Raw genomic sequence first — 222,360 nt, forward strand, 5'->3', positions numbered from 1 at the left:
CCGCTGCTTTACCCAGCTCGACTGGCAAGGCGAAACCGCGCACATCTTCACGCCCCAGGGTGCGACCCGCATCACTGTGCTCGATCCGCTGGCCCACGCCGGCGAAGCCGCGCAAGAAGGCGGGCGCCTGACGGCTCCCATGCCGGGCAAGGTGGTGTCCTTTGCGGTCAAGGCGGGCGACAAGGTCAAAGCCGGTCAGCCCCTGGCCGTGATGGAAGCCATGAAGATGGAGCACACCATCAGCGCCCCCAAAGACGGGGTGGTGGCCGAGCTGCTGTATGCCCCGGGTGACCAGGTCGCCGACGGGGCCGAGCTGCTCAAGCTGGCGGTGTGAAGCGTTTGCGGCTGTGGCTGCGCTGGCTATTGACCGGGGCTCGGACAGTTTTGGGCGGCTGCCCCTGCAGCCGAATACCGGCTCAGCCTGGGCGCGCATTCGCAACCAGGGGCTCGCTCCCACAAATGAAAACCGACGGGCATGGACAGGAAGACCTTGCCCTTGGTGACAGCCCGGTCAGGCGCTTGCTGACAAAATAACCCCATGAAGCTCACTGTTTGTTTCTCAGGCCTCTCGCCTGACCCTTGGGTGCAGGGCCTGCAACAAGCCCTTGCTCAGGCCAGCGTGTCTGCCTGGTCCCCTGGCGCGGCCCCAGCCGATCACGCCATCGTCTGGGCGCCGCCCCAGCAATTCATCGATGAGCAGCCGGGTCTGCAAACCCTGTTCAATATCGGCGCAGGTGTGGATGCTTTGCTCCAGCTGAAACTGCCGTCCAGCTTGAAAGTCGTGCGCCTGGACGACGCGGGCATGTCGGTGCAAATGGCCGAATACGTGTGCCACGCGGTGATCCGGCATTTTCGCGAGTTCGATGGCTACGACGCCGACACCGGCACGGGCAAATGGTCTTACCGCAAGCCACGCAGCCGCGCCGACTTTGCGGTCGGCGTCATGGGCTTGGGGGTGTTGGGCGAGCGGGTGGCCAAGGCGTTGCAGGTGTTTGATTTTCCGGTCAACGGATTCAGCCGCAGCCCCAAAAACCTGCCCGGTATCCGCTGCTTCAGCGGGGCCCAGAGCCTGCCCGAATTTCTGCAGGCCACGCGCGTGCTGGTCAACCTGATGCCGCTCACCCCCGAGACCGAAAACATCCTGAACCATGCCAATTTGTCGCTGCTCCAACAAGGCGGCTACGTCATCAACGTGGCCCGTGGCAAGCACTTGGTCGAAGAAGACCTGATCACCCTGATCGACAGCGGCCACCTGTCAGGGGCCATGCTGGACGTGTTCCGCACCGAGCCCTTGCCTGCCGATCACCCCTTTTGGCATCACCCGAAAATCACGGTCACGCCGCACACCTCGGCCCGCACCCTGCGCGAGGAAAGCATCGCGCAGATCGTGGGCAAAATCCAAGCTTTGCAGCGCGGCCAAGCGATCAATGGCGTGGTGGATTCGCAGCGCGGCTACTGAACAGAAAGAAAACCCTCATGTCACTCCCTTCCAGAGTTCAAATCATCGACGTCGGCCCCCGCGACGGCTTGCAAAACGAAAAGCAGCCCGTGCCCGCAGCGGTCAAGATCGAGTTGGTGCACCGCCTGCAGGCTGCTGGCTTGACCGAAATCGAGGTCACCAGCTTTGTCAGCCCCAAGTGGGTGCCACAAATGGCCGACAACGCCGAAGTGATGGCAGGCATTCAGCGCAAGCCGGGCGTGCTTTATTCGGTGCTCACGCCCAATATGGTGGGTTACCAGGCATCCATCGCGTCGCGCCCCGACGAAATCGTGGTGTTCGCGGCCGCCAGCCAAGCCTTCAGCCAGAAAAACATCAATTGCTCTATCGAAGAAAGCATCGAGCGTTTTGCGCCCGTGGTGCAGGCGGCACTGGCCGCAGGCATTGCCGTGCGCGGTGCCATGAGCTGCGCCGTGGGTTGCCCCTATGAGGGGGACGTATCCCCCAAGAGCGTGACCCATCTGGCCGGTTTGATGAAGCAAATTGGCGTGCAGCGCGTGGACATGGCCGACACCATTGGCACAGGCACACCGCTCAAGGTGCAGCGCGCCCTCGAGGCCACCCTTCTACATTTCGACATCGACCACATCTGTGGCCACTTCCACGACACCTATGGCCAGGCTTTGGCCAATACCTTGGCCGCCTTGCAAATGGGCGTGTGGAATTTCCAGTCGTCGGTGGCGGGCTTGGGTGGCTGTCCCTACGCCAAAGGCGCGACGGGCAATGTGGCGACCGAAGACGTGGTCTACATGCTGCACGGCATGGGCATCACCACCGGCATTGACCTCGACAAACTGGTCGATGCCGGCGCATTCATCAGCGACTTCCTGGGCCGCAAGCCCAACTCCAATGTGGCCAAGGCCATCCTCAACAAACGGGCAGGCTGAGTGATGTGTGGCGCCGAACTTCATGCGCTGCCTGAAGGCGTGCAACGTGTGGCCAGGGCTTTGCAAGCGGCCCACCACCCCCACACGCCGCTCATGCTCGACGGTGCAGCCCGCACCGCACAAGAGGCCGCTGACGGCCTGGGTGTGCAGCTCGGGCAGATTGCCAAGAGCGTGATCTTCAAGCGCAAAGACGACGGCGTGGCCGTGCTGGTGGTCACATCGGGCGACCGACGCGTGGACGAAAAGAAAGTCTCAGCCCTGGTGGGCAAGGTCGGGCGGGCCGACGCCGATTTTGTGAAGGCGCAGACGGGCTTCGCCATTGGCGGGGTCTCGCCTGTGGCGCACCTGAACCCGCCGGTCACCTTGCTGGACCAGGATCTGTGGCGGTTTGAGGTGGTCTGGGCCGCTGCCGGACACCCGCATGGTGTATTTCAGTTGCAGCCCGAAGACCTCAAGCGCCTGACGGGTGCGCCTGTGGTGGATGTTGCTCAAGCCATGTCAGAGGCCTGAGCATGAGCGAACATTATTGGAAAAAGCTCAGTGAACGCGCCGCCCTGGTTTTGGCCCAGCCGGTGCCGCCTGCGCCCCACTCGGTGCCATCGCCTTGCGTGTCTTTGTGCCTCATGCACCCCAGTGGGGCTTGGTGCGAGGGTTGCTTGCGCACCCTGCCCGAAGTCGGGGGGTGGAGCCGTGCCACGGATGAAGAAAAACTTGCCGTGTGGGCGGAAATTCCGCAGCGCCTGCTCAAGCGGCAGGCTCAGGAGCGCTGACCCCTCTTTGTCTCGACAGTGCCCCAGACCATGAAAACTGTTCATTTCTACCTCGACTTCATCTCGCCCTATGCCTGGCTGGCTTTCGATGCCTTGCCCCGGGCTCTGCAGGGCATCAACCACCGCGTGGTGCACAAGCCGGTGTTGTTTGCCGCGATGCTCAAGCACCATGGGCAGCTGGGTCCGGCGGAAATTCCCACCAAGCGCGACTGGACGTATCGGCAGGTGCTGTGGCTGGCGCGCCAGCAGGGCACGCCTTTGCAGTTGCCGGTCATGCACCCCTTCAACCCGCTGGGCTTGTTGCGACTGGCCACGGCATGCGACGCCGATGGCACGCCCAGCCGTTATGTGTGTGACAAAATTTTCCGTCACGTCTGGTGTTCCGGGCAGGATGCGGCCGACCTCGAGCGCCTGGCGGCCCTCAGTGCTGAGCTGTCGCCCGTGCAAGACCCCGGCAGCGCCCAGGTCAAGCAGGCCTTGCAAGCGCACACCCAAGAAGCGATAGAACAAGGTGTGTTTGGCGTGCCCAGCTGGGTCGTCGATGGCCGCGTGTTCTGGGGGCAAGATGCACTGCCCATGCTGCGGGCCTACTTGATGGGCGATGCTTGGTTCAACGGCTCGGACTGGCATGCCCCGGCCCAGTGTGAGGTGGGTGTCAGGCGTTCATGAGCTGAGCCATCTCCTCCAAAGAAAAAACCCGACCGCATGACGCGATCGGGTTTTTTTGGAAGGAATCAGGTTGGCAAGACAGTGCTTGCCAACATGGCCCTTTTAGTGAGCAGCAGTGCCTTGTGAGGTGCTGCCGTCAAAGCTGGGGAAGCGCACGTTCTCGACCAATTCCTGAACTTCTTGGTCAGGCGCCTTGGTCAGCAGCGACACGATGATGATCACCGCAAAGCCCAGTGGCACACCGAAGATGCCGGCCGAGATGGGGGCGATGTCCCACCAAGTGTTGACCTTCAGGATTTCAGGCGTCAGCGAACCATTGTGGAACAAGCCGTACATCCAGGGATGGGTCTTGACCATGTAATAGAACGAGATGCCCAAACCGGCCATCATGCCCAACGAAGCCCCCCATTTGTTGGCACGCTTCCAGAAGATGCCGAGGGTCAACGCAGGGAAGAAGGCAGCGGCTGCAAACGAGAAGGCCGCAGACACGAGGAACAAAATGTCCGCCATGCGCAGCGATGCGACATAAGCCGCCGCCAAAGCCACGAACACCAAAATGACTTTGGAGAGCGCGACGCGACGGCTGGCCGAGGCGTTGGGGTCGATCACTTTGTAGTACACGTCGTGCGACAAGGCGTTGGCAATGGTGAGCAACAAGCCGTCGGCCGTGGACAAGGCCGCAGCCAAACCACCCGCTGCCACCAAACCAGAAATCACGAACGGCAAGCCGCCGATTTCAGGCGTGGCCAAGACCACGATGTCACCGCCCAAGCGGATCTCTGCCAACTGCAAGATGCCATCTTTGTTGATGTCCGCCACCGCCATCAGCGTGGGGTCCACCACGTTCCAGCGTGCAATCCATCCCGGCAATTGGTCCATGGGGGTGCCGACCAAGAGCGTGTAGATGTCGAACTTGACCAGCACCGCCAAGGCAGGCGCGGTGAAGTACAGCAAGGAGATAAAGAACAGCGACCAGGCCACCGACTCACGCGCTTCACGCACCGAAGGCACGGTGTAAAAGCGCATCAGGATGTGTGGCAAAGCAGCCGTACCGATCATCAAGCAAAACACCAAGGCGAGGAAGTTTTTCCGAGCAATATCCCGGGCCGCGTCATCTTTGCCGGGGAAAGGCTCAGCATGGCGCAGGGGCGGGGCTGCACGGGCAGCATTGCCGGTGCGGGCTGCGGTGTAAGCAGCCTTGGCAGCCGCTTCATCTTTAGGCAAGGCGGCAACAGCGGCTTCAGCTGCCTTGATGTCCGCTGCCGGTGCGTTGGCGGCCTTCAGCTCTTCCAGCTTTTTCGTGGCCGCTTCTTTGTCCGCGGCCATGGCGGCTGGCACATCCTTGAGCTTTTCAGCGGCTGCATCGGCACGTGCTTTGAAGATGCCACGAACTTCGAGTTCTTTGGGGTCTTTCAGCAGTTGCTCTTCTTTGGCCGTGACTCTTTCAAGCAGATAGCCGTAAGAAATCTGAGGCACAGGCATGTTGGTGTGTTTCACCGACAACCAAACCACAGGGATCATGTACGCCACGATCAAGATCAGGTATTGGGCCACCTGGGTCCAGGTCACCGCGCGCATACCGCCCAAGAACGAGCAGACCAAGATACCGGCCAAGCCCACATACACACCGACGTCAAAGGACAGACCGGTCAGGCGCGCTGTGATCAAGCCCACGCCGAAGATCTGGGCCACGACGTAGACGAAGGACACCAAGATGGCCGCAAACACGCCAATCAGGCGGGCCATGTTGCCGCCGTAGCGTGCGCCCAAGAAGTCGGGGATGGTGAACTGACCGAACTTACGCAGGTAAGGTGCCAGGAACAGCGCCACCAAACAGTATCCGCCTGTCCAGCCCAAAATGAAGGCCAAACCGCCGTAGCCTGTCAGGTAGAGCGTACCGGCCATACCGATGAAGGAAGCTGCCGACATCCAGTCGGAGCCCGTGGCCATGCCGTTGTAAATGGCGGGCACTCGGCGGCCAGCCACATAGTATTCGGCCGCGTCGTTGGTGCGACTCATCACACCGATGCCGCCGTACAAAAGCACCGTGGCCGCCAAGAAGGCGTAGCCAATGTACTCTTTGGGCATGCCCATTTGCTCAAGGATGGCGAGCAGGATCACGAAGGCCGCAAAGCCTCCGCCGTAGAACATGAAAACTTTGTTCAGAGATTTCTGAAACTGGCCTTGGGTTTGGCCTTCCCCGCCAAAAACGCTCATGATTCTTCTCCTTCTGCAACGCCATATTCCTTGTCCAGGTTGTTCATGTAGCGCGCGTAGTACCAAATGATCAAGCAATACACGATCAATGCGCCTTGGGCCGCGACCCAAAACGAGAACGGCCAGCCAAAAAAGCTGAACGTCAAATCACGCGCAAAGTACAAAAGTACGAACGTGACGAAGAACCACAAGGCCAGCAAAAGCCCCGTGATCCTTAAGTTTTTGCCCCAGTATTCCTGGTGCCTTGCAGTGAGCTGCATCGTCATCTCCTTCTTGTTAAAAAAATCAAACTACCGACTGTCACATTTGAATTTTTCAGCCAACACCTGAGGTGTGTTCACACGGGGCGGTCTAGGCTGAGCCCTGTTTCCCGTTCGAGTTGGGCGGCCACCTTGGGTTCGAAACCTTTCAAGTGGCGCATCACCTCGAGCGTTTTTTCAGGCTCACGCATCTCCATGTGAACTCGGGCCATTTGGTACCAGGCGTAGGGGCTCATGGATTGCAATTCGGTGTTGCGTTTGAAGGCGAGCAATGATTCTTCAAACCGTTGCTGGCGCACCAACACCAAACCCAGGCCGTACCAAGCGCGGTCCATTTTTTCGTCGATCTGAATGGCGGCCCTGAATGCTTGCTCGGCTTCTGAGCTTCGCCCCAATTCTTCGCACACGAAGCCCACGTTGAAGTGGGCATTGGCGTTGGCCGGGGTGAGCGCCAGCGCGCGTTCGAAAAATCCCAAAGCCTGAACCATATGGCGGTCGTTCAACTCCTTGAACCCCACGCTGTTCAGGGCCAAAACATCCTCTGGGTTGATCTGGAGAATTTCTTGAAAGACCGCATGGGCCTGGTTGCGCAAGCCCAAAACCAAAAGTGCCTTGGCCTGGAGTCGCAACCAAAAACACCGACCTCGGTTGGCGGTGTTCGAATTGGCGGAAGGCATGTGGGTTTTCACTGACATGCCGCGATGCCCAATTCGAGACACAGCTCAATTTTCAATTGCACCACCACGACCCAAGCAATCAAAAGCCAACTGCTGGTGGCCAGCGGGATGTGTTGGTCCAGGATCAGTTTGGGGCTGATTTTGCGGGTGAACCAAAGCGCAGGTTTGGAGGCCACATCCAGCAATTGCCAAAAAACATTGTTGTCACGCTTGGACCCCGCCAGCAATCCCAGCAAGAAACGCCCAATGATGAACATGAGCGAAAGCTCAATCAAACTTTTGGCGATGACAATGGCAAGCAGCATAGGACTTTGTTGATGAGGATCAAGACAATTTTTGAATTCTATGAATTGGCTGGATGTCTACCTAATCAGACTTAAACCCCTTTAAAAAATGAGTAAATAAAATTTTTGGGCGAGCATCCACCGGCTTCATTCGGAAGCGCGGTTGTTTCTGACGGCTGCCTTACATTTTTTGGCTTTTTTGCCAACATCCGCAGGGTCTCAAATCAAGGGAAAACACCGATAAAACCGAGACCCATTTTCAGCGGATAAACAAGCGATCAACGCCGCCCAATGGCTGAAATGACGCACGTAGAGCCGAAGCTGAAGCTCATGAAAAGTGAGCGTTGCAACAAGAGCGTGTTCAGATGGCGTTGCTTGTGAATCAACGCGATGACAGCAAGCTGCCTTAGGTGTTGCTGAAATCTTCACCAATCCATTGGGCCGCTTTCTCGGCAATCATGAGCGTCGGGCTGTTGGTGTTGCCGCTGGTGATGGTCGGCATCACGCCCGCATCCACCACGCGCAAGCCCGCGATGCCGCGGACCTGCAAGCGCCCATTGACCACCGCCATCGGGTCGTCGTCGCGCCCCATGCGGGTTGTGCCCACCGGGTGGAAGATGGTGCTGGCGATGTCGCCGGCCAGCTTGGCCAGTTCTTCGTCGGTTTGGTATTGCACACCGGGTTTGAACTCTTCGGGTGAAAAGGCGGCCATGGCAGGCTGGGCCATGATGCGTCGCGTTACGCGCAGACTGTCGGCAGCCACCTTGCGGTCTTCCGCGGTGGCCAGGTAGTTGGGGGCGATCGCCGGTGCGTCTTCAAAGCGTGGGCTGGTGATGTGGACGGTGCCCCGGCTGGTCGGGTTGAGGTTGCACACACTGGCCGTGATGGCCGGAAAGCTGTGCAGCGGCTCGCCAAACGCATCCAGACTCAGCGGCTGAACGTGGTATTCCAAGTTCGCGTGCGGCTGAGATGGATCGCTCTTGGTGAAAGCGCCCAACTGACTCGGTGCCATGCTCATCGGGCCGGTGCGCTTGAAGGCGTATTCAAGGCCGATCATGGCCTTGCCCCACAGGCTGTTGGCCAGGGTGTTCAGGGTCTTGGCGTTTTTGACCTTGTAGACAGAACGGATCTGCAAGTGGTCTTGCAGGTTGGCGCCCACGCCTGCCAAATCGTGTTGCAATTCGACGCCTTTGTCCCGCAGCAAGGCCGCAGGGCCAATGCCCGACAGTTGCAAAATTTGCGCCGAACCAATGCTGCCCGCACTCAAAATCACTTCGCCGGTGGCTTTGACTTCGACCATCTCCACGCCCGTCCACACTTGCGCCCCAGTGCAACGCTTTTCGCCATTGGTTTGGGTTTCGATGATCAGTTTAGAAACTTGCGCTTTGTTCCACAGCTCAAAGTTGGGCCGTGAATAGCAGGTGGGGCGCAAAAAAGCCTTGGCCGTGTTCCAGCGCCAACCGCTGCGTTGGTTCACATCAAAGTAAGCCACGCCTTCGTTGTTGCCTCGGTTGAAGTCGTCGGTGGCCGGAATGCCCGCTTGCTGGGCGGCTTGTGAAAACGCGTCCAGCACGTCCCAGCGCAGGCGCTGCTTTTCAATGCGCCATTCGCCACCCGTGTTGCGTCCACGCAAGGTGTGGAGGTAGCCGCCTTTGGGCAAATCGTTGGGGGCAAGCAGTTCAGACTTGGCTCCTTTGGCCCCGTGAAATTCGTTGGCCCCGTTGTAATGGTCTTCGTGCAGCTTGAAGTAGGGCAATGCTTGTTCCCAGCGCCATTCGTCGTTGCCGGTGATCTGCGCCCACTGGTCGTAGTCGCGTGATTGGCCGCGCATGTAAATCATGCCGTTGATGCTGGAGCAGCCACCCAAGACCTTGCCACGGGGATAACGCAGGCTGCGCCCGTTCAGGCCTTCAGTGGCTTCGGTTTGGTACAGCCAATCTGTTCGCGGGTTGCCAATGCAATACAAGTAGCCCACGGGGATGTGGATCCAGTGGTAATCGTCTTTTTTGCCGGCCTCGATCAACAGCACGCGCTTGCTGGCATCGGCACTCAAGCGGTTGGCGAGCAGGCATCCTGCGGTGCCGCCGCCCACGATGATGTAGTCAAAGGTGTTGTCGTTCATGGGTCTGTTCGTGTGGTCTGCGGATGTCAATGCGAATTTCGCTGTGCGCACGACTGTAATGGATGGAAAAAAGGAGGGAGGCGGGTGTGAACAACTGGTTGGGCTGAGTGATTTTGAGACGTTGACCTGAAATCATGAACAGATTGGACAAAGAAGTTGAATCTGGCGTGACCATGGGTACCGGGTAATTACCCTTGGTAAATGAGGTTTTCCTGCCATGTGAAATAAATACCAAGGGTTACCACTAGGTATGTAAGCCCATGTTGGTTGCCCGTCAGACAGGGGCAAGTGCAAGCCCTAAGAATCGCGCCAAGTTTCCCTGTCGGAGACTCTTTTTTGGAGACAGCTCTATGGCTACAACTGAACCCCGTCCGATGTCGGCGGAAGAGAAGAAGGTGATTTTTGCCTCTTCTCTGGGTACCGTTTTTGAATGGTATGACTTTTACCTGTACGGCTCGTTGGCCGCGATCATTGCCAAGCAGTTCTTCAGCGGCTTGGACGAAGGCTCTGCTTTCATCTTCGCTTTGCTGGCGTTTGCTGCTGGTTTCATCGTGCGTCCATTCGGCGCGATCTTTTTCGGCCGCTTGGGCGACATGATCGGCCGCAAGTACACCTTCCTGGTCACGATCTTGATCATGGGTGCATCGACCTTCATCGTGGGCATCTTGCCCAACTACGCCAGCATTGGCGTGGCCGCTCCCGTCATCCTGATCTGCTTGCGCTTGCTGCAAGGTTTGGCCTTGGGTGGCGAGTACGGTGGTGCTGCCACTTACGTGGCCGAGCACGCCCCTCACGGCAAGCGCGGCGCCTACACCGCCTGGATCCAGACCACAGCCACTTTGGGCTTGTTCTTGTCCTTGATGGTGATCTTGGGCACACGGACCATCATCGGTGAAGAAGCCTTCGCCGACTGGGGCTGGCGCGTTCCGTTCATCGTCTCGATCATCATGTTGATCATCTCGGTCTACATCCGTTTGAGCATGAACGAATCGCCTGCTTTCGTGAAAATGAAAGCCGAAGGCAAGACCTCCAAGGCGCCTCTGTCCGAGTCTTTCGGTCAGTGGAAAAACCTGAAGATCGTGATCTTGGCCCTGATCGGTTTGACTGCTGGTCAAGCTGTGGTTTGGTACTCTGGTCAGTTCTACGCTTTGTTCTTCTTGACACAAGCGTTGAAAGTGGACGGCGCCACCGCCAACATCATGGTCGCGATCTCCCTGATCATCGGCACCCCCTTCTTCATCGTGTTCGGCGCCTTGTCTGACAAGATTGGCCGCAAGCCGATCATCTTGGCTGGTTGCTTGTTGGCCGCTTTGACTTACTTCCCCGTGTTCAAGGCATTGACCAAGGCTGCTAACCCAGACTTGTACGCTGCCCAAGCCGCATCGCAAGTGGTGGTGATTGCTGATCCAGCCGAGTGCTCGTTCCAGTTCAACCCCACAGGCACCAAGAAGTTCACTTCTTCTTGCGACGTCGCCAAGCAACGTTTGGCTGGCGCATCGGTGAGCTACTCCAACGAAGTCGCACCTGCTGGCACCCCTGCCATCATCAAGGTGGGCGAGACCGTGGTGAACGTGAAGTACTCGGCTGAAGACGTCGCTGCTGCCAAGGCCAAGGCCGAGGAAAAGCTGGCGGCTCTGAACGCTGCAGACCCCAAAGATGCCAAGGCCATCGAAGCTGCCACCAAGTCTGTCAAAGACCTGAGCAACGAGAAGACCGCTGGTGCCACTTTGTTGGCTTCCAACCTGGGCGCTGCGCTGAAGGCTGCGAACTACCCAGTCAAAGCCGACATGGCCAAGTTCGACAAAGTCACCGTCATCATCATCCTCTCCTACTTGGTGCTGTTGGTGACCATGGTGTACGGCCCGATCGCCGCCATGCTGGTGGAGATGTTCCCCACCCGCATCCGTTACACATCGATGTCCTTGCCCTACCACATTGGTAACGGCTGGTTCGGTGGTTTGCTGCCCACAACCGCCTTCGCGATCGTGGCCCAGACCGGCAACATGTACAACGGCTTGTGGTACCCCATCATCATCGCCGGTGCAACCGTTGTGATCGGTGGCTTGTTCATCAAAGAAACCAAAGACGTCGACATCTACGCTGACGACTGATCTTTCTTGTAAGCAACCCGGGGTGACTCGGGTGCTAAATTCCGGGCCTTCCCTCTGTGGAGGGCCTTTTTTTTGATTGGAGATGAATCATGTGGAAAATTGTTGTGGGATTCGTGATCTTTGCTGCCTTGGCGCTGTATGTGATCAGCAAAGGCGGTGACAGCCTGGACATGAGCGGGGAAAAGCATGGCGCTGACGCTGTGCATGTGGAGCCTGCCAAGGCCGACGCCTCTGCAGCACCGGCCGCCGCACCGGCAGCTGACGCCAGCGCAGCCAAGTAAACCAGTGCCAACGCTCATCAGGGCCTGGCCCTGGTGATCCGTCCAAAGCCACGCCTGAGCGTGGCTTTTCTTTTGGGCGCCGGAAATGTCATGACCTGCGCCCTAGAATGTTTGGCCTTCACCCCATAAAGCCTGTCCATGTCCCAAGGTCTCATCCGCATCCGTGGTGCCCGTCAGCACAACCTCAAAAATATCGACTTGGACATCCGCACGGGCGAGTTGACGGTGGTCACCGGGCCCAGCGGCTCTGGCAAGTCGAGCCTGGTGTTTGACACGCTCTACGCCGAAGGCCAGCGCCGCTATGTGGAAACCTTCAGCGCCTATGCCCGCCAGTTTCTCGACCGCATGGACAAACCGGCGGTGGACAAAGTCGAAGGCGTGCCGCCAGCCATTGCGATTGACCAGACCAACCCGGTGCGCAGCTCGCGCTCCACCGTGGGCACCATGACCGAGCTGAATGACCACCTCAAGCTCTTGTTCGCTCGTCTTGGGCAGCTGTTCGACAAAGACACCGCACAGCCTGTGCGCCACGACAACCCCGACACCATTTACGCCGAACTGGCACAGCGTGCCGCGCAAGCGGGCGATCCGCGCCTGTACCTGACCTTCCCTGTGGAGTTGCCCGCCAACACCAGCGCCGAGCAAGTCGAGCAGTGGCTCTCTGCCAGCGGTTTCACCAAGGTGCAGGCCGAACGCGAAGTGGCCACCCCCACCGGCCCGCGCAAAGTGTTGGACGTGATCGCCGACCGTTTCCGTTTGGGCAAGGCCGAAAAAGCCCGCGTAGTCGAAGCCATCGAAGTGGCCCTCAAACGCGGCGGCCGTCTGAATGTGTATGTGGAGAAATTGGGGTCAGATCCCCATTTTTCTTCTGCCAGTGCGGGTGTGACTGCTTCATCTATGGATCGCTTCGTGCCTCGCGATGACGAGGGTCCTGTCATGGCGAGCGAAGCGCGGCCATCCACCTCTGAGCCGGCCAGCAGTTTCGACATCTGGCGCTTTTCCACCGGCCTGCATTGCCCCGACAGCGACCAGCGCTACACCGACCCGATCCCGTCGATGTTCTCGTTCAACTCGGCCGTGGGCGCGTGCGAGACCTGCCGGGGCTTTGGTCGGGTGATCGGTGTCGACTATGGCTTGGTCATTCCCAACCCCAAGCTCACGCTGCGGGCCGGGGCCATCAAGACGCTGCAAACGCCCGCCTGGCAAGAAAACCAGGACGACCTGATGCGCCACGCCGAGGCCGCAGGCATTCCGCGTGACACCGCTTGGGACAAGCTGACGAAAGCCCAGCAAGATTGGGTGATCCACGGTTCGCCCGAATGGAAGGGCCGCTGGAACCACCAGTGGTATGGCGTGAAGCGCTTTTTTGAGTACCTGGAGAGCAAGGCCTACAAGATGCACATCCGGGTGCTCTTGTCCAAGTACCGCAGTTACACCGAGTGCCCGACGTGCCAAGGGGCGCGTTTGAAGAGCGAGAGCCTGCTCTGGCGCATTGGCAGCCACTCGGATGCCGATGGGGTTTTGCCGGTGGAAAAACGCTTCATGCCCGCGGGTGTGAAGTGGTCGCGTGCGCAACTCGAGGCGCTGCCGGGTTTGAGTTTGCACGACATGATGATCATGCCGCTGGACCGGTTGCGCTTGTTCTTTGACCGGGTGTCGGCGTCGGGTCATTTGGCGCAGACTGCTGTGGGTATGGCAGGGGAGGCTCCGGCCGGGGATGGGCTGGGCTCCTCATACGGCGGGGGTACGCCAAAATCGTCGCCCAGCCCATCCCCGGCCGAAGCCGTGGGTGCAGAGACGCAGAAACAGCCATCGACATCGATAGAGAAGGCACTGGACGCTCGATCGACCACAAGGTCTGCGTCAGAGCGGGGGGCGGGCGACGATTTTGGCGTACCCCCGCCTCATGAGGAGCCCGCCCCCCGCTCTGATGCAGACCGAACCTCCGAAGAAACCACCGAAGCAATCCAGGCCAAAAACCAAGGCCCCAGCGCCGAACAAAAAGCGCTGCAACTGCTGCTGGAAGAAATCACCACCCGCCTGAAATACCTGTGCGACGTGGGCATCGGTTACCTCACCCTCGACCGCCAAAGCCGCACCCTCAGCGGCGGCGAAGTGCAGCGCATCAACCTGACCACCGCCTTGGGCACCAGCTTGGTCAACACCTTGTTTGTGCTGGACGAGCCCAGCATCGGTCTGCACCCCCGCGACATGCACCGCATCACCTTGGCCATGCACCGCCTGCGCGATGCGGGCAACACCTTGGTGGTGGTGGAGCACGACCCCGCCGTGATGATGGCGGCCGACCGCATGATCGACATGGGGCCTGGTCCCGGCGAGCGCGGTGGGCAAATTGTGTTTGACGGCACCACAGCCGACCTGCGCAACGCCGACACCCTCACCGGCGCCTATCTGGGTGGACGCAAGCAGGTGGGATTGGGCTTCAAGCGCATGGTGACCGACAGCACGCCGCGTTTGATTTTGGAAGGCGCTCGCGAACACAACCTGCAAAACATCAGCGTGGACTTTCCGCTGCAACGCTTGGTCACCATCACCGGCGTCAGCGGATCGGGCAAATCGAGCTTGATCCAGGACGTGCTGGCCCCGGCGCTGATGCGCCACTTTGGCAAAGCCACTGAAACCCCCGGCGCACACGACCGCCTGCTGGGGGCTGACCACCTGAGCGATGTGGTGTTTGTGGACCAATCGCCCATTGGCAAAACGGCGCGTTCCAACCCGGTGAGTTATGTGGGGGCATGGGACGCGATCCGCGAAATTTTTGCGACCGCGCCGCTGTCGCGCCAGCGCGGCTACACCGCCAGCAAGTTCAGTTTCAACGGTGGCGATGGCCGCTGCCCCACCTGCGGTGGCTCGGGCTTTGAGCACGTGGAAATGCAGTTTTTGAGCGATGTGTATTTGCGCTGCCCAGACTGCAATGGCCAGCGTTACCGTCCCGAAATTCTGGAGATCACCGTCGAGCGCCAAGCCTTGGGCCAGTCCCAGCCGCGCCACCTGAACGTGGCCGATGTGCTGGACTTGACGGTGAGTGAGGCCGCCGCCTTGTTCGCGCAAGACCGTGATGTGATCCGCGCCCTGCAACCCATTGTGGATGTGGGCCTCGAGTATGTGAAGCTGGGCCAGCCTGTGCCGACTTTGTCGGGCGGAGAAGCGCAGCGCTTGAAACTCGCCGGCTTTTTGGCCGAGGCCGCCAAAAGCGCATCCAAGAGTCGCCAGAGTCTGGCGCGCAAAGGCACGCTGTTCTTGTTTGACGAGCCGACCACCGGCCTGCACTTTGACGACATCGCCAAGCTCATGAGGGCTTTGCGCAAGTTGCTCGAAGCGGGGCACTCGCTCATCGTCATCGAGCACAACCTGGACGTGATCCGCGCCAGCGATTGGCTGATCGACTTGGGGCCAGAGGGCGGATATGCCGGGGGCCTGATCGTGGCCGAGGGCACGCCGGACGATGTGCGTCAGCACGCGACATCCCACACGGGGCTGGCGTTGCGCGAGTACGCCGAATCCATGGGGGAAATGCATGGCGCTGCTGAGCGTTCGACTGTTTATGGGGGCGAGGCTGCGGTGTCGGCGGGTTCCTCATACGGCGGGGGTACGCCAAAATCGTCACCCCCCGACACCGCAGCCTCGCTGGCGAGTGTTCGTGGCGGCGCTGCTGCAAGTTCAATTGCTCCTGCCGCTCGTCGTAAAACTGTGTTGAACAACAACATCCAAATCGTCAACGCCAAAGAGCACAACCTCAAGAATCTGAGCGTCAACATCCCGCGCGGCAAGTTCAACGTGGTCACCGGTGTCAGCGGTTCAGGCAAGTCCACGCTGGCGTTTGACATCCTGTTCAACGAAGGCCAGCGCCGTTATCTGGAAAGCCTGAACGCTTACGCCCGCTCCATCGTGCAGCCCGCAGGCCGCCCGGAGGTCGATGCGGTGTACGGCATCCCGCCCACTGTGGCGATCGAGCAGCGCCTGTCACGCGGCGGCCGCAAATCGACCGTGGGCACCACCACCGAGGTCTGGCATTTCTTGCGCCTGCTGTATGTGAAGCTGGGTATTCAGCATTGCGTGTATGACAACACGCCGGTGCAACCGCAAACGCCCGACAGCATCGTGGCGCAGCTGATGACGCAGTTCAAGGGCCAGCACATCGGCCTGTTGGCACCGCTGGTGGTCAACCGAAAGGGCGTGTACACCGAATTGGCTGATTGGGCCAGGCCTCGTGGCTACACCCATCTGCGGGTCGATGGCGACTTTTTGCCGACCCAAGCGTTCCCCCGCATCGACCGCTTCAAAGAGCACAACATCGAGCTGCCGGTGGCGAGTCTTGATGTGTCGCCCGCCCAAGAAAGCATCCTGCGCCAAGCCCTGACCAAAACCCTGGAGCATGGCAAAGGGGTGGTGCATGTGTTGAGCGATCTGGACGGTTTGCGCGAAGCCATGTTCAGCGGCGAATCCACCGCCCGCATTGGCCAGCACCGCGTGTTCTCGACCTTGCGGGCTTGCCCGGCCTGCGACACGTCATACGCGGAGCTGGACCCCCGTTTGTTCTCCTACAACAGCAAACACGGCTGGTGCCCGGACTGCGTGGGCACAGGGGTCCAACTGAGCAAGGACGAACGCAAAGTGTTCGATGACTCGGTGCGTGACGACAAGGACAAAGGCCGCGAGCAAACCTTTGCCGAACCCGAGATCGAAGACCTGGCCAACGTGGCCTGCCCCAGTTGCGAAGGCACCCGCCTGAATGCCACTGCGCGTGCCGTGCGCTTGGGCGCAGCGCCGGGCCAAGGCTGGCGCATCACCGACATCGCCAGTTTGTCGGTCAGCGATGTCCGCCAGTGGGTGGAAAAACTGCAACTCACCGGGCGCGATGCCGACATCGCTCGCGATCTGGTGCCCGAGATCCAAAGCCGCCTCGAATTTTTGGAAGAAGTGGGCCTGGGCTACCTCACACTCGACCGGGGTGCGCCCACGCTGTCGGGTGGGGAGGCCCAGCGCATCCGCTTGGCGGCGCAATTGGGCAGCAATCTGCAAGGCGTGTGCTACGTGCTGGACGAACCCACCATTGGTTTGCACGCCCGCGACAACCAGATCTTGCTCAAAGCCCTGCACAAGCTGGGCGACAAGGGCAACACCTTGGTGGTGGTGGAACACGACGAAGACACGATTCGCCGTGCCGACCACATCATCGACATTGGTCCGAGTGCGGGCAAACGCGGTGGGCGTTTGGTGGCGCAGGGCTCGGTGGCCGACATCACCGCTGCCGCCGACTCGCAGACCGGTCGCTACTTGTTGCACGCGATGAAGCACCCGATGCAATTGCGTCGGGTGGTGGATGCCTCTGCATGGGGCGCTGGCGCGGGCGCCTCATGTGGCGGGGGTAAGCCAAAATCGGTGCCCACGCCACCGCCCCACGCAGAGGCTGGGGCGGCGCCGATGCAATGGCTCACGCTCACTGGCGCCAACTTGCACAACCTGCGCCAAGTCGATGTGCAAGTGCCGCTCAAGCGTCTGGTGGCCGTGACCGGTGTCAGTGGCTCCGGCAAATCCACCCTGGCCCGAGACGTGTTGCTGACCAACGTGCAGGCGCTGGTCAGTCAGCGCGCCACTTTTGCCGGGCGTACCGCCCAAGACGCCGGTCAGCGCGTGGCTTTGAGCGCATGCAGCGATGTGCAAGGCTTTGAGGGCATTGACCGCGTGCTCGAAGTCGACCAAACGCCCATTGGCAAAACACCGCGTTCCTGCCCCGCCACCTACATCGGCTTTTGGGACACGATCCGCAAACTGTTTGCCGAAACACTCGAAGCCAAAGCGCGAGGCTATGCGGCCGGGCGCTTCAGCTTCAACACCGGCGAAGGCCGTTGCCCCGGCTGCGAAGGCCAGGGCATGCGCACCATCGAGATGAGTTTCTTGCCCGATGTGAAAGTGCCGTGCGAAACCTGCCGGGGTGCCCGCTTCAATCCTGAAACGCTGGCCGTCACCTGGCGTGGCAAGAGCATTGGCGATGTGCTGCAGATGGAGGTGGACGAAGCGGTGGACTTTTTCGCCAGCATGCCCAGCATCGCGCACCCGCTCCAGCTGCTCAAGGACGTGGGGCTGGGTTACCTGACTTTGGGCCAGCCTTCACCCACGCTCAGTGGTGGCGAGGCGCAGCGCATCAAGCTGGTGACCGAGTTGACCAAGGTGCGCGACGAAGTGGGCAAGCGCGGCAACAAAGCCCCGCACACCCTGTATGTGCTGGACGAGCCCACCGTGGGCCTGCACATGGCCGACGTGGACAAACTGATCAGCGTGTTGCACCGCTTGGTCAACGCCGGTCACAGCGTGATCGTGATCGAACACGACCTCGATGTGATCGCCGAGGCCGACTGGGTGATTGACCTGGGGCCGGAAGGCGGCAATGCCGGCGGCCGCATTGTGGCGGCCATGACACCCGAGGCGCTGGTGCTGTTGGGCACGCACACGGGCGTGGCCTTGGGGCCGGTGCTGGCGCGGGTGTGATCAGCCGGTCACACCAAGCCGCCACAGCGAGGTGACTTCGGCCGACCGTGCGGCATGCAGTGGGTCGCTGGCATCTTGGGCTTTGGCGTGCACAGGCTTCACATCCATGCGCCCCAATACCGTCAGGCCGGCTTGTGCGATCCAGCCCAGCAGGGCATCGCGGCTGCGCAGGCCCAGGTGCTCTGCCAGGTCGGACAAGATCAGCCAGCCTTCACCACCGTCGCTCAGGTGTTGGGGCAGGCCCTTCAAAAAGCCTTGCAGCATTTGGCTGCCCTCGTCATACACCGCTTGCTCCAAAAGTGATGTGGGACGTGCCGGCAGCCAAGGGGGGTTGCACACCACCACCGACGCTTGACCGGCTGGAAAGAGGTCGGTCTGCAGCAGTTGCACCTGGTTTTGCAGACCCAGGCGTTGCAGGTTGTCCAAAGCGCAAGCCAAAGCGCGTTCAGACTGGTCGGTGCCAACCACTTGTTGTGCTCCCCGCCGCGCCAGCACCGCCGACAAGACGCCCGTGCCCACGCCGATGTCGAAGGCCACCGGGTGCGCAGAAAAAGCATCGGGCAGCGGGGCCTTGGCCACCAACTCGACATATTCGCCGCGCACCGGTGAGAACACGCCGTAGTGCGGGTAAATGCACAAGGCTTCGCCCATGGCAGGCACTTCAACGCCCTTCTTGCGCCATTCAAACGCGCCGATCACGCCCTGCAAACTTCGCAGTGAGATCACCGAGGCTTGCCCATCGGCCGGTCCAAAGGCCTGCATGCAGGCGGCTTTCGCATCGGGCGCGCGACGCAAGGCAATGCCGTAATCGCCATCAAGTTCAATCAAGACCTGGCTCAAAATTCGCGTGCGCTGGGCTTGCGCCTGGCGGTGGGTGTGAAAGGCCGCACCGGGGATCACTGGCGCATCCGGGTCTTGCTTTTTGGCGCGAACCTTTTTGGGCTTGTCGATGCGCCGTGTCAATGCTTGCAGCATTTGCCGCGCGTTTTGAAAGTCGCTGCGCCACAGCAAGCCGGTGCCGGCGCAGGCCAGGCGGTAGGCGGTGTCGGCGGTCATGGTGTCATCGGCCAGCACCACGGTTTTGGGCAGCACTTGGTCGGAGCGCCACAGGGCCGAGCGTGGGGTGTCTTTTTCAGACCAAGTCAAAAGGATGGGGGCATTCATGCGCAGGTCCAGTCGGTGTGTGTAGGTATCGCGCAGATGGCCACGAAGGGGTTTCAACAGAGTTTCAGCGCAGACGCGTCAGCAGTTGGCTGGCCAATTCGGCAAAGCCTGCACCGCGTTCGCTGGGCGTGATGAAGCGCGGCGGGTGTGTGAGTTGTGCTTCAAAGCGCCGGATGTTGGCCACGCCCACACTGTGGGCAAAGTGTTCAAACATCACTTGGTCATTGGTCGAGTCTCCCACATAAACCCAGCGCTCGATTTCGGCATCGAGATCACGGCCCCACAACTCGCGCACGATCCAGCGCGCCCCAGAGAGTTTGCTGTGCGTGCCGAACCAGCCGTTGATATGGATGCTGCTCACCGTGGCGGTCATGCCAGCGCCTTGCATCCGGCGCACCACCTCTTCGATGGCGTCTTGTGGCAGTTGCGTGAATTCGCTGTGGTCGATGGCGATGTCGGTTTCACGCCCGCCGCTGTCTTGGGAGCGCACAGCGCCCTGCACATTTTTTTCGATGTGCGCGAGCACCGCTTGCATGCGGGTGAAGTTGGCTTGGCGTGTCGGCGCATCTTGCTGGTACAGCTTGCGCAGGCCCCGTGTGGCCGAATGTTGCAGCCCCACGGCCCCGTTTTCGGCCACGATGGCATCCACCGGCCAGCTTGACGCAAAGGCTTCGCTCCAACCCACCGGTCGTCCGGTGATTGGCACCACATGCAGACCCGCCGCTTTCAGATTGGCGAGGGCTTGCAAGGCGTCTGGGGTGATCGCCCCTTCGGTGGTCAGCGTGTCGTCGATGTCGGTGAAGACGCCGAGGATGTCTTGCGGAACCTGCCAACTGGAAAGGGGGCGCATGGTTGTAAATCTTGTCGATTCAATGGGGATCTGACCCCAATGCAGCGATCAGCCCGCGCTGCCCAGGGCCAGACCTGCGTGCTCGCGCAGCGGGTGGAAGTGGATTTTGGGGAAGCGCTCTTGCGCCAGGCGCACGTCGTAGGGGCTGGTGCACAGGTACGCCAGCGTGCCTGCCGCATCGAGCGACATGCGCTGCGGGTAGGCGTTGGTGAACTCGCGCAACTCGGCCGGGGTGTCGGCGGTGATCCAGCGCGCACCGGTGTACTGGCAGCCCTCCAGGCGCACATCGCAGTCGTATTCGGCTTTCAGGCGGTGTTGCACCACTTCAAACTGCAGCTGGCCCACCGCACCCAGCAGCATGGGGCCGCCGATTTCGGGTTTGAAGACCTGGATTGCGCCTTCTTCACCCAGCTGGTCCAGGCCTTGCTGCAGTTGTTTGGTGCGCAGGGGGTTTTTCAAAATCACCGTCATGAACAGTTCGGGTGCAAAGAAGGGCAGGCCGGTGAACAGCAGGTTGGCACCGTCGGTGATGGTGTCGCCCAACTGCACACCGCCGTGGGTGGTGAAGCCAATGATGTCGCCGGCATAGGCTTCGTCGACCGCTTCGCGTCTTTGCGAGAGAAAGGTCACCACGCTGGTGGGGCGCAGCTCTTTGGCGGTCCGTTGCACTTTGAGCTTCATGCCGGGCGTGTATTTGCCGGACGCCATGCGCACAAAGGCGATGCGGTCGCGGTGGTTGGCGTCCATGTTGGCTTGGACTTTGAACACCACGCCCGAAAACGCGCTGTCCTCGGGCTGGATTTCTTTGACCACGGGCTGCTTGTTCACCAACACCGAACTGGTGCGGGGGCGTGGCGGTGGGGCCAAATCGACCAAGGCGTCCAGCACTTCCATCACGCCGAAGTTGTTCACGCCAGAACCGAAAAACACGGGCGTTTGCTTGCCCGCCAAAAAAGCGGCTTCATCGAACGCGGGCGATGCGCCGGTGGCCAGTTCCATGCTGTCCATGGCGGTTTGCCACTCCAGGCCAAAGCGCTCGGCCAGTTGGGCTTGCTCGGTGAGAGGGATGGTTTCGAAGTCTTGCGGCAGGCGTTCGCTGCCGGAGTCGAACACCGTCATGGCCTGCGTGCGCAGGTTGACGATGCCGCCAAACGATTTGCCCTGACCGATGGGCCAGGTCATGGGCACGCAGGGCATGCCCAGTTCTCGCTCGACTTCGTCCAGGATGTCGAGGGGGTCGCGCACTTCGCGGTCCATCTTGTTGACAAAGGTGATGATGGGCGTGTCGCGTTGTCGGCAAACCTCGATCAAGCGGCGAGTTTGCGCTTCCACACCGTTGGCCGCGTCGATCACCATGAGCGCCGAGTCCACCGCCGTGAGCACGCGGTAGGTGTCCTCCGAAAAGTCTTTGTGGCCAGGGGTGTCGAGCAGGTTGATGACGTGATCACGGTACAGCATCTGCATGACCGATGAGGCCACCGAGATGCCGCGCTGCTTTTCGATCTCCATCCAGTCCGAGGTGGCGTGGCGCGAGGCCTTGCGGGCCTTGACCGAACCGGCGATCTGGATCGCACCCGAGAACAGCAAGAGCTTTTCGGTCAGCGTGGTTTTACCCGCGTCGGGGTGGGAAATGATGGCAAACGTCCGGCGGCGCCGGGTTTCGTGGGCGTAGGTCACAAGGGGTCCTGAAATCGTGCGCTCGGCCAGTCGCCTGCGCGGTGGCCAGGCCCGGTCGGGCTGGCGAAAGCGTGATTTTACCGGGCCAGCAGCGCGCAAACGCTCTGCGGTCCGCCTCGCCGCCGGGGATTCAGGCCAAGGTCTGGCCGCTCAGCGGGAGGCCACAGGGCATTTGAAGTCGTCGTCCCAGGGAATGGGGCGCGCCTCATCGGCTTCGCAGCCGGGTGTGTCGGCGGTGCATTGGGGGCGCAGGTCCTTGAATTCGAGTCGCAGTTCGACGCGGCGGCTTTTTTCCGGTTGGTTCAGGATGGCCGAGTTGAAGGAGGAGCCGCCCACGAAGAACATTTCCCGGACCGTTTTGCGATCTGCCAGGCTGGGGGCATCGGGGGCCTTGGCGTCGAGCAACACGCACAGCACGCGCTGGGACCGCTCCAGGCTGAGGTTGAGGTTGTACAAATAAGAGCCTTCGGGGCTGGCATAGCCTTCGAGCACAAAGCGCTTGAGCCACTCCTTGCAGCCAGGGGTGTGCGCCACACGGAGCATTTGGGGGACGAAGCTGCGCAGAAAAGCCATGCGTTGGGGTTCCAGCTCGTTGCTGTCTTTTTTGAACTCCGCCAAAGTGCCCAGTTCGAGGGTTTGCCCTCGCAGCTTGACCCCTGCAAATTCAGCTTGCTGCGTGAGTTGCTGGACTTCGCTCAGGCAGCTGGAGATGGCTTGCTCGCGCGTGGTGCGGTGCTCGTCCATTTGGCGCAAGCCTTGCGTGACGTTCAAGAGCGCGACCGCCATGGCCACCAAAAACAGCACCATGAGGGCGGTCATCAGATCTGAAAAAGAAATCCAGAAGGGTTTTTCTGCCTCGTCGGTGCGCTTGCGGGCAGGGGCTTTTCTGGGGCCGATCATGGGGCGGGGCGTGTGGGCGGCGGCGTTGGGGAAAGGCGCAGTTGGCTGAGGATTTTGTAAGACAACGCCGCTTGCATTTCTGCCGCCAACGTGAGGCGCTCCATGTGTTGCGCACCGCCTTGGGGGTTGAACAGGGTGTCCAGGCCCTGCTGGAGTTGTTCGACCTGCCTGTAACGTCCCGTCAGCAGGGATTTTTCGATCCAGGTGAACACCATGGCCAGAGTGATGGCCAGGGCCGACACCAAGAAGGCATGGCCGACGGTTTGCACCAGTTGGCTCAGCTCGGCTTGCACCCGCTCCGGGTTGGACACATCAAAGTTGACGAGCCCGGCAATCAGGCCCGAGAAGGTGCCGATGATGCCCACACCGGTCAGGATGCCTGGGATGTGCTTGTAGAAATTCGATTGCAGCGGGGAGTCCACCAGGGCTTGTTCGGTGAAGTAGTTTTCGGCATGGCTTTGGGCTTGCCATTGGCCGCTGGTGTTGTGTGCCGAGGTTTCCAGTTGCTGCAGCGCTTCCAGAGCCTGGTTGTATTCGGCCCAGAGTTTGCCCAGGTTCGGGTCGTTTTGCGTCAGCTGTTCGAGATGGGACAGGTCAAGCCGCTGACCGTTGGCCGCCATGTCCATGTGGGCGAAGAATGACCGTGACAAATGGCTCACCCGCTGCCGGGCTGCCCCAAGGGGTCCGGCATCGGGCGCTTGCCATTGCACTTGCAGCGTGCAGGCATATTGCTGCCAGGCATGCTGCAAGGCGGGTGATGTCATCACATCGTCTTTCAGTTGGGCCAAATCGATGTGGGTGCCTGGGGCTTGTTGGGACAACTGCGCCAAATGGTCATGGACCTTGGACAGATCGGTTTTGAGCCGCAGCGCGGGTTGGATGAATTGGGTGCCGTAGTTCCAGGCCACCAGGCCAATCACGGCCGCCACGGCCCACAGGTGCCAGTAATTGGGGAGGTAAAGCATCAGGTCTGACATGGGGAGGGGCTGGAAAGCTGCAAACCGAACCAGTCTAGCGGAATCACCCCCTGTCAGGTCGAGCTTTCTCCAAGGTGGTGAGGGGTTGGGGTCAAGCTGCGGTAGAATTATTGCTTCCGAGGAGCGTTGCAGCGCCCCCTGACTTGTTAACAAGTCGGCAGCGGGGCGTGAGGCTCGGAACACTTCAACAGCAACGACGCTCATCCACACGACGTGCGGTGAGCCTGTAATTTCCATTCAGTGCAACGCCAGCGTGTGGTTCATTCACATTGCTTGGAGCTTTTCTCATGAATGCACGTATGCCTTCCACCGTCAACGCCGATTGCGTGATCGCCGACATCGGTCTGGCCGATTGGGGTCGCAAAGAAATCAAAATCGCCGAGACCGAAATGCCCGGCCTCATGGCCATCCGCGAAGAATTCAACAAGGCCCAGCCTTTGAAGGGTGCGCGCATCACCGGTTCGCTCCACATGACCATCCAGACGGCCGTGTTGATCGAGACCCTGCAAGCCTTGGGTGCCGATGTGCGTTGGGCCTCTTGCAACATTTTTTCGACCCAAGACCACGCCGCTGCCGCGATTGCCGCCAAGGGCACGCCCGTGTTCGCCATCAAGGGCGAAACCCTGGCCGATTACTGGGACTACACCCACCGTATTTTTGACTTCGGCCCCGCTGGCACCGAAGGCGAAGGCCCCAACATGATTCTGGACGATGGCGGCGACGCCACCTTGCTCATGCACCTGGGCAAGCGCGCCGAAAAAGACGCGTCCTTGATCGCCAACCCCACCAGCGAAGAAGAGACCTGCCTGTTCAACGCCATCAAGGCCAAGTTGGCCGTGGACCCCACCTGGTACAGCCGCAAGGGCGCGCACATCATCGGCGTGACCGAAGAGACCACCACCGGTGTGTTGCGCTTGAACGAAATGGCCGCCAAGGGCAGCCTGATGTTCCGTGCCATCAACGTGAACGATTCGGTGACCAAGAGCAAGTTTGACAACCTGTACGGTTGCCGCGAATCGTTGGTCGACTCCATCAAGCGCGCCACCGACGTGATGATCGCCGGCAAAGTGGCCGTCGTCGCCGGTTACGGTGACGTGGGCAAGGGCTCGGCCCAAGCCTTGCGCGCCTTGAGCGCCCAAGTTTGGGTGACCGAGATCGACCCGATCAACGCCTTGCAAGCTGCCATGGAAGGCTTCAAAGTGGTGACCATGGAATACGCTGCTGACAAGTGCGACATCTTCGTGTCGGCCACCGGCAACAAGAATGTGATCCGTTACGAGCACATGGCCGCCATGAAAGACGAAGCCATTGTTTGCAACATCGGTCACTTCGACAACGAAATCGACGTCGCTTCTCTGGAAAAGTTGCAGTGGGACGAGATCAAGCCCCAGGTCGATCACGTCATCTTCCCCGATGGCAAGAAGATCACCTTGCTGGCCAAAGGCCGTTTGGTGAACCTGGGCTGCGCCACCGGCCACCCCAGCTTCGTGATGTCGTCGTCGTTTGCCAACCAGACCATCGCCCAGATCGAGCTGTTCACCAAGCAAGACCAGTACGAGTCCGGCAAGGTCTATGTGCTGCCCAAGCACCTCGACGAGAAAGTGGCCCGCCTGCACCTGAAGAAAGTTGGCGCGATGCTGTCCGAATTGAGCGAAGAGCAAGCTGCTTACATCGGCGTGTCCAAGAACGGTCCTTACAAGGCCGACACTTACCGTTATTGATGGACTGCCCTGCCCGCGCAGGCGGGTAGGCATGATGTCGATTGTTGCGAGTGGATTCCCGCCTGCGCGGGAATGACTTCTCGCGGATTGACCACGGTGTGGGCTGGCCCGCATCGCTTACCCCCCTTGTTCCATTGATTGTTTGGCTGACCCCACCCCATGCGCATTGATCAACTCCTCGTCGAACGTGGCTTGGCCGCCTCTCGTTCACAAGCCCAGCGACTGATCGCTGGGGGCGTGAAGTGGCAGCAGCCTGACGGCGTTTGGCGCACCGTCGTCAAAAACCGCGACGAGGTGCCCGAGAGCGCAGCCCTGGAGTTGCTCGACGATGCCGAGTCGCGCTACGTCTCTCGCGGCGGCCTCAAGCTCGAAGGCGCTTTGCAGGCCACGGGCGTTCGGGTCGACGGCTTGCGCTGCCTGGACGTGGGTCAAAGCACGGGGGGATTCACCGACTGTTTGCTGCAGCACGGCGCGGCCGAGGTGGTGGGCATTGATGTGGGTCATGCCCAGGTGCATCCGCGCATCATGGGCGACGAGCGTGTGGTCTGCATCGAAGGCGTGAACGCCCGCGAGCTGGAGCCTGGCGACGAGCGCATTCCTGAGGCATTGGAAGGCTTTGACTTGGTGGTGGGCGATGTGTCGTTCATCTCGCTCACTTTGGTCTTGCCGGGAGTGGTGCATTTGCTCAAGCCCACAGGCCAGTTGCTCATGCTGGTCAAGCCCCAGTTTGAGCTGCAACCGGGGCAAGTGGGCAAGGGCGGCATCGTGAAAGACGACACGCATTTCCCCTTCATCGAAAACCGGGTGCGCACGGCACTGACCGAATTGGGCATGAAGGTCACGGCCTGGCTGGACAGCCCGATTGCGGGGGGGGACGGCAACCATGAATTTTTTGTGCAGGCTTGCTGGCCTGACCCTGAGGCGGTGTTGCCTGCTCGCGAGGCCACGCGCATCGCGCACGAGGCCGATCGGGCTGCCAAGGCCTATGCCAAGGCCAACGACGATTGAATTTTGGAAGGTGTTGTGATGTCTGGTTTGAAGTTGCCCATCAGTCTGGAGTTTTTTCCACCCAAAACGCCCGAGGGCGCGGATAAATTACGCGGGGTGCGCGAAAAGCTGTACGCCCTCAAGCCTGAGTTTTGTTCGGTCACTTACGGCGCGGGCGGCTCGACGCAAGAGGGCACATTTTCCACCGTGAGCGCCATCCTGAGCGAAGGCGTAGCGGCCGCTTCTCACTTCTCGTGCATCGGTGCGACCAAGTCTTCGGTGCGCGAAGAGCTGGCCACGCTCAAGGCCATGGGCGTCAAGCGCCTGGTTGCTCTGCGCGGTGACTTGCCCAGTGGCTACGGCGCTGGCGGCGAGTTCCATTACGCCAGCGATTTGGTGGCGTTCATCCGTGCCGAAACCGGTGACGATTTCCACATCGAGGTGGCGGCCTACCCCGAAATCCACCCGCAAGCCAAGTCCCCCGATGCCGACTTGCAGGCCTTTGCCACCAAAGTGAAAGCCGGTGCCAACTCGGCCATCACGCAATACTTCTACAACAGCGATGCGTATTTCCGCTTTGTGGACGATGCCTACAAGCTGGGCGTGGATGTGCCCATCGTGCCGGGCATCATGCCGATCACCAGTTCGTCTCAGTTGCTGCGTTTTTCAGACGCTTGCGGTGCCGAAATTCCGCGCTGGATCAGGCTGCGTCTTCAGGGCTATGGCGATGATGTGGAGTCGATCAAGGCCTTTGGTTTGGATGTGGTCAGTGATTTGTGCCAGCAACTCGTCAATGGCGGCGTGCCAGCCCTCCATTTCTACACGATGAACCAGAGTGCTGCCACGGCAGAAATCTGCCGTCGGTTCTGAAACACACAGAACTCTGGGACCTTTGCGCTGGCATTGATTCAACACAATTTCAGCTGAAATCCGGTGTTGGCTTGCCGCTGTATTTGACCTTGCTCAAACCATGGCGGGTGGTTTGAATTTCCAATGAAGTCGAGCAAAAAGCTCTTCGTTCATAAGGAAACTCAACATGAAAAAACTCACCATCGCTGCAGCCGTGTTGGTTGCTTGCTCCGCGACTGCCGCCATAGCCCAAGCTTCAGGTGAAGGCCCTTGGGTGGTGCGCGCTCGCGCTGTGCACCTGGACATGGCCAACAAAGATGGCACGGGTCTGGGTCTGTCGGTCAACAACAAGACCATCCCGGAAGTGGACGTCAGTTACTTTTTCACCCCGAACATGGCGGCCGAATTGATGCTGACCGTGCCCCAAAAACAAACGGTCTCGATGGGCGGAACATCGATTGGTACCTTCAAGCATTTGCCACCCAGTTTGCTGCTGCAGTACCACTTTACTGGATTGAATGGTTACAAGCCCTATGTCGGAGCGGGCGTGAACTACACCCGCATCACCCGGGTCAATTTGCTCGGCGGAGGGGCTGACCTAGAAGACGACAGCTGGGGTGGTGCGCTGCAGGTTGGCATGGATTTACCTTTGGATAAAAACTGGTCCTTGAACTTCGATGTCAAAAAGCTTTATATCCGCTCCAATGTCTTTGTCGGCGGCGTCAATCAGGGCACTTTGAAGCTGGACCCTGTCTTGGTGGGGGTGGGTTTGGGTTACCGCTACTGACGGGGTTGAGTCAAGTCAAACGCCCTGCAGTGCAGGGCGTTTTCAAGGCGGGCCTCACGCTGAGTTTCAGCGTTCATCGAAACTGATCACCACGCGCTCGCTGGTTGGGCGGGCTTGGCAAGACAGGACGAAACCTTGTTCCACTTCGGGTTTTTCGAGGGTGAAGTTTTTCTCCATCTCGGTCGTGCCTTCCATCACCTTGCAGCGGCAGGTGCAGCAAACTCCGGCTTTGCAAGAGTAGGGCAGGTCCAGACCCAGTGACAAGGCGATGTCGAGGATCTTTTCGTTGCGGTTCATCGGCATGTTGTACGGCTTGCCGTCCAGCACCACGGTGAGTTGCACTTCGCCTTGCGCACGTGTGGCGGGGTGACCCAGCACGGCTTTGGCGCGGGCGTCGGGGGGCAGCGCATCGAGTGTGGGCGAGCTGAAGCGTTCTGTGCGGATGCGTTCGGCTTTCACGCCGGCGGTCAGCAGCGCTTGCTCCGTGGCTTCGATCATGGCCTCGGGGCCGCACACGAACACCTCGTCCATGCTGCCCACGGGCAGGAAGGCGTCGATGATGGCCTGCACTTTCGCGCCGTCAATGCGACCTTCGAGCAAGGGCACTTCCTGCGCTTGGCGCGAGAGGATATGGATCAGCGTGAGCCGGTCCGGGTAGCGGTCTTTCAGGTCTTGCAGCGCTTCGTTGAACATCACGCTGTCCATGCGGCGGTTGCCGTAGACCAGGGTGAATTTGCTCTCGGGCTGGTCTTCCAGGGTGCTGGCCAAAATGGACAGGATGGGCGTGATGCCCGAGCCTGCGGCAAAGCCCACGCGGTGGATGGCGCGGGGGCGCTGCACCACAAAGCGGCCATCGGGCGGCATCACGCGCAGTGTGTCGCCCGCCTTGAGTTGGGTGGCGGCCCAGTTGGAGAACACCCCACCTTCCACGGGTCGGATGCCCACCTCGAGAACGCCTTGCTTTTGCAGTTGGCTGTGTGCCGAGCTGATGGAGTAGCTGCGGCGCACGTCGGTGCCATCGATGTCGGCACGCAAGGTCAGGAACTGGCCAGGCTGGAAGTCGAAGCTGCTGCGCAGATCGGCAGGCACGTTCAGCGTGATCGCCACAGCACCGGCTGCTTCTGGGCTGATGCGTGCGATGGGGAGGTCATGAAATCGGGGGGCTGCGGACATGGCTTGAGGCTCTGGGACTGGGTGGCGCGAGGCGACTCAGTAGGGTTTGAAGTAATCAAAGGGCTCCATGCAGGCCAGGCACCGGTAAAGGGCCTTGCAGGCGGTCGAGCCGAAATGGGAGGTTTCGGTGGTGTTGGCCGAGCCGCATTGCGGGCAGTTCACCACCTCGGGCTTGGCCCCGCGCGCCGCAAACTGCACCACGCTGGCTGCCCCTGTGGTGGGGCTTGCGCAGGCGTGCGGCGGGGCAATGCCGTAAGCGCGCAGCTTGTCTTTGGCCGCTTCGCTCATCCAGTCGGTGGTCCAGGCCGGCGCCAGTTGGGTGACCACACGGCCTTGCAGGCCGTTGGCCAACAACAGGGCTTTCACATCGTCTTCGATCTGGCCCATGGCAGGGCAGCCGCTGTAAGTGGGCGTGATGACCACGTCCAGTCCCGTTTCTCCTGCGCGCACGTCGCGCAAAATGCCCAGCTCGCGCAAGCTGACCACCGGAATTTCCGGGTCGGTCAAGCTGTCGAGCAGATGCCAGGCGCGGGCCACATCGGTGGCGCTGGGCTGCGAAGTGAGGGCGGACATGGCTTGGCGTTACCAGGTGGCTTGCGGGTGGGCGCGGGCCAAGCTTTGCATTTCAGCCAAGACGAAACCCAGGTGTTCGGAGTGGATGCCTTGTTTGCCTGTGGGCACAAAGCCGCCATCGACCGGGCGCTGGAGGGTGGCCTCGCGCAGTGCCTCGTCCACGATCTGGTTCCAGTCGGTTTGCAATGCCGCCATGTCGATCCCCGTGCCGTTGGCCAGCGCGGCGGTTTCATGGGGGCTGCTGGCCCAAAATTCCTGGGTGTAGGGCAGCAACTGGTCCAGCGCCGCTTGCGCTTTGGCGTGGGACTCGTCGGTGCCATCACCCAGACGCACCAACCAGTCGCGCGAATGGCGCAGGTGGTAGCGCACTTCCTTGAGCGACTTGGCGGCAATCGCGGCCAACTGAGCGTCTTGGGAGTTTTGCAGCTGGTCCCAGACCAACACCATCAGGCTGCTGTACAAGAAGTTGCGCGCCATGGTCATGGCGAAATCACGATCGCCTTGGGCGGTGGCCGACATCAAAGGCAGGTGCGGCAATTCGCACAGGGTGTAGTTTTTGAAGTCGGGCACGTCGCGGAAATACGCCAGCGTGTCTTCGGTGGCGTCGCCGCCTTGCAGCTCGGCCGCGTGTTGGTAAAGCATGCGGGCCTGGCCCACCAGGTCCAGGCTGTTGTTGGACAACGCGATGTCTTCTTCGAGGATGGGGCCGTGTCCACACCATTCGGCGTTGCGCTGACCGAGGATCAGCGCGTTGTCGGCCAAGTGCAGCAGGTAATCGATGGGGGCGTTCATGGGGACACTCATGGTTGTGCTCACATGTGTCCCACTTCTTCAGGGATCTCGTAGAAGGTGGGATGGCGGTACACCTTGTCGCTGGCCGGGTCGAAAAATTCAGGCTTGTCGTTGGGCTCGCTGGCCGAGATGCTGGCCGAAGGCACCACCCAGATGCTCACGCCTTCTTGGCGGCGGGTGTAGACGTCCCGGGCCATTTGCAAAGCGTGTTCCGAATCCGAGGCGTGCAAGCTGCCGCAATGCTTGTGCTCCAGACCCTGCTTGGAGCGGACGAAAACCTCCCACAGAGGCCATTCTTTCAGCGCCGGTGTGCTCATGCTGCTTCCTTCATCTGACGTTGCTGTTGTTTCTTGGCGTGGGCCAGGGCCGCTTCGCGCACCCAAGCGCCGTCGTTCCAGGCCTTGACGCGGGCACCCAGGCGCTCCTTGTTGCAGGGGCCGTTGCCGTTCACGGTGGCCCAGAACTCGTCCCAGTCAATCTGGCCGTAGTCGTGCTGACCCCGCGCTTCGTTCCATTTCAGGTCCGGGTCTGGCAGGGTCACGCCCAGCACCTTGGCTTGGGGGACGGTGGCATCCACGAATTTTTGGCGCAGGTCGTCGTTGCTGATGCGCTTGATGCCCCAGCGCATGCCTTGCGCGCTGTTGGGGCTGTCGGCGTCAGGCGGACCGAACATGGCCAAGCATTTCCACCACCAGCGGTTCACCGCGTCTTGCACCATGGCTTTTTGTTCGGCGGTGCCTTGCATCATCACCAGGAGGGCTTCGTAGCCTTGGCGCTGGTGGAAGGATTCCTCCTTGCACACACGCACCATGGCGCGGGCGTAGGGGCCGTATGAGCAGCGGCAAAGGGGCACCTGGTTCATGATGGCTGCGCCATCGACCAGCCAGCCGACCACGCCCACATCGGCCCAGTTGAGCGTGGGGTAGTTGAAGATGGAGCTGTATTTCGCCTTGCCGGTGTGCAGCGCGTCCAGCATTTGGTCGCGGCTGGTGCCCAGCGTTTCGGCGGCGCTGTACAGGTACAGGCCGTGGCCGGCTTCGTCTTGCACTTTGGCGATCAAAATCGTTTTGCGCTTCAGGCTGGGGGCGCGGCTGATCCAGTTGCCTTCAGGCAACATGCCCACGATTTCGCTGTGCGCGTGCTGGCTGATCTGGCGCACCAAGGTTTTGCGGTAGGCCTCGGGCATCCACTCGCGCGGCTCGATGCGGCCATCGGCATCGATGCGGGCGTCAAACGCGGCTTGCAGTGCGGCGTTTTGTGCGCTCAGGGCTTGGGGGACGGCCTTCAGACCGGCCGACTTGGCGTCATCGGATGCGTCCGGGACGCTGAAAGATTGCGTGTACATAGGCTTCTCCTGCGCCAAACAGGATGGAATGATCGCGGCGCGGGTGCCAGTATACCCATTAACCGACCGTGCGGTCGGTTAATCTCAGCCCCCTGCGCTCAGGTCTTTCCCTGATCCCTGTGTTTTTCACAGGAAACGCCGGCTTCAGCACGCCCATGTCCAAGACCATTCAGGAGGATTCAACGGCCCAGTTTTTCCCCGATCCCCGCGCCAAGGCGGGGCCGACGACATCCAGCGCCTGGCGGATCTGGTCTTTCAGGGTGAAGGGCGGGTTGATGACGAACATGCCGCTGGCCACCAAGCCGCCTTCGTCACCTGGGCCACGACCGATCGCCAGCGTGGCGTTGAGCCAGGGCTTTTGGGACTGGTTGGCCAAGGTGCGCAAGCGTTTGGGCAGGTCGTGCGCCTCAGGGCGCGGGATGATCGGGTACCAGACCAGGTAGGTGCCCGTCGAAAAGCGCTTGAGGTATTCTTGGATGACGTTGGCGACTTTGCTGTAATCCGACTTGATCTCGTAGCTGGGATCGATCAAAACCATGGCCCTCTTGGAGCCGGTGGCCGAGGGCGGTGGGGGGAGCAGCTTTTTGAGGGCCTCAAAGCCGTCTTCGCGGCTGACGGTGACCGTGCGTCCGGCTTCGAGCTGGGCGATGTTGGACATCAGCGCTTTGCTGTCGGTGGGGTGCAACTCGAACAAGCGCAAGCGGTCGCGCGATTCGTGGCGCATCAGGCGGTGCATCAAAAAGGGTGAGCCCGGGTAGATTTTGGCCTGACCGTTGGGGTTGAAGCTGGCGATCTGTTCCAGATAGTCCTGCACGGGCTCGGGCAGGTTGTCCAGCTTTTCGGCAGCGCCCAGCAGTTTGAACAGGCCATCCTCGGCTTCGGCCCCTTTTTGAGAGTAATCGCCATCCAGGCGGTACAAGCCGGCCCCGGCATGGGTGTCAATCAGGGTGATGCCGGCCTCTTTTTGCATGAGGTGGCGCAGGGTGGCGAGCAAGGTGATGTGTTTGAGCACATCGGCATGGTTGCCTGCGTGGAAAGCGTGTCGGTAACTGAACATCCGTCGATGGTAACCAATAACTTCTGCATGTCCTTGATTTTTCGTATAATGGCAGGCTTCGCAGCGATTTTGTGGCCCCGCGGCGAAGACGCCCATACCCGAAAAGGTACAAGCAAGCTCCCACCTAAGAGGTTCCCAACAGAGGAACACCGACCGTGGAAAAGGGCCCGACAAACCTTTCTTCAAAGAGAAAACTCATGACAACAACTTTCAGCGCCAAACCCGCTGAGGTCGTGCACGAGTGGTTTGTGATTGACGCGACCGACAAGGTCCTCGGACGAGTAGCCAGCGAAGTTGCTCTCCGTTTGCGCGGCAAACACAAGGCCATTTACACGCCTCACGTCGACACCGGTGACTTCATCGTCATCATCAATGCTGCCCAGCTCAAAGTGACGGGCACCAAGACCATCGACAAAGTGTATTACCGTCACTCGGGCTATCCCGGCGGTATCACTGCAACCAACTTCCGCGACATGCAAGCCAAGCACCCCGGCCGCGCACTCGAGAAGGCTGTCAAGGGCATGCTGCCCAAGGGCCCACTCGGTTACGCCATGATCAAGAAACTCAAGGTGTATGGCGGCGCAGAGCACCCACACACCGCCCAACAGCCTAAAGTGCTGGACATCTAAGGAGCCTTGAGATGATTGGTGAATGGAACAATGGCACAGGCCGTCGCAAATCCAGCGTCGCCCGCGTGTTTCTGAAAAAAGGCACTGGCAAGATCACGGTCAACGGCAAGGACATCCAAGCCTACTTCGGCCGCGAGACTTCGATCATGATCGCCAAGCAACCCCTCATGTTGACCAACCATGCCGAAACTTTCGACATCATGATCAACGTGCACGGCGGTGGCGAATCCGGTCAAGCCGGCGCATCGCGCCACGGCATCACCCGCGCCCTGATTGACTACGATGCTTCGCTCAAGCCTATGCTGAGCCAAGCTGGTTTCGTCACCCGCGACGCCCGTGAAGTCGAACGTAAAAAGGTTGGCTTGCACTCCGCTCGTCGCCGCAAGCAGTTCTCCAAGCGTTAATCCGCTTCGCCTGTTTGGTCAAAAAGCCGCTTCGGTTCGCCGCAGCGGCTTTTTGTTTGGGCGCTTAAGGTTTGAAAAGCCCATGAGCCCAGTAGCGTTACTGGGCAGGCTTGGCGGTAATTCCCGACCAGCGCGCTATACTATTTGGCATTGAACCGGAGAAACACCATGAGCGCTGTTGCTGAAAATATCCAGACCGAAATGCCTGAACCGATTGTCTTCACCGACAGCGCGGCCGCCAAGGTGGCCGACCTGATTGCCGAAGAGGGCAATCCTGAACTGAAGCTGCGCGTGTTTGTCCAAGGTGGTGGCTGCTCAGGCTTCCAGTACGGCTTCACCTTCGATGAAATCACCAACGAAGACGACACCACCATGAGCAAAAATGGCGTGTCCTTGCTCATCGACGCCATGAGCTACCAGTACCTCATTGGTGCAGAGATCGACTACAAGGAAGATTTGCAGGGTGCCCAGTTCGTCATCAAGAACCCGAATGCCACCTCCACCTGTGGTTGCGGCTCGTCTTTCTCGACCTGATGGGCGATATTGGTCAGCTGGGCTGACCTTGAATCAACGGGGGTAGATCGCCCCCAGCACACGGGCGCCTTGGGCGCCCGTGACGCTTGGCAGACTTGACGTTTCGCGTCGCACAGTTTTGAAGGCCAGCCAGGCAAAGGCGGCGGCCTCCACTTGCAAAGGGGGCAAGCCCCTCTGCTCACTGTTGATCACCTGCACAGCTGGCAAATGGTGGGCCAAGCGACGCATCAAATGGCTGTTCAAGGCGCCACCTCCACACACAATCAGCGTCTGTGCGTCGGCCGCATGGTCCACAACATCCTTGGCGCAAGCCAGTGCCGTGAATTCGGTCAGTGTGGCCTGAACGTCTTGAGCAGCCAGCAACGCCTTGGGCAAGCGTGCCTGCAACCAAGTCGGGTTGAACAGGTCACGCCCTGTACTTTTTGGGGGGGCCCGGTGCAAAAAGCCCTCGTTCATCAAGTCTTCCAACAATCCTGGCAAAACACGGCCCTCGGCTGCCCAGGCACCACCGCGGTCAAATGCGGCCCCTGTGTGCGTGGCGCACCAATGGTCCATGAGCGCGTTGCCCGGCCCGCAGTCCCAGCCGAGGACGTCACCCCTTGGCCGAAGCACACTGAGGTTGGAGATGCCGCCGATGTTGAGCACGGCCACTGTCGTATCCGTGCGCCCGAAGACGCCTTGGTGAAAAGCGGGTACCAGCGGTGCGCCTTGTCCGCCTGCCGCCAGATCACGGCTGCGAAAGTCGGCGACCACGTCGATGCGGGTCAGCTCAGCGAGCAGGGACGGGTTGATCAGCTGCAGTGTGTAGCCCACAGCCTCAATGCCGCTGGCAGCATTGCCATCGAACTCCAGTGGGCGATGGCGCACGGTTTGCCCATGCGCCCCTACGGCAGCGATGTCCTTGGCCTGCAAGCCGCTTTGTTGCAACAAAGCGTGAACCACTCCGGCGTAGAGGCGGGCAATTTGGTTGCCCGCCAAAGCGCTGCGGTGCAGTTCATCCGGTCCACTCTGATTCAGAGCCAGGAGCTCGGTTTTGAAGGGGCTCTCGAAAGCCAAAAAGGCATGCGCCTGAACTTCCACATGACCCTGTGCGTTGATCTGGGCCAGCACGCCATCGACGCCATCCAAGGATGTGCCGGACATCAGGCCAATGAAATGATCAATCGTTTGCATGGGTGTCAATGGTGCACGGTGGTCCAAGTACCCCTTTGGCGGTCAAAGCGTCTTCAGGGATGGCCAGAAAAAAGGGCCTTGCGGCCCTTGGAGATCACTGTGCGGTCACTTCCCGCATTTGTGCGGCAGCCAAAAGCTGTGTTCTGGCCTGCTCGGCCACCAATTTGAACCGCGCCATGGCAGCGGGGCTCAGCGGCACGCTTTGGGCTTGCTGAATCACTTTTTGTGGGTCAACGTGGGTGCCATTCACGCGAAATTCGAAGTGCAGGTGAGGGCCCGTAGACCACCCTGTAGAACCAACGGCACCAATGGTCTGACCTTTTTGAACGGTCTGTCCCTTGCGCACCTGGATGCGGCTGAGGTGGGCATAAACGGTGGAGTGGTTGTTGCCATGGCGAACAATGACCATGTTGCCATAGCCACCCTGAACGCCTGCGAATTCGACCACACCGTCACCCACAGTCTGAGCAGGAGTGCCCGTTGGGGCTGCGTAATCTACGCCCAAGTGGGCTTTCATGGTTTGAAAGATCGGGTGCAGGCGCATGGCAAAACCACTGGTCTTGCGTGAGAAGGCCACAGGCGACGCCAAGTAGGTTCGGCTCAGGCTTTTGCCGTCCATGCTGTAGTAATTGCCTTTTTGACCTGGTTCCTGATGCCACACGGCTTCATAAGTCTTGTTGCCGTTGTTGAATTCGGCGGTCAATACGCGACCGGTACGCACCGGCTCCCCGTCGGCCTCCAGCACCTCGTAGACGACAGAAAACCGAGCGCCTTTGCGCAAAGTGCGGTGAAAGTCGATCTGGTTGGAAAAAATCTGGGTCAATTGGCTGATGACGGCATCTGGCAAACGGGCCTCGTCTGCAGCGTCATACAGGGAGCTGGACACTGTACCGCCGGTCATGCGCAGGCTGGTGTTCATGGGGGATGTTTCCAGCGCGGCCTGCAGGCCATCGGCCGTGCGTTTGATGGCCAGCCGTTGGAAAAAGGTGTCGGTCTCGTTGTTGAGCCAGCGGACATTGAGCTTGATCAGGCGCTGTTGGCCATCGGCTTCGGCCACCACGGAGCGACCCGCTTGCTTCAGCGCTTGTTTGGCCAAGGGGTTCTTGCGCAAATAAGCGGCAGCCTCCGGGTCAACCAGCCCCAAACGGCGCAGCAAACTCTCAGGCGTGTCAGAGGCGCGCGTGCTGTCTGTGCGCAACAGGCTCAACTGGATCAGGTCGAGCGCTTGGGCTTGCTCTTGCAGTTTGGCGATTTTTACAGGGACGGTGACCGTGACCACAGGCTGTTCGGCGATGTCAGGCCCCAGGTTGGCGATGGCAAAGGCACCGCCGCCGCCAGCCAGCAAAACAGAGGCCAATGTGGCGCTGATGGTTTTGGGGTGACGGGCCAGCCATTGAGCGAAAGCCTGCAACCCATTGACCAATTGGGGATGTTGGCCATCCAGCCAGTTCAACGTGCGCTGAACGACCACGAGCACCGCACCCAGCACGGCGGTGCAAAGGAACAGGAAGCCAACCAACAAAGAGACCAGTCGAGACTGGATGGAAGCGAGAAATTGCATCAATTCAGGGGAGTTTCGCGCCGCCTTTCGTTGAAGCGATAGGAAGGCACGATCTGCAAAGTCAGGCCGCCCCTAAAATGGGCGACTTGAGGATATTGGGCCATTGTACTGGTCTATACCCATTTGACTTTAGAAAAAACCCTTATGAATCAAGCGCCTGTTACAAAATTTCCGGTCACGGACAAGACCCTGAACGCCATGGAGGTCACCTTGCGGGGGAGTGAGGAGCTGATTCCCAAGGAGGACTGGCTGCAAAAACTGGCCAAATCCGAGGCCACAGGGGTGCCTTTGCGCATCAAACTGGGCTTGGACCCGACGGCGCCCGACATCCACATCGGCCACACCGTGGTGCTCAATAAAATGCGCCAGCTGCAGGATCTGGGTCACCAAGTGATCTTTTTGATCGGCGACTTCACCAGCCTGATCGGGGACCCGTCGGGCCGCAACAGCACCCGCCCACCGCTGACGCCCGAGCAGATCAAGGCCAACGCCGAAACTTATTACAAGCAAGCCAGTTTGGTGCTGGACCCCTCTAAAACAGAGATTCGCTACAACAGTGAGTGGTCACTACCATTGGGCTCCATGGGCATGATTCAGCTGGCCGCCAAGTACACCGTGGCGCGCATGATGGAACGCAATGACTTCCATGACCGCTTCAAGGCCGGCACACCGATTTCGGTGCACGAGTTCCTGTACCCGCTCATGCAGGGCTATGACTCGGTCGCGCTCAAGAGTGACTTGGAGCTCGGCGGCACGGACCAGAAGTTCAACCTGTTGATGGGCCGTCACTTGCAGGCCGAATACGGCCAAGAGCCGCAGTGCATCCTGACCATGCCGCTGCTCGAGGGCCTGGACGGGGTGGACAAGATGTCCAAGTCCAAGAACAACTATATTGGCATTGCCGAAGAACCCAACACCATGTTTGCCAAGGTGCTCAGCATTTCGGACACCTTGATGTGGCGCTGGTACACCCTGCTGTCCTTCAAGTCGATGGCCGAGATCGAGGCGCTGAAAAAAGAAGTCGAAGGCGGACGCAACCCCAAGGACGCCAAGGTCATGCTGGCCAAGGAAATTACGGCACGGTTTCACAGCGCAGCCGCTGCCGATGTGGCCGAGCAGGATTTCATCAACCGCAGCAAGGGCGGCGTGCCCGACGACATCCCCGAGGTCAGCTTGTCGGGCGCACCCATGGGTATTGGCGCCTTGCTCAAATCTGCGGGCCTGGCCCCCTCCACCACCGAAGCTGGGCGCCTGATTGACGGGGGCGGTGTGCGCGTGGACTCCAGCGTGGTCAGCGACAAGGGCCTGAAACTCGAAGCCGGGACCTACGTGGTGCAGGTGGGCAAGCGCAAATTTGCCAAGGTCACGCTGGCTTGATCGGGGGCTGGCGCACGGACAGCTCTTGCACCGGGGGTATGCTGAGCCCATGAAAAGATTCGACGTTTGGATGACGCCCACCCGAATGCTGTGGGCTTCTGTGGTGGTGGCGCTGGTGACCATCGCGCTCAAGACCGGTGCTTGGTGGCTCACTGGTTCGGTCGGTTTGCTGTCGGACGCCATGGAGTCATTGGTCAATCTGGCGAGTGCGGTGTTCGGCTTGATGATGGTGACCATCGCGGCGCGCCCTGCCGACGACGACCATCCTTATGGGCATCACAAGGCCGAGTATTTTTCTTCTGGCTTCGAGGGCATTTTGATCCTGGTCGCGGCTCTGGGCATCATTTGGGTGGCCGTGCATCGCTTGTTTGACCCTCAGCCCATCGAGCAGGTTGGCTGGGGACTGGCCCTGTCGGTGGGCAGCTCGGCCCTGAACGGTTTTCTGGCGTGGTTGATGTTTCGTGCCGCCCATCAACACCGCTCGCTGGCGCTCGAAGCCGATGCCCGGCACCTGGTGACCGATGTTTGGACGTCGGCCGGCGTGGTGCTCGGCATTGTTTTGGTGAGCGTGAGCGGCTGGTTGTGGCTGGATGCGGTGGTCGCCATCGGCGTGGCCCTGAACATTCTGAAAGAAGGCTGGAGTTTGGTTTGGCGTTCTTCTCAGGGCTTGATGGACGAGGCATTGGAGCCCGAGGTTTTGGCCGATGTGCAGAAAGTCCTGGATGGTTTTGCGCACCAGCGCGGCGAGACCGAGATCATCCGCTTTGACCACCTGAACACCCGCAAAGCCGGGCAACGCCGTTTTGTGGATGTGCACATGCACATGCCTGCCAGTTGGACGCTGGGCCGGGCCGCCGCCTTGCGCGCCAGTGTGGAGCAGGCGCTGATGAGTGAGGTGCCTGGCTTGCGGGCCACCATCCAGCTTTTGCCCAGCGATGTGGAAGCGCACTTTGACGATGCCAGGGACTTGAAATGATCGCAGTGTTGCAACGGGTGAGCGAAGCCAGCGTGCACGTCGACGGGGCGGTGATCGGACAGATTGGCTCGGGCATGCTGGTGCTGCTGTGCGTTGAAAAAGGCGACACCGAAGCCGTGGCCGAGCGCATGTTGGCCAAGATGCTCAAGCTGCGCATCTTCAGTGATGCGGCCGGCAAGATGAACCTGAGTGTGCAGGACGTGGGCGGTGGTTTGCTGGTGGTCAGCCAGTTCACCCTCGCCGCCGATCTTGCGGGGGGCAACCGCCCGAGCTTCACCCAAGCGGCTGCGCCGGAGGAAGGAAGGCGCTTGTACGAATACTTCGTGGCACAGGCCCAAAAAGCACACCCGGTGGTCCAAACGGGTCAGTTTGCTGCCGATATGAAAGTGGCGCTCATCAACGACGGTCCCATCACCATCCCGATGCGCATGACGGCTTGAGTTGCTGCTCGGGGTGGGCAACGATAATCCCTTTATGACTGCAACTTCTTCTGCCGCGAGTTCGGCTCGCTTCGACCAGCTTGCGCTGGCACACGCCACCCTTCAAAACCTTGAGCAACTGGGCTACACCCAGATGACGCCCATTCAGGCGGCCAGTTTGCCCTTGACTTTGGCGGGGCAGGACCTGATCGCCCAAGCCAGCACGGGCAGCGGTAAAACCGCCGCCTTTGGCCTGCCCCTGATCGAGCGCTTGCAAAGCGCGGGTTCGCCCAGTGCCGCCATTCAAGCCGTGATCTTGTGCCCGACCCGCGAGCTGGCCGACCAGGTGACCCAAGAAATCCGTCGACTGGCCCGAGCCCGTCAAAACGTGAAAGTCGTCACCTTGTGCGGCGGCGTGGCCTTGCGCGGTCAGACGCTGAGCCTGGAGCATGGCGCCGATGTGGTGGTGGGCACACCCGGCCGAATTCTGGACCACCTCGAGCGCGGCTCACTCAGCCTGTCGGGGGTGAACACGCTGGTGCTGGACGAAGCCGACCGCATGCTGGACATGGGCTTTTTCGACGACATCGCCAAGGTGGTGCGTCAGTGCGCCAAGGACCGACAGACGCTGTTGTTTTCAGCGACATATCCCGAAGGCATCGCGAAGCTGGCGGCGCAGTTCATGCGCGCACCGCAGACCGTCAAGGTGGAGGCGCAGCACAGCGCGCACAAAATCCGTCAGGTGTTCTATGAGGTGAGCGAGTCCCAACGGCTGGATGCCGTGTCCAAACTGCTGGCGCATTTTCGGCCCGAGCGTACGCTGGCTTTTTGCAACACCAAGCAGCAGTGCCGCGACCTTGTGGCAGTGTTGCAAGCCCAAGGCTACAGCGCGCTGGCGTTGTTTGGGGAGCTGGAGCAGCGTGAGCGTGACCAAGTCTTGGTGCAGTTTGCCAACCGCAGCTGCTCGGTGTTGGTGGCCACCGATGTGGCCTCGCGCGGGTTGGACGTGGAAGGACTCGAAGCCGTGATCAACGTGGATGTGACGCCCGACCCCGAAATCCACATCCACCGCATTGGCCGCACAGGCCGCGGCGATGCCGAAGGCCTGGCGCTGACACTGGCGAGCATGGACGAGATGGGGGCGGTGGGCAAGATCGAGCTGATGCAAGGCCGTGAATCGACCTGGGAGCCGCTGTCGGGTCTCACGCCTGCTGCAGGCGGGCCTTTGCAGCCGCCCATGCGCACCTTGCAAATTGTGGGTGGGCGCAAGGAGAAAATCCGCGCAGGTGACGTGATGGGTGCTTTGGCTGGCGAATGCGGCCTGACCCGTGAGCAGGTCGGCAAGATCAATGTGAATGAGTTTTCGACCTATGTGGCGGTGCAGGCGGCGCTGGCCAAAAAGGTCGAGGCGCAGTTATCACACGGCAAGATCAAGGGCAAGAGCGTGAAGGTTCGGTTGCTCTGACCGTTTTGTCTTTTGCTGGGGTCGGTGAGTGAGGGGATGCGGCGGTCACCTCATGACGGGGTACCGAAAATCGGTGCCCGCCCCATCCCCTCACTCACCTGAGTGGTTATTTGTGCAAGAGATCGGCGGTTGTTGACTGATTTTCGGTCAGAAGCTTGCAGGCCCGACGCGCCATAGATGCTCAGCGGGTTTTGAAAATGCACCACGGCTTTGAATGGGGAGGGGCTGGGTGACGATTTTCGGTACCCCGTCATGAGGAACCCGGCCCCACCCAAACCAAAACCTCACACAGTCACAAATAAGGGTTTTTCAACCCCAAACCCGCCAAGATCGCAATTTCGTAAGCCTCCATCTCCTCCGCATCCGCGGTACTGGTCTCATGGTCCCAGCCCTGCGCATGCAAAGTGCCATGCACCAGCAAATGCGCGTAATGCGCTGCCAGCGTCTTGCCTTGCTCTTTGGCCTCACGCGCCACCACCGGCGCACACAACACCAAATCGGCCACCACCACAGGTTCCTGCGTGTAGTCGAAGGTCAGTACATTGGTCGCGTAATCCTTTTTGCGATAAGCCTTGTTCAGAGCCCGACCTTCTTCTTCGCCCACGATGCGCACGGTGATTTCGGCATCGTCCGCCAATGCGTGCCGGATGGCTCGGGTCACTGCATGGCGCGGCAGGGCGGCGCGGTGGCGCGCCGCGTTGGGGATGTCACCGAATTGCAGGGACAGCTGGAGTTGTTGCAGGGGCATGGGTTCTGTTGGCAATTCAATCGTCTGTAGGCAAAGGCTTGCGACGGGTGGTGACACCCGCCCGCATGGCGGCGCTGCCTTGCACGTCATAGGCGTCCACAATGCGGGCCACCAGCGGGTGGCGCACCACATCGGCACTGGAAAAGCGTGTGAAGGCAATGCCTTTGACACGCTTCAAGACGCGCTCGGCGTCGATCAGGCCCGACAGCTGTCCCTTGGGCAAGTCGATCTGGCTCACATCCCCCGTGACCACCGCCTTGGCGCCAAAGCCAATGCGCGTCAAAAACATCTTCATCTGTTCGGTGCTGGTGTTTTGCGCTTCGTCCAGGATCACGAAAGCGTTGTTCAGGGTGCGTCCACGCATGAAGGCCAGTGGGGCAATCTCGATGGCGTTGCGTTCAAAGGCTTTTTGCACCTTGTCGTAGCCCATCAGGTCGTACAAAGCGTCGTACAGCGGGCGCAAATAGGGATCGACCTTTTGAGACAGGTCGCCCGGCAAAAAGCCCAGGCGCTCGCCGGCCTCCACGGCCGGGCGGGTCAGCACGATGCGTTGGACGCTGGCGCGCTCCAAAGCGTCCACCGCGCAAGCCACGGCCAAATAGGTCTTGCCCGTGCCGGCCGGGCCAATGCCAAAGCTGATGTCGTGGGTGGCGATGCTCTCCAGGTAAGCCGCCTGGACCGGGGTGCGGGCCTTCAGGTCTGCGCGGCGGGTTTGCAAGGCCGGCAGGTCGGCTTCTTCGCCCCCGCTGTCGCCCACCAGCATGAGTTGCACCATGTCGGGCGCAATCGGGCGGTCGGCACGTTCATAAATGGCCTGCAAAATCTCCATGGTCCGCAGGGCCACCGCTTTGGGGCCGTCCACCTTGAACTGCTCGTGGCGGTGCGCAATGCTCACCTGCAAGCCCGCTTCGATGGTGCGCAGGTGCGCATCCATGGGGCCGCACAGGTGCGACAAGCGGGTGTTGTTGTGCGGCGTGAAGGTGTGTCTGACGATCAAGTGGATAATCCTGTTCGTGGGTGGTTTCGCTGGGTGATTTGCAGACCAAGGAGCCCCGATTCTCCTCCATATCCATGCAACCCAAAGGCCCCCCATGATTGGCAAACTCACCGGCATCCTGAGCGACAAGAACCCCCCCGAGGTGGTGGTGGACTGCCATGGCGTGGGCTACGAGGTCAATGTGCCGATGAGCACGTTTTACAACCTGCCCGCCACGGGCGAAAAAGTCAGTCTGGTGACGCACTTTGTGGTGCGCGAAGACGCGCAAATCCTCTACGGCTTTGCCACCCTGAGCGAGCGCGAAGCCTTTCGGCAATTGATCAAGATCTCCGGTGTTGGCCCCCGCACGGCGCTCAGCGTGCTCTCAGGCATGAGCGTGTCCGATCTGGCGCAGGCCATCACCACGCAAGAAGTCGGGCGTCTGGTCAAGGTGCCCGGCATCGGCAAGAAAACCGCCGAGCGCCTGTTGCTGGAACTCAAAGGCAAGCTGGGCGGTGACCTCGGCGGCTTGTTCGCCGTGAACACCCCGGATGCGCAAAGCGACATCCAGCAAGCCTTGCTGGCACTGGGCTACAGCGACAAGGAAGCCACGGTGGCCCTCAAGAGCTTGCCCGCTGATGTGGGCGTGAGCGAGGGCATCAAGCTGGCCCTCAAAGCCCTCAACAAATGAAAATGCACTGAGCCATGAGCATCCGCACCGACGATTTTGCCCCGCAACCGGAGCCCCGGGTCATTTCGGCCGCCCCGGTTTCCCACCAGGAAGAGGCCATTGAACGCGCCCTGCGACCCAAGCTGCTGGATGAATACGTCGGCCAGGTCAAGGTGCGTGAGCAGTTGGAAATTTTCATCAGCGCGGCCAAGATGCGCGAAGAGCCACTGGACCATGTGTTGCTGTTTGGCCCGCCGGGGCTGGGCAAGACCACGCTCAGCCACATCATCGCCGCCGAGTTGGGCGTCAACCTGCGCCAGACCAGCGGCCCGGTGCTGGAAAAGCCCAAGGACCTGGCCGCGTTGCTGACCAATCTGGAGCGCAACGATGTGCTGTTCATCGACGAGATCCATCGCTTGTCACCGGTGGTCGAAGAGATCTTGTACCCGGCGCTGGAGGACTACCAAATCGACATCATGATCGGCGAAGGCCCCGCGGCGCGCAGCATCAAACTCGATTTGCAGCCTTTCACCCTGGTGGGGGCCACCACACGCGCCGGCATGCTCACCAACCCGCTGCGCGACCGTTTTGGCATCGTGTCGCGCCTGGAGTTTTACACCCCCGAAGAGCTCACCCGCATCGTGACCCGCAGCGCCGGTTTGCTCAAAGCGCCCATCGATCCCGAAGGTTCGTTCGAGATCGCCCGCCGCTCACGCGGCACGCCGCGCATTGCCAACCGCCTGCTGCGCCGTGTGCGCGACTACGCCGATGTGAAGGGCGATGGCACCATCCACAAAGGGCTGGCGCAAAAAGCGCTCGTCATGCTGGACGTCGACCCCGAAGGTTTCGACCTGATGGACCGCAAACTGCTCGAAGCGGTGATCCACCGTTTTGACGGGGGGCCTGTGGGGCTGGACAACATCGCGGCCAGCATCGGCGAAGAACGCGACACGATCGAAGATGTGATCGAGCCTTATCTGATTCAGCAAGGTTATTTGCAGCGCACACCGCGCGGGCGCATGGCCACGCTGGCGGCTTTCAGGCATCTGGGCGTGACACCGCCGAAGTCGTTTGGCGAACGGATTTAAAGTTTCAAACTGTTGTGCCTTGCGTGGGCACGAGCCATTGCTTGCGCAGGCCTGCTCAGTGGGGGTCGGCAATTGCCTTCAGAAGACCTCGCGCCTGGGCTTCAAACGCTCGCTTCGTCCTGGCCCAGCGCATCGAGGTGTGTGGTGTCACCCCAGCCCACCAGCGACAGGCCTTGCGGTGTCCACAGCAGGCGATTGACGGCGGTGTTGGTCAGATCCCAAGTGCGCGCCGCTTGCAGATCCAGGCGGGTGGCGGCGCGGTACAGGATGTCCAGCACGCCACCATGCGCCACCATCACGATGTGCTGACCCGGGTGCCGGGCAGCGAGTTCGTCCACGGTGTTCACAATCCGCTCGCGCAGATCAAGCAAGGATTCACCGCCCTCTGGAGGTGTCCAGTCGGGTGTGCGTTTGCGCCAGTGCCAGGCGTGCTCGGGCAACTCGACTTCGATTTCGGCAAAAGTGCGGCCTTGGAACGCGCCAAAGTGCCGCTCGCGCAGGCCGGCATGTGTGCTGACCGTTTGGCCGACACGCTGAGCAATCGCCTCGGCTGTGTTCTGGGCGCGCGACAGGTCGCTGGCGTAAATCGCATCGATGGTTTCGCCTTGGGCCAGAGCCTGTGCCAGATGCTGCGCTTGGATCAGGCCCACGTCGTTGAGCGGGATGTCCAGATGGCCCTGCAGTCGGGTGTCGACGTTCCAGGCGGTTTCACCGTGGCGGATGGCCAAAATGCGGGTCGGTTCCATGAGGTATCGGGTTCAGTGGGGCAGTTCGATGTTGACCCGGCGCGGGCCAGCAGGCGGATTGGGGAAGTGGGCCAGAGCGGCCTGGAACAGGGTGGCAAAAATGGGCGCGTTGTCGCGCCAAGGGCCGGAGTGGCTGGCGCGTGTTTCGTAGACCACCTGACCTGATTTCAGGTCGCGCATGACCACGCTGACTTCGCGCAGGTAATGCGTGGGCGGTGGAAATCGCATGCCCACCCCCAAGCCGATGTGCGAGCCCATACCCGAACCGATGGACACGTTGCCATAGGGTGTCCAGCCCGCAGCGATCGGGCGACCCCAAGGGTCGGCCAAGTACTGCGAACCACTGAAGCCCACCATCACGCTCAGGCTGGCACCGGCGTCGTCACGCACCAAACCGACGGCCGTCATCGCGGCCTGCGCTTGTTGCTCGGCCAACCCCGCTTCGGGGTTGTGGGTTTGGGAGGGCAAGCGCTCAAAGCGGTATTTGGCGCCCTGCAAACTCATGCCGGGCGGCACGGCGGCCACCGAGACCACATCGCTGTCGATCAGCCGCATCGAAGCGCAGCCCGTCAAGCCGCTCAAGACCAGCGCGGCCAGACCCAGCGAAAACCACCGCGTGAGCTGCCGACTTTTTGAGCGCATGAGCTGTCCCCTTGAGGTTCACATCGAGATGACCTGGATGCCCGGCAAAGACGTTTCCTGGAATTCTTCCTCGTCAAAAGCCTTGTCGCCCGCATCGTCTGCGATGCCCGTGATTTTCAGGTCCTTGAAAGCATGCAGCTTGGGGTCCATCAAATGAGAAGGCACCACATTTTGCAAAGCCGCAAACATGTTTTCAATGCGGCCAGGATGCTTTTTTTGCCAGTCGCGCAGCATGTTGCCCACTTGCAAGCGCTGCAGGTTTTCCTGACTCCCGCACAGGGTGCACGGAATGATGGGAAATTGTCGGTGCGCAGCCCAACGGATGAGGTCGGATTCGGCCACATAAGCGAGCGGACGGATCACCATGAACTCGCCGTTGTCGCTGACCAGCTTGGGCGGCATGCCTTTGAGCTTGCCGCCGAAGAACATGTTCAAGAAGAAGGTCTGGAGCATGTCGTCACGGTGGTGGCCGAGCGCCAGTTTGTTGCATTTGAGCTCTCGCGCCACGCGGTACAAAATGCCCCGGCGCAGGCGCGAGCACAGGCTGCACATGGTCTTGCCTTCGGGGATCTTGTCTTTCACGATCGAATACGTGTCTTGCGTCTCGATGTGGAACGCCACCCCGAGCTCTTTCAGGTAGGCGGGCAGGATGTGGTCGGGAAAGCCGGGTTGCTTTTGGTCCAGGTTGACCGCCACCAGCTCAAAGTCGACCGGGGCGCGAGCCTTCATCTTGAGCAGGATGTCCAGCATGCCGTAGCTGTCTTTGCCACCCGACATGCAGACCATGATGCGGTCACCCGCTTCGATCAGGTTGAAGTCGGAAATGGCTTGGCCCATCTGGCGGCACAGGCGTTTTTCGAGTTTGTGGGTCTCGCGCTCGATCTTGACGGCCTTGGCCGCCGCTGCACTGGCTTCGGCTTCAGCGTCCACCCAGGTGTTTTCAGTTGCTGTGTTCATGTTCACCACTGTCCGGTTTCCATGCGAATGGCCACTTCGCAGTCTTCAAAAATTTCAAGTTTGGCAATCTTGACGCGCACGCCCAGCACTCCTGGCAACTGCATCAGGCGGTTCGAGACTTTACCGATCAACGTTTCCAGCAGGTTGATGTGCTCGGCCGTGCACTCATCGATGATGATTTTGCGCACCTTGCGGTAGTCCAGCACATGGTGGATGTCGTCGTCGCTGGGCAGCAAGGGCTGCGTGCCCAGGTTCAGCTCGGCATCGACCTGGATCGGCTGCGGATCGGTTTTTTCGTGTTCCAGGATGCCCAGGTTGGCGTCAAAGCGCAAACCAGTCAGCTCCAGGGTTTGTTGGCCAGCAGGGGTTTTCATGAGGCAGTTTTGGTCTGGAAAATTTCAACCCCAACCGCTTCGCAGTCCGGGTAGACATCGGGTTTGCAGCTGGACAGGCGCACCGCCTGAACCTGCGGGTGCGCGATCAGCTCGCGCATCAGGTCGTCGCACAGGGTTTCCTGCAGCACGATGTGGCCCTGGGCCACGCGGCGTGCGATCACCTCGCGGATGAAGTCGTAATCCACCACCTCGGCCAAGTCATCTTGCGTGGGGGTGGACGCGCTGTACGGCACAAACAGCTCCACATTGAAAACAATGCGCTGGGGCCCCAGCTTTTCAAAGTCGTGCGCACCGATGCGCACGTCCACGGTGTGGTTGCGCAAAAACAGGCGGCGGCAGCTCAGTGCCAGGTTGTTCAGAGCGTCGCTCATGCGGTGTCTTTCTTGTCGGCCAAGAACATCACATCGCGCGCCAGAGGCACCAGGTGCTGGCCGTTGTCCACGCACACTGTGGTGCCGGTGATGCAGGGGTTTTGCGCCAGAAACAGGCACGTCGCCGCCACCTGGGCTGGGTCGATGGGCTGGCGCAACAGGTTCACGCGGCTGGCCCGGTCGAAGTTGTCCTGGGTTTGCGGGCCACTCAGAAACATCAGTCCCGGCGCCACGCCGCACACACGCAAAGGGGCCAAGGCCTGCGCCTGCAGGGCTACCGCGCGCTCCAGGGCCAACTTGGAGACGGTGTAGGAGAAATAGTCCGGGTTCAGGTTGAACACCTTCTGGTCCAGGATGTGGATCACGCTGCGCTGGCCGGGCGTGGCCTCGGGCGCAGTTTGCTGGGCCATCAGCGAAGCCAGCGTCATGGGCGCGATCAGGTTCACCTCCAGTTGCAGGCGCGTACCCGGCAGGTCCATCTGCGTGCCCTCGTCCGGCTCGAACAGTGAGGCGTTGTTCACCAGGCAATCGAGCGGCCCGCTGTCGTGCACGATGTGGGCCATCATGCGTTCGACATCGGCACTTTGCGCCAGATCGGAGCGCACCAACTCGACCACAGCCCCTTGGGCACGCAGTTCGGCCTGCAGGGTCCTTGCCACCGTTTCTGAGCGCTGGTAATGGCACCACACGCGCCAGCCTGCCGCCGCGAATTGGCGAACGATCTCTGCGCCCAGGCGATGAGCGCCTCCGGTGACCAGAACTTGTTTCATGAAAAAGGGGTGGGTTGCAGATGGCGTGTTGGGGCCCTGATTATCGGGCAAGCGGTCTGGTTCAGACGCCCAAGGTGCACAAAGTCCTGCACGCCTTCGGCGACAATCCGTGCGTGTCCATGCCCAACCCTTCACCCCCTGCTGAATTGACCCCATTGATCCACCACGCCATCGCGCAAGCTGGAGGTTGGATCGGTTTTGACCGTTTCATGGCCATGGCCCTGTACGAGCCGGGCTTGGGTTACTACACCAACGCCCTGCAAAAGTTCGGTGCCATGCCCTCATCGGGCAGCGATTTCGTGACCGCGCCAGGCATGTCGCCTTTGTTTGGGCAGACGCTGGCGGTGCAGGTGAAACAGGCGCTTGAAGCGACTCGAACAGAAGAAGTCTGGGAGTTTGGCGCGGGCACCGGAGCCCTGGCTTTGCAGTTGCTGGACAGCTTGGGTGATGCCCTCAGCCGCTACACCATCATCGATGTGTCCGGCACTTTGCGGGCCCGACAGTCCGAGACTTTGCTGAAATATGCCCACAAAGTGCGTTGGCTGGACGCCTGGCCCGATGCCATCGAGGGTGTGGTGGTGGGCAACGAGGTGCTGGATGCGATGCCGGTGCAACTCTTGCAGCGCACACAAGGTGTCTGGCACGAGCGTGGCGTGGTCAGCAAAGGCAAAGATTTCGCTTGGCAAGACCGCATCACCGACTTGCGCCCGCCCGTCGAGATCGAAGGCGAGCACGACTACCTGACCGAAATCCACCCCCAGGCCGAGGCTTTTTTGGCCAGCCTGGCCGAGCGGCTGCTGGCCGGGCGGGGCGGGGCGGCGTTCTTTTTGGATTACGGTTTTCCTGAGGCCGAATACTTTCACCCGCAGCGCCACATGGGCACCGTCATGTGCCACCAGCTGCACCAAGCCGACGACAACCCCTTGGTGGCCGTGGGCCAAAAAGACATCACGGCCCATGTCAACTTCACCGGGGTGGCCTTGGCCGGACAAAACGCCGGGTTGGAGGTTCTGGGGTATGCCAGCCAAGCCTGGTTTTTGTTGAATCTGGGGCTGGCTGAACGGATGGCCGATGCTTCTTTGGCCGAGCGCAGCCAAGCGCAGCGCCTGATCAATGAGCACGAAATGGGCGAGCTGTTCAAGGTGATTGGTTTTGCCACATCGGCCGATTGGTCAGCCCAGGGCTTTGTCCGGGGTGACCGCTCCCACCGCCTGTAAACGGCACAAAGGCTGGCTATGTTGCGTTGGCTCATCGTGGTTTTTCTGGCCCTGATCATTTTCAGTGGCTTGCAAAAATGGCTGCAAAAACTGGGGTTTGGTCGCCTGCCCGGCGACTTTCGGTTTCGCTTGTTCGGACGCGAGTTCTTCCTGCCCATCACCAGCACCTTGCTGCTGAGCATGGTGGCGGCAGGGATAGCGCGCTGGGTGTGAGCGGCCCAGCCAGCAAAAAGCACCCCAGACACGAACGTGTTACAGTGCGGCACGCCATTGGCGACTTATGCCCATCTCGCTCTAGCCGAGCCGATAGCGCATCCCGGCAGAGGGATGCCAGTCTTGTCCTCCACTGTGCACATCGCCCGCCATGCTTTTCCAAGCTGGGCCCAGACGATTTTTTGCTTCCCTTTTCATGCACCTCTGCACGGTGCGGTTGTTCGCCAAGTTTTACAGCTGGCATTCGAGGGAGCTTTTTGGCAGCAGGACATGCCAAAACCCGTGCCGCTGCACAGCCCCCAAGAGGGCCGAAAAAAGTGGTTCGACCCCCTTCGTTAAAATACATGACTATTTCATACTGTTCACACCAACCCATCTCCATGGGAAAATTCCGAATTCAACCGTGCTCCAGGGCTTTGCCCAACGGCGCATTTGGTGCGCAAGTGTCCGTGGCCAGTGGCCGCGGCAGCGCCAGCACCGACCGCGTGATGCGGTTTGTGCCCGAATTCGCCACGCCGGCCGCCGCCAGCCAATACGCCCTCGATGAAGGCCTGTTGTGGGTAGAGCGCCAGACGACGAAACCGATCCTGCTTTGAGAAAGACGTTTTAAATGGCTAAAGAAGAACTGATTGAACTGATGGGCGTGGTCAACGAGGTCTTGCCCGACACGCGTTTTCGCGTGACGCTGGACAACGGCCACCAACTGATCGCTTATTCGGCCGGCAAGATGCGCAAGAACCACATCCGCATTTTGGCGGGGGACCGAGTGACGCTGGAACTCTCGCCTTATGACCTGAGCAAAGGTCGCATCAGCTTCCGTCACCTGGCTGGCCGTGCACCCATGGCGCCTCGCCGCCCTCCCGCTCGCTGAAATTGTCCGGCGCCTGGCCTTGACTTGAGACAAGGCGCCCGGGCCTTGAATCGTGCAGCATGGCCCCCAAGTGGTTTTGAAACACAGGGAGCTCCATGACCGATTCAGCCAACGCCTTGCACATTGTTTGTCCGCACTGCCACACCACCAACCGCGTGCGTGTGGCCGACCTGCACAACGCCCCCGATTGCGGGCAGTGCCACCAAGCTCTTTTTGACGGACACCCGCTGACGCTGGACGCTGCCAGCTTTGACAAGCACATTGGCCGCAGCCATGTGCCGGTACTGGTGGATTTTTGGGCGCCTTGGTGCGGTCCCTGCCGCATGATGGCCCCGGCCTACGAACAGGCCGCAGGCCTTTTGGAGCCCCAAGTGCGGGTGGCCAAACTCAACACCGAAGAAGCTCAGGCCATCGCTGCCCGTTTCAACATCCGCAGCATCCCCACGCTGGCGCTGTTTGTCGGCGGCAAGGAAGTGGCCCGTCAAGCCGGCGCATTCCGCACCGCGCAAGACATCGCCGATTGGACGCGCTCTCACCTTTGACTCGGACCTCCGATCGGGTCTGCACCCACCGAGCTTTTGGCTTTGTGGGAGGCTGCCCCTGCAGCCGAATCTCTGCACAGCCACAAAACACTTTTTCGAGCAGGGGCTCGCGCCCACAAAGACAGGTTCAGAGCGACGCCAGTGCGATGGCTTGGATGCGTGCTTGGGTGATCTGCGCGCCAATTTGAGGCCCTTTGAGGCCTTGGGCTGCTGCAGCTTGGGCAATGGGCGCGGTCTCAACCGATAGGGCTGCTTGTTGCGCTTTGAGCAAGCGCCCAGCCTGCGGGTAAGCCGTTTGCGCAAACCCCAGGCGTCCCCGTGCATCGCACTCACACGCTTGTAGCACGAGCGCAAAACGTTCAGCTTGGCGAATGGCGTCGCAGCGCTCCAACAAGCGCATCAAGGCTTCTGGCCCCAGCTCGGCGCTTCGGTGGATGTTGCCGTGCTCACGCGCCACCACCTCGGCCAGCTCCTTGCAATCGGTCGGCACGCGCAGGCGCTCGCACACCTTGTGCAATAGCTTGACGCTGCGGACTTCGTGGCCAATGTGGCGCGGCAGCACGTCGGCGGGCGTGCTGCCTTTGCCCAAGTCGTGCATCAGGCAGGCCACGCGCACAGCCAAAGGCATGTTCAACTTGGCCGCCATGTCCATCACCAGCATCATGTGCACGCCGGTGTCGATCTCGGGGTGGTATTCGGCGCGCTGGGGCACACCCCACAGTCGGTCCAACTCAGGCAACAACACGCGCAAGGCACCGCAGGCGCGAAGCACCTCGAACATGCGCGAGGGCTGGGCGGCCATCAGGCCTTTGGCCAGCTCCTGCCAAACGCGCTCGGGCACCAGGTGGTCCACTTCGCCGTCCTCCACCATCTGGCGCATCAAGGCTGTGGTCTCGTCGGCCACTGTGAAGTCGGCAAAACGCGCCGCAAACCTTGCCAGCCGCAGGATCCGCACGGGGTCTTCGGCAAACGCGTCGGTGACATGGCGCAGCACTTTGGCTTGCAGGTCGCGCTGGCCGCCGTAGGGGTCGACGATGTGTCCTGACCAGGCGCTGAGGGGCTGGTGTGCCAGCGCGTTGGGCAAGGCCATGGCGTTCACGGTCAGGTCGCGTCGGGCCAGGTCTTCCTCGAGCGTGACGTCGGGCGCAGCCTGCACGGCAAAACCTTTGTAGCCGCGCGCCGTTTTGCGCTCGGTGCGGGCCAGGGCATATTCCTCGCGGGTTTGCGGGTGCAAAAACACTGGAAAGTCCTTGCCCACGGGCACATAGCCCTGAGCGGTCATGGCCTCGGGCGTGCTGCCCACCACCACCCAGTCGCGGTCATTGACGGGCAAACCCATCAAGGCATCGCGCACTGCACCGCCGACGACAAAAACCTTCATGGTGACTTGCCTTCAGCGCGCCACCCGAAAGGGCTCTTCAAAGTCGATGAAGTCTTGCTCGGCCAGTGCGTCGTCGATCCAGGCTTTCACACCGGGCAGAGCGCACACGCGGTCCATGTAGGCAGCCACCTCGGCACGCACGGGCAGGGCGTAGGTTTTCAGGCGCATCACCACCGGTGCAAAGTAAGCGTCGGCCACGGTGAACTGGCCAAACAGCATGGGCCCGCCGTGTTCTTTGAGGAGACCGCTCCACAGGCTGCAGATACGGCTCAGGTCAGCGCGCACGGCGGGTTTGTCGCGCAGGGCCAAAGCGCCGATCTCGGGCAGGTGCGCTTCGATGTTCATGGGGCATGCGCTGCGCAGACCCGAGAAGCCGCTGTGCATTTCGGCGCAGACGCTGCGGGCGCGTGCGCGGGCGGTGCGGTCTTGCGGCCAGAGATGCTTGTCGGGAAACTGCTCGGCCACATATTCCGCAATGGCCAGGGTGTCCCACACGGCCAAGCTGTCGTGCACCAGCACAGGCACTTTGCCCACCGGGTTCACGTCTTTCAGCGCACTCTTGAATTGTGAGTCAGAGGCGAAGCTGTCAAAGCGAACATACACCTCTTCAAAGTCGATGCCCGCTTGGCGCAGCAGCACCCAGGGGCGCATGGACCAGGACGAATAGTTTTTGTTGGCGATGTAGAGCTGGATCATTCTTTTCTCCCGTGAATCTGACCCTGCATGTTAACGAAGCCAGTCGTAGACGATTTACAACTCAGGTGTGTGAGGGGTTGCGGTGGGTGACGATTTTCGGTACCCCGTCATGAGGAACCCGCCGCATCCCCTCACACATCCACCCAAGCGCTTCGCAACAGGAATCAGCGCCCAGCGCGAGCACGCCAACCGTTCAGGCGGCTGCGTGGGCCGCGGTGGCCCAGATAGCTGGGCGCCACACCCGCTGCAGAGGCTGCGCTGATGCCCAAGTCAGAAAGGCCCGGCAGCTGACCCGTCGCGATGTTGTCCACCTTCATGGACGCCAAATTGTCCCGGCTCATCAAGGGCTCACCCGGGGCCAATTCCATGGCCGCAGCTTGCAGCCAGCCCACCCACATCGGCAAACCGATGACCGGCCGTCCTCGGCCATGGTTGACACCGGCCCACTGGCCAGCCCGCTGGACCAACTCGCCCAGCGTCAAGACGTCGGGGCCGCACAACTCGTAAGTCTGGCCGATGGTGTCCGGTTTTTGCAGACAAGCCACCACGGCGCGGGCGACATCGGCCACCCACACCGGCTGAAAACGGGTGCCACTGCCCGCCAGTGGCATGAAGGGGGCTACGGCCTGCAGGTCGGCGAAGAGGTTGAGGAATTTGTCCTCGGCACCAAAAATCACACTGGGTCGCAAGATGGTGAGGTTCAGCCCCGCGTTGTGCAGGACCGTCTCGCCCCGCGCCTTGCTGCGCTGGTACATGGAGGGGCCTTGAGGGTCGGCACCCAGGGCGCTGACATGCACCAGACGCTGCACACCTGCTTTTTTCATGGCACTGGCGATCTTGCCAGGCAAATCCACATGCACGCTTTCAAAGCGCTCTTCACTGCCGTGCAGCACGGCCACCAGGTTCACCACCGCGTCGTGCCCGGGGATCAACCGGGCCAGATCGGCTTCTTCGTGAACAGAGGCCTCGATCACTGTCAGCCCGGGCAGGCTTTGAACGCTGGCCGCGTTCACCGCGCGTCGGGTAGGCACGGTGATGTGCCAGCCCAAGCGGGCCAGCTGCTCGCAGACGTGGCGACCGACAAAGCCGCTGCCCCCCAAGACCAGAACGCGTGGGGTGCTCATGGCGTCTTCAAACCCGTGACAGCCTGGTGCATCGCTGCCATGGCTTGCTCGACGATCTGGGAGCGCCATTCGTCGGTGTCCACGTAAAACGCATCCATCAGGTCTTGCTTGATCTGTTTTTTCAGGGCCTCAGGTGCTTCGGGATGCCCTTGCAACCAGTGGTCACCGCGCAGGGCATAGATGACTTTGTCTGGCGCTTGCGTGCCGTATTCCATGGCAATGCCGGTGTACTCGGCCTGCCGACACTCTTGGTAAGCCGCCATCCACATGAGCCCTGTGAGCATGGGGGAGCTGGAAGAGCCGTCATAAATCGAGGTGATGCCCTGGCCCCACCAGGCTTTGGCGCGGGCAAAGGCCGCTGCATCGTCGGCGCAGGCAAAAATGCGCTCGCCCACACCGCTGGGTCCCAGGCCCGTGTGCAGGTCGATCCAGGCCATTTTTTGGCAGCGCTGCCCGTACTTTTTCAGCACTGAGCGCAAAGTTTGGTTGCTCCAGGTGGGCGCCTGGCCGCCAAAGAACAGGCCATCTGGGAACTCGTGCTGACCTTTGGAGACGGCAGCTTGGTAGGTTTTCATGCCGCGTTCGGCGATGTATTGCGCGGTGGCCTGCGCATTGGCAGCGTCGGGCGGCCAGACCTCGGGCAGCAGCAAGGTGTGGATCTCGCGGTAGGCCGGGTTGTCGGGCAAGGGCTTGGAGAAATCCTGGAAGTTGCGGTTGATGTCCACGTTTTCGTGGGTGACCCGGCGAACATGCGAAAACCCGTGCGGGTTGAGGGCGTGGATGTAGAGCACCGCGACACCCCGCGCACGGGCCGCCTCACGCCAAGCGGTGTTTTTCAGGGCATGGATTTGCACGCCAGAGCCGCAATAACCTTCCACGCCGTGGCAAGCGCTGCTGATGACCAGCAAGGCGTTGGCATCGGGCGCACCGTCGAGCACCACGTCCATGGCCAGGGTTTCACCATCGCGCCCGGGCAGGGGGTGGATGTTCGAGTCCACCTGCAGGCCTGCGGTCTGGGCGGCATTCAGGAATTTTTCACGCGCCTGGGCGTAGCTTTTGGAAAAGCCGTTTTGGATGTCGTTCATGCGGAGGGCGATCAAGTGGTTTGTGTCGGATGGGCCAACCACTGCGTGGCCAGTTCCACCCAATAGGTGCCGCCCAGCGGGATCAGGTCGTCGTTGAAGTCGTAGCTGGGGTTGTGCAAGGTGCAGGGGCCGCCGCCATGGCCCATTTCGCGGTGCGCGCCGTCGCCGTTGCTGATGAACACATACGCGCCGGGCTTGGCCTGCAACATGTAGGAAAAGTCTTCTGCGCCCATGGTGGGTTCTTGATGCATCACCTGCTCGGCCCCCACGATGCCGGCCATCACCTGGCGCGCAAAGTCGGCCTCGGCCGCGCTGTTGATGGTGGGTGGGTAGTTGCGCTCGAACTCGAATTCGCATTGGGCGCCAAAAGCGGCGCAAAGCGACTCGGCCACCTGCTTCATGCGGGATTCGATGAGGTCGAGCACCTCGATGCTGAAAGTGCGCACCGTGCCCTGCAGCTCACAGAAATCGGGCACCACGTTGGTGGCTTCACCCGCGTGGATCATGGTGACCGAAATCACGCCCGCGTCGACCGGCTTTTTGTTGCGGGTGATGATGGTCTGGAAACCCTGCACCATCTGGCAGGCAATCGGCACCGGGTCGATGCCGTTGTGCGGCAGCGCAGCATGGCTGCCCTTGCCGCGAATAATGATCTTGAACTCGTTGCTCGACGCCATGACCGGGCCAGGGCTCACTGCAAACGTGCCCACGGCAGCGCCGGGCCAGTTGTGCATGCCAAACACGGCCTGAATGGGAAACTTCTCAAACAGACCGTCCTTGATCATCTCGCGGGCACCGCCGCCGCCTTCTTCGGCGGGTTGGAAGATCAAATAAACCGTCCCGTCAAAGTCGCGGTGCTTGGCAAAGTGTTTGGCCGCAGCCAGCAGCATGGCCGTGTGGCCGTCGTGGCCGCAGGCGTGCATCTTTCCTTGGTGTTTGCTGGCGTGGGCAAAGGTGTTGAATTCCTGCATGGGCAGGGCGTCGATGTCAGCCCGCAAGCCAATGCCACGCCCGCATGCGCCGCCGTCACGCCCGTGCACGATGCCGACCACCCCGGTGGTGCCCATGCCGCGGTGGATGGGGATGCCCCAGTCGGTCAGCTGCTGGGCGACCACGTCGGCCGTGCGCACTTCCTGAAAGCACAGCTCGGGGTGAGCGTGGATGTCTTTGCGAATGGCCGCGATGCTGGCCGCGTCGGTGAGGATGGAGTCGAGGATTTTCATGGTCACAGTCTAGCCACACTTGAACAGGGTTGCCAACACCCCTGTGCACATGGGGGACAAGCGAGCCACCCGTCGAGGGCCGGGTTTGGGCCACAATGGCATCGAACCTTCGTCTCCAGCCAGACCGCCCCTTCGCACAGCCCCATGACAGACTCCCTTTTGGCCCCTCAGACCGTGCGCGGCGCGTGCCCGCACGACTGTCCAGACACCTGCGCCCTGCTGACCACGGTGGAAAACGGCCACGCCACCAAAGTGCAGGGCAACCCGGCGCACGCGCCCACCGATGGCGTGCTGTGCACCAAGGTCTCGCGCTACACCGAGCGCACCTACCACCCTGAACGTCTGCTGCAACCCTTGCGCCGGGTCGGGCCCAAGGGCTCGGGCCAGTTTGAGCCTGTGGGCTGGGACGAAGCCCTGGACGCGATTGCCGCTCGCCTGCGCACCATCGCTGCACGCGACCCGCAGGCCATCCTGTCTTACAGCTATGCGGGCACCATGGGCTTGGTGCAGGGCGAATCGATCTCAGCGCGGTTTTTCCACCAACTGGGTGCATCGCTGCTTGACCGCACCATCTGTGCCTCGGCCGGGGCCGAAGCCTTGACCCAGACCTTGGGCAACAAGGTGGGCATGAAGGTCGAGTTTTTTGCCGAATCCAAGCTCATTGTCATTTGGGGCAGCAACTCGATTGGTTCCAATCTGCACTTTTGGCGCATTGCGCAAGAGGCCAAGCGCCACGGCGCCAAGCTGGTCTGCATTGACCCCCGCCGCAGCGAGACCGCCGAAAAATGCCACGAACACATCGCCCTGCGCCCCGGCACCGACGCTGCGCTGGCACTGGCCCTCATGCACGAGCTGATCGTGAACGGCTGGCTGGATCAGGATTACATCGACCGCTACACCCTGGGCTGGGACGCCTTGAAAGCCCGCGCCTTGCAGTGGTCACCCGAGCGTGCGGCCGAGGTGTGCGGTGTGCCGGCGGCGCAAATTCGCCAGCTGGCCCGCGACTGGGGCACGACCCAGCCTGCGGCCATTCGCCTGAACTACGGCATGCAGCGTGTGCGCGGCGGCGGCAATGCGGTGCGGGCCATCGCCTGTTTGCCTGCGCTCACCGGGGCTTGGCGGCACCGGGCGGGCGGGGTGCTGCTGAGCAGTTCGGGGCATTTTCCGGTGCGGCGCGCGGCCTTGCAGCGGCCCGACTTGTTGGGTGAGCGGCGGCCCCGCACCCTCAACATGACCACCCTTGGCGACGATTTGCTGCGCCCGGCCTCGCCTGTGTTTGGCCCCAAAATTGAGGCCTTGATTGTCTACAACAGCAACCCGGTGGCCATCGCCCCCGAGTCGGGCAAAGTGGTGCAGGGCTTTGTCCGCGAAGACCTGTTCACCGTGGTGCTGGAGCATTTCCAGACCGACACGGCCGACTACGCCGATTTCATCTTGCCCGCCACCACGCAGCTGGAGCACTGGGACATCCACACCAGCTACGGCCACACCGATGTGTTGCTGAACCGCCCGGCGATTGCCCCTGTGGGCGACGCACGCACCAACACCGATATTTTTCGGGCGTTGGCTGCCCGCATGGGCTTTGACGACCCTTGTTTTGCCGAGAGCGACGAAAGCCTGTGCCGCAGCGCCATCGGTGACGAAAAAGATTTTGAGCAGCTGCTGGCGCATGGCTTTGCCTCATTGCCGGTGCCCGAGGCGCCATTCGCGCAGGGCGGCTTTCCCACGCCTTCTGGCCGGTGTGAATTTTTCAGCCAACGCCTGGCCGATCAGGGCCTGGACGGTCTGCCCGACCACTTGCCCAACTACGAGCTGGCCGCGCCCGGAGGCCGCTACCCGCTGGCCATGATTTCGCCACCTGCGCGCAACTTCTTGAATTCGACCTTTGTCAACGTGCAAAGCCTGCGCGACATCGAAGCAGAGCCGGTGTTGGAAATGCACCCGGAAGACGCCGCCGCGCGGGGCATTGTTGATGGGGCTGTGGTGCGTGTTTTCAACGATCGCGGCACTTACCACTGCAAAGCCAGGCTGAACCAGCGGGCGCGCTCTGGCGTGGTCCATGGCTTGGGCATCTGGTGGCGCAAGCTCGGCCTGAATGGCACCAACGTCAACGAGCTGACCAGCCAAAACCTGACCGATCTGGGCCGAGCACCCGTGTTTTACGACTGCTTGGTCGAAGTGGCCCCCGACACCGACCCTTCAACCCAACTCATGCCTCCCATCGCCCCAGAAAGCAACCATGCCTGAATTGAAGATCGAACGTGAACATGCCTTGGGTTTGGCGGGGGCGCGCACTGTGGCCGAGCGCTGGCGAGAGCAGGCTCAGCAGGAGTGGGGCATGACCTGCGCTTCAGAGCCTGGCGAGACCGAAGACCGCATGCGCTTTGAGCGCAGCGGCGTGAGCGGCCAGTTGACGGTGACCAGCACCCGCTTTGACCTGCACTTGAAGCTGGGCTTTTTGCTGGGCGCTTACAGCGGCAAGATCGAAGAAAAAATCCGGGCCAATCTGGACGAGTTGTTGGGCCCCGTGGCCTGAGTCAGCTTAAGGCAAATCTTTGTTCACCTCGGCCAGGGTGGCGTTGCGAGGCCCCACGTGGCCCAGGCGCGCTTTGAGCGACTGGGGTTGACGCGTCAGGATGGCGGCGTAGTTGGTGGTGTTGGACAGCACTTTTTTCACGTAATCGCGCGTTTCCTGAAACGGGATGTTTTCGGCCCAGATGGCGGCTTCGAGCACAGGGCCGTTGCGCCAGTTGCGCGGGCGGCTGGGGCCGGCGTTGTAAGCGGCCGTGGCCATGGGCATGGAGCCCTCAAAATCGTTCAGTACCAGTTTCAGGTAGCCGGTGCCAATGGCCACGTTGACTTCGCGGTCGGTGATTTGGTCCAGCGTGAAATTGTTCAAGCCAATTTTCTTGGCGGTCCATTTGGCGGTGGCGGGCATGACTTGCATCAGGCCGGACGCGCCCACATGCGAGCGGGCGTCCATGATGAAACGGCTTTCCTGGCGGATCAGGCCATAGACATAAGCCGGGTCGAGTTGAATCTCGCCCGCGCGGCGCACCACGATCTCTCGCAGGGGCATGGGAAAGCGCTGGTCAAAGTCGATGGCGTCTTTGGTTCGCTCGCTGGTGTTGATGCAACGGTCCCACACCTGGCGCTGGCAAGCCAGCTCGGCGGCAGCGAGCAGCTCGCGGTCGTTCATGCCGCCTGGGGTGTGCAAATTGGTGCTGTAGTTCCATTCGCGGTTGCCTTCCGGGCGCAGACCGATCTGGATGGCGTACAAGGCGCGCTGCAGACCGGGGTTGATCAGGGCTGCGGCTTTTTCTTGGGGCGTCAGCGCCGTGGGGCGTTCTGGCACGGTGATGGGCTGCCCCAGGTCTTCCAGCGCCAGTTGCTCGTAAAAACCCTTCACGCTGGCGATGCTGCGCAGCAGACCTTGCGCCTCTTGCCGCGGGGCCGCGTCCTGAGCCGTCGCCATCAGGGCGCGGGCTCGCCAATACACCCAGGCGGGGTCTTTTTGTGATTCCGGACTCATGGCCTGGGTGGCTGTCAACACTTGGCGCCACTGCCCTTGACGCAATGCTGCCCGCACCTTCCAGCTCAGCAGGTCGTCGCTCAGGTCACTGTCTTTTTGCACTTTGGCAAAGTGGCTGGCGGCGTTGTCTTGCAGTTTCCAGGCGGCTTGTTTGCCAATCACGCCCCATGTCCAGTTGCGCTCTTCTTGGCTCAGCTGGATGGCCCAGCGCCGGTTGAGCCAATCGGCCGCTTCGTCCGGGTCTTTGGCGGCCAGACGGATCAGGGCCAGCACCGCCAACTCTTTGCGGCTCTTGGTGATGGCCAGGATGCGTTTGTCCAGGTATTTGGCGGGGTCCGCGTGGATCAGGGCCACCTGTTCGGACAGTCGGGGCGCTTCGATGTCGACCGCCGCCTGTGCAGCCTTTGGACGGTTCGCATCCATGGCGATCCGGGCTTTGCGCCACAGATCCAGACCGTTGATCTGTTTGCCTGAATGCAGGTGGTCGGCCACGTAGGTGCAGCCGTCATCGGCTTCACGCAGGCTGTACCACAGGCGCTTGGCTTCCTCGGCCACGTCGGCTTTGCTGTTCATCGCTTCAGTGGCCAGCGCGTAGCAGCGCAATTCGCGGTCATCGCGCATGCGGTAGCGCGGGTATTCTGCGGTGAAGGTGGCCCAGTTGCGGCGTTTGCCCAGCTGCAGCAACCAGTCGTTGCGCAGGCGGTCCTCGTAGTAGCTGCCTGCGTAGGTCTGCAGGAAACCGCGAATTTCAGACTCGGGCGCGGTGTCCAGGCGCACGCGCATGTCCCAATAAGCGGCCAAAGGCTCCAGCACATGGCCCCGGACTTGCGGCAGCAGCGCAGACAAACGGTTTTTGTCACTTTTTCTGAAGGCTTGGTGCATCTCCAGGATCAGCGCATCGCCCTTGTTGGCGGGTTGGGCTTGGGCCTGTGCGTGGGGGCTCCAAAGGCCTGCTGCTGCCCATGCGCAAACCAGTGTCAGAATCTGAGTCAATTTCATGGGTCGATTATGGACAAAGCCGAAGCAAAACGCGCCTTGAGAAAAGCCTTGATTGAAGAAAGGTTGAACCTGCCCGATCGCCTGGCGCGGGCCGAAGCCTTGCAGCGCGTCATGCGCATTTGGCTGTTTGACCGCCCGGACACCGTGATCGGTGCCTATTGGCCCATCAAGGGCGAGTTTGACCCCTTGCCCGTCCTGCACCGCTGGAAGGAAGACGGTGAGTTGAACGGCGAGCCGCAGCGCCGCCGCATCGGCCTGCCTGTGGTCAACAAGCTGCACAAAACCCTGACATTCCACACCTGGTACCCCGGCTGCGCCATGGAAGAAGACGCCTACGGCATCCCCAAACCCAAAGACACCGAAGTCATCGTGCCCACCTTGCTGTTTGTGCCCTGCGTGGGCTACGGCACGGGCGGTTACCGCCTGGGATATGGCGGCGGCTTTTACGACCGCACACTGGCCACCTTGCAGCCCAAGCCTTTCACGGTCGGTTTGGGTTTCACCCACGGCTTTGTCGATGACCTCGAACCCGAAGACCACGACCAGCCACTGGACGCCATCCTGAACGACAACGGCGTGGTCTGGCCGGTTTGAGCGAGCAGCAGTAGACCTATGGCCCGCCCCAAATCAGCTACCCACGACATCAAGCGTGACGCGATCCTCGACATCGCCGCGCAATGCTTTGCCGAGCGCAGTTACCCTGCGGCCAGCATGAACGAGATCGCCACTGCGTGCGGCACCTCCAAGGCCCGGCTTTACCACTATTACGAGAGCAAAGAAGCGATCCTGTTTGACCTGCTGGACCGCCACACGCAGCGCTTGCTGGCGCTGATTGCGCAGACCGAGGCCACGGCCCAGCGCAAGAACCTGGACGAGCGCGCCACGCTGCACGAGCTGGTGCGGGCGTTTTTGCGGGAGTACGAAACCTCGGCCACCCGGCACGCGGCCTTGCTCAATGACACCCAGTTTTTGAGCGATGCCCCCGAGGCGGCCTTGCCCTCTGGCACGGTTTCGCCCCGAGAATTGATCCTGAACCGACAGCGTGACATCGTGGCCGCCATGACCCGTTTCATGAAACGCGCCTACCCCGATCGGCTCACCCCCACCAACCAGACTGCGCTGACCATGATGCTGCTGGGCATGATCAACTGGACCTTCACTTGGCTGCGCCCGGGTGGACCGATCAGCTACGCCGCATTTGCCGAAGAGGTCATCGCCATGCTTGAAAAAGGCCTCGGCTGATGCCTTCTGGGATTTACCAATGCGTAACGCATTTCGTTTAGGTAAAATCCATCCCATTCATTGACTGGAGCCCTTCGCATGTCCCAAGCCCCCACCAAAGCCTTTGCCAGCCAGGCCGATCTGAGCGAAAAGAAAATCACTTTCGAGCAACTCAGCCCCCATTGCTGGGCCTACACCGCCGAAGGCGACCCCAATTCGGGTGTGATCATCGGTGACCGTTTCATCATGGTCAGCGATGCCACGGCCACCCCGGCCATGGCGCAAGACCTGATCAAGAAGATCCGCACCGTCAGCGACCTGCCCATCAAATACGTGCTGCTGACCCATTACCACGCGGTGCGTGTGCTGGGCGCTTACGCCTACGCCGCCGAAGGCGCGACCGAGATCATCGCCAGCGAGGGCACGTTGGACCTGATCAAGGAGCGTGGCGCACAAGACATGAAGAGCGAGATGGAGCGCTTTCCCCGCCTGTTCCGTGGCGCCGACAGCGTGCCCGGACTGACCTGGCCCACCATGGTGGTGGGCGGTGGCGACCCGACAAAGAGCGAAGTGCCCGGCAAGCTCAGCATCAACCTCGGCGGCGTGGTGGTGCAAATCTGGCACCCGGGCCCGGGCCACACGCGTGGCGACACCATTGCTTGGGTGGAAGAAGAAAAAGTGCTGTTCTCAGGTGACCTGGTCGAGTACGAAGCCGGTGTGTACACGGGCGACGCACAACTTGAAGAGTGGCCCGCCACCCTGGAAGCCTTGCGTGCCCTCAAAGCCGAATTCATCGTGCCCGGCCGCGGCGAAGCCATGAAGGGCAACGCCAACGTCAACAAGGCCTTGGACTACACCCAGCGCTGGGTCACCACTTTGTTCCAAGCGGGCAAAGAAGCCGTGGCCGCCAAGATGGACCTGAAAGCCGCCATGGCCCACACCCGCCAAAGCATGGACCCGGTGTTTGGCCATGTGTTCATCTATGAGCACTGTCTGCCCTTTGACGTGACCCGTGCTTACGACGAAGCCAGCGGCATCAAGAACCCCCGCATCTGGACGGCCGAGCGCGACATGGAGATGTGGAAAGCGCTGCAAAGCTGAAGCCCGCTTCGGTCAGAGGCACCCACCCCGCCCTTGATCCGGCGGGGTTTTGCTTTTTGGGGGCTGGTTTGAGTCGGATCAGGGCTTGATCAAATCCCTGATGTCCCTTTCGTAGGCGCGCAATCGGCGTGTCACTTGTTGGCGCTGCTCCGGGGTGGTGGTGTTGTGCAGCTGGGCCAGGTTCTCGCAAGTGCGTTGCGACAGGCTTTGCATCACGGCGCGCTGCGCGGCTTCAGGCGGCTGCAGCCAGCGCTGCCAGACGCCCCACAGCAGCGCTTCCGCTTGCGCGGGCGTCACGCTGGTTTGGCTGATGCGCTGCAAAGCCGACAACAAATCCTGTTGGCGGCGCTGGCGGTCCTGACGGCCCCACTCCGCAGTCCAGGGTGACTGTGCCAGCTGCGCCTTGATCTGGCTGACTTGCACAGCGCTCAATTCGCCATAAAAGGAGCGGTAGCGCTCCAGCGTCTTGTCCAGCCTTCTTTGCAGCCGTTCGCTGTCGCTGCCCTGCAACCATTCTTTTTCCCATGCCTCATTCTGACTTTCCCAGTGCCGGGCCATGTGGCTCAGCTGCCGAGGGCCCAAGGCCATGGCCACAGGTGCGGCTTGAGCCACCGCTTCGCGCATCGAAGTGTCCATCCTGGCTTGCACATCGGTCCAGATGCGGCACACCTGTTCGGCCTGCACAGGCCCAGCAGACAATTGACTTGCGCGCTGCAACAGCTCGGCATAAGCGGGCAACTCCTCGCGGCGGTGCCATTGGTGCAAGTTGTCAATCGCTTGTTTGGCCCCCGGCGACTGCGCGCCACTGAACGACACGGTACTGTCCAACCACCAGTAAGACAAGGTGGGCAGCTGTTGATAGCCCAGCTTGATGGTGCTGCAGCCTTGCAGGACCAACAGTGCAAGAGGCAGAAACCAGGCGCGCATCATGTGTTGCCGCGAATCACCACGCGCCACTGAATCAATGTACCGGAGTCGCCCAAGGCTTGGTCCTTGACGCTGAGCGTCCAATTGCCCTGGGTAGAGACCGTAGACGAAACCGTTGATAAAAGATCAATGGGCTGAAATTTTCCTTGGCCCGAATCGCAGGATGAGCTGGTGCTATTCCAGTTGGCAGGAGGCGTCAGAGCCAAGGCAATACTGGATGCTGGCGGAGTAATGGTCCAAGTCAGGTCCGCCGGGCGTGGATGGTCGAGACAGATCTCTAGCGTGGCGGACGAGACGGTTTGCAATGCACAGTTTTGGTTGTCCCAATTGACCGATAGGCCTGTGCTGTTGTTGTCCGGAATGGCGCTGCCGGATGTGGCAGGGTAGGCTGCCCACAAGGTGCTGGAGTCGCAAACCACGCTGCTGGATGGGGTCGGGGCGCCATCGCCGCCTCCTCCGCCGCAGCTGGCCATTAAAAAGGTCAGGGCGAGCAAAGTGTTTGTTCGCAAAAAAAATGGCATGCAATGTTCCGCAAGTGTAGAGATCTCCATTGACAGCCCGGGGACTGGATGAGACCTCAAATTGGCAATATCGAGCATTTTCTACCTTTTGCCAAATCCTTCTTTCTAAACGCCTCAAGGCCGACGCGCCTTGTGGGACTGGAGTCTGGCGATAATTCAGCCTTGTTTGCCGCGTCCTGTCAGAGGGCCGCTTTTGAAAGACCCCCATGAGTTTGACCGCCCCGTTCCCTGTTGACGTCGTCGTGATGGCTGCCGGCAAAGGCACGCGCATGAAAAGCCGTTTGCCCAAGGTCTTGCAGCGTCTGGCCGGCGTGCCGCTGGTGCAGCATGTGCTGAACACGGCCGCCCAACTCAACGCCCGCTCCGCGGTGGTCATCACCGGCCACGGGGCCGAGCAGGTGGAGCCGCTGCTGCTGGCCCCTGGCCAAGCACTGGCCGTGCAGTGTGTGCGGCAAGAACCGCAATTGGGCACGGGGCACGCCGTTCAGCAGGCGGTGCCCGCCTTGGCCGACGACGGTGTGGTGGTGGTTTTGTCGGGCGATGTGCCGTTGACGCAGGCCGAAACCCTGCAAGCCTTGATGGCCCAATGCGGCGGTGACAAGTTGGCACTGCTGACCATCGACTTGGCCGACCCCACGGGCTATGGCCGCATCTTGCGCGATGGCGATGCCGTCAAGGCCATCGTAGAGCACAAGGACGCGGCCGAAGCCCAGCACCTGATCCAGGAGGTCTACAGCGGCATCATGGCGGTGCCCGCCAAGCTGCTCAAAGCCTGGCTGGCCCGGCTGGACAACCAGAACGCCCAAGGCGAGTACTACCTGACCGATGTGGTCAAGTTCGCCGTGGCCGATGGGGTGCCGGTGGTGGCGCACAAAATTGCCGATCCATTGCAAGTGGCCGGCATCAACAGCCCGGTGCAACTGGCCGAGCTCGAGCGCGCCCACCAACTGCGCCAAGCGCACCGATTCATGGCGCAAGGCGTGCGCCTGAAAGACCCCGCCCGCTTTGACCTGCGCGGCCAGCTCGACTGCGCGCAAGACGTCGAGATTGACGTGAACTGCGTGTTTGAAGGCCGCGTGTCCTTGGGTGAGGGCGTGAAAATCGGTGCGAACTGCGTGATCGCCAACTGCACCATTGCGTCGGGTGCGGTGATCCACCCCTTCACCCACATTGACGGCGAACAACTCGGCGTGAGCGTGGGCGAGGGCGCCTTGATCGGCCCGTTTGCCCGCCTGCGCCCTGGCGCGCAACTGGGGCCCGAGGTGCACATCGGCAACTTTGTCGAGGTGAAAAATTCCACCTTGGCCCAGGGCGCCAAAGCCAACCACCTGGCTTACCTGGGTGACGCGACGGTGGGCGAGCGTGTGAACTACGGCGCGGGCAGCATCACCGCCAACTACGACGGCGCCAACAAACACCGCACCGTGATCGAGGCCGATGTGCACATCGGTAGCAACTGCGTGCTGGTGGCCCCGGTCACGATTGGCGCAGGCGGCACCGTGGGCGGCGGCTCCACCATCACCAAGAGCACCGAGCCGGGCAGCTTGAGCGTGGCGCGTGGCAAGCAAATCAGCATCGCCAACTGGGCGCGCCCGGCCAAAAAGCCCAAAGCCTGAACCGGCGCATCGGGTCAGGTGTCTGTGGGCTTATCCGAGGACCGGCCAGGTCGTCGTGAACTTGGCCCGTTTGGTCGCGAAAAAAGCCTTCACATTGCGCACATTGCCATCTTGTGTAAACAGCGCTTGGCTGATGGCCAGGTAGTGCGGCATGTCACGCGCCTGCACCACCAACATGAAGTCCGGCCCGGGTGAGACCCGCCAGCACTGCTGGACCGCATCGTGCGCCACGGCGCTGGCTTCAAAGGCCTCCAGGTGTTCGCTGCCCTGCTTGTCCAAAGACACTTCCACCAAGGCTGTCAGGCCGTGGCCCAGCGTGGTGGCAAGCCGGTCGTTGCTGAGCACGGCCACTTGCCGCTCGACCCAACCGCCCTCGACCAGGCGTTTGACGCGGCGCAGGCAAGTGGGGGGTGAGACATGGACCTTTTCTGCCAGTGCCACATTGCTCAGGCTGGCGTCGCGCTGCAGGCTGTCGAGCAGTTGCAGGTCGATGGCGTCGAGTTCAATTGATTCCATAAAATGAATTTTAATGAAATAAAATTCCATAAATAATTGTTTATGAAATAAAAAATCAAAATCAATTCAAAAATGATCTGATATTTTTGTTTGGGGTGCCTACCATCGTTGCCATTCCCCCTTTTAAGGAGCCCCAGGATGTGTGGCATCGTCGGCGCAGTTTCTTTTCGCAACATCGTTCCCATCTTGGTTCAGGGCCTGCAACGGCTCGAATACCGGGGGTATGACTCCTGTGGTGTGGCGGTGCATGCGGCCAGCCTGAATGGGGGCACGAAAGGGCTGCAGCGCGCTCGCAGTACCTCGCGCGTGGCGGAGTTGATGGACCAGGTGTTGGCCGACCACATGGAAGGCGGCACCGGCATCGCCCATACCCGTTGGGCCACGCACGGTGCACCTGCCGTGCACAATGCGCACCCGCATTTCAGCCATGGCACGGGCGCAGCAGACACCAAGCCCGGCAAAGTGGCGCTGGTGCACAACGGCATCATCGAAAACCACGAAGAACTGCGCGCCGCTCTGCAAGCCAAAGGCTATGTGTTTTTGAGCCAGACCGACACCGAAGTCATTGCCCACCTGGTGGACAGCGTGTACGACGGCGATATTTTTGAAGCCGTCAAGACCGCCATTCGCCAGTTGCACGGCGCTTATGCCATTGCCGTGTTCCACAAAGACGAGCCGCAGCGGGTGATCGGTGCGCGTGCGGGCTCGCCCCTCATCTTGGGCGAAGGGCAGGGTGAAACCTTTTTGGCCAGTGACGCGATGGCCCTCGCCGGCGTGACCGATCAAATCGTCTATTTGGAAGAAGGCGACGTGGTGGACATCCAGCTGGGCAAATACTGGGTGGTGGACCGTGAGCACAAGGCCGTGACCCGCGCCGTGAAAACCGTGCACGCGCACAGCGGCGCGGCCGAACTCGGGCCCTATCGCCACTACATGCAAAAAGAAATTTTCGAGCAGCCACGCGCCATTGCCGACACCCTCGAAGGCGTGGAAGGCATCACGCCCGAGCTGTTTGGCGATGGTGCGTACAGCACCTTCAAGGCGATTGACAACGTGCTGATCCTGGCTTGCGGCACCAGCTACTACAGCGGCTGCGTCGCCAAGTACTGGATCGAGGCGATCGCCAAAGTGCCTTGTCAGGTGGAGATCGCCAGTGAATACCGTTACCGCGAATCGGTGCCCAACCCCCACACGCTGATCGTGACCATCACCCAAAGCGGCGAGACCGCCGACACTTTGGCCGCCTTGCGACACGCGCAAAGCCAGGGTATGGCGCACACCCTCACGATTTGCAACGTGTCCACCAGCGCCATGGTGCGCGAGTGCAAACATGCTTACGTGACCCGCGCCGGGGCCGAGATTGGCGTGGCCTCGACCAAAGCCTTCACCACCCAGCTGGCAGGTTTGTTTTTGCTGACGCTGGCGCTGGCGCAGACCAAGGGCCGCTTGAGCGACGAAGAAGAGGCCGGGCACATCAAAGCCATGCGCCACCTGCCTGCTGCGCTGCAAGCCGTGCTGGCGCTGGAGCCGCAAATCATCGCTTGGTCTCAAGAATTTGCCAGCAAAGAAAATGCCTTGTTCCTAGGCCGGGGCACGCACTACCCCATCGCACTCGAAGGTGCGCTCAAGCTCAAGGAGATCACCTACATCCATGCGGAAGCCTATGCGGCCGGTGAGCTCAAGCATGGCCCACTGGCGCTGGTCACCAGCGCCATGCCCGTGGTGACCGTGGCCCCCAACGACCAGCTGCTGGAAAAGCTCAAAAGCAATATGCAGGAAGTGCGTGCCCGTGGCGGTGTGCTGTATGTGCTGGCCGATGGCGGCACCAAGATCGAGAGCAGCGAAGGGGTGAACGTGATCCGCATGCCCGAGCACTACGGCGTGTTGTCACCCATCTTGCATGTGGTGCCGCTGCAGCTGCTGAGTTACCACACGGCGTGCGCGCGGGGAACGGATGTGGACAAGCCACGCAATTTGGCGAAGTCGGTGACGGTGGAGTAGAGAGTTAAATTGACCAAAGGCGGCTGGATGGATGTGCAAAAAATAGGATGAAGAATGCCAACAGCCTTGTCTTGAGTCGGCTCCCGTAGATGGGTTAGGCGTAATTGATGACAAGATGCCGAATATCTGTCATGTCTTCCATGGCATAGCGCGTGCCCTCACGGCCAAGACCGGATTCCTTCCACCCACCAAAAGGCATATTGTCGATTCGGTAGATGGGTACATCGTTGATCATCAGTCCGCCAACCTCCCAATCTTCAATTGCACGGAATGCATTTTTCAGGTTTTGTGTGAAGAACCCACCTTGTAAACCGTATTTGGAATTGTTGCACCGGGCAATGGCTTCTTCGAATTCATCGTAAACGCTGACGGTCATCACAGGGCCAAAGATTTCTTCAGCTTCCACCTTCATATGCGGCTGAGTATTGCTGAGCACGGTGGGCTGGACAACAGCACGATCACGGCGACCACCTGTCTCAATTTTTGCGCCTTGAGCCACCGCCTCTTCAACCCAGCCTTGAATGCGAATGGCTGAGCCCTCGTCGATCACGGGCCCGATATCGATACCTTCCTCAAGAGGGTCTCCGACCTTGCATTGTTCGATTTTTTCAATCAGTTTTTTCAGAAAGTTATCGTAAACCGATCGCTGCACCAAAATCCGTTGTACGCCAATACAGTACTGTCCCCCATAAACCACGCCGCCCCGAACGCAACGCGCTACAGCCTGGTCTATATCGGCATCCTCTGCCACGATCACGGCCCCATTGCCACCCAGCTCTAGAGCCACCTTCTTTCGGCCGGCGATAGATTTGATGTGCCATCCCACCTTCGCACTTCCTGTAAAACTCACCATGGCGAAGCGTTCATCTTTCACCATGGATTCAGCCAAGGGTACCGAGCAATGACAAACTTCAAGTGCACCATCGGGGAGTCCTGCATCACGAAGCAGCTCTTGGAGTAGAACGGATGTCAAAGGGGTTTGAGGTGCTGGCTTCAAAACCACGCTATTTCCAACGGCCAACGCTGGCGCAACTTTGTGCAACACCAAATTCAAAGGGAAATTGAAAGGTGCAATCGCCAAAATCGGACCAATAGGGAAACGTCGTGCGATGCCAATACGCCGGCGCATGCCAGAAAGCTTGTCGAGATTGAGATCTTGCAGCGCGATTGGTTTGCCGCTGGCGTCAGTTGACTGGTATTCGAAAACACCCGCATCCATATCGAGTGGAACTTCCTCTCCACTGAACCGCCGGGCCTCAGCGGCGGAATTGCTGAGGTTAAAGATGGCTCTGGACACCTCGCCGCGTGCGTCGTAAAGAGGCTTGCCCGCCTCTTGAGCAATCAATTTGGCAAATTCCTCCCGACGAGCTTTGAGTCCCTCTGATGCGCGCATCAGGATGTCTGCCCGAACAAATCGCGGCAACTTTCGCATGACTTGAAAAGCGGCCTGAGAGCGCTGAATTGCTGATTCAATATCCTGACTTTCTGACTCAGGCATCTCGCCAACGATGGCTTGGTTGTAGGGGGAAAAAATCTTGACGGTTTTCATGGAAGCACTCCAAAAGAACAAGGCGAACAGTGCTTGCAATTAGATTCTTAAACCACCAGACAGAGAAGTCAGTCCTCCGCAACCATATGTTGCTCAAACTAGAACAGTCTTGATGCAAGGCATGATTTAGCTGTAAGTCGATTTGGCCGTATCAAGCAGCATGGCTAAAAATTTACGTGCCGCGCCAGAAGGGGTGCGGGACTGCTGAGTGATGATGTCAATACTTGCTGCGGAGCAGATGGCGTCTTTTATAGGGATGGCTGCCAAGGTTTGATTTGAGACCTCCCGTTCGAAAACAATTCGAGGCAAACATGTCAGCATATCCGTTTGAGAGACGAGCTGTTTGATGAGCTGCAGCGAATCAGATTCGAAGGCGATGGTGAGCTCTGACTGAGTCGCATGCATGGTCTGGTCGATGAGCCGACGAATGCCAAATCGACGATTCGGTAATGCGAATTGAAAATTTTTGAGTTGAGAAAAGCTGGTTTCGCCGTCTTGAAAAACGGGATGGCCGGGACGAGCCACCAAGTTCAGGGGTTGGGCAATTCGCGCCCGAAGAATCACATCCTCCCTGGAGGGGCAGTTGAATGCCAAGCCAATTTCAGACTCACCTCGACCCACACGATGAGCGACATCGTTTGAGCCACAAACAACGACTTCAAACTTGATGCCGGGGAAAGAAGCTGAAAAACGGGCAAGAACATCAGGCAAAAAACTGGTGGTTGCACCTTCAATAGTGGCAATTCTTACAGCCCCGTGTCTGAGCTCATCAATGTCTTCAATACGATGTAAAAGTGCTTCAACTCCCCGGTTGCTTTCCTCAACGAACAAGAAAAGCTCGCGGCCAACTTCAGTGAGTTGCATGCCTTTGGCTGTGCGAACGAACAACTTTGCATCTAGAAATTTCTCAAGTTGAGAAATCTGACGGCTCAGAGCGCTGGGTGCGATGTCTTGCAGGTCAGCAGCCACACGCAACGAGCCATTGCGGGCAACATCAGCGAAATATTTGAGGACATGAGGCTGGAGCATCTGTAGCGGCCCTGTTCGCGAAATGAGAACACACGCCTGAACTATATAGGATTCCCGGCTTCGGAAGGTCTGGTTAAACTGATTTTGCAGTCCCTGGTTTCTTGAACGACACAATAGGAGAATGGCATGAAAAACTTGACGATGGATTTACTACGCGCCACGGTGAACCGCGGGCGAAGAGCGGTACCGCTCTGGATGGCTGCAATTGCTGCAGCTTCAGTTTTTGGTCTCCAGGCTGCCCATGCTCAGGAGGTGATTAAATTCGGTGCACCGCTTCCGATCACCGGACCTTTGGCACCCGAGGCATTGAAACAAAAGCAAGGCTATGACCTGTGGGCGAACCAAGTCAATCTTGCCGGAGGTATCAACGTCGCAGGCAAGAAGATGAAAGTCGAGATCGTTTACATCGACTATCAATCCAACACCCCGCGCGCCGTTCAGGCGACCGAGCGCTTGATCACCCAAGACAATGTCCAATTTGTCTTCGCACCGTTTGGATCTGGAGCGGCCAAAGCGGCCAGCACAGTGGCAGAGCGTTATGGTGTGCCCATGATTGCGGCCACTGCTTCTTCCTCACAGGTCTACGACCAAGGCTATAAGTTCTTGTTTGGCACCTTCACTCCCAATGAAACCCTTACAAATCCACTCACAACAATTATTCGGCAGCGTCTTCCGGATGTGAAAAAAGTCGCAATCTTGGCGCGTAACGATCTTTTCCCCTTGGCCATCGCCCAAGAAATGGAAAAGTCTGCCAAAGAACGTGGCTTGGAGGTGGTGTATTTTGAAAAGTTCGCCATCAACACCCTCGATCACTCTTCAGCATTAGCGCAAATCAAGGCGGCAAATCCACAGTGGATCTTTGCCACGGGTTACACGAACGACCTTGTACTTATGCGAAAGCAGATGACAGATCAGCGCATTGAGGCCCCTGTGGTCACGATGATTGCTGCACCGGCCTATCAAGAGTTCATTGACGCCGCTGGCAAGGGAGCTGAAAACATCACCAGTGCCGCTTGGTGGCATCCAGCCGTTCGCTATAAAGGCATCGATATTTTCGGCACAACCGAGAGCTATGTGAAACTTTTCAAAGACACATACAAAGCTGATCCTGATTACGCGAACGCATCAGCTTCTGTATCGGGTGCACTCTTTCAGATTGCCATCGAGAAATCGGGCACGATCAATCGTCAAAAGGTACGAGATGAGCTGGCCAAGATGGATGTCACAACATTCTGGGGCCAAGTGAAATTTGGACCCAATGGCCAAATCACTTCATTGGAGCCACCAGTTTTCCAAATTCAGAATGCTAAGCCGATCGTTGTTCACCCCGCAGGAATCAAGCAGGGTGATTTGAAAATTGGTGTCAAGTAAGTTGGTTCGGTGTGCGTGCTGTGGTGGCAGGTTCTGCCACAGCACTTTCAACTCCATTGATATTGACTAAAGAAAACCCTCAATCATGCTGGCTTTACAAGTTCTAACGAATGGCTTGGTACTGGGATGCCTGTATGCGTGCATCGCTGCAGGCTTCTCGCTGGTATGGGGTGTGCTCAACGTCATCAACATCATGCACGGTGGTTTCATCGTGGCGGGGTCTTACCTGGCATGGCTCGCTTACAGCAGCATGGGCATCGATCCTTGGTTTACGCTTTTAATTGCCGCCCCTTTGTTTTTCGGTATTGGCTATCTGATTCAGCGCGGAATACTGAACCGTGTTATTGCTGCACCAGTTTTGGTCACGCTCACACTCACGTTCGGTATGGATCTGATCCTCAACAACGGGATGCTTCTTGCCTTCAGCGCTGACTATCGGAAACTTATTCTTTCGCCGCCCCTTGGCACATTTTTGCTAGCGGGAATTGTGGTGCCAGTTGACCGATTGCTCGCCATGGTGCTGGCATTGGGTCTGACTTTTGCACTTTATTTAATTTTGCGGCACTCGCGCATCGGGCGCGCCATCATTGCTGTTCGCATGGATCGCGATGCATCTTTGCTGATGGGCGTCGATATCAAAATCATTTATGCAGTTGCCTTTGGGCTTGGAGCAGCCATGGCTGGTTGTGCAGGCGTTCTACTGGCTTTGATTTTTCCTATTTCACCGCTGTCGGCCGGAGCCTACTTGGGCAAAGCCTTTGTTGTCTGCGTCCTAGGTGGTTTAGGAAGTGTTCCTGGTGCGATCTTGGGCGGTCTATTTCTGGGTGTTACTGAGAGCATTGGGGCAGTCGTTTTTGGACCAGAGCATTCGGTGACACTTTCATTTTCATTGTTGATTGTCTTTTTAATTCTTCGTCCTCAAGGAATTTTGGGCAAGAAGGGGTACGAATGAGCCGCAATAGCCTTTGGATAATTGTTGGACTGCTTGGACTGCTGAGCCTTCTGCCCTTGGTGGGAGGCGCTTATGCACTTCGCATTGGCACATTTGCCAGCATGTATGCGATCTTGGCTGTTTCATGGAATGTGATCGGCGGCATGGCGGGCTACCCGTCTTTTGCAACGGCTGCTTTTTTCGGATTTGGTGCTTACGCTGGTGGTGTGATGCTGGCTGGTGGAGCGTCGTTGGCCTTCGCAACGGTCGCTGCTGGGCTCATGACGTTTATTGCAGCATTCTTATTTGGCGTGGTCTTGCTTCGACTCAAGGGCCATTACTTTGCAATTGGAAGCCTTGCTGTGGCCGAAGTCCTGCGAGAGCTCACCAACGCAGCAACGGAGCTCACAGGAGGCGGGATGGGACTGAATATCCCAATGTCGTCGATGGTCAAGAGCGTTGAAGGAGAAGCACAGTTTTTCTTTTATGTCATGTGGTCTCTTCTGATTGTGACCTTGATGGTTGTCATCGTCATTGAAAAATCAAAGTTGGGTTTTGGTCTTCGCTGCATTTGTCAAAACGAGTCTGCAGCGGACATGATTGGCGTGAATTCAACGCTTTATAAAAGCTTGGCTTTTGGCTTCTCAGGCATCTTCGTTGCGATGGCCGGTGTCATTTACGCAGGCTGGGTTCACTACATTGAACCCCCCGATGTTTACGATATTCTTTACTCGGTTAAGCCTATCGTGATGGCCCTGTTGGGAGGCTTGGGGTCGACGCTGGGCGCCGTGATGGGAGCCTTTCTCTTTTTGGGCATTGAAGAGTTTGTCTGGCGCAATCTGCTCAATCTACACACTGGTGTGCTTGGACTTTTAATTGTGGTGTTGCTGCTGTTTCTTCCCAAAGGCCTTGTCTCATTTGGTGGCAGCTGGCTGGGAAAACGACTAATTCGCCAAAATGGAGGCTCACGTGACTGAGCTACTGAAGCTGAACAACTTGAGCCGGCGTTTCGGCGGCCTTCAAGCCCTGGAAAATGTCTCGCTCTCTATTGGAGCCGGCGAAGTTGTGGGCCTGATTGGTCCCAACGGTGCTGGCAAGACAACCTTGGTCAATGTGATTACCGGGGTGCACACGGCAACGGGCGGACAAGTGCTTTACCAAGGTCAAGATATCACTCGCTTCAAGCCCTATGAGACAGCACGAATTGGACTGGCACGAACATTTCAGATTGTTCAGCCTTTTCCGGATCTGACAGTCTTGGACAACGTCACTGCAGCTGCCCTTTTTTCAAGGTCAGGTTTTTCAATTCGCCAGGCGCAGGACTTCGCTCAGGAGCAGCTAGAATTTGTCGGACTTTTCCCTCAAGCCAATCTGCCTGCAGCGAGTTTGACTCTGGCCATGCGTAAACGCCTTGAGTTGGCAAAGACCTTGGCCATGCGCCCCAAATTGCTGTTCCTAGATGAAGTCAATGCGGGCCTGAATTCAGCTGAGGTCGAGCAGGCTATGTCGCTCATTAAGAAGATTGCAGCAACGGGAACAACCATCGTGCTGATTGAGCACCTGATCAAAGTGGTAGTGACTGTTTGCAGCAGGATTGTGGTGCTTCACAACGGTCAGCTGATTTCTGAGGGGGACCCTCGCCAAGTGGTGAATGACCCTAAAGTGGTGGAAGCCTATCTTGGCAAACGTTACTCGCAGGCAGCAAAGGACCACTTAAAGAATGCCGAGGTAAGCCTTGACTGATTTTTTAAAAGTAAGCTCACTCCGGGCCGGTTACGGTGAGATCAATGTTTTGTGGGGCGTTGATTTCACCATCAAAAAGGGAGAGATCACAGCGTTGATCGGCTCAAACGGCGCTGGCAAGTCCACATTGATGCGCACCTTGTCTGGATTGATTGCCCCAACTGAAGGTGAGATCCTGTTTGGTGGCGCATCAATTGGGAAAGAGACTCCAGCTCAGATTTTGGCCCGTGGAATTGCCCATGTGCCTGAAGGACGAAGGCTTTTTGGCGCGATGTCTGTCGAAGAAAACCTGATGATGGGTGCTTATCTTCGAACGCAGTTATCGAGAGCTGAATTGGCCAGAGATCTAGATCGGGTTTATCAGATTTTCCCCAAGCTCTATGAACGACGCAGACAGGCTGCCTCGACCATGTCGGGCGGAGAGCAACAGATGTGTGCCATCGGGCGTGGGCTTATGAGCGCACCGACTTTGCTGATGATCGACGAGCTTTCTTTAGGCTTGGCGCCAGTTCTGATTGAGCAGCTGATAGGCTCATTGATCAAGCTCAATGAAGAGGGTTTGTCGATCTTTGTGGTGGAGCAAGATGTGGTGACAGCTCTTGAGGTTTCTCAGGCTAGCTTGGTCATGGACCAAGGTCGCATTGTTCGCCAAGGTGCAAGTAAAGACCTTCTGGCGGATCCCTCTATTCGTGCTGCATATTTGGGCGAACTCGCCTAGTCGAATCGATATTTGATTCAATAGTTCCACAGCCAATCATTCAATTTTTCAAGTGAGATCAACATGACAGCAACTGTATTTGAGGCAGGTGGTTACCGTTATGCGCCAGGAGTCTCGCAGTATTCTGCAGGCGTCGCTGCGCAACCTGGCTATGCATTGCATCGAGTCCGTTTCACGACGCCTTTGCCCCTTGCGCAGGGTTTTGAACGCATCGAGGCTTATCTACAAGGCATTGGACGCCCAGTTCAAGCCTTCTGTGCATGTGAACTTCGCTCACCCGCACCATTTACCGAACAAGGTTTTCGTGACTTCAATGAGATTTATATTGGCACCCTCAAGCGATGGGGCATTTTTCTAGATGGCGTCAATCCAGTGGCTCGAAGCAATGTTTGTCCTCAGATTGCCCCTCCTGCCGAGCCCAGCCTGCATGCCTTCACTTACACGATGCCTGAAACCGATGCACAACCATCTTTTGTTGTCGCCGGAAGTGCTGAGGCCCCCGAGGGGCATGGCTCGTATCGCGAGGTGACTGTGGCATTGGGTGATTTATCAAATGAAGGTCTTCGCAAAAAAATGACCTTCGTCATCCATGAAATGCAACGTCGAATGCAGCAGCTTGGGTTTGACTGGCCTGATGTTACGGCCACCCAGATATACACTGTCCATGATTTTCACAGCCTGTTGGCGGAGCAATTCAAGGCAACCAAGGCCCTTGGGCATGGTCTTACATGGCACTTCAATCGGCCACCTGTCGTCGATTTAGAGTACGAAATGGATTGTCGCGCTGTGTTTCAAGAACATGTCATAAAAGTCTAACTGTCTACCAATGCAACAGCAAAAGGTCGCACTCTTGGGCTATGGAGCCATAGGCCAAGAAATCATCAAGTCTTGTCGATTGATGCCTTTGGGACCTCAGATTGACACTGTGATTGTGAGGCGTGCAGCTTGTCAAGAAACTGCTCACGCCCTGGGCTCAGGCATTCGGGTCTGTTCTGAACTGCCTGCTGACATCAATTTACTTATAGAGTGCGCCGGACATGAGGCAGTTAGAACCACTGTGCTTGATGCATTGCGCTCGGGTGTTGAGTCGGCAATCGTTTCCTCTGGCGCGCTTCATGACGCTCAATTGACACAGGATTTAGAACAAGCGGCCATCGAAGGCCGGACACGTTTGCATATTTTGTCTGGCGCCATTGGCGGGATTGACGCCTTAGCCGCTGCGCAACGATTGGGCTTGGATTCGGTTGTCTATAGGGGTCGAAAGCCCCCGAACGCATGGAAAGGTACCGCTGCAGAAAACAGCATCGACCTCACCACCTTGCACGGGCCTGTTACTTTTTTTTCTGGCAGCGCCAGGCTGGCTGTGGCCACATTTCCAAAGAATGCCAATGTGGCAGCCACCGTCTCATTGGCTGGCATCGGGTTTGATCGCACGCAAGTGCAGCTGATTGCGGACCCTGACATGACTGAAAACACACATGAGTTTCATGCCAAGGGTGTATTTGGCGAGATGCAGATTCGTATGTCGATCAAACCGCTGGCCAAGAATCCTAAAACATCAGCCCTGACTGTTTGGTCAGCCATCCGTTTTCTTCAGTCGAAAAGCCTAGGGCTGATCATTTAATTCCTCAGAAATCGCCGCTATCGTTCCGCAGAGGCACAAATGCGGCTTACCGGCTGTGGCCTTCCTTGCCGCAGTTTGGGAAAACCACTTTGGCGCGTCCTCTAGCGGCCCATTGACCCCAAGGCGCGGTGTACCTCAATCTGGAGCTGACCTCGACTGCCGTCACCAGCAAGACCCCCAAACCTAGTTGCGGGCTCAAGCCTCCAAGCTCGTCGTCATCGATGAAATCCACCGAGTGTCGGAACTTGTTTCCGTCTTGCGCAGACCGATCGATGAAAGGCTTGTCACCTGGCAACGTTTCGGTCATTCTTCATTCAGGGGCACCAACAATTCCCCGTTCATCTCAGCGACTTCGTAAATCGTTCAAAGCTTTTTCCGCCAGATCCAGCCTGACTTTTCCGGCCTGAATCAGTGCTTGGGCAACATGATCGATCTCCTCGCCAACGGCTCCGGCCATCATTGCAATGTTCTGGGCATGCAGTGCCATGTGGCCTTTTTGGATGCCGGTAGTTGCCAGTGCCTTGAGCGCAGAAAAATTTTGCGCCAGACCGACTGCCGCGATCACACGGGCCAGTTGTTCGGCGGAAGCAACCCCCAAAATTTTGAGTGCAATCCGAGCCGTTGGATGCAATTTGGTGGCCCCACCGACCAAACCAACGGCCATCGGGACTTCAAGGCTACCAGCCAGATCACCTTCGGCAGTGACCTCCCAACGGGTCAGACTTCCGTAATGTCCCTTTCGGGCGGCATACGCATGAGCGCCTGCTTCTACCGCTCGGGTGTCGTTTCCCGTCGCCAAAACAACAGCACTGATGCCATTCATGATGCCCTTGTTATGCGTTGCGGCACGGTATGGGTCGGCGTCTGCAAAGTGGTAGGCCGAAATCATGCCATCACGAACAGATTCACCGCCAATGTCTTGTGTCCGCCAGATGCAGCGAGCCCTTGCCAGACGACGATCTGCCAAATTGGAAAGGATACGCAAATTGGTTTGGCCGCCGGTCCACTCCGAAATACGCGGTGCAATCGCCTCGGCCATGGTGTTGACTGCATTTGCACCCATGGCATCGCGGGTATCAACGATCAGATGGGTAATCACCATGGGGCCGCTTTGCGTCTTTAAGACGCGAACTTCAAGGTCTCGGAACCCCCCGCCTAAATTGACCAAAATAGGGTCACATTCATTGCATAAATTTTCAACTTCAGCCTTGCGCTCAAGGATCCTGATGCGCGCATGCTCAGGGTCGCGGACCCCAACCAACTGGATTTGGGCAATCATCAGCGTGCCTGACATGGATGTCACGAAACCACCGTTGTCGTAGCACTGGCGGGCTGCATTGCAGACCGCTGCCACCACAGAAGATTCTTCGGACGCCATGGGGACTAGCCAGTCGAGCCCATCGATTCGCATGTTGGTGGCGATGCCGAGAGGGATATTCATGGTCCCCACGACGTTTTCGATCAGGTGGTCCGCCATGTCCGACGGCAGATTCCCCGTATTCAAGAGATGCGCCTGCTCATCCAGGCTGAGACCAGCGAATTCGGCAACTGCCTTGACGCGCTGATCAACGGCCAGTTTGTGAAATCCACCAATCCGGCTGCTGCGAATATTCGTTTTCATGTTTTTGGACTTTCCATTAACGTGAGGTCATTAGTCGAGGAAGAAATGTCACGAGATCTGGCCATGCAGCGCAAATCAATAAACCGATGAACTGTAGGATAAAAAAGGGAATGATCCCCCTGTAAACCATGCCCATGCCGATGTGCGCAGGCAAAGTTCCCTTGATATAAAACAACGTGTAGCCAAACGGTGGACTGATGTAACCCATCTGGATGGTGATGGCATACAACACTCCGAACCAAAGTTCATCAAAGCCAAGCAAGCGCACGATCGGCAAGAAAACCGGCACCGTCAACAAAATGATCCCGAGCTCGTCAAGCACCGTACCCAGAAAAATCAGGATGAGCATCATCGCGCCAAGAATCAACCAACGGTCAACGTCCAGGCCCTTGATGAATTCGAGCAACGTATCTGCTCCACCGAGCCCCGTAAAAATAGCCACATAGGCTTTGGCGCCCAGGGTGATCCACAAGATCATGGATGTGGCTTTGAGGGTGTCAACGCCAGACACCTTGAGCATCCCCATATTGAGACGCCCTTTGATCGCTGCGGGAATCATGGCGCCAGCAACGCCCACTGCGGCCGATTCGGTTGGTGTAGCAACTCCGAAGAAGATGGATCCAAGGATCATCAAGATCAGCATGGACGGATACACCAGTGTCTTCAACGCGCGCAGTTTGTCAGACCATGGCGCAGCAACAAAACCTTCCTCCAAGGGAACCCACTCAGGCCGTAGCCAACCGATCACAACGATGTAAATAATGTAAAGAGTCGCAAGAATGAGTCCTGGAACGATGCCGGCAATGAGCATCTGACCAATAGAAATCTGTGCTGTGACCGCATACACAATGGTCAGCACCGATGGGGGAATAAGGATGCCCAGCGTTCCTGATGCGCAGATCGTGCCCAGTGCCAACTCCGGCTTATAGCCTCGGCGCAGCATTTCCGGCAAGGCCAAAATGCCCATCGCAGTCACGGCGGCCCCCACCACGCCAGTCATCGCAGCCATCACGACACAGATGATGACGGTGCCAATGGCCAACCCACCGCGGACACGACCGAACCACAGAGCCATGGCCTTGTAGAGGTCTTCGATCACGCCGGAGCGCTGAAGTATGCAGGCCATCAAGATGAACAAGGGGATCGCCAGCAAAGCCTCCGACTTCATCGTGTCAAAAATCTGCAAGATCAACACGATGACCGCATTGGTCTCCCAAAGCGTGACCGTAAACAGCAATGACAGTCCACCCAACACAAAGGCAATGGGCAGCCCTGTCAGCATGAACAGGGTCAACCCGCCAAACATCAGCAGCAGTATTTCGTTCGGACTCACAGCGCCGCTCCCTCAGCGACACCGTTATCACCACCGGCATCAGAGTGTTCGAACAAGACACAAAGCCACTCGACCATGGCCTGCAGCATCATCAGCGCCAAGGCCAGAGGCACTGTGACTTTGACTGGCCAGATGGGCGGGTTCCAGGCAGAAAAGCTGGTTTCCTTGTAATTCCAGGCACTCCAAGCAGCAGGAACACTGAAGTAAAGCAAGATCGCACAAAACAACACGATCACTGGGTAATTGACCAAATCCATTCTCCGTTGCCAGATGGGGTTCAAACGCTGGCGAACCAGGTCAAGGGCCACATGCCCCTTGAGATGCAAAAGGTATGGTCCACCCAATAAAAAATAGGGCCCAAACAAAAGCACCGCCAACTCCATCCCCCACACCGTGGGCGCATTGAAGAGGTATCGGGCAATGACCTCGTAGAGCATGACAGGCACCACCACCGCCATCAACCAAACAGTCACCATGAAAATCCAATGGTTGACTCGGGTGACGGCGGATGTGGCGGTCCACAGTAATTTGGGCATAGCTGGTCCCCAGCAATTTGGATGAGAGCGAGCAGGCACCGGCCAAAGATGCCTGCTGCACTGCGCAATCAGGTCATCAGACCCAACTCTTTCATGAAGGCGATCTGGCTATCCAATATCTTGGTCGCCAGTGGATCGCCTTTGGTGGCTGTACGCCAAGCTGCCATCGCCTTGGGTCGTGCAGCCAGCACGTCGGCCGGGTTGAAGCGAATGATCTCGCATCCCTTGGCGGCGTATTTGGCAAGCACTGTTGCATCATTGACCAAGATGTTCTGACGCAATGCGGCGGAGACCTCTCTTGCAGCGACAGCCAGCGCAGCCTTGAACTCAGGTGGCAACCTGTCATGAGCCGCACGATTGGCCACATAAGCGGTGGCGGTGGTGGGTTGGTGGAAACCTGGCACCACCACATACTTGGCCACTTCTGCAAGTCCTGCCTCAAAGTTGGCAGTCAAGTCACCCCGATCGGCCATATCGATCACGCCCTTGTCCAGTGCTGAATAAACCTCACCCGTTGGCAAAGGGGTCACCGAAACGCCCAAGGCTCCCATGACCGCTGAAGCCAGGCCAACGAAGCGCCCCTTTTTGCCTGCCAAGTCAGAGATCTTGCGGATCGGCACTTTAGAGTGCAAAGGCTCTTGACCATAAACGGTCGGGGCAATGTAGTGCAGGCCTGCAGGCGCATAAGCCTGTCGAACCAAATCAAGGCCGCCTTTTTCATAAAACCAGGCCTCGTAGTCGTCGCTTTCTGAAAAGCCAAACGGGATCGTACTGGTGAACGCAAAGGCAGGAATCTTGCCTGCCTCATACCCGTCAAAGGTTTTCATCAATTCAAACGCGCCACCCCTGACTGCATCGAAGGCCTGCGCGGCAGGCACGATTTGTCCCGCAGCAAACAGATTGATCTTGAAACGTCCGCCCGTCAACTCGGCCACTCTCGCGACAAACCGCTCTTCGAATTTTTGAGGCGTGGTACCACCATCCCAAAGAGCCTGCATTCGCCACGTCACGCTGGCACCTTGAGCATGCACTGCCAGAGGCGCTGTCACAGCGGCGGCGGTTGCGCCTGCCAGGGCGGTTTTGAGAATGTTGCGACGCGCGATGGGAAGTTTCGACATGTTTTTGTCTCCTGTTGGTCATGAAGTCGTGTACCGCTTAAACAAACCACGGCACTTGCATTTCGCCTAAAAGCTGAACTACAACTGCTAGAGCGATGATGAAAGTTTATGGACAAGTCATCGATTTATTGGATACAGTTTGGGAACACATTTAAAAACTGTTTCTATTTATTGATGGAAACAGTTAAACCCAAATACCAGCCTGCCATGTCATCGATTAACGCCACAAAGACCAAGACCGACGAGCTGACACATCGGCTGATCATGGAAATAGAAAAGGGGTTGTACGCACCGGGCTCGAAGCTGCGCTCGGTGCGTGATGCCGCGAACAAGGAAGCTGTGGGCATCAACACCGTCCTCGAAGCCTATAACCGCCTGTCTGCCCGTGGATACGTCGAAGCGCGGCCTGGATCGGGTTTCTACATCCGTCACGGCCCATCAACGTGGACTCAAGCGCCGGCACCGCATGTCTCCGCGGCCATTGATGTGGTGTCCTTGCTGCGTGAGCAATTGGAACAACACTACGAAGTGCGGGTAGGCGATGGCAGGCCACCCGCATCTTGGATCGAGGACTCGGAAATTGGCAGGCAGTTGCGGCGGTCACGTGCGGGTGAACCCGATGATATTGGGCATGGCTATGGCACACCGTGGGGCTACCAACCCCTGCGAGAAACCATTGCACGGCTTTTGGCCGAGCGCGGCATACAAAGCGATAGTCGGCAAATTTTGCTGACCCAAGGCGCCAACCATGCGCTCGATCTGATCATTCGCCATCTTCTGAGTCCTGGAGATAAGGTCTTAGTCGACTCTCCCGGCTATTACCCACTCTTCGGAAAACTGAAACTGGCCAAAGTGGAGATGCTGGGCATTCCTCGTCTTGAAGACGGTCCGGATCTGGCGGTCCTGCAAGAGTTGCTCAAAAACGAACGTCCACGCTTATTTTTCACGCAATCATTGGCACACAACCCAACGGGCAACTCCATCAGTCTGTCTAAGGCGCACAAGTTGCTTCAGTTGGCAGCAGAACATGGCTGCCTGGTTGTCGAGGATGATCCGTTCGCAGATCTGCACCCACCCACAGCGCCTCGCCTTGCTGCGCTCGACCAACTCGAGCGTGTCATCTATGTCAGCAGCTTTTCAAAAACACTGTCGGCGGGACTTCGTGTTGGTTATGTTGCTGGTGCAGCGCATCTGATTTCGGATCTGTGCGATCTGAAGATGCTCACCATGGTGAGCACCTCAGATTATGTTGAGCGAGTGGTCTTTCAGATGGTGACGGCGGGACATTACCGCCGGCATGTTCAAAAACTCAAAAATCGCCTACAAGAACTGCACCCAGCGGCAGTCAAGTCTTTGCGCCGGGCTGGCGCAACGGTTCGTTCGTCCGACCCAGGCGGCTATTACATCTGGCTGGAGTTGCCCCAAAATGTTGACGAGCTGTCATTGATTCAGAATGCTGCTGCAGCTGGAATTTTTCTCGCTCCTGGATCCGTTTTTTACCCAACACGCGCGACACACTTGCCGGCACTGAGGATCAATGTCGCCTATGCCAGCGATCCGAAGTTTTTGAGGTTTATCGAGAATGCAATGCGTCAATTTGATCGTGGGTAAGTCGCCTTGACCCTGTAACACAGCCCGTCGGTCTTTTTGATTCACTGCTCGTTTTGACCTGAACAGCTTGCTGTGCGCGCCATTGATCTTGGCTGCGTGATGGCTAAACGAGCAGTCTCCACGTGGTACGAGAGTCGACCACGCCGAGATGCGCTTGTATTCGCCTGAGGTCCGATGTTGGGCTGGACGCATGTTGTCCGAACCACGTTGCAAAGCATCGCCTCGTTAGAATGACGCCTCTTCACACGGCCTCTTCTTATCAGTGACCTCTTCTCCCGATGCCCCGATTTGGGTGCACGCTTCAGCCTTGCACGGCAAAGGCGTGTTCGCGACGCGCCACATCGCGGCAGGTGAAACGGTCATCGAGTATATGGGCGAGGTCATCACCATGGCCGAGGCAATTGCCCGCCACCCGCACGATGTGGCCAACCCCGACCACACCTTTTATTTCCATCTGGACGATGGCCGGGTGATCGATGCGCTCAATGGTGGCAACGCCTCCAAGTGGATCAACCATTCATGCCGTCCCAATTGCGTGCCTGACGAGGTGAATGGCCGCATCTTCATTCAGACGCGCAGAAATGTGTTCCAGGGTGAAGAGTTGACCTTTGACTATGGCCTGTTCAGCGACGAGCCCATGAGCGAAACCCTGAAGGCCCGCTATGCATGCCGCTGCGGGGCCAAAAAGTGCCGTGGCACGATGTTGGCGCTCCGTGAGATGGCCGCAGGTGTCGATGGCCGCTAGTGCCACGGCCTGAGGCATGTCAGTGGTCGCGTGGGCGCATGAGCCAGCTGACCAAGGTCACTGCCACCGCGCCCACACCCGCGGCAATGAACACGGATTTGAAGGGGGCACGCTGGATACAGTGTTCGGCTGTGGATGTGGCTTGATGCGTTTTTTGTGCCAACAATTTGCGGGTCTCGATGGCCGTATCCCGGCTGTGGTGTGCCATGTCGCTGATGCTGTCCGAGAGTCTCTCGGCCAGCCGTTCGAAGGCGGGTTTGGCCTCGTGTGCTGCTTCTTGCACACTGGCCGAAACGTCAGCGGCTGCTGAGGCCAGTTTGTCGATGGTGGCTTGAGGGTCTTTCATGTCCAATCGCTTTCCAAGTGGTTGAAGAACAAGCCTTCACCCTAAATGCGGTGGACGCGTTTGTCTGTGATCTGACACACCCGGCTTAAGGTTCTGAGGCTTGTTGGCGTTTGATCTCACGCAGCATGAAAAGGTAAAGGCTCTCCACCTTGTCACGGGCCCAAGGTGTTTTGCGCAGAAACTTCAGGCTCGAGCCCACGCTCGGGTCGTGTGTGAAACAGCGAATCGGAATGCGTACGCCCAATTCTGCCCAGCCGTAATGGTCTGCCAATTGGGTGACGAGGGTCTCCAGGGTCAGGCCATGCAGTGGGTTGCGTGGTTGAGGGGTGTCATGGGGTGGGGCTTGCATGGCCTGATTGTCTCTTGGTTTGTGCAGGGTGTTGCAGCGCACAAAAGGCGGTGCATCTGACGCCTAGATTGGGCAATGACCCCGGCAGACATTTTGGCTGCTGGCCCTTCACGGAGAAATGGACATGCATCCTGCAACGCCGGGACCTCGGTGCGCCAGGATCCTTCCCGTTTTACGCCATGGCTTTGGCACACCACATCGGCTGCGCAAAGCCTCATCGGTCAAATCGCCCAATGGTCATTTTGCGCGCTGCACCACAGCCCTGCGCAACGCTTGGCCAGCTGGCTGCTGCATGGCTTGGCGCAGTCACCCAAAACCGAATTGTTGTTGAGCGTGCAAGCCCTGCCGCTGGTCATGCAGCAATGGCTGTCCTCGTCATACGCTGTCGAGGCGCAGGCCATCCATGAACCAGGCTACACCGTGAAAGATGGCTGCTTGCGCACCACCGCCAAGGCGCAACTTTTGGCACAGGCGTGCTCGTGCCATGCCACCATAGCCAACTCGAATTCAGCACTCTGTTGAGTTCAGGGCGGTCAAGCCGGGTTGAGTCGGGCCGTGATCTGCCGCGCCAAAGACTCGGCCACCTTGATGCCGTCCACTCCCGCTGACAAGATGCCACCCGCGTAACTGGCGCCTTCGCCTGCCGGGTACAGCCCGCGCGTGTTGCTGCTTTGGTGGTCTTCGCCACGGGGAATGCGCAAGGGCGAAGAGGTACGCGTTTCCACCCCGGTCATCACCGCGTCCGCCATGTCGTAGCCTTTGATCTTGCGGCCAAACACCGGCAAGGCTTCGCGCATGGCGGCCACGGCGTAGTCGGGCAGCACATCGGCCAGATCGACCAGTTTCACGCCCGGTTTGTAAGACGGCTGCACGCTGCCCCAAGTGCTGGAGGCACGCTGCGCCAAAAAATCACCCACCAACTGGCCAGGGGCTTCGTAGTTGCTCCCCCCCACTTCAAAGGCGCGCGTTTCCAATTGGCGCTGCAGCACGATGCCGGCCAGCGGATGGGCTTGGGGTGGCTGCTGTGCGGCCAGGGCCGCAGCCTCTTGCGCCAGCTGAGTGCCGTCAGTCTCGCCAAAGGCGGCTTGCCAGGCGGCTGTGTCCAGCGGGTAGTCGGGTGGGTCGATGGCCACCACCATGCCGGCGTTGGCGTTGCGTTCGTTGCGCGAGTACTGGCTCATGCCATTGGTGACCACGCGCCCTGGCTCGCTGGTGGCGGCCACCACCGTGCCGCCGGGGCACATGCAAAAGCTGTAGACGGCGCGGCCGTTTTGCGCGTGGTGCACCAGCTTGTAATCGGCTGCCCCCAACAGCGGGTGGCCTGCGTGGCGGCCCCAGCGGGCTTGGTCGATCACGCTTTGCGGGTGTTCAATGCGCACGCCAATCGAAAACGCCTTGGCCTGCATGGCCACACCTCGGCGGTGCAGCATGACAAAGGTGTCGCGTGAGCTGTGCCCCAAGGCCATGACGGCATGGCGGGTGGGCAAGGTGTGGCTGTGGCCGGTGCGCAGGTCCTGCACCTGCAGGCCTGTGACTTGCTGGCCGCTGGCCGTGGGTGAGAGCAACACGTCGCTCACGCGCTGCTCAAAGCGGATCTCACCGCCCAGCGCGATGATGTGCTCGCGGATGTGTTCGACCACCTTGACCAGTTTGAAGGTGCCGATGTGCGGGTGCGCCGCATACAAGATGTCGGCAGGCGCCCCAGCCAGCACGAACTCGTCCATCACCTTGCGGCCCAGATGCCGAGGGTCTTTGATTTGGCTGTAGAGCTTGCCGTCACTGAAGGTGCCTGCGCCGCCTTCGCCAAACTGCACATTGCTTTCTGGGTTGAGTACCTTTTTGCGCCACAGGCCCCAAGTGTCTTTGGTGCGCTCTCGCACAGGTTTGCCGCGCTCCAGCACGATCGGCCGAAAGCCCATTTGCGCCAGTGCCAGAGCCGCGAACATGCCGCATGGCCCAAACCCCACCACCACCGGGCGTTCGCCCGCTTGGGCACCAAAGCCCTCGGGCGCACGGCAGGGCGGGTGCCAAGCCATGTCGGGGGTGGGCTGGATGTGGGGGTTGTTTTCAAACTGTTGCAGCAAGCGGTTTTCCGTCAGCGCATCGGCCAGCGACAAGTCCACGATGTAGACCGCCAGCAAGTCGGCCTTGCGGGCGTCAAAGCTGCGCTTGAAAACGGTCAGTTGGCCGATGTCGGCGGCCTGGATGCCCAGCGCTTGGGCGGCCAGTTGGCGCAAGGCCGCTTCCGGGTGGGGAGTGGGCAGCCGGTCTTCGTCGGTTTCGGACGGCGCATCGGCGGCGCGGCGCGATTCAATCGGCAGCGCCGAAAGGGGGAGTTTGAGTTCTGAAATCCGGATCATGGCAACCTCTGTGGCTTGTGGTTATCAAGCAAGAAGCGGAGATTATCCCTGCACTTGATCCGGGGTCCATCTGCGAGGGGCCTGGATCCTGGAGTAAGTCCGGGATGAGCTGTTGAAGTGGGAGGATTCAAGTGGTGGGGGCATCCAGGCGGCCGGTGTGGCGGCCACCCAGATCTGGGCCCGTCACCTGCGATCAGGCGATAATCAACAGGTGAAGCACGCCAGACCGTCGCTGGTGTAATCTCCGAAAGGAGGCACTGGAGGAACGTCCGGACTGCACAGGACAGCGTAGGAGGTAACACCTCTCCACCGTGAGGTGAGGATCAGAGCAACAGAGACGAGCCGATTGAGTTCGGGTGAAACGGGCAATCTCTACGCGCAGCAATACCAAGTAGGCCTTCCTGAAGGGGCGCGGTTCGCCGCTCTCCTTCTCCCTGTGGTTCCGCGGGGTGAGTTGGCGGGTAGGTAGCACCGAGCCGGGTGGGCAACCCCCGGCCCAGAGTAATGGCGGTCACGCAGCGGGCAACCGCTGTGCACAGAATCCGGCTTATCGGCGGGCTTCACACTTTTTCTAGCCCGTGGGGCTGCAGTTGCAGCCTCCCACAGCACTCGCGTTCAGGCAATAAAAAACCCGCCGAAGCGGGTTTTTTGGGGGTGGGAGGCTCAGGTTCAGCCACGTGAAGGCATCAGGGTGCCCGCCAAGGCAAACACCGAATTGGGCGCGGTGATCTTCAAAGCACTTTTGGGCTTGGCAAACACGCCGCGCTTGACGGCAGGCTGCGGAGCAGGCTCCACAGTGACGCCTTTGGTGCGTTGCTCAGCCACCAATTGGCGCAGGCTGATGGATTGCAGGTGCGTCAGCATTTTTTCATTCAGGCTGGCCCACAGCTCGCTGTTCATCCAGCTGCCATCGGCACCTGCTTCGTCGTCCGATGGCGCATCCACAGCACCCACAATGTCGGCCATGGTGATCTTTTCGGCATTGCGCGACAGCGAATAACCGCCGCCGGGGCCGCGGGTGCTTTCGACCAGGCCTTGCTGGCGCAGCTTGCTGAACAGCTGTTCCAGATAGGACAGCGAAATCTGGTGGCGAACGCTGATGGCGGCGAGCGACACGGGACCGCGGTCTTCGCGCAGTGCAACGTCGATCATGGCGGTCACGGCAAATCGGCTTTTGGTGCTCAAACGCATGGTGTGCTCCTTAATTCGTTGGACAAGCCCTCATGGGCATCGCCCCGGTCACGGGGTGCGGGGTACGCAAATGTGACTGAATGGTAATTTTCTCAGACTCTTGACACAAATGGGGATTGCCCGTTGGATTTCAAGGGTAAATCCTGTGTATTTTTGTCGGAAATCAACTAGAAGCGCTCGTAACCCTCGAGTTGTCGCCACTGTCCAGCTTCCAGCGGGGCCAGGCCGAGGCGGCCCACCCGTTGGCGGCGCAAGTCCTGCAGTGGGCATTGTTCGTCCAGCCAGCGGCCCAACTCCAGGCCGTCGATGTCTTTGCCCGCGATGCGCAGCACGGTGACGGTGTCGGTTTGCCGGTTGATGCTGGCGCGAATACCCGGCCCGCTCAGGGCCTTGATCAGGCCCTCGGGCACTTGGCCGTCCACGGTGGCCATCCATTCCTGCTCCATCGGGCTGCGGCGGTCTTCCAGGTGGCGCAGCACACCCACATCGTCCGTGAAAATGCACAAGCCGCTGGCCGGTTTGGCCAATTGCAGGGGCATTTGCATTTTGGCCAAGCGCTCAGGGCCCCAAATGCCGGGCTGGGGGGCTTTGAGGCCCACGGTGTCTTGCAGCCAGGCCAGGTTGGCCACCCGGTGCGCGGGTTTGAACAGCACCAGGGTCATGGGGGCCAACGCGGCCATCGAGACCAAGCGGTTCACCTGCACGGCTTGTTCTTCACGCACTCGCCGGGCCGGGTCGGTGACGACTTGGCCCCCCACTTGCACGCCACCGGCGACGATCAGGGCTTCGGCTTCGCGGCGCGAGCAGTTTTGCTCGGCGGCCACGCGTTTGGCCAAGCGTATGCCTTCTTCAGAGGAAATCATCCATGCTTTCAAAAAATCTCAAAGCGAATCAAGACAGGGCTTGTTCGCGGATGTGGTCCACATGCGCTTGCAGTGAGCGTGCGGCCAACGGCCACAGGCGCGGCGGCACATCGTCGTAGGCTTTTTCCACCCATTCCTGCAAGCTGCCATGGGGCAGAGCCTGCATCGCGGCGGCGATTTTGGCTTCGCGCTTCAAGCGGTGCGCTTTCAGGTGCGTGATGGCTTGGTGGGCAAAGCCCAGCACATGGCCGTGCGCTGGCAAGATGAACTCGATGTTGCCGCCCTTGCAGGCCGCGGCCAGTTTGTCCAGCGAATCCAAATAGTCGCCCATGTGGCCGTCGGGCGGGTCGATCACGGTGGTACTGCCGTTGAGCACATGGTCGCCTGAAAACAGCAAGCCATCTTCTTCGAGCACCAGGCACAGGTGGTTGGCCGCGTGGCCGGGGGTGTGCAACACGCGCAGGGTGTGGGTGATTTCACCGCACACCCCAATGCCTTGCAGCACCAATTTTTCGCCATCGGCCAGCTCGCGCTCGGGTGTGAATCGGCTGTTGGCGCGGGCGGTCGGCTTCGAGGCCAGGCCCAGGATGGGCGGCTTGTGGGTGCACAGCGCCTGCAGTGGCGCCGCACCGGGGGAGTGGTCCGGGTGCGAGTGGGTACACACAATGGCTTTGATTTGACCACCTGCGGCACGCCACAGGCGCTGCAGGTGCTCGTCGTCCGCCGGGCCGGGGTCCACAGCGATGTAGCCGGTGTTGGGGTCGCCCACCAAATAACTGTTGGTGCCGGGGCCGGTCATCACGCCGGGGTTGGGGGCCGTGAGGCGCTGCACGTTTTGGAGCAGCGAGACGGGCTGGTCGGTTTTCCAGTCGAGGTGGTGGTGGATTTGCCCATCGGGCGAGACCAGGGCCAGTTCGCCAAACGGGGCTTCGTGCTCCATGTAACGCGCTTCGTTGCCCGCGAGCCACCCGGCGCGGGGGCAGCTGGTCCACAGCGGCTCGTCGTTGATGGCGCAGGCCTGCAGCAGAGCGTCGACGCTGGCAAAGGCTTTGAGGCGCTCCAGCGTGCGGATGGTCGGGTAGACCATGAAGAAATCCCCCGCTTCGTGGCGGTTCAGGGCGTCAGCCGGGCGCACCCAGACGGGCTCGAACTGCTCGGACTCGTCGGCCACCGGGGTCTGGCCTTCGGGCATGCGGGCCACCAGAAATGGGACGTCAAAGCGGCGCGGCAGGTCGCGGTCGGTGATCCAGTGGGCCAGCACAAAGACCTGTTCGGCCGCCAGCGTCAGACCCCGCGCCTGGCATTGGGCGGCAAAAGGGGCTTGGCGGTCGATGGCGGCGATGTCACTGGGGTCTGCCCAGCGTCCATCGGCATGTCGGGCGAACAAGATGCCCAGCTCTTCAAAGCTCTCGCGGATGGCCGCGATGGCCTGCGTCAGGTGCAGGTCGCTTTGCGTGGGACGACGCTGCGCCATGCCGTGCGCCTGGGCATCGGCGGCGTCGATGCCGCCGCCCGGAAACACATAGGCGCCGGGCGCGAAACTGGCCGTCATGGAGCGGCGGGTCATCAGCACTTCGATGCCTTGCGGCCCGTCGCGCAGCAGCAGCACGGTCGCGGCTGGGCGCAGGGGCGCGGGTTCACGTTGGGGGTAGAGGAGTTGGGAGGTGCGGGCCATGCCCCATTATCGGGGGACTTCAGGACTCTGCCGGTGTGGCCCAAAGGCGATAATCACGGCCATGCACATCCGCTTTACCAAGATGCAAGGGGCCGGCAACGACTTTGTCGTGCTCGACGAGACGCAAGCCCGTTTGGGCCTGAACTCGGCCCAGTACCGCTTCCTGGCCGACCGCCACTTTGGCGTGGGGGCCGACCAGATCTTGTCCGTGCGGCCATCGCCCGCGCCCGGCCTGGACTTTGAATACGTGATCCACAACGCCGATGGCGGCGAGGTGGAGCACTGCGGCAATGGGGCCCGTTGCTTTGTGCGCTACGTGCGCGACAAGGGCCTCACCGACAAAAGCACCGTGCGCGTGAAGGTGCAGCAAGGCGAGATTGAGCTCACCATGAACCCCGACGGCCGTGTCACCGTGAACATGGGGGCCCCTGTCTTTGATTGGGAGCGTGTGCCCTTCAACCCCATCGGCCTCATCAGCGACCAAGTCAATGGCTGGCCAGTGTTCGATTTGGCTCTGGGCGAGCAGGGCATTGCGCGCGTGGGTGTGGTGTCCATGGGCAACCCCCATGCGGTGCAGCGCGTGGACAACATTGCAACTTTTCCGGTGCTGGTCCAGGGGCCGCTGATTGAAAACCACCCGGCTTTCCCCAAACGCGTGAACGCAGGCTTCATGCAAATCGTCTCGCGCAGCCAGATCAAATTGCGCGTGTTCGAGCGCGGCTCGGGGGAGACCCTGGCCTGCGGGACGGGCGCGTGCGCGGCGGTGGTCGCGGGCATTCGCCAGGGCTGGCTGGACGCTTGTGTGGATGTCCAAACCCACGGCGGTGTGCTGACCATCGAGTGGGCCGGCCAGGCCGACAGCCCGGTGCGGATGACCGGTCCAGCCACTTCTGTTTTTGAGGGCAGCATCGATGTGCCCGACACCCTTTGAATTTCTGGAGCTTCCCCATGACGACGCCTGAACCCATGAGCCCGATCACCGAAGACGACATCGCCGATTATTTGTTGAACACACCGGACTTTTTCGAGCGACACGCCTCGCTTTTGGCCACAGTGCAGCTGACGCACCCGCAAAGTCACCGCGCGGTGGGCTTGCAAGAGCGCCAAGCGCAAATGCTGCGCGACAAGATCAAGGGCCTGGAACACCGCATCATGGACATGATCCGGCACGGCAACGAAAACATGATCCTCACCGACAAGCTGCACCGCTGGTCGTGCGAGCTGTTGGTGACACCGCAGGACCAACTGGTCGCGTCGGCGGTGGACAACATCCGCGAACTGTTTCAGGTGCCGCAAGTGGCTTTGCGCTTGTGGTCGCTGCAGGACGAACATGCGCAGGCGGCCTATGCGCAGGGCGTGACCGAGGCGGTGCAGGTATTGGCCACCTCACTGAGCACGCCTTTCGTCGGACCGAACTCGGGTTATGAAGCCGTGCAGTGGCTGGACGTGCCGACACAGGCGGCTTCTTTGGCGCTGCTCGCTTTGCGTCCAGCACCGGGACAGCCCGCTTTCGGTTTGTTGGTGCTGGCGTCTCCTGACGCCCAACGCTTCAATAGCCAGATGGGCACCGACCTGCTGGAGCGCTTGGCCGAGCTGGCGGGCGCGGCCTTGTCGGTCCTGCAAAATCAACAGGCCTGAACCATGTCGGACGCCGCGGCCACCGACCCGCTGGTGTCCCGCTATCTGGACCATGTGCGTTTTGAAAAGCGCCTGGCCGAGCGCACCTGCACCCTTTACCAACTTGATTTGACGCGTTTGGCCGAAATGGCTGCGGCGTCCCAAGTGCCCTTGCTGCAGGTGCAAAGCGGTCATTTGCGCCGTTGGGTGGCACAAATGCACAGCGCCGGCCGCAGCGGGCGCGGCATTGCACTCATCTTGTCGGGCTGGCGCGGGTTTTACACCTGGCTGGGGCGCGAGGGCCTGATCCCGCACAACCCGGTGGCCGATGTGCGGGCCCCGCGTGTGGCCAAGCCCCTGCCCAAAGCGCTGGGCGTAGACGAAGCGGTGCAGCTGGCCGAGCACGAGGAGGACGGCGACGACCCCTGGCTGGAAGCACGCGATGCGGCCATGGTGGAGCTGTTGTATGGCTGCGGCCTTCGCATTGCCGAGCTGACCGGGCTGGACGTGGTGGCCAGTACCGAGGCGGCGCGTGCCGGGCGCGGCTGGATCGACCTGCAAAATGCCGAGGTGCAGGTCCAGGGCAAAGGCAGCAAGCGCCGCACCGTGCCTTTGGGCCGTGCGGCCAGCGAGGCCCTGACGCACTGGCTGAGCGTGCGCTCGCAGTTGACCGGCATGCTGACGCAGCCCACACCGGGTGCGTCCCCTTTGGCGCTGGCGCTGTTTCCCGGGCGGTATGGCACGCGCCTGACGCCACGCGGCGTAGCCCAACGCCTCAAGCGCCGCAGCCTGCTCGCGGGCCTGGCCACCCCGGTGCACCCCCACATGTTGCGCCATTCATTTGCCAGCCATGTGTTGCAGTCCAGCGGCGACTTGCGGGCGGTGCAGGAGTTGCTGGGCCACGCCAACATCAGCACCACCCAGGTCTACACACGGCTGGATTTTCAGCACCTGGCCAAAACCTATGACGCAGCCCACCCCCGCGCCAAACGCAAATGAAGCCCCGTGGGGCTTGCGCGGGCGGTGTCTAAGGCCAAGCCCAGTGCGCAGGCTTGGCGATTGAATTCATCGCTACACTCCCCAACTCTTGTTTTCTTGTCCTGAACTGGAACCGCGCCATGTCCCTGATCCCCACCACCATCCTGACCGGCTTTTTGGGTTCGGGCAAAACCACCTTGCTCAAGCGGGTCTTGACCGAGGCCCACGGCCAAAAGATCGCGGTGATCGAGAACGAGTTTGGCGAAGAGAACATCGACAACGACATCCTGGTCTCGGACACCGATGAGCAGATCATCCAGATGAGCAATGGCTGCATCTGCTGCACCATCCGCGAAGACCTGCGCGTCACCCTGCAGTTGTTGGCCGCCAAGCGCCGCAAGGGCTTGCTGGACTTTGACCGCATCGTGATCGAGACCACCGGCCTGGCCGACCCCGGCCCGGTGGCGCAGACCTTTTTCATGGACGATGAGATCGCTGAGACGTATCTGCTCGACTCCATCTTGACCCTGGTAGACGCCAAGCACGCGGCCCAGCAACTCAATGATCGCCAAGAAGCGCGCCGTCAGGTGGGCTTTGCCGACCAGATCTTCATCAGCAAGGCCGATTTGGTCTCGCCCCAGGAGCTGGACGCCTTGCAGCACCGCCTCAAACACATGAATCCCCGTGCCCCGCAAAAAGTGGTGCATTTCGGGGAGGTGGCTTTGTCCGAGGTGTTCGACCTCAAGGGCTTCAACCTGAACGCCAAGCTGGACATTGACCCGGACTTTTTGAAAGACGATGCCCATGACCATGTGCATGGTGAGGATTGCGATCACCCCTCTCACCAACACGGCCACGCACATGACCACGAACATGGTGAGCACTGTGATCACCCCTCGCACGCCCATGAGCAGGGCCACCACCATCACCACGATGACGATGTCAAAAGCTTTGTTTTTCGCTCGGACAAAGCCTTTGACCCGGCCAAGCTGGAAGATTTTCTGGGTGCGATCGTGAACATTTATGGCCCGCGCATGTTGCGCTACAAGGGCGTTTTGAACATGCGTGGCACCGAGCGCAAGGTGATTTTCCAAGGCGTGCACCAGCTCATGGGCAGCGATTTGGGCCCCATGTGGGCCGATGGTGAAGTCAAAATGAGCAAGATGGTATTCATTGGGATCGATTTGCCCAAAGACATCTTGCTCCAGGGCTTGGAGCAGTGCCTGGTCTGAGGCGATGGTCAGCGCACCCTTGGCCAGCCAGGCGGCGGACTTGAACGTGTGTTTAATAGGCCGCACTGCATGATTTGATCGTTCTTATCGCTACAATCGCCCGCCTGAAGCCCCCCCTTTCCGGGTGGGCTGGTGAACCCTACAAGGTCGACAACAAGGGTTTGGAATGCAAATGAACAGGTTTTTCAATCGGTTGCTGCAGTGTGGCAAGAGGTTTGGGCCTGCCCTTTCACACGGCTAGGAGACAAGACGTGAAGACCTCGAACAAAAAAGCGGCCACCCCAGTGACGGCCAGCAAAACCAAGTCGGCGCCGGCCAAAAAAGCCGCGCCAGCCAAGAAGGCAGTGCCGGCCAAAAAAGCTGCGCCAGCAAAGAAGGCAGTGCCGGCCAAAAAAGCTGTGCCAGCCAAGAAGGCAATGCCGACCAAAAAAGCTGCGCCAGCCAAAAAGCCAGTACCGGCCAAAAAGGCCGCGCCAGTCAAAACGCCCCTGCCTGTGAAAAAGTCAGCGACCGTCAAATCGGCAGCCCCTGCATCCTCCAAACCTGCAACCTCCGTCAAGGCGAAAGCCAAAACGGTGGTGGTCCCGGCCAAAGCCGTGAAGACCGCCAAACCTGCTGCGACTGCCAAAGTCGCACCCGTCAAGACACCCCACAAAGCCGCTGCACCCGCTGCTTCGAAGCCCCGTGCTGCAAGCCCCAAGCCAAGTCCGGCACCCAAGGCCAAGGCGGCCCCGAAGCCGGCTGTTCCCAAAACGATTTCTGTACCTGAAGCGAAACCTATGACTGTTAAAAAAGTGGCGACACCGACTCCTGAGGTCGCCCAAGCTGCCGCGCCGGCCACGGTGCCTGTGGCGGCTGCGGCGCCTGACCAATTGATTCGTGCCACCCGGCCCTCTGCGCGTCTGGCCCAGATCACGGTGCCTTCCTTGCCCCCCGCCGTGGCCTCCACGGCCGCCAAGGCCAGTTTCATGCCCAGCGCCCCGGTGGCAACGGTTTCTGCGCCTTTTGCGCCCATCAAGAAAGACCCCAAACTGGCCAACAACTGGAAGAGCAAGCCGGTGGAAGCCTTGAGCGATGCCGAAATTCTGGCCATGCCCGATGCGGAGTACATGAACAGTGTGCAGATGGCGTATTTCCGCCGCAAGTTGGCGATTTTGAAGCAAGACATCCTCAACAGTGCCGGCGCCACCACCGAGCACTTGCGTGAGGACACCGTGGTGGTGCCCGATCCCGCTGACCGCGCCACGATCGAAGAAGAGCATGCCCTGGAGCTGCGCACCCGTGACCGCGAGCGCAAGCTGCTCAAGAAAATCGAACAGTCGATTGTCCTGATCGATGCCGGTGAATACGGCTACTGCGATGAAACGGGCGAACCCATCGGTGTGGGCCGTTTGTTGGCCCGGCCGACCGCGACCCTTTCCCTTGAAGCGCAGCAACGTCGCGAGTTGAAGCAAAAAATGTTCGGTGATTGACGTGGCAGGCCCTTTGCTCATGCATGAAAAAGCCCCTGTTCAGGGGCTTTTTCATGTCTGGGGTGTGCCGGCTGGGACGGGAAAAGCCGATTTGCTTTTAATGCATTTGTCACTTTTGATTTTTTTAATTCCTTCACAGGTTACTTTCAGAGCCATCTGTAAGTGCCTAATCTACAAAGAAATTCCTGTTCCACTTGTCTTCAAATTCAGCGCTAAGCCATTGATTTCATTGAAAAAAATCGGTCTACACCTGTTGAGTTGCACCGAATTCCTGATACAGTGCAAAAAAGTGCAATTAAGTGGGGAAAAGTGTCTCTGCTGGTGCCTTTCAACTGGAAAAGGTCGTGGCTGTGTTTCAAGGGGCTTCATCGCTGAGTCTGGATGCCAAGGGGCGGTTGTCTGTACCGACCCGGCACCGTGACGTCCTGAGCGCCACAGCGCAAGGCCAACTGACCATCACCAAGCACCCGCACGGCTGCCTGATGGTGTTTCCCCGTCCCGAGTGGGAGAAGTTCCGCGAACGCATCGCCCAGTTGCCCATGTCCGCCCAGTGGTGGAAGCGCATCTTCTTGGGCAATGCCATGGACGTGGAGATGGATGGCACGGGGCGCGTGCTGATCTCACCCGAATTGCGCCAGGCTGCGGGTATTTCCAAAGACACCATGCTGCTGGGCATGGGCAACCATTTCGAGCTGTGGGACAAAGCCAGTTATGACGCGCAAGAAGCGCAGGCCATGCAGGGCGAGATGCCCGATGTGTTCAAGGATTTCTCGTTCTGAACGCCATGACCGAAGCTGCACTGACCCACACCACCGTGCTCTTGAAGGAGGCCGTGGACGAATTGCTCGAGGCCTCTGCGGGCGCTGACGGCGCTTATGTCGATGCCACGTTTGGGCGCGGCGGGCATTCCCGCCTGATTCTTTCTCGCCTTTCGGCGCAAGGCCGCTTGCAAGCCTTTGACAAAGACCTCGAAGCCATTGCAGAAGCTGGACGCATTGCAGACGCTCGTTTTTCGATCCGCCACGAAGGTTTTTCGCACCTGGGTGAACTGCCGCCTGGCAGCGTCGATGGTGTGCTGATGGACCTGGGCATCAGCTCTCCCCAAATTGACAGCCCCGAGAGGGGTTTTTCTTTTCGTTTTGAGGGCCCGCTCGACATGCGCATGGACACCACGCGCGGCGAGAGTGTGGCCGATTGGCTGGCAACGGCCACGGTGGATCAAATCACGGAGGTGATACGTGACTATGGCGAAGAACGGTTTGCTTTTCAGATTGCAAAGACGCTTGTGGCTCGCCGACAAGAGCGGGGCCCAATTTCAACCACCACCGATCTGGCCCAGCTCGTGGCTGACACGGTCAAAACCCGCGAGCCGGGTCAGAACCCTGCAACGCGGACATTTCAGGCTTTTCGGATTTTCATCAACGCCGAGCTTGAAGAGCTCGAACAGGCGCTAGAGGCCAGCTTGCAGGTGCTGGCTCCTGGGGGGCGGTTGGTGGTGATCAGTTTCCATTCGCTGGAAGACCGCATCGTCAAGCAATTCATTGCCAAGCACTCCAAAGAAGTGGTGGACCGCCGGGTGCCTTTTGCCGCGCCTGTGAAGATGCGCTTGAAGGCCTGTGGTCGTGTGCGGCCCAGCGAGGCGGAGGTGCGCGCAAACCCCCGTGCGCGCAGCGCCATCATGCGCATGGCCGAGCGCACCGAGGTGCCGGCGTGACGCGCTTGAGCATCTTTTTGCTGCTGGCCGCTTTGGTCAGTGCGCTGCTTTTGGTGCACAGCCAGTACGAGACGCGGCGTTTGTTCATGGCGCTGGAGTCGGCCAAAAAAGAAGCCAAGCGTCTGGAGGTGGACCACGACCGCCTGCAGGTGGAACGCCGGGCGCAGGCCACGCCGCTGCGTGTGGAGCAAATTGCGCGACAGCAACTGCAAATGCGGACGGCTTCACCCGCCATCACCCAATACGTTTCTAGCCAGGGTGCAGCAGGCCAGGAGGCTCGCCCATGAGCCGCAGTGTCCAGCTCTCATCGAGCCCGCTGCTGGCCAGCAAAACCCCGGTTTGGCGCAGCAAGCTGATTGTGGCGGCCATTGCGCTGGGCTTCACAGGCTTGATTGCGCGTGCGGCCTATGTACAGGTGATTGCCAATGATTTTTTCATCCGCCAAGGTGTAGTGCGTTTTGAGCGTACGCTGACTTTGCCCGCCAACCGGGGGCGCGTGCTCGACCGCAATGGCATGCTGCTGGCGTCGAGCGTGCCGGCGCCCAGCATTTGGGCCAACCCGGAAGACATCGAGCGCGATCCGGCCAAGCTGCGTGAACTGGCGCGTCTGCTGGACATGAGCCCTGCCGAGTTGGACAAAAAACTCAAGGACGATGAAAAGACCTTTGTCTGGTTGCGCAGGCAACTCGATGAGCCGGTGGTCAAGCAAATCCTGGCCTTGGGCATCAAGGGTGTCTACGACATCAAGGAATACAAGCGTTTGTATCCCGAGGGAGAGGCTGCGGCCCACATCGTGGGCTTTACCAATGTGGAAGACCAAGGCCAGGAGGGTGTGGAGCTGGTGTTTCAGAATCAGCTGTCCGGCAAGCCAGGCTCGCGCCGCGTGATCAAGGACCGCTTAGGCCGTGTCGTCGAGGATGTGGGCGAGACGGTCCCTCCCGTCGATGGCGAGGATTTGCAACTGAGCATTGACAGCAAGGTCCAGTTTTTTGCCTACCAAAAGCTGCGCGAGGCGGTGCTGGAGCACAAAGCCAAGGCCGGCAGTGTGGTGGTGCTCGACGCGCAGTCGGGCGAAATTTTGGCGCTGGCCAACTACCCCAGCTATTCGCCAGACAAACGTGTCAACTTGAGTGGCGAGCAGCTGCGCAACCGGGCCTTGACCGACACCTTTGAGCCGGGCTCGACCATGAAGCCGTTTGCCGTGGCCTTGGCGCTGGAAAAAGGCCTGGTCAAGCCGGAGACCCCCATCCAGACCGCCCCCGGTCGCATCACCATCACCGGCTCGACCATCACCGACGCCCATCCGCATGGTGTGCTCACCGTCAACGAGGTGATCCAGAAATCGAGCAACGTGGGCACGGTGAAGATGGCCATGCAAATGCAGCCCCGTGAGATGTGGGAAATGTTTGCGCAGGTCGGCTTCGGGCAAAAGCCGCAACTGCCTTTTCCAGGTGTCGTCAGTGGCCGTTTGCGGCCCTACAAAACCTGGCGCCCCATCGAGCAGGCCACCATGAGCTACGGCTACGGCATCTCCAGCAGCCTGTTCCAGGTCGCCAGGGCTTACACGGTGTTTGCACGCGACGGGGAAGTGGTGCCCGCCACCTTGATGAAGGCCGAGCATCAGGTTGCAGGTACGCGGGTCATCAGTGCAGAAAACGCCAAGGCCATGCGCAAGATGCTGCAAATGGCCGCAGGCCCCGGGGGCACCGCGCAAAAAGCCCAGACCATGGGTTACTCGGTGGGCGGCAAGACCGGGACAGCACACAAACAAGAGGGCAAAGGCTACGCCGGTAAAAAATACCGGGGTTTCTTTGTCGGTTTGGCCCCGATTGAGGCGCCGCGCATCGTGGTGGCCGTGATGATCGATGAACCCAGCAACGGCCGCTATTACGGTGGCGATGTGGCCGCGCCTGTGTTCAGCCAGACGGTGCAGCAAACCTTGCGCATGATGGGCGTGCAGCCCGACATGGCGGTCAAACCACAAATCGTGGCCAGATCGGTGGAGGAGTCGTTCTGATGCAGATGCTGCACAACGCCCCCGAAGCGGCCCGCTGGTTGCGCACGCACGTGACGGGAGAGCTGCGCACCGACAGCCGCTTGGTGCAGGCGGGTGATGGCTTCATTGCCTGGCCGGGTGCCGCCACCGACGGACGGCGTTACCTGGCAGCAGCGCTGGCGCAGGGGGCTGCGGCGTGCTTGATGGAGGAGCAGGACCATGCGCCTTGGCTCCAGGGCCTGCAGGCTGAAGTTGCCCCAAAGTTGGCGGTCATGTCAGGACTCAAGGCGCAAACGGGCTGGGTGGCCGATGCCTATTACGAACACCCCAGCCAGGCCCTGAACGTGCTGGCGGTCACGGGCACGAATGGCAAAACATCGACGGCCTGGTGGTTGGCCCAGGCGCTGTCTGCGCCCGAATTGCAACAAGCCTGTGGGCTGGTGGGCACCTTGGGCGCAGGCCGCTTGCCTGAACTGGTGAGCACCGGCATGACGACGCCCGACCCGGTGCTGCTGCAGCGCCAGTTCCGGCAGTTTGTTCACGAAGGGGTGACGCACTGCGCCATCGAAGCCTCTTCCATCGGTCTGGCCGAGCACCGCTTGGACGGGACAGCCATCCGCGTGGCCGTGTTCACCAATTTCACCCAGGACCACCTGGATTACCACGGCGACATGGCCCGCTATTGGTCGGCCAAGGCCGCTTTGTTTGCTTGGCCCGGCTTGCAGTCGGCCGTCGTCAACATCGACGACGCGCAAGGCGCTGTGCTGGCCCAGCAGTTACAGGGCGGGCCGCTGGATGTTTGGACTTGCTCGCGGCGCGGCGCTGCGCGTCTGCAAGCGCGTGCTTTGCCCCATGGCCAGGGTTTGGCATTTGAGGTGATCGAGGGCAACGCCGTGCACGTTCTGCACACCGAACTGATGGGCGACTACAACATGGACAACCTGTTGGGTGTGATCGGCAGTTTGCGCGCCCTGGGTTTCGATTTGGCGCAAGCGGTGCAGGCCTGTGGGCGGCTGGCAGCGGTGCCCGGACGCATGGAGCGCGTGTCCATTGACATGCCGGGTGCGCAGGCTGATGGCGCATGCCCGCTGGTGGTCGTGGACTATGCCCACACGCCCGACGCGATCAGCCAGGCCTTGGCCTCGCTGCGGTCGCAGGCGGCCCTGCGTGGTGGTCGCCTGTGGTGTGTGCTGGGCTGTGGGGGGGATCGCGATGCCAGCAAACGCCCCTTGATGGCGGCTGCAGCCGAAGCAGCGGCCGACCAAGTGGTGCTGACCAGCGACAACCCGCGCAGCGAATCGCCCGAGGCGATTGCGGCCGAGATGGTCCAAGGCCTGAGCCGTCCGCCATTGGCACACATTCAACTTGACCGTGCCAAGGCCATTGCCGAAGCGGTGGCCCAAGCGGCCGCGCAAGACGTGGTGCTGGTGGCTGGCAAAGGCCACGAAAGCGAGCAGGACATCATGGGTGTTCGCCACCCGTTTTCGGACGTGGCGCAGGCGCGCAGGGCTTTGCAGCAACGCGCTGCACAGCGGCAGGGAGTGCTCGCATGATCGCTCCGGTGTCCATGAAGCTGAATTTGAACCTCGCTCTGAGCTGGTTGAGCCAGGCCCATGGCGTGAATGTGCAAGGCGTGGTGGCCGACCGGGTCCACACCGACAGCCGCAGCCTGCAAGCGGGTGACCTGTTTGTCGCTTTGCGCGGTGAGCGTTTTGATGGCAACCAGTTCATCGCCCAAGCCCAGGCGCAAGGCGCCGTCGCGGTGGTTTGCGAGGCCTCTGGGCAGGCTCAAGCAGCAGCGCTCGGTATGCCCGCGCTGGTGGTGCCCGATGCGCGCATCGCTTTGGGTGAGCTGGCGGCTGGATGGCGTGCGCAATTCAGTTTGCCGCTGATTGCCGTGACCGGCAGCAACGGCAAAACCACCGTGACGCAAATGATCGCGTCCATCTTGCGTGCCCATGCAGGTGACAAGGCTTTGTCCACCCAGGGCAACCTGAACAACGACATTGGCGTGCCCCTGACCTTGTTCAATTTGCGGGCTCACCACCGCATCGCCGTGGTCGAGTTGGGCATGAACCATCCCGGCGAAATCGCCTACCTGGCCCGACTGGCTCGGCCCACTGTGGCACTGGTCAACAATGCGCAGCGCGAGCACCAAGAGTTCATGGGCACGGTGGAGGCCGTGGCGCATGAAAACGGGGCCGTGCTGCAAGCCTTGCCACCCGAAGGCTTGGCGGTGTTCCCAGGCGACGATGCCTACACCCCGATCTGGCAGGGCTTGTCAGGTCAGCGCGCAACTCGCTGCTTTGCCATGGCGTCTCACGGACAGGCCGATGTGCGCGCTGCTGTGTTGGCCTGGCAGTCGGGCGCTTGGCAGTTCACCCTCCAAACGCCCGAGGGCACTGCGCCCGTTCGTTTGCACATTGCTGGACGACACAACGTCAAAAATGCTTTGGCCGCAACGGCCTGCGCTTTGGCCGCTGGCGTGCCCTTGGCCGCCGTGGTCCAGGGTCTGGTGGCTTTTGAGCCGGTCAAGGGGCGTTCGCGTGCGCTGGTGCTGGAAAGCAGTGGCCACGGCATCACCGTGATCGACGACACCTACAACGCCAACCCCGACTCGGTGCGCGCCGCCATCGATGTTTTGGCCGAGTTGCCTGCGCCACGTTTGCTGGTGCTGGGCGACATGGGCGAAGTGGGCAACCAAGGCCCCGAGTTCCACGCCGAGGTGGGCCGCTATGCCGCCGAGCGCGAGATCGAAGCTTTCTTCACCTTGGGCGATTTGTGCCTGCACAGTGCCCAGGCCTTTGGTGCCGCCCGGCACTTCCAGGACATGGACAGTTTGCTGGCGGCGGTCACCGGGCAGTTGGGCGAGTTCCGCAGTGTGGTGGTCAAAGGCTCGCGTTTCATGAAGATGGAGCGCGTGGTTCAGGCGCTGATGTCGCATGTCGAAGGCCAGAACAGTCAAAACAAAGATAAAAAAGGGGAGCCCCATGCTGCTTAGCCTGGCCCAATGGTTGCAAAGTTTGTCCCCTGAATGGGGTTTTTTGCGTGTTTTCCAATACATCACTTTCCGAGCTGTGATGGCCGCCATGACGGCGCTCTTGATCGGCTTGGCTGCAGGCCCTTGGGTGATACGCCGCTTGACTTCGCTCAAGATCGGCCAGCCCATCCGTGGCTATGGCATGGAGTCACACCTGGCCAAAAGCGGTACCCCCACCATGGGCGGCGTGCTCATCTTGTTGTCGATCGCCATCTCCACTTTGCTGTGGTTTGACCTGTCCAACCGTTTTGTCTGGATTGTGTTGATCGTCACCCTGGGTTTTGGGGCCATTGGCTGGGTCGACGACTGGCGCAAGGTGGTCAACAAAGACCCGGAGGGCATGCGCTCACGCGAAAAGTACTTCTGGCAATCGGTCATCGGCTTGCTGGCCGCGCTGTATCTGGTCTTCAGCATTTCCGAAGTGTCCAACCTGCGCGTGCTGGACTTGTTTGGCCAGTGGGTCATGTCGGGCTTTGACGTGAGCCTGCCGCCCAAAGCCGGTTTGCAGGTGCCCTTCTTCAAGGAAATCAACTACCCGCTGGGTGTGTTGGGTTTTGTGTTGCTGACGTACCTGGTGATCGTGGGGTCCAGCAATGCGGTCAACCTCACCGACGGTTTGGACGGGCTGGCCATCATGCCGGTGGTGATGGTGGGCTCGGCACTGGGGGTGTTCGCCTACGTCACGGGCAGCGCTGTGTATTCCAAGTACTTGTTCTTTCCGTACATTCCGGGTTCGGGCGAGTTGCTGATCTTTTGCGCGGCCATGGCGGGCGCGGGCCTGGCCTTTTTGTGGTTCAACACCCATCCGGCCCAAGTCTTCATGGGTGACGTGGGCGCGCTGGCATTGGGCGCAGCACTGGGCACCATCGCGGTTATCGTGCGCGCCGAAATCGTGCTGGCCATCATGGGCGGCATCTTCGTGGTCGAAGCCTTGTCGGTGATGGCGCAGGTCACGTACTTCAAGTACACCAAGAAAAAATACGGCGAGGGTAGACGCATCCTGAAGATGGCGCCCTTGCACCACCATTTTGAAAAGAGCGGCTGGAAGGAAACGCAAGTCGTGGTGCGTTTCTGGATCATCACCATGCTGCTGTGTCTGGTCGGCTTGTCGACCCTGAAGCTGAGGTAAGACATGCAGCTCCAAGGTCAACACGTTCTGATTCTCGGTTTGGGTGCTTCGGGCTTGGCGATGGCCCGCTGGTGCGCGCATGCCGGAGCCGACGTGACCGTGGCCGATACCCGAGACACGCCGCCACAGTTGGCCGCTTTGCAGGCCGAGTGGCCTGCTGTGCGCTTTGTGCCCGGCCCCTTTGAGGCCAGCTTGGTCGAAGGCGCATCGGTGCGTGCCGTGTTTCGCAGCCCGGGCCTGGCCCCTGAGGTGGTGGCCCCTGTGATGGATGCAGCGCGCAGCATGGGCCTTTGGCAAGGCGGCGAGCTGAGCTTGTTCGCCGCTGGTTTGGAAGATTTGAAGGCACGCTTTGGCTATGCCCCGCAGGTGCTGGCCATCACCGGCACCAACGGCAAGACCACGGTCACATCGCTCACTGGGCAGTTGGTGGCGCGTGCGGGCAAAACCGTGAAAGTGGCCGGCAACATCGGCCCCACGCTGCTGGACACCTTGACCGAAGCCATGGCGCAAGCGCAAGTTCAGGTCGAGCAAGAAGCAGCAGAGCGCGCCGCCGCTGCGCTTGAAAACCAAGACGAGGTCAGTGAGCAGCCATCGGTCATGACGGCCCCAGAAACTGCCACCCCAGTCCAAGCTCAGCATGAACCCGCAAGCCAAGCTGCCGATACCCCCGATACCCCCGATGCCGACGAGGCGTTGGACAGCTTGGATGACGAGACCGCCGCTGAACTGCCGCTGCCTGTTGCGCCTGCGGTGCAGGACCCCATGGCCCAGGCACTGCCCCAGGTGTGGGTGCTGGAGCTGTCGAGCTTCCAGCTCGACAGCAGTGAGGGCTTTGAGCCAACTGCCGCCACGGTGCTCAACATTTCGCAAGACCACCTGGACTGGCATGGCAGCATGGCCGCCTATGCCGCCGCCAAAGCCCGCATATTTGGTGCGCAGGCCCTCATGGTGCTCAATCGGGAAGACCGGCTGGTCATGGCCATGCGGCCCGAGCCTGTGCGCGTGAAGTTGCAAAAGCCTGTCGAGCGCGCTGGCGTGCTGTTTGGTGGCGACATGCCCCAGCGCCCGGGCGACTTTGGCATCGAAGTCACACACGGCATGACCTGGCTGGTGCGCGCTCTGGAAGCCGATGAAACACGTCGCCGTCGCAAAGATGCGGCAGAAGAGTTGCACATTCAGCGACTGATGCCTGCTGACGCCTTGCGCATTCGCGGTCGCCACAATGCGGTCAATGCGCTCGCTGCGCTGGCGCTGGCCAGCAGCGCAGGTTGCGCTTTGGGTCCCATGCTCTATGGCCTGCGCGAATACCGAGGCGAGCCGCACCGTGTCGAACCGGTGGCGATTGTCCATGAGGTCGAATTTTTTGACGACAGCAAGGGCACCAACGTGGGCGCGACGGTGGCCGCCTTGCAAGGCCTGGGCGCAGACCGCCGCGTGGTGGTCATTTTGGGCGGCGACGGCAAAGGTCAGGACTTTTCCCCATTGGCCGATCCCGTCCAGCGTTTTGCCCGGGGCGTGGTCTTGATCGGCCGCGACGCGCCCGTGATCCGTGAAGCGCTGCAAGGCACCCACGTGCCACTGCACGACGCCGCCGATATGCATGCCGCCGTCAAGCAAGCTGCGGCCATCGCCCGCAGTGGTGATGCGGTCTTGATGTCGCCCGCATGCGCGAGCTTTGACATGTTTGACAACTACGGCCACCGTGCCGAGGTGTTTGTTCACGCTGTGGCCGGTTTGGCCGAAGCGGCAGGTGTGGCCATGGAGGGCGTGCTGTGAGCGAAGCGCTGTCATTCCCGCAACGACTGCAGGCAGGCGTCGCCCATTGGGGCCAGGTGATCACGGGTCGTGCATCGGGCGGTCAGGCAGCGGGCGCACAGGGTTTGCCTGTCAATTTGGGCAGTTACGATTTCGCACGCAACGTTGCGGGATCGGGCACCCGCTTGCAAAGCGTGGACCAAGCCCTCGTCTGGGTGGTGGTTGCCTTGCTCATGTGGGGCATGGTCATGGTGTACTCGGCATCGATCGCCATGCCGGACAACCCCCGTTTTTCGCGTTACACACAAACCCATTTTTTGACGCGTCATGTGATCTCCATGCTCGTGGGCAGTGTCATGGCTTTGCTGGCTTTTCAGGTGCCCACCGAAACTTGGGAAAAAGTAGCCAGACCCTTGTTTGTGGTGTCCTTGGTGCTGCTGGCCTTGGTGCTGATTCCTTTCATCGGCAAGGGCGTCAACGGTGCGCGGCGCTGGATTTCCTTTGGCGTCATGAATTTTCAGCCCTCTGAATTGGCGAAATTTGCCACCATCATTTATGCGGCCGATTACATGGTGCGCAAGATGGACGTCAAAGAGCGGTTCTTCCGCGCCGTCTTGCCCATGGGGGCGGCCGTGGCCTTAGCCGGGGTGTTTTTGCTGGCCGAGCCTGACATGGGGGCCTTCATGGTGATCGCCATCATTGCCATGGGCATCCTGTTCTTGGGTGGTGTGAACGCCCGCATGTTCTTTCTGATTTTTGCGGTGCTGGTGGGGGCGTTTGTGGTGATGATTGCCGCATCCCCTTGGCGCAGGGACCGCATCTTTGCTTACCTGGACCCCTTCAGTGCCGAGCACGCTTTGGGCAAGGGCTACCAGCTGTCGCATTCGCTGATTGCGATCGGTCGCGGTGAAGTCTGGGGCGTGGGTTTGGGCGGCAGTGTCGAGAAGTTGCATTGGTTGCCAGAGGCCCACACCGACTTTTTATTGGCGGTGATCGGTGAAGAGTTTGGTTTGGTGGGCGTGAGCTTGGTGATCTGCCTGTTTTTATGGCTCAGCCGCCGCATCATGGTGATTGGCCGCCAAGCCATCGCCCTGGACAAGGTGTTCTCTGGGCTGGTGGCGCAAGGCGTGGGCATCTGGATCGGCTTTCAGGCCTTCATCAACATGGGTGTGAATTTGGGCGCGTTGCCCACCAAGGGCCTGACACTGCCTTTGATGAGTTACGGCGGTTCGGCCATCATGATGAATCTGATTGCCATCGCGGTGGTGTTGCGCATCGACGCCGAAAACAAACAGATGATGCGTGGGGGCCGGGCATGACGCAGAAATGCGCACTGGTCATGGCAGGCGGCACGGGGGGACACATCTTCCCGGGTCTGGCTGTGGCCGAGGCCTTGCGTGATGCAGGTTGGCGCGTGCACTGGTTGGGCGCGCCGGACAGCATGGAAAGCCAGTTGGTACCGCCGCGCGGCTTCGCCTTTGAGGCGGTGGCTTTTGGCGGCGTGCGCGGCAAGGGGCTCGCAACACTGGCCTTCTTGCCACTCAAGCTGCTGCGTGCTTTCTGGCAAAGCCTGCTGGTGGTGCGCCGGGTCAAGCCCGATGTGGTGCTGGGCTTGGGCGGCTACATCACTTTCCCGGGCGGCATGATGGCCAGCCTGTGGGGCAAGCCCTTGGTGCTGCACGAACAAAATTCGGTGGCGGGTCTGGCCAACAAGGTGCTGGCGCAATTGGCCGACCGCGTGTTCACCGCCTTCCCCGGTGTCTTCAAAATCGGGCAATGGGTGGGCAACCCCTTGCGCCGCGCTTTCACAGAACAGGCCGCACCCGCTGAACGCTTTGCCGGACGCAGTGGCCCCTTGCGTGTGCTGGTGGTGGGCGGCAGCCTGGGGGCCAAGGCCCTGAACGACATCGTGCCGCAGGCCTTGGCCTTGATGCCCGAGGCCACACGTCCGCAGGTCATTCACCAAAGCGGCGCCAAACAAATTGATGCGCTGCGTGCCAACTACTCGGCCGCAGGTGTGCAAGCCGAATTGACGCCGTTCATCGACGACACGGCCAGCGCCTTTGCACAGGCCGATTTGGTGATCTGCCGCGCTGGCGCCAGCACCGTGACCGAGCTCGCCGCGGTAGGCGTGGCCGCTTTGTTGGTGCCTTTCCCGTTTGCTGTCGACGACCACCAGACCACCAATGCGCGGTTTTTGGTGGCATCCGGCGGCGGCTGGCTGGTGCCTCAGGCCGACTTGACAGCGCAAAGTCTGGCCGAGCGCCTGACGGGCTTGAGCCGAGACACATTGCGGGACGTGGCGCAAAAAGCCCATGCACAGAAAAAAACAAATGCGACCAGGGAGGTTGTGATGGCTTGTGAGGAGTTGGTGGCATGAAACACGCCATCCGGAAAATCCACTTCATCGGCATCGGCGGCTCGGGCATGAGCGGCATTGCCGAAGTGTTGCTCAATCTGGGTTACCAGATTTCCGGCTCCGATTTGTCCGAAAGTGCCACGCTGCAGCGCCTGGCGGCTTTGGGCATCGACACCCATGTGGGCCACAGCGCGGGCAACGTCCAAGACGCCGATGCCGTGGTCACATCGACCGCCGTGAAAGCCGATAACCCCGAGGTGCTGGCCGCACGGGCTCGCCACATCCCCATCGTGCCGCGGGCTGTCATGCTGGCCGAGTTGATGCGCATGAAGCAAGGTGTGGCCATTGCCGGCACACACGGCAAAACCACCACCACCAGCTTGGTGGCCAGTGTGCTGGCCGAGGCCGGACTGGACCCGACCTTTGTGATCGGCGGCCGATTGAACAGTGCAGGCGCCAATGCCAAGTTGGGCACGGGCGACTACATCGTGGTGGAAGCCGACGAGTCCGATGCCTCGTTTTTGAACCTGTTGCCCGTGATGGCGGTGGTGACCAACATCGACGCCGACCACATGGAAACCTATGGCCACGACCTGGCCAAACTCAAGGCGGCTTTTGTCGAGTTTTTACACCGCATGCCTTTTTACGGTACGGCCATTGTCTGCTCGGACGACCATGGCGTGCAGTCCATTTTGGAGGGCATCGCCCGCCCGGTGACCACCTATGGCCTCAACGAAGGTGCCCAGGTCCGCGCGGTGGATGTGCGCGCCCAAAACGGGCAGATGCACTTCACGGTGCAACGGCGCAACGGTGTGACCTTGCCCGACCTGCCCATCGTGTTGAATTTGCCCGGTGTGCACAACGTGCTCAATGCCTTGGCCGCCATTTCCGTGGCCGTCGAATTGGGTGTGGATGATGCGGCTGTGCAACGCGCACTGGCCCAGTTCAAGGGCGTGGGCCGCCGCTTCCAACGTTATGGGGAAGTGGCCACGGCCGATGGACAAGGCCGCTTCACCGTCATCGACGATTACGGCCACCATCCGGTCGAGATGGCGGCCACGCTGGCAGCCGCCCGTGGCGCATTCCCGGGACGCCGTCTGGTGTTGGCGTTCCAACCGCACCGCTACAGCCGCACGCGGGATTGTTTTGAAGACTTCGTGAAAGTCATTGGTCAGGGTTGCGACAGCGTGCTGCTGTCCGAGGTCTATGCGGCCGGTGAAGCCCCCATCGTGGCCGCCGATGGCCGCTCGTTGGCGCGAGCACTGCGGGTGGCGGGCAAGGTCGAACCGGTCTTTGTGGACGCGATTGCCGACATGCCCCAAGCCGTGCTTGGCAACGCCCGTGATGGCGATGTGGTGATCTGCATGGGGGCAGGCTCCATCGGGGCCGTGCCCGCCCAAGTGGTCGAATTGGGAGGTGCCGCATGAATGCATTGAGCAACGCCGGGCCGTCCCAAGTTGCGAAGGCCCCCTTGGGGGGCAGCGAACCACACGCAGTGGGGAGCGTGGGGGCCATGTCTTTGGGCAAAGTGGCGGTGCTCATGGGAGGGCAATCGGCCGAGCGCGAGGTCTCCTTGATGTCGGGGCAGGGCGTGTTGAACGCTTTGCGGGCATCGGGCGTGGATGCCCATGCGTTTGATCCGGCCGAGCGGGACCTGAGTGAACTCAAGCGGGACGGTTTCTCACGTTGCTTCATTGCGCTGCATGGCCGTTATGGCGAAGACGGCACAGTGCAAGGGGCCTTGGAGTTGCTGGGCATCCCCTATACCGGCTCGGGTGTGATGTCGTCGAGCATCGCCATGGACAAGGTCATGACCAAGCGCGTCTGGTTGGCCGAAGGCCTGCCCACTCCGACTTATGTGCTGGTGCGACGGGAAGAGCTGGGCAGTGTGTCGATGGCTGGCTTGATTGAGGCTTTGGGCTTGCCCATGATTGTCAAGCCTGCACGCGAAGGCTCGTCGATCGGTGTGACCAAAGTGGAGCGTGTCCAAGACCTGCCTGCGGCGCTGGCGACAGCCGCGCAGTGCGATACCGACATCCTGTGCGAGCAGTGCATTGTGGGCGATGAGGTCACTTGCCCGGTCATGGGGCAAGCGCAGTCGGCCAAGGCCTTGCCGGTGATCCGCATCGTGGCCCCCGAGGGCAATTACGACTACCAAAACAAGTACTTCACCGACGACACCCAGTACCTGGTGCCCAGTGGCCTGCCTGCCGCAGAAGAGGCCGCCATCGAGGCGCTGGTCATCCAGGCGTACCAGGTTCTCGGCTGCAGGGGATGGGGTCGTTTGGATGTGATGATCGATGCCATCACACGCCAGCCTTACCTGCTGGAGATCAACACCTCGCCCGGCATGACCGGTCACTCGTTGGTGCCCATGTCGGCCAAAGCCGCTGGCATCAGTTATGAGGCGCTGTGCTGCCAGTTGATTGCTGCGGCCACGCTGGACCATGTGCAGGAGGCGCGCGCGTGAAAACCTCGTTGGCTTTGCCACTGGACATCCGGCTCATGAACATGGCGGCAGCTTGGCTGACAGCGGTGTTCGCGCTGCTGGTCCTGGGGGGCGGAGCCTGGTGGTTGCTGCGCCATCCCGTGTTTGCGATCCAGGCGATCACGGTGCAAGGCGAGGTCACGCGCAACAATGCTGTGACCTTGCGGGCCAACGTCATGCCGCAGCTCAGTGGCAATTTTTTCACCATCGATCTCAAACACACGCGCGACGCCTTCGAGACCGTGCCTTGGGTTCGGGAGGCGGTGGTGCACCGTGATTTCCCCAACCGCCTCAAAGCGGTTTTGGTCGAGCATGAACCCATGGCGTTGTGGGGCGACGACAGTGCCAACAAGATGGTGAACCAACAAAGCCGCGTGTTCGAGGCCAATGTCGAAGACGTGGATGTGGACAAACTGCCGCGCCTCAAAGGCCCCGATGCGCAGTCCCAGAGCGTGGTGCAGATGTACCGCCATTTGCTGCCGATGTTCGAGGCGGTGGACATGGGCATTGAACAGTTGGAACTCACGCCCCGGGGCAACTGGCGTGTGGTGACCGACAGCGGCGCGCTGCTGGAGTTGGGGCGTGGCACGGAGGCGGAGATCACCGCCCAGCTCAAAGTGTTTTTCAGGACGCTGTCGCAAGTGACAGCCCGTTATGGCCGCACACCGACCGCTTTGGCCGGGGCGGATTTGCGTCACAAGGATGGCTATGCCTTGCGCTTGCGGGGTGTCACCACCTTGGAAGCAGACGGCAAGAAAAAGCTTTGATGGTTCAAGACAAAAGAATGAAACGGAAACGGTGAATCAAATGGCAAAAGAGTACAAAGATTTGGTGGTGGGCTTGGACATTGGCACCTCCAAAGTCATGGCGGTGGTGGCCGAGGTGATGCCAGACGGTGAGCTCAAGATCGCCGGCTTGGGCATTGCGCCCGGCAATGGCCTCAAGCGGGGCGTGGTCGTCAACATCGATGCCACGGTGCAAAGTATCCAGCAGGCCCTCAAAGAAGCCGAGCTGATGGCCGATTGCAAAATCACCCGCGTCAATGTCGGCATCACGGGCAGTCACATTCGCGGCATCAACTCCAGCGGCATGGTGGCCATCAAGGACAAGGAAGTCACGCAAGCCGATGTGGCCCGCGTGATGGAAACGGCCCGTGCCATCAACATCTCCACCGACCAGCGTTTGCTGTTGGTGGCGCCGCAAGAGTTTGTGATCGATGGCCAGGAAGTCAAAGAGCCGATTGGCATGAGCGGCATGCGTCTGGAAGCCAAGGTGCACATCGTCACCGGTGCGCAGAGTGCGGCCGAAAACATCATCAAGTGTGTGCGCCGCTGTGGCCTGGAAGTCGATCAGTTGTTGCTCAACCCCCAATCGTCAAGTTTGGCGGTTTTGTCGGAAGACGAACGCGAGCTGGGCGTGGTTTGCGTGGACATTGGCGCGGGCACGACCGATGTGGCGATTTTTGCCAACGGTTCGATCCGCCACACCGCCGTCATCCCGATCGCAGGTGACCTGATCACCAGCGACATCGCCATGGCCTTGCGCACCCCCACCAAGGATGCAGAGGACATCAAAGTCGAAAGCGGATACGCCAAGCAATTGCTGGCCGACCCCGATGCGCAGGTGGAGGTGCCCGGTTTGGGTGACCGTGGCCCGCGCATGCTCAGCCGCCAAGCTTTGGCGGGTGTGATCGAGCCGCGCATCGAGGAAATTTTTTCGCTGGTGCATCAAGTCATTCGCGAGTCGGGCTACGAAGAAGTGCTGTCCTCAGGCATTGTGCTCACGGGCGGCAGCGCGGTCATGCCGGGCATGGTCGAGCTCGGTGAAGACATCTTCCTCAAGCCCGTGCGCCGTGGCTTGCCCAAATATGCGGGGGGCCTGGCCGACATGGTCAGCCAGCCCCGTGCCGCGACCGTGATGGGCCTCCTGGAAGAAGCCCGCTTGGCCCGCCTGCGCGGTTACAAAGTGACGCAAAAGAAGAGTTCTGTGAACAACGCTTTTGGCCGCTTCAAAGATTTCATTGTGGGGAACTTCTGATGAATTGGAAAAAAAGATTCCTGGCCAGGAGCAGCCCCCCGGTGTCACGACCGTGTCGATGTTGACACCCTCATGCATCCCAGTATTCACAAAAACATTTTCGGCAACTGCAAACAATTTTAGGAGTAGCACCATGACCATCGAAATGATCCAGACAGAAGAATTCAACCAAGGCACCCAGATCAAAGTGATCGGTGTTGGCGGAGGCGGCGGCAACGCTGTCGAGCACATGATCGAGCGCCAGGTCCAGGGCGTTGAATTCGTGTGTGCCAACACCGATGCGCAGGCCCTGGCCCGCAGCGCGGCACACCGCTTCATCCAGTTGGGTCAAACCGGTCTGGGCGCCGGCAGCAAACCCGAAAAAGGCCGTGAAGCCGCTGAAAGTGCAGAAGCCGACATCCGCGCCGCCATCGAAGGCGCGCACATGTTGTTCATCACCGCCGGCATGGGTGGCGGCACTGGCACAGGCGCAGCCCCCGTGATTGCCCGCATTGCCAAAGAGATGGGCATTTTGACAGTGGGTGTGGTGACCAAGCCTTTCGAATTCGAAGGTGGCCGTCGCATGAGCAATGCCGACATCGGCATGCAAGAACTCGAAGCCAACGTCGACTCGCTGATCGTGGTGTTGAACGAAAAACTGCTGGAATTGCCCGGTGGCGAGGACATGACCCAAGACGAGGCTTTTGCCCACGCCAATGATGTGCTGAAAAACGCCGTGGGCGGCATTGCCGAGATCATCAATGTGCCCGGCCATGTGAACGTCGACTTTGAAGACGTGCGCACCGTGATGGGCGAGCCCGGCAAAGCCATGATGGGTACCGCCGCCGCCAGCGGCCCAGACCGCGCCCGCATCGCTGCCGAGCAAGCCGTGGCTTGCCCGCTGCTCGAAGGTGTGGACCTCTCGGGTGCCAAAGGCGTGCTGGTCTTGATCAGCGCTGCCAAAGGCTCGCTCAAGTTGTCCGAGTCCAAGCAGGCGATGAACACCATCCGCGCTTACGCTTCGGAAAATGCCCACGTGATCTACGGTACCGCCTATGACGAAAGCCTGGGCGAAGAGATCCGCGTGACCGTGGTGGCCACGGGTTTGTCCAAGGCCGGTGCACGCCGCACCGCGCCTCCGCTGCAAGTGCTGCGCACCGGCACCGACAACGTGCCTTTCACCATGGGCGGTCAGGACGCCGCCGCCACTGCCAACAGCGCTGCAGCGCCGATGAACAACAGTGGTTTGAATGTGCCTGCCTACTGGCGCAGCAACCGCACCCATGCAGCGGCCCGCGTGGACGGCATGGCCAATGCCGGCATGGACGACATCGAGATCCCCGCGTTCTTGCGCAAGCAAGCGGACTGATTTGTTGATCTGAGTTTCGTTTCAGGTGCTTTTGGGGCCAGACAGGTGGATGCCTGTCTGGCCCCTTTTTGCGTGTTCGTTCTGCTAAAACGCTTTTTGTCATTGCTTGAAGAGGGGCACTTGGGTTTTGTCGTCCCGGCGTTTTGCCCAGGGCCGTCGGGCTCGTCGTCGCTTCGCGCCTCCATATCGCCCGCCAGCCCCGGGCAAACCACCGGGACTGCGTATCTGTCGTGGCGGTCCTTGTCGACTGCACGCCTATTCCTTTTTCACACTTCCATATCTCTCGCCAACTAAAATACCCGCATGCTCGCTCAACGCACCCTCAAAACCTTGACCAAAGCCGTTGGCGTCGGTTTGCACAGCGGTCAGCGTGTGGAGCTGACCCTGCGACCTGCCGCGCCGGACACGGGCATTGTGTTTCGCCGGATCGATTTGCCTGAGCCGGTGGACATTCCGGTCAACGCCGAGGCGGTGACCGACACCCGTTTGGCGTCCACCATCTCTGCGGGCCAAGCCAAAGTGCTGACGGTGGAACACCTGATGTCAGCCTGCGCGGGTTTGGGCATCGACAACCTGTATGTGGACATCACCGCCGAAGAGGTGCCCATCCTGGATGGATCGGCGTCGTCTTTCGTCTTCTTGCTGCAAAGCGCGGGCGTGGTCGAGCAGCAAGTGCCCAAGAAGTTTGTCCGTGTGCTCAAGCCGGTGGCCGTGTCCGAAGGCGAAGGCGAGAACATCAAATGGGCGCGTTTGACGCCTTACCATGGCTACAAACTGAGCTTCGAGATTGATTTCCGCCATCCGGCCGTGGATTCCACGGGCCAGCAGGTGGTGTTTGACATGTCTGAAGGTGTTTATTCGCGCGACATCGCCCGCGCCCGCACTTTTGGCTTCACCAAAGATGTGGAAATGATGCGCGCCAATGGCTTGGCCTTGGGGGGCGGGCTCGACAACGCCATCGTGATGGACGATTACCGTGTGCTCAATGCCGATGGCCTGCGTTATGACGACGAGTTCGTCAAACACAAAATACTGGACGCCATGGGCGACTTGTACATTTTGGGCAAACCCCTGTTGGCGTCCTACAGCGCATTTCGCTCGGGCCACGCCATGAACAACCGTTTGCTGCGCGAATTGCTCGCCCACCCGGACGCCTACGAGGTGGTCACGTTCGACAAGGCCGCCGATGCGCCCCGCGGCTTCGCCGCCCTGCAACCGGCTTGGTGATGGACCGCGTCACCCATCTGCTTTATCTGCACGGTTTCCGGTCTTCACCCCGCTCGGTCAAGGCGTGCAAGATGGCCGATACCGTTCAAGCCCAGCACCCCAGCGTGACGTGGTGGTGCCCCCAGCTCCCCGCCTCGCCGAAGCAGGCCATGGCGCAGGTGCTGCAAGGCGTCGCAACCTGGCCCAGAGATCGGATGGCCATCGTGGGCTCATCCTTGGGCGGCTTTTATGCCGCTTGGCTCGCCCAACAGTTCGACTGCCTGGCGGTTTTGCTCAACCCGGCCGTGTTCCCCGCCCGTGATTTGGTGCGCCACATCGGCGAGCAACCGGCGTGGCATGACCCCGCACAAAGCATCTTTTTCAAGGCAGAGCATGTGCAAGAACTGGCCGACATGCAAGCGCAGCCGCCCAGCGCCAAGGCCCGAACCTGGGCGGTGATTGCCAAGGGCGATGAAGTGCTGGACTGGCGTGAAATGCTGGCCCGGCATCAGACGGGGCAGGTGCGCCTGCTGGAGGGCAGCGACCACGCGCTGAGTGATTTTGACGATCACTTGCCCGAAATACTGGAATTTCTTCGCTTGGCCTGAACCCCGGCCCTCGCCAAGCCGGTACCGCGTGGGAAAATCGGCCCATGTACGCATTATTTGAAGAAGCCGGCAAATTCATGGCCGGACGCATCCTCTCCGAGGCCGAGGCCTCGGCTCAGGTGGAGCTCGACTCGGGCAAACGGGTCAAAGTCAAGGCGGCGCAAATGCTGCTCAAGTTTGAAAAACCAACACCCGCCAGCTTGCTGAGCGATGCCGCGGCTTTGAGCCAAACCATCGACCTGGAGCTGGCCTACGAATTCGCCTCCGACGAGGAATTTGGCTTTGCCGATCTGGCCAAAGACTATTTCAGCGACGGGGCCCACACGGTGCAGCAGGTCGCGGCATTGCTGCGCTTGCACGAGGCCCCGCATTATTTCCGCCGTGGCGGCAAGGGGCGTTTTCGCAAAGCGCCTGCCGAGATCGTGCAGCAGGCCTTGCTCGCCATTGAAAAGAAAAAGCAGGTTCAGGCGCAAATCGAAACTTGGTCGGCCGAGCTGATGGCGGGCGCCTGCCCTGCACCGATCCGGGAGCAGTTGTACAAAATCCTGTTTCGCCCCGACAAGAACACGCCCGAGTACAAAGCCGTGGTCGAGGCCAGCAAGGCCAGCCAGACGGCACCTTTGGATTTGCTGCAAAAGGCCGGGGCCATTGCCTCGGCTTGGGACTTCCATTGGCAGCGCTTTTTGTTCGACCTGTTTCCCAAAGGCACGGGTTTCCCGGCTTTGCAGGCTCCGGCCATCACCGACGAGTTGCCACTGGCCCCGGTGCAGGCTTTTTCGATCGACGATTCGCACACCACTGAAATTGACGACGCCTTGTCGCTGCAGGGCTTGGGCAGCGGCATGGTCACGGTGGGCATCCACATCGCGGCACCGGGCTTGGCCCTGACACCCGGCGGTGCGATCGATCAGTTGGGCCGTCAGCGCCTGTCCACGGTCTACATGCCGGGCTACAAGATCACCATGCTGCCCGACAGCGTGGTGCAGGCCTACACCTTGATCGAAGGGCGCGATTGCCCGGCCGTGTCTTTGTATGTGACCTTCAGCGAAGACACGCTGGAGGTGCAAAACACCGAAACCCGGCTGGAGCGGGTGCCGATCTTGGTCAATTTGCGACACGACCAACTGGACGAGCGCATCACCCAAGAATGGCTCGAAGGGGAGGACCTGAGCGACCATGCCGATGTGCCGGTCAGCCGGGCCACCTTGGGCTTTTTCTGGCGCTTGGCGCAAACCCTCAAAGCCCGGCGCGAAGTGGTGCGGGGCAAGCCTGAGAACTTCAACCGACCCGATTACAGTTTCAAACTCGAGCGTCCCCACAACGACAACCCGCCCACCGGCGAAGAAATGGTTCTGATTGGCACGCGCAAGCGCGGTGCGCCGCTCGACTTGATGGTGGCCGAGGCCATGATTTTGGCCAATAGCACCTGGGGCCAGTGGATGGCCAGCTTGGGCGTGCCGGGGATTTACCGCAGCCAGGCCAGCATGGCGCCGGGTGTCAAGGTGCGCATGGGCACCAAGGCGCTGCCGCATGCGGGTATTGGTGTGCCCAGTTATGCGTGGAGCACATCGCCCCTGCGCCGCTACACCGATTTGGTCAACCAGTGGCAAATCATTGCGTGCGCGCGCCATGGCGCCACTGCCGCCTTGGCTGCGCCCTTCAAGCCCAAAGACGCCGAGTTGTTCTCCATCATCAGTGGTTTCGATGCCGCCTACAGCGCCTACAACAGCGTGCAGTCCAGCATGGAGCGCTACTGGACCCTGCGCCATGTGCAGCAGCAAGGCATCGAGGAACTCGAGGCCAGCTTGGTCAAGGAAATGGGGGGTGGCGTTTGGCTGGTCAGAGCGGACGCCTTGCCTTTGATGTTCAGCGTCATGGGTGCGCAGGGCTTGATGCGGGGCGCGCGCGTGCGCGTGAAACTGGGCGCGCTGGATCTGATGGCGCTGGACGTGGTGGGCACGGTGGTGGCCCATCTGGATGCCCCTGAGGCGGCAGACGACCCGCAAGCCGATGATGCGGAAGAGGACGAAGCCATGGCGGCCGGCCCGCTCACCATCGCGGTCGATTTGAACGACAACACACACAGCGATGGCGCCTGAATGCGGTCAGGCTCGGATGCTCGGGCCGGTCTCTTGGCTCCAACTGGCGATTCACCGCCACACCCTGTGGTGGACTTTGGGGGTGTCCCTGGCGCTGCATGCGGCCCTGATGGCTTGGCGTTTTGCCGATCCGATCAGCTTCAATCGGGTTTTTGAAGACACCGCTTTGGAAGTGGTGCTTGTGAACGCCCGCAGCGACAAGGCACCCGAGCGGGCGCAAGCCATCGCCCAAGTGAATCTGGCGGGAGGCGGGCAAGGTGCAGCAGACACACGCGCCAGCTCCCCCTTGCCGCCTTCTGTCCTCGCCGAGTCGGGCACCGACATCGGGGCCATGCAGCGACAGATTGAAGCCCTGCAATTGCAGCAAAGGCGCTTGCTCACCCAGTTGCAGCAGGAGTTATCGGCCTTGACGCAAGACCCAGCCGGTGAAACGGCCCAAGCGCCCGAGCGTCTGGCCCGGCAAGAGCGCCAACGCCAGCTGACCCGGGAGCTGGCCCAGATCGAGCAAAAGGTGAACAGATCACAAGGCGGCCCTCGCAAGCGATTCATCAGCCCCGCCACGCGCGAAGCGGTGTACGCGCTGTATTACGACAAGTTGCGGCGAACCATTGAGACACGCGGCACGCTCAATTTTCCGCAAGTGGACGGGCAAAAACTCTATGGGCAGTTGACCATGGCGATCACCGTGGATGCCCGAGGACGTCTGGTGCAGACCGAGGTCGCGCGTACTTCGGGCCAGCCCCTGCTGGATCAGCGGGCGGTGGCGATTGTGCGCAGTGCCGCGCCTTTTGACGTGTTCAGCGCTAACATGCGGCGGCAGGCCGATCAGATTGTGGTGGTCACGCGTTTTCAGTTCTCCAAAGAGGGGACGCTGGACATGCGCATGTTGACGCCCGATGCCTCACCGCCTTGAGCGGTTGGGCAGATCCCTTGAAACCTGAAGACAAAGGATATTGATGCGTGCTTTTGGTCGTTGGTGTGGGCTGGTCGTGTTGGCGGGCTTGGGTTTGCAGCTGTTTTTTGCGCTGCGCATTGCCAGCATGGGCGTGCTGGCACCGGAATCCACCAGTTTTGAGCGCTCGCAAATTTGGCAAATCGTGACCCGGCAGGGGCGCTTGCCTTGGCGGCAGGATTGGGTGGATCGCCAAAGCATTTCCCCCAACTTGCAGCGAGCGGTGATCGCATCGGAAGACACGGTGTTTGCGCAGCATGGCGGGGTCTGGTGGGAGTCCCTGGAAAAGGCTTGGGAGAAAAATGCCAAGGCCAAAGCCTTGGCCGAGCAGCGCGCCCAGCGACGCCCCGACGCCAAGACCCCTGCGGTGAAAATTGTGGGCGGCTCGACCATCACCCAGCAACTGGCGAAGAACCTGTTTTTGTCCGGTGAGCGCACTTTGCTGCGCAAAGGCCAGGAGATGCTGATCACGTTGACGCTGGAAACCTTCTTGTCCAAACAACGCATTTTGGAGATTTACCTCAACAGTGTGGAGTGGGGTGAGGGCGTTTTTGGGGCCGAGGCTGCGGCGCAGCATTACTTCAGGAAAAGCGCCGACCGGCTGAACCCGTGGGAGGCTGCGCGCCTGGCCGTCATGCTGCCCCGGCCTCGGTATTTTGAGCAAAGGGCGCAATCGGCCTACTTGGCCAGCCGGGCCGAAACCATCATGGCCCGCATGGGCGACGTGGTGCTGCCGTGAGCACCTTGACCACGGCCGTCCCTCAAACGGTGCGCATCTTGGGCATTGACCCGGGTTTGCAAACCACAGGCTTCGGCGTGTTGGACATGACCGGTTCGCGCCTGCAGTACGTGGCCAGCGGGGTGATCGAGACGACGCGGGGTGACATGGGCAATTTGCCCGCCCGGCTGAAGGTGATTTACGACGGCGTTCGCGAAATCCATGCCCGTTACCAGCCCGATGTGGCCTCCGTCGAGATTGTTTTTGTGAACGTCAACCCGCAAGCGACCTTGCTGCTGGGGCAGGCGCGGGGCTGTTGTGTCACGGCTTTGGTGTCGTGCGACTTGCCGGTTGCCGAATACACCGCCTTGCAGATGAAGCAGTCGGTCACAGGGCACGGGCGGGCTGCCAAGTCGCAAGTTCAAGAAATGGTCAAACGCTTGCTGCAGTTGCCGGTGGTGCCGCGTCAGGATGCGGCAGACGCTTTGGGCATGGCGATCACCCATGCGCATGCCAGTCCGTCCATGAACAAACTGGCCGCTCAGGGGGTGCTCAACCGTAAAACCCACGGCATGTTCCGCAGCGGACGCAGCCATTGACCCGGGGCTTGCGCTGTATGGCCCATGCCTGCCTGAGATAATCCGCGCCATGGGTTCAGTCATTCAAAAGCCGACGCTGTGGCAGCGCATGGTGTATTTGCTCAGGGGTTTCGATGGCCCTTTGGCATTTGCCGTGTTCATGCTCGCCTGTGCCGGATTGCTGATCATGTTTTCATCGGGCTATGACCATGGCACCCGCTTTGTGGACCACGGCCGGAACATGCTGCTGGCCGGCTTCATCATGTTCGTGGTGGCCCAAATGCCGCCCCAAAAACTCATGGCCTGGGCCGTGCCCATCTACACCGTGGGGGTGATTTTGCTGGTGGCGGTGGCCATTTTTGGCATCACCAAAAAAGGGTCTCGGCGCTGGATCAATTTGGGGGTCGTGATTCAGCCCAGCGAAATTTTGAAGATTGCCTTGCCCTTGATGCTGGCAGCTTGGTTCCAAAAGCGCGAAGGCCAACTCAGGCCCTTTGACTTTGCGGTGGCCTTGTTGATCTTGGGTGTTCCGGTCGGGTTGATCATGAAGCAGCCGGACTTGGGCACCTCTTTGCTGGTGCTGGCCGCGGGTTTGGCGGTGATTTTCTTTGCTGGACTCAAGTGGCGCTGGATTTTGCCGCCGATGGTGTTGGGGGTCTTGGGCATCATGGTCCTGGTGATCATGGATCCGACCTTGTGTGCCGACGGCGTGGACTGGCGAGTGCTGCACGAGTACCAGCGCCAGCGCGTGTGCACCTTGCTGGATCCGGCGCGTGACCCATTGGGTAAGGGCTTTCACATCATCCAGGGCATGATCGCCATCGGCTCTGGCGGGGTATGGGGCAAAGGCTTCATGCAAGGCACGCAAACCCACCTTGAATTCATCCCTGAGCGCACCACCGACTTCATTTTTGCCGCCTATGGTGAAGAGTTTGGTTTTGTGGGCGGCTTGTTCCTGATTTTCTGGTTCTTTTTTCTGGTTTACCGGGCCTTGGTCATCGCCGCAGAGGCCCCGACGCTGTTCAGCCGGCTGCTGGCGGGCAGCATGGCCATGATTTTCTTCACTTATGCTTTTGTGAACATGGGCATGGTCAGCGGGATCTTGCCGGTGGTGGGGGTGCCTTTGCCCTTCATCAGCTACGGCGGTACGGCCATGGTCACCTTGGGCTTGGCTCTGGGAATCCTCATGTCAATAGCCAAAGCCAAACAACTGGTGCAATCATGAAACAACTGATACCGATCGCGATCGTGGGTGCCGGCAATATGGGCGGCGGCATGCTCATGCGGCTGCGCCAGCTCGGTTGGGCGCTGGGGGTGCACGACACTGACGCCCAAGCCCAACGCAAAGCCGTGTCGCTGGGGGCAATGGATTGTGGGTCTGCCCTGCAGGCGGCGCAACACTTGAGCGATGACGGTGTCTTGCTCGTGGCGGTGGTCGATGCCGCTCAAACAGAGGCGGTGCTCTGGGGTGAAAACGGTGCGGCCCCGGCTCTGAAGCCGGGTCAGACGGTGATGCTGTGCCCGACACTGGGGCCTGCCACGGTAGAAGGCCAGGCTGAACGGCTGGCGCTCCAAGGTGTTGATGTCATCGATGCCCCCATGTCTGGCGGACCTTTGCGCGCGCAGGACGGCAGCATGAGCCTGATGGTGGCGTGTTCGGACCCCGTTTGGCAGCGCAGCCAGGAACTGCTCCATGCGCTGAGCCAACGGGTGTTTCGTGTCGGGACCCGCGCCGGAGATGGCGCCCGCACCAAGCTCGTGAACAATTTGCTCGCAGCGGTGAATCTGGCCGGGGCCGCCGAGGCCATGGCGCTGGCCGAACGCTTGGGGCTGGACCCGGCAGGCACTTTGTCGGTGATCGAGGCCTCCAGTGGTCAGAGCTGGATCGGCTCGGATCGGATGCGCCGTGCATTGGTGGGTGATTTTGCGCCGCGTGCCCACGTCAGCTTGCTGGCCAAAGACACCGGGCTGGCTGTACAGGCCGCAGATGAAGTCGCCTTTGACCCGATTTTGGGGCGTTTGGCAAGGGATGCATTTGCACAAGCGGTGCAGCAAGGTTGGGCCGAGCTGGACGATGCGGCCTTGCTCCAACTCATGCGCCAGCGCTGAAGGCGGGCCAGGGATGGGGCAGGGGTCCTGGAGATGAGGGTTCAAGCGGACTTTGGGTCTCCGTCCGCTGCCGGCAAGGGTCTTGATCAGTGCCTACAATGCCTGCATGATTTCACGCGAACCCACCATCGAACGCTTGGCCACGGCCAAGTCCCTGCTGCTTGACCCGTTTGGTCTGAACGAAACGCATCTGAGCCAAGCGCTCAACGCCATCAAGGCCCACGCGGTCGATGACGCCGATCTGTATTTTCAATACACCCGCTCCGAAGGCTGGAGCTTGGAAGAGGGCATCGTCAAGACGGGCAGCTTCAGCATCGACCAGGGCGTGGGCGTGCGGGCGGTGTCGGGCGAGAAAACCGCTTTTGCCTACTCGGACGATATTTCCGAAGCCTCTTTGATGGACGCCGCCTTGACGGTACGCGCCATTGCCTCAGCGGCGCAAAACAAGCGCATCCAGGTGCCGGCGCGCAAGATTTCGGCCAGCCGCTCGCTCTACCCCGCGCTGGACCCCATGTCCACACTGGACAGCACGGCCAAAGTCAATTTGCTGGGCCGAGTCGAAAAACTCGCCCGCGCCAAGGATCCGCGTGTGGTACAGGTCATGGCCGGTTTGGCCACCGAATACGACGTGGTCATGGTCGCCCGCGCCGACGGCACACTGGCCGCTGATGTGCGCCCCTTGATCCGCCTGTCGGTCACGGTGATCGCCGAGCAAAACGGCCGCCGTGAAGTGGGCAGCGCGGGCGGTGGTGGCCGCTTCGGCCTGGCCTATTTTGACGACGCCATGGTCGAGAGCTATGTGCAAGAAGCGGTGTCGGCCGCGCTCATCAACCTCGAAGCTCGCCCTGCACCGGCGGGCGAGATGACGGTGGTGCTGGGCAATGGGTGGCCCGGCGTGTTGTTGCACGAAGCCGTGGGCCACGGCCTGGAGGGAGACTTCAACCGCAAGGGCTCGAGCGCTTTCAGCGGGCGCATTGGCCAACGTGTAGCGGCCAAAGGGGTCACCGTGCTTGACGACGGAACGATTGCCGACCGCCGGGGTTCACTGAATGTGGACGATGAAGGACACGCCAGTCAGAAGAATGTGCTGATCGAAGACGGCATCCTGCGCGGTTACATCCAGGATTCGATGAACGCCCGCCTGATGGGTGTCAAGCCCACAGGCAACGGCCGACGCGAAAGCTACGCCCATGTGCCCATGCCGCGCATGACCAATACCTACATGTTGGGTGGTGACAAGAGCGCTGAAGAAATTGTGGCCAGCATCAAGAAGGGCTTGTATGCCACCAATTTTGCGGGCGGGCAGGTGGACATCACCAGCGGCAAGTTTGTCTTCTCTGCCAGCCAGGCTTACTGGGTCGAAAACGGCAAAATCCAATACCCCGTCAAGGGCGCCACCCTGATCGGCAGCGGACCTGAGTCGCTCAAAAAGATCAGCATGATCGGCAACGACATGAAGCTGGACTCGGGTGTGGGCACTTGCGGCAAGGAAGGCCAGAGCGTGCCGGTGGGCGTGGGTCAGCCGACCTTGCGCATCGATGGCCTGACCGTTGGGGGCACGGCCTGAAGCACACAAAAGCCCTCCGGGTTTGTCCCCGGATCGGCCTGTCAGGAACGGTCATTCACCTGTGATACATTGAACCCATGTCTTTGCGCTTTGCTTTTTACTTTTTTTATTTTGGATTCTCAGTCCCCGGCGGACGAGAGGCGAGCGCATAAGCACCCGAACATCTCGACACACACCGCCGGAGCCCCAAAGCCCGGCGGTTTTTTTTGACCTGTTTTTTCAATCTGAGGAGTCCACGATGAACGCCAAAACCGCAGCCCCCGAGAGTTGGTATCCGAATGCCGCCGACCGCACCGGCCAGACCGACGACGAACGCATCAAGGACATCACCGTGCTCCCGCCCCCGGAGCATTTGATCCGCTTTTTCCCGATTGCCGGAACGGCCACGGAAACCCTGATTTCCCAAACTCGCCAATCCATCGCCAAGATCGTGCACGGCCAAGACGACCGCCTGCTGGTCATCATCGGCCCATGCTCGATCCACGACCCGGCCGCCGCCCTGGACTATGCCCGCCGTTTGAAGCCCTTGCGGGACAAGTACGCCGACACCCTCGAGATCGTGATGCGCGTGTATTTTGAAAAGCCCCGCACCACCGTGGGCTGGAAGGGTCTGATCAACGACCCCTACCTGGACGAGAGTTACCGCATTGACGAAGGCCTGCGCATCGCACGCCAGCTGCTGATCGAGATCAACCGCCAAGGCCTGCCCGCAGGCAGTGAGTTCCTGGATGTGATCTCGCCGCAGTACATCGGCGACCTGATCAGCTGGGGCGCCATCGGTGCGCGCACGACCGAGAGCCAGGTGCACCGCGAGCTGGCTTCGGGCCTGTCGGCCCCCATCGGCTTCAAGAACGGCACCGATGGCAACATCAAGATCGCGACCGATGCGATCCAGGCGGCCGCCCGTGGCCACCACTTTTTGTCCGTCCACAAAAACGGTCAGGTCGCCATCGTGCAGACCCAGGGCAACCAAGATTGCCACGTGATCTTGCGCGGCGGCAAAGCGCCCAATTACGACGCCGAGAGCGTGGCTGCGGCGTGCAAGGAACTCGAAGCTGCCAAACTGCCCGCCACCTTGATGGTCGACTGCAGCCACGCCAACAGCAGCAAAAAGCACGAGCGCCAAATCGATGTGGCCAAAGACATCGCGGCGCAAATCAGCGGCGGCTCACGCCAGGTCTTCGGCGTCATGGTCGAAAGCCACTTGAAAGACGGTGCCCAGAAGTTCACGCCAGGACAGCACGATGTGGCGAACTTGACCTACGGCCAGAGCATCACCGACGCCTGCATCGGCTGGGACGACAGCGAAGGCGTGTTGCAGGTGTTGTCGGATGCGGTGAAGGCAAGACGCGCGGGATGATGGCGGGCGCGGCCCTTCCTTTGTGGTCGTTCACCCCTGCTAGCCAATGCTTGAATGACCCCTGCCAGCATGCGCAAGCAGGGGCCCCGCTTCCAATCAAGGGCTAGCTGTCAGCGACTTGCCAAGGCTGCCAGCAGCTTGGCATGGATCCCGCCAAAGCCCCCATTGCTCATGCACAGCAGGTGATCGCCGGGTTGGACTTGGGCCAGCACCTGTGCGATCATCTCGTCGATGTTGGCGCCCACCTGCGCCTTGTCGCCCATAGGCTGGAGTGCTGCTTGGGCGTCCCAGCCCAAACCGCCCGAATGGCAAAACGCCAGATCGGCTTCTTCCAGGCTCCAGGGCAACTGGGCTTTCATGGTGCCCAGTTTCATGGTGTTGCTGCGGGGCTCAAAAATCGCCAGGATGCGGGCCGCGCCCACCTGACGGCGCAGGCCGTTGACGGTGGTGCGGATGGCCGTGGGGTGGTGGGCAAAGTCGTCGTAGACGGTGATGCCGTTCACCCTGCCGCGCACTTCCATGCGGCGCTTGACGTTTTCAAACGTGGTGAGCGCTTGCGCGGCCGTTGCGGGTGACACGCCGACATGATCGGCCGCGGCGATGGCAGCCAGCGCATTGAGTTGGTTGTGCACGCCGCCAATGGCCCACTGCACATGGGCGACCGCTTGGCCGGCTTGCAGCACGTTGAAACTGGCGGGTTCGCCATCGGCCACGAAGTCGCTCACGGCCGAACCAAAGCTGCGCACCTCGCTCCAGCAGCCTTGAGCCAGCACGCGGGTCAGGCTTTCTTCCAGGCCGTTGACCACCACGCGACCCGAGCCGGGCACGGTGCGCACCAGGTGGTGGAACTGGCGCTCGATAGCGGCCAGGTCGTCAAAGATGTCGGCGTGGTCGAATTCGAGGTTGTTCAGGATGGCCGTGCGCGGGCGGTAGTGCACGAACTTGCTGCGCTTGTCGAAAAAGGCGGTGTCGTACTCGTCGGCTTCGATCACGAAATACTGGCCCCCGCCCAAGCGGGCCGACACGCCAAAGTTGAGCGGCACGCCGCCCACCAAAAAACCGGGTTCCAGCCCAGCCTGCTCCAGCACCCAGGCCAGCATCGAGGTGGTGGTGGTTTTGCCGTGCGTGCCGGCGACGGCCAGCACATGGCGGCCTTGCAGCACCTGTTCGGACAGCCACTGGGGGCCGCTGGTGTAGGGGGCGCCGGCTTCCAAAATGGCTTCCATCAAGGGGAATTTGGGGCTGCCGTCGGCCAATCGGGCGCGGCTGACCACATTGCCGATCACATACATATCGGGTTGGAGGGCCATCTGGTCAGTGTCAAAGCCCTCGATCAGCTCGATGCCCAAAGCCCTCAGCTGGTCGCTCATGGGCGGGTAGACGCCTGCATCACACCCTGTGACCCGATGCCCTGCCTCGCGGGCCAACGCGGCCAAGCCCCCCATGAAGGTCCCACAAATGCCCAATATATGTATATGCATCCCCCGATTTTAGGGGGCCATCGGCCGCAAACTGGACAGCGCCCCATTGGGGCCGGTCACAATCGGTGCCCATGAACGACCTTGCCCTTGAAATTGCTGCAACCGCCGCCCGTTTGGTGGTCGAAGAAGGCCTGGCTTTTGGTGCAGCCAAGCACCGCGCCCTCAAAGAGCTTGGCCTGCCCGCCCGGACGGCTTTACCTGCCAACGATGTGGTCGAGTCTGAGGTGCGCGACTACATCGCCTTGTTTTGCGCCGACACGCAGCCCGGCGAGCTGCTGGCCTTGCGCGAACTGGCCAAGGTATGGATGCAGCGTCTGGCCGAATTTCGCCCGCATCTGGGCGGTGCGGTCTGGCAAGGCTGGGCCACGCGCTTGTGTGATGTGGACCTGGCTTTGTTTTGTGACGACCCCAAATCGGCCGAAATTGCCCTGATCAACCAGAATCAGCGCTACGAGACGCAAAGCGTGCGCGGCCTGCATGGGGACGATGTGGAGGTGTTGAGTCTGCACAGTTTTTGTGCACCTTTGAACGAAGATGTGGGCGTGCACCTGCGCATTTACGATCTGGATGATATGCGTGGGGCTTTGCTGCCCGATGCCCAAGGCCGTTCTCCCCGGGGGGATTTGGCTGCTTTAGAGCGCTTGCTGGCGGCATGAAAGACAATTCGAGCATGAACCCATCCACTTCAAACTCCTCCAGACGCCACCTGATTTGGGGGGCTGGTGCTGCCGCTGCGGTTGCCGGTGTGGGCGTGGCCTTGTGGCGGTTTGAGCCCCGCGACGTGGCCCAAGCTGCCAGCCATCCGTTTTGGGCTCAGCAATTCGAGACGCCCTCTGGCGAAGCCTTGGCCATGGCGGGTTTTCAGGGCAAACCCCTGCTGCTCAACTTCTGGGCCACTTGGTGCCCGCCTTGCATCGAAGAGTTGCCCATGATCGAGGCCTTCTGGCAAGAAAATAGGCCCAACGGTCATCAAGTGGTGGCTTTGGCCATTGATCAGCCCAGTGCAGTGCGTCGCTTTTTGGGGCGACAGCCGCTGGGCTTCCCTGTCGGAATGGCGGGATTGGCGGGCACAGAACTGGCCAAGTCACTGGGCAATGCGGCGGGTGGTTTGCCATTTACCGTCTTTTTCAAAGAAGATGGCAGCATTTGGCGACAGAAGATGGGTCAATTGACATCGGATGATCTCGCCCAATGGCGCGATGTTCGTATTTGAGTAGCTCCGGCACTTGATGTGCTGGGCTTTTGCCGCTCGCCATGGCCGGCGGCAACGGTAAAACTGTTCCAATTCTGACCAGAAAAGACGATTTCGAGGGTTTTTACTGAAATTTGGTGTAAATTCAAGCCATTACCTGTGCTTACCGCAATGGAGGATCTATGGACTTGCGCAAACTGAAAACCCTGATTGATTTGGTGTCCGACTCGAATGTGTCGGAGCTGGAAATCACCGAAGCCGAAGGCAAGGTGCGCATCGTCAAGAGCATGGGCGTGGCCCAACCGGTCGTGATGCAGGCTGCTGCGCCTGTTGCTGCGGCGCCGATGGTGGCGGCTCCCGTTGCGCCGGTAGAGGCGGCGGCACCTGTTTCAGCGCCTGCTGGGCATGCGGTCAAATCACCCATGGTGGGCACGTTCTACCGCTCGTCCAGCCCCGGCGCAGCCCCTTTCATCCAGATCGGCTCGGTGGTCAAAGAGGGCGACACCTTGTGCATCATTGAAGCCATGAAGATCCTCAACGAGATCGAGTCCGACAAGTCCGGCACCGTCACGCAAATCCTGTGTGAAAACGGCCAGGCTGTGGAATACGGTCAGCCTCTTTTCATCGTCGAATAACGCATCGGGGATTTCATGTTCAAGAAAATCCTGGTCGCCAACCGAGGCGAAATCGCCTTGCGCATCCAGCGCGCTTGTCGCGAACTGGGCGTCAAGGCGGTGATGGTCTATTCCGAAGCCGACAAAGAAGCCAAATACGTCAAACTGGCCGAAGAAGCCGTTTGTATTGGTCCAGCCGCTTCGCCGCTGAGCTACCTCAACATGCCCGCCATCATCTCGGCCGCCGAAGTGACGGACGCCGAGGCGATTCACCCCGGGTACGGCTTCTTGAGTGAAAACGCCGACTTCGCCGAGCGGGTCGAGAAAAGCGGTTTCCAGTTCATTGGTCCCACGCCCGAGTCGATCCGCATCATGGGCGACAAGGTGTCGGCCAAGCAGGCCATGATCCGCGCTGGCGTGCCCTGCGTGCCTGGCTCCGAAGGCGAATTGCCCGATGACCCGGTGCAAATCCGCCGCATTGCCAAAGCCGTGGGTTACCCGGTCATCATCAAGGCCGCTGGCGGCGGTGGTGGTCGTGGCATGCGTGTGGTTCACACCGAGGCGGCGCTCATCAACGCCGTGCAAATGACCAAAGCCGAAGCCGGTGCAGCCTTTGGCAATCCGGCGGTCTACATGGAAAAGTTCCTGCAGAACCCACGGCACATCGAGATCCAGATTCTGGCCGACAAGTTCAAGAATGCGGTTTATTTGGGTGAGCGCGATTGTTCCATGCAGCGCCGTCACCAAAAAGTGATCGAAGAAGCGCCGGCACCTGGTATTCCCCGCAAACTGATCGACAAGATTGGTGAGCGTTGCGTGGCCGCTTGCAAGAAGATTGGCTACCGCGGTGCGGGGACGTTCGAGTTTTTGTTTGAAAATGGCGAGTTCTATTTCATTGAAATGAACACCCGCGTCCAGGTGGAGCACCCGGTGACCGAATGGGTCACAGGCATAGACATCGTCAAGACCCAGATCATGGTGGCTGCAGGCGAAAAATTGCCTTTCACCCAAAGGCAGATCGAAATTCGAGGCCATGCCATTGAATGCCGCATCAACGCCGAAGATCCTTTCAAGTTCACACCTTCGCCAGGTCGCGTCACATCGTGGCACATGCCCGGTGGTCCCGGCGTGCGGGTTGATTCGCATGTGTACAACAACTACTTTGTACCGCCGAACTACGACTCCATGATCGGCAAGCTGATCGTGCATGGCGACACCCGTGAGCAGGCCCTGGCCCGCATGCAAACCGCCTTGAACGAGACGGTGATCGAAGGCATCAACACCAACGTGCCTTTGCACCGCGAGTTGATGGTGGACGCCAAGTTCATGCAAGGTGGCACCAACATCCACTATCTGGAACACTGGCTGAGCCAGCACAAGCGCTGACACTGTATGTTTGAACTGAGCCTGCTGTGCCCGGAAGACCGGGTCGATGTCTTGAGCGATGCCCTCGATGCCCTGGATGCCTTGAGTGTGTCGGTCGAAGACGCCGATGCCCAGACCCCTGCAGAGCAGGCCCTGTTTGGTGAGCCCGGCATGCCGCCGCCCAAGGATGGTTGGCAGCGCTCGCGCATGGTGGCGTTGTTTGCGCAAGAGGCCCAAGCCCAAGAGGCGGTTCATCTCTTGTCTGTCCAAGACTTTTTCGATGGCTGCCGCATTCTGGGTGTTCAAGCCGTGGCCGACCAAGACTGGGTTCGTTTGACCCAATCGCAGTTTTCCCCCGTTGAAATCACCCCCGATTTCTGGATCGTGCCCACTTGGCACGAACCGCCCGCCCAGGCCCAACAGATCATTCGTCTCGATCCTGGGCTGGCTTTCGGCACGGGCACCCACCCGACCACCCGCATGTGCTTGCGCTGGATTGCGCAGCATGGCGTGCAGGGTCAACGTGTGCTCGATTACGGCTGTGGCTCGGGCATTTTGGCGATCGGTGCGGCCAAATACGGCGCGAATGATATCGATGCGGTGGACATCGACGAAGCGGCCGTGACGTCCACGGTTTTGAACGCCCAAGCCAATGGGGTGAACCTTCTGGCCGGTTTGCCTGACAAGGCTAAGGGGCCCTACCAAACGGTGCTGGCCAATATTCTGGCCACGCCGCTGAAGGTTCTGGCGCCGCTGTTGTGCTCTTATGTCGCCCCATCGGGTGCCTTGGTGTTGGCGGGCATTTTGGCGCGTCAAGCCGATGAGCTGAAAGCTGCCTATGCGCCCTGGACCCAGCTTGAAGTGGCCGACAGTGAAGATGGCTGGATCCTCATGACGGCGACCTCGCCCGCCATCCCGTCCTGATCTGTGCGGTGCCGAGGCTGGCCAAAATCACGGATATCGCATGAGTTGGATCACCCGTTGCCCTGCATGCGGCACGACCTACAAGGTGGTGCCCGATCAACTCAAAATTGCCCAAGGTTGGTTGCGTTGCGGGCAATGCCAGCAGGCTTTTGACAGCTCGGGCCTGGTCCTCGACTGGCCCGACGCCAGTCCAGATGCATCGCACGATCAGGTGTCAGCGCCTGGTGGTCAGAGGATGCCCATCGATGAGTTCCTCAAGCAGGAAGACCGTTCGCCATTGGCGCCAGCCATGACCGCGGTGGACGCCTTTGGCGAGGCGCTGTCTAGCTTTAAACCTCAGCCTCTGTTACCTGCCGAAGACCAGCTGCTTTCAAAATCTGGGGGCACGCCCAATCATGCCCAAGCGCAAGTGGGTGAGCGCCCGCCTCGATCCTGGTTGCTCGGCGTGTCGAATTTCCTGTTGCTGCTTGCATTGGGACTTCAATGGCTCTGGATCGAGCGACATGTGTTGGCCAGCATGGATCCGGCTGTTGCCAAAGGCCTGAACACGGTGTGCCGCGTGCTGGGGTGTGAGGTATTGCCCTTGCAGATCAAGGATGGTGTGCTCATCGAAAGCTCCAGTCTGACACCACTTGTGGATGGTTTGGGGCTCAGCTGGTCTGTGCGCAATGTCACTGCACAAGCCGTGCAAATGCCCGCATTGGAATTGAGCTTGCTGGATGCGCAAGACAAAACCTTGGTGCGGCGGGTTTTGCTGGTGCGACAGCAGGGAGCGCCCAGTTCTCTGGAGCCTGGACAAACATGGGAGGGGCAATTGCATCTGTTGCCTGAAGTTGGCCTCTCGCCATCGGGTTACAGGTTGCTCAGTTTTTACCCCTGAACCCGGGTTTTGGGGTGCGATGACTTGAACGGCTGCTGCGAACCGTTCGTAAAAAAGCCCAACACTGTTGCCAGTATTGGGCTTTGCGCTACGAGCGTCTAACGTTCGAATCAGGGCTTAGCGGCCGAAGGAAACGGCCATGCAGCTTGAGGATTCAGCGTTGTCTGTGCAGCGGGGGCAGCGGGTGCTTTAGATGCCTTCTTTGCAGCAGGCTTTTTAGCGGCCTTTTTCACAGCTGGCTTTTTAGCAGCTGGTTTTTTGGCAGCAGTTTTCTTGGCGGCTGCTTTTTTAGCTGGAGCGGCTTTTTTGGCTGCTGGCTTTTTGGCGGCTGCTTTTTTAGGAGCTGCTTTTTTAGCTGGAGCGGCTTTTTTGGCTGCTGGCTTTTTGGCGGCTGCTTTTTTAGGAGCTGCTTTTTTAGCTGGAGCGGCTTTTTTGGCTGCTGGCTTTTTAGCGGCTACTTTTTTAGCTGCTGGCTTTTTGGCTGCAACAGCCTTTTTGGCCGGAGCTGCCTTTTTAGCTGCTGGCTTCTTGGCTGCGGCTACTTTTTTAGCTGCAGGTTTCTTGGCCGCGACGGCCTTCTTTGCGGGAGCAGCTTTTTTTGCTGCTGCTTTTTTTGCAGTTGCCATGATTTTCTCCTTGATCAAGTTGAGAACTCAACGGAAAGGGAACGCTTGGTGCTTGTTGGATTGCACAAAGCGATCCATGGCGCTGAGGAAACCCCCAACACCATGAACGCGGGAAAGCCACAGCGCACAACACCCGAGGGCGCTGCAAACTGTGGCTTGAAGAGGGGTTGCATTGAAGGGGTGTTCAGAAGATCAGTCCCAGGACAAAGCCCCGCCAGTTTGATACTCGATGACCCGGGTTTCAAAGAAATTGCGTTCTTTCTTCAGGTCAATCATTTCGCTCATCCAGGGGAAGGGATTTTCTTCGTTGGGGAAGAGGGCTTCCAAGCCGATCTGGGTGGCACGGCGGTTGGCGATATAACGCAAATAACCTTTGAACATGGATGCGTTCATGCCCAGCACGCCACGCGGCATGGTGTCTTCGGCATAACGGTATTCCAATTCCACCGCGTGGAGGAACAGCTCTTTGATTTCTGCTTTGAACTCCGCAGTCCACAACTGAGGATTCTCGTGCTTGATGGTGTTGATCATGTCAATACCAAAGTTGCAGTGCATGGATTCGTCGCGCAGGATGTATTGGTACTGCTCAGCGGCACCGGTCATCTTGTTTTGACGGCCCAAGGCCAGAATTTGTGTGAAGCCGACGTAGAAGAAAAGACCTTCCATCAAGCAAGCAAACACAATCAAGGACTTGAGCAAAGTCTGATCGGTTTCTTGCGTTCCGGTCTTGAAGTGCGGGTCCATGATCACGTTGATGAACGGGATCAGAAATTCGTCCTTGTCGCGGATGGATTTGACTTCGTTGTAGGCGTTGAAAATCTCACTCTCATCCAAGCCCAACGACTCTGTGATGTATTGGTAAGCGTGGGTGTGGATCGCTTCTTCAAAGGCTTGGCGCAACAGGAACTGGCGGCATTCGGGGGCCGTGATGTGGCGGTAAGTGCCCAGGGTGATGTTGTTGGCCGCCAAAGAGTCTGCGGTCACAAAGAACCCCAGGTTGCGCTTGACCATGCGACGCTCGTCTTCGGTCAGACCGTTGGGGTCTTTCCACAGGGCGATGTCGCGGTTCATGTTGACTTCTTGCGGCATCCAATGGTTGGCGCAGGTGGCCAGGTATTTCTCCCAAGCCCATTTGTATTTGAAAGGCACCAACTGGTTGACGTCGGTCTGGCCGTTGATGATGCGTTTGTCGGCCGCAGTCATGCGGCGAGGGCTGGCTGTTGGAGATGCAGCAGCAGACGCTGAGCCTGCATCAGCGCCGGAGAATGAGGGCATCGCAGTCGGCGATGCAGGTTTGACTTGTTCGTCCCAGGACAACATAAAAAATTCCAGTTCTCAAATTATGAAAGCAAGCGCACAAAAATCAAAGAAGCGATTCACTTTTTCGATGTGCACGACCGTGAAGTGTTGTTCAATTGCATCGCACTTGGCTTGTCACAGCAAAGTGCAATGCTTTTCAAATCACTGACAGGCTTCACAACCAGGGTCGTCGATCGCGCAAAACTTGACGTCGGTGGCGGGTGACGTATTCATTGCTGCTTGCGCGGCGGCTGCAGCGGCGTCCATGGCACTTGTGCCACTGGCGGGAGAACCCGAGGAAGACACCGCGTTGTGTGAGCCGGAATTCACCGTGGATTTCTCAACTTGCGTAGCGCTGGATGTGCGCAAGTAGTAAGTGGTTTTCAGGCCACGCAACCAAGCGAGCTTGTAAGTGTCATCGAGCTTTTTGCCCGACGCACCAGCCATGTAAATGTTGAGCGACTGGGCTTGGTCAATCCATTTTTGACGACGCGCTGCAGCTTCCACCAGCCACGTGGTTTCAACCTCAAACGCGGTGGCGTAGAGCGCTTTGATTTCTTGTGGCACGCGGTCGATGGGGCGCAGCGAGCCGTCGAAGTGCTTCAGGTCCATGACCATGACGTCGTCCCACAGGCCCAAGCGCTTCAAGTCACGCACCAAGTAGCCGTTGATCACGGTGAACTCACCAGAGAGGTTGGACTTGACCGAGAGATTGCCAAAGCAAGGCTCGATCGAGGCATCGACGCCAATGATGTTGGAAATCGTGGCGGTGGGGGCAATGGCGACACAGTTGGAGTTGCGCATGCCGTCAGCAGCAATTTTTTGGCGCAGCGTATCCCAATCGAGCGTGGATGAACGGTCGACTTCGACATAGCCGCCGCGTTCGCGCTCCAGCAGGTTCAGCGTGTCCAGAGGCAAGATGCCCTGATCCCACAGCGAGCCTTTGTAGGTGGCGTATTGACCACGCTCTTTGGCCAGTTCGGTCGAAGCCCAATAGGCGTAATAGCAAATCGCTTCCATGGACTGGTCGGCAAATTCCACCGCCGCTTGGGAAGCGTAGGGGACGCGCATTTCGTACAGCGAATCCTGAAAGCCCATCAAGCCCAGACCAACAGGACGGTGGCGCATGTTGGAGTCACGGGCTTTCTTGACGGCGTAGTAATTGATGTCGATCACGTTGTCCAGCATGCGCATGGCGATCGTGATGGTCTTTTTCAATTTGTCGTGGTCAATGACTTTCCCGTCGGCGCTGTCTTTGAGGTGGCGCGACAAGTTGACCGAGCCGAGGTTGCAGACCGCGGTTTCGGTGTCGCTGGTGTTGAGCGTGATCTCGGTGCACAGGTTGGACGAGTGAACCACGCCGACGTGCTGCTGCGGCGAGCGCACGTTGCAAGGGTCCTTGAAAGTGATCCAGGGGTGGCCGGTTTCAAACAGCATCGACAGCATCTTGCGCCACAGGTCGGTGGCGGGCAAGGTCTTGCTGGGCTTGATTTCGCCGCGTGCGGCTTTTTGTTCGTAAGCCACGTAGGCTTTTTCAAAGGCCAAGCCAAACAGATCGTGCAAATCGGGCACGTCCGATGGCGAGAACAGGGTCCAGCTGCCCTTTTCCATCACGCGGCGCATGAACAGATCGGGAATCCAGTTGGCCGTGTTCATGTCATGGGTGCGGCGGCGGTCATCGCCAGTGTTCTTGCGCAGTTCCAGGAATTCTTCGATGTCCAGGTGCCAGGTTTCCAAATAGGTGCAGACGGCACCCTTGCGCTTGCCGCCCTGATTGACTGCTACGGCTGTGTCGTTGACCACTTTCAGGAAAGGCACCACGCCTTGCGATTCGCCGTTGGTGCCCTTGATGTGCGAGCCCATGGCACGTACGCGTGTCCAGTCGTTGCCCAGGCCGCCCGCAAACTTGGACAGCAGAGCGTTTTCTTTGATCGACTCGTAAATGCCGTCCAGATCGTCGGGCACGGTGGTCAGGTAGCAGCTGGAGAGTTGCGAACGCAAAGTGCCGCTGTTGAACAGCGTGGGTGTGGAAGACATGAAGTCGAACGAGGACAGGATCTCGTAAAACTCGATGGCACGGGCTTCGCGGTTGATTTCGTTGAGCGACAAGCCCATGGCCACGCGCATGAAGAAGGCCTGAGGCATCTCGATGCGGGTCTTGCGCACGTGCAGGAAGTAGCGGTCATACAGAGTTTGCAGGCCCAGGTAATCAAACTGCAGATCGCGCTCGGGCTTGAGCGCTGCGGCCAGTTGCTTGAGGTCGAACTGGAGCAGTTTCTCATCCAGCAGGTCGTTGTCCACGCCCTTTTTGATGAATTGCGGGAAGTAGTTGATGTACTCCTCGGCCATCTGGTCTTGCGTCACTTCCTTGCCCAGGATTTCTTTGGCGATGGTGTGCATCAGCAGACGGGCAGTGACGTAGGTGTAGTCCGGGTCTTTCTCGATCAGGGTGCGTGATGCGAGGATGGATGCTTTGTAGACCTCTTCCATGGGCACGCCGTCATACAGGTTGCGCATGGTTTCAGCCACGATGGGCTCGGGGCTCACATCCTTGCCCAAGCCTGCGCAGGCATTGATCATCAGCGTTTTGAGGTAATCCAGGTCCAGTGCGACGCGTTGACCGCCATCGATCACGTGCAGACGTGGCTCGGCAGGTGTGGGCGCCACTTGCTGTTGTTGCGCACGCTCTTGGGTGCGACGCTCACGGTAAAGCACATAGGCGCGTGCAACTTCGTGGTTGCTGCTGCGCATCAGGCCCAGCTCGACTTGGTCTTGGACGTCTTCGATGTGGAAGGTGCCGCCCCCGGGACGTGAACGGACCAAAGCGCGAACCACGTTTTGGGTCAATTCTTCGACCACTTCCCGCACGCTGGCAGACGCTGCGCCTTGGGTGCCGTGTACCGCCAAAAACGCTTTCATCAGGGCAACGGCGATCTTGTTCGGTTCAAAGGGCACCACGGCGCCATTGCGGCGAATGATCTGGTAATTGGCAAGTGCCTGCAAGCTGGGGAGGCTGCTTTGTCCAGCTTCAGGCTGGCGAATCAGGGCAGGTGATGGGGAGGCGATGTTCAGGGCTGATTGCATGGTTATTTCTTTGAATTTTGGTGATCTTGGGCTGTGAGACAAGACACTTGAACTGGCGTCTTGTTTAATTGTGAAAATTTGTAAGAGACACTATATCTGGTGTCTGCCATCTACACAAGCCACTACAGGTAGTGTACCGGCCTGTTTTATCAGTCAACTGGGAAGTGGGCCAAAAAATCCATGCGCCAGCGTTGGGGCTGCGATCTTTCACTTGCTGAAAAAAAGCCCGGGAAGGCCGGTTTTGACTGGTTTGCATGTGGCCGATTCAGGCCTGATGCGGCTTGCCAAGCAATTTTTGTTTTGAAAGCCTTGATTGACGCGATGCGCGTGATCGCAGTTGTCTCCCAAGTCCAAACCACCCGTCTCCTGGATGCTTGAGTTGGGGCCATGAAAATATATTTTTTGCCTTGGGCGGCGAGGACGGATCAGGGAAACACCTGAGGCGGAAAATCCAACAGTTGCTGCAAACGCAGCCATTGGAAGCCCGGGCCCGGATCCATTTTTCTGCCCGGCGCAATGTGTTCGTGCCCAGCCAGATGGGCGATGGGATAGTGGCGGCGGATATCCCCGCACAGTTGGGCCAGTTGTTGGTATTGCGCGTCTTCGAAGGTGTCGCCTTCCAGACCTTCAAGTTCAATACCGATCGAGTCGTCGTTGCAGTGGGGCCGGCCCCTGTATTGGGACTGTCCGGCATGCCATGCCCGGTCGTCGCAGCTGACAAATTGCCAAAGCGAGCCATCACGGCGGATGTAAAAGTGCGATGAGACTTCCAGCCCTCGGATGCTCTGGAAATAGGGATGGGCATCCCAATCGAGTTGGTTGGTGAACAGGCGCTGCACGCTGTCTCCGCCATATTGTCCGGGAGGCAGACTGATCGAGTGGATCACGATCAGGTCAATGCAGGCCCTTGCTGGCCGTGGCCCGAAATTGGGCGACCTCAGCCGTTGAGCATGTGCATGCCAGCCTTCTTGCCAAGTGGCAGGCGAGGTGTGGTCTGAATCAGGCACCCGCATGAATGCCATCATTTCAGATGGGGTTGCGGTCTTGCGCTGCAGTCCGATGCTCGGTGCTGCAGTAAAGCCCTTTTTGGCCTGACACCGCTTCTTCTTGCGGCAGATGAATCCCGCAATGGGCACAGGTGACCATTTCCGAGGGCGTCGGAGCCTTTGGGGTGGATGGCGGCTTGTCCTGTTTTGCCACTTTGCCGCGCTTGATCGCCCAGATGACCAACAAAACCACCAACAGCAAAAACAGATATTTCATCCCATGCGCCCCAGCAAGACTTCCATGACAAATCGGGAACCTGCATAAGACAGGAGCAACAAACTCGCGCCGATGTAGAGCACCCGCACGGCCCGGCGACCTCGCCAGCCCCATTGGCTGCGGCCCAAAAGCAAGACGGCAAATGTCAACCAGGACAGCATGGCAAAAATGGTTTTGTGGTCCCACCGCCAGCGGCCTTGTCCCTGTCCATAAAGCGCATCACCAAACAAAATGCCCGCCACCAAGGTGGCGGTCAGCAAAACAAAACCGGCCAGCACGAAACGGAAGGTCAGGCGCTCCAGCGTCAAGAGTGGCACGCCACTGCTCGCGTCATGGGCTTGCCGAATATCCCGTTCAGCGCGGGTCATCATCCAGGCGTGCGCCACGGCTGCACCAAACATGCCGTAAGCAGACAAACCCAAAGCCCAATGCAAGGGCAACCAAGCCGAAGCTTGCGCTGACAGGGGGGTGCCCGGGAAAAACCAGGCCAGAACGACGGCGATGGCCCCCAAACTGCCCATGGCCCAGCGGGCTTTGAATTTGGGGAAAAACTGACTCTCTAATATATAAGCGCTCACCACCAGCCAAGCGGTCACCGAAATCGCTGGTGCAAAGCCGAAGTGGACAGGGCCGACCAGCAAGCTCAAGAGCGCTAGGGCATGCGCGGCCCAAGCGAGCCACAACAGGCGACGTGCTTGCGTGTGTGTCAGCCGCTCTCCCGCCAAGGCTGGCAGGCCATAGGCCAACGCCGCCAGCACGGTGGCGGGCAGCATCCAAAATGGGGGACTCGCTAAAATCATGACACCGAGTTTAGCCTTTCAGGCGCTGCCGCTGGGGCGGTGCCAACAAGCTGGACCGGAAAATTCTGGATTTTCCCCATGGCCTCCGCCCTGACCGACAAACTCTCACGCCTCGTCAAGACCCTCAGCGGACAGGCCCGCATCACCGAATCCAACGTGGCCGACATGCTGCGCGAGGTGCGCATGGCCTTGCTCGAAGCCGACGTGGCCCTGCCGGTGGTGCGCGATTTCATTGCCCGCGTGAAGGAAAAAGCCTTGGGCCAGGAGGTCATGGGTTCTTTGAAGCCTGGCCAAGCCCTGGTGGGGGTGGTCAACCGCGAATTGGCCGCCACCATGGGCGAGGGCGTGTCGGACATCAACCTGGCCGCGCAGCCGCCCGCCGTGATCCTGATGGCCGGTTTGCAAGGTGCCGGTAAAACCACCACCACCGCCAAGCTGGCCAAGCACCTGATTGAAAAGCGCAAGAAAAAAGTGCTGACGGTCTCGGGTGACGTCTACCGACCCGCCGCCATTGAGCAGCTCAAAACCGTGACCGCACAAGCTGGGGCCGAGTGGTTTCCCAGCTCACCCGACCAAAAGCCGATCGACATCGCCCGCGCCGCCATCGACTACGCCCGCAAGCACTTCTTTGACGTGCTGCTGGTCGACACCGCCGGTCGCTTGGCCATTGACGAAGCCTTGATGGCCGAAATCAAGTCGCTGCACGCTGAACTCAAGCCGGTTGAAACCCTGTTCGTGGTCGACGCCATGCAGGGCCAGGACGCGGCCAACACCGCCAAGGCCTTCAGCGACGCGCTGTCCTTGACAGGCATCGTGCTCACCAAGCTCGATGGCGACTCACGCGGTGGAGCAGCCCTGTCGGTGCGCCAGATCACGGGCGTGCCGATCAAGTTTGCCGGTACCAGCGAGAAAATTGACGGTCTGGAGGTGTTTGACGCCGAGCGCCACGCCGGGCGCATTCTGGGCATGGGCGACATCGTGGCCCTGGTCGAGCAGGTCACCGCTGGCGTGGACATGGAGGCCGCGCAAAAGCTGGCCGCCAAGGTCAAGAGCGGGGGCGGGTTTGATCTGAATGACTTTTTGGCCCAGATCCAGCAGATGAAACAAATGGGCGGCTTGTCGAGTCTGATGGACAAATTGCCCAGTCAGCTGACGGCCAAGGCCGGTTCCATGGACATGGACAAGGTCGAAAAAGACATTGGCCGCAAGCAAGGCATCATCCACAGCATGACGCCGCAAGAGCGGAGAAAGCCAGAGCTGATCAAAGCCACCCGCAAGCGCCGCATTGCGGCGGGGGCTGGTGTTCAGGTGCAGGACGTCAACCGCATGCTCAAAGAATTTGAGCAGATGCAGGACATGATGAAAAAAATGTCTGGCGGCGGGATGATGAAGATGATGAAACGCATGGGTGCCATGAAAGGCATGATGGGCGGCGGTGGCTTTCCTGGCATGCCGCGCTGATCTTCACAGCACAACAGCGGATGACGCTTCTCTTCATTTACGGCACGCTCATGCCTGGACTTCGGCTCCAAGCTGAAATGCAGGGCGCCCGTTTTTTGGGGGCAGCTCAGGTGCCCGGTCGTTTGGTCGATCTGGGACGCTATCCCGGTTTCGTTCAAGGCGAGGGATTGGTGACGGGGGAGGTCTATGCGGTCGATGACGCGCACCTGGCCCGTCTGGATGGGGTGGAGGGCGTGGCGCCCGGTGACCGCGCCGCATCACACTACTGGCGCGAAGTGGTCACGGTGACGGGCGGCCCGATGCAAGGCCAGCCGGTACAAACCTATGTGTACAACCGCCCTGTGGATGGCTGCACAGCCATCGCGCACGGGGACTACCGCCGCTACATCCGAGAGGTCGGGCGCGAATCTTGAGTGTCATGCGCGGCTGCCCACCCCTGTGGGCGATTCATGGTCAATCCCGGATCACCAGCTCACCGCGCAGCGAGTGCGACAGGCCTTGCGTGATGCGCACATCGGCCATCTGACCGATCAGGCGGTCCATGTTTGGGCCGCCGGGGAAGTTGACCACGCGGTTGCACTCGGTGCGCCCAGCCAACTCGGTCGCGTCCTTGCGGGAAGGGCGCTCGACCAAAATGCGTTGCACCGTGCCGACGCGGTGGTCACCGATGCGCTGCACGTTCTCTTCGATGGTCGCTTGCAGGTGGTGCAGTCGGCGCAATTTCACCTCGTGCGGCGTGTCGTCGTGCAGGTTGGCCGCTGGCGTGCCCGGGCGGGGGCTGAAGATAAAACTGAAGCTGGTGTCAAAACCCACATCGGTGATCAGCTTCATCATCTTGTTGAAGTCGTCCTCGGTCTCGCCGGGGAAGCCCACGATGAAATCGCTGCTGAGCGACAGGTCAGGGCGGATCGCCCGCAGCTTGCGGATGGTGCTCTTGTATTCCATGGCGGTGTAGCCGCGCTTCATGGCCATCAAAATGCGGTCCGAGCCGTGCTGCACCGGTAAGTGCAAATGGCTCACCAGTTTGGGGATCTTTTCATAAGCGTCGATCAGGCGCTGTGTGAATTCATTGGGGTGGCTGGTCACATAGCGGATGCGCTCGATGCCTGGCATGTCTGCCACGTATTCCAGCAGCAGCGCAAAGTCGGCAATGTCTGAGGTGCAGCCCATCTTGCCCCGGTAGGCGTTCACGTTTTGGCCCAGCAGGGTGATCTCTTTCACGCCCTGGGCGGCCAACCCGGCCACCTCGACCAGCACATCGTCAAACGGGCGAGAAACTTCTTCGCCCCGGGTGTAGGGCACCACGCAGTAGCTGCAATATTTGCTGCAGCCTTCCATGATCGACACAAAGGCCGTCGCGCCGTCCACCTTGGCGGGTGGCAGGTGGTCAAACTTTTCAATCTCGGGGAAGCTGATGTCCACTTGCGGGCGCTGCTTGCGCTCGCGTTCGGCCAGCAGCTCCGGCAGGCGGTGCAGGGTCTGTGGGCCAAACACCACGTCCACGTAGGGCGCCCGCTTGATGATCTCGGCGCCTTCCTGGCTGGCCACGCAGCCGCCCACGCCAATCAGCACGCCCTTGGCTTTGAGGTGCTGCACCCGCCCCAGATCGCTGAACACTTTTTCTTGCGCCTTCTCGCGCACCGAGCAGGTGTTGAACAAGATCAGATCGGCCTCGTCCACGTCCTGCGTAGGCACATAGCCTTGGGCCGCGCCCAGCACATCGGCCATCTTGTCCGAGTCGTACTCGTTCATCTGGCAGCCAAACGTTTTGATGAAGACCTTCTTGCTCATGCGGCCTCCACGGAGGTCATGGGTTCAAGGCAAAGCAGAGCATGCCCGCGAAGGGCCAAAGTGCAGCGGTTCATGGTGTAGATCCAGAGGCTGTTGGGAAAAGCGCTGGGGGCGCCGCAGGAGAGGGATTATCGCAGTCGGAGCCCGCAGCTCAGTTTTCGGCGCCCTCGGCCGCCTTCGGCCTGAAAAACATCGGATACGCCCTTTGCACCGTCGGGCTGTCATACGCCCAGCTGTGGCATTGGCCCAGGTGGTACGGCGGTTTGGTGACTTCAGGGTGGGGCTGGCCGGCCTGTTCGCGGCGCTGCCATTGGCCTGCGGGCAGGGTTTGGTAGGCCGCGGTGGCCATGTTGAACAGCAACTCGCGCAGGTGGGTGCAGCCTTGGGTGCCGCCCACGTGCTCGTTGATGACTTTGCGCCAGCCCGGGCCCATGGTTTGCCCGATCAGTGTGTGCATGCCGTGCGGTGCGCCCGCGCATTCGGGGTGGGGGATGTCGTCCATGGCGGTCACGATGTCTTGGATGACCATTTTGTTGTTCAGCGTGACGCGGATTTTCAAGCCGTGGATCGGTTCGTTGGCCGGAAAGGGCCGCTCATTGGGGACCGAAAAACCATAGGTTTTCACGTCGGTCAGTTCGGCTTCGATGTCCCACAGGCCGTCTTCGCGGTCATAGCCCTGGTAAACCACGGTTCGCGTATGTGACAGTTTTCGGGGGGATGCTGGGGGTAGTGCCAATGGATTTCTCGCGGGTCTGGTGTTCAATCTCCCGATCATATCGATGCAGGAGCCCAAGACATGTCGCACGAAGCCCCAACCGCTGTTCACCCCGCTGTTCGCCGCCAGACCATCGCCGATGCCTTGCGTCGCACCGCCATCCGCTTGCCCAGCAAAACCGGCATCGTGTGCGGTGCCACCACCTGGACCTATGCCGAGTTCGATGCGCTGGTGAGCCGCCTGGCCGCAGGCCTGGCCAGCGTGGGCGTGGCCGAGGGCGACAAGGTGGCGGTGCTGGCGCGCAATTCGCACGGTTTTGCCGCGCTGCGCTTTGCGCTGGCCCGCCGTGGCGCGGTCATGGTGCCGATCAATTTCATGCTCAAGGCCGAAGAGGTGGCCTTCATCTTGCGCCACGCGGGTGCCCAGTTTTTGGCCACGGACAGCGGCCTGGCCGAGCTGGCGCAGGCTGCGGCCAAACTGGATACGAAAGTTCAGCAGTTCATCTGGCTGCCGTCCGAAGACCCGAGCCAGCCCGTGCCGGGCATGCACAGTTTTGACACATTGGCCGCGTGCCCCGATGCGCTGCCCGATGTGCAGCTGGGCAGCTATGACGTGGCGCAAATCGTCTACACCAGCGGCACCGAGTCCTCGCCCAAAGGTGCGCAGCTCACGCACGACGCGGTCATGTGGCAGTACGTTAGCTGCGTGATCGACGCCGAAATCGCCGAGGCCGACGTGGCCCTGCACGCGCTGCCGCTGTACCACTGCGCCCAGCTCGATGTGTTTTTTGGCCCGGCCATTTACATGGGCAGCACCAACGTCATCACGGCCAAACCTACGCCCGACAACCTGCTGCCCATGCTTGAAAAGTTCGGTATCACCAGTTTCTTTGCGCCGCCCACGGTCTGGATCGCGCTGCTGCGTTCGCCGCTGATGGATGCGGGCAAGCTCTCCAAGCTGGCCAAGGGCTACTACGGCGCATCGATCATGCCGGTCGAGGTGCTCAAGGAACTGGCCGCGCGCCTGCCCAAGGTGAGGCTGTGGAATCTGTATGGCCAAACCGAAATCGCGCCTCTGGCCACGATGCTGGGCCCAGAGGACCAGCTGCGCAAACTGGGTTCATGCGGTAAAGCGGTGCGCAACGTCGAGACCCGTGTGGTGAACGACGACATGCAGGATGTGGCCGTGGGTGAGGTGGGTGAGATCGTGCACCGCTCGCCGCACCTGATGCTGGGCTATTTCCATGATGACGAGCGCACCCGAGCCTCGTTTGAAGGCGACTGGTTCCACAGCGGCGATTTGGGGGTCATCGACGAGGAGGGCTATATCTCGGTGGTGGACCGCAAGAAGGACATGATCAAGTCCGGTGGGGAAAACGTGGCCAGCCGCGAGGTCGAGGAAATGATTTACCGCTTGCCGCAGGTGAGCGAAGTGGCAGTGATCGGGCTGCCCGACCCCAAGTGGGTCGAAGCCGTGACGGCGGTGGTGGTGGTCAAGGTCGGGCAAACGCTGGACGAGGCCGCCGTGATCGCGCACTGCGCCCAACACATGGCGGGTTTCAAGACGCCCAAACGCGTGGTCTTCACCGATGCGCTGCCCAAGAACCCCAGCGGCAAACTGCTCAAGCGCGATTTACGGGTGCGCTACGCGTGACACAGACTGCCGCGTCGCTGCGCTCCTCGCAGTGACAGGAAAAATCAGCGATCGCGCGATTCGCAGCAAGCATGGCTCATAACCAAGGGAAATCCCTGATCAAATGTCCCATGCATAAGACCTGAATGTTCTATTGACAGGACAATGGGACTGTTCCACGATCGAGGCCATGGATGCCCATCTGCCTTTGCCCAAGTACCACCAAATTTATTTGGTGCTGCGCGAGCAGTTGCGCGAAGGCCGCTTTGACGACGGTTTGCCGGGCGAGATGGCCTTGATGGGGCAGTTTGGTGTGGCCCGTGTCACGGTTCGGCGTGCCTTGTCGCAACTGGCCGAAGAGGGCTTGATACAGCGCGAGCCCGGGCGTGGCACAAGGCCGGTGACCGCGCGTGCGCAAGAGGTTCAGATGCAGGCCTCGACCATGGCCACAGGCCAGCAGGCACGCCTGACGGGATTGCTGGAGAACCTGGTCACCATGGGCATGCGCACCAAGGTGAAGGTGCTGAGCGTGGAGCGCATGCGCGCCCCAGTGGACGTGGCCGCCGCGCTCAAGCTCCACAGCGCTGCGCTGGTGCAAAAAGCCGAGCGCGTGCGCAGCACGCCCGAAGGCCCCCTGTCGCACATCACCACCTGGGTGCCCGATGCGATTTCAGCCGGCTTTGGCAAGCGCGAGCTGGCGCAAAAACCCATTTTGGTGCTGCTCGAAGAGTCGGGCGTCAAGGTGGGCCGGGCCGAGCAAACCATTTCGGCCCGTCTGGCCGATGTGGGCATGGCCCAACATCTGGATGTGTCCGTCGGATCGGCCTTGATGGCGGTGCGGCGTTTGATTTATGACGAGGACGAACGTCCCGTCCAATGGCTGCATGGCTTGTACCGACCGGACCGGTACGAATACCAGATGCAGTTATCCCGCGTTGGCAGCATCGATGCCAAGGTGTGGGTAAGCCAAGAGCTGTCCGCCAACTTTCATTGACCTACTTAAAGGATGTTCTCATGACCTCACGTCGCACTTTCATGGGCCAGTCCGCTGCGGCGGCCTCGGCACTCGCGTTTCCACTGGTGGGCGGGGCTCAGCCCAAGCCCATCAAAGTGGGTGTTTTGCACCCCGTCACCGGTGCCTTGGCTTATTCGGGCCAGCAGTGCCGCATGGGTGCCTTGATGGCGATTGAAGACATCAACAAAGCGGGCGGCATCAAGTCGCTGGGCGGCGCCAAAATCGAAGCCATGCTGGGCGATGCACAGTCCAGCCCGCAAGCGGGTACGGCCGAGATCGAGAAGATGAACGAAGCCGGCGTCAGCGCCGTGGTCGGGGCTTTTGCTTCGGCCATTTGCCTGGCCACCACGCAAGCGGCTGCCAAATACAACCTGCCCCACGTGGTCGATGTCGGCGTGGCCGACCAGATCGTCGAGCGCGGCCTGAAAAACACCTTCCGCTTTGGCCCTGGCTACAGAAAGTGCGCCGAAGTGGCGGTGTCCAGCCTGCACGTCTTGAACACCGCCGCAGGCAAACCGGCCCGCACCGTGATGATCGTGCACGAAGAGTCGCTGTTCGGCACCGGCACCGCCAACCTTTTGGCCAAAGAGCTGCCGGGCTATGGCTACGAGGTCAAGGAAATCATCAAGCACGCCAACCCCACGCGTGACTTCAACAACATTGCGCTGCGCATCAAGCAGGTCAACCCCGACATCCTGATCCCCGCGAACTATTACAACGAATACGCCCTGCTGGTGCGCACCTTGCAACAGCAAAAAATCACGCCCAAAGCCATTTACTCGGTCTTGGGTGGTGCTGCGTCGAGCTACAAGTTTGTCAAGGAGTTTCCAGAGGCGGCCAACGGCATCATCGACTGCAACCACTGGTTCAACCCCAAGGACAAGCGCTCGGCCGAATTGCGTAAACGCGTGGAAGCACAAGGCCAGTTCTTCAGCTACGAAGTGTTCATGACCTACACCGCCATGATGCTGCTGGCCGATGCCATTGAGCGTGCGAAGTCAACAGACCGCGCCGCCATCATCGATGCGCTGGCTTCGAGCAAGTTCGCCAACCACATCATGCCCTACGGCCCCACGCAGTTTGTGAACGGCCAGAACATGGGCGCACAGCCTTTGATGACCCAGGTCCACAAAGGCGACATCAAGGTGATCGTGCCGCGCGACTACCGCGAGATTGAGCCGATTTTCCCGCTCAAGGGTTGATTGACGTTGACCTGAAAGACCCCGATGCTGGACTTCAACATCCTGTTTCCTTCGGTGCTCAACGGCATCACCACAGGTGCCGTGTACGCGCTGATCGCGCTGGGCCTCACGCTGATTTATGGCGTGTTGCACATCATCAATTTCGCGCACGGCGCGTCTTTGATGGTGGCGCTGTATGGCGTGTACATGTTGAAGCAACACTTCGGGGTCGATCCCTACATGGCCCTGCCCATCATGGTGCCCGCCATGTTTGTGCTGGGTTATGCGCTGCAGCGCGGGGTCATCAACCGCGCCAGCCATGGCAAGGATGAAAACATCCTGCTCGTCACGCTGGGCATCTCCATCGTGCTTGAGAATTTGGCGCTTTTGTACTTCAAGTCAGACACGCGCACCATCGAGACAGCCTACACCTTGACCACCGTTGAGATCGGGCCAGCCTTCATCGCCCTGCCCAAGCTGGTGTCCTTTGCTGGCGCCCTGGTGGTGTCGGCGGTGATGTTGCTCATTGTGCAAAAGACCGACTTGGGTCGCGCCATTCGCGCCGTGTCCAAAGAGAAGCAAGGCGCGCGTTTGATGGGCATCGATGTGGACCATGTGTACGCCATGTGCTTTGGCCTGGGCCTGGCCAGTCTGGGCGCGGCCGCCTGCTTTTTGATGCCGGCCTATTACGTCAACCCGCAAGTGGGCAACGGCTTTGTGCTGGTGGCCTTCACGATCGTGGTGCTGGGCGGCATGGGCAGTTTTGCCGGGGCTTTGCTGGGAGGACTGCTGATCGGCGTGGTGGAGTCGCTAGGGGGCTTGCTGCTGGGTGAGTCATTGGGCCAGGTGGGTATTTTTGTGATTTTCATTGCAGTGCTTTTGCTCAGGCCGCAAGGATTTTTCGGAGCGAAGGCATGAAAGACTTTCGCAACATCGCGCTGTTTGTGGTGCTGGTGGGGGCGGTACCCTTGTTCACCGATTCGGGCGTGATGCTCAACTTCGTCATGACCTCGTTGTACGCCTGCTTGCTCTCGCAAGCCTGGAACGTGCTGGGTGGTTATGGGGGGCAGTTTTCTTTTGGCCATGCGCTGTTTTTTGGCACAGGCGCTTATGTGCAGGCGATTGCGCAAATGCAGTGGGGCCTGAGCCCCTGGGTGGCATTGCCTTTGGCCATGGCTTTTGCGGCGGGCGTGGGGGCGTTTGTGGGCGCGGCTTCGTTCCGCTATGGCCTCAAGGGTTCGTACTTTGCGCTGGTCACGCTGGCCTTTGCCGAGGTGTTCCGCATTGTGGCCACTTCGGTGCCTTTCACGGGCGCCGGTGTGGGCCTGATGCTGCCACTCAAGGAGTCGGCGGCCAACATGCAGTTTGGCAGCCGTGCCGGTTTCATCTGGCTCATGCTGGGCCTGGTCACGCTGGCGCTGTGCATCACGGCTTGGCTGCGCCATTCGCGCTTTGGTGCTTACCTGCAAGCGGTGCGTGACAACGAAGACGCGGCCCGCGCCATCGGCGTGAACCCCTTCAGCGTCAAGCTGATTGCCACCATTTTGTCCGGTGGCCTGATGGGTGCAGGTGGCGCTTTTTATGTGCAGGTGTTCCAGTACATCGACCCTGGCATTGCCTTTGGGGCGCACACTTCTGTCGAGGCCTTGGTGGGTGCGATCGTCGGCGGCATGGGCACGCTGTGGGGCCCGCTCTTGGGCGCGGTGAGTTTGCACATCCTGGCCGATGTCACGCGCAACTTGTTTGGGCAGCTGCCCGGCATCAACATGGTCATTTATGGCGTGGTGCTGATCGTGATCGTGATGTTCTTGCCGCGCGGCATTGCGGGGCTGGGCACCATCACGCCGCTGCAATGGTTGCGCGGCAGCAAGTCGGATGGAGACAAATCATGAGCACGCTGCTGCAGATCGAGGGCGTGTCCAAGTCCTTTGGCGGTTTGAAGGCCGTACAAAATGTGAGCCTGTCGGTGACCGAGGGGCGTCTGAGCGCCTTGATTGGCCCCAACGGTGCAGGCAAGACGACCTTGTTCGCACTCATGTCGGGCTTTCTGACGCCGGACACGGGCCGTGTGGTGTTTGCAGGCCAGGACATCACCGGTCAGCCGCCGCACCTGAACGCCCGCATGGGCCTGACGCGCACCTTCCAGATCGTGCAGCCCTTTGCCGCGCAAACCGTGCGCGAGAACATCGCGGTGGGGGCGCACCTGCATTTGCCACGCCGCGCCGAGGCCCTTGACTGGGCTGAGTCGGTTGCGCAGCAAGTGGGTCTGAGCCCGCAACTGGACAAGCTGGCCAGCGACTTGACGGTGGCCGGACGCAAACGGCTGGAGCTGGCCCGTGCATTGGCCACGCGGCCGCGCCTGTTGTTGCTCGACGAGGTGCTGGCCGGATTGAACCCGCAAGAAATCGCCGAAATGATCCCGGTGGTGCAAGGCATTGCCCAAAGCGGTGTGACGGTGCTGATGATCGAACACGTCATGCAAGCGGTGATGAGCCTGGCGCAAGAGGTTTGGGTGCTCGCGCAAGGCCAGTTGATTGCCCAAGGCACACCCGCCGAGGTGACGAACAACAAAGCCGTGGTCGAGGCTTATCTGGGCCACGGCACGGCCGAGCGCTTGCAAAAGAACGCAGCCCAAGACAAAACAGCGCAGGAGGCACAGGCATGACCGCTTTGTTGAATGTGCAGGGCCTCAAATCCGGCTACGGTGTGGTCGAGGTCTTGCGCGGTGTGGACCTGCAGGTCATGCCCGGCGAGCTGGTGGCGCTTTTGGGCAGCAACGGCGCGGGCAAGACCACACTCAACCTCACACTCAGCGGCTTGGTGGCCACGCGCGCGGGTCGGGTGGGGTTCGATGGGCAGGACATCACCGGTCTGCATTCACGCCAGGTGGTCAAGCATGGCTTGATCCAGGTGCCTGAGGGCCGAAAAGTGTTCCCCAACCTGAGCGTGCACGAGAACTTGGAGCTGGGGGCCTTCACCCGAGGGCGTGAGCGACGCTTGCAGAACCTGGACAAGGTCTACGAGACATTCCCACGGTTGAAAGAGCGCGTGGCCCAGTTGGCGGGCACGCTCAGCGGTGGCGAGCAGCAGATGTTGGCCATTGGCCGGGGCCTGATGGCCGAGCCGCGCTTGTTGATCCTGGACGAACCCTCACTGGGTTTGTCGCCCCTGCTGGTGGAAGAGTTGTTTGGCTTGATCGCCTCGCTGCGCAGCAGCGGCCTGTCGATCTTGCTGGTGGAGCAAAACGTGGGCCAGTCTCTGGACATCGCCGACCGGGCTTATGTGATGGAAAACGGACAAATCCGTTTCACGGGCACACCCGCCGAGTTGTTGGGCAGTGACACGCTCAGGCAAGCCTATTTGGGGATGTGAGGCCGCAGTGCAGCGCCTGGCCTGTTGCGGTTTTTCAACCCGTTTGACCCCTTGATCTTCCATCTTGTTTGACATGACCGTACGCATTGCTTTTGACCGCACCGTTCTGATGTGGACCACCGCTATGGCGTTGGTGTGCTGGGCGGGCATGGCCCGTGCCCAAGCGCAGCCGCCCATCAAAATTCTGGTGGGTGCTCCCGCAGGCGGCACCACCGACACCATGGCCCGCACGCTGGCCACGGTGCTGGGCACACAGCTGGGGCGCACTGTGGTGGTCGAGAACAAACCCGGTGCAGGTGGCAACTTGGCCGCCGACGCGGTGGCCAAGGCCGCGCCCGATGGCCATACGCTGCTCATGAGCTTCACCAGCCACGCCATCAATGCCTCGCTGTACCCCCGCTTGCCTTTTGATCCGGTCAAAGACTTCACCCCTTTGACCATGGTGTCGACCTCACCGTCGATCCTGGTGGCCCACCCCAGGGTCTCGGCCAACAGCGTCCAAGAATTGATCACTCTGGCCAAGTCCAAGCCCGGGCAGCTGAACTTTGCGATTGGCGCAATGGGCTCGTCCTTGCACATGGCGGGTGACGCCTTCAAGATGCAGTCGGGTGTGTACATCGTGAACATCCCCTACCGGGGCACGGCCCCTGCGGTGCAAGACGTGTTGGCCGGGCAAGTGGACTTGATGTTCGCCGCCATTGGCAACGTGCAATCGCACATCAAGGCGGGCAAACTCAAGGCCCTGGGCGTGACCAGCGCCAAACGCCTGCCCGCTTTTGCGGACGTGCCCGCCATTGGCGAGAGCTTGCCCGGTTACGAGTCGAGTGCCTGGTTTGGATTGTTTGGCCCGGGGCGCATGAGCCCTGATCTGAGCAAGCGCCTGGCCGATGCGGCCCGCGCTGCGGTGCAGTCGCCCGATGTCAAGCGGCGCATTGAAAGCGAAGGGGCCACGGCCGTGGGCAACAGCCCGGAAGAATTTGCCCGTTTTGTGGACAGCGAGATCGTGCGTTGGCGCGCGGTGGTGCAGTATGCCGGAGCCAAGCCCGAATGAAACCCAGCGATTTTCAGCCACAAACATTGGCCCAAAAACTCATCGCCCGCGCCGCAGGCCGCAGCCATGTGGCCGTGGGCGAGTTGCTCACCTGCAACGTGGACTTGGCCATGTTCCACGACTCGTCGGGTCCGCGCCGCTTGAAGCCTATGCTGGACGAATTGGGCGCCGAGATCTGGGACAAAAACAAAGTGGTGCTGGTGCTGGACCACTACGTGCCCGCGCAAGACGCGGATGCCCAGCAGATTGTGCAGATCGCGCGCGACACCGCCAAGCAGTGGAAGCTGCCCCACGTCATTGACAGCGAGGGCATTTGCCACGTGGTTCTGCCCGAGCGCGGCCATTTGAAGCCGGGCATGTTTTGTGTCGGTGGCGACTCGCATTCGCCCACGGGCGGGGCCTTTGGTTGCTACATGTTTGGCATCGGTGCGACCGAGATGCTGGGCGTGTGCGTCACCGGCCAAATTTGGGTGCAGGTGCCGCGCACCTTGCGCATGCACTGGTCGGGTCGCTTGCAAGCCGGTGTGTCGGCCAAAGACATGATGCTGCACATGGTGGGTCGCTTTGGCATGAATGGCGGCCAATACCAGGCGGTGGAGTTTGCGGGGTCTGCGGTGCAGGCCCTGTCCATGGCCGAGCGCATGACCCTGTCCAATATGAGCGCCGAGATGGGGGCTCAGGCCGGTTTGATCGCGGCCGATGAGACCACCTTGAACTACCTGCGTGGCGTGGGCGTGGCCTCTGAGCATCTGGCCGGGGCCGAGCAATGGCACACCGATGAAGACGCCGAATACGAGCAGCACACCTTTGATGCCGCCCGCCTCAGCCCGCAGGTGGCCGCACCGCACAGCCCGGCCAACACCCGAGATGTGGCCGAATTTGCGGATGTGGCGCCAAGCATTGCCTACATCGGTGCCTGCACCGGCGCCAAACTCGAAGACCTGCGGGCCGCCGCCTCGGTGCTCAAGGGTCAGCGCGTGGCCGCTGGCGTGCAGCTGATGGTGGCGCCTGCCAGTGCCCGCGAACAAGCGCAGGCCACGCAAGAAGGCGTGATGCAAATCTTGCTGGACGCCGGCGCCACGGTGCTGCCCAACAGTTGTGGTGCGTGTGCGGGTTACGGCGCGACTTTCCCCGAAGGCGCCACCGTGATTTCGACCACCGCCCGCAATTTCAAGGGCCGCATGGGCCCGGCCAGCGTGAACGTGTATTTGGCCTCGCCTTACACCGTGGCCGCTTCGGCTTTGCGCGGGCGCATCAGCGATGCACGCGAGGTGCTGGCATGAACAAACACGTTTTTCAAAACGCCCGTGTTTGGCGGCTCGGTGCCGATGTGGACACCGATGCCCTGGCCCCCGGGGCTTATATGAAGCACGGTCTTGAGGTGATCGGCTGGCATTGCTTGGAGGCGGTGCGCAGCGACTTTGCTTCGGGCGTGCGCGAAGGCGATGTGATCGTGGCCGGGGCCAACTTTGGGATTGGCTCATCGCGCGAGCAGGCCGCCGGTGTGCTGCGGCATTTGGGCTTGGCGGCAGTCATTGCGCCGTCTTACAGCGGTTTGTATTTTCGCAATGCCTTCAACTTGGGCCTGCTGCTCTTGACCTGCCCCGAGGCCGATCAAATCGAAGAGGGCGAGCGGGTGGGTGTGACGTTGGAAGGCGACACACCGGTGGTGGTGCGGGCCAAAGGCCAGCGTTTGGCTTGCGCGCCGATCCCTGAATTTTTGATGGACATGGTCAATGCAGGCGGCTTGTTGCCCCTGCTCAAACAAAGAAAGCCAGCATGAACCCGATGGATTCCAAATCTCAACCGACGGGCGTCCACCCTGTGATGGACCCGGTGACCCTTGCGGTGCTGCGCGGCCGTCTTGAACAGATCGCCGATGAAATGGACGCGACGCTCTACCGCAGCGCCTTCAATCCCATCATTGCCGAGGCGCACGACGCTTGCCACGGTCTGTACGACGCCACCACCGGCGACACTCTGATCCAGGGCAAGTCCGGTCTGCCGGTGTTTGTGGGGGCGATGGCCTTTGCGGTGCGCGCGGCCATGCGCGTGGCCGCCGAGCGTGGCGGCATGCAGCCGGGCGATGTGTGGCTGTTCAACGACCCCTATGAGGGCGGCACGCACGCCAACGACTTCAAGCTGGTCAAGCCCTGCTTTCGCCAAGGGCAGCTGTATTGCTTTCTCGCATCGGCTGCGCATTGGCACGACGTGGGCGGCGCGGTGCCCGGCAACTACAACCCGGCCGCCACCGAATGCTGGCAAGAAGCGGTGCAGATCCCGCCGGTGCGCATCTTGCGCGCTGGTGTGCTGGACGACGATGTGCTGGCCATTTTGCGGGCCAACACCCGCTTGCCCGACAGCCTGTGGGGTGACCTGAACGGCCAGCTGGCCGCCCTCGAATTGGGCGCACGCCGCCTGGACGGTTTGCTGGACGAATACGGCGACGCCAAAGTGGCCCAAGCCTTGGTGGAGCTGCGCAGCCGCGCTGTGCGCCTGATGCGCTCGCACATCGGCAGCTTGCCCGATGGCCGCTACAGCTTTGAAGATGTGCTGGACAACGACGGCGTCAAAGACGAGCTGCTCACCATTGCGCTGGACATGACCGTGGCCGGCGATCGCCTGACGCTCGACTTTTCGCGCACCTCGGCGCAATGCGCAGGCCCGGTGAACATCTCGCGCGCCACGGCGGTGGCCGCGTGCTACGTGGCCTTGAAGCACGTGTTTCCCGATGTGCCGGCCAACGCCGGCGTGCTCGACGCGGTGGACTTTGTGATTCCCGATGGCCTGGTCATCAGCGCTTCGCGCCCGCGCCCGGTGGGGGGCTACACCGAGACCATCTTGCGCATGATCGATGTGATCTTCAGCGCCACGGCACTGGCCGACCCGAAGCGGGCCGTGGCCCATGCCTACGGCACCATCAACGCCTTGTCGATCGCGGGGCACCGCACCGACGACAAACGCAAGGGCCAGCGCTGGGTGATGTTCAGCTTTTTTGGCGGCGGGCACGGCGGCCACTCGGACGGCGACGGCTTGTCGCACGGCAATGCGCCGATCTCGACCGCCACCATCCCACCCATGGAAATTTTGGAGGCCGCCTACCCGGTGCGCTTCACCCAATGGGCTTTGCGCCCCGGCTCGGGCGGCGATGGCCAGCACCGAGGCGGGCTGGGGGCGATTTACGAGATGGAGTTGCTGGAAGACAGTGCCGAAGCTTTTATTTTTGGCGAGCGCGGCAAATCCGCGCCCAAGGGCATCCACGGCGGCCAGCCCGCGCTGCCCAATGTGTTTGAGTACTGCCAAAACGGCGAATGGAAAACTCCGCCCATGGTTTCGAAAATGCTGGGCATTCACCTCAAAAAGGGCGACCGCGTGCGCCTGCAAACCCCGGGTGGCGGCGGCTGGGGTGCCCCCGCCGATCGCACGTCGCAGGACCGCGCCAAGGACAGCGCACTGGGTTACACCAAGGAACAAGCATGAGTGAGCAGTCAGTGAATCAACCTCATTGGGTGGTGGGCGTGGACGTGGGCGGCACCTTCACCGACCTGTTCGTGCTGGACGAAAAAACCGGCCAAGCCCGTATCGTCAAAGTGCCCTCCACCCGGGGGGAAGAAGCCCGGGGCTTCATGAACGGCATCGCCCAAGTGACCGGCAACACCGGCGCTGATGGCGCCAAGGACATTGCCACCATCGTGCACGGCACCACGGTGGGCACCAACGCCTTGCTCGAGCGCAAGATCGCGCGCACCGGCATCATCACCACGCGGGGTTTCCGCGATGTGCTGGAGATGCGCCGCCGCGACCGCCCGCAAACCTGGGGACTGCGCGGCAGCTACACCCCAGTGGTGCCCCGCGCTTTGCGGCTGGAGGTGGACGAGCGTGTGCTGGCCGATGGCCAGTTGCACACGCCGGTCGATCTGGCGCAGGTGCGCGAACAGGCCCGCGCTTTGCTGGCCGAAGGCTGCGAAGCGGTGTGCGTGTTCTTTGTGCACGCCTATGCCAACCCCTCCAACGAGCAAGCCGCAGTGGCGGCGGTGCGCGAGATCTGGCCCAACAGCCATGTGACGGCGGCCAGCGAAGTGCTGCCTGAAATACGCGAGTTCGAGCGCTGCTCGACGGCCACGCTCAATGCGGCCTTGCAGCCCGTGGTGGGCAGCTATTTGCAGCGCCTCGATGGCGATCTGCGCGCGCAGGGCTTTGGCGGTGAATTGCTGATCGTGCAAAGCAACGGCGGCGTGATGTCGCGACAGACGGCCTGCGATGTGCCGGTGCGCACCGCGCTGTCGGGCCCGGCTGCGGGCGTCATGGCTTGCGCCGAGATTGCGCGCGCTTCGGGTTTTGACAATGTGATCACCGGTGACATTGGGGGCACCTCGTTTGACGTGTCGCTGGTGGCGGGGGGGGAGGCGGCTTTGGCTGCGCAAACATCCATCGAGTTTGGCTTGGTGGTGCGCTCGCCCATGATCCAGATCGAGACCATTGGCGCCGGTGGCGGCTCGATCGCCTCGGTCGATGCGGGCGGCATGCTGCAAGTGGGCCCCGAATCTGCGGGCAGCAATCCCGGTCCGGCTTGCTATGGGCGGGGCAACACCCGCCCCACGGTGACCGACGCCAACGTGCTGCTGGGCCGCATTGCGGCCGACCGGCCTTTGGGCGGCGGTCTGCTGCAAAAACTCGATGCGGGCTTGTCCGAAAAAGCCATTGCCCAGCATGTGGCCGAGCCTTTGGGCTTGACGGCCTTGGCCGCGGCCGAAGCGATTTTGACGGTGGCCAACGCCCGCATGGCCGGCGCGATCCGCGTGGTTTCGATCGAACGCGGGCACGATCCGCGCCAGTTCGCCTACATGCCCTTTGGCGGTGGCGGTGGCCTGCATGTGTGCGCCATGATGCGCGAGGTGGGCGTGACCACCGGCATCGTGCCGCGTTACCCGGGCGTGACCTCGGCGCTGGGCTGCGTCATGGCCGACATGCGCCACGACGCGGTGCAGACCCTGAACGTGGCCTTGGCCGATGTGGCCTGGCCCGCCTTGATCCAGCGTGTGGACAGCTTGGCCGAGGCCTGCCAACTGCGCCTCGATTCCGCCGGGGTGCATTTTGTGAAGGTGGACGAGGTGATCAGCTTTGACATGCTCTACATGGGCCAAACCCACACCTTGCAAGTGTCCGTCAAGCGCGATCAGCTGCATGCCGCAGGGGTTCTGGCGGCGTTTGAAGCGGCTTACCAACACGCTTTTGGCCGTGTGCTGCAAGGCCCGGTGATCCGCGTGATGAACCTGCGCTATGCCCGCATCGGGCGGCGTCCCAAGTTCGACTTGGCGGTGCTGGCCCCACAAGGTGAAGGTCGCACCACCCCGGTGGGCGAGCAGCCCGTTTACCACCAGGGCCAGTGGTGGACGGCTCAGCGCTACGAGCGCCTGAGTCTGCCCGTGGGCACCGTGGTGCAAGGCCCGGCCATTTTGGAGCAGCCCGACACCACGGTGTGGCTGGAACCCGGCTTTGAAGGCCGGGTCGACAAACTGGGCAACTTGTTGGTGGAGCGCACGGCATGAACCTGCACAACGCGAAACTGGGCATGGTCATCGTGGACCTGCAAAACGATTTTCTGGCCCCCGATGGGGCTTATGCCCGGGGCAACACCCTGAGTGCCGAGGCGGTGCTGCTGCCCGAACGCATGGCCCCGGTGGCGCGTGCCATCAAGGGGCGCGGTGGCCTGGTCACCGCCAGCCTGTTCACGCTGTGGCCCAACGCACAAGGCGAGCCCATGATCTCGGCGCATCTGAAAGAGCGCCGCCCGTTTTTGCGCCAAGGCGATTTCGCGCCCGGCAGCCGTGGCCAGGCCAATGTGGACTTGCTGGCACCGCTGGTCGATGTGTCGGTGTTCAAGGTGGCCTATTCGGCCTTCTTCAACACGCAGCTGGACTGGGTGCTCAAGAAGTCGGGCATCGACACCTTGGTGGTGTGCGGCATCGTCACCAACGGTGGCGTGGCCAGCACGGTGCGCGACGCCCATGTGCGCGACTACGATGTCATCGTCTTGTCGGACGGTTGCGCCGCCTTCAGCGATGCCGCCCACCAGGCCGCGTTGGCCGACATGGCCTCGGTCGCCACCGTCATGGACAGCGCCTCTTTCTTGAAACAGCTGGGCTGAAGCCGTGAGCGCACCGCAGCCGCAAGTTCGCCCTGCCGCCCAATTGCAAGCCGAGGTCCACACGCCGGTTGTGGTGGTGGGGGCCGGCGCGTGTGGACTCACGGCGGCGCTGGCCTTGCACCGCTTGGGTGTGGAGTCTGTGGTGCTCGAGCGTGACGCGTTTGCCGCAGGCTCCACCGCCTTGTCGTCGGGGTTCATTCCGGCGCCCGGCACACAGGCGCAACAGGCCCAGGGCATCACCGACAGCGTGGCCGCTTTTGCGGCCGACATCCAGGCCAAGGCCCACGGTCAGGCCGCGCCGCACCTTGTGCAGGCCTATGCCCAACACATCGGCCCGGCCATGGACGCCTTGGCGACCCACCACGGCTTGCCTTGGCAGGTGCTGGACAACTTTTTGTACCCCGGACACAGCGCCCACCGCATGCACGCCGTGCCCGAAAAAACCGGGGCGGGCCTGATGAGCCGCCTGCAAGCGGCCGCCGACGCCGCGGGCGTGGTGGTGCTCACGCAGGCGCAGGTCACCGAGTTGTGGGCCGACGCCAGCCAGCGCATCCAGGGCGTGGGCTTTGTGCGGCCCGATGGGCAGGTCGAGCGCATCCGCTGCGATGCGGTGCTTCTGGCTTGCAATGGTTTTGGCGGCGCTGCGGCCATGGTGCAAGACCTGCTGCCCGAGATGGCCGAGGCCACCTATGCCGGCCATGTGGGCAACGACGGCAGCGCCATCGCCTGGGGACGGCAACTCGGCGCACGCCTGGCTGATCTGGGGGCTTACCAGGGCCACGGCTCTTGGGCCGTGCCGCAAGGGGCCTTGATTTCCTGGGCGCTGATGATGGAGGGCGGTGTGCAGATCAACGCCCAAGGCCAGCGCTTTCACGATGAAACCCAGGGTTACTCGGAGGCGGCGGTGCACGTGCTCGCGCAGCCGGACGGTGTGGCCTGGAATGTGTTCGACGACGCATTGCTGGCCTTTGCGCAAGAGTTCCCCGATTTTGTGGCGGCGCAAGGCGCAGGCGCGGTGCAGCACGCGGCCGATGCGGTGGCGCTGGCGCGCCTGATCGGCTGCCCGCCCGAAGCTTTGCAAGCCACCTTGAACGCGGTGCAGCCAGGCACCGACCCGGCCACTGGCCGCACGTTCCAGCGCGCATTGCAAGCCCCTTTTCACGCCATCCAGGTCACCGGGGCCCTGTTCCACACCCAAGGCGGGCTCGACATCGACGCGCACGCCCGTGTGCTGCGACAAGACGGCACGCCACTGCCCAATTTGCTGGCCGCAGGCGGCGCGGCGCGGGGCGTGTCGGGGCAGGCGGTGTGGGGCTATCTGTCGGGCAATGGTTTGCTCAGCGCCATCGCCGGTGGCCACATCGCCGCGCACACGGCGCAACAACTGTTGAAGGATTCGGCATCATGAGACACCCCCACACCTTGGCCAAGCGACTGCAGCAGCCCCAAGCGCTGCTGGCCCCCGGCGTGTACGACGCGCTCACCGCCTTGGTGGCGCAGCAAGCTGGCTTTGAGGCCGTTTACTTGTCTGGCGCCTCCATCGCCTACACCCGCCTGGGCCGCTCTGACATCGGTCTCACCACCGCCACCGAAGTGGCGCAGACCTTGGCGCACATCACCGACCGGGTGAGCATTCCTGTGATCGTGGACGCTGATACTGGTTTTGGCAACGCGCTCAACACCCAGCGCACGGTGCGCGACTTCGAGCGGGCCGGCGCTGCCATGGTCCAGATTGAAGACCAGACCTTCCCCAAACGCTGCGGACATTTGGACGGCAAAGGCGTGGTGCCCGTGGCCGAAATGCAGGGCAAGCTGCGCGCAGCACTTGATGCCAGGCACGACCAGAACACCTTGATTCTGGCGCGCACCGATGCGGTGGCGGTCGAAGGCTTGGACGCCGCGCTGGAGCGGGCCGAACGCTATCTGGAATGCGGGGTGGACGCGCTGTTCATTGAAGCCCTGCGTTCGGACGAGCAGATGAACCGGGCTTGTGCGCAGTTTTCAAAGCGCGTGCCGCTGCTGGCCAACATGGTCGAAGGCGGCAAGACGCCGGTGCAAAGCGCGGCCGAGTTGGGCGCGCGCGGTTTCAAGATCGTGATTTTTCCCGGCGGCACAGCGCGGGCGGTGCTGCACACCTTGCAAGGCTATTACGCGAGCTTGCATGCGCACCAGACCACGCGCCCCTGGCAAGACCACATGCTCGACTTTGATGGCTTGAACGCGGTCATCGAAACTCCGCAACTGCTGGCCCTGGGGCAGCGTTACGAAGGCCTTGAAAAGACATGACGCAGCCCCTTGTTTTGCGGGGTTTGCAAGTTGGTGACATCGGTTGGGTGGTGCACCGCCAGGGGATTTTGTATGCCCAGGAATACGGCTGGGATGGCACCTTCGAGGCGTTGGTGGCTGAGATTGCAGCGCAGTTCGTGAAGAACTTCGACCCTGATTGGGAGAACGCCTGGATGGCCGAGCGCGACGGCCAGGTGGTGGGCTCGGTGTTTCTGGTCAAGGTGTCCGAGCAAGAAGCCAAGCTGCGTTTGCTCTATGTGGAGCCCGATGCGCGTGGCGCAGGCTTGGGTCGTCGCCTCACGGCCCAGTGCATCGCGTTTGCCCGAGCCAAAGGCTATGCCCAGCTCACTTTGTGGACCAATGACATCCTGCATGCTGCTCGCCGCATTTACCAGGAGGCGGGTTTCACCTTGGTGTCCGAAGAGCCGCACCATTCTTTTGGCGCCGACCTGGTGGGGCAGTACTGGTCACTGGACCTTCGCGCCATCCCATGATCTGACACCGCTTGCGCCCGTGTCTGCCTTATGGACGCGTTATCCGGGGCGGGCACCAGCCCATTTCAAGCCAGTGCGCATAGCCAGGCTTGAAGGGCCAGGCCGTGTGTTGTACCGGCGTGCCGGCCGGCAAGACCTTTTCGGTCAGATGGTCCAGCCAGGGGCTGACGGCGCCCAACTGTTGCAACCAAGCTTGCCCTTCGTGCGTCTCCATCGCCACCCCGGCCAGACCTTGGCGTGACACAGGCATGGCGGTGCCAGGCAAGGTGCGGCCAGACAAGCGGTCGTGCACGCTGCCCCAAGCGACATGCTGCAGGGTCGTGGACAGCGATTGCAAACGGTGGCTCACCGCATTGAGGGATTCGTCGGTGAACCGCAGCTGGCCCAACAGATTGTCGAACCAAAAAAAGGCTTCAGGCATGTCCCGCGTGCATGCGGTCAACTGGGCCAGTCCGTCGCCGGTGTGCAAGTGCAGCCGCGTGCCCTGTTGAGGCAAGTGCCGACCGTGCCGCCAGCGAAACAGGGGGGCGGCCAAGGGGTCAATGTCCCAAGCGTGGACTTCTTCAAATTGCGCCAGCCAGTCGGTGGGCAGCATCCAGCCAGCACTCGCCCCCAGCAAAACCAGCTGTTTGCGTGGCATGGTTTGGGTGGTTAACCAGTTGGCAATTTGTGCCGACGCACTTGCCCAACGTTCTTGGGAGCGCCAAGCGCGCCAATGCCAATGCCATCCGCCAGTCAGGTTCATGAACGAACTTTAAACCCTGTGCGAGGCGTTTTGACCGACATCGGTGGATTCAAATGATCCGCCCATGTCGCCACCAGGCCCAGGCGCAGCCCCAGCACACCAACAGCATGCCGAGCAAGGCGCACACAGCGGAGACTTCGGTGCGGCGGTGCTTTTTGAGCACGATCTTGCTGCTCAAAGATTGGTAAATCTGCAGCAGGTCCTGGCGGTTGTCGGCGCTGAAGTATTCGGCGCGGGTGATCTCGGCGATTTTTTTCAGGCTGGCCTCGTCGAGCTTGACCCGCATTTGCATGCCCTGGGCCTTGAGCACAGTGCCCTGCGCTGTGCCCACACCCACGGTGTAGACACGCACCCCCAGATCGGCAGCCACCTGGGCCATTTTCAGGGCGTCAGGCCCCACATTGCTCTGGCCATCGCTGAGCAAGACGATGGCCGCTGCGCTGTTGGAGCCGGGCGGCACTTTGGGCAGGTTGACGGACTTGGATGGCAAGGCGTTGGATGGGGAGCCGGGTGGGGCGGTCGTTGACCCGTCCAAAGGCTTCCCTGCTGGAGTTTGAGGGCTGGCTTCGCCGTCGATCAAACCACGCACGTCCAGGCCCGAGCCGGGCAGCATCGCATGCAGCGCGATCACAATGCCGCTGCCCAGGGCCGAGCCTGGCTGCAGACTGAGTTGATCGATGGCTTGGATGATCAGATCGCGCTGGTCGGTGGGGGCTTGCACCAGCGCAGCCGCCCCTGCCACGCTGACCACGCCCAATTTGACCTGAGCAGGCTGCCCCAGCACAAAGCTTTTGGCGGCAGCTTGTGCCGCTTCGATGCGGCTGGGTTGCACATCGCTGGCCCGCATGCTGCCCGAGCTGTCGATGGCCAGCATCACGGTGTCGATGCGGCTGGGCAAGAGCAAGATGGCCTGGGGTCTGGCCATGGCCAGCAGCAAGCCCGCCAGGCCCAGCCAGATGAGCAGCACAGGGGCGTGACGTGTGATTCGCCCGGAGGGAACGCCAGGGCCCGAGCGCGCCTGGGCCGCCGCGGGCCAAGCCCGCTGCACGCCGCGTGCTTGCCATGCGATGTACAGGCCCAGCCACACAGGCAAGGTGGCCAGCAGCCACAACAAACGTGGCCAGACAAACTGGATCGAGTGCCATTCAGGCATGCGCGCCCCCCGCCGCCATCGGCCGCGTGCTTGCGGCACTGAGCTGGCTGGCGCGTTTGCGCAGTTGTGCAAAACGCAGCAGAGCCTGGTCCAGTGCTTCGTCGGTGCTCAACTCCAGGCAGTCCACGCCAGCGCGGGCCAGGCTGTCCAGCAAAGCCGCTTCACGGTCTTGGGCGTGTTGTGCAAAGCGCTGGCGAAAAGCCGCATCGTTGCCATCCACCAGCAGTTGCTCACCCGACTCTGCGTCTTGCACCAGCAGCATGCCGGTGTTGTCAGGCCAGGCCATCTCGAGTGGGTCGTGCAGGCGCACAGCCACCACTTCATGGCGTCTGGCCAATTGGGCCAGGGGTTTTTCCCAGCCGGTTGGGCTGATGAAGTCCGACACCACAAACACGGCCGAGCGGCGTCGCAGCACCGACTGCGCCTGCGCCAACCATGGCCCCAGCGCGCTGGTCTGCACGGCCTTGGCATGGGTTGGGGGTGGGTCTGCGCGCAGCATCTGGTGCACGATGTGCAGCAAGTGGCGTTTGCCAGAGCGCGCGGGCACCACGCTGTGGGCGCGCGCTTGCCCCGTGAACAGCATCAGTCCCACGCGGTTGCCGTGTTGAGACAGCAGTTTGGACAACACGGTCACGATGCTGCAAGCCAGTTCGCGCTTGCTGGTGGGGCCCGAACCGAAGGCCACGGAGCCAGACAGGTCCAGCACAAACCAAGCGGCGATTTCCCGGTCCTCCTGATGTTCACGCACATAGGGCGTTTGCATGCGCGCGGTCACGTTCCAGTCGATGTGGCGCACGTCATCATGGGCTTGGTATTCGCGCAGATCGGCCAGCACCAGTCCACTGCCCCGGAACAGGCTGCGGTAGTCACCTTGCAGCTGTCCATCGAGCCGTTTGAGCACGGTCCATTCCAGTCGCTGCAGCCATTGCGCTGCATCGGGCAGGCGCGTGTCGGTACCCGCCGAGCCCGCGACCGGGGCCTGGGGCTGGTCTGGTCTGGCTGCGGCCTCAGTGGGTGGTTTGCGCAGAAAGCTGAACATGGCGGTCCAGGGGTTTGTCGGGGGCGGGCACGGCCTGGAGGATTTTCAAAATCAATGCATCGGCTGTCATGCCATCGGACAAGGCTTCGTAGGTCAGCACCAAGCGGTGGCGCAACACATCGGGCACCAAGTCGATCAGGTCTTGGGGCAGGGCGTAGGGCCGACCGCGCAGGAAAGCCAATGCCCTTGCTCCTTCGATCAGGGCGATGGTGGCGCGAGGGCTGGCACCAAAACTCAAATAGGGCGCCAAGTCGGGCAAACCGCAGCGCAGGGGATCGCGCGTGGCGGCCACCAGCTTGACCGCGTACTGAACCAGAGCCGGGTCCACATAGCCTTGGCGGCACTGCGCTTGCAGCGCCATGAGTTGTGCCGTGTCGGCCACGGCCGCTGCGGTGGCGGGCATGCCGGTGACGCGTTGCACGATGACGAACTCTTCTTCCTCCGTGGGGTAGCCCACCAGCACCTTCATCATGAAGCGGTCGACCTGCGCTTCGGGCAGAGGGTAGGTGCCTTCGGTTTCGATGGGGTTTTGTGTGGCCATCACCAAAAAGGGGCGGGGCACCGCATGGGTTTCGCCCGCAATCGTCACTTGTCGCTCCTGCATCACTTCAAGCAAGGCGCTTTGGACTTTGGCTGGGGCCCGGTTGATTTCGTCGGCCAGCAACAAGTTCGCAAACACCGGCCCCAGCACGGTGCTGAATTCGCTGCTTTTTTGGTTGTAGATGCGGGTGCCCACCAAGTCGGCGGGCAGCAGATCGGGTGTGAATTGGATGCGCTTGAAGCTGCCGCGCACGGCCTGTGCCAGGGTGTTGACGGTGAGGGTTTTGGCCAGACCCGGCACGCCTTCAATCAACAAGTGGCCTTGTGCCAAGATGGCCACCAAAATGCGTTCGAGAAAGGCGTCTTGCCCGACCACCACGCGCTTGACTTCGTAGAGCACGCGTTCCATCAGGGCGGCGTTGACGGTAACACTTTGGGGCGTCTGGCCTTGGTTCCAAGCCAATTCAGTGGGGTTCATGCGCAATGCCTTTCAGGATTGGGGGTGGTCTGAATCAGAACGGCGGCATGCCCATGCCACCACCGGCGCTTTCGATGGTGGCTGCAAACACGATGCCGATGAAGGTGCGGGCCGAGGTGGGGTTGAGGATGGCGGTGACAATGCCCACCACCTCTCCGGCCATGTTGATGAGCGGTCCGCCCGAGTTGCCGGGGTTGGCGGCCGCATCGGCCTGGATCAGGCCACGCATCACGGGTTTGTCTTTGGCGCCAAATTGCCGGTTCAGCCCTGAGACCACACCGGCCGAGACCGAGGGTCCGATGCCAAAGGGAAAGCCCACGGCCACCACCTCGTCACCGGGCACAAGGTTCTGGCTGCTGCCCAAGGTGGCGGGCTGCAAGTCGTCGGGCAAGCGTTGGGCTTTGAGCACAGCCAAGTCGTTTTCAGGCTGCACGCCAATCACTTGCGCATCCGATTCCAGTCCATCGGCAAAGGTGACCTTGATGCGTTTGGCGCCCTGCACCACATGCAAATTGGTGAGGATCACGCCTTCTTCTGAAATCACCACACCCGAACCCACACCGCTGTCTTGCAAACCACGCTGGGGGTTTTTCTGGTCTTCATCCTGGGTGCGCACATGCACCACCGAGGGGGCAATCAGCTGAGCGGCGCGGGCGGCCCGCGAGGGCAGGTCCTGGGTGTTCAGGGTGTGCAGCACTGCCGCGTTGATGTCGTCTTGTGTGAGCCGCTGTGGTGTGCCGACTTGCCGGCTCAAAGCCCACATCAGTGTGGCTGAGAGCAGGGCGCACAGCAGCAAAGCAGCCCAAAGAGGCAGACGCACAAAGCCCTTCAGGTCGATGCGGATGGGACTGGAGGCCGTTGTGTGTGATGGGCTGGGTGCGGCCGCTGAGGCGGGCGATGAAGTCAGCCTCTGGGCACCTGGTTCAAGCTGCTTTCGGCTGTAGAGTGCGGCGCGTTTCATCGTCGTTGGGGCCTTCGGTGATACAGTGGCCAGACTTCATCGCCCGCCACACACCATGCACTTTATCTGGCCTGAGCTGCTTTGGCTATTGTTGTTGATCCCCTTGTTGGTGGTGGGGTACATCCGGGCTTTGCGACGCAAACGCACCATGGCGGTGCGTTACCCCAGCTTGAACCTGATTCGGCCTGCATTGGGTCCGGGACACCGGATCCGCAGACACATCCCCCCCGCCTTGCTGTTGTGTGCCTTGTCGCTCGTGTTGCTGGGTGTGGCCCGGCCCAGTGCTCGGGTGACCCTGCCTGCAGATTACCTGACCCTGGTGCTCGCCATGGATGTCTCGCGCAGCATGTTGGCCGAAGACGTGCCGCCCAGCCGCATCGTGGCCGCCCAGCAGGCGGCCAAATCCTTTCTTCAGGAACTGCCCGGTCATGTGCGCGTGGCCGTGGTGTCCTTTGCAGGCAACGCCCAGCTGGTGCAGGGCGTGACGGACCAAAAAGACCTTTTGTTGGCCGCCATCGACGGCTTTCAGTTGCAGCGGGGCACCGCCACGGGCAGCGGCTTGTTGGTGGCACTCAACACCTTGCTGCCCGAGTCGGCCATCGACTTGGAGTCGGTGTTGTACGGCGCCGAGTTCAAGTCCGGCAGCCTGGTCGCCCAAGGGGGGAGCTTGGCGGGGCGATCGCTGGACCAGCGACCCGCGCCAGCGGCGGCCGAGGGGCCCAAGTCGGTGCCTGTGGGCTCATACACGGCTGGGGCGGTGATCTTGTTGTCCGATGGTCGCCGCACCACAGGGCCTGACCCGGTCGAGGTGGCCAAGTGGGCGGCCTCCAAAGGGGTGCGGGTCTACACCGTGGCTTTTGGTACGCCCAATGGCTTCATTCCGGGCTTCGAAGGTTTTTCTTTTTACGCCAAGGTCGATGAAGAAGCCTTGCAAAAGGTGGCCGAGACCACGGGCGCTGAGTTTTTCAGGGCCACCAATGCCAATGACTTGGCCATGATTTACCAGCACCTGTCGTCCAAGTTCACCTTGGAGCGGCGCGATACCGAAATCAGCGCTTTGATGGCGGCGCTGGCGGGCGTGTTGGTGCTGTTGGCCATGGGCTTGTCCATGCGCTGGTTTCGCCATTGAAGGGGGCGCAGGCCCCACGCGGCGTGGGGCCCGCAAGCCGCTTGGGGCATGCGTTGAAGCTCAGCCCTGCTAGAGCCGCTCGTTTTGCGGAAACATGAACTTTTTGGCGTCCGCGTCCATCTCGGTCTTGAAGGTGTATTTCGCTTTGAACGCTTCGGCACGCTGGGCCGCTGGACGGGCGTTGACCCCATCGAGCAGGCGTTTGATGTGGGGGTATTGCGTCCAGGTGGCATCACCCGTGCCCAGCACATAAGGCAGCATGCGGGCCCAGCCCCACAGGGCCATGTCCACCACGCTGTAGTGTTCACCCAGCATGTAGGTGTTGTGCGCCAAGTGCTTTTCCAGCACGGTCCAGTGGCGGTGGGCTTCAAAGTCGTAGCGGTTCAGGGCGTAGTCTTTGGGCTCGGGCGCGGCGTGGCGAAAGTGTACCGACTGACCAGAAAAAGGCCCGATGCCGCTGGCAATGAAAAGCAGCCAGGACAGGGCCGCACCCCGCTCCTTGGCCTGTGCGATGCCGGGCATGAATCTTTGCTCGCGGTCGGCCAGGTACAGCAAGATGGCGTTGCTGTCGAACACGGTCACGTCGCCATCGGTGATGGCGGGCACTTTGGCATTCGGGTTGACGGCCAAGAAGGCGGGCGCGAATTGTTCGCCTTTGCGCGTGTCCACCGGCACGGGTTCAAAGGGCAGCCCCAGCTCTTCGAGCAGCAGGGCAATTTTCATGGGATTGGGGGCGGCGTTGAAGAAGAATTTCAGCATGAGAGGACTCCATCCAAAAGAGCGTGAAGGTCAAGGGGTTCAGGCCAGAGGCCCAGCCTGATGCGAGTGTCACCCAGGCTGGGCTCACAAGGGGCGAGGGGTCAGTCATTTGGGCGACTCGGTGGTCGGTGCTTTGTCACTGCGGTGGCGCAAGGTATTGAGCGGGCTGCGGCCATGCATGGCGCCGCTTGCCCCCAGTGGTCTAGGCCTTCTGGCTTGTTTGAGATGCGCCGTTGTTCGGCGCGGGATGTTCTCAGGGCATCTTCACCAGGGTGAATCAGCCCCCTGAATTCAGTCCGAAAAATGCATGTGGACTTGTCCCAGAGTCCCAAAGTTGGCCCAAGCGCTGTCACCGGGCTCCAGCTCCAGTGGGACCATGCAGGTGCCTGTGGTCACCACCTGCCCCTTTTGCAACGGGATGCCCAGACGCGACAGCTGGTTGGCCAACCAAGTCAGGGCGGTGCGGGGGTCACCCAAGACCCAAGCGCCTGAGCCAGTGCGGCTGTATCGAATGGCATCGCCTTTCAACACTTGGGCTTGCACGGCATGCTGGCTCAAGTCGTTGTGGCGCCACCCTTCGGGTGCGGGTGAGCCCAGTACGAAATGACGCGCGCAAGCGTTGTCGGCCAGCAATTGCGCCTCGCCCGCTTGGGTAAATGGCGCAAGCCGCGAGTCCGGCACTTCGATGGCCGGGTGCAGCGTGGCCACGGCAGCCATCACGTGTTCCTGGCTGTAAAGACTTGTTTGTGGCGGCAGGTCTTGCCCCATGGTGAAGGCAAATTCTGGCTCGGCCACCCGCATGCGGTTGTGCTGGGAGGGCACGCTGGCCCCGCTTGAAAACACTTGGCCTGATAACAAGCGCCCGGCCAGAGGGCCACTCACGTTGATGTGGGCTTGCCCATTGCTGCTGGTGGCAGCAATTTTCCAGCCCACCACAGCCCGGCCGGAAACGGCGGGCAGCTGCGCCTGTGCGGCATAACCGGCCACGCTGGTCATGGGCCTGCAAGCTTGGGGCAGCACTTGAACGACCTGTCCCGATTGCCACAGATCCCAAAGCAATTGGGCAGCGGCGTTGGATGGGTGGCTTGTTGGGTGAGTCATTTTCGGATTGTCCAGCAGGTCAGGACGAGTGACCTTCAATTGTGTGTATAATTTTTGGCTTGACGAATCAAGTCAACCTTTACCGGTGATATAGCTCAGTTGGTTAGAGCGCAGCATTCATAATGCTGATGTCGGTGGTTCAAATCCACCTATCACCACCAAATCAAAAGCCCACAGTTTTGCGACTGTGGGCTTTTTGTTTTTGCGTTCTGGGCAAAGAGCTCAAGCGTTGACAAATTTCGGTGCACGTTTGTTCAAAAACGCCTCCATGCCTTCCTTTTGGTCGGCGGTGGCAAACAAGCCGTGAAACAGGCGGCGCTCGAACATCACCCCGTCGCTCAAGCCGCTTTCAAAGGCGCGGTTCACGCTTTCCTTGGCAGCCATGGTGGCCAGCTGGCCGTAGCCACAAATCATCAAAGCCGCCCCCAGGGTCTCCTCCATCAGCTTGTCCAAAGGCACCACGCGGCTGACCAGGCCGCCGCGCTCGGCCTCGGCCGCGTCCATCATGCGGCCTGTCAGGACCAGATCCATGGCCTTGGATTTGCCCATGGCGCGGGGCAAGCGCTGCGTGCCGCCTGCGCCGGGAATGATGCCGATCTTGATTTCGGGCTGCCCGAACTTGGCGTTGTCGGCCGCGATGATGAAGTCGCACATCATGGCCAGCTCGCAGCCACCACCCAGTGCAAAGCCGCTGACGGCCGCGATCACGGGCTTGCGGATGCTGCGGATGGTTTCCCAGTTGCGGGTGATGAAGTCCTGTTTGTAGACCTCGTGGAAGTTGAACTTGGCCATGGCGGCGATGTCGGCACCCGCTGCAAAAGCTTTTTCGCTGCCGGTGATGACGATGCAGCCAATCGCCTCGTCGGCGTCAAAGGCTTTGAGGGCCAGGCCCAGTTCGTCCATCAGGGCGCCGTTGAGCGCGTTCAAGGCCTTGGGGCGGTTCAGGGTGATGATGCCAACTTGGCCGCCTTCGGTGCGGACTTCGATGTTTTCGTAGCTCAAGGGTTTCTCCATCAGTGGGGTCAAATCAATCGCTGACTATAACCACGCCAGCCATGCTGAGTCTGTCGCTCCGGCGCTGGGCCTGCATAGGGGAAAACATTAACCAACCGTGCGGTCGGCTAATGGTACAGTCATGCATTCTGGAGACCGAAGATGACCGAATCGACCGCAACGGTGTTGTACGAAGCGCGAGGCGCAGTGGCGCTCATCACCCTCAACCGCCCTCAAGCCCTCAACAGCTTCACCCGCGCCATGCACCACGACCTGTGGGCCGCGCTCGATCAGGCCGAGGCCAACCCGGCCATCCGGGCTGCGGTCATCACCGGCGCAGGGCGTGGCTTTTGTGCCGGGGCCGATTTGTCGGACTTCGATTTCACACCGGGCCCTAACCGTGTCGAACGCGCCGATCCCGGCCCGATCATTGAACAAGCCTTCAATCCGAGCACGCGCCGCTTGCAATCGCTGCGCATGCCCACCATCGCGGCCGTCAACGGCGTGGCCGCAGGCGCTGGCGCTTCGATGGCCATGGCCTGCGACATCGTGATTGCCGCGCCCGCAGCCAGTTTCATCCAGGCCTTCAGCAAAATCGGCTTGATCCCTGACGCCGGCGGCAGCTGGTTGTTGGTCGAGCGCCTGGGTCTCGCGCGCGCCATGGCGCTGGCCATGACCGGGGACAAATTGACGGCCGACAAAGCCAAAGAGTGGGGCATGATTTGGGACGTGGCCGACGACGCATTGGCCGCCGCGCTGGCGATGGCCGAGCGTCTGGCGAACATGCCGACCAAGGCCTTGGTCGCCACCCGCGCCTTGCTGCAGTCCGCGACCACCCGCACCCTGTCCGAGCACTTGGACGCCGAGCGCGACACCCAATCGGCCCTGGGCCGCACGCATGACTATTTCGAGGGGGTACAAGCCTTCCTCGAAAAACGCCCCGCACAATTCAAAGGCGAATGATGAGCGATCCCCACACCTTGGCCCGCCGGGTCGGCGAAACCATGTTCGCCGTCGATGTGGCCTCCAAAGACACCATGGGCATGGAACTGCTCGCTTGCGAGCCGGGCCGAGCCCTGATGCGCATGCAGGTCAAAGCACTGCACCTGAACGGGCACCAAATCTGCCACGGTGGCTTCATCTTCACGCTGGCCGATTCGACCTTTGCCTTTGCCTGCAACAGTTACAACAAAAACGCGGTGGCAGCCGGTTGCAGCATCGAGTTTCTCAAGCCCGGTCAACTCGGCGATGTGCTCACCTGCGAAGGTCTGGAGCAGACCCTGAGTGGCCGCCACGGCATTTACGACATGAAGGTCACCAACCAGCACGGCGAAGTGATCGCCATGTTCCGTGGCAAGAGTGCGCAGATCCAGGGCACGGTGGTGCCGACATAAATCAATGCAGAGGGAGCAGGGTTCGCCCACGTTCTCCCGCTGATCCAGTGGAGTTTTCATGAGTCCAAAAGCCTTCCCCCTCGAGCCAATTGAAAAGGCCAGCATCGACGAGCTGCGCAGCCTGCAGCTCAAGCGCCTGCAGCAAACCCTGCAGCACGCCTATGCCAATTCACCGGTGTACCGTGCCAAGTTCGATGCCGCTGGCGTGCACCCCGACGACTGCAAAAGCTTGGCCGACATTGCCAAGTTTCCCTTCACCACCAAGTCGGACCTGCGTGACAGTTACCCCTTTGGCATGTTTGCCGTGCCGCGGGAAAACTGCGCCCGCATCCACGCCTCCAGCGGCACCACCGGCAAACCCACCGTGGTGGGCTACACCCTCAAGGACATCGACACCTGGTCCACCGTGGTGGCGCGCAGCATCCGCGCAGGTGGGGCCAAGCCCGGCGACATGGTCCATGTGAGCTACGGCTACGGCCTGTTCACCGGCGGCATGGGCGCGCACTACGGCGCCGAAAAATTGGGCCTCACAGTGGTGCCTTTCGGTGGCGGCCAGACCGAGCGCCAGGTGCAGCTGATCCAGGATTTCCAATCCAACATCATCATGGTCACGCCCAGCTACATGCTGGCGATTGCCGACGAGTTCGAGCGCCAGGGCATCGACCCCAAGAGCAGCTCACTGCGCATCGGCATCTTCGGCGCCGAGCCCTGGACCAACGACATGCGCGCCGCCATCGAAAAACGCATGGCCATCGACGCGGTCGACATCTATGGCCTGTCTGAAGTGATGGGCCCAGGCGTGGCCAGCGAGTGCATAGAGACCAAAGACGGCCCGACCATCTGGGAAGACCATTTCTTCCCGGAGATCATCCACCCCGAGACCGGCGAACCGGTGGCCGACGGCGAAATGGGCGAGCTGGTCTTCACCAGCCTGACCAAGGAAGCCCTGCCCATCATCCGCTACCGCACGCGCGACCTCACGCGCCTGTTGCCCGGCACCGCCCGCAGCATGCGCCGCATGGAAAAGATCACCGGCCGCAGCGACGACATGATGATCATCCGGGGTGTGAACGTGTTCCCCAGCCAGATCGAAGAGTTGATCTTGAAGCGTGCCGAACTGGCCCCGCACTACCAGTGCGTGCTGACCCGCGAGGGCCCAATGGACGACCTGAAGGTGTTGATCGAGACCAAGCCCGGCGTGTCACCCGAGAGCAGGCAAGCCCGCGCTGCAGCCCAGCAACTGCAGCACGAGATCAAGGTCTTCATTGGTTCGAGCGTGGCCATCGAGCTCAAGCCCGAAGGCGGCGTTGAGCGCAGCCAGGGCAAGGCCAAACGCGTGGTGGATTTGCGACCCAAGTGAAGCCAAGCTTGGAGCAGGCATGCTGCTGCGGGGGCGGCCTCCCACAGGTGCTTTGTCTTAGATGGCTGGCCAGCCTGGAGGCCGTCCTGCGGGCACCGTCAATTTCCAAACGCTCGCTTGCTCAGGCACGGTCAGAGGCAAGCGCAGCAGGCGTTTGTCGCGCGAGACCAGGGCGGTCAATTGGCGCTCTTTGCCCAGCAAGGCGCTCAGCTCGTCGAGTTTGCTCAGGCGCCAGCTGCCGCCGAGCCCCTTGGCTCCCACTTCCAGGCCCAGCCATTCGTCGCCAGCGGCCAGTCCCGCGGCTTCGCCCGCGCTGCCGCGCAGCACCATTTTGACCTGCACACTGCCTGCAGCTTCGCTCACGCGCAGGCCTAGGCGCTGCGCCATGCCCGACGTCTCGGCCTCCACCTGGATGCCATGCGCCGAGAGCAGATCGCGCAGTGGCAGCTCTTGGGTGCTGTGCGCCCAGCGCTGGATCTCGCTCGCCCAGCTGCGGCCGGTCAGGGCTTGGAGCTCATCGAGCAAGTCCTGCTCACGCATGGGCCCGGCCTTGCAGCGCTTCCACAGGCCGCGCATCACGCTGTCGAGCGTGTGGCCTTCCGCTTTGAATTCGCTGCGCAGTGCCAGGTCCAGGCACAAAGCCACCAGCGAGCCCTTGGTGTAATAACTCACGGTGGCGTTGAGCGTGTTTTCGTCCTGGCGGTAGTACTTGACCCAAGCGTCAAAGCTGGCCTGCGACACGCTTTGAACATGCCGGCCAGGTGTTTGCTGCACCTGTGCGATGGTTTTGCCCAGCAGCTCGATGTAAGTGGCATCGTCGATCAGCCCTGCGCGGCGCAACAAAATGTCGTCGTAATAACTGGTGAAGCCTTCGAAAAACCACAGCAGTGGCGTGTAGTTTTCCTGGCTGTAGTTGTAGCGGGCAAAGGCATCGGGGCGCAGCTGCTTGACGTTCCAGGTGTGAAAGTACTCATGGCTGATCAGGCCCAGCAGCGTGGTGTAGCCCTCATGCTTGCGGGGGCTGGCGGACAGACCGGTGTGGCGTGGCAAATCATCGCGCTTGCAGATCAGGGCGGTGCTGTTGTAGTGCTCCAGCCCGCCATAGCCGTCGTGCACGGCGTTGAGCATGAACAGGTAGTTTTTGTGTGGCGTTTTTCGGCCTGCAGCCTTGCCAGAGCCATGCCAGAACCGAATGGCCGCCTCGCAGATTTTTTGCGTATCGGCCAGCAAACGGGCACCGTCAAATGAGGGCAGAGCCCCCGCCACCACAAAGCGGTGGGGCACACCGCAGGCGTTGAAGCTGCCGCTCCAAAATGCGCCCAGCTCCACCGGGCAGTCCACCAGTTCGTCGTAGTTCTTGGCCGAGTACAGACCAAAGCCTTTTTTGTCGGTTTTGACGGCGGTCAGGCCCGTGGCGGCCTGCCAGTTGGGCTGGCTTGGAATGGGGGGCAGTTGCAGCTGGTGCGGCACATGTTCTTGCCCGTGCACCCGCAGGCACACACTCGTGCCATTGAAGAAGCCGCGCTGGCTGTCCAGCCAGGCGGTGCGCACCGAATGGTCAAAGGCATAGACTTCGTAGCTCAGCACCAAGGGCTGCTCGATCTTGCAGGCCAGGGTCCAACTGCACTTGTCCTGCTGCTGGATGGGCACGTTGCGCCGGCCCTGTTTGGCCTGGAGGTGTTGCAAGTTTTTGGAAAACTCCCGCACCAGATAACTGCCTGGAATCCACACCGGCAGCGACACGGTTTGCAAAGCCTGCGGCTGCGCAATGGTCAAGGTGACGCGAAACAGATGCGCATGCAGGTCGGCGGCTTCAACGGTGAAGTGGATGGCAGTCATGTTGCACCCGCCGCCAAAAAGCAGCTCAGGCTGGCCACGGTGGTCAGTTGCAGGCGCATCGGCAGCCAGGGGGCCAAGCCCGCAGCGGGCCAGGTGCGGCGGTCCATCACATAGCATCCGATCAGCACAAAGCCCAACAGGGGCAAGCCGGCGAAGGCGGGCATCATCACGCCCACCCAGGCCAGCAGTGAGGGCACCACGCCCCAGGTGAAGTAGATGCGAGGCGCGTTGGGGCTGATCAAGGCGTTGCGAAAGCCCACGCCCCAATGGATGCCCCCCAAAAACGACACGATCACCGCGCCATAGCCTTGCATGGACAGGGCCACATACGGGTGCAGTTCGGGACCGACCAGCCACAGGCACAGGGCCAGAAATACAAAAGGGATCAGACCGGCGTAACCGAGGCGGCGGATCAGTCGCCAGGTTGGGTCTTCGGTCATAGGTGTGGAAATTGGAATCGTCATTTGATCTCGGCGAGCAATTTTTCAACTTGGGCCATGGGCACGGCGCCGGGCACGCGGGTGCCATCGGCAAACAAGAGCAACGGTGTGCCCGTGATGCGGTTTTTCTGGCCAAAGGCCACGATCGCGTCCACCGCCGAGGCGTCGCAGTTGGCAGTTGGGGGGAGCGTGCCGTTGATCATCCAGTCGTTCCAAACCTTGGCCTTGTCTTTGGCGCACCAGATGTTTTTGGACTTGGTCTTGGAGTCTTCGCCCAGGATCGGGTAAAGGAAATGGTGGATGGTCACGTTGTCCAGTTTTTGCAGGTCTTTTTCGAAACGCTTGCAGTAGCCGCAGTTGGGGTCGGCAAAGACGGCCAGCTTGCGTTTGCCATTGCCGCGCACCTGGGTGAAGGCGGTTTTCAGGGGCAACTGGTCAAAGGGGATGGCTGAGAGTTTGTCCATGCGCTCTTCGGTCAGGTTGCGCTTTTGTTTCACGTCAATCAGTGCGCCCTGGATCAGGAAGTTGCCATCGGCATCGCTGTACATCACCTCGTTGCCCATGCGGATCTCGAACAGCCCGTTCATCGGCGTCTTGCTCACTTCGTCGATCTTGGGCAGGTTGGGCAGCCGTTCGCTCAGGTTTTTTCGGAGGGTCACTTCTTGGGCCATCACACTGCCCAGCGACAAGGCGGTGGTGGCCACGATCAGGGCCCATTTGGAGAGAACGAACTTCATGGAGGGGGCTTTCGGGTTCAAAAAATAAAGACGGATCAGCGGGTGCTCTTGGCGCTGGCTTGGTTTGGCGAGGTGCTTTGGCCCATCGCGCGTTGCGTCATCCAGTGTTTGAGAGGGCCGCTGCGGTCAAAGCCGCTCATGCCCCAGTTGCGCAGGTTTTGCCAGACCGGACCGGGTTGGGCAAACAGACGTTGCAAGCCATCGGTGACCCAGCCCATGGCCTGTACATCGGCTTGGCGTGCGCGTTCGTAGCGGCGCAGCAGCTTGAGGTCGTGCAACGGTCGCCAAAATTCTTTCGCGCGGATCACCCGCACCAGCTCGGCGACATCGGCCAAGCCCACATTCAGGCCTTGGCCTGCCAGCGGGTGGATGGCATGGGCCGCGTCGCCCGCGAGCGCGAAAGACTGCTTGGCCTGGCCCGGCATGGGGCCAATCCAGCGCTCGGCCCGGGCCAGTTGCAGCGGCCACAGCGCACGCTCGGCCGACAACTGCATGCCGCCCAAAGCTTGGCCACAGGCCCGGGCCAGCGCGTCGGCAAAATCTTGGGCACTGAGCGCCATGAGTTCTTGCGCCCGCAGAGGGTGCACCGACCAGACCAGCGCGACTTCGCGCCCGCCTTCGCCCCCCAGGGGCAGCAGGGCCAGCACTTCGGCTTGAGGCTGCGACAGCCCGGGCGCGTGGCTCCAGCCGAACCATTGCCGGGCGATGCCATGGTGCGGGCGCTCGCACAACAGGCGCGCGGCCAAGGCGTGTTGATCGTAGTGCGTGATGTCAAAGCCCACGCCCAGCTCGGCACGCGTGTGGCTGGCACGGCCTTCGCAGACCACTGTGAGCGGTGCAGCCACCGGTGCCTGCACCACCTGAATCTGGGGCTGAAACTGCACGGCCTGGGTCAGCAGCGCTTGCAGCACGGGCACATCCACCATCCAATTGAGCTCACCCACACCCTGCTCGCGGGCTCCAAAGTTGAGTTGGCCGCCATCGTCGCCCCACACTTGCATCTGGTGCACAGGCGTGACGGCGGGGGCCTCAGGCCAGCAGCGCAGGTCTTGCAACAAGGCCATGGCCGCGCCGTTGAGCGAATAAGCGCGCACATCAGGGGTGGTTGTGGGGGAGGGGACGTCGACCAAGGTCACGTTCAGCCGCTCACGGGCCAGCAGCAAAGCCAAAGTGCGGCCCACGATGCCAGCGCCGCGGATGCAAATGTCAGGTGGAAGAGCCATGCCCGCATTGTAAGGAGGCGGCCCATGGCGCTGGGCAGCCGGGGACTTTGGGGCCGGGCCGGTGGCATTGGGCTGAGCCGTTAAAATCGTCGCCTGATTTCCGAACCTTCCCCCGAATCACCGAAAGCCTTCCATGAGCCTCAAATGCGGCATCGTGGGTCTGCCCAATGTGGGCAAATCCACCCTTTTCAACGCCCTGACCAAAGCTGGCATTGCCGCTGAAAACTACCCCTTTTGCACCATCGAGCCCAACACCGGCGTGGTGGAGGTGCCTGATCCGCGCTTGCAGCAGTTGGCCGAGATCATCACGCCCGAGCGCATCGTGCCCGCCATCGTGGAGTTCGTGGACATCGCCGGCTTGGTGGCCGGGGCCAGCACCGGCGAAGGCCTGGGCAACAAGTTTTTGGCCCACATCCGCGAGACCGACGCCATCGTCAACGTGGTGCGTTGCTTTGAAGACGACAACGTGATCCACGTGGCCAACAAGGTGGATCCGATTGCCGACATCGAAGTCATTCAGACCGAGCTGTGCCTGGCCGACCTGGCGGCTGCCGAAAAAGCCATCCACCGGGTGAGCAAAATCGCCCGCTCGGGTGACAAGGACGCCGCCAAGCAATTGGCGATCCTGGAAAAGTGCCAAACGGCCCTGAACGACACGCAGCCGGTGCGCACCATCGACTTCAGCAAGGAAGAACGCGCCGAGCTCAAGCAGTTCTTCTTCATCACCGCCAAGCCAGCCATGTTTGTGGCCAACGTGTCCGAAGACGGTTTCGAGAACAACCCCTTCTTGGACCGCCTCAAGGCCTTTGCCGCCAAGCAAAACGCACCGGTGGTGGCCATTTGCGCCAAGATCGAAGCCGAGCTGTCCGAAATGGACGACGCCGATCGCTTGGAGTTCCTGAAGGAAATCGGTCAGGACGAGCCAGGTCTCAACCGCCTGATCCGCTCGGCCTACACCTTGCTCGGCCTGCAAACCTACTTCACCGCAGGTGTGAAGGAAGTGCGCGCCTGGACCATCCATGTGGGCGACACCGGCCCGCAAGCCGCTGGCGTGATCCACACCGACTTTGAAAAGGGCTACATCCGCGCCCAGACCATTGCGTTTGACGACTACATCGCTTTCCAGGGCGAGCAAGGCGCCAAGGACGCAGGCAAGATGCGCGCAGAAGGCAAGGAATACGTCGTCAAGGACGGCGATGTGATGAACTTCCTGTTCAGCTCCTGATTCGAGGTCTGAGGCCAGCAAAAAACCGCGCCAGGGCGCGGTTTTTTTGTGCCATCCCGTTGACGAGGCTGGTTGAGGGCGGCTCAGTGGCTGGAGGTCAAGAACGTCAGCACCGGAGCCACGCTGCGTGCAGGGTCTTCTTCTTGTGGCACATGGCTCAGCCCCTCGAACACCACGTATTGGCTGGCCGCAATGTCCTGGTGAAAGCGCTGGCCAGAGGGCTCTGTGATGAGCTTGTCTTGCGCCCCCCAAAGGATGAGGGTGGGCTGCCGGATGGTTTTGATGAGCCCGGCAGATTGCGCATCGGTCTCTCGCAGCTTCAGGCGCTGTGTCAGGCTCTCACGGTTGCCTGCGCGCAGCGTCAATTCGACATAGCGGTCCACCAGCTCGGGCGTGACTTTGCCCGGGTCTGCATACACGTTGCGCACACTGGACTCGATCATGCGCCGCGGCAAGAGCTGGCGCATGACGGGTTGGAGCCAGCTGATTTGTGCCAGCCGAAAGCCCAGCGGTACAGACGTCGACTGCAAAGGGTAGCCGCTGGCATCCACCAGCACCAAACGGGTGACGCGCGTGGGGTGCCGCACGGCGGTGTGCCATGCAATGCCACCGCCCAGCGAATTGCCCGCCAGCACCGCTTGGCGCACGCCCAGTTGGTCCAGCAGCGCCACGATGAAGTCGGCGTAGCGTTCCATCCGGTAGTCGCCATCGGGGGCGGGGCCGGTCAGGCCAAAGCCAGGCAAGTCCATGCGGATCACGCGCCGCTGCCCTTTGAGCGCCTGCGTCCACCCGTCCCAGGTGTGCAGGCTGGCCGAGGTGCCGTGGATCAGAACGATGGGTTCGGGGTCGTCCCTGGGGCCCTCGTCGCGCAGGTGCACTGGCATGCCTTGCAAGGTCACAAATTGAGAAGGGGCAGTGGCCCAGCGGGCCTTGAGGCTGTCCACGCTTCGATCGGGCGCCCATGACAGACCGATGCCCGCCAGCAGCATCAAGATCACCGCCAAAACCAACCAAGGCAGCAGACGAAGCGTTCTCATGCCATCACCCCTTGAGGAAAAAACCAGAGCAACACCGTCGTCATGACCAGGTAGCGGGCAAATTTGCCGATCGCCATGTACAGCGCGCAGGGCCAAAAGGGTTGTTTGAGCCAGCCCGCCACGGCGCACAGCGGGTCTCCCACCACGGGCAGCCAGCTCAGCAGGCAGGCTTTGGGCCCCAGCTTTTCGAGCCAAGCCAGCGCCCGCAAGTGGGTGCTGGAGTCCCGCCATTTGTCGACCGCCTGGTGCGCGCCCCAGCCCATCCACCAGCTGACCATGCCGCCCAGCGTATTGCCCACTGTGGCCACCAAAATGGCGGGCCAAAACAGCTCGGGGTTGAGCTTGACCAGACCAAACACGGCAGGCTCAGAGCCCAAGGGCAACAAGGTGGCCGAAATGAAGGAGACCACGAACACAGTGCTCAGGCCGTGTTGCGGCAGGGCCAGCCATTGCAGTAGTTCATTGAGCCAAAGTTCCATGGCCGCCAGTGTAGCGGCCGGCCCATGGCAGGATGGCAAGCAAGCCTCTGAGCAAGGCGATTTATATAACACAGTCAGCTTTCATTTGCTGAAAAATTAAGCAACTACAATCGTGCCTCCTTTTTGAGCAATCCACCTTTCGCACACCCACCTGTCATGCAGATTGGCCCCTATTTGTTGCCGAACAATTTGTTTGTCGCCCCCATGGCGGGGGTGACTGACCGGCCATTTCGCCAGCTGTGCAGGCAGTTCGGGGCGGGCTATGCGGTGAGCGAAATGGTGACCTCGCGCCCCGACTTGTGGGCCTCGCTCAAAACCTCGCGCCGGGCCAACCACGATGGCGAGCCGGGCCCGATCGCGGTGCAGATCGCGGGTACCGAAGCGCAGATGATGGCCGATGCCACGCGCTACAACATCGACCGGGGTGCGCAGATCATCGACATCAACATGGGCTGCCCGGCCAAAAAAGTTTGTAACAAATGGGCCGGCTCTGCCCTGATGCAAGACGAGCCGCTGGCGCTGGCCATCATCAGCGCCGTGGTCGAAGCGGCTTTACCCCATGGCGTGCCTGTGACCCTGAAGATGCGCACCGGCTGGTGCGATGCCGAAAAAAACGCCCTGAGCCTGGCCCGTGCCGCCGAGAGCGCCGGGGTGCAGATGGTCACCGTGCACGGCCGCACCCGCGAGCAGGGTTACAAAGGCTGGGCCGAATACGACACCGTGGCGGCCGTCAAAGCCGCCCTGAAGATCCCGGTGGTGGCCAATGGCGACGTGGATTCGCCCGAAAAGGCGCGCGAGGTGCTGAAAATCACCGGTGCCGACGCCGTGATGATCGGCCGCGCCGCACAAGGCAGCCCCTGGATCTTCCGTGAGATCGGCCATTTTTTGGCCACGGGCGAACACCTGGCGCCGCCCTTGGTGGCCGAAGTTCGCCGCGCCTTGCTGGAGCACCTGCAGGACCACTACGGCCTGTACGGCGAATACACGGGGGTGCGCTCGGCGCGCAAACACATCGGCTGGTATGTGCGCACGCTGCCCGGTGGGGACACCTTTCGCGAACACATGAACACCTTGGAGACTGCAGCCGGGCAACTGGCCGCCGTGGCCGCTTATCTGGACGGCTTGGCCGAGCAGATGGAGCGCCTGCCCCAACGCCAGCCCCTGAGCCCTGAGGCCTGCACCGATTTAGAGACCACGCCATGAGCGAACCCCAATCCATTGAAAACTGCATCCGGGACAACCTGGACATTTACTTTCGCGACCTGGACGGCACCGACCCCGCAGGTCTTTATGACATGCTGGTCAAGCTGGTCGAAAAGCCGCTGCTCGATGTGGTGATGACCCAGTCGGGCCAGAACCAGTCGCGCGCTGCCGAATGGCTGGGCTTGAACCGCAACACCTTGCGCAAGAAACTGCTCGAACACGATTTGTTGAAATGAAACGTGAGCGGCCTGGCCTCGCCAAGCCCTTGCCCATTGCGGCAAACACCTGTCGGCACTTTTTTCCCGGCCCCGCCTTGAACCCTCCAGAATTTTGATGAAAGTCCCCATGAGAGCCCTCATTTCCGTTTCAGACAAAACCGGCATCGTCGAACTGGCGAAAGAACTGCACGCCTTGGGCGTGGGCCTGATCTCCACGGGTGGCACCGCCAAATTGCTGGCCGAGCAAGGGCTGCCCGTGACCGAGGTGGCCGAAGTCACCGGTTTCCCCGAAATGCTGGACGGTCGCGTCAAAACCCTGCACCCCAAAGTGCACGGCGGCTTGTTGGCGCGTCGCGACACGCCCGAGCACATGGCGGCCTTGCAGGCGCATGGCATCGACACGATCGACATGCTCATCGTCAACCTCTACCCGTTTGAAGCCACTGTGGCCAAGCCCGGCTGCACGCTGGCCGATGCGATTGAAAACATCGACATCGGTGGCCCTGCTATGGTGCGCTCTGCGGCCAAGAACTGGAAAGACGTGGGCATCGTCACCGACGCCAACCAATACCCTGCGGTGATCGCCGAGTTGAAGGCCAATGGAAAACTCAGCGATCCACTGCGCTTTGCGCTGTCGGTGGCGGCGTTCAACCGCATCAGCCAATACGACGGTGCGATCAGCAACTACCTCTCCAGCGTGAACTTTGACGCGGACAAGTTGAGCGACAGTGATGTGCCCGAACGCGCCCAATTCAGCGCCCAGTTCAATGAGCAGTATGTCAAGGTGCAAGACCTGCGCTACGGTGAAAACAGCCACCAGCAAGCCGCTTGGTACCGCGACCTGGCCCCGGCAGCGGGTTCGCTCGCGACCGGCGTGCAACTGCAAGGCAAAGAGTTGAGTTACAACAACATTGCCGATGCCGACGCGGCTTGGGAGTGCGTCAAGAGTTTTGAGGGCACGGCTTGCGTCATCGTCAAACACGCTAACCCCTGCGGCGTGGCCGTGGGCGCCACCGCACTCGAGGCCTACAGCAAGGCTTTCCAGACCGACCCGACCAGCGCCTTTGGCGGCATCATCGCCTTCAACCGGCCCGTCGACAAAGCCGCCGCCGAAGCGGTGAGCAAGCAGTTCGTCGAAGTGTTGATGGCCCCCGACTTCAGCGCCGAAGCCCTCGAAGTGTTCAAGAGCAAAGTGAATGTGCGCTTGATGAAAATCGCCTTGCCCGCTCACTATGGCGACGTGCGCAATGCCTTGGAAACCAAACGTGTGGGCTCAGGCCTGTTGCTGCAAAGCGCCGACAACCACGAGTTGGCATTGGCCGACATGAAGATCGTCACCGTGAAACAACCCAGCCCTGAAGAACTGCACGATTTGCTGTTCGCGTGGAAGGTGGCCAAGTTCGTCAAATCCAACGCCATCGTGTTCTGCAAAAACGGCATGACCATGGGGGTGGGGGCTGGCCAGATGAGCCGGCTGGACTCGGCCCGGATTGCCAGCATCAAGGCCGAAGCGGCCAAGCTGAGCCTGCAAGGCACCGTGGTGGCCAGCGACGCGTTCTTCCCCTTCCGCGACGGCCTCGATGTGGTGGTGGATGCAGGCGCCACCTGCGTGGCCCAGCCCGGCGGATCCATGCGCGACCAGGAGGTGATCGACGCCGCCAACGAGCGTGGTGTGGCGATGGTGTTCACCGGTGTGCGACATTTCCGCCATTGATCGGCTTATTTTGAACTTTGACCAACTCGGCCTGACCCCTGCGCTCTTGCGTGCCGTGGGTGACATGGGCTTGTACGCCCCCACCCCCATTCAGGCCGAAGCGATTCCTGCCGCTCTGAACGGGGCCGATGTTTGGGCCACCGCACCCACGGGCTCGGGCAAGACGCTGGCCTTTGCTTTGCCGCTGTTGCAGCATTTTCTGGCTTCGCCGCGCCAGACCAACTTCCGCCGCCCAGTGCGCACGCTGGTGCTGGTGCCCACGCGCGAATTGGCGGTGCAGGTCGGCGATGTGCTGGCCAACCTGGCCTACAAACTGCCGCAGTCCCTCAAGGTGAACACCGTGTTTGGCGGCGTGTCGGTCAACCCGCAAATGATGGCCTTGCGCGGAGGTGCCGATGTGGTGGTGGCCACGCCCGGCCGTTTGCTCGATCTGATCGACCAGAACGCCGTGCGCTTGGCCGACGTGCAGCACCTGGTGCTGGACGAGGCCGACCGCCTGCTCGATCTGGGTTTTGCCGAGGAGTTGCAACGCGTGCTGGCGCTGTTGCCCGCCCAGCGCCAGACGCTGCTGTTTTCGGCCACGTTTGCGCCCGAGGTGCAGGACCTGGCCGCCAGGCTGCTGCGCGATCCCCAGCGCATCACTGTCGAAGCATTTGAGGGCCACCAACCCGACATCACCCAACGCGCCATCCGTGTGGACGAAAAAAGCCGCACGGCCTTGCTGCGCCACCTGATTCAGGAAAACGGCTGGAAGCAAGTGCTGGTGTTTGTGGCCACGCGCTACGCCTGCGAGCATGTCGCAAACAAGCTCTACAAAGCAGGGGTGTTTGCCACCCCTTTTCATGGCGAGATGAGCCAAGGGGCGCGCCAGGATGTGCTGAGCGAATTCAAAGCGGGCCGATGGGATGTGGTGGTGACCACCGATCTGGCTTCACGCGGCATCGACATCGCCATGCTTCCCGTGGTGGTCAATTACGATCTGCCGCGTTCGGCCACCGATTACACCCACCGCATCGGCCGCACGGGCCGAGCGGGTGCGCATGGCGATGCGGTGAGCTTTGTCACGGCCGCCGCGCTGGCGCACTGGCAATTGATTCAAAAACGCGAAAGCCTGGAACTCGCTTTGGAGCAAATGCCAGGATTTGAGCCCACAGAATCTCCGCCACCACCATCTCCTAGCAATGGGGGCATCAAGGGTTCTCGGCCGAGCAAGAAAGACAAATTGCGGGCCGCAGCGGCTGCGGCGAATTTGTCAAAGTAAAGCCCGACGCCCGCCGCGGTGGGGCACTGTTCCCCAAGATGTCGTGTCACGCCTTGCCAAACGGCTGGGGGAGCAGGCGCTGCTTTCCCCGGCCCCCGTCAGCACGGCTCAGGTCTGTTGCAGATCGTCAAAGGGGTCTGCGCCACCGTCTTCTTGAACGGGCGTCTTGAGCACGCGCACGCCGTGCTTGCTCAAGATCTCCACATACACCGATGGGGCACCTGCTTTGGCCGCAGCGTCCACGGCTTCGATCACGCCGCTCACGCGCACCACTTCAGCGCTGTCAGCGCTCAAGCCCACCTTGCAGTCAAAGTCCCAAAAGTCCACACCCTTGGGCACGTCGCGGTTGCGTTCGCGTTTGAAGTATTTGCGGATGTCATGCTTGACAGCTTCGAGCACGCGATCGGGGTGCTTGCCTTCGGCTTGCAGGGGAAAGTTCTTTTTCATGGAGGTTCTCGTTGGCAGGGCAATCGCCCGGTCCGGACGTGAATGCAGAGGCCGGATTATCGCTGGTTTGTGGGGCCAGCCCGGGGCTGGCGCACGGGCAGGTGGGGGCGCTTTCTTGCATGTTGGGATGCGTTCACGCAAAAAGCAGACCTGTGCACCCGTTTCACGCAGCGGCCCGGGTGGGATCTGTGGTGTCGGGCTTCTGGTAGCATGCTAACGATAACCATCAGGAGTCAAACCATGGACATTGCACTGGTCGGCGGGGGAATTGGCGGCTTGACAGCCGCGGCTTGTTTGTTGCGCGATGGGCACCGTGTGCGCATCTATGAACAGGCCCGTCATGTGGGTGAAATCGGTGCTGCGGTTCAAATGAGCGCCAATGCGGTCAAGGTGCTCTACCACCTGGGTCTCCAAGAGCGCCTGGAAGCCCAAGCCGTCAAACCCACCGCGTTTGAGTTTCGGCGCTTTGACTCGGGCGAGTTGCTACACGAGATCAAGCTGGGCGAAGACCATGCAAAGCGCCATGGTCACCCTTATTACCAAATCCACCGGGTTGACCTGCATGCTGCCTTGCTGGAAGTGGTCGAGCAACTCGATCCGCAGGCTTTGCAGTTGGGCTACAGGGCGATCGAGGTGCAAGAAGACGAGCACAGCGCCTCCATCGTGTTCGAAGACGGACGCCAGGTCAGGGCCAGTTTGGTGATCGGCTCGGATGGCATCAAGTCGGTGGTGCGCAAGCATGTGGTCGATGCCGATCCTCCGGTGTTCACCGGGCAGGTGGCTTGGCGACTGGCCATTCCCATCGAACGCATTGCACCCGAGCTGCGACCCCCATTGGTTTCGTCCATCTGGTGCGGCCCCAACAACCACGCGGTGATGTATTACATGCGTGCAGGCCAGGTGCTGAACTTTGTGGGTTGCGTGGAACGCCCTTGGGAAGAAGAGTCCTGGACTTCACGCCAGCCTTGGGAGGAACTGGACCAAGATTACGCCGGTTGGCATCCGATTGTGCGTGCGGCCATCGACAACGTGGACCGCGACCAATGTTTCCGTTGGGCGCTGAACAACCGCAAGCCGGTGATGAATTGGTGCACGGACCGCGTGGCGTTGCTGGGTGATGCGGTTCATCCGACCTTGCCCTACATGGCGCAGGGCGCTGCCATGGCGATCGAAGATGCGGCGGTGCTGAGCCGGGCCTTGGCACTGGACATGCCCATGGCCCAAGCGCTGCAGGTCTTCCAAAACCACCGTGCGCCCCGTGCAGCGCGGGTGGTGCGAGAGTCCACAGAGATGGGGGACCTGTACCACATTGCCGATGCGCAGCAAATGAAGCAGGCTTTCAAAGACCGCAACATTGCGGCTTCACGCAACAACTGGTTGTACCCCTACGACCCGCTGAATGTGGATCTGATGAGCCAGGCAGGCTGAAAGGGCTGGGCTGCCTCACCCCCGCGCCATTCGGCAGCCGACTCAGTCGGCCTTGATGCCTTGGTCTTTGATGAGGCGCACCCAGCGCTCGGCATCGCGTTCGACCAATTGGGCAAAGGCTTGCGGCGTGCTGCCACTCGGGTCCATGCCTTGCGAGACAAACGCTTTTTGGACGTCTTCGCCGCTGAGCAGTTGGTTGATCTCGCGGTTGTAGAGGTTCACGGTATCGGCCGGCGTGCCTTTGGGGGCAAAGATGCCGTACCACATGTCCACGTTCACATGGCCTGCTTTGGCCTCGGCCAGGGTGGGTAAATCGGGCAACAGGGCGTGACGCTTGTCGCTGCCGATGCCCAAGGCCACCAGCCGGCCGGATCGGATGTGCGGCAAGGCCACGTGGATGGGCAGGAACATCGCGTCCACCTGGCCGCCGAGCAAGTCGGTGACCGCCGGGCCGGTACCCCTGTAGGGAATGTGGGTCAGAAACACCCGTGCCGTGTTCTTGAACAGTTCCATCGACAAATGGTGCGGCGTGCCCACACCGGGCGATGCGTAGTTGATGCGGCCTGGTTGTTGGCGTGCAGCTTGCACCAGTTCGCCAGCGGTTTTGTAACTGGTTTTAGGGTGGGTCACCAGCAGCAATTGGCCCCAGCTGGTTTGCGAAACGGCCGTCAGGTCTTTCACGGCGTCAAAACTCAGTCCTGGGTAAAGAGCCCGGTTCATGACCAAGGTGTTGACGCTCACCAACAGGGTGGAGCCGTCCGGGGCAGAGCGCACCACCGCTTCGGTGCCGATGTTGCCCGATGCACCCACGCGGTTCTCGACCACAACGGGCCGGCTCAGGCGCTGCGACAGTTTGGGCCCCAGGGTGCGGGCGATCAGGTCAATGCCAGTGCCGGGGGTGAAAGGCACGATCAGTTTCAGAGGGACTGCGCTGCCAGCGCTTTGGGCCAGGGCCCAAGGGGAGGCGCCCCACATGCAAAGTCGTGCGCCCAAGAGGGCAGAGACGTTTCGGCGTGACGGGTTCATGGGCGGGCTCTCCTTGCGTTAGTATGCCAACGATTATTGTCGAATTGGGCTTTGACGCTCATCCATAGAATCCCTGACACATGGCCACAGAAGATCTTTATCAGCGTCCGGGCTTTTTGCTGCGCAGAGCGCATCAGATATCGGCCGCCATTTTTGAAAGAGCTTGTTCTGAGTTGGCTTTGACGCCTGCCCAGTACGGTGTGTTGCGTGTGATGCAAGATCACCCGGGCATTGACCAATCCAGTCTGGCGAGGGCCTTGGCTTTTGACAAAGTCACGGTGCTCAGGGTGATCAAAGGCCTGCAGGAGCGTGGATTGTGTCAGCGCGCTTTGTCGGCCGACAACCGCAGGCAGATGGCCGTGAGACTGACCCCCCAAGGCACCGAGTTGTTGCGCCAAGCGCGGCTGCCGGTGCAAAAAGCCTATGAAACCCTGTTGAGCCCCTTCGATGAGGCCCAGCGCCAACAGTTCATGGGCCTGTTGTCTTTGCTCAACGCCCAACTCGATGGGGAAGCGCGCGCCAGCTTTGTGCCGATGGGGTCCGGATCCATGGGCGCCTAAGGGGCACAAAGGCAGCTTGTCGGCTTCAATCGCTGCGCAACCTGTACTTGAGTTGAAAACTGAGCGCGCCATACAGCCGGTCCTTGAGCGGAGGCACCAGTGCCACGTTCAGGCCCCAGTGCCCGCTTTCCCAGCTGGCCGTCGGGATGAGCGCCGGAAACCAGCCGCCGTTGAACGCTTTGGGGTAGCCGTTGAAGGCGCCACCCACCACGCCCACTTTGAGCGGGCCCACACGCCAGGGCTGGTAATACGCCCCGACGTAGCTGGAGTGGGCGTTGTCGCTGTTGATGAAGCGCCCGGCGGTGGCACGCCAGTCGTCGTTCAGCGTGTATTCCAGACCCAGTCCCGGGTTGGCGTTGCGCAGCCCTTTGTCGGTGTCAAAGTGGACCGAATAAAACCCGGCGTTGACCCACAGGCGGCTGGCATCGAACTCGGCGTGGGCCGTCAGCGCGGCCGTGCAGGTGCACAGCAGGCCAGCCAGACGTTTCATGCCCGGGCTTACAGGGTTTTGAACACGTCGCCCGCCACCCGCACCGTCTCGGCAATGTCGGCTTCGGTGTGTGCAGCGCTCACAAAACCGGCTTCGTACAGGGCCGGGGCGATGTAGACGCCGCCGTCCAGCAGACCGTGGAACAGCTTGTTGAACTTGGGGCTGTCGCTGGTCATCACCTTGGCGTAGTTTTGCGGCAGCTCGGGCAGCAAGAAAAAGCCGAACATGCCACCTTGGCAATCGCCCACGAAAGGAACGCCCGCTGCAGCGGCAGCGCCGCTCAGGCCATCCACCAAGCTTCGCGTGCGGGCACTCAGGGCATCAAAAAAACCGGGCTTGGCGATCTCGCGCAGCGTGGTCAGGCCGCAGGCTGTGGCCACCGGGTTGCCACTCAAGGTGCCAGCTTGGTAAACCGGGCCGGTGGGGGCCAGTTGGCGCATGATCTCGCGCGGGCCACCAAAAGCGGCCAGCGGCATGCCGCCGCCAATCACCTTGCCCAGCACCGTCATATCTGGCTTGAAGCCGGGGATCAATTGGGCGTACACGCTTTGCGCGCTGCCCAAAGCCACGCGGAAACCGGACATCACTTCGTCAAAGACCAGCAGCGCGCCGTGCTCTGTGCACAGCTCGCGGCAGCGCGTCATGAAAGGTACGCTGGCGCGCACAAAGTTCATGTTGCCCGCGATCGGCTCGATCATCACGCAAGCCAGTTCCTTGCCGTGCAGGGCAAAAGCCTCTTCCAGCTGCTGGATGTTGTTGTATTCGAGCACCAGGGTGTCGCGCACCACTTCCGGGGGCACGCCTGCGCTGGTGGGGTTGCCAAAGGTGGCCAGGCCCGAGCCGGCCTTGACCAGCAGCGCGTCGGCGTGGCCGTGGTAGCAGCCTTCGAACTTGATGAACTTGCTGCGGCCGGTGGCCCCACGGGCCAGGCGCAGCGCGCTCATGCCCGCTTCGGTGCCCGAGCTGACCAAGCGCACCATTTCCATGGACGGCACGTGTTTCAGGATTTCTTCGGCCAGCTCGATCTCCCGCTCGGTGGGGGCGCCGAAGGAGAAGCCATCGAGGGCCGCTTTTTGCACCGCTTCGAGCACGGCGGGGTGGCCGTGGCCCAGGATCATCGGGCCCCAGGAGCCGATGTAGTCGATGTATTTTTGGCCGTTGGCGTCCCAGAAGTAAGCGCCTTGGGCGCGCTGCACAAAGCGCGGTGTGCCGCCCACGGCGCGAAAGGCGCGCACAGGGGAGTTGACCCCACCGGGGATCACTTGGGCGGCGCGGTCAAAAAGGGTTTGGTTGCGGTCGGTCATGGTTTTTGTCTCTGGCTTCAGTGTTTGGTTTCGTTAAATGGCACTTCAAAATAATCCGCCCCCGGGTGCACTTCGGGGCCATCGTCGTCGGTTTCTTCGCCTTCGGGCAGGGCCCAGAAAAGGCGGTCTGGAATGACTTGTCCCATGCCCGGCCGAAAGCCTTCGTCCAGGCAACGGTCCAGGTAATGCAGGGCTTCGCTGGTGGCTTCGGGCAGGTCCATGCCGGTGGCCAGCAAGGCGGCCAAAGCTGCGGTGAGCGTGTCGCCAGCACCCGCAAAAACCGCCTCAATGCGTTCAAACTTTTCGTGGGCCAGCACGGTCTCGGGCGAAGCCAGCACGTTGTCGATGTGTTGCTCGGGCAAGGGCAGCCCGGTCACCAGCGTGTAGGGCACGCCCAACTCGGCGGCCGCTTTGGCAATGTCGCGCGGGCCGGGGTTGCGATCGCCGCTCCAGTCGGGCAGCAACCAGCGGCGCAGCGTGCTGTGGTGGCCCACCAGCACGCTGGTTTGCGGCAGCAGCAATTCGCGAAAAGCGTCCAAGTAAGCGTCGATCTTGTCTTCTTCCCACCATGACAGGTTGGGCATGTAGGCAACGACCGGCACACCGTCGTAGTCGTCCGACAGCTCGGCAATCACCGCCAAGCTCTCGGGCGTGCCGACAAAGCCCACTTTGATGACCTGCACTGGCACGTCCTCGGCCACGGCGCGGGCCTGGTCATGAACGGCTTCGTCGTCGAGTGCAAAAAAGTCGGTGATGCTGCTGGTGTCGCGCACATAAGTGCCGGTGCAAATCGGCATGCAGTGCGCGCCCACCGAAGCCATGGCCACCGCGTCACTGCTCAAGCCGCCCGCACCGCTGGGGTCGTTGGCATTGAAGGACAGCACACAGGCCAAAGAGGCCGACTCTTCGTCATCCGGAAGTTGGTCGGTGTCGGCGATGGCGGGCTTGGGATCGGTCATTGAAGGTCAAATGTCAGGGCCATCACACCCGGATCCGGGTGTGTGTGGAATGGGCCGATACAATCAAATCATTCTATTCGACTCTCTGATTGCGACACTGTGATGGAACACAAAACTTGGATGTGCCTGATTTGCGGCTGGATCTACGACGAAGCCGCAGGTGACCCCGAGCACGGCATCGCCCCTGGCACCAAATGGGAAGACGTGCCCATGAATTGGACTTGCCCCGAATGCGCGGCCCGCAAGGAAGACTTCGAGATGGTCGCCATCTGATCAGTCCGCGTTCTTTTTGACCACCGCATACCGGGCCAGCGTTTTCTCGCGGGCTTGGGCATGGTCGACGATGGGTGCCGGGTAGGTTTGGCCGATCACCACCCCCGCCGCTTGCAATTCCATGGGCTTGGCCAGCCAGGGGGCGTGCAGCGCGGCCGTGGGCAGGGCCGCCAACTCGGGCATGTAGCGGCGGATGAATTTGCCCTCCGGGTCAAACTTTTCGCTTTGGCTGATCGGGTTGAAGATGCGGAAATACGGCTGCGCGTCGCACCCGCTGGAACTGGCCCATTGCCAGCCGCCGTTGTTGGCCGACAAGTCAAAGTCGTTCAGGTGGGTGGCGAAGTACGTCTCGCCCCAGCGCCAGTCGATGCCCAAATCCTTGACCAAAAAGCTCGCCACCACCATGCGCAGGCGGTTGTGCATGTAGCCGGTCTGGTTGATCTGGCGCATGGCCGCGTCCACCAGCGGGTAGCCGGTGCGCGCTTGGCACCAGGCCTCAAACAGCTTGTGGGCATGCGGGCCGCGTTCCCAATGGATGGCGTCGTAGTCGGACTTGAAACTTTGGCCCCGGCCCACATGGGCAAAGTTGTGCAGCACCTGCACATAAAAGTCGCGCCAAATCAACTCCGAAAGCCACACGCTCGCCCCTACGCTGCCTGCCAGCATGCGCGGGTGCGCCTCACGCGCCAGCTGACGGATCGACACGGTGCCAAAGCGCAAATGCACGCTCAGATAACTGGGACCTTTGACCGCCGGGAAGTTGCGGGTGTCTTCGTACTGGTCAATGCGGGTCAAAAAGTCGTGCAGCAAGGCCTGCGCGCCCGACTCGCCCGTGGGGATTTTCAGGGCCTGCAGGTTGGTGGGCTCAAAGCCGATGTCTTTGAGGCTGGGCACCGGGTGGGCCAGGTCCTCGGGGCGCGGGGCCAGGCGCTGGGCCAGAAGGGCCACGTCGAAAGCTTGCAGGTCCTGCGGCGTGACTTTTTTCAGCCAGGCGTTTTTGTAGGGCGTGAACACGCTGAAGGGCTTGGCCATCTGGGTCAGCACCTCATTGCGCTCAAAGACCACATGGTCCTTGAAGGTGTGCAGCACGATGCCGTGGTCGGCCAAGTGGCCGCGCACCTGGATGTCGCGGGCCAGGGCCTGAGGCTCGTCGTCATGGTTGGCAAACACGGCCTGCGCCTGCAGGTGCTGGGCCAGTTTGACGATTTTGTCCTGAGCCACGCCGTGGCGCACGATCAGGCCAGCCTGGGGGTGACCCGCTAACTCGCGCAAACGCGCATCCACCTCGACCAGTGACTCGCGGATGAACTCGACCCGGCGGTCGGCGCGGGGCAAGGCGTCCAAAATGGCCGTGTCGAACACGAACACCACATGCACCCGCTGGCAGTGCTTCAGGGCCTGGTGCAGGGCGGCGTGGTCACTCACGCGCAGATCGCGCCGCAGCCAGACCAGGCCACAAGAAAAAGGGGTTTCCATCGGGGTATGCCGGTTTGAGTGAAACAATGCACCTGTGGACCCTTGCGCAGAAACGGGGCCGCTAAAATCAGTGCATGACCGCCGATTCTGCCTCCATTGACCTCAAGCATCATTTTCTGATCGCCATGCCCGGGTTGGAGGACGAGACATTTGCCCGCAGCGTCATCTACATGTGCGAGCACAGCGAACGCGGCGCCATGGGCCTGATCATCAACAAGCCCGCTGACATCAGCATGCGCCTCTTGTTTGACAAGGTGGATCTGCCCCTGCGCCGGGAAGACCTGATGCAAAACCCGGTGGGCCATGGCGGGCCGGTGCAAACCGAGCGTGGCTTTGTGCTGCACGACCCTTTGCATGATCCCAAGGCCACGGCCAAACCCGAACAAGAAGGCTCGGCCTATGCTTCCACGCTCACCGTGCCGGGTGGGCTGGAGATGACGACCTCGCGCGACGTGCTCGAAGCCCTGTCTTCGGGCGCCGGGCCGCGCCGCGTGCTGGTCACGCTGGGTTATGCGTCCTGGGGTGAGGGCCAACTCGAATCCGAGCTGGGCGAAAACACCTGGCTGACCGTGCCCGCCTCGGTCGATGTGATTTTTGAGGTGCCCATGGCCGAGCGCTACGACCGCGCTCTGGACCTGCTGGGCCTCAAAAGCTGGATGCTCTCGCCAGATGCGGGACACGCATGAGCCGCACCCCCGAGAACACCGTCCCTGCCGAGCACCAGAGTTTTCTGGCTTTTGATTACGGCCTCAAGCGCACCGGCGTGGCTGTGGGCAACCGCCTGTTGAAAACGGCCACGCCCCAAGGCACCATCGCCGCCGAGGGTGATGCCCGCTTTGAGCGCATCGCCCAACGCATCCAAGAGTGGCAACCCGATGCGCTGGTGATCGGTGTCCCCACCCACCCCGACGGCGGCGAGCACGACAACACCTTGCGCGCCCGCAAGTTCGGTCGGCAGCTGCGCGGTCGTTTTGGCCTCGTTGTGTACGAGGTAGATGAGCGCTACACCACCACCGAAGCCCATTCTTATGGGGCCAAAGACGCCGATGCGGCGGCCGCGGCGATCATCCTGGACCAATTTTTAAGGAACATTCCATGAGCGCACTGGCCCTGAACGCCGAGGCTTTGTACCTGGAGCTGCTGCGCGGTGTGCGCAGCCTGTGCACGGCCAACACCCGCTTGGTGGGCATCACCTCAGGCGGTGCCTGGCTGGCCGAGCGCCTGCAGCGTGATTTGGGCTTGCCTGGCGACTCCGGCCAAGTGTCCTCCGTCATGCACCGCGACGATTTTGCCCAGCGAGGCCTGTCTGCGGGCGGCCAGACCCATCTGCCTTTCGAGGTTGATGGCGCGGATATGGTGGTGCTCGACGACGTGCTCTACACCGGGCGCACCATCCGCGCCGTGCTGAACGAAATTTTTGACTACGGCCGCCCCGCCCGTGTGCAGCTGGCCGTGCTGGTGGACCGGGGTGGTCGCCAATTGCCGGTGCAGGCCGACTATGCCGCCGCCCGCGTGGCCCTGCCCGAGACCCAATCGCTGGCGCTGGCCCGCGACGAGGCGGGCCGATTCAGTTTTGAAGTGGAGACCAAAGCCCCGCTTTCTTGAACGCGCATCCACAGGCCACGAGGTGAAAAACATGCTCTACAAACGCAACAACCCCCAACTCAACAAGAACGGCGAGCTGATCCACCTGCTCTCCACCGAGGGTCTGTCCAAGGACATCCTGACGCACATCCTGGACACAGCCGCCAGTTTCGTGAGCGTGAGCGACCGTGAAGTGAAAAAAGTCCCTCTTTTGCGCGGCAAGAGCGTGTTCAACCTGTTTTTTGAAAACAGCACCCGCACCCGCACCACCTTTGACATCGCGGCCACCCGCCTCTCGGCCGACGTGTACACGCTCGACATCGCCCGCTCCTCGGCCAGCAAAGGCGAATCGCTGCTGGACACCATCGCCAACCTGAGCGCCATGGCGGCCGACATCTTTGTGGTGCGCCACAGCGAGTCGGGCGCGCCGTATCTGATTGCGCAACACGTGGCGCCCCATGTGCACGTGGTCAACGCCGGGGACGGGCGCCACGCCCACCCTACCCAGGCGCTGCTGGACATGTACACCATCCGGCACTATAAGAAAGATTTTTCCGACCTGACCGTGGCCATCGTGGGCGATGTGCTGCACTCGCGGGTGGCGCGCTCGGACATCCACGCGCTCACCACGCTCGGCTGCGCCGAAGTGCGGGTGGTCGGCCCCAAAACGCTGGTGCCGGCGGACATGGCCCAGATGGGTGTGCGCGTGTTCAACAACTTGGAAGAGGGCCTCAAGGGCTGCGATGTGGTCATCATGCTGCGCCTGCAAAACGAGCGCATGAGCGGTGCGCTGCTGCCCTCTAGCCAGGAATACTTCGAGAGCTTTGGCCTGACCCCCGAAAAACTCCAACTGGCCAAGCCCGACGCCATCGTCATGCACCCCGGCCCGATCAACCGGGGTGTGGAGATCGACTCTGCTGTGGTCGACGGCCGGCAAAGCGTGATCTTGCCGCAGGTGACTTTTGGCATCGCGGTGCGCATGGCGGTCATGAGCATCGTCGCGGGCAACGTGGCGTAAACACAAGCCGACAAGGAAAAAAAGATGAAACTCATCATCCAAAATGGCCGCGTGATCGACCCCGCCAGTGGCTTTGACCAAACGGCCGATGTGGCGATCGCCGCAGGCCGCATCGTGGCCATGGGCCAAGTGCCCGCCGATTTCAAGCCCAACCGCGTGATCGAAGCCAAGGGCTGCATCGTCGCACCTGGCCTGGTCGATTTGGCTGCGCGTCTGCGCGAGCCTGGCCAAGAGCACGCAGGCATGCTCGAGAGTGAAATGGCCGCTGCCGTTGCGGGTGGTGTGACCAGCCTGGTCTGCCCGCCTGATACCGACCCAGTGCTGGACGAACCCGGCCTGGTCGAGATGCTGCGCTACCGCGCCGAAAAATTGAACCAGGCCCGTGTGCTGCCGCTGGGCGCTCTCACCGTGGGCCTCAAGGGCGATGTGCTGACCGAAATGGTGCAACTGACCGCAGCCGGCTGTGTAGGCTTCTCACAAGCCGAGGTGCCGATCCCCAGCACCCAAGTGCTGCAGCGCGCGCTTCAATACGCCAGCACCTTTGGCTTCACGGTCTGGCTGCGCCCACAGGAGCTGCACTTGGGCAAGGGCGTGGCCGCCAGTGGCCCACTGGCCACGCGCATGGGGTTGTCCGGCGTGTCGGTGGCCGCCGAAACCATCGCCCTGCACACCATCTTCGAGCTGGTGCGCTCGACACAAGCGCGCGTGCACCTGTGCCGTATCAGCAGTGCCCAAGGGGTGGAGCTGATCCGCAAGGCCAAGGCCGAGGGCTTGCCGGTCACGGCCGATGTGAGCATCAATGCCTTGCACCTGACCGATGCCGACATGGGCTACTTTGACAGCCGTGCCCGCCTCACACCTGTGCTGCGCCAGCAGCGCGACCGCGATGCCTTGCGTGCAGGCTTGGCCGATGGCACGCTGGATGTGCTGGTGTCGGACCACACCCCGGTCGACGCGGACGCCAAGGCCCTCCCGTTTGCCGAGGCCGAACCCGGTGCCACCGGCATGGAACTGCTGTGGAGCTTGGCGCTCAAGTGGGGGCAGGAGGCCGGTCTGCCTGTGGCCCAAGTGCTCTCGCGTATCACCGCCGAACCCTCCCGTGTGCTGGGCGCCACCTTGGGTGGCTTGCAAGATTCGGTCGGCCATCTGGCCGTGGGGGGCGTGGCCGATGTGTGCGTGCTGTCCACCGAAGGCCACTGGTTGGTGACCGAGGCCTCGCTGCGCAGCCAGGGCAAGAGCACCCCGTTTTCCGGTTACGAGCTGCCCGGGCGCGTGCTGGCCACGGTGGTCGGTGGGCAAGTGGCGTTTGAGGCCACTTGAGCACTCTGAAACAGGGTGCTGCTTAGATGAGTTCTTTGATCGCTGTCTGGAAATTCTTGAGAGGGCTTTGGCATGTCTTCACGGGCATGTGGACCATTTACATCCGTTTTCCACAGCTCAGTCCCGAGCAGCGGGAAATGCGTGTGCAGGCCTGGGCGCTGCAATTTCTAGCGCTGTGGGGCATCCATTTGCGGGTGCTGGGCCAACCGGTGGCCAACGGTCCGGCACTCATGGTGGCCAATCACATCTCCTGGCTGGACATCCTGGTCATTCACGCGGCCAGGCACTGCCGTTTTGTATCCAAGTCGGATATCCGAGACTGGCCGCTGGTCGGCATGTTGGCCACTGGGGCGGGAACGCTATACATTGAGCGGACGAGCCGCAAGGACGCTTTGCGCATGGTCAAAGACATCGCCAACGCCATGCAAGAAGGCGATGTGGTGGCGATTTTTCCGGAGGGCACCACCAGTGACGGGCGTGACTTGCTCCCTTTTCATGCCAATTTGATCCAGTCAGCGATTCATGCCCAGGCGCCCGTTCAGCCCATGTCGCTGCAGTTTTTGGACAATCAAACCGGTGCAATCACCTTCGCGCCTTGTTATATAGGCGATGACACCTTGATTGGCTCCATGTGGCGCACGCTCAAAGCCCCTGGCATCACGGCCGTGGTCCATTTTGGTGATCTGCAGCATGCCCATGGGCGCGATCGCCGCACATGGGCCCATGATTTGCGCGAAGAAGTGATCCGATTGCGCGACACCGGCCATTGAGACTGAGCCCGTCAAGGCCCTGGTCAGCAAATTTTCCGTGCAATTTTGTGAATGGGTGAGGATGGGTCGATGACCATCCATTCATGCAACATGCCTTGGCGGTACACCGTTTTTCCTGCCTGCATGGGACCGGAGTAATAGGTCATGTGCAAAACACGGGCCATCTTCTTCTTGCAATGGATTTCGATCTGAGACTGTAAGGACAGGTAGGGTTTGCCGTCACCGGTGAGCTGTTGTTTCTTGTAATCCAAGACGCTCCACACTTTTTTACGACCGTCTTCCTCTGACATGGACGTGGTGTCTATGAAAAACGTACCTTGCTCGTTGAGGGTGATGGGCTCCCACTTGGGGGTGGCATTCGCCCCCACACCCCAGAGACTAAACCAGCTCAAAACTGCCAAAGCTTTGAATTGCTTGATTCTCATGGGTCAGTCGATGAGCCAGACGGACGCGATCGGTCGTGGGAAAAGGCCATCAGGTCCTGCGGTTGAGCAGCTGGGAGGCCAGCACCACCATGGCTTGCCGATGGCGGTTGTTAGGCAGCTGCATGGCCGCATCGATGGCACGTTGGGCCTCGGATGCCGCCGCATTGCGTGTGGCTTCGAGCGCACCGGTTTCGCGCACGATGGTCACGATGTCGGCTAGGCGTTCGACGCTGCCCGTCTCAATCGCTTCGCGCACAGTTTGTCTTTGGCTGTCGCTGCCCAGTTGCATGGCCAAAATCAAAGGCAGGGTGGCCTTGCCTTCACGCAGGTCATCACCCAGATTTTTGCCCATTTCGGTGGCATTGCCGTCGTAATCGAGCACATCGTCGATCACTTGAAAAGCCGTGCCCAAAGCCTGGCCGTATTGGGCGCAAGCGGCCTCGGTGGCAGCGGGGCTGCCCGCCAAAATCGCTCCGAGGCGCGCGCTGGCTTCAAACAGTTTGGCAGTTTTGGACCGGATCACGCGCAGATAGTCTTCTTCGTCGAGCGAGGCATCGTGCATGTTCATCAGTTGCAGCACTTCGCCCTCGGCGATCACGTTGGTGGCATCGGCCAGGGTTTGCATGACCCGCATGCTGTCCGCATCGACCATCATTTGGAAAGCGCGGGAATACAAAAAGTCCCCCACCAGCACGCTGGCCGGGTTGCCAAAATTTTCGTTGGCCGTAGGGCGTCCACGCCGCAAGGTGGATTCGTCCACCACATCGTCGTGCAGCAAAGTAGCGGTGTGGATGAATTCGACGACAGCGGCCAGGTTGTGGCGCTGGCTGCCGGTGTAACCCAAAGCGCCACAAGTCAAGAGCAAAAGGACCGGGCGCAGGCGTTTGCCACCCGCAGAGATGATGTAACGCGCCACTTCACCGACCAAGGGCACACCGGAATCGAGCCGTTGGGCGATCACCTGGTCCACCTCGGCCATGTCGGGGGCTACCAGTGCCAGGACGGTGGCTGTGCTGTGTTCAGAGTCAGACAAATGGAGGATCCGGCTGGGTGTCTCGGCATGACCGGGGCGGCGAGGGCGGTCAACGGGGTGGGTTTTGTAACTGCGTGCATTATAGGGACCGCCTGGGTCGGTTCCTGCCTAGTGATGTGGTGAACGGCTTGGTGTTTGCCTGTTTGGCCTGGATCATGCTAAAATCGCCGGTTCCTTGGGGATCAGCCCTTGGAAACTTCCATTCAAGAGGTCTAATATGTACGCGGTCATAAAAACCGGTGGCAAACAGTATCGTGTTGTCGCTGGCGAAAAAATTAAAGTAGAACAGATTGCTGCGGACGTTGGCCAGGAAATCGTGATTGATCAAGTTCTTGCAGTCGGCAACGGCGCAGACCTGAAGATCGGCACGCCCCTGGTGTCCGGCGCCACAGTCAAAGCCACTGTTTTGGCACATGGCAAGCACGACAAAGTGCACATCTTCAAGATGCGCCGTCGCAAGCACTATCAAAAACGTCAGGGTCACCGTCAGCAGTTCACCGAACTGCAAATCGGCGTGATCGCTGCCTGAGGAGAATAGGTCATGGCACAGAAAAAAGGCGGCGGCTCTACGCGCAACGGTCGTGATTCCAAGCCAAAAATGCTCGGCGTCAAGGCTTTCGGTGGTGAACTGATCAGCGCAGGCTCGATCATCGTTCGTCAACGTGGCACCAAGTTCCATGCTGGCAACAATGTCGGTATCGGCAAAGACCACACTTTGTTTGCTCTGGTGGACGGCCACGTGTCGTTCTCGACCAAAGGCGAGCTCAGCAAGCACATGGTCAACGTGACACCGGCTGTTTAAGCCTGTCGCGCCCATGGCGAAGAGGAGCCCCGCAAGCCGGGGCTCTTCGCTTTTCTGGCCCTGTTGTGCATTGACGGTGGGGCCGCAAGCTACACTGGAAATCTCATGAAGTTCGTTGACGAAGCCTATATAGACATCTCCGCAGGTGACGGCGGGAACGGCTGCGTCTCGTTCCGTCACGAAAAGTACAAAGAATTCGGCGGTCCCAACGGGGGCGACGGTGGGCGGGGCGGTCATGTCTTCGCTTTTGCCGACATCAACCTGAATACCTTGGTTGATTACCGCTACTCCCGCCGCCACGAGGCCAAGCGCGGCCAGCACGGCATGGGCTCGGACATGTTCGGCGCTGCAGGAGACGATGTCACCCTCAAAATGCCGGTGGGCACCATCATCACCGACGCTGAAACCGGCGAGGTGCTCTACGAGTTGCTGGTGCCCGGCGAAACCATCATGATCGCCAAAGGCGGCGATGGCGGCTTTGGCAACATGCGCTTCAAGAGCGCGATCAACCGGGCGCCAAGGCAAAAAACGCCTGGCTGGTTGGGTGAGAAAAAAGAACTCAAACTCGAATTGAAAGTTCTGGCCGACGTCGGCTTGCTGGGCATGCCCAACGCCGGCAAGTCCACTTTCATTGCGGCGGTCTCGAACGCCCGCCCCAAAATTGCCGACTACCCCTTCACCACTTTGCACCCCAACTTGGGCGTGGTCCGCGTGGGCCCCGAGCAAAGCTTTGTGGTGGCCGATGTGCCGGGTCTAATCGAAGGCGCGTCTGAAGGCGCAGGCTTGGGGCACTTGTTTTTACGCCATTTGCAGCGCACCCGTTTGTTGCTGCATGTGGTGGACTTTGCACCGTTTGATGAGAACGTCGACCCGGTGCAACAGGCCAAGGCCATTGTGGCCGAGCTCAAAAAATACGATCCAGGCCTGTACAACAAGCCGCGCTGGCTGGTGCTCAACAAGCTGGACATGGTGCCCGCCGAAGAGCGTGAAGCCCGCGTCAAGGACTTCATCAAGCGCATGCGCTACAAGGGCCCTGTTTTCCAGATTTCGGCCCTGACCCGTGAAGGCTGCGAGCCGCTGATCAAGGAAATCTACAAGCACATCCGTGCCCAGCAAATCATCGAGCAAGGCGTGGTGGACATCGACCCCCGCTTCAAAGAGCAGGACAAGCCACAAGAGCCCGATGCCGACGATCCGCGCTTCAAGCCGCTGCCCTCGGACGCTGACTGACCCTCCCAGCCACGGTCCTTGTCCAGCGCTGTTTCAACGCCAACTCCACACCCCAGCATGACCACTGCCGCCGTTTCCACCCTCTTGCGCGATGCACGCCGCATCGTCGTCAAAGTGGGCTCCAGCCTGGTGACCAACGAAGGCCGGGGGCTTGACGAGGGCGCGATTGGGGAGTGGTGCCGTCAAATGGCGCTGCTCAGTGCCCAGGGCAAGGAAGTGGTCATGGTGTCCAGCGGCGCGATCGCCGAAGGCATGAAGCGCCTGGGTTGGACCACCCGCCCCAGCGAAGTGCCTGCGCTGCAAGCTGCGGCTGCTGTGGGTCAGATGGGGCTGGCGCAGATGTACGAAACCAAGTTGCGCGAAAACGGCATGGGCAGTGCCCAGGTGCTGCTCACGCATGCCGATCTGGCCGACCGCGAGCGCTACCTCAATGCCCGCTCCACCTTGTTGACGCTGCTCCAGCACCACGTGCTGCCGGTGATCAACGAAAACGACACGGTCGTCAACGACGAGATCAAGTTCGGTGACAACGACACCTTGGGCGCCCTGGTGGCCAACCTGATCGAGGCCGATTTGCTGGTCATCCTGACCGATCAAAAAGGCCTGTACACCGCCGATCCCCGCAAAGACCCGTCTGCTTCCTTTGTGCACGAGGCCCGTGCCGGCGATCCAGCCCTGGAAACCATGGCGGGCGGCGCGGGTTCGAGCATCGGCAAGGGCGGCATGATCACCAAAATCTTGGCCGCTAAGCGGGCCGCTGGTTCAGGTGCCTCTACCGTGATCGCCTGGGGCCGCGAGCCCGATGCGCTGTTGCGCCTGAGCCGGGGTGACAACATGGGCACTTTGCTGGTGGCCCAAACCGCCAAGCAACAGGCTCGCAAACAATGGATGGCGGACCACCTGCAGCTGCGGGGCTCGGTCACGGTGGATGCGGGTGCAGCCCACAAAGTGCTCAGCGAAGGCAAGAGCTTGCTGCCCATTGGCATGTCGGGCGTGACGGGTGATTTTTCTCGTGGCGATGTGATCGCCATTCGGGATGAACAAGGCGCAGAAATTGCTCGGGGCTTGGCCAACTACGCCAGCGCCGAGGCCCGGTTGCTGTGCCGTAAGCCTTCGCATGAGTACGAAGCCTTGTTGGGCTACACCGCCGAGCCCGAAATGGTGCATCGGGACAACCTGATCCTCAGCCGCTGAAGTCACGGCAGGCTCGATCCGGCTGCTGCTGCGCGGGTCAGCCTTGCGGGTTGGGGTCGAAACTGGCCCCTGGCGGCAACTCCATGTGCAGGGGCGGCGTCAGCTCCGGTGGGGCGCCGTCGTGCTCCGCGCCTTCACGTGGTGCCCGACTGCCACCGCGCAAATAGCGGTTTTGGCGGTCTTGGCGCGGCAAATAACGCGCCAATTCGGTCAGCGCCATTTCGTACACACCGCGCTTGAACTCCACCACCACGTCGAGCGGCACCCAGTAATCGTTCCAGCGCCAAGCGTCGAACTCGGGGTGGTCGGTGGCGCGCAGATTCAAATGGTGGTCGTGCGTGACCATCTGCAAGAGGTACCAGATTTGTTTCTGGCCCTTGTAAAAGCCGCGTGCATCCCGTCGGATGAAGCGGTCTGGCACCTCATAACGCAACCAGTCGCGGGTCCGGGCCACAATGCGCACATGCTCCGGCTGGAGCCCCACTTCTTCGTGCAATTCGCGGAACATGGCCTGTTCAGGACTCTCGCCCCGGTCAATGCCACCCTGCGGAAACTGCCAGCTGTGGGTGCGGATGCGCTTGCCCCAGAAAACCTGGTTTTTCTGGTTGAGCAGAATGATGCCGACGTTCGGCCTAAAGCCTTCACGGTCAAGCATAATCAACCTCAAATTTTTAAATTGTGTCCATTATGCACGGCGCACCGCCGCTGGCTGTTGGATGTTTCCCTGATCCCCTTGTCTGAATTAGCCCGCCGCGATGAAAGCCTCCCAATTTCTCATTTCCACCCTCAAAGAAGCCCCAGCCGATGCTGAAGTGGTCAGCCACAAGTTGATGACCCGGGCGGGCCTGATCAAGAAACTGGGCGCGGGCATCTACAACTACATGCCCATGGGCTTGCGCGTGATCCGCAAGGTCGAGGCCATCGTGCGTGAGGAAATGAACCGCGCTGGCGCCATCGAAATGACCATGCCCGTGGTGCAGCCGGCCGAGCTCTGGCAAGAAACCGGGCGCTTTGACAAGATGGGCCCCGAGTTGCTGCGCATCAAGGACCGCCATGGCCGCGACTTTGTGATCCAGCCCACCAGTGAGGAGGTGGTGACGGACGTGGTGCGCCAGGAAGTGCGCAGTTACAAACAGCTGCCCAAGAATTTATACCAGATCCAGACCAAGTTCCGCGACGAGCGTCGCCCCCGCTTTGGCCTGATGCGCGGGCGTGAATTCACCATGAAAGACGCCTACAGCTTCGACCGGGACGTGGCCAGCGCCAAGGCCAGCTACCAGGTGATGGCGGCCGCCTACCGCCGCATTTTTGACCGTTTTGGCCTGACTTACCGCGCCGTGGCAGCCGACAGCGGGGCCATTGGTGGCGACCTGAGCGAAGAGTTCCAGGTGATCGCCGCCACGGGCGAAGACGCCATCGTGTATTGCCCCACCAGCAACTACGCGGCCAACATCGAAAAAGCCGAGGCACTTGCACCGAGCCAAGCCCGTGCTGCGGCCGCGCAGGCGATGACAAAGACCGCCACGCCCGGAAAAAGCACTTGCGAGGACGTTGCCGCCTTGCTGAGCGTGCCCCTGTCCACCACCGTCAAGTCCTTGGTGTTGGCCACCGACAGCCTGAACGAGCAAGGCGAGATCGTGAAATCGCAAGTCTGGCTCTTGTTGCTGCGCGGCGACCACGACATGAACGAAGTCAAAGTGGGCAAGCTGCCCGGCATGGAAGGCGGTTTCCGCTTTGCCACCTTGTCCGAAATCGAGGATCACTTTGGCTGCAAGCCGGGTTACCTGGGCCCCCTGAATCTGAAGAAACCGGTCCACCTCGTGGTCGACCGCGACGTGGCCGTGATGGCCAACTGGATCTGTGGCGCCAACGAAGAAGACTTCCACATCACGGGGGTCAATTGGGGCCGTGACCTGCCCGAGCCCGCTTTGGTGGCCGACATCCGCAATGTGGTCGCGGGTGACAAGTCGCCCGACGGCCAGGGCGAGCTGGCGATCGAGCGCGGCATCGAAGTGGGCCATGTGTTCTATCTGGGCACCAAATATTCCAAAGCCATGAACGCCACCTTCTTGGACGAAACCGGCAAGCCCCAGTTTTTAGAGATGGGTTGCTACGGCATTGGCGTGACGCGCCTGCCCGCTGCGGCCATCGAGCAAAACCACGATGAGCGCGGCATCATCTGGCCGGACGCGATTGCCCCGTTCACGGTGGTGATTTGCCCCATCGGCATGGACCGCAGCGACGCGGTCAAGGCAGAAGCTGAGCGCATTTACAGCGCTCTATTGGCCGACGGTGTGGATGTGATCCTGGACGACCGGGGCGAGCGCCCGGGTGCCATGTTTGCCGACTGGGAACTGATCGGCGTACCGCACCGCGTCACGATTGGCGACAAGGGCCTCAAGGACGGCCAGGTCGAGTACCAGCACCGCCGCGATGCCGAAGCGACCAAAGTGGCGGTGTCGGACGTTCTGACCCACATCCATTCCCGCATGGCCGCTTGATGTGCTTGGGGCATGACGCCGTTCATTCCCCAGCCGTCTGAAGGGCGCTCACGCCGCGAGGCTTTAGGGTGCTTGGCAAAGGCTGCGGTCATCGGCAGCGGTTTCGGCGCTTTGATCGTCCAGCCAGTGCACGCGGGGGCACAGCTGGAGGAGCGCTTGTCGCATGCCGTGCGCACCGCCCTGAGCGCTGCAGTGGCCAATGCGGCACCGCCCGAGCCAGTGCTGGTGACTCCGGCCGAACAGCAAGCCTATGCCAACTGGCAGGGCGACATGGGCCGCCTTCTGGGGCGGTTCAAACGTGACCCCACGGAGCGGCAAGAGTTCCTGCAAACACTCTGGTACGAAGCCCGTCGAGCCGGATTGTCACTGTCGTTGGTGCTGGGTCTGATCCAAGTTGAAAGCGCTTTTCGCAAGCATGCGGTTTCCACAGCAGGTGCACGGGGCTACATGCAGGTGATGCCTTTTTGGACCCGTTCGATCGGGGATGGCGATGCAAGCCGTTTGTTTCACATGCAAACCAATATGAGATTTGGTTGCGTGATCTTGCGGCATTACCTTGACCGCGAGGGCGGTGATCTGTTCATGGGCCTAGGGCGTTACAACGGCTCCCGTGGGCAAGCCGTTTATCCGGACGCGGTGCAGCTGGCTCAGCGGCGCTGGTTGCACGCGGTGGACTGATCAGTCTTGCGTGGCGTGACGTTGCACGCAGGCGATGTAAGCCTCGCCATCGGGCATGCGACCCGAACGCTGACTCTCGTGCACCATGCGACCCAAGCAGTCCATGCCCTGGTGGTGGGCATCGTGCAGGGAGTTGAGCCTGTGGGTCAGCAATTCCACCGCTTGGCGGATGCCACGGGGTTGGTCGATGCTGCATTGTTCGCTGATCGACAGGTGCATCGACAGGTGCAAAAAAGGGTTCTCTCTGTTGGGGTCGGCTGTGTGCATGTTGGCCAGTGCCGCCTCCACATCGGCCAGTTCGGCGTGGTATTCCGGGTGTTCCTCAATCCATTGGCTCACCAGCATTTCCATCGGCTCCAAAGGGGCTGCGGTTTTGGCCTTGGCATAGACGCCGCAAAAAAAGCGCCGGACATCGGCTTGTGATGGTTGGATCAGCATGGGGTGGATTGTCCTTCATGTCTGCATGGGGTAGCCAGCGATGGTGCCATGGGGCTCGGGCTCAGAGGCGCTTCGCTTTGCCACATCGCCCCATCCCCATGGCCCCATCGCAGGCATGATGGCAGGGGTCAGCGAGCACCGAGTCTGTAGAGGGCATGGCCCTGTTCGCACGATGTGGCAAAGCGAAGCGCCTCTGAGTGCGGGCAGGGCCATGCCCTCTACAGACGGGTTAAACCCCTAGAATGATTTCAACCCATGCACAAAACATGCAATAAAATGCATAAAACTTTCATCTGGAGCCTTAAAACATGAACCAAGCCTACATTTGCGACGCCATCCGCACCCCTTTTGGCCGTTACGGCGGTGCCTTGAGCAGCGTGCGCACCGACGACCTGGGCGCGGTGCCTTTGCGCGCCCTGATGGCCCGCAACCCCAAAGTGGACTGGGCCGCGGTGACCGATGTGCTGTACGGCTGCGCCAACCAGGCCGGTGAAGACAACCGCAACGTCGCCCACATGAGCAGCTTGCTGGCCGGTTTGCCGATCGACGTGCCCGGTGCGACCATCAACCGCCTGTGCGGCTCAGGTTTGGATGCCATTGGCACCGCAGCGCGTGCCATCAAGGCGGGCGAAGCCGGTTTGATGATTGCGGGCGGCGTGGAAAGCATGAGCCGCGCGCCGTTTGTGATGCCCAAAGCCGAGAGCGCTTTCAGCCGCAACAACGCGGTGTACGACACCACCATTGGCTGGCGTTTTGTCAACAAGCTGATGAAAGCCCAATACGGAGTGGATTCGATGCCTGAAACTGCTGAAAACGTCGCGACCGACTACAAGATCGAACGCGAAGCGCAAGACCTGATGGCCTACAACAGCCAGTTGCGTGCGGTGGCCGCCATCCAAGCCGGTCACCTGGCCCGCGAAATTGTGGGTGTGAGCATTCCCCAAAAGAAGGGGGACGCGATCATTGTGGACACCGACGAGCACCCGCGTGAAACCAGCTTGGAAGCACTGGCCAAGCTCAAAGGCGTGGTGCGCCCTGACGGCACCGTCACCGCGGGCAACGCTTCGGGGGTGAACGATGGCGCTTGCGCCTTGCTGCTGGCCGACGAAGCCACCGCCGCCAAAAACGGCCTCATACCCAAAGCCCGCATCGTGGGCATGGCCACTGCCGGTGTCGCCCCGCGTGTCATGGGCATTGGCCCCGCGCCTGCCACGCTGAAAGTGCTGGCCCAAACCGGTTTGACCATCGACCACATGGACGTGATCGAGTTGAACGAAGCCTTTGCCGCGCAAGGCTTGGCCGTGATGCGCATGCTGGGCCTCAAAGACGACGATGCCCGCGTGAACGCTTGGGGCGGTGCGATTGCCTTGGGTCATCCGCTGGGCGCATCCGGTGCCCGCTTGGCCACCACCGCCATCAACCGCTTGCAGCAAACGGCCGGTCGTTATGCCTTGTGCACCATGTGCATCGGCGTGGGCCAGGGCATTGCGCTGATCATCGAGCGGGTTTGAGGTATGGACCCCGGATCAAGTCCGGGGTGAAGCCTCTGGCCACCAGCCCCTGCGGGGGCTTTTTTGTGCCTGCTCGAGTTCATCAGGGTGGACGTCAATTTCCATGCGCAGCAGGGCAGCGCCCATGGCTTTGCCCAAATTGTCCAGTCGCAGGTTGCGCGCACCGCCGCCTTGCAGTGCGCCATGCAGGACGAACTTCATGGCTAGGATGTTGGGCAGCGCCCAAGCATCCACCTGACCGGGGAGCCAGGGCGCAAAGTGCGCTTGCACTTTGGCGGCGGTGACTTCGCGCTCCAGGATGCGGTAGCCCGATTCGTTCCAGGCAAACAGGCCAAAGTCCACCCAGTCGGCTTTGTCGCCGCTGCGGGCGTGGGCCAGTTGCACCAGCGCAATGCGCACAGTGGTGTTCATGCTTGGGCCTCCAGCAGTTCAATGTGTGCTTTGACCAGGTGCCGATCGATCAGCGTGGGCCAAATGCCGAGCAACTCGCTGCTGTGGTTCATGCCCTGAAATCCGCAGGTGTAGGCCGGGCCGCTCAGTGCCATCCAGGGAAACAGCCTGCCAAAGCCATCGGCAGCGGCTTTGCTGGGCGTGCGCAACACCATGCGCACCCAAATTTCATGCCGTTCATTGAGTTCGGCAGGGGGGGGCAAAGGGGCCAAGGCGCCGTGTGCCGAGTTCAAGCCCGGGTATTCCACCAACAATTCATCAAAAGGGATGTTGCGTTCACGCAGCTGGCTGCGAATGATCGCCTCGGCCGCTTGCACTTTGTCCCAGGCATCGGGCCAAGAAAAGCCCCAAGTGACATCGGCTTTGAAGCCGTCTTTGAAGCCCGCCACCACCTTGAGTTGGTGGGTCGGCGGGCTGCCTTGTGCGCCCGTCAAACGCACGCGGTGGTCGCCCTCATCGGTCAGTTCAATCTGCCCCATGTCGAGCACCACATCGGGCGAAAAATAGGCATGGGGGTTGTGCACCTCGTACAGCAGTTGCTGGCGCACGGTGTCGAAGTTGACCAAGCCGCCGGTGTCTGGTGCTTTGGTGATGAAGGCCGTGCCGTCCGGCCAAACCTCGGCAATGGGGTAGCCGATGTGCGCCAAGTCCGGGATGTTTTGCCAGTGGCCCTGGCTACCGAAATTGCCGCCGCTGCCCTGGCCCGAGCACTCGAGCAAATGCCCCACCGTCAGGCCCTGTGCCAAGCGGTGAAAGTCTTCGGGTGTGCTCGCATCTGCGAGCTTCCAGCCCAGGGCGTGCACCAGCGGCCCCAAAAACAGCGCGGCATCGGCCACGCGCCCGGTGATCACGATGTCGGCGCCCTGATCCAGTGCATCCACAATCGGCTGTGCGCCCAGATAGGCGTTGCCAAAGACCAGGCGTTCCCGCACGCTGGCCACGTCCGCGCCGTTCATCATGTGGTCAAAGCGCACGTGGGGCTCTTGCAGCTGGGCCAGCACATCGTCGCCGCCAACCACAGCGATGCGCGGGTGCCAGCCTGCGCCAGCCAAAGCCTTGCGCAGCGCTTGCGCCGCGCCCATGGGGTTCAGGCCGCCTGCGTTGCACACAAAACGCACGCCACGTGCTTGCATCAGGGGCCACAGGCGCAAAAGCATGGGCAAGACATCGCGGGCATAACCCAGGGTCGGGTCGCGTTGGCGGTCTTTTTGCAGGATGGCCAGTGTCAATTCGGCCAGGTGGTCGCTGGCGATGAATTGCACATCGCCGCGCTCTATGCTGGCGACCACGGGCTCCCAGTTGTCCCCGTAAAACCCGAGCCCGGAACCGATGCGTATGGCATTTGTCATGAAGGGATATTGAAGTCTTGCGTGTGACTTCGAATGGGGGACAACCCCTAGGGAAAGTCTCGTGTAAGACATGCACAATCGCACGGTCGTTCGCAAATGCTTTGTCCGGTGCCAAAACAGTGCCCGGCCAAGCCCAGTGAACTCGGCCAGAAAGAACCAAGAGGAGACAGGCGTGCAATTGCTGCAACTGCTGATCAGCGGTGTGGCCCAGGGTTGTATTTACGGACTCATTGCCCTGGGTTTCGTGCTGATTTACAAGGCCACCGAAACGGTGAGCTTTGCCCAGGGCGACTTGATGATGGTGGGGGCTTTTTCGGGCCTGGCTGCCATGACGCTGCTGGGCTTTCCTTTCTGGATGGCGGTGCCAGCGGCCATCGTGGCCATGGGTATTTTTGGCGTGTTGGTCGAGCGCTTGGTCATTCGCCCCATCCTCGGGCAACCGGCTTTTTCCATCGTCATGCTGACCATCGGTGTCGGTTATGTGTTGCGCGGGCTGATCACCATGATCCCTGACGTGGGCACCGACACCCACACCATGCCAGTGCCCTATGCGGGCGAGGTCCTGCGCTTGGGTGGTCTGGTGATTGCGGCCGAGCAAATGGTGGTGATCGGCGCCACGGGCATCCTGTGCCTGGGCCTGTTTGCCATGTTCAAGTACAGCAAGCTGGGCATCGCCATGCAGGCGGCCTCGCAAAACCAGTTGGCCGCTTATTACATGGGCATCCCGGTCAAGCGCATCAACGGTCTGGTCTGGGGTCTGGCAGCCGGTGTGGCCGCGGTAGCCGGTCTGCTTTTGGCGCCCATCACCTTTGTGCACGCCAACATGGGCTTCATTGGCCTCAAAGCCTTTCCCGCTGCGGTGGTAGGGGGGTTTGGCAGTTTGCCCGGTGCCATCGTGGGCGGTCTCGTGATCGGCATCGTCGAGTCGCTTTCGGGTTTTTATCTGCCCGAAGGCTTCAAGGACATCGCGCCCTACATCGTGGTGTTGCTCATGCTGGTGCTCAAGCCCAATGGCTTGTTCGGCGAGCAACTGCGCAAGAAAGTCTGAGGCTCCGGCATGCGTTTCATTTTCAAAACCGAATACAACCAGGACATCACCCTGGCCAAACATGGCGGCCATGTGTTCTGGTACAGCTTGCTGGCCGCCTTTTTGGTGGTCGCACCCTGGGCTGTGCCCGAATACTGGCTGGCGCAGTTGACCTTTGTTTTGATCTACGCGGTGGTCGGCCTGGGCTTGATGCTGCTGGCGGGTTTTACCGGCCTGTTCTCGCTGGGCCATGCCGCATTTTTGGGCGTGGGGGCTTACACCCAGGCCGTGATGGTCAATGCGGGCGTGCCCTTTCCGCTGGCGCTGGTTTGTGCAGGTGTGTTCTCGGCCATCGCGGGCGTGATCGTGGGCCTGCCGGCGCTGCGGGTCAAAGGCATTTATCTCGGCATGGCCACGCTGGCGTTTGGGTTCATCGTTGAAGAGGGCATGGCCCGCTGGGAAAGCGTCACGGGCGGCAATGCGGGCCTGATGGTCAGCTACCCGAAGCTGGGCGGTTGGACCCTGGACAGCACCGAAGAGTTTTACTTCCTGTGCCTGTTGGTGACGGTGGGGGCCACGTTGGCCATCGTCAACTTGCTGCGTTCGTCCACCGGGCGCGCCTTTGTGGCCATCCGCGACTCCGAAATATCGGCGCAAAGCATGGGCATCCACCTGGCGCGTTACAAGACCTTGTCGTTCGCCTTGTCGGCCGCGCTGGCGGGCATTGGCGGCGCCTTGTATGCGCACAAAATCCAGTTCCTCTCGCCCGAGCAATTCAGCATCATCCAGTCGATTGACTTGCTTTTGATGGTGGTGATTGGTGGCCTGGGCTCGATTCATGGGGCCTTCTTGGGCGCCATTTTCCTGATCGTGATGCCGCAACTCATCGCCCTGGGCAAAGACTTTTTGCCAGCTGCCATCGGGGGCGCCGCCGGCTTGCAGGGAACGGTGTACGGCATGGTGCTGATTGCCTTTGTGTTGTTCGAGCCCATGGGTCTGTATGGCCGCTGGCTCAAGGTGCGCACCTGGTTCCAGTTGTTCCCGTTTTACCGCCGTGGCCTGTTCAAGCGCCAGAAATCGTTCCAGAAGTCGGACCGCCTGAAATGAACGCAGACATCCTTTTATCCGCACAAGACCTCAGCGTGCGCTTTGGTGGCGTGTTGGCCGTCAACAAGGTCAGCTTCGACGTCAAGCGCGGCGAGGTCTTCACCCTGATCGGCCCGAACGGCGCTGGCAAGACCACCGTGTTCAACCTCATCAGCCGCATCTACACGCCCACCACGGGTGTGATCGATTACGCCGGGCCACAAGGCACGCTGCGCCTGACCGACCAGCAGCCGCACCAGATCGCGAGCCTGGGCATTGCCCGCACCTTTCAGAACATTGAATTGTTCGAGCACGCCACCGTGCTGCAAAACCTGCTGATTGGCCGCCACACGCACCGCAAGACGGGGGTTTGGAGCGAGATGTTTTTCAGCGGCAAAACCCGTGCGGCTGAAATCGAGGCACGTGAAAAGGTCGAAGAGGTCATTGATTTTCTGGACCTGCAACACCACCGCGACTCGATGGTGGCGGGCCTGCCCTATGGTGTGCGCAAAGTGGTCGAGCTGGCGCGGGCCTTGTGCACCGAGCCCAAGTTGCTGCTGCTGGACGAGCCCTCCTCGGGTCTGAACGTCGAGGAAACCGAAGACATGGCGTTCTGGATCTCGGACATCAAAAACGAGCTGGGCATCACCGTGCTCATGGTCGAGCACGACATGAGTCTGGTCTCCAAAGTGTCGGACCGTGTGCTGGCCATGAGCCAGGGCGAAGAACTCGCCACCGGCACGCCCAGCCAGGTGCAAAGCGACCCGGGTGTGATCGAGGCCTATCTGGGCTCGGTGGACGATGTGTCCAGTCTGCGCCGCGAAAACCACGTGCCCGGAGGTGCCGCATGAGCGCAGCCAACCCCACCCTGAACGCGGCTGCTGAGCCCGTTGCTGATGACTTGATGCTCAAACTGCTCAACGTGGAAAGCGCCTACGGTCCGATCAAGGCGATCCGCGGCGTGAGCCTGCAGGTGCGGCGCGGCGAAATTGCCACCGTGCTCGGCTCCAATGGCGCGGGCAAGACCACCATCCTCAAGACCATCAGCGGCATCATCGACCCGCGCAAGGGCTCGATCGAGTTCAAAGGCCAGAGCATCACCGCGCAAGACCCGGCCATCATCGTGCAACGCGGCCTGATGCATGTGCCCGAAGGCCGGGAGGTGTTCCCGCTGCTGTCCATCCGTGACAACTTGCTCATGGGGGCCTTCACCCGCAAGGACCGCGATGGCGTGGCCCGCGACATGGAAGCGGTTTACAACTATTTCCCCATCCTGCGCGAGCGGGCCGCGCAGGACGCTGGCTTGCTCTCGGGCGGTCAGCAGCAGATGCTGGCGATCAGTCGCGCACTCATGGCCAATCCGGACTTGATCTTGCTGGATGAACCCAGCTTGGGCCTGTCCCCGAAACTGACCAAAGAGATTTTTGAAATCGTGGTGCGCATCAACCGCGAGCGCGGCACCACCATTTTGCTGGTCGAACAAAACGCCAACATGGCGCTCAATGCCTCGGACTACGGTTATGTGTTGGAAAACGGCCGCATCGTGATGGAAGACAGCTGCGCCCGTTTGCGTGAAAAGGACGACATCAAGGAGTTCTACTTGGGCATGAAGGAAGAAGGCGTGCGTGCCGACCGCCGCTGGAAAAAGAAGAAAACCTGGAGATAAGACATGAGCCAACTCTGGGACACCTCCGGCATTGCGCCGCAAAAAAACAGCGTCATGGCGGGCGAGACCATTCCCGCCATTTTCTGGAACGCAGTGGCCGCACGCGGCCCCAATGTCTGGATGCGCCAAAAAGACCTGGGCATCTGGCGCAGCTGGACCTGGAACGAAACCGCCCAGGCCGTGCGTGAGATCGGCCACGGCTTGATGGCGCTGGGCTTTGAGGCGCGGCACACCGCCTCTATTTTGTCCAACACCAACATCGAGTGGGTGCTGTGCGACTTGGCCGTACTGAGCGCGGGCGGTGTGTCCAACGGCATCTACCCGACCGACGCGGCCGAGCAGGTGCATTACCTGTGCGCAGACTCGGGCACCCGCGTGCTGTTTGTCGAGGATGACGAGCAGCTCGACAAGGCCTTGGCCGTGCGCGATGGCTTGCCCTTGTTGCAAAAAATCGTTGTGTTCGACATGGACGGTTTGCGCGACTTCCACGACCCGATGGTCATCAGCCTGCAACAGCTCCAAGCTCTGGGCCGCGAGCACGCCCAGCAACACCCCGACATGCTCCCGCAGCGCAGCGCGGCTTGCAAACCGGAAGACTTGGCCATTCTGGTTTACACCTCGGGCACCACCGGCAAACCCAAGGGCGGCATGCACAGCCACCATGGACTGGTCTACACCGTGCGCGGCTACAACACCCTGATCGCCCGTGACGAGCGCGACGAGTGCATGTGTTTCTTGCCGCTGTGCCACATTGCCGAACGCATGGGGGGAGAGTATTTCTCGATGTACACCGGCGCCAAACTCAACTTTGTTGAGAACCCCGAGACGGTGCCTGAAAACGTGCGCGAAATCGCGCCCACCGTGTTCACCGCTGTGCCCCGTGTGTGGGAAAAGTTTTATTCTGGCGTGATGATCGCGCTCAAGGAAGCGGGTGGCTTGCAGCAAGCGGTGTATGGCTGGGCGATTGGCGTGGGCCAGCAGGTGGCCGATTTGGTGCTGGCGAAAAAGCCGGTGCCCGCCAGCCTGAAGCTGCGCTTTCATGTGGCGCGCCTGTTGGCACTGAACAATGTGCGCAAGATGATCGGTATCCACCGCGCTCGCTTTTTGGTCACGGGCGCGGCGCCCATTTCCCCCGATTTGGTGCGTTGGTATTTGGCCTTGGGCTTGCCCATGCTCGAGGTCTGGGGCATGACAGAGACCTGCGGCGCTGCCACCGGCGTGCCCGCCGACCGGATCAAGCCCGGCTCCATTGGCCCGGCCGCCGAATACAACGAGATGCGTCTGGACCCGGTGACCGGTGAAATTCTGGTGCGCGGCCCCAATGTGTTCATGGGTTACCTGAATCTGCCTGAAAAAACAGCTGAGACCATCGATGCCGACGGCTGGCTGCACACGGGCGACGTGGGTGTGGTGGACGAGGAAGGGTTTTTCCGCATCACGGACCGGATGAAAGACATCATCATCACGGCTGGTGGTAAAAACATCACCCCCAGCGAATTGGAAAACGAACTGAAATTCTCGCCTTACGTCACCGATGCGGTGGTGATCGGCGACAAGCGACCTTATTTGACCGTGATTGTCATGATCGACCAGGAAAACGTGGAGAAATACGCCCAGGACAACGACGTGCCCTTCTCCAACTACGCCAGCTTGACGCACAGCGCCGAGGTTCAGGGTTTGATCCAGGCCGAAGTGGACCGGGTCAACAAGAAGTTTGCCCGCGTGGAGCAGATCAAGAAATTCTGGCTGCTCGACACGCAGCTGACGGCCGAAGACGAAGAGCTGACCCCGACCATGAAGCTCAAGCGCAAATTGGTCGAGAACAAATACGCGCCCCAGATCGAGGCGATGTACCGATGATTGAACCCACCCATTTCTACAACAGGAGACTTGCAACATGAAAATCAAACTCAGCCTCATCGCCGCTGCGATGGCCCTGACCGCTGGCGCGGCCATGGCCCAGACGCAAGGCGTGTCCAAAACCGAGATCACGCTCGGCTCCATCCAGGATTTGTCGGGCCCGCTGGCCGGCTTTGGCAAGCAGGTGCGCTTGGGCATGATGCTGCGTGTGGACGAAGCCAACGAGCAAGGCGGCATCAACGGCCGCAAGTTCAAGCTGCTGGTCGAAGACTCGGCCTATGACCCTCGCCGCGCCGTGCTGGCCGCGCAAAAGCTGGTCAACCAAGACAAGATTTTCGCCATGATCGGCCACATCGGCACAGCGCAAAACATGGCCGCCATGCCGGTGCAGTTCCAGAAGAACGTGATCAATTTCTTCCCGGTCACGGCCGCGCGTGAAATGTACGAGCCCTTCCACAAGCTCAAGTACTCGTTTGCCGCCACCTACTACGACCAGATGCGTCTGGGATTGCCCATCTTGGTCAAGGAAAAGAACGCCAAGCAAATCTGCGCCATGCACCAGGACGATGAATTCGGCCTGGAAGTGTTCCGTGGTGCCGAAGCGGGTCTGAAGACCATGGGCATGCAGTTTGCCGAAGTCACCACCTACAAACGTGGCGCGACCGACTTTGCATCGCAGATGCAAAAACTGGCCTCGTCCAAGTGCGACTTCGTGGTCATGGGCACCATCATCCGCGAAACCATTGGCGGCATCGCCACAGCGCGTCGCTTGGGTTTCAACCCGACCTTCTTGGGCTCGAGCGCGTCTTACACCGACTTGATCCACAAGTTGGGCGGCCCTGCCATGAATGGCTTTTATTCCACCATGTCGACCCAGCACCCCTATCTGGACGAGGCCGCACAGCCCATCCGTTTCTGGGCCAACAAGTACAAGACCAAGTTCAACGAAGATCCAACCGTTTTCTCGGTTTACGGTTACAACGCCATTGACTCGTTCTTGCGCGCGGTGGAGAAATCCGGCAACAACGTGACCACCGAAAGCATCATCAAGGCCATGGACACCATGGTGATTCCGCCCGATATTTTTGGCACAGGCGAAATGACCTTCACCGCCACCAAGCGACTGGGCAGCAATGCCTCGCGCATGTCGCAAATCACCGATGGCCGCTGGAAAGTGACCTCGGGCTACTTCAGCGACAAGAAGTAAAACCAGCAAGCGCTGCTTGAAATAACCGCCAGCACCCCCAAGGGCCTGGCGGTTTTTTTTGGCCAGTCAACCCTCAAACAAGCTGTCTCAAATGGGCTGTCAACCGCCCGAGTTGGAGCGATGGCGTCTGACTGCCACGCGCAGGCGCCAGCCGAGTTTCACCAATACATAAGCCAGAGCGCCGCCGCCCACACCAAAAATACCCATGCCCAACAACACCGGGCCACCCACTTCTTGCAGACTGTTGGCCCAGCTTGAATCGGGCAAGTCAGGTGCGGAAAAGGTCTCGCCCAAGAACAGGTTTCCGACCGGGTAGGCCAGCCACAGCCAAAAACCGAAAGTCAGAGGGTTGGTCAACAGGGTCATGACCGCTGCCGCTGGGATGTTGCCACGCCACCAGGTGCAGTGGGCTGCTGCGACAAAAGTCTGACCCAGAGGAATCACGAACGCCCAAAAGGTGCCAATGGCCACCCCACGTGCCACCGATTCATGCTGGAGCCGCCACAGATGGGGCTGCAGCAGGTGGTATGCCACCGGGCGTAAGCCAGTGTGTTGGGCCAAGGATTCGCGGGTAGGTCATGCTTTTTTCAGCGAAGCCCAAAAGGAGCGGAAGACAGGCATGGCGTGTCCAATGGTTTGATGGAGGCATGTTGCCCATGTGCGGCTTCAGGAAACAGCAAGGAAAATCAGTCTGATATTCCTTTTTTTTGAGAATGAATTATCGTTTTATTCAGTAAAAATAGAGGCCTTCAAAAGAACCTTCCGGTCCATCGGCGTCGGTCATGGGTGACGCCGCTAGACGGGTCGATTCGGATGATGAGTGTCTTCAATAACAAAGAGGTATTTCATGGAAACCGTTGCCCCCCTGTGGCTCTGGGCCACCTTTGTGGCCATCGTTTTGGTGTCGTTGTTCGTGGATTTTGTCGTGCTCAAAAAGCAAGGTTCCCACGACATCGGGGTCAAGGAGGCGCTCAATTGGTCGCTGATCTGGATTGCGCTGAGCTTTTTGTTCAATGGTTTGTTCTGGTGGGCCATCAAGGACACCACCGGTTCGGTGGAGATGGCCAACACCAAGTCGCTGGAGTTTCTGACGGGTTACTTGATTGAAAAGTCACTGGCGGTGGACAACATTTTTGTCTTCCTGATGATCTTCACTTATTTTGCTGTTCCCACACATTTCCAAAAGCGAGTGCTCATGATCGGCATCATCGGTGCCATCGTGCTGCGCACCATCATGATTTTGGTGGGGGGGTGGTTGCTGGCCGAGTTCCATTGGGTGCTGTATGTGTTCGGTGCTTTCCTGATCCTCACCGGCGTCAAGATGTGGTGGGCTGCTGGCAAAGAGCCGGATCTCGATGACAACCCGGCGCTCAAGCTGCTGCGCAAGGTCTTGCCTGTGAGCAAGAACTACGACGGTGAGAATTTCTGGACGGTCGAAAACGGCAAGAAGATCGCGACCCCGCTGTTCATGGTGATCTGCCTGATCGCCTTGACCGATGTGATCTTTGCGGTCGATTCAATCCCAGCGATTTTTGCGATCACTTCGGACCCGTTCATCGTGTTGACCAGCAACGTGTTCGCGATCTTGGGTCTGCGTGCCATGTACTTCTTGCTGGCGGCGGTGGCCAACAAGTTCCATTTGCTCAATTACGGGCTGGCCGTGATCCTGGTCTTCATCGGCACCAAGATGTGCCTGATCGATGTGTTCAAGATTCCAGTGGGTGTTTCCTTGGGTGTGGTGGTTGGCATCTTGGCCGCGACCATGCTGCTGAGCGTGCGCTCGGCCAAAGCCTGACGCGTTGCGCTCTTGAAGAAGCCTCCAGGGTCACAAGCTCTGGGGGCTTTTTCATGTCTGAAACTTCAGTGACTCAATGGGCCGCGACGCTGGCCTGCAAGAGGCGTTGCACCAGTGGGTGCTGGACTTTCTTTTCGGTCCCGATGGCGAAGAAATTTTCCTTCACCCCTTCGCAAGGCCCCAGGCGCTGCACATCGTAGTGCGCCAGCAACTCGTCGTGCATCCACTCGGCGGCTGGGAACACGCCCATGCCACTTTCGCCAAAGGTCTTGAGCAAGGCGCTGTCTTCGAACTCGCCCACGATGCGCGGGCGGATGCCGTGCTGTTCAAACCAGTGGTCCAGCCGGGCGCGCACAGCGGTGTGGCCGGTGGGCAGCAGCACCGGCACCTCGGCCAGGCTGGCCGGAAACTTCTTCTTGGCCGACTTGACCAGCGCGGCCGTGCCATACCAAGACACAGGGGATGCGCCCAGTGCATGGTTGTAAAGCTTGATGTTGGCGTTGCCCGGCGCAGGGCGGTCCGACAGGACCACGTCCAGGCGGTGCAGTGCCAGGTCACCCAGCAGGTCGTCGAATTCACCCTCGTGGCAGAGCAAACGCAGATGCGGCTCACCCATCACCGGTTGCATGAGGCGGCGAACCACCAGTTTGGGCAGGCCGTCCGAGATGCCTGCGGCCAGCCGAACGGTGGGTGAACTGACCGCGTCGCGCACCAAGGAAGGCAGGTTTTCGCCCAGCTGAAAAATCTGGTCGGCTTGCTGCATGGCCGCCAGCCCGGCATCGGTCAGCACCAAGCCTCGACCTGCGGGTTTGAGCAAGGCATAGCCCAAAGACCGCTCCAGCTCTCGCACCTGGGCACTCACCGTTTGCACGGCCATGTCGAGCTTGTCGGCCGCCCGGGTGATGCCACCTTCCTTGGCCACGACCCAAAAGTAATACAGGTGCTTGTAGTTGAAGGTGGTTCGCATGAGCAGATTTTTTAAGAGGATTGATCAGCCATTATCTGCTTTTACAAGATTCATCGCGACCTTAAAGTCTGCGCAGAGTTGAACTGCACCCCATGAGTTTTGGTCAATGGATTCCAACAGCGGCCATCGCGAATGCCTTGCCAAAGGGTGCCGTGAATTGGAAGAAGGTTTGACCCCCATGCTGCGCTTGTCCAAATTCAAAGGAATCATTATGAAATGCCCTGTGTGCACCGATACCCCTCTTGTCATGGCCGAGCGCCAAGGCGTTGAGATCGATTACTGTCCGGCTTGCCGGGGGATCTGGCTGGACCGTGGCGAGCTGGACAAACTGCTCGACCGTGCTGCGGCTGCCGCCCCCTTGGCCGCTGCGCCACAACAACTTGCCCAGCCAGCACCACCTATGCCTCGTCCACAAGGCTATGGCGATGGGCGTTATGGCCAGGGTGACCGGGATCACTACCAACGCAAAAAGTCCTGGCTGCATGAAATTTTTGACTGAGCTTTCTGGCCACTCTCTGCAAGCTTTTCAGTCAGTCAGCGCTTGGGCCTGCCATGAAGACCCAAGCGTTCAAATGCCCAGTTGTTTGGCCGCCAGCTCTTTCATGATCTCTTCGGCCCCGCCGCCGATCATCATCACTTTCACTTCACGGTAAACCCGCTCGCTCACGGTGCCGCGCATGAAGCCCATGCCGCCCAGCATTTGCACCGCGGCATCCGCGCAAAACTGCATGGTTTGGGTGGCGTGGTTTTTGAGTAGGCACACCTGTGCCACCCACTCGGCGCCAGTCTGGCCCGCATCGGCTTGCCGGGTGACCGCATCCACCCAGGCTTGGGTGGACAAGATGCGCATCTGCATGTCTATCAGTTTGTGGCGGATCGCTTGCCGCTCGATCAAGGCCGCGCCAAAGGTCTGGCGTTGGCGTGCCCAGTCCAGCGCTTCGTCAAAACAAGCCTCAGCAAAACCCAGTGCCATGGCCGACATGGCCAGGCGCTCGCCGTTGAAGTTGCCCATGATCATCTTGAAACCCGCGCCTTCGTCACCCAGCCGGTAACGCTGGGGCACGCGCACGCCGTCAAAGCGCAGTTGTGCGGTGTCCGAGCTGTGCCAGCCCATCTTGTGCAGGCGCGTGCGCGAGATGCCGGGTGTGTCGCCGGGCACCACCACCATCGAGATGCCGCTTGCCCCTTTGCTGGCCGGGTTGGTGCGCACGGCCAGCGTGATCCAGTCGGCGCGCAGGCCCGAGGTGATGAAGACTTTTTCGCCATCGATCACGTAGTCCGCACCATCGGCACGCGCCGTGGTGCGCAGGCCGGCCACGTCGGAGCCGCCGCCGGGCTCGGTGATGGCCAGCGCCGCGATGCGCTCGCCGCGCAACACAGGCGGCACCACTTCGGCCTGCAGCTCGGTAGTGCCATGCGCCATGACTGGCGGTAAACCGATGTTGAGCGAAAACAGGCTGGCCATCACGCCACCGCTGCCGCCGTATCGCGCCAAAGTTTGTGACAGCAGGTTACGCGCACGCCAGGGTGCTGGCGTGCCGCCCAGGTGTTCGGGATAGCCCAGACCCAGCAAGCCCAGCTGTGCGGCTTGGGTGTAAAGCGATCGGTCAAACTGACCGGCTTCTTCCCAGGCGGGTACATGCGGGGCAATGGCTTGTTTGGCAAAACGCTCCACCGTGGCCTGCAGGCTTTGCAGATCTTCTGCGGTGAAATCGGTGGTGAATCCAGCGGTGCTCATGCAGGGTCCTTCCATTGCACCAGCACCTGGCCGGGGCCCACTTGCTGACCCACGCTGGCTGAGAGGTTGCGCACCACCGCATTGCGGGGGGCGCACAAAATGTGTTCGAGCTTCATCGACTCGATGACCAGCACGGCATCGCCTTGCTTGACCGATTGCCCTTCTTGAACATGCAGCGCGATCAGCTTGCCGTTGAAGGGCGCGCGCAAAGACTGCGCGGCTTGGGCGCTGGCTTCTGTGAGGGGGGGGCTGTGGCTTTGGTCGGTGAGCCACAGCTCCCAACATGCAGGGCCTTGCAGCTGCACATGCCAGCGCTTGGTTGTGCCCATGCATGCCACAGCGCGAGCTTGCCAGTGGCGACCGTTGAGCGCGATGTGCTGCAGCTCGCCTTGATCCTGCACGTGGGCGTGGTCAGTGGCATCTTGGGTTTCAATGCGCACTTGCCCTTGCCCCAGCTCCTGCAGGTTCAGTGACACGACTTCATCGCCCAAGACCATGCGCACTGGGCGTGTGAACGGACTGGGCATCGTGGCGGCGGGTGCTTGCTGGGCGTACAGCACGGTCAGTACGGCCACGGTGCGTGCATCGCCCGTGGCTTGCAGGTTTTGGCGCACCGCATCGGCGTGTTCGGCCAAAAACGGAATCAAAGCCTCGCCCGCGCGGAACACCGGGTGCTGCAAGCAAGCCGCCAAAAATGCCCGGTTGGTGGGCAAGCCCAGCACAGCAGTTTGGTTCAGGCCAGCACCCAGGCGGTCGATGGCTTCCAGGCGTGTGGGCGCGTGGGCGATCAGCTTGCCCAGCATGGCGTCGTAATGGGGCGTGACCACCGCGCCCGTGTGCAGGGCATGGTCAAAGCGCAAGCCTTCGGGCGCGACAAAAGCCTGCACCGTGCCGGTTTGCGGGGTGAAGTGCTCGTCTTCGGCGCACAGCCGCACCTCGATGGCGTGCCCATGCAGGCGCACATCGGCCTGCGCCAGGGGCAGCGGCTCGCCGCGTGAAATGCGCAGCTGCCACGCCACCAGGTCCAAGCCGGTGAGCATTTCGGTCACCGGGTGCTCCACCTGCAAGCGGGTGTTCATCTCCATCAGATAAAACGGTTTGTCCGGCAGTGCTTCGTCCAGCAAAAACTCCACGGTCCCTGCGCCCACATAGCCCGCCGATTGTGCGAGCGCAATGGCCGCTTGTCCCAGTTGCTCGCGCAGCGCGGCACTCACCGCGGGGCTGGGCGATTCTTCGATGATCTTTTGGTGGCGGCGCTGCACCGAGCAGTCGCGCTCACCCAGGTGGATGCAGTGGCCGTGGCTGTCGGCCATGATTTGCACCTCGATGTGGCGGGGGCGAAGCAAGGCGCGCTCCATCAGCAATTCACCGTGGCCAAAACCGGCCAGCGCTTCCGAGCGGGCGCTGTGCAGCGCGGGCAGCAGCTGCGCCATGTCGGTCACCAGGCGCATGCCGCGCCCGCCACCCCCGGCTACCGCTTTCACCATGAGCGGCAAGCCCAGCTGCTGCGCTTGTGCGGTGAAGGTGGTGTCACTCTGGTCAGCGCCAAAGTAGCCCGGCAGACAGGGCACACCGTGTTGGCGTGCCAGCGCTTTGGCCGCCGACTTGCTGCCCAGCGCCCGGATGGCCGCAGGTGGCGGTCCGACCCAGTTGAGGCCCGCGTCGATCACCGCCTGCGCAAAGTCGGCGTTCTCGCTCAAAAAACCATAGCCCGGGTGCACCGCATCCGCACCGCTGTCGCGTGCGGCTTGCAGCAGTTTGTCGATGCGCAGATACGAGTCGGCCGACAAGCTGCCGCCCAAAGCGACCGCGGTGTCGGCTTCCAGCACATGCAAGGCATCGCGGTCGGCGTCGGAATAAACGGCTACCGTCTGGATGCCCATGTGGCGGGCTGTTCGGACCACGCGGCGGGCGATCTCGCCCCGGTTGGCGATCAGCAGGCGGGTGATGCGGGGGGGCAAAGTGGCGGTCATTCAGGCTCCTTGCCGGAAAGAGCCCATGGGGCTGGCTGTTTGCGTGCAAAGGCGGCCAGGCCTTGCGCTGCTTCGCCGCTGCGCAGACCGCTGGCAAACGCTTGTGCTGCGGCATCGCGCAAGTCGGGCACCGGCCCCCGCAGTTGCCGCAGCAGCGCTTTGGTGCTGGCCAC

The 222,360-nt window shown here is 60.7% G+C and carries 221 protein-coding genes, 1 tRNA gene, 1 other RNA gene and 1 riboswitch (2 of these 224 running past the window's edge); of the genes, 134 read left to right on the plus strand and 89 right to left on the minus strand.

Going from position 1 to position 222,360, the window contains the following annotated elements:
- The 6 genes from LHAB_RS06300 to LHAB_RS06325 all read left to right on the plus strand — a co-directional run.
- On the plus strand, positions 1-334 hold the end of the coding sequence (locus LHAB_RS06300) for an acetyl-CoA carboxylase biotin carboxylase subunit (protein WP_090044742.1). It extends 1,679 nt beyond the left edge of the window; only the last 334 of its 2,013 coding nucleotides appear in the window; its start codon lies beyond the left edge, outside the window; its stop codon occupies positions 332-334.
- Positions 335-538: 204 nt separating this feature from the next.
- Entirely contained in the window at positions 539-1,459 is a 921-nt protein-coding gene (locus LHAB_RS06305) for a 2-hydroxyacid dehydrogenase (RefSeq protein ID WP_090044744.1), read from the plus strand.
- A 17-nt stretch (positions 1,460-1,476) separates the two neighbouring features.
- Positions 1,477-2,385, plus strand: coding sequence for a hydroxymethylglutaryl-CoA lyase (locus LHAB_RS06310; RefSeq protein ID WP_090044746.1), 909 nt, complete (start codon positions 1,477-1,479; stop codon positions 2,383-2,385).
- Between the two features lie 3 nt (positions 2,386-2,388).
- Positions 2,389-2,895 (plus strand): YbaK/EbsC family protein, encoded by a 507-nt coding sequence (locus LHAB_RS06315; RefSeq protein ID WP_090044749.1) that lies wholly within the window; start codon positions 2,389-2,391, stop codon positions 2,893-2,895.
- A 2-nt stretch (positions 2,896-2,897) separates the two neighbouring features.
- Positions 2,898-3,155, plus strand: coding sequence for a DUF1289 domain-containing protein (locus LHAB_RS06320; protein ID WP_090044751.1), 258 nt, complete (start codon positions 2,898-2,900; stop codon positions 3,153-3,155).
- A gap of 30 nt (positions 3,156-3,185) precedes the next feature.
- A complete protein-coding gene (locus LHAB_RS06325; RefSeq protein WP_090044753.1) occupies positions 3,186-3,824 on the plus strand; it encodes a 2-hydroxychromene-2-carboxylate isomerase in 639 nt (212 codons plus the stop codon).
- Between the two features lie 102 nt (positions 3,825-3,926).
- Here the strand turns inward: LHAB_RS06325 and LHAB_RS06330 are convergent, their stop codons facing one another.
- From LHAB_RS06330 to LHAB_RS06350, 5 genes are all read right to left on the minus strand, one after another.
- Complete coding sequence (locus LHAB_RS06330) at positions 3,927-6,041, minus strand: sodium:solute symporter family protein (protein ID WP_090044755.1); 2,115 nt, start codon at positions 6,039-6,041, stop codon at positions 3,927-3,929.
- Positions 6,038-6,301 (minus strand): DUF4212 domain-containing protein, encoded by a 264-nt coding sequence (locus LHAB_RS06335; protein ID WP_090047732.1) that lies wholly within the window; start codon positions 6,299-6,301, stop codon positions 6,038-6,040. The genes LHAB_RS06330 and LHAB_RS06335 overlap by 4 nt, the downstream gene beginning before the upstream one ends.
- A 77-nt stretch (positions 6,302-6,378) precedes the next feature.
- Positions 6,379-6,978: a tetratricopeptide repeat protein gene (locus LHAB_RS06340; protein ID WP_228763366.1), complete on the minus strand. Its 600-nt coding sequence runs from the start codon at positions 6,976-6,978 to the stop codon at positions 6,379-6,381.
- A gap of 8 nt (positions 6,979-6,986) precedes the next feature.
- Positions 6,987-7,283 carry a hypothetical protein gene (locus LHAB_RS06345; RefSeq protein ID WP_090044760.1) on the minus strand — a complete coding sequence of 99 codons (297 nt, stop codon included), beginning with the start codon at positions 7,281-7,283 and terminating at the stop codon, positions 6,987-6,989.
- Between the two features lie 385 nt (positions 7,284-7,668).
- Positions 7,669-9,384, minus strand: coding sequence for a GMC family oxidoreductase (locus LHAB_RS06350; RefSeq protein WP_090044762.1), 1,716 nt, complete (start codon positions 9,382-9,384; stop codon positions 7,669-7,671).
- Positions 9,385-9,734: 350 nt separating this feature from the next.
- Between LHAB_RS06350 and LHAB_RS06355 the strand changes: the two genes are divergently transcribed.
- The 3 genes from LHAB_RS06355 to LHAB_RS06365 all read left to right on the plus strand — a co-directional run bounded on the left by LHAB_RS06355 (position 9,735) and on the right by LHAB_RS06365 (position 18,286).
- The gene (locus tag LHAB_RS06355) at positions 9,735-11,495 is read left to right on the plus strand and encodes an MFS transporter (protein WP_090044765.1); all 1,761 of its coding nucleotides are present in this window, start codon (positions 9,735-9,737) and stop codon (positions 11,493-11,495) included.
- A gap of 89 nt (positions 11,496-11,584) precedes the next feature.
- Positions 11,585-11,776, plus strand: coding sequence for a hypothetical protein (locus LHAB_RS06360; RefSeq protein ID WP_090044767.1), 192 nt, complete (start codon positions 11,585-11,587; stop codon positions 11,774-11,776).
- A 138-nt stretch (positions 11,777-11,914) separates the two neighbouring features.
- Positions 11,915-18,286, plus strand: a complete 6,372-nt coding sequence (locus LHAB_RS06365; RefSeq protein WP_090044770.1) for an excinuclease ABC subunit UvrA — start codon at positions 11,915-11,917, stop codon at positions 18,284-18,286.
- On the opposite strand, the gene LHAB_RS06370 is transcribed toward LHAB_RS06365, so the two are convergent.
- From LHAB_RS06370 to LHAB_RS06390, 5 genes are all read right to left on the minus strand, one after another.
- Positions 18,287-19,450, minus strand: coding sequence for a methyltransferase (locus tag LHAB_RS06370; RefSeq protein WP_090044772.1), 1,164 nt, complete (start codon positions 19,448-19,450; stop codon positions 18,287-18,289).
- Between the two features lie 64 nt (positions 19,451-19,514).
- Entirely contained in the window at positions 19,515-20,300 is a 786-nt protein-coding gene (locus tag LHAB_RS06375) for an HAD-IIB family hydrolase (RefSeq protein WP_090044775.1), read from the minus strand.
- 48 nt (positions 20,301-20,348) lie between these two features.
- The gene (locus tag LHAB_RS06380) at positions 20,349-21,977 is read right to left on the minus strand and encodes a peptide chain release factor 3 (RefSeq protein WP_090044778.1); all 1,629 of its coding nucleotides are present in this window, start codon (positions 21,975-21,977) and stop codon (positions 20,349-20,351) included.
- A 150-nt stretch (positions 21,978-22,127) separates the two neighbouring features.
- Positions 22,128-22,877 (minus strand): flagellar motor protein MotB, encoded by a 750-nt coding sequence (locus LHAB_RS06385; RefSeq protein WP_090044780.1) that lies wholly within the window; start codon positions 22,875-22,877, stop codon positions 22,128-22,130.
- Entirely contained in the window at positions 22,874-23,854 is a 981-nt protein-coding gene (locus LHAB_RS06390; protein ID WP_090044782.1) for a MotA/TolQ/ExbB proton channel family protein, read from the minus strand. The genes LHAB_RS06385 and LHAB_RS06390 overlap by 4 nt, the downstream gene beginning before the upstream one ends.
- Positions 23,855-23,966: 112 nt before the next feature.
- Positions 23,967-24,063: riboswitch (S-adenosyl-L-homocysteine riboswitch) on the plus strand.
- Between the two features lie 78 nt (positions 24,064-24,141).
- Here LHAB_RS06390 and ahcY point away from each other — a divergent pair.
- The 4 genes from ahcY (at position 24,142) to LHAB_RS06410 (ending at position 28,198) form a co-directional block, all read left to right on the plus strand.
- Entirely contained in the window at positions 24,142-25,575 is a 1,434-nt protein-coding gene (ahcY, locus tag LHAB_RS06395) for an adenosylhomocysteinase (RefSeq protein ID WP_090044784.1), read from the plus strand.
- A gap of 159 nt (positions 25,576-25,734) precedes the next feature.
- Positions 25,735-26,583: a TlyA family RNA methyltransferase gene (locus LHAB_RS06400; RefSeq protein ID WP_090044787.1), complete on the plus strand. Its 849-nt coding sequence runs from the start codon at positions 25,735-25,737 to the stop codon at positions 26,581-26,583.
- Positions 26,584-26,601: 18 nt separating this feature from the next.
- The gene (metF, locus tag LHAB_RS06405; RefSeq protein WP_090044789.1) at positions 26,602-27,432 is read left to right on the plus strand and encodes a methylenetetrahydrofolate reductase [NAD(P)H]; all 831 of its coding nucleotides are present in this window, start codon (positions 26,602-26,604) and stop codon (positions 27,430-27,432) included.
- A gap of 166 nt (positions 27,433-27,598) precedes the next feature.
- On the plus strand, positions 27,599-28,198 hold the full coding sequence (locus LHAB_RS06410; protein WP_090044792.1) for an OmpW/AlkL family protein: 600 nt from the start codon (positions 27,599-27,601) through the stop codon (positions 28,196-28,198).
- A 66-nt stretch (positions 28,199-28,264) separates the two neighbouring features.
- Here LHAB_RS06410 and LHAB_RS06415 read toward each other — a convergent pair whose 3' ends face one another.
- The 6 genes from LHAB_RS06415 to LHAB_RS06440 form a co-directional block, all read right to left on the minus strand.
- Positions 28,265-29,371: a 2Fe-2S iron-sulfur cluster-binding protein gene (locus tag LHAB_RS06415; protein WP_090044794.1), complete on the minus strand. Its 1,107-nt coding sequence runs from the start codon at positions 29,369-29,371 to the stop codon at positions 28,265-28,267.
- Between the two features lie 36 nt (positions 29,372-29,407).
- A complete protein-coding gene (gene paaD / locus LHAB_RS06420) occupies positions 29,408-29,944 on the minus strand; it encodes a 1,2-phenylacetyl-CoA epoxidase subunit PaaD (protein WP_090044796.1) in 537 nt (178 codons plus the stop codon).
- A 9-nt stretch (positions 29,945-29,953) separates the two neighbouring features.
- Positions 29,954-30,736 carry a 1,2-phenylacetyl-CoA epoxidase subunit PaaC gene (gene paaC, locus LHAB_RS06425; protein WP_090047734.1) on the minus strand — a complete coding sequence of 261 codons (783 nt, stop codon included), beginning with the start codon at positions 30,734-30,736 and terminating at the stop codon, positions 29,954-29,956.
- Positions 30,737-30,756: 20 nt separating this feature from the next.
- Positions 30,757-31,053, minus strand: a complete 297-nt coding sequence (gene paaB / locus LHAB_RS06430; protein WP_090044798.1) for a 1,2-phenylacetyl-CoA epoxidase subunit PaaB — start codon at positions 31,051-31,053, stop codon at positions 30,757-30,759.
- Positions 31,050-32,081 (minus strand): 1,2-phenylacetyl-CoA epoxidase subunit PaaA, encoded by a 1,032-nt coding sequence (paaA, locus tag LHAB_RS06435; protein ID WP_090044801.1) that lies wholly within the window; start codon positions 32,079-32,081, stop codon positions 31,050-31,052. Before paaA ends, paaB begins: the two co-directional genes overlap by 4 nt.
- A 169-nt stretch (positions 32,082-32,250) precedes the next feature.
- Positions 32,251-33,138 carry a 23S rRNA (adenine(2030)-N(6))-methyltransferase RlmJ gene (locus LHAB_RS06440; RefSeq protein WP_090044803.1) on the minus strand — a complete coding sequence of 296 codons (888 nt, stop codon included), beginning with the start codon at positions 33,136-33,138 and terminating at the stop codon, positions 32,251-32,253.
- A 197-nt stretch (positions 33,139-33,335) separates the two neighbouring features.
- Here LHAB_RS06440 and rplM point away from each other — a divergent pair, with 197 nt between their 5' ends.
- The 3 genes from rplM (at position 33,336) to erpA (ending at position 34,705) form a co-directional block, all read left to right on the plus strand.
- Positions 33,336-33,767 carry a 50S ribosomal protein L13 gene (gene rplM, locus LHAB_RS06445; RefSeq protein ID WP_089953382.1) on the plus strand — a complete coding sequence of 144 codons (432 nt, stop codon included), beginning with the start codon at positions 33,336-33,338 and terminating at the stop codon, positions 33,765-33,767.
- Positions 33,768-33,778: 11 nt separating this feature from the next.
- Positions 33,779-34,171 carry a 30S ribosomal protein S9 gene (gene rpsI / locus LHAB_RS06450; protein WP_053172304.1) on the plus strand — a complete coding sequence of 131 codons (393 nt, stop codon included), beginning with the start codon at positions 33,779-33,781 and terminating at the stop codon, positions 34,169-34,171.
- A 168-nt stretch (positions 34,172-34,339) separates the two neighbouring features.
- Positions 34,340-34,705 carry an iron-sulfur cluster insertion protein ErpA gene (gene erpA / locus LHAB_RS06455; protein ID WP_090044805.1) on the plus strand — a complete coding sequence of 122 codons (366 nt, stop codon included), beginning with the start codon at positions 34,340-34,342 and terminating at the stop codon, positions 34,703-34,705.
- 33 nt (positions 34,706-34,738) lie between these two features.
- On the opposite strand, the gene LHAB_RS06460 is transcribed toward erpA, so the two are convergent.
- The gene (locus tag LHAB_RS06460) at positions 34,739-35,878 is read right to left on the minus strand and encodes an anhydro-N-acetylmuramic acid kinase (RefSeq protein WP_090044807.1); all 1,140 of its coding nucleotides are present in this window, start codon (positions 35,876-35,878) and stop codon (positions 34,739-34,741) included.
- Between the two features lie 94 nt (positions 35,879-35,972).
- Positions 35,973-37,439: a M23 family metallopeptidase gene (locus LHAB_RS06465; RefSeq protein ID WP_090044809.1), complete on the minus strand. Its 1,467-nt coding sequence runs from the start codon at positions 37,437-37,439 to the stop codon at positions 35,973-35,975.
- A 144-nt stretch (positions 37,440-37,583) separates the two neighbouring features.
- On the opposite strand from LHAB_RS06465, the gene tyrS reads away from it, so the two are divergent.
- Genes tyrS through dbpA form a run of 4 tightly spaced genes read left to right on the plus strand, consistent with a single transcriptional unit; the run spans position 37,584 to position 41,676 of the window.
- Complete coding sequence (tyrS, locus tag LHAB_RS06470) at positions 37,584-38,816, plus strand: tyrosine--tRNA ligase (protein WP_090044811.1); 1,233 nt, start codon at positions 37,584-37,586, stop codon at positions 38,814-38,816.
- A 49-nt stretch (positions 38,817-38,865) separates the two neighbouring features.
- On the plus strand, positions 38,866-39,792 hold the full coding sequence (locus LHAB_RS06475) for a cation diffusion facilitator family transporter (RefSeq protein ID WP_090044814.1): 927 nt from the start codon (positions 38,866-38,868) through the stop codon (positions 39,790-39,792).
- Complete coding sequence (dtd, locus tag LHAB_RS06480) at positions 39,789-40,232, plus strand: D-aminoacyl-tRNA deacylase (RefSeq protein ID WP_090044816.1); 444 nt, start codon at positions 39,789-39,791, stop codon at positions 40,230-40,232. The genes LHAB_RS06475 and dtd overlap by 4 nt, the downstream gene beginning before the upstream one ends.
- A 34-nt stretch (positions 40,233-40,266) precedes the next feature.
- Positions 40,267-41,676, plus strand: coding sequence for an ATP-dependent RNA helicase DbpA (gene dbpA, locus LHAB_RS06485; RefSeq protein WP_090044817.1), 1,410 nt, complete (start codon positions 40,267-40,269; stop codon positions 41,674-41,676).
- Between the two features lie 292 nt (positions 41,677-41,968).
- Here the strand turns inward: dbpA and ybeY are convergent, their stop codons facing one another.
- On the minus strand, positions 41,969-42,424 hold the full coding sequence (gene ybeY / locus LHAB_RS06490) for an rRNA maturation RNase YbeY (RefSeq protein WP_090044819.1): 456 nt from the start codon (positions 42,422-42,424) through the stop codon (positions 41,969-41,971).
- Between the two features lie 16 nt (positions 42,425-42,440).
- A complete protein-coding gene (locus LHAB_RS06495; RefSeq protein ID WP_090044821.1) occupies positions 42,441-43,421 on the minus strand; it encodes a PhoH family protein in 981 nt (326 codons plus the stop codon).
- Between the two features lie 94 nt (positions 43,422-43,515).
- On the opposite strand from LHAB_RS06495, the gene ruvA reads away from it, so the two are divergent.
- Positions 43,516-44,091, plus strand: a complete 576-nt coding sequence (gene ruvA / locus LHAB_RS06500; RefSeq protein ID WP_090044823.1) for a Holliday junction branch migration protein RuvA — start codon at positions 43,516-43,518, stop codon at positions 44,089-44,091.
- A gap of 14 nt (positions 44,092-44,105) precedes the next feature.
- Positions 44,106-45,158, plus strand: coding sequence for a Holliday junction branch migration DNA helicase RuvB (gene ruvB, locus LHAB_RS06505; protein ID WP_090044825.1), 1,053 nt, complete (start codon positions 44,106-44,108; stop codon positions 45,156-45,158).
- 101 nt (positions 45,159-45,259) lie between these two features.
- Here ruvB and LHAB_RS06510 read toward each other — a convergent pair whose 3' ends face one another.
- The 6 genes from LHAB_RS06510 to LHAB_RS06535 are packed head-to-tail and all read right to left on the minus strand — an operon-like array spanning position 45,260 to position 49,039.
- Positions 45,260-45,904, minus strand: a complete 645-nt coding sequence (locus LHAB_RS06510) for a histidine phosphatase family protein (protein ID WP_090044827.1) — start codon at positions 45,902-45,904, stop codon at positions 45,260-45,262.
- Positions 45,905-45,916: 12 nt separating this feature from the next.
- A complete protein-coding gene (locus tag LHAB_RS06515; RefSeq protein WP_090044828.1) occupies positions 45,917-46,546 on the minus strand; it encodes a DUF4136 domain-containing protein in 630 nt (209 codons plus the stop codon).
- Positions 46,547-46,564: 18 nt separating this feature from the next.
- Positions 46,565-47,503, minus strand: a complete 939-nt coding sequence (ttcA, locus tag LHAB_RS06520) for a tRNA 2-thiocytidine(32) synthetase TtcA (RefSeq protein WP_090044830.1) — start codon at positions 47,501-47,503, stop codon at positions 46,565-46,567.
- 2 nt (positions 47,504-47,505) lie between these two features.
- A complete protein-coding gene (locus tag LHAB_RS06525; RefSeq protein WP_090044832.1) occupies positions 47,506-47,877 on the minus strand; it encodes a dihydroneopterin aldolase in 372 nt (123 codons plus the stop codon).
- The gene (locus LHAB_RS06530; protein WP_090044834.1) at positions 47,874-48,269 is read right to left on the minus strand and encodes a dihydroneopterin aldolase; all 396 of its coding nucleotides are present in this window, start codon (positions 48,267-48,269) and stop codon (positions 47,874-47,876) included. The genes LHAB_RS06525 and LHAB_RS06530 overlap by 4 nt, the downstream gene beginning before the upstream one ends.
- Positions 48,266-49,039, minus strand: a complete 774-nt coding sequence (locus LHAB_RS06535; protein WP_090044836.1) for an SDR family oxidoreductase — start codon at positions 49,037-49,039, stop codon at positions 48,266-48,268. The genes LHAB_RS06530 and LHAB_RS06535 overlap by 4 nt, the downstream gene beginning before the upstream one ends.
- A 119-nt stretch (positions 49,040-49,158) precedes the next feature.
- Between LHAB_RS06535 and LHAB_RS06540 the strand changes: the two genes are divergently transcribed.
- The 5 genes from LHAB_RS06540 to trxC all read left to right on the plus strand — a co-directional run bounded on the left by LHAB_RS06540 (position 49,159) and on the right by trxC (position 51,882).
- Positions 49,159-50,256 carry a class I SAM-dependent methyltransferase gene (locus LHAB_RS06540; RefSeq protein WP_090047736.1) on the plus strand — a complete coding sequence of 366 codons (1,098 nt, stop codon included), beginning with the start codon at positions 49,159-49,161 and terminating at the stop codon, positions 50,254-50,256.
- 18 nt (positions 50,257-50,274) lie between these two features.
- A complete protein-coding gene (locus LHAB_RS06545; RefSeq protein ID WP_090044838.1) occupies positions 50,275-50,469 on the plus strand; it encodes a DUF2905 domain-containing protein in 195 nt (64 codons plus the stop codon).
- A gap of 380 nt (positions 50,470-50,849) precedes the next feature.
- Positions 50,850-51,065 (plus strand): hypothetical protein, encoded by a 216-nt coding sequence (locus tag LHAB_RS06550; RefSeq protein WP_228763367.1) that lies wholly within the window; start codon positions 50,850-50,852, stop codon positions 51,063-51,065.
- A gap of 14 nt (positions 51,066-51,079) precedes the next feature.
- Entirely contained in the window at positions 51,080-51,340 is a 261-nt protein-coding gene (gene infA, locus LHAB_RS06555; protein WP_019426546.1) for a translation initiation factor IF-1, read from the plus strand.
- Positions 51,341-51,435: 95 nt separating this feature from the next.
- Entirely contained in the window at positions 51,436-51,882 is a 447-nt protein-coding gene (gene trxC, locus LHAB_RS06560) for a thioredoxin TrxC (RefSeq protein WP_090044842.1), read from the plus strand.
- Between the two features lie 127 nt (positions 51,883-52,009).
- On the opposite strand, the gene LHAB_RS06565 is transcribed toward trxC, so the two are convergent.
- The 5 genes from LHAB_RS06565 to LHAB_RS06585 all read right to left on the minus strand — a co-directional run bounded on the left by LHAB_RS06565 (position 52,010) and on the right by LHAB_RS06585 (position 57,391).
- Positions 52,010-53,263 (minus strand): multifunctional CCA addition/repair protein, encoded by a 1,254-nt coding sequence (locus LHAB_RS06565; RefSeq protein ID WP_090044844.1) that lies wholly within the window; start codon positions 53,261-53,263, stop codon positions 52,010-52,012.
- A 12-nt stretch (positions 53,264-53,275) separates the two neighbouring features.
- Positions 53,276-53,959, minus strand: coding sequence for a glutathione S-transferase family protein (locus LHAB_RS06570; RefSeq protein WP_090044846.1), 684 nt, complete (start codon positions 53,957-53,959; stop codon positions 53,276-53,278).
- Between the two features lie 164 nt (positions 53,960-54,123).
- A complete protein-coding gene (locus tag LHAB_RS06575; RefSeq protein WP_090044848.1) occupies positions 54,124-55,083 on the minus strand; it encodes a complex I NDUFA9 subunit family protein in 960 nt (319 codons plus the stop codon).
- Positions 55,080-56,168, minus strand: a complete 1,089-nt coding sequence (locus LHAB_RS06580) for a M14 family metallopeptidase (protein WP_090044850.1) — start codon at positions 56,166-56,168, stop codon at positions 55,080-55,082. The genes LHAB_RS06575 and LHAB_RS06580 overlap by 4 nt, the downstream gene beginning before the upstream one ends.
- An 11-nt stretch (positions 56,169-56,179) precedes the next feature.
- Complete coding sequence (locus LHAB_RS06585; protein WP_090044851.1) at positions 56,180-57,391, minus strand: M20 aminoacylase family protein; 1,212 nt, start codon at positions 57,389-57,391, stop codon at positions 56,180-56,182.
- Positions 57,392-57,535: 144 nt separating this feature from the next.
- On the opposite strand from LHAB_RS06585, the gene LHAB_RS06590 reads away from it, so the two are divergent.
- Positions 57,536-59,638: a molybdopterin-containing oxidoreductase family protein gene (locus tag LHAB_RS06590; RefSeq protein ID WP_090044853.1), complete on the plus strand. Its 2,103-nt coding sequence runs from the start codon at positions 57,536-57,538 to the stop codon at positions 59,636-59,638.
- Entirely contained in the window at positions 59,631-59,927 is a 297-nt protein-coding gene (locus LHAB_RS06595) for a polyhydroxyalkanoic acid system family protein (protein ID WP_090044855.1), read from the plus strand. The genes LHAB_RS06590 and LHAB_RS06595 overlap by 8 nt, the downstream gene beginning before the upstream one ends.
- Before the next feature lie 6 nt (positions 59,928-59,933).
- On the opposite strand, the gene LHAB_RS06600 is transcribed toward LHAB_RS06595, so the two are convergent.
- Positions 59,934-61,922, minus strand: coding sequence for a lytic transglycosylase domain-containing protein (locus LHAB_RS06600; protein WP_090044857.1), 1,989 nt, complete (start codon positions 61,920-61,922; stop codon positions 59,934-59,936).
- Positions 61,923-61,931: 9 nt separating this feature from the next.
- Between LHAB_RS06600 and LHAB_RS06605 the strand changes: the two genes are divergently transcribed.
- The 3 genes from LHAB_RS06605 (at position 61,932) to LHAB_RS06615 (ending at position 64,244) form a co-directional block, all read left to right on the plus strand.
- Positions 61,932-62,516: a 5-formyltetrahydrofolate cyclo-ligase gene (locus tag LHAB_RS06605; RefSeq protein WP_090044859.1), complete on the plus strand. Its 585-nt coding sequence runs from the start codon at positions 61,932-61,934 to the stop codon at positions 62,514-62,516.
- Positions 62,517-62,534: 18 nt separating this feature from the next.
- A complete protein-coding gene (locus tag LHAB_RS06610) occupies positions 62,535-63,164 on the plus strand; it encodes a TetR/AcrR family transcriptional regulator (RefSeq protein WP_090044861.1) in 630 nt (209 codons plus the stop codon).
- Between the two features lie 78 nt (positions 63,165-63,242).
- On the plus strand, positions 63,243-64,244 hold the full coding sequence (locus tag LHAB_RS06615) for an MBL fold metallo-hydrolase (protein ID WP_090044863.1): 1,002 nt from the start codon (positions 63,243-63,245) through the stop codon (positions 64,242-64,244).
- 78 nt (positions 64,245-64,322) lie between these two features.
- Here the strand turns inward: LHAB_RS06615 and LHAB_RS06620 are convergent, their stop codons facing one another.
- Together LHAB_RS06620 and LHAB_RS06625 are read right to left on the minus strand one after the other, a co-directional pair.
- A complete protein-coding gene (locus LHAB_RS06620; RefSeq protein ID WP_090044865.1) occupies positions 64,323-65,174 on the minus strand; it encodes a DUF6279 family lipoprotein in 852 nt (283 codons plus the stop codon).
- Complete coding sequence (locus LHAB_RS06625; RefSeq protein WP_090044867.1) at positions 65,171-65,770, minus strand: proprotein convertase P-domain-containing protein; 600 nt, start codon at positions 65,768-65,770, stop codon at positions 65,171-65,173. Before LHAB_RS06625 ends, LHAB_RS06620 begins: the two co-directional genes overlap by 4 nt.
- Positions 65,771-65,898: 128 nt before the next feature.
- On the opposite strand from LHAB_RS06625, the gene glmU reads away from it, so the two are divergent.
- Entirely contained in the window at positions 65,899-67,308 is a 1,410-nt protein-coding gene (glmU, locus tag LHAB_RS06630) for a bifunctional UDP-N-acetylglucosamine diphosphorylase/glucosamine-1-phosphate N-acetyltransferase GlmU (RefSeq protein ID WP_194943115.1), read from the plus strand.
- A gap of 30 nt (positions 67,309-67,338) precedes the next feature.
- On the opposite strand, the gene LHAB_RS06635 is transcribed toward glmU, so the two are convergent.
- Positions 67,339-67,824 carry an Lrp/AsnC family transcriptional regulator gene (locus tag LHAB_RS06635; protein WP_090047739.1) on the minus strand — a complete coding sequence of 162 codons (486 nt, stop codon included), beginning with the start codon at positions 67,822-67,824 and terminating at the stop codon, positions 67,339-67,341.
- Between the two features lie 138 nt (positions 67,825-67,962).
- Between LHAB_RS06635 and glmS the strand changes: the two genes are divergently transcribed.
- Positions 67,963-69,825, plus strand: a complete 1,863-nt coding sequence (gene glmS, locus LHAB_RS06640) for a glutamine--fructose-6-phosphate transaminase (isomerizing) (RefSeq protein WP_090044868.1) — start codon at positions 67,963-67,965, stop codon at positions 69,823-69,825.
- A gap of 94 nt (positions 69,826-69,919) precedes the next feature.
- On the opposite strand, the gene LHAB_RS06645 is transcribed toward glmS, so the two are convergent.
- Both LHAB_RS06645 and LHAB_RS06650 read right to left on the minus strand, forming a co-directional pair.
- Positions 69,920-71,374 carry an aldehyde dehydrogenase family protein gene (locus tag LHAB_RS06645; RefSeq protein WP_090044871.1) on the minus strand — a complete coding sequence of 485 codons (1,455 nt, stop codon included), beginning with the start codon at positions 71,372-71,374 and terminating at the stop codon, positions 69,920-69,922.
- A gap of 126 nt (positions 71,375-71,500) precedes the next feature.
- Positions 71,501-72,403: a LysR family transcriptional regulator gene (locus tag LHAB_RS06650; RefSeq protein WP_090044873.1), complete on the minus strand. Its 903-nt coding sequence runs from the start codon at positions 72,401-72,403 to the stop codon at positions 71,501-71,503.
- 126 nt (positions 72,404-72,529) lie between these two features.
- On the opposite strand from LHAB_RS06650, the gene LHAB_RS06655 reads away from it, so the two are divergent.
- The 7 genes from LHAB_RS06655 (at position 72,530) to LHAB_RS06685 (ending at position 78,790) form a co-directional block, all read left to right on the plus strand.
- Positions 72,530-73,774, plus strand: coding sequence for an amino acid ABC transporter substrate-binding protein (locus LHAB_RS06655; RefSeq protein ID WP_228763368.1), 1,245 nt, complete (start codon positions 72,530-72,532; stop codon positions 73,772-73,774).
- A gap of 85 nt (positions 73,775-73,859) precedes the next feature.
- Positions 73,860-74,726, plus strand: a complete 867-nt coding sequence (locus LHAB_RS06660) for a branched-chain amino acid ABC transporter permease (protein ID WP_090044875.1) — start codon at positions 73,860-73,862, stop codon at positions 74,724-74,726.
- Entirely contained in the window at positions 74,723-75,682 is a 960-nt protein-coding gene (locus tag LHAB_RS06665; protein ID WP_090044877.1) for a branched-chain amino acid ABC transporter permease, read from the plus strand. Before LHAB_RS06660 ends, LHAB_RS06665 begins: the two co-directional genes overlap by 4 nt.
- On the plus strand, positions 75,675-76,448 hold the full coding sequence (locus tag LHAB_RS06670) for an ABC transporter ATP-binding protein (protein WP_090047743.1): 774 nt from the start codon (positions 75,675-75,677) through the stop codon (positions 76,446-76,448). The genes LHAB_RS06665 and LHAB_RS06670 overlap by 8 nt, the downstream gene beginning before the upstream one ends.
- A complete protein-coding gene (locus tag LHAB_RS06675; RefSeq protein ID WP_090044879.1) occupies positions 76,441-77,166 on the plus strand; it encodes an ABC transporter ATP-binding protein in 726 nt (241 codons plus the stop codon). Before LHAB_RS06670 ends, LHAB_RS06675 begins: the two co-directional genes overlap by 8 nt.
- 63 nt (positions 77,167-77,229) lie before the next feature.
- Positions 77,230-77,982 carry a 2-amino-5-chloromuconate deaminase CnbZ gene (locus LHAB_RS06680; protein ID WP_090044881.1) on the plus strand — a complete coding sequence of 251 codons (753 nt, stop codon included), beginning with the start codon at positions 77,230-77,232 and terminating at the stop codon, positions 77,980-77,982.
- Positions 77,983-77,992: 10 nt separating this feature from the next.
- The gene (locus LHAB_RS06685; protein WP_090044883.1) at positions 77,993-78,790 is read left to right on the plus strand and encodes an aspartate dehydrogenase; all 798 of its coding nucleotides are present in this window, start codon (positions 77,993-77,995) and stop codon (positions 78,788-78,790) included.
- 46 nt (positions 78,791-78,836) lie between these two features.
- On the opposite strand, the gene LHAB_RS06690 is transcribed toward LHAB_RS06685, so the two are convergent.
- From LHAB_RS06690 to dctP, 5 genes are all read right to left on the minus strand, one after another.
- Positions 78,837-79,097, minus strand: a complete 261-nt coding sequence (locus LHAB_RS06690) for a hypothetical protein (RefSeq protein WP_090044885.1) — start codon at positions 79,095-79,097, stop codon at positions 78,837-78,839.
- A 36-nt stretch (positions 79,098-79,133) separates the two neighbouring features.
- Positions 79,134-80,411, minus strand: a complete 1,278-nt coding sequence (locus LHAB_RS06695) for a hydroxymethylglutaryl-CoA reductase, degradative (protein WP_090044887.1) — start codon at positions 80,409-80,411, stop codon at positions 79,134-79,136.
- 16 nt (positions 80,412-80,427) lie between these two features.
- On the minus strand, positions 80,428-81,744 hold the full coding sequence (locus LHAB_RS06700; RefSeq protein ID WP_090044889.1) for a TRAP transporter large permease: 1,317 nt from the start codon (positions 81,742-81,744) through the stop codon (positions 80,428-80,430).
- Positions 81,741-82,280: a TRAP transporter small permease subunit gene (locus tag LHAB_RS06705; protein ID WP_090044890.1), complete on the minus strand. Its 540-nt coding sequence runs from the start codon at positions 82,278-82,280 to the stop codon at positions 81,741-81,743. Before LHAB_RS06705 ends, LHAB_RS06700 begins: the two co-directional genes overlap by 4 nt.
- Positions 82,281-82,348: 68 nt before the next feature.
- On the minus strand, positions 82,349-83,398 hold the full coding sequence (dctP, locus tag LHAB_RS06710; protein ID WP_090044893.1) for a TRAP transporter substrate-binding protein DctP: 1,050 nt from the start codon (positions 83,396-83,398) through the stop codon (positions 82,349-82,351).
- A 108-nt stretch (positions 83,399-83,506) separates the two neighbouring features.
- Between dctP and LHAB_RS06715 the strand changes: the two genes are divergently transcribed.
- A complete protein-coding gene (locus tag LHAB_RS06715) occupies positions 83,507-85,009 on the plus strand; it encodes an aminotransferase-like domain-containing protein (RefSeq protein WP_228763369.1) in 1,503 nt (500 codons plus the stop codon).
- A gap of 262 nt (positions 85,010-85,271) precedes the next feature.
- Complete coding sequence (locus LHAB_RS06720) at positions 85,272-85,754, plus strand: SET domain-containing protein (protein ID WP_090044897.1); 483 nt, start codon at positions 85,272-85,274, stop codon at positions 85,752-85,754.
- 19 nt (positions 85,755-85,773) lie between these two features.
- Here the strand turns inward: LHAB_RS06720 and LHAB_RS06725 are convergent, their stop codons facing one another.
- Together LHAB_RS06725 and LHAB_RS06730 are read right to left on the minus strand one after the other, a co-directional pair.
- Complete coding sequence (locus tag LHAB_RS06725) at positions 85,774-86,100, minus strand: DUF883 family protein (RefSeq protein WP_090044899.1); 327 nt, start codon at positions 86,098-86,100, stop codon at positions 85,774-85,776.
- Between the two features lie 85 nt (positions 86,101-86,185).
- Complete coding sequence (locus LHAB_RS06730; protein ID WP_090047744.1) at positions 86,186-86,449, minus strand: VF530 family protein; 264 nt, start codon at positions 86,447-86,449, stop codon at positions 86,186-86,188.
- Between the two features lie 75 nt (positions 86,450-86,524).
- Here LHAB_RS06730 and LHAB_RS06735 point away from each other — a divergent pair, with 75 nt between their 5' ends.
- Positions 86,525-86,971: a hypothetical protein gene (locus LHAB_RS06735; RefSeq protein WP_090044901.1), complete on the plus strand. Its 447-nt coding sequence runs from the start codon at positions 86,525-86,527 to the stop codon at positions 86,969-86,971.
- 11 nt (positions 86,972-86,982) lie between these two features.
- Here the strand turns inward: LHAB_RS06735 and LHAB_RS06740 are convergent, their stop codons facing one another.
- Positions 86,983-88,809, minus strand: coding sequence for an NAD(P)/FAD-dependent oxidoreductase (locus tag LHAB_RS06740; RefSeq protein ID WP_090044903.1), 1,827 nt, complete (start codon positions 88,807-88,809; stop codon positions 86,983-86,985).
- Between the two features lie 213 nt (positions 88,810-89,022).
- Between LHAB_RS06740 and rnpB the strand changes: the two genes are divergently transcribed.
- An RNA gene (gene rnpB, locus LHAB_RS06745) (RNase P RNA component class A) lies at positions 89,023-89,375 on the plus strand.
- A gap of 103 nt (positions 89,376-89,478) precedes the next feature.
- Here rnpB and LHAB_RS06750 read toward each other — a convergent pair.
- The 3 genes from LHAB_RS06750 to LHAB_RS06760 form a co-directional block, all read right to left on the minus strand.
- Positions 89,479-90,000 carry an Rrf2 family transcriptional regulator gene (locus LHAB_RS06750; RefSeq protein ID WP_090044906.1) on the minus strand — a complete coding sequence of 174 codons (522 nt, stop codon included), beginning with the start codon at positions 89,998-90,000 and terminating at the stop codon, positions 89,479-89,481.
- Positions 90,001-90,167: 167 nt separating this feature from the next.
- Positions 90,168-90,863, minus strand: coding sequence for a S4 domain-containing protein (locus tag LHAB_RS06755; RefSeq protein WP_090044908.1), 696 nt, complete (start codon positions 90,861-90,863; stop codon positions 90,168-90,170).
- A 28-nt stretch (positions 90,864-90,891) separates the two neighbouring features.
- A complete protein-coding gene (locus LHAB_RS06760; RefSeq protein WP_090044910.1) occupies positions 90,892-92,538 on the minus strand; it encodes an MBL fold metallo-hydrolase in 1,647 nt (548 codons plus the stop codon).
- Positions 92,539-92,599: 61 nt separating this feature from the next.
- On the opposite strand from LHAB_RS06760, the gene dapF reads away from it, so the two are divergent.
- The 4 genes from dapF to LHAB_RS06780 all read left to right on the plus strand — a co-directional run bounded on the left by dapF (position 92,600) and on the right by LHAB_RS06780 (position 96,365).
- Entirely contained in the window at positions 92,600-93,469 is an 870-nt protein-coding gene (gene dapF, locus LHAB_RS06765; RefSeq protein ID WP_090044912.1) for a diaminopimelate epimerase, read from the plus strand.
- A 17-nt stretch (positions 93,470-93,486) separates the two neighbouring features.
- Positions 93,487-94,176 (plus strand): DUF484 family protein, encoded by a 690-nt coding sequence (locus LHAB_RS06770; protein ID WP_090044914.1) that lies wholly within the window; start codon positions 93,487-93,489, stop codon positions 94,174-94,176.
- Between the two features lie 3 nt (positions 94,177-94,179).
- Positions 94,180-95,154: a tyrosine recombinase XerC gene (locus LHAB_RS06775; protein WP_090044915.1), complete on the plus strand. Its 975-nt coding sequence runs from the start codon at positions 94,180-94,182 to the stop codon at positions 95,152-95,154.
- Positions 95,155-95,273: 119 nt separating this feature from the next.
- Entirely contained in the window at positions 95,274-96,365 is a 1,092-nt protein-coding gene (locus LHAB_RS06780; RefSeq protein WP_090044917.1) for a CobW family GTP-binding protein, read from the plus strand.
- Between the two features lie 229 nt (positions 96,366-96,594).
- Here the strand turns inward: LHAB_RS06780 and LHAB_RS06785 are convergent, their stop codons facing one another.
- Complete coding sequence (locus LHAB_RS06785) at positions 96,595-97,116, minus strand: hypothetical protein (protein ID WP_228763370.1); 522 nt, start codon at positions 97,114-97,116, stop codon at positions 96,595-96,597.
- Between the two features lie 4 nt (positions 97,117-97,120).
- On the opposite strand from LHAB_RS06785, the gene dksA reads away from it, so the two are divergent.
- The 26 genes from dksA to LHAB_RS06915 all read left to right on the plus strand — a co-directional run bounded on the left by dksA (position 97,121) and on the right by LHAB_RS06915 (position 126,900).
- A complete protein-coding gene (gene dksA, locus LHAB_RS06790) occupies positions 97,121-97,837 on the plus strand; it encodes an RNA polymerase-binding protein DksA (RefSeq protein WP_228763449.1) in 717 nt (238 codons plus the stop codon).
- A gap of 350 nt (positions 97,838-98,187) precedes the next feature.
- Positions 98,188-98,616, plus strand: coding sequence for a division/cell wall cluster transcriptional repressor MraZ (gene mraZ, locus LHAB_RS06795; protein ID WP_090047749.1), 429 nt, complete (start codon positions 98,188-98,190; stop codon positions 98,614-98,616).
- Between the two features lie 5 nt (positions 98,617-98,621).
- Complete coding sequence (gene rsmH / locus LHAB_RS06800; RefSeq protein WP_090044918.1) at positions 98,622-99,551, plus strand: 16S rRNA (cytosine(1402)-N(4))-methyltransferase RsmH; 930 nt, start codon at positions 98,622-98,624, stop codon at positions 99,549-99,551.
- Positions 99,548-99,838 carry a cell division protein FtsL gene (gene ftsL / locus LHAB_RS06805; RefSeq protein ID WP_090044920.1) on the plus strand — a complete coding sequence of 97 codons (291 nt, stop codon included), beginning with the start codon at positions 99,548-99,550 and terminating at the stop codon, positions 99,836-99,838. The genes rsmH and ftsL overlap by 4 nt, the downstream gene beginning before the upstream one ends.
- A complete protein-coding gene (locus tag LHAB_RS06810) occupies positions 99,835-101,568 on the plus strand; it encodes a peptidoglycan D,D-transpeptidase FtsI family protein (RefSeq protein WP_090044921.1) in 1,734 nt (577 codons plus the stop codon). Before ftsL ends, LHAB_RS06810 begins: the two co-directional genes overlap by 4 nt.
- Positions 101,568-103,100, plus strand: a complete 1,533-nt coding sequence (locus LHAB_RS06815; protein ID WP_090044923.1) for a UDP-N-acetylmuramoyl-L-alanyl-D-glutamate--2,6-diaminopimelate ligase — start codon at positions 101,568-101,570, stop codon at positions 103,098-103,100. The genes LHAB_RS06810 and LHAB_RS06815 overlap by 1 nt, the downstream gene beginning before the upstream one ends.
- Positions 103,097-104,548: a UDP-N-acetylmuramoyl-tripeptide--D-alanyl-D-alanine ligase gene (gene murF / locus LHAB_RS06820; protein WP_228763371.1), complete on the plus strand. Its 1,452-nt coding sequence runs from the start codon at positions 103,097-103,099 to the stop codon at positions 104,546-104,548. The genes LHAB_RS06815 and murF overlap by 4 nt, the downstream gene beginning before the upstream one ends.
- Positions 104,538-105,716 carry a phospho-N-acetylmuramoyl-pentapeptide-transferase gene (mraY, locus tag LHAB_RS06825; RefSeq protein WP_090044925.1) on the plus strand — a complete coding sequence of 393 codons (1,179 nt, stop codon included), beginning with the start codon at positions 104,538-104,540 and terminating at the stop codon, positions 105,714-105,716. The genes murF and mraY overlap by 11 nt, the downstream gene beginning before the upstream one ends.
- Positions 105,717-105,719: 3 nt before the next feature.
- Positions 105,720-107,492, plus strand: coding sequence for a UDP-N-acetylmuramoyl-L-alanine--D-glutamate ligase (gene murD / locus LHAB_RS06830; protein ID WP_090044926.1), 1,773 nt, complete (start codon positions 105,720-105,722; stop codon positions 107,490-107,492).
- A gap of 56 nt (positions 107,493-107,548) precedes the next feature.
- Positions 107,549-108,790 (plus strand): putative lipid II flippase FtsW, encoded by a 1,242-nt coding sequence (ftsW, locus tag LHAB_RS06835; protein WP_369814128.1) that lies wholly within the window; start codon positions 107,549-107,551, stop codon positions 108,788-108,790.
- Positions 108,787-109,851, plus strand: coding sequence for an undecaprenyldiphospho-muramoylpentapeptide beta-N-acetylglucosaminyltransferase (gene murG / locus LHAB_RS06840; protein WP_090044929.1), 1,065 nt, complete (start codon positions 108,787-108,789; stop codon positions 109,849-109,851). The genes ftsW and murG overlap by 4 nt, the downstream gene beginning before the upstream one ends.
- On the plus strand, positions 109,848-111,257 hold the full coding sequence (gene murC, locus LHAB_RS06845; protein ID WP_090044931.1) for a UDP-N-acetylmuramate--L-alanine ligase: 1,410 nt from the start codon (positions 109,848-109,850) through the stop codon (positions 111,255-111,257). The genes murG and murC overlap by 4 nt, the downstream gene beginning before the upstream one ends.
- Before the next feature lie 86 nt (positions 111,258-111,343).
- Complete coding sequence (locus tag LHAB_RS06850) at positions 111,344-112,300, plus strand: D-alanine--D-alanine ligase (protein ID WP_090047752.1); 957 nt, start codon at positions 111,344-111,346, stop codon at positions 112,298-112,300.
- Positions 112,297-113,085 carry a cell division protein FtsQ/DivIB gene (locus LHAB_RS06855; protein ID WP_090044932.1) on the plus strand — a complete coding sequence of 263 codons (789 nt, stop codon included), beginning with the start codon at positions 112,297-112,299 and terminating at the stop codon, positions 113,083-113,085. Before LHAB_RS06850 ends, LHAB_RS06855 begins: the two co-directional genes overlap by 4 nt.
- A 40-nt stretch (positions 113,086-113,125) precedes the next feature.
- Entirely contained in the window at positions 113,126-114,355 is a 1,230-nt protein-coding gene (gene ftsA / locus LHAB_RS06860; RefSeq protein WP_090044934.1) for a cell division protein FtsA, read from the plus strand.
- A gap of 133 nt (positions 114,356-114,488) precedes the next feature.
- The gene (ftsZ, locus tag LHAB_RS06865) at positions 114,489-115,703 is read left to right on the plus strand and encodes a cell division protein FtsZ (RefSeq protein ID WP_090044936.1); all 1,215 of its coding nucleotides are present in this window, start codon (positions 114,489-114,491) and stop codon (positions 115,701-115,703) included.
- A 303-nt stretch (positions 115,704-116,006) separates the two neighbouring features.
- Complete coding sequence (lpxC, locus tag LHAB_RS06870) at positions 116,007-116,930, plus strand: UDP-3-O-acyl-N-acetylglucosamine deacetylase (protein WP_090044938.1); 924 nt, start codon at positions 116,007-116,009, stop codon at positions 116,928-116,930.
- Positions 116,930-117,517 carry a YqiA/YcfP family alpha/beta fold hydrolase gene (locus LHAB_RS06875; protein ID WP_090044939.1) on the plus strand — a complete coding sequence of 196 codons (588 nt, stop codon included), beginning with the start codon at positions 116,930-116,932 and terminating at the stop codon, positions 117,515-117,517. Before lpxC ends, LHAB_RS06875 begins: the two co-directional genes overlap by 1 nt.
- Positions 117,518-117,561: 44 nt before the next feature.
- Positions 117,562-119,616 carry a ribonuclease catalytic domain-containing protein gene (locus LHAB_RS06880; RefSeq protein ID WP_090044941.1) on the plus strand — a complete coding sequence of 685 codons (2,055 nt, stop codon included), beginning with the start codon at positions 117,562-117,564 and terminating at the stop codon, positions 119,614-119,616.
- Positions 119,606-120,529, plus strand: a complete 924-nt coding sequence (locus LHAB_RS06885) for an energy transducer TonB (RefSeq protein ID WP_228763372.1) — start codon at positions 119,606-119,608, stop codon at positions 120,527-120,529. Before LHAB_RS06880 ends, LHAB_RS06885 begins: the two co-directional genes overlap by 11 nt.
- Positions 120,530-120,572: 43 nt before the next feature.
- A complete protein-coding gene (gene mtgA / locus LHAB_RS06890) occupies positions 120,573-121,307 on the plus strand; it encodes a monofunctional biosynthetic peptidoglycan transglycosylase (protein ID WP_090044943.1) in 735 nt (244 codons plus the stop codon).
- Positions 121,308-121,336: 29 nt separating this feature from the next.
- Entirely contained in the window at positions 121,337-121,885 is a 549-nt protein-coding gene (gene ruvC, locus LHAB_RS06895; RefSeq protein WP_090047756.1) for a crossover junction endodeoxyribonuclease RuvC, read from the plus strand.
- 49 nt (positions 121,886-121,934) lie between these two features.
- The gene (gene rodA, locus LHAB_RS06900) at positions 121,935-123,089 is read left to right on the plus strand and encodes a rod shape-determining protein RodA (protein WP_090044945.1); all 1,155 of its coding nucleotides are present in this window, start codon (positions 121,935-121,937) and stop codon (positions 123,087-123,089) included.
- Positions 123,086-123,973: an NAD(P)-dependent oxidoreductase gene (locus tag LHAB_RS06905; protein ID WP_090044947.1), complete on the plus strand. Its 888-nt coding sequence runs from the start codon at positions 123,086-123,088 to the stop codon at positions 123,971-123,973. The genes rodA and LHAB_RS06905 overlap by 4 nt, the downstream gene beginning before the upstream one ends.
- 106 nt (positions 123,974-124,079) lie before the next feature.
- Positions 124,080-125,540: a metalloprotease TldD gene (tldD, locus tag LHAB_RS06910; protein WP_090047758.1), complete on the plus strand. Its 1,461-nt coding sequence runs from the start codon at positions 124,080-124,082 to the stop codon at positions 125,538-125,540.
- Positions 125,541-125,778: 238 nt separating this feature from the next.
- Complete coding sequence (locus LHAB_RS06915) at positions 125,779-126,900, plus strand: 3-deoxy-7-phosphoheptulonate synthase (protein ID WP_090044949.1); 1,122 nt, start codon at positions 125,779-125,781, stop codon at positions 126,898-126,900.
- A gap of 110 nt (positions 126,901-127,010) precedes the next feature.
- Here LHAB_RS06915 and mpl read toward each other — a convergent pair whose 3' ends face one another.
- Positions 127,011-128,381, minus strand: coding sequence for a UDP-N-acetylmuramate:L-alanyl-gamma-D-glutamyl-meso-diaminopimelate ligase (mpl, locus tag LHAB_RS06920; RefSeq protein WP_090044951.1), 1,371 nt, complete (start codon positions 128,379-128,381; stop codon positions 127,011-127,013).
- A 71-nt stretch (positions 128,382-128,452) separates the two neighbouring features.
- Here mpl and LHAB_RS06925 point away from each other — a divergent pair, with 71 nt between their 5' ends.
- From LHAB_RS06925 to LHAB_RS06950, 6 genes are all read left to right on the plus strand, one after another.
- The gene (locus LHAB_RS06925; RefSeq protein WP_090044953.1) at positions 128,453-129,037 is read left to right on the plus strand and encodes a hypothetical protein; all 585 of its coding nucleotides are present in this window, start codon (positions 128,453-128,455) and stop codon (positions 129,035-129,037) included.
- Between the two features lie 14 nt (positions 129,038-129,051).
- Positions 129,052-129,594: a TlpA family protein disulfide reductase gene (locus LHAB_RS06930; RefSeq protein ID WP_228763373.1), complete on the plus strand. Its 543-nt coding sequence runs from the start codon at positions 129,052-129,054 to the stop codon at positions 129,592-129,594.
- Positions 129,595-129,755: 161 nt separating this feature from the next.
- Positions 129,756-130,208: an acetyl-CoA carboxylase biotin carboxyl carrier protein gene (gene accB / locus LHAB_RS06935; protein WP_090044957.1), complete on the plus strand. Its 453-nt coding sequence runs from the start codon at positions 129,756-129,758 to the stop codon at positions 130,206-130,208.
- 15 nt (positions 130,209-130,223) lie between these two features.
- On the plus strand, positions 130,224-131,573 hold the full coding sequence (gene accC, locus LHAB_RS06940; protein WP_090044959.1) for an acetyl-CoA carboxylase biotin carboxylase subunit: 1,350 nt from the start codon (positions 130,224-130,226) through the stop codon (positions 131,571-131,573).
- Between the two features lie 6 nt (positions 131,574-131,579).
- A complete protein-coding gene (prmA, locus tag LHAB_RS06945; protein WP_090044961.1) occupies positions 131,580-132,476 on the plus strand; it encodes a 50S ribosomal protein L11 methyltransferase in 897 nt (298 codons plus the stop codon).
- A 40-nt stretch (positions 132,477-132,516) separates the two neighbouring features.
- The gene (locus LHAB_RS06950) at positions 132,517-133,356 is read left to right on the plus strand and encodes a zinc-ribbon and DUF3426 domain-containing protein (protein WP_090044963.1); all 840 of its coding nucleotides are present in this window, start codon (positions 132,517-132,519) and stop codon (positions 133,354-133,356) included.
- 110 nt (positions 133,357-133,466) lie between these two features.
- On the opposite strand, the gene LHAB_RS06955 is transcribed toward LHAB_RS06950, so the two are convergent.
- The 3 genes from LHAB_RS06955 to LHAB_RS06965 all read right to left on the minus strand — a co-directional run bounded on the left by LHAB_RS06955 (position 133,467) and on the right by LHAB_RS06965 (position 138,365).
- Positions 133,467-133,982 (minus strand): histone H1-like repetitive region-containing protein, encoded by a 516-nt coding sequence (locus LHAB_RS06955; RefSeq protein WP_090047759.1) that lies wholly within the window; start codon positions 133,980-133,982, stop codon positions 133,467-133,469.
- A 192-nt stretch (positions 133,983-134,174) separates the two neighbouring features.
- On the minus strand, positions 134,175-135,257 hold the full coding sequence (locus LHAB_RS06960; RefSeq protein WP_369814103.1) for a ribonucleotide-diphosphate reductase subunit beta: 1,083 nt from the start codon (positions 135,255-135,257) through the stop codon (positions 134,175-134,177).
- Positions 135,258-135,443: 186 nt separating this feature from the next.
- Positions 135,444-138,365 carry a ribonucleoside-diphosphate reductase subunit alpha gene (locus LHAB_RS06965; protein ID WP_090044968.1) on the minus strand — a complete coding sequence of 974 codons (2,922 nt, stop codon included), beginning with the start codon at positions 138,363-138,365 and terminating at the stop codon, positions 135,444-135,446.
- A gap of 180 nt (positions 138,366-138,545) precedes the next feature.
- Between LHAB_RS06965 and LHAB_RS06970 the strand changes: the two genes are divergently transcribed.
- On the plus strand, positions 138,546-138,743 hold the full coding sequence (locus tag LHAB_RS06970; RefSeq protein ID WP_090044969.1) for a hypothetical protein: 198 nt from the start codon (positions 138,546-138,548) through the stop codon (positions 138,741-138,743).
- 47 nt (positions 138,744-138,790) lie between these two features.
- Here LHAB_RS06970 and ampD read toward each other — a convergent pair whose 3' ends face one another.
- Genes ampD through LHAB_RS06985 form a run of 3 tightly spaced genes read right to left on the minus strand, consistent with a single transcriptional unit; the run spans position 138,791 to position 140,428 of the window.
- On the minus strand, positions 138,791-139,390 hold the full coding sequence (ampD, locus tag LHAB_RS06975; protein ID WP_228763374.1) for a 1,6-anhydro-N-acetylmuramyl-L-alanine amidase AmpD: 600 nt from the start codon (positions 139,388-139,390) through the stop codon (positions 138,791-138,793).
- 1 nt (position 139,391) lies between these two features.
- Positions 139,392-139,628: a PP0621 family protein gene (locus LHAB_RS06980; protein ID WP_090044972.1), complete on the minus strand. Its 237-nt coding sequence runs from the start codon at positions 139,626-139,628 to the stop codon at positions 139,392-139,394.
- Positions 139,625-140,428: a cytochrome C assembly family protein gene (locus LHAB_RS06985; protein ID WP_090044974.1), complete on the minus strand. Its 804-nt coding sequence runs from the start codon at positions 140,426-140,428 to the stop codon at positions 139,625-139,627. The genes LHAB_RS06980 and LHAB_RS06985 overlap by 4 nt, the downstream gene beginning before the upstream one ends.
- A 78-nt stretch (positions 140,429-140,506) precedes the next feature.
- On the opposite strand from LHAB_RS06985, the gene ffh reads away from it, so the two are divergent.
- Both ffh and LHAB_RS06995 read left to right on the plus strand, forming a co-directional pair.
- Positions 140,507-141,889 (plus strand): signal recognition particle protein, encoded by a 1,383-nt coding sequence (gene ffh, locus LHAB_RS06990; RefSeq protein WP_090044976.1) that lies wholly within the window; start codon positions 140,507-140,509, stop codon positions 141,887-141,889.
- Positions 141,890-141,909: 20 nt separating this feature from the next.
- Complete coding sequence (locus tag LHAB_RS06995) at positions 141,910-142,302, plus strand: gamma-glutamylcyclotransferase family protein (protein ID WP_090044978.1); 393 nt, start codon at positions 141,910-141,912, stop codon at positions 142,300-142,302.
- A 40-nt stretch (positions 142,303-142,342) separates the two neighbouring features.
- Here the strand turns inward: LHAB_RS06995 and miaB are convergent, their stop codons facing one another.
- Positions 142,343-143,680: a tRNA (N6-isopentenyl adenosine(37)-C2)-methylthiotransferase MiaB gene (miaB, locus tag LHAB_RS07000; RefSeq protein WP_090044981.1), complete on the minus strand. Its 1,338-nt coding sequence runs from the start codon at positions 143,678-143,680 to the stop codon at positions 142,343-142,345.
- 151 nt (positions 143,681-143,831) lie between these two features.
- Complete coding sequence (locus LHAB_RS07005) at positions 143,832-144,368, minus strand: DUF2889 domain-containing protein (RefSeq protein ID WP_090044983.1); 537 nt, start codon at positions 144,366-144,368, stop codon at positions 143,832-143,834.
- Positions 144,369-144,476: 108 nt separating this feature from the next.
- Here LHAB_RS07005 and LHAB_RS07010 point away from each other — a divergent pair, with 108 nt between their 5' ends.
- From LHAB_RS07010 to LHAB_RS07085, 16 genes are all read left to right on the plus strand, one after another.
- On the plus strand, positions 144,477-146,048 hold the full coding sequence (locus tag LHAB_RS07010; protein WP_090044985.1) for an acyl-CoA synthetase: 1,572 nt from the start codon (positions 144,477-144,479) through the stop codon (positions 146,046-146,048).
- A 169-nt stretch (positions 146,049-146,217) separates the two neighbouring features.
- Positions 146,218-147,021, plus strand: a complete 804-nt coding sequence (locus LHAB_RS07015) for a GntR family transcriptional regulator (protein WP_194943116.1) — start codon at positions 146,218-146,220, stop codon at positions 147,019-147,021.
- Between the two features lie 20 nt (positions 147,022-147,041).
- Positions 147,042-148,244, plus strand: coding sequence for an ABC transporter substrate-binding protein (locus LHAB_RS07020; protein ID WP_090044987.1), 1,203 nt, complete (start codon positions 147,042-147,044; stop codon positions 148,242-148,244).
- A 24-nt stretch (positions 148,245-148,268) separates the two neighbouring features.
- On the plus strand, positions 148,269-149,141 hold the full coding sequence (locus LHAB_RS07025) for a branched-chain amino acid ABC transporter permease (protein WP_090044989.1): 873 nt from the start codon (positions 148,269-148,271) through the stop codon (positions 149,139-149,141).
- On the plus strand, positions 149,138-150,115 hold the full coding sequence (locus LHAB_RS07030; protein ID WP_090044991.1) for a branched-chain amino acid ABC transporter permease: 978 nt from the start codon (positions 149,138-149,140) through the stop codon (positions 150,113-150,115). The genes LHAB_RS07025 and LHAB_RS07030 overlap by 4 nt, the downstream gene beginning before the upstream one ends.
- Positions 150,112-150,888, plus strand: coding sequence for an ABC transporter ATP-binding protein (locus tag LHAB_RS07035; protein ID WP_369814104.1), 777 nt, complete (start codon positions 150,112-150,114; stop codon positions 150,886-150,888). The genes LHAB_RS07030 and LHAB_RS07035 overlap by 4 nt, the downstream gene beginning before the upstream one ends.
- Positions 150,885-151,595: an ABC transporter ATP-binding protein gene (locus LHAB_RS07040; protein ID WP_090044993.1), complete on the plus strand. Its 711-nt coding sequence runs from the start codon at positions 150,885-150,887 to the stop codon at positions 151,593-151,595. Before LHAB_RS07035 ends, LHAB_RS07040 begins: the two co-directional genes overlap by 4 nt.
- Before the next feature lie 109 nt (positions 151,596-151,704).
- Complete coding sequence (locus LHAB_RS07045; protein WP_090047766.1) at positions 151,705-152,646, plus strand: tripartite tricarboxylate transporter substrate binding protein; 942 nt, start codon at positions 151,705-151,707, stop codon at positions 152,644-152,646.
- Entirely contained in the window at positions 152,643-153,929 is a 1,287-nt protein-coding gene (locus tag LHAB_RS07050; RefSeq protein WP_090044994.1) for a 3-isopropylmalate dehydratase large subunit, read from the plus strand. Before LHAB_RS07045 ends, LHAB_RS07050 begins: the two co-directional genes overlap by 4 nt.
- Complete coding sequence (locus LHAB_RS07055; RefSeq protein ID WP_090044996.1) at positions 153,926-154,429, plus strand: LeuD/DmdB family oxidoreductase small subunit; 504 nt, start codon at positions 153,926-153,928, stop codon at positions 154,427-154,429. The genes LHAB_RS07050 and LHAB_RS07055 overlap by 4 nt, the downstream gene beginning before the upstream one ends.
- Entirely contained in the window at positions 154,426-156,126 is a 1,701-nt protein-coding gene (locus LHAB_RS07060; RefSeq protein WP_228763375.1) for a hydantoinase B/oxoprolinase family protein, read from the plus strand. Before LHAB_RS07055 ends, LHAB_RS07060 begins: the two co-directional genes overlap by 4 nt.
- Positions 156,123-158,195, plus strand: a complete 2,073-nt coding sequence (locus LHAB_RS07065) for a hydantoinase/oxoprolinase family protein (protein ID WP_090044998.1) — start codon at positions 156,123-156,125, stop codon at positions 158,193-158,195. The genes LHAB_RS07060 and LHAB_RS07065 overlap by 4 nt, the downstream gene beginning before the upstream one ends.
- Positions 158,192-158,794, plus strand: a complete 603-nt coding sequence (locus LHAB_RS07070) for a cysteine hydrolase family protein (protein ID WP_090045000.1) — start codon at positions 158,192-158,194, stop codon at positions 158,792-158,794. Before LHAB_RS07065 ends, LHAB_RS07070 begins: the two co-directional genes overlap by 4 nt.
- 4 nt (positions 158,795-158,798) lie before the next feature.
- A complete protein-coding gene (locus tag LHAB_RS07075) occupies positions 158,799-160,202 on the plus strand; it encodes an FAD-dependent oxidoreductase (RefSeq protein WP_090045001.1) in 1,404 nt (467 codons plus the stop codon).
- Complete coding sequence (locus LHAB_RS07080) at positions 160,199-161,080, plus strand: isocitrate lyase/PEP mutase family protein (protein WP_090045003.1); 882 nt, start codon at positions 160,199-160,201, stop codon at positions 161,078-161,080. The genes LHAB_RS07075 and LHAB_RS07080 overlap by 4 nt, the downstream gene beginning before the upstream one ends.
- Positions 161,077-161,574, plus strand: a complete 498-nt coding sequence (locus LHAB_RS07085; protein WP_090045005.1) for a GNAT family N-acetyltransferase — start codon at positions 161,077-161,079, stop codon at positions 161,572-161,574. Before LHAB_RS07080 ends, LHAB_RS07085 begins: the two co-directional genes overlap by 4 nt.
- 28 nt (positions 161,575-161,602) lie before the next feature.
- On the opposite strand, the gene LHAB_RS07090 is transcribed toward LHAB_RS07085, so the two are convergent.
- The 5 genes from LHAB_RS07090 to LHAB_RS07110 all read right to left on the minus strand — a co-directional run bounded on the left by LHAB_RS07090 (position 161,603) and on the right by LHAB_RS07110 (position 166,490).
- Positions 161,603-162,214, minus strand: a complete 612-nt coding sequence (locus tag LHAB_RS07090) for a hypothetical protein (protein WP_228763376.1) — start codon at positions 162,212-162,214, stop codon at positions 161,603-161,605.
- A gap of 154 nt (positions 162,215-162,368) precedes the next feature.
- Positions 162,369-163,472 (minus strand): VWA domain-containing protein, encoded by a 1,104-nt coding sequence (locus LHAB_RS07095; RefSeq protein WP_194943117.1) that lies wholly within the window; start codon positions 163,470-163,472, stop codon positions 162,369-162,371.
- Positions 163,465-164,511, minus strand: coding sequence for a DUF58 domain-containing protein (locus LHAB_RS07100; RefSeq protein WP_090045010.1), 1,047 nt, complete (start codon positions 164,509-164,511; stop codon positions 163,465-163,467). The genes LHAB_RS07095 and LHAB_RS07100 overlap by 8 nt, the downstream gene beginning before the upstream one ends.
- The gene (locus LHAB_RS07105) at positions 164,480-165,529 is read right to left on the minus strand and encodes an AAA family ATPase (RefSeq protein WP_369814105.1); all 1,050 of its coding nucleotides are present in this window, start codon (positions 165,527-165,529) and stop codon (positions 164,480-164,482) included. Before LHAB_RS07105 ends, LHAB_RS07100 begins: the two co-directional genes overlap by 32 nt.
- A gap of 34 nt (positions 165,530-165,563) precedes the next feature.
- Complete coding sequence (locus LHAB_RS07110) at positions 165,564-166,490, minus strand: S1C family serine protease (protein ID WP_090045011.1); 927 nt, start codon at positions 166,488-166,490, stop codon at positions 165,564-165,566.
- A gap of 55 nt (positions 166,491-166,545) precedes the next feature.
- On the opposite strand from LHAB_RS07110, the gene LHAB_RS07115 reads away from it, so the two are divergent.
- Entirely contained in the window at positions 166,546-167,619 is a 1,074-nt protein-coding gene (locus LHAB_RS07115) for a VWA domain-containing protein (RefSeq protein ID WP_090045013.1), read from the plus strand.
- Between the two features lie 69 nt (positions 167,620-167,688).
- Here LHAB_RS07115 and LHAB_RS07120 read toward each other — a convergent pair whose 3' ends face one another.
- Together LHAB_RS07120 and LHAB_RS07125 are read right to left on the minus strand one after the other, a co-directional pair.
- On the minus strand, positions 167,689-168,378 hold the full coding sequence (locus LHAB_RS07120; protein WP_090045014.1) for a glutathione S-transferase family protein: 690 nt from the start codon (positions 168,376-168,378) through the stop codon (positions 167,689-167,691).
- A gap of 291 nt (positions 168,379-168,669) precedes the next feature.
- Positions 168,670-169,479, minus strand: a complete 810-nt coding sequence (locus tag LHAB_RS07125; RefSeq protein WP_090045016.1) for a 2-keto-4-pentenoate hydratase — start codon at positions 169,477-169,479, stop codon at positions 168,670-168,672.
- Between the two features lie 84 nt (positions 169,480-169,563).
- On the opposite strand from LHAB_RS07125, the gene LHAB_RS07130 reads away from it, so the two are divergent.
- A tRNA-Met gene (locus tag LHAB_RS07130) sits at positions 169,564-169,640 on the plus strand.
- A gap of 61 nt (positions 169,641-169,701) precedes the next feature.
- On the opposite strand, the gene LHAB_RS07135 is transcribed toward LHAB_RS07130, so the two are convergent.
- Positions 169,702-170,481 carry an enoyl-CoA hydratase gene (locus tag LHAB_RS07135; protein WP_090047770.1) on the minus strand — a complete coding sequence of 260 codons (780 nt, stop codon included), beginning with the start codon at positions 170,479-170,481 and terminating at the stop codon, positions 169,702-169,704.
- A 153-nt stretch (positions 170,482-170,634) separates the two neighbouring features.
- Between LHAB_RS07135 and LHAB_RS07140 the strand changes: the two genes are divergently transcribed.
- From LHAB_RS07140 to paaK, 3 genes are read left to right on the plus strand one after another with little or no spacing between them, the layout of a single operon-like run.
- On the plus strand, positions 170,635-171,435 hold the full coding sequence (locus LHAB_RS07140) for an enoyl-CoA hydratase-related protein (RefSeq protein WP_090045017.1): 801 nt from the start codon (positions 170,635-170,637) through the stop codon (positions 171,433-171,435).
- On the plus strand, positions 171,432-171,866 hold the full coding sequence (paaI, locus tag LHAB_RS07145) for a hydroxyphenylacetyl-CoA thioesterase PaaI (protein ID WP_090045019.1): 435 nt from the start codon (positions 171,432-171,434) through the stop codon (positions 171,864-171,866). Before LHAB_RS07140 ends, paaI begins: the two co-directional genes overlap by 4 nt.
- Positions 171,867-171,924: 58 nt before the next feature.
- Entirely contained in the window at positions 171,925-173,226 is a 1,302-nt protein-coding gene (paaK, locus tag LHAB_RS07150) for a phenylacetate--CoA ligase PaaK (RefSeq protein WP_090045020.1), read from the plus strand.
- Positions 173,227-173,283: 57 nt separating this feature from the next.
- Here the strand turns inward: paaK and LHAB_RS07155 are convergent, their stop codons facing one another.
- The 4 genes from LHAB_RS07155 to LHAB_RS07170 are packed head-to-tail and all read right to left on the minus strand — an operon-like array spanning position 173,284 to position 177,465.
- Positions 173,284-175,065 carry a M61 family metallopeptidase gene (locus tag LHAB_RS07155; RefSeq protein ID WP_090045022.1) on the minus strand — a complete coding sequence of 594 codons (1,782 nt, stop codon included), beginning with the start codon at positions 175,063-175,065 and terminating at the stop codon, positions 173,284-173,286.
- A complete protein-coding gene (locus LHAB_RS07160; protein ID WP_228763377.1) occupies positions 175,062-175,505 on the minus strand; it encodes a DUF3429 domain-containing protein in 444 nt (147 codons plus the stop codon). Before LHAB_RS07160 ends, LHAB_RS07155 begins: the two co-directional genes overlap by 4 nt.
- A gap of 20 nt (positions 175,506-175,525) precedes the next feature.
- Positions 175,526-176,242, minus strand: coding sequence for a DsbC family protein (locus LHAB_RS07165; protein ID WP_090045024.1), 717 nt, complete (start codon positions 176,240-176,242; stop codon positions 175,526-175,528).
- Positions 176,243-176,277: 35 nt separating this feature from the next.
- Complete coding sequence (locus tag LHAB_RS07170; RefSeq protein ID WP_090045025.1) at positions 176,278-177,465, minus strand: FAD-dependent monooxygenase; 1,188 nt, start codon at positions 177,463-177,465, stop codon at positions 176,278-176,280.
- Positions 177,466-177,598: 133 nt separating this feature from the next.
- Between LHAB_RS07170 and ychF the strand changes: the two genes are divergently transcribed.
- Positions 177,599-178,690, plus strand: coding sequence for a redox-regulated ATPase YchF (gene ychF / locus LHAB_RS07175; protein ID WP_090045026.1), 1,092 nt, complete (start codon positions 177,599-177,601; stop codon positions 178,688-178,690).
- 83 nt (positions 178,691-178,773) lie between these two features.
- Here ychF and LHAB_RS07180 read toward each other — a convergent pair whose 3' ends face one another.
- The gene (locus LHAB_RS07180) at positions 178,774-179,727 is read right to left on the minus strand and encodes an alpha/beta fold hydrolase (protein ID WP_090045028.1); all 954 of its coding nucleotides are present in this window, start codon (positions 179,725-179,727) and stop codon (positions 178,774-178,776) included.
- Positions 179,724-180,206 carry a YqaA family protein gene (locus tag LHAB_RS07185; protein WP_090045030.1) on the minus strand — a complete coding sequence of 161 codons (483 nt, stop codon included), beginning with the start codon at positions 180,204-180,206 and terminating at the stop codon, positions 179,724-179,726. Before LHAB_RS07185 ends, LHAB_RS07180 begins: the two co-directional genes overlap by 4 nt.
- A 156-nt stretch (positions 180,207-180,362) precedes the next feature.
- On the opposite strand from LHAB_RS07185, the gene dusB reads away from it, so the two are divergent.
- From dusB to LHAB_RS07205, 4 genes are all read left to right on the plus strand, one after another.
- The gene (gene dusB, locus LHAB_RS07190; RefSeq protein ID WP_090045031.1) at positions 180,363-181,409 is read left to right on the plus strand and encodes a tRNA dihydrouridine synthase DusB; all 1,047 of its coding nucleotides are present in this window, start codon (positions 180,363-180,365) and stop codon (positions 181,407-181,409) included.
- A complete protein-coding gene (locus tag LHAB_RS07195) occupies positions 181,406-181,645 on the plus strand; it encodes a Fis family transcriptional regulator (protein ID WP_090045033.1) in 240 nt (79 codons plus the stop codon). The genes dusB and LHAB_RS07195 overlap by 4 nt, the downstream gene beginning before the upstream one ends.
- 109 nt (positions 181,646-181,754) lie before the next feature.
- Positions 181,755-183,341: a bifunctional phosphoribosylaminoimidazolecarboxamide formyltransferase/IMP cyclohydrolase gene (gene purH / locus LHAB_RS07200; protein WP_090047772.1), complete on the plus strand. Its 1,587-nt coding sequence runs from the start codon at positions 181,755-181,757 to the stop codon at positions 183,339-183,341.
- Between the two features lie 10 nt (positions 183,342-183,351).
- Positions 183,352-184,602, plus strand: coding sequence for a DEAD/DEAH box helicase (locus tag LHAB_RS07205; RefSeq protein ID WP_090045034.1), 1,251 nt, complete (start codon positions 183,352-183,354; stop codon positions 184,600-184,602).
- A 108-nt stretch (positions 184,603-184,710) separates the two neighbouring features.
- Here LHAB_RS07205 and LHAB_RS07210 read toward each other — a convergent pair whose 3' ends face one another.
- Positions 184,711-185,049 carry a DUF6172 family protein gene (locus LHAB_RS07210; protein ID WP_090045036.1) on the minus strand — a complete coding sequence of 113 codons (339 nt, stop codon included), beginning with the start codon at positions 185,047-185,049 and terminating at the stop codon, positions 184,711-184,713.
- Positions 185,050-185,289: 240 nt separating this feature from the next.
- On the opposite strand from LHAB_RS07210, the gene LHAB_RS07215 reads away from it, so the two are divergent.
- On the plus strand, positions 185,290-186,477 hold the full coding sequence (locus LHAB_RS07215) for an FAD-dependent monooxygenase (protein WP_194943118.1): 1,188 nt from the start codon (positions 185,290-185,292) through the stop codon (positions 186,475-186,477).
- A gap of 42 nt (positions 186,478-186,519) precedes the next feature.
- Here the strand turns inward: LHAB_RS07215 and LHAB_RS07220 are convergent, their stop codons facing one another.
- On the minus strand, positions 186,520-187,452 hold the full coding sequence (locus tag LHAB_RS07220; protein WP_090045039.1) for a tripartite tricarboxylate transporter substrate binding protein: 933 nt from the start codon (positions 187,450-187,452) through the stop codon (positions 186,520-186,522).
- 131 nt (positions 187,453-187,583) lie between these two features.
- Here LHAB_RS07220 and LHAB_RS07225 point away from each other — a divergent pair, with 131 nt between their 5' ends.
- Positions 187,584-188,063, plus strand: coding sequence for a MarR family winged helix-turn-helix transcriptional regulator (locus LHAB_RS07225; protein WP_090045040.1), 480 nt, complete (start codon positions 187,584-187,586; stop codon positions 188,061-188,063).
- A 25-nt stretch (positions 188,064-188,088) separates the two neighbouring features.
- On the opposite strand, the gene LHAB_RS07230 is transcribed toward LHAB_RS07225, so the two are convergent.
- The 3 genes from LHAB_RS07230 to LHAB_RS07240 are packed head-to-tail and all read right to left on the minus strand — an operon-like array spanning position 188,089 to position 190,816.
- The gene (locus tag LHAB_RS07230; protein ID WP_090045042.1) at positions 188,089-188,553 is read right to left on the minus strand and encodes a hypothetical protein; all 465 of its coding nucleotides are present in this window, start codon (positions 188,551-188,553) and stop codon (positions 188,089-188,091) included.
- An 8-nt stretch (positions 188,554-188,561) separates the two neighbouring features.
- Entirely contained in the window at positions 188,562-189,857 is a 1,296-nt protein-coding gene (gene hemL / locus LHAB_RS07235; protein ID WP_090045044.1) for a glutamate-1-semialdehyde 2,1-aminomutase, read from the minus strand.
- A 17-nt stretch (positions 189,858-189,874) separates the two neighbouring features.
- Positions 189,875-190,816 (minus strand): bifunctional hydroxymethylpyrimidine kinase/phosphomethylpyrimidine kinase, encoded by a 942-nt coding sequence (locus LHAB_RS07240; RefSeq protein ID WP_090045045.1) that lies wholly within the window; start codon positions 190,814-190,816, stop codon positions 189,875-189,877.
- A gap of 102 nt (positions 190,817-190,918) precedes the next feature.
- Between LHAB_RS07240 and LHAB_RS07245 the strand changes: the two genes are divergently transcribed.
- Positions 190,919-191,089: a rubredoxin gene (locus LHAB_RS07245; RefSeq protein WP_090045047.1), complete on the plus strand. Its 171-nt coding sequence runs from the start codon at positions 190,919-190,921 to the stop codon at positions 191,087-191,089.
- Here the strand turns inward: LHAB_RS07245 and LHAB_RS07250 are convergent, their stop codons facing one another.
- Positions 191,090-192,565 carry a cryptochrome/photolyase family protein gene (locus tag LHAB_RS07250; RefSeq protein WP_090045049.1) on the minus strand — a complete coding sequence of 492 codons (1,476 nt, stop codon included), beginning with the start codon at positions 192,563-192,565 and terminating at the stop codon, positions 191,090-191,092.
- Positions 192,566-192,639: 74 nt separating this feature from the next.
- On the opposite strand from LHAB_RS07250, the gene LHAB_RS07255 reads away from it, so the two are divergent.
- Genes LHAB_RS07255 through LHAB_RS07280 form a run of 6 tightly spaced genes read left to right on the plus strand, consistent with a single transcriptional unit; the run spans position 192,640 to position 197,257 of the window.
- Positions 192,640-193,251 carry a YqgE/AlgH family protein gene (locus tag LHAB_RS07255; protein ID WP_090045050.1) on the plus strand — a complete coding sequence of 204 codons (612 nt, stop codon included), beginning with the start codon at positions 192,640-192,642 and terminating at the stop codon, positions 193,249-193,251.
- Positions 193,248-193,664: a Holliday junction resolvase RuvX gene (ruvX, locus tag LHAB_RS07260; RefSeq protein ID WP_090045052.1), complete on the plus strand. Its 417-nt coding sequence runs from the start codon at positions 193,248-193,250 to the stop codon at positions 193,662-193,664. Before LHAB_RS07255 ends, ruvX begins: the two co-directional genes overlap by 4 nt.
- Positions 193,661-194,170: a bifunctional pyr operon transcriptional regulator/uracil phosphoribosyltransferase PyrR gene (pyrR, locus tag LHAB_RS07265; RefSeq protein WP_090045053.1), complete on the plus strand. Its 510-nt coding sequence runs from the start codon at positions 193,661-193,663 to the stop codon at positions 194,168-194,170. The genes ruvX and pyrR overlap by 4 nt, the downstream gene beginning before the upstream one ends.
- Positions 194,171-194,201: 31 nt before the next feature.
- Entirely contained in the window at positions 194,202-195,167 is a 966-nt protein-coding gene (locus tag LHAB_RS07270) for an aspartate carbamoyltransferase catalytic subunit (protein WP_090047773.1), read from the plus strand.
- Positions 195,168-195,191: 24 nt separating this feature from the next.
- On the plus strand, positions 195,192-196,487 hold the full coding sequence (locus LHAB_RS07275) for a dihydroorotase (protein WP_090045055.1): 1,296 nt from the start codon (positions 195,192-195,194) through the stop codon (positions 196,485-196,487).
- 26 nt (positions 196,488-196,513) lie between these two features.
- Positions 196,514-197,257 carry a lysophospholipid acyltransferase family protein gene (locus LHAB_RS07280; RefSeq protein WP_090045057.1) on the plus strand — a complete coding sequence of 248 codons (744 nt, stop codon included), beginning with the start codon at positions 196,514-196,516 and terminating at the stop codon, positions 197,255-197,257.
- Positions 197,258-197,280: 23 nt separating this feature from the next.
- On the opposite strand, the gene LHAB_RS07285 is transcribed toward LHAB_RS07280, so the two are convergent.
- Positions 197,281-197,682 carry a surface-adhesin E family protein gene (locus LHAB_RS07285; protein WP_194943119.1) on the minus strand — a complete coding sequence of 134 codons (402 nt, stop codon included), beginning with the start codon at positions 197,680-197,682 and terminating at the stop codon, positions 197,281-197,283.
- A 49-nt stretch (positions 197,683-197,731) separates the two neighbouring features.
- Positions 197,732-198,715, minus strand: coding sequence for a polyprenyl synthetase family protein (locus tag LHAB_RS07290; protein ID WP_090045060.1), 984 nt, complete (start codon positions 198,713-198,715; stop codon positions 197,732-197,734).
- A gap of 217 nt (positions 198,716-198,932) precedes the next feature.
- On the opposite strand from LHAB_RS07290, the gene rplU reads away from it, so the two are divergent.
- The 4 genes from rplU to proB all read left to right on the plus strand — a co-directional run bounded on the left by rplU (position 198,933) and on the right by proB (position 201,941).
- A complete protein-coding gene (gene rplU, locus LHAB_RS07295; RefSeq protein WP_090045061.1) occupies positions 198,933-199,244 on the plus strand; it encodes a 50S ribosomal protein L21 in 312 nt (103 codons plus the stop codon).
- A 12-nt stretch (positions 199,245-199,256) separates the two neighbouring features.
- Positions 199,257-199,517, plus strand: coding sequence for a 50S ribosomal protein L27 (gene rpmA, locus LHAB_RS07300; RefSeq protein WP_019430604.1), 261 nt, complete (start codon positions 199,257-199,259; stop codon positions 199,515-199,517).
- A gap of 105 nt (positions 199,518-199,622) precedes the next feature.
- Complete coding sequence (gene cgtA / locus LHAB_RS07305; RefSeq protein WP_053171761.1) at positions 199,623-200,747, plus strand: Obg family GTPase CgtA; 1,125 nt, start codon at positions 199,623-199,625, stop codon at positions 200,745-200,747.
- Between the two features lie 57 nt (positions 200,748-200,804).
- Entirely contained in the window at positions 200,805-201,941 is a 1,137-nt protein-coding gene (gene proB, locus LHAB_RS07310) for a glutamate 5-kinase (protein WP_090045063.1), read from the plus strand.
- Positions 201,942-201,978: 37 nt separating this feature from the next.
- On the opposite strand, the gene LHAB_RS07315 is transcribed toward proB, so the two are convergent.
- A complete protein-coding gene (locus LHAB_RS07315; RefSeq protein WP_090045064.1) occupies positions 201,979-202,596 on the minus strand; it encodes an RNA pyrophosphohydrolase in 618 nt (205 codons plus the stop codon).
- Between the two features lie 100 nt (positions 202,597-202,696).
- Between LHAB_RS07315 and LHAB_RS07320 the strand changes: the two genes are divergently transcribed.
- Positions 202,697-204,442, plus strand: a complete 1,746-nt coding sequence (locus LHAB_RS07320) for a proline--tRNA ligase (protein WP_090045066.1) — start codon at positions 202,697-202,699, stop codon at positions 204,440-204,442.
- A 12-nt stretch (positions 204,443-204,454) separates the two neighbouring features.
- Positions 204,455-205,120: a lytic transglycosylase domain-containing protein gene (locus tag LHAB_RS07325; protein ID WP_090045067.1), complete on the plus strand. Its 666-nt coding sequence runs from the start codon at positions 204,455-204,457 to the stop codon at positions 205,118-205,120.
- Here LHAB_RS07325 and LHAB_RS07330 read toward each other — a convergent pair whose 3' ends face one another.
- Complete coding sequence (locus tag LHAB_RS07330; protein ID WP_194943210.1) at positions 205,121-205,555, minus strand: DUF1841 family protein; 435 nt, start codon at positions 205,553-205,555, stop codon at positions 205,121-205,123.
- 311 nt (positions 205,556-205,866) lie between these two features.
- Here LHAB_RS07330 and pcaF point away from each other — a divergent pair, with 311 nt between their 5' ends.
- Positions 205,867-207,069 (plus strand): 3-oxoadipyl-CoA thiolase, encoded by a 1,203-nt coding sequence (pcaF, locus tag LHAB_RS07335; RefSeq protein ID WP_090045071.1) that lies wholly within the window; start codon positions 205,867-205,869, stop codon positions 207,067-207,069.
- Positions 207,070-207,084: 15 nt separating this feature from the next.
- On the opposite strand, the gene LHAB_RS07340 is transcribed toward pcaF, so the two are convergent.
- Positions 207,085-207,480 carry an AtuA-related protein gene (locus tag LHAB_RS07340; protein WP_090045073.1) on the minus strand — a complete coding sequence of 132 codons (396 nt, stop codon included), beginning with the start codon at positions 207,478-207,480 and terminating at the stop codon, positions 207,085-207,087.
- A complete protein-coding gene (locus LHAB_RS07345) occupies positions 207,477-208,868 on the minus strand; it encodes an acyclic terpene utilization AtuA family protein (RefSeq protein ID WP_090045075.1) in 1,392 nt (463 codons plus the stop codon). The genes LHAB_RS07340 and LHAB_RS07345 overlap by 4 nt, the downstream gene beginning before the upstream one ends.
- A 172-nt stretch (positions 208,869-209,040) precedes the next feature.
- On the opposite strand from LHAB_RS07345, the gene LHAB_RS07350 reads away from it, so the two are divergent.
- Genes LHAB_RS07350 through LHAB_RS07375 form a run of 6 tightly spaced genes read left to right on the plus strand, consistent with a single transcriptional unit; the run spans position 209,041 to position 215,714 of the window.
- A complete protein-coding gene (locus LHAB_RS07350; protein WP_090047775.1) occupies positions 209,041-209,916 on the plus strand; it encodes a branched-chain amino acid ABC transporter permease in 876 nt (291 codons plus the stop codon).
- 9 nt (positions 209,917-209,925) lie between these two features.
- Entirely contained in the window at positions 209,926-211,002 is a 1,077-nt protein-coding gene (locus LHAB_RS07355; protein WP_090045076.1) for a branched-chain amino acid ABC transporter permease, read from the plus strand.
- Positions 210,999-211,832 carry an ABC transporter ATP-binding protein gene (locus tag LHAB_RS07360; protein WP_090045078.1) on the plus strand — a complete coding sequence of 278 codons (834 nt, stop codon included), beginning with the start codon at positions 210,999-211,001 and terminating at the stop codon, positions 211,830-211,832. Before LHAB_RS07355 ends, LHAB_RS07360 begins: the two co-directional genes overlap by 4 nt.
- A complete protein-coding gene (locus tag LHAB_RS07365; protein WP_090045080.1) occupies positions 211,829-212,647 on the plus strand; it encodes an ABC transporter ATP-binding protein in 819 nt (272 codons plus the stop codon). Before LHAB_RS07360 ends, LHAB_RS07365 begins: the two co-directional genes overlap by 4 nt.
- A 3-nt stretch (positions 212,648-212,650) precedes the next feature.
- Positions 212,651-214,507 carry an AMP-dependent synthetase/ligase gene (locus LHAB_RS07370; RefSeq protein ID WP_090045081.1) on the plus strand — a complete coding sequence of 619 codons (1,857 nt, stop codon included), beginning with the start codon at positions 212,651-212,653 and terminating at the stop codon, positions 214,505-214,507.
- A 37-nt stretch (positions 214,508-214,544) separates the two neighbouring features.
- On the plus strand, positions 214,545-215,714 hold the full coding sequence (locus LHAB_RS07375; RefSeq protein ID WP_090045083.1) for an ABC transporter substrate-binding protein: 1,170 nt from the start codon (positions 214,545-214,547) through the stop codon (positions 215,712-215,714).
- Between the two features lie 99 nt (positions 215,715-215,813).
- Here LHAB_RS07375 and LHAB_RS07380 read toward each other — a convergent pair whose 3' ends face one another.
- Positions 215,814-216,275 (minus strand): DUF2062 domain-containing protein, encoded by a 462-nt coding sequence (locus LHAB_RS07380; protein ID WP_228763378.1) that lies wholly within the window; start codon positions 216,273-216,275, stop codon positions 215,814-215,816.
- A 286-nt stretch (positions 216,276-216,561) separates the two neighbouring features.
- Between LHAB_RS07380 and LHAB_RS07385 the strand changes: the two genes are divergently transcribed.
- Positions 216,562-217,509 carry a TerC family protein gene (locus LHAB_RS07385; protein ID WP_090045084.1) on the plus strand — a complete coding sequence of 316 codons (948 nt, stop codon included), beginning with the start codon at positions 216,562-216,564 and terminating at the stop codon, positions 217,507-217,509.
- A gap of 73 nt (positions 217,510-217,582) precedes the next feature.
- Here LHAB_RS07385 and LHAB_RS07390 read toward each other — a convergent pair whose 3' ends face one another.
- Positions 217,583-218,476 carry a LysR family transcriptional regulator gene (locus LHAB_RS07390; RefSeq protein WP_090045086.1) on the minus strand — a complete coding sequence of 298 codons (894 nt, stop codon included), beginning with the start codon at positions 218,474-218,476 and terminating at the stop codon, positions 217,583-217,585.
- Between the two features lie 211 nt (positions 218,477-218,687).
- Here LHAB_RS07390 and LHAB_RS07395 point away from each other — a divergent pair, with 211 nt between their 5' ends.
- Positions 218,688-218,975: a TFIIB-type zinc ribbon-containing protein gene (locus LHAB_RS07395; RefSeq protein ID WP_090047776.1), complete on the plus strand. Its 288-nt coding sequence runs from the start codon at positions 218,688-218,690 to the stop codon at positions 218,973-218,975.
- A 69-nt stretch (positions 218,976-219,044) separates the two neighbouring features.
- Here the strand turns inward: LHAB_RS07395 and LHAB_RS07400 are convergent, their stop codons facing one another.
- The 3 genes in view from LHAB_RS07400 to LHAB_RS07410 are tightly spaced (each overlapping or abutting the next) and all read right to left on the minus strand, a layout consistent with a single transcriptional unit that may run on beyond the window.
- On the minus strand, positions 219,045-220,214 hold the full coding sequence (locus tag LHAB_RS07400; RefSeq protein WP_090045087.1) for an acyl-CoA dehydrogenase family protein: 1,170 nt from the start codon (positions 220,212-220,214) through the stop codon (positions 219,045-219,047).
- Positions 220,211-222,187, minus strand: coding sequence for an ATP-binding protein (locus LHAB_RS07405; RefSeq protein WP_194943120.1), 1,977 nt, complete (start codon positions 222,185-222,187; stop codon positions 220,211-220,213). Before LHAB_RS07405 ends, LHAB_RS07400 begins: the two co-directional genes overlap by 4 nt.
- Positions 222,184-222,360 carry the 3' portion of an enoyl-CoA hydratase/isomerase family protein gene (locus tag LHAB_RS07410; protein WP_090045089.1) on the minus strand. The gene runs 633 nt beyond the window's last position, so only the last 177 of its 810 coding nucleotides appear in the window; its start codon lies beyond the right edge, outside the window; the stop codon is at positions 222,184-222,186. The genes LHAB_RS07405 and LHAB_RS07410 overlap by 4 nt, the downstream gene beginning before the upstream one ends.

Source organism: Limnohabitans sp. 2KL-27, from assembly GCF_001269345.1.
Classification (GTDB): domain Bacteria; phylum Pseudomonadota; class Gammaproteobacteria; order Burkholderiales; family Burkholderiaceae_C; genus Limnohabitans_A.

What these genes read in the sequence shown, in the direction of transcription:
- LHAB_RS06305 (WP_090044744.1), top strand. Translation starts at nt 539, where the DNA reads ATGAAGCTCACTGTTTGTTTCTCAGGCCTCTCGCCTGACCCTTGGGTG.
- LHAB_RS06310 (WP_090044746.1), top strand. Translation starts at nt 1,477, where the DNA reads ATGTCACTCCCTTCCAGAGTTCAAATCATCGACGTCGGCCCCCGCGAC.
- LHAB_RS06315 (WP_090044749.1), top strand. Translation starts at nt 2,389, where the DNA reads ATGTGTGGCGCCGAACTTCATGCGCTGCCTGAAGGCGTGCAACGTGTG.
- LHAB_RS06320 (WP_090044751.1), top strand. Translation starts at nt 2,898, where the DNA reads ATGAGCGAACATTATTGGAAAAAGCTCAGTGAACGCGCCGCCCTGGTT.
- LHAB_RS06325 (WP_090044753.1), top strand. Translation starts at nt 3,186, where the DNA reads ATGAAAACTGTTCATTTCTACCTCGACTTCATCTCGCCCTATGCCTGG.
- LHAB_RS06330 (WP_090044755.1), bottom strand. Translation starts at nt 6,041, where the DNA reads ATGAGCGTTTTTGGCGGGGAAGGCCAAACCCAAGGCCAGTTTCAGAAA.
- LHAB_RS06335 (WP_090047732.1), bottom strand. Translation starts at nt 6,301, where the DNA reads ATGCAGCTCACTGCAAGGCACCAGGAATACTGGGGCAAAAACTTAAGG.
- LHAB_RS06340 (WP_228763366.1), bottom strand. Translation starts at nt 6,978, where the DNA reads ATGCCTTCCGCCAATTCGAACACCGCCAACCGAGGTCGGTGTTTTTGG.
- LHAB_RS06345 (WP_090044760.1), bottom strand. Translation starts at nt 7,283, where the DNA reads ATGCTGCTTGCCATTGTCATCGCCAAAAGTTTGATTGAGCTTTCGCTC.
- LHAB_RS06350 (WP_090044762.1), bottom strand. Translation starts at nt 9,384, where the DNA reads ATGAACGACAACACCTTTGACTACATCATCGTGGGCGGCGGCACCGCA.
- LHAB_RS06355 (WP_090044765.1), top strand. Translation starts at nt 9,735, where the DNA reads ATGGCTACAACTGAACCCCGTCCGATGTCGGCGGAAGAGAAGAAGGTG.
- LHAB_RS06360 (WP_090044767.1), top strand. Translation starts at nt 11,585, where the DNA reads ATGTGGAAAATTGTTGTGGGATTCGTGATCTTTGCTGCCTTGGCGCTG.
- LHAB_RS06365 (WP_090044770.1), top strand. Translation starts at nt 11,915, where the DNA reads ATGTCCCAAGGTCTCATCCGCATCCGTGGTGCCCGTCAGCACAACCTC.
- LHAB_RS06370 (WP_090044772.1), bottom strand. Translation starts at nt 19,450, where the DNA reads ATGAATGCCCCCATCCTTTTGACTTGGTCTGAAAAAGACACCCCACGC.
- LHAB_RS06375 (WP_090044775.1), bottom strand. Translation starts at nt 20,300, where the DNA reads ATGCGCCCCCTTTCCAGTTGGCAGGTTCCGCAAGACATCCTCGGCGTC.
- LHAB_RS06385 (WP_090044780.1), bottom strand. Translation starts at nt 22,877, where the DNA reads ATGATCGGCCCCAGAAAAGCCCCTGCCCGCAAGCGCACCGACGAGGCA.
- LHAB_RS06390 (WP_090044782.1), bottom strand. Translation starts at nt 23,854, where the DNA reads ATGTCAGACCTGATGCTTTACCTCCCCAATTACTGGCACCTGTGGGCC.
- ahcY (WP_090044784.1), top strand. Translation starts at nt 24,142, where the DNA reads ATGAATGCACGTATGCCTTCCACCGTCAACGCCGATTGCGTGATCGCC.
- LHAB_RS06400 (WP_090044787.1), top strand. Translation starts at nt 25,735, where the DNA reads ATGCGCATTGATCAACTCCTCGTCGAACGTGGCTTGGCCGCCTCTCGT.
- metF (WP_090044789.1), top strand. Translation starts at nt 26,602, where the DNA reads ATGTCTGGTTTGAAGTTGCCCATCAGTCTGGAGTTTTTTCCACCCAAA.
- LHAB_RS06410 (WP_090044792.1), top strand. Translation starts at nt 27,599, where the DNA reads ATGAAAAAACTCACCATCGCTGCAGCCGTGTTGGTTGCTTGCTCCGCG.
- LHAB_RS06415 (WP_090044794.1), bottom strand. Translation starts at nt 29,371, where the DNA reads ATGTCCGCAGCCCCCCGATTTCATGACCTCCCCATCGCACGCATCAGC.
- paaD (WP_090044796.1), bottom strand. Translation starts at nt 29,944, where the DNA reads ATGTCCGCCCTCACTTCGCAGCCCAGCGCCACCGATGTGGCCCGCGCC.
- paaC (WP_090047734.1), bottom strand. Translation starts at nt 30,736, where the DNA reads ATGAACGCCCCCATCGATTACCTGCTGCACTTGGCCGACAACGCGCTG.
- paaB (WP_090044798.1), bottom strand. Translation starts at nt 31,053, where the DNA reads ATGAGCACACCGGCGCTGAAAGAATGGCCTCTGTGGGAGGTTTTCGTC.
- paaA (WP_090044801.1), bottom strand. Translation starts at nt 32,081, where the DNA reads ATGTACACGCAATCTTTCAGCGTCCCGGACGCATCCGATGACGCCAAG.
- LHAB_RS06440 (WP_090044803.1), bottom strand. Translation starts at nt 33,138, where the DNA reads ATGTTCAGTTACCGACACGCTTTCCACGCAGGCAACCATGCCGATGTG.
- rplM (WP_089953382.1), top strand. Translation starts at nt 33,336, where the DNA reads ATGACAACAACTTTCAGCGCCAAACCCGCTGAGGTCGTGCACGAGTGG.
- rpsI (WP_053172304.1), top strand. Translation starts at nt 33,779, where the DNA reads ATGATTGGTGAATGGAACAATGGCACAGGCCGTCGCAAATCCAGCGTC.
- erpA (WP_090044805.1), top strand. Translation starts at nt 34,340, where the DNA reads ATGAGCGCTGTTGCTGAAAATATCCAGACCGAAATGCCTGAACCGATT.
- LHAB_RS06460 (WP_090044807.1), bottom strand. Translation starts at nt 35,878, where the DNA reads ATGCAAACGATTGATCATTTCATTGGCCTGATGTCCGGCACATCCTTG.
- LHAB_RS06465 (WP_090044809.1), bottom strand. Translation starts at nt 37,439, where the DNA reads ATGCAATTTCTCGCTTCCATCCAGTCTCGACTGGTCTCTTTGTTGGTT.
- tyrS (WP_090044811.1), top strand. Translation starts at nt 37,584, where the DNA reads ATGAATCAAGCGCCTGTTACAAAATTTCCGGTCACGGACAAGACCCTG.
- LHAB_RS06475 (WP_090044814.1), top strand. Translation starts at nt 38,866, where the DNA reads ATGAAAAGATTCGACGTTTGGATGACGCCCACCCGAATGCTGTGGGCT.
- dtd (WP_090044816.1), top strand. Translation starts at nt 39,789, where the DNA reads ATGATCGCAGTGTTGCAACGGGTGAGCGAAGCCAGCGTGCACGTCGAC.
- dbpA (WP_090044817.1), top strand. Translation starts at nt 40,267, where the DNA reads ATGACTGCAACTTCTTCTGCCGCGAGTTCGGCTCGCTTCGACCAGCTT.
- ybeY (WP_090044819.1), bottom strand. Translation starts at nt 42,424, where the DNA reads ATGCCCCTGCAACAACTCCAGCTGTCCCTGCAATTCGGTGACATCCCC.
- ruvA (WP_090044823.1), top strand. Translation starts at nt 43,516, where the DNA reads ATGATTGGCAAACTCACCGGCATCCTGAGCGACAAGAACCCCCCCGAG.
- ruvB (WP_090044825.1), top strand. Translation starts at nt 44,106, where the DNA reads ATGAGCATCCGCACCGACGATTTTGCCCCGCAACCGGAGCCCCGGGTC.
- LHAB_RS06510 (WP_090044827.1), bottom strand. Translation starts at nt 45,904, where the DNA reads ATGGAACCGACCCGCATTTTGGCCATCCGCCACGGTGAAACCGCCTGG.
- LHAB_RS06515 (WP_090044828.1), bottom strand. Translation starts at nt 46,546, where the DNA reads ATGCGCTCAAAAAGTCGGCAGCTCACGCGGTGGTTTTCGCTGGGTCTG.
- ttcA (WP_090044830.1), bottom strand. Translation starts at nt 47,503, where the DNA reads ATGAACACAGCAACTGAAAACACCTGGGTGGACGCTGAAGCCGAAGCC.
- LHAB_RS06525 (WP_090044832.1), bottom strand. Translation starts at nt 47,877, where the DNA reads ATGAAAACCCCTGCTGGCCAACAAACCCTGGAGCTGACTGGTTTGCGC.
- LHAB_RS06530 (WP_090044834.1), bottom strand. Translation starts at nt 48,269, where the DNA reads ATGAGCGACGCTCTGAACAACCTGGCACTGAGCTGCCGCCGCCTGTTT.
- LHAB_RS06535 (WP_090044836.1), bottom strand. Translation starts at nt 49,039, where the DNA reads ATGAAACAAGTTCTGGTCACCGGAGGCGCTCATCGCCTGGGCGCAGAG.
- LHAB_RS06540 (WP_090047736.1), top strand. Translation starts at nt 49,159, where the DNA reads ATGCCCAACCCTTCACCCCCTGCTGAATTGACCCCATTGATCCACCAC.
- LHAB_RS06545 (WP_090044838.1), top strand. Translation starts at nt 50,275, where the DNA reads ATGTTGCGTTGGCTCATCGTGGTTTTTCTGGCCCTGATCATTTTCAGT.
- LHAB_RS06550 (WP_228763367.1), top strand. Translation starts at nt 50,850, where the DNA reads ATGGGAAAATTCCGAATTCAACCGTGCTCCAGGGCTTTGCCCAACGGC.
- infA (WP_019426546.1), top strand. Translation starts at nt 51,080, where the DNA reads ATGGCTAAAGAAGAACTGATTGAACTGATGGGCGTGGTCAACGAGGTC.
- trxC (WP_090044842.1), top strand. Translation starts at nt 51,436, where the DNA reads ATGACCGATTCAGCCAACGCCTTGCACATTGTTTGTCCGCACTGCCAC.
- LHAB_RS06565 (WP_090044844.1), bottom strand. Translation starts at nt 53,263, where the DNA reads ATGAAGGTTTTTGTCGTCGGCGGTGCAGTGCGCGATGCCTTGATGGGT.
- LHAB_RS06570 (WP_090044846.1), bottom strand. Translation starts at nt 53,959, where the DNA reads ATGATCCAGCTCTACATCGCCAACAAAAACTATTCGTCCTGGTCCATG.
- LHAB_RS06575 (WP_090044848.1), bottom strand. Translation starts at nt 55,083, where the DNA reads ATGAGCACCCCACGCGTTCTGGTCTTGGGGGGCAGCGGCTTTGTCGGT.
- LHAB_RS06580 (WP_090044850.1), bottom strand. Translation starts at nt 56,168, where the DNA reads ATGAACGACATCCAAAACGGCTTTTCCAAAAGCTACGCCCAGGCGCGT.
- LHAB_RS06585 (WP_090044851.1), bottom strand. Translation starts at nt 57,391, where the DNA reads ATGAAAATCCTCGACTCCATCCTCACCGACGCGGCCAGCATCGCGGCC.
- LHAB_RS06590 (WP_090044853.1), top strand. Translation starts at nt 57,536, where the DNA reads ATGACAGACTCCCTTTTGGCCCCTCAGACCGTGCGCGGCGCGTGCCCG.
- LHAB_RS06595 (WP_090044855.1), top strand. Translation starts at nt 59,631, where the DNA reads ATGCCTGAATTGAAGATCGAACGTGAACATGCCTTGGGTTTGGCGGGG.
- LHAB_RS06600 (WP_090044857.1), bottom strand. Translation starts at nt 61,922, where the DNA reads ATGAAATTGACTCAGATTCTGACACTGGTTTGCGCATGGGCAGCAGCA.
- LHAB_RS06605 (WP_090044859.1), top strand. Translation starts at nt 61,932, where the DNA reads ATGGACAAAGCCGAAGCAAAACGCGCCTTGAGAAAAGCCTTGATTGAA.
- LHAB_RS06610 (WP_090044861.1), top strand. Translation starts at nt 62,535, where the DNA reads ATGGCCCGCCCCAAATCAGCTACCCACGACATCAAGCGTGACGCGATC.
- LHAB_RS06615 (WP_090044863.1), top strand. Translation starts at nt 63,243, where the DNA reads ATGTCCCAAGCCCCCACCAAAGCCTTTGCCAGCCAGGCCGATCTGAGC.
- LHAB_RS06620 (WP_090044865.1), bottom strand. Translation starts at nt 65,174, where the DNA reads ATGATGCGCGCCTGGTTTCTGCCTCTTGCACTGTTGGTCCTGCAAGGC.
- LHAB_RS06625 (WP_090044867.1), bottom strand. Translation starts at nt 65,770, where the DNA reads ATGCTCGATATTGCCAATTTGAGGTCTCATCCAGTCCCCGGGCTGTCA.
- glmU (WP_194943115.1), top strand. Translation starts at nt 65,899, where the DNA reads ATGAGTTTGACCGCCCCGTTCCCTGTTGACGTCGTCGTGATGGCTGCC.
- LHAB_RS06635 (WP_090047739.1), bottom strand. Translation starts at nt 67,824, where the DNA reads ATGGAATCAATTGAACTCGACGCCATCGACCTGCAACTGCTCGACAGC.
- glmS (WP_090044868.1), top strand. Translation starts at nt 67,963, where the DNA reads ATGTGTGGCATCGTCGGCGCAGTTTCTTTTCGCAACATCGTTCCCATC.
- LHAB_RS06645 (WP_090044871.1), bottom strand. Translation starts at nt 71,374, where the DNA reads ATGAAAACCGTCAAGATTTTTTCCCCCTACAACCAAGCCATCGTTGGC.
- LHAB_RS06650 (WP_090044873.1), bottom strand. Translation starts at nt 72,403, where the DNA reads ATGCTCCAGCCTCATGTCCTCAAATATTTCGCTGATGTTGCCCGCAAT.
- LHAB_RS06655 (WP_228763368.1), top strand. Translation starts at nt 72,530, where the DNA reads ATGAAAAACTTGACGATGGATTTACTACGCGCCACGGTGAACCGCGGG.
- LHAB_RS06660 (WP_090044875.1), top strand. Translation starts at nt 73,860, where the DNA reads ATGCTGGCTTTACAAGTTCTAACGAATGGCTTGGTACTGGGATGCCTG.
- LHAB_RS06665 (WP_090044877.1), top strand. Translation starts at nt 74,723, where the DNA reads ATGAGCCGCAATAGCCTTTGGATAATTGTTGGACTGCTTGGACTGCTG.
- LHAB_RS06680 (WP_090044881.1), top strand. Translation starts at nt 77,230, where the DNA reads ATGACAGCAACTGTATTTGAGGCAGGTGGTTACCGTTATGCGCCAGGA.
- LHAB_RS06685 (WP_090044883.1), top strand. Translation starts at nt 77,993, where the DNA reads ATGCAACAGCAAAAGGTCGCACTCTTGGGCTATGGAGCCATAGGCCAA.
- LHAB_RS06690 (WP_090044885.1), bottom strand. Translation starts at nt 79,097, where the DNA reads ATGACCGAAACGTTGCCAGGTGACAAGCCTTTCATCGATCGGTCTGCG.
- LHAB_RS06695 (WP_090044887.1), bottom strand. Translation starts at nt 80,411, where the DNA reads ATGAAAACGAATATTCGCAGCAGCCGGATTGGTGGATTTCACAAACTG.
- LHAB_RS06705 (WP_090044890.1), bottom strand. Translation starts at nt 82,280, where the DNA reads ATGCCCAAATTACTGTGGACCGCCACATCCGCCGTCACCCGAGTCAAC.
- dctP (WP_090044893.1), bottom strand. Translation starts at nt 83,398, where the DNA reads ATGTCGAAACTTCCCATCGCGCGTCGCAACATTCTCAAAACCGCCCTG.
- LHAB_RS06715 (WP_228763369.1), top strand. Translation starts at nt 83,507, where the DNA reads ATGGACAAGTCATCGATTTATTGGATACAGTTTGGGAACACATTTAAA.
- LHAB_RS06725 (WP_090044899.1), bottom strand. Translation starts at nt 86,100, where the DNA reads ATGAAAGACCCTCAAGCCACCATCGACAAACTGGCCTCAGCAGCCGCT.
- LHAB_RS06730 (WP_090047744.1), bottom strand. Translation starts at nt 86,449, where the DNA reads ATGCAAGCCCCACCCCATGACACCCCTCAACCACGCAACCCACTGCAT.
- LHAB_RS06735 (WP_090044901.1), top strand. Translation starts at nt 86,525, where the DNA reads ATGACCCCGGCAGACATTTTGGCTGCTGGCCCTTCACGGAGAAATGGA.
- LHAB_RS06740 (WP_090044903.1), bottom strand. Translation starts at nt 88,809, where the DNA reads ATGATCCGGATTTCAGAACTCAAACTCCCCCTTTCGGCGCTGCCGATT.
- LHAB_RS06750 (WP_090044906.1), bottom strand. Translation starts at nt 90,000, where the DNA reads ATGCGTTTGAGCACCAAAAGCCGATTTGCCGTGACCGCCATGATCGAC.
- LHAB_RS06755 (WP_090044908.1), bottom strand. Translation starts at nt 90,863, where the DNA reads ATGATTTCCTCTGAAGAAGGCATACGCTTGGCCAAACGCGTGGCCGCC.
- LHAB_RS06760 (WP_090044910.1), bottom strand. Translation starts at nt 92,538, where the DNA reads ATGGCCCGCACCTCCCAACTCCTCTACCCCCAACGTGAACCCGCGCCC.
- dapF (WP_090044912.1), top strand. Translation starts at nt 92,600, where the DNA reads ATGCACATCCGCTTTACCAAGATGCAAGGGGCCGGCAACGACTTTGTC.
- LHAB_RS06770 (WP_090044914.1), top strand. Translation starts at nt 93,487, where the DNA reads ATGACGACGCCTGAACCCATGAGCCCGATCACCGAAGACGACATCGCC.
- LHAB_RS06775 (WP_090044915.1), top strand. Translation starts at nt 94,180, where the DNA reads ATGTCGGACGCCGCGGCCACCGACCCGCTGGTGTCCCGCTATCTGGAC.
- LHAB_RS06780 (WP_090044917.1), top strand. Translation starts at nt 95,274, where the DNA reads ATGTCCCTGATCCCCACCACCATCCTGACCGGCTTTTTGGGTTCGGGC.
- rsmH (WP_090044918.1), top strand. Translation starts at nt 98,622, where the DNA reads ATGACCGAAGCTGCACTGACCCACACCACCGTGCTCTTGAAGGAGGCC.
- LHAB_RS06810 (WP_090044921.1), top strand. Translation starts at nt 99,835, where the DNA reads ATGAGCCGCAGTGTCCAGCTCTCATCGAGCCCGCTGCTGGCCAGCAAA.
- LHAB_RS06815 (WP_090044923.1), top strand. Translation starts at nt 101,568, where the DNA reads ATGCAGATGCTGCACAACGCCCCCGAAGCGGCCCGCTGGTTGCGCACG.
- murF (WP_228763371.1), top strand. Translation starts at nt 103,097, where the DNA reads ATGATCGCTCCGGTGTCCATGAAGCTGAATTTGAACCTCGCTCTGAGC.
- mraY (WP_090044925.1), top strand. Translation starts at nt 104,538, where the DNA reads ATGCTGCTTAGCCTGGCCCAATGGTTGCAAAGTTTGTCCCCTGAATGG.
- murD (WP_090044926.1), top strand. Translation starts at nt 105,720, where the DNA reads ATGCAGCTCCAAGGTCAACACGTTCTGATTCTCGGTTTGGGTGCTTCG.
- murG (WP_090044929.1), top strand. Translation starts at nt 108,787, where the DNA reads ATGACGCAGAAATGCGCACTGGTCATGGCAGGCGGCACGGGGGGACAC.
- murC (WP_090044931.1), top strand. Translation starts at nt 109,848, where the DNA reads ATGAAACACGCCATCCGGAAAATCCACTTCATCGGCATCGGCGGCTCG.
- LHAB_RS06850 (WP_090047752.1), top strand. Translation starts at nt 111,344, where the DNA reads ATGTCTTTGGGCAAAGTGGCGGTGCTCATGGGAGGGCAATCGGCCGAG.
- ftsA (WP_090044934.1), top strand. Translation starts at nt 113,126, where the DNA reads ATGGCAAAAGAGTACAAAGATTTGGTGGTGGGCTTGGACATTGGCACC.
- ftsZ (WP_090044936.1), top strand. Translation starts at nt 114,489, where the DNA reads ATGACCATCGAAATGATCCAGACAGAAGAATTCAACCAAGGCACCCAG.
- lpxC (WP_090044938.1), top strand. Translation starts at nt 116,007, where the DNA reads ATGCTCGCTCAACGCACCCTCAAAACCTTGACCAAAGCCGTTGGCGTC.
- LHAB_RS06875 (WP_090044939.1), top strand. Translation starts at nt 116,930, where the DNA reads ATGGACCGCGTCACCCATCTGCTTTATCTGCACGGTTTCCGGTCTTCA.
- LHAB_RS06880 (WP_090044941.1), top strand. Translation starts at nt 117,562, where the DNA reads ATGTACGCATTATTTGAAGAAGCCGGCAAATTCATGGCCGGACGCATC.
- LHAB_RS06885 (WP_228763372.1), top strand. Translation starts at nt 119,606, where the DNA reads ATGGCGCCTGAATGCGGTCAGGCTCGGATGCTCGGGCCGGTCTCTTGG.
- mtgA (WP_090044943.1), top strand. Translation starts at nt 120,573, where the DNA reads ATGCGTGCTTTTGGTCGTTGGTGTGGGCTGGTCGTGTTGGCGGGCTTG.
- rodA (WP_090044945.1), top strand. Translation starts at nt 121,935, where the DNA reads ATGGGTTCAGTCATTCAAAAGCCGACGCTGTGGCAGCGCATGGTGTAT.
- LHAB_RS06905 (WP_090044947.1), top strand. Translation starts at nt 123,086, where the DNA reads ATGAAACAACTGATACCGATCGCGATCGTGGGTGCCGGCAATATGGGC.
- tldD (WP_090047758.1), top strand. Translation starts at nt 124,080, where the DNA reads ATGATTTCACGCGAACCCACCATCGAACGCTTGGCCACGGCCAAGTCC.
- LHAB_RS06915 (WP_090044949.1), top strand. Translation starts at nt 125,779, where the DNA reads ATGAACGCCAAAACCGCAGCCCCCGAGAGTTGGTATCCGAATGCCGCC.
- mpl (WP_090044951.1), bottom strand. Translation starts at nt 128,381, where the DNA reads ATGCATATACATATATTGGGCATTTGTGGGACCTTCATGGGGGGCTTG.
- LHAB_RS06925 (WP_090044953.1), top strand. Translation starts at nt 128,453, where the DNA reads ATGAACGACCTTGCCCTTGAAATTGCTGCAACCGCCGCCCGTTTGGTG.
- LHAB_RS06930 (WP_228763373.1), top strand. Translation starts at nt 129,052, where the DNA reads ATGAACCCATCCACTTCAAACTCCTCCAGACGCCACCTGATTTGGGGG.
- accB (WP_090044957.1), top strand. Translation starts at nt 129,756, where the DNA reads ATGGACTTGCGCAAACTGAAAACCCTGATTGATTTGGTGTCCGACTCG.
- accC (WP_090044959.1), top strand. Translation starts at nt 130,224, where the DNA reads ATGTTCAAGAAAATCCTGGTCGCCAACCGAGGCGAAATCGCCTTGCGC.
- prmA (WP_090044961.1), top strand. Translation starts at nt 131,580, where the DNA reads ATGTTTGAACTGAGCCTGCTGTGCCCGGAAGACCGGGTCGATGTCTTG.
- LHAB_RS06950 (WP_090044963.1), top strand. Translation starts at nt 132,517, where the DNA reads ATGAGTTGGATCACCCGTTGCCCTGCATGCGGCACGACCTACAAGGTG.
- LHAB_RS06955 (WP_090047759.1), bottom strand. Translation starts at nt 133,982, where the DNA reads ATGGCAACTGCAAAAAAAGCAGCAGCAAAAAAAGCTGCTCCCGCAAAG.
- LHAB_RS06960 (WP_369814103.1), bottom strand. Translation starts at nt 135,257, where the DNA reads ATGCCCTCATTCTCCGGCGCTGATGCAGGCTCAGCGTCTGCTGCTGCA.
- LHAB_RS06965 (WP_090044968.1), bottom strand. Translation starts at nt 138,365, where the DNA reads ATGCAATCAGCCCTGAACATCGCCTCCCCATCACCTGCCCTGATTCGC.
- LHAB_RS06970 (WP_090044969.1), top strand. Translation starts at nt 138,546, where the DNA reads ATGCGCCAGCGTTGGGGCTGCGATCTTTCACTTGCTGAAAAAAAGCCC.
- ampD (WP_228763374.1), bottom strand. Translation starts at nt 139,390, where the DNA reads ATGATGGCATTCATGCGGGTGCCTGATTCAGACCACACCTCGCCTGCC.
- LHAB_RS06980 (WP_090044972.1), bottom strand. Translation starts at nt 139,628, where the DNA reads ATGAAATATCTGTTTTTGCTGTTGGTGGTTTTGTTGGTCATCTGGGCG.
- LHAB_RS06985 (WP_090044974.1), bottom strand. Translation starts at nt 140,428, where the DNA reads ATGATTTTAGCGAGTCCCCCATTTTGGATGCTGCCCGCCACCGTGCTG.
- ffh (WP_090044976.1), top strand. Translation starts at nt 140,507, where the DNA reads ATGGCCTCCGCCCTGACCGACAAACTCTCACGCCTCGTCAAGACCCTC.
- LHAB_RS06995 (WP_090044978.1), top strand. Translation starts at nt 141,910, where the DNA reads ATGACGCTTCTCTTCATTTACGGCACGCTCATGCCTGGACTTCGGCTC.
- miaB (WP_090044981.1), bottom strand. Translation starts at nt 143,680, where the DNA reads ATGAGCAAGAAGGTCTTCATCAAAACGTTTGGCTGCCAGATGAACGAG.
- LHAB_RS07010 (WP_090044985.1), top strand. Translation starts at nt 144,477, where the DNA reads ATGTCGCACGAAGCCCCAACCGCTGTTCACCCCGCTGTTCGCCGCCAG.
- LHAB_RS07015 (WP_194943116.1), top strand. Translation starts at nt 146,218, where the DNA reads ATGGATGCCCATCTGCCTTTGCCCAAGTACCACCAAATTTATTTGGTG.
- LHAB_RS07020 (WP_090044987.1), top strand. Translation starts at nt 147,042, where the DNA reads ATGACCTCACGTCGCACTTTCATGGGCCAGTCCGCTGCGGCGGCCTCG.
- LHAB_RS07025 (WP_090044989.1), top strand. Translation starts at nt 148,269, where the DNA reads ATGCTGGACTTCAACATCCTGTTTCCTTCGGTGCTCAACGGCATCACC.
- LHAB_RS07030 (WP_090044991.1), top strand. Translation starts at nt 149,138, where the DNA reads ATGAAAGACTTTCGCAACATCGCGCTGTTTGTGGTGCTGGTGGGGGCG.
- LHAB_RS07035 (WP_369814104.1), top strand. Translation starts at nt 150,112, where the DNA reads ATGAGCACGCTGCTGCAGATCGAGGGCGTGTCCAAGTCCTTTGGCGGT.
- LHAB_RS07040 (WP_090044993.1), top strand. Translation starts at nt 150,885, where the DNA reads ATGACCGCTTTGTTGAATGTGCAGGGCCTCAAATCCGGCTACGGTGTG.
- LHAB_RS07045 (WP_090047766.1), top strand. Translation starts at nt 151,705, where the DNA reads ATGTGGACCACCGCTATGGCGTTGGTGTGCTGGGCGGGCATGGCCCGT.
- LHAB_RS07050 (WP_090044994.1), top strand. Translation starts at nt 152,643, where the DNA reads ATGAAACCCAGCGATTTTCAGCCACAAACATTGGCCCAAAAACTCATC.
- LHAB_RS07055 (WP_090044996.1), top strand. Translation starts at nt 153,926, where the DNA reads ATGAACAAACACGTTTTTCAAAACGCCCGTGTTTGGCGGCTCGGTGCC.
- LHAB_RS07060 (WP_228763375.1), top strand. Translation starts at nt 154,426, where the DNA reads ATGAACCCGATGGATTCCAAATCTCAACCGACGGGCGTCCACCCTGTG.
- LHAB_RS07065 (WP_090044998.1), top strand. Translation starts at nt 156,123, where the DNA reads ATGAGTGAGCAGTCAGTGAATCAACCTCATTGGGTGGTGGGCGTGGAC.
- LHAB_RS07070 (WP_090045000.1), top strand. Translation starts at nt 158,192, where the DNA reads ATGAACCTGCACAACGCGAAACTGGGCATGGTCATCGTGGACCTGCAA.
- LHAB_RS07080 (WP_090045003.1), top strand. Translation starts at nt 160,199, where the DNA reads ATGAGACACCCCCACACCTTGGCCAAGCGACTGCAGCAGCCCCAAGCG.
- LHAB_RS07085 (WP_090045005.1), top strand. Translation starts at nt 161,077, where the DNA reads ATGACGCAGCCCCTTGTTTTGCGGGGTTTGCAAGTTGGTGACATCGGT.
- LHAB_RS07090 (WP_228763376.1), bottom strand. Translation starts at nt 162,214, where the DNA reads ATGCCACGCAAACAGCTGGTTTTGCTGGGGGCGAGTGCTGGCTGGATG.
- LHAB_RS07095 (WP_194943117.1), bottom strand. Translation starts at nt 163,472, where the DNA reads ATGCCTGAATGGCACTCGATCCAGTTTGTCTGGCCACGTTTGTTGTGG.
- LHAB_RS07100 (WP_090045010.1), bottom strand. Translation starts at nt 164,511, where the DNA reads ATGTTCAGCTTTCTGCGCAAACCACCCACTGAGGCCGCAGCCAGACCA.
- LHAB_RS07105 (WP_369814105.1), bottom strand. Translation starts at nt 165,529, where the DNA reads ATGAACCCCACTGAATTGGCTTGGAACCAAGGCCAGACGCCCCAAAGT.
- LHAB_RS07110 (WP_090045011.1), bottom strand. Translation starts at nt 166,490, where the DNA reads ATGAAACGCGCCGCACTCTACAGCCGAAAGCAGCTTGAACCAGGTGCC.
- LHAB_RS07115 (WP_090045013.1), top strand. Translation starts at nt 166,546, where the DNA reads ATGCACTTTATCTGGCCTGAGCTGCTTTGGCTATTGTTGTTGATCCCC.
- LHAB_RS07120 (WP_090045014.1), bottom strand. Translation starts at nt 168,378, where the DNA reads ATGCTGAAATTCTTCTTCAACGCCGCCCCCAATCCCATGAAAATTGCC.
- LHAB_RS07125 (WP_090045016.1), bottom strand. Translation starts at nt 169,479, where the DNA reads ATGACTCACCCAACAAGCCACCCATCCAACGCCGCTGCCCAATTGCTT.
- LHAB_RS07140 (WP_090045017.1), top strand. Translation starts at nt 170,635, where the DNA reads ATGACCGAATCGACCGCAACGGTGTTGTACGAAGCGCGAGGCGCAGTG.
- paaI (WP_090045019.1), top strand. Translation starts at nt 171,432, where the DNA reads ATGATGAGCGATCCCCACACCTTGGCCCGCCGGGTCGGCGAAACCATG.
- paaK (WP_090045020.1), top strand. Translation starts at nt 171,925, where the DNA reads ATGAGTCCAAAAGCCTTCCCCCTCGAGCCAATTGAAAAGGCCAGCATC.
- LHAB_RS07155 (WP_090045022.1), bottom strand. Translation starts at nt 175,065, where the DNA reads ATGACTGCCATCCACTTCACCGTTGAAGCCGCCGACCTGCATGCGCAT.
- LHAB_RS07160 (WP_228763377.1), bottom strand. Translation starts at nt 175,505, where the DNA reads ATGACCGAAGACCCAACCTGGCGACTGATCCGCCGCCTCGGTTACGCC.
- LHAB_RS07165 (WP_090045024.1), bottom strand. Translation starts at nt 176,242, where the DNA reads ATGAAGTTCGTTCTCTCCAAATGGGCCCTGATCGTGGCCACCACCGCC.
- LHAB_RS07170 (WP_090045025.1), bottom strand. Translation starts at nt 177,465, where the DNA reads ATGGCTCTTCCACCTGACATTTGCATCCGCGGCGCTGGCATCGTGGGC.
- ychF (WP_090045026.1), top strand. Translation starts at nt 177,599, where the DNA reads ATGAGCCTCAAATGCGGCATCGTGGGTCTGCCCAATGTGGGCAAATCC.
- LHAB_RS07180 (WP_090045028.1), bottom strand. Translation starts at nt 179,727, where the DNA reads ATGAGAACGCTTCGTCTGCTGCCTTGGTTGGTTTTGGCGGTGATCTTG.
- LHAB_RS07185 (WP_090045030.1), bottom strand. Translation starts at nt 180,206, where the DNA reads ATGGAACTTTGGCTCAATGAACTACTGCAATGGCTGGCCCTGCCGCAA.
- dusB (WP_090045031.1), top strand. Translation starts at nt 180,363, where the DNA reads ATGCAGATTGGCCCCTATTTGTTGCCGAACAATTTGTTTGTCGCCCCC.
- LHAB_RS07195 (WP_090045033.1), top strand. Translation starts at nt 181,406, where the DNA reads ATGAGCGAACCCCAATCCATTGAAAACTGCATCCGGGACAACCTGGAC.
- purH (WP_090047772.1), top strand. Translation starts at nt 181,755, where the DNA reads ATGAGAGCCCTCATTTCCGTTTCAGACAAAACCGGCATCGTCGAACTG.
- LHAB_RS07210 (WP_090045036.1), bottom strand. Translation starts at nt 185,049, where the DNA reads ATGAAAAAGAACTTTCCCCTGCAAGCCGAAGGCAAGCACCCCGATCGC.
- LHAB_RS07215 (WP_194943118.1), top strand. Translation starts at nt 185,290, where the DNA reads ATGGACATTGCACTGGTCGGCGGGGGAATTGGCGGCTTGACAGCCGCG.
- LHAB_RS07220 (WP_090045039.1), bottom strand. Translation starts at nt 187,452, where the DNA reads ATGTGGGGCGCCTCCCCTTGGGCCCTGGCCCAAAGCGCTGGCAGCGCA.
- LHAB_RS07225 (WP_090045040.1), top strand. Translation starts at nt 187,584, where the DNA reads ATGGCCACAGAAGATCTTTATCAGCGTCCGGGCTTTTTGCTGCGCAGA.
- LHAB_RS07230 (WP_090045042.1), bottom strand. Translation starts at nt 188,553, where the DNA reads ATGAAACGTCTGGCTGGCCTGCTGTGCACCTGCACGGCCGCGCTGACG.
- hemL (WP_090045044.1), bottom strand. Translation starts at nt 189,857, where the DNA reads ATGACCGACCGCAACCAAACCCTTTTTGACCGCGCCGCCCAAGTGATC.
- LHAB_RS07240 (WP_090045045.1), bottom strand. Translation starts at nt 190,816, where the DNA reads ATGACCGATCCCAAGCCCGCCATCGCCGACACCGACCAACTTCCGGAT.
- LHAB_RS07245 (WP_090045047.1), top strand. Translation starts at nt 190,919, where the DNA reads ATGGAACACAAAACTTGGATGTGCCTGATTTGCGGCTGGATCTACGAC.
- LHAB_RS07250 (WP_090045049.1), bottom strand. Translation starts at nt 192,565, where the DNA reads ATGGAAACCCCTTTTTCTTGTGGCCTGGTCTGGCTGCGGCGCGATCTG.
- LHAB_RS07255 (WP_090045050.1), top strand. Translation starts at nt 192,640, where the DNA reads ATGACCGCCGATTCTGCCTCCATTGACCTCAAGCATCATTTTCTGATC.
- ruvX (WP_090045052.1), top strand. Translation starts at nt 193,248, where the DNA reads ATGAGCCGCACCCCCGAGAACACCGTCCCTGCCGAGCACCAGAGTTTT.
- pyrR (WP_090045053.1), top strand. Translation starts at nt 193,661, where the DNA reads ATGAGCGCACTGGCCCTGAACGCCGAGGCTTTGTACCTGGAGCTGCTG.
- LHAB_RS07270 (WP_090047773.1), top strand. Translation starts at nt 194,202, where the DNA reads ATGCTCTACAAACGCAACAACCCCCAACTCAACAAGAACGGCGAGCTG.
- LHAB_RS07275 (WP_090045055.1), top strand. Translation starts at nt 195,192, where the DNA reads ATGAAACTCATCATCCAAAATGGCCGCGTGATCGACCCCGCCAGTGGC.
- LHAB_RS07280 (WP_090045057.1), top strand. Translation starts at nt 196,514, where the DNA reads ATGAGTTCTTTGATCGCTGTCTGGAAATTCTTGAGAGGGCTTTGGCAT.
- LHAB_RS07285 (WP_194943119.1), bottom strand. Translation starts at nt 197,682, where the DNA reads ATGAGAATCAAGCAATTCAAAGCTTTGGCAGTTTTGAGCTGGTTTAGT.
- rplU (WP_090045061.1), top strand. Translation starts at nt 198,933, where the DNA reads ATGTACGCGGTCATAAAAACCGGTGGCAAACAGTATCGTGTTGTCGCT.
- rpmA (WP_019430604.1), top strand. Translation starts at nt 199,257, where the DNA reads ATGGCACAGAAAAAAGGCGGCGGCTCTACGCGCAACGGTCGTGATTCC.
- cgtA (WP_053171761.1), top strand. Translation starts at nt 199,623, where the DNA reads ATGAAGTTCGTTGACGAAGCCTATATAGACATCTCCGCAGGTGACGGC.
- proB (WP_090045063.1), top strand. Translation starts at nt 200,805, where the DNA reads ATGACCACTGCCGCCGTTTCCACCCTCTTGCGCGATGCACGCCGCATC.
- LHAB_RS07315 (WP_090045064.1), bottom strand. Translation starts at nt 202,596, where the DNA reads ATGCTTGACCGTGAAGGCTTTAGGCCGAACGTCGGCATCATTCTGCTC.
- LHAB_RS07320 (WP_090045066.1), top strand. Translation starts at nt 202,697, where the DNA reads ATGAAAGCCTCCCAATTTCTCATTTCCACCCTCAAAGAAGCCCCAGCC.
- LHAB_RS07325 (WP_090045067.1), top strand. Translation starts at nt 204,455, where the DNA reads ATGACGCCGTTCATTCCCCAGCCGTCTGAAGGGCGCTCACGCCGCGAG.
- pcaF (WP_090045071.1), top strand. Translation starts at nt 205,867, where the DNA reads ATGAACCAAGCCTACATTTGCGACGCCATCCGCACCCCTTTTGGCCGT.
- LHAB_RS07340 (WP_090045073.1), bottom strand. Translation starts at nt 207,480, where the DNA reads ATGAACACCACTGTGCGCATTGCGCTGGTGCAACTGGCCCACGCCCGC.
- LHAB_RS07345 (WP_090045075.1), bottom strand. Translation starts at nt 208,868, where the DNA reads ATGACAAATGCCATACGCATCGGTTCCGGGCTCGGGTTTTACGGGGAC.
- LHAB_RS07355 (WP_090045076.1), top strand. Translation starts at nt 209,926, where the DNA reads ATGCGTTTCATTTTCAAAACCGAATACAACCAGGACATCACCCTGGCC.
- LHAB_RS07360 (WP_090045078.1), top strand. Translation starts at nt 210,999, where the DNA reads ATGAACGCAGACATCCTTTTATCCGCACAAGACCTCAGCGTGCGCTTT.
- LHAB_RS07365 (WP_090045080.1), top strand. Translation starts at nt 211,829, where the DNA reads ATGAGCGCAGCCAACCCCACCCTGAACGCGGCTGCTGAGCCCGTTGCT.
- LHAB_RS07370 (WP_090045081.1), top strand. Translation starts at nt 212,651, where the DNA reads ATGAGCCAACTCTGGGACACCTCCGGCATTGCGCCGCAAAAAAACAGC.
- LHAB_RS07375 (WP_090045083.1), top strand. Translation starts at nt 214,545, where the DNA reads ATGAAAATCAAACTCAGCCTCATCGCCGCTGCGATGGCCCTGACCGCT.
- LHAB_RS07385 (WP_090045084.1), top strand. Translation starts at nt 216,562, where the DNA reads ATGGAAACCGTTGCCCCCCTGTGGCTCTGGGCCACCTTTGTGGCCATC.
- LHAB_RS07390 (WP_090045086.1), bottom strand. Translation starts at nt 218,476, where the DNA reads ATGCGAACCACCTTCAACTACAAGCACCTGTATTACTTTTGGGTCGTG.
- LHAB_RS07395 (WP_090047776.1), top strand. Translation starts at nt 218,688, where the DNA reads ATGAAATGCCCTGTGTGCACCGATACCCCTCTTGTCATGGCCGAGCGC.
- LHAB_RS07400 (WP_090045087.1), bottom strand. Translation starts at nt 220,214, where the DNA reads ATGAGCACCGCTGGATTCACCACCGATTTCACCGCAGAAGATCTGCAA.
- LHAB_RS07405 (WP_194943120.1), bottom strand. Translation starts at nt 222,187, where the DNA reads ATGACCGCCACTTTGCCCCCCCGCATCACCCGCCTGCTGATCGCCAAC.